Here is a 230686-nt window from a genome sequence, read left to right on the forward strand (position 1 = left end):
ACAAACATGCCATTTGCTTATTGTGGAAATATTACTCCAATGCAAACACCCCACGAAAATGAAATGATCGAGATCTGCGTAAAATTATGTAAACACTTTGAACTGAAAGGTTCCAATGGAATGGATTTTATAATTACGGAGAAGGGACCCATGGTACTGGAAATAAACGCCAGGTTCCAGGGTAGTCTGGATAGTGTGGAAATTGCAACAGGAATCAACTTATTCCAGACACATGTGGATGCATTTAAAGGAGTGTTGCCCAAAAAACCGAAATACCAGCGGTGGGGAGGGAGAACTATACTGTATGCATCTCAAAAACCGGTTACTATCAGCAAACAAATATCTGAAGTCTTTGGAAGGGGGCGTTTTGCAGACATCCCGAAATCCGGCTATGAGGCATACCCGGATGACCCGGTTGTTTCAATTCTGGCAGAGGGTAATTCCAGAAACGATGTACTTGGATATATGAAAGAACAGGCGAAAATGCTGCATAAAATACTGTAATTCAATCCCATAATTATAAATAATATGAAAGGGAGAAAACGTAAACTCTACTTATTACTAATTCCTTTCCATGAGGCGATCAATTGATAGATTTAAATGACCCTGTAGTACGAGGATACCTGATACAGCTGCTTGGAGAAGAAGGAATCACAATGATTGAAAACATGCCCGAAGGTGAAGTCACCGACGAGGAAATAGCAGAGGCTACGGGCGTGTTATTGAATATTGTTCGAAGAAACCTATTCATAATGAACGAGAATAAACTCGCTGTATGTCGCCGGGAAAGGGATTCAAGCAGCGGCTGGTTGACATACCTCTGGCAACTTGACATGGATGACATAGACACCCAGCTGACAAAAGAGAAGAAAAAACTCGTTAAGAACCTTCAGGCCCGCCTGGATTTTGAAGAGGATAACGTATTTTATGTCTGCCCGGAAGGTTGCATCCGGATTCTATTCAACAATGCAGCGGACTGCCATTTCCTTTGTCCGGTATGTGGTGAGGACCTGACATTCCAGGAAAATACGGAAATGGTTGATACACTAAAAGAAAGACTTACTGCCTTGCAGGAAAGTTGAGCAATGATCTCTTATATGGATGCAATACAACTACTGAAAAAAGAAGGGTGCTCCGAAAAAGTAATCCAGCACTGCATTGAAGTATCAAGGGCATCCGAAGAGATTGCAGAAAGGCTTCAAAAACGAGGCTATGATGTCGATATCGAACTCGTCAGAATCGGTGGGCTTTTACATGATATCGGAAGAGGTACCACACACGGCATTATGCACGCAGATACCGGTAGCCGGCGTGCAGCTGAATTGGGCCTCGATGAAAAACTAATAGCTATTATAAGAAACCATATTGGTGCAGGTATCCCTGCAGATGAAGCAAAAGAGATGGGGCTTCCACCACAGGATTATATCCCCCTTTCCATGGAAGAAAAAATAGTTGCTCATGCGGATAACCTTGTGAAGGGAACAAAACGCATATCCACAGAGGGGCGTATCAACCGAATGAAGAAAAAAGGTGTCGGTAAAAGGGCCATGGAAAGAGTTCATGACCTTGCCAAAGAACTTGGAATAAGGCAACTTTAAATTTTATGGAATACAGGAAAGCAGTGGCCTTACCTGCACACTCTGTAACACTTTCTCCTGATCATAACCAAATCCATAAGAATAATACCGACCAAGAGGACATCTACCTTTATGACCCGGTCCATGATAATCCGAACCACCTGTTTTTAAAAGACCATATCGATCAGCTATTGAATTCATAATAGACACATTAACCATGCTGCTTTGACCGTAAAATGTTTCAAAGCCATCAATACCCATATCGACCATATCTGAAGCAATTTTCAAAAGGCTATCAACCTGACCATGTTCTCCAAGTGTTCTCAAAAGATGAGCACAGACTGCTTTACCACCTGCTTTTTGTATTATGGAAATAGCATCTTTAACAGGCATCGAAGAAGTACCCACAACACAGGGGGAATCCGAACTTAACCATTCATTATGAAAATCAAACGCTGAAACCTCCCTGTTTGTTACCGCTTTTGCAATATCATGTGTGGTAACAATACCTTTTGAACAGGAAAGGGAAGATACATCGACTTCCCAACCATGCTTTCCCAGAAGAGAGGACATCGTTTTTGCCCTCCCAAGCCTTTCACCCGACATCTTTGCAAGCACAGTTTTTAATTTAGTATCTTTAACATCAATGCCCATACCTAGTATATGAAAATCCATTCCCGCATATCTGGTTGTCAATTCCACTCCCGGAATTAATTCAACACCATATCTTGACTTAGTGTCACCAATAGAAAGAACACCATCCAGCGTATCATGGTCTGTAAGACAGATATATTTCAGTCCCACTTCAGCAGCTTCCTTAACCAGATCCTCAGGTGAAAGTGTACCATCAGAATAGAAAGAGTGTGTATGCATATCAATAATCATATTTTACCCCTTATAGAATCAAATCTTCCCAGAACTCAGATAAACTCATAATCCATATATAATTTGTGGCACATTTAAATATAGAAGACAATTAATATATACTTAATGTTACCTGGCTTTGTAGAAATCCTCATGAGAATACAAATGTAACCACATAGAACACAGTGTTCAAAGAGTGTCTTCGTTTTTTCTGTTTTCTCTGTGTTTTCTACGTGAAGTATAAATTTTCTACAAATTCAAATTTATGGAAAGTCATAAATAGTGTTTAAACCGAAACATACTGCTGCATAAGAGAAATGCAACGAAGGTATTTGATAATGGCAATGTCGAAAAAGGATTTAGACAGAAAAAAAGGTGCAAAGAGAGAAAAACTGGCAAAACTGGAAGAATTAGCATCCAGCGGCGACAAAGATGCCAAAAAGAAACTTGCCAAGGAAAAAAGGAAAGGAAAATAACTTCCTTTCACTTTGTTGATGTAAAATGATTAATTTACAATAGATCCTTCAAAAAGTTTGTCGCCGTGTAAACATTCCCGACCCGGAAGTATATTGCGTTATACGCAGAGCTTCCATAATTTCTTCTTTTGTTGCTCCTTTATTCATTGACCCTATTGCAGGGCCCTGTACCCCATTAATAATATAGACAGGACAAATTCTATTTCAGTAATTATTCAAATGAGGAATTCTACAGAGCCTGTTGATTATACTTTTTTAATATCTTCGACCATCAAATCATAATCATCAAAGCCTTTCTCCACGACTACAACCACACAAACCAGAACACCCAACACAGTAGTTACAAAAATAGCTACCATGATAGTTATCTGGTATTTGATGGCCAATATGGGATTTACACCCCCCAATATCTGACCGGTCATCATACCCGGAAGGAATACTATACCCATAGTTGCCATATTAGCAAGAGTCGGTTTTAGGGAGGATAGAATGCTCCTTTGCATATAGGGAAACAGGGCTTCTTTCCTGGATGCACCAACACAAAGCCTGTACAGGTAACGTTGCTCATTGTTCTTTACATCATGATAAAAATCATTCAATGCAACAATATTTGCACGCAGGGAGTTGCCCATAAGCATGCCTGCAATGGGTATGAAGTAGCGTGCCTCAAAGATATCATCAAGTTTTATGATAAAACCGGTAAAATAAAACAGAACCAGTATGTTTGCAATGGAAAAAAGGATTAGCATTGTGGGAAGAAAAGGGCCCGTCTTGAAATCCGTTCCTTCGAGTATGGTATATGTCGCAAAGAACAGCATTACAAATACCCACAAAACGTTAATAAGTGGATTATTGATATCAAAAACTACGGTAAGTAGAAGACCTATCAGGAATAACTGGAAAGACATCCGGGATACGATAATGATACTTTTCTTTATGATACCCAATTTGAAATAATAACTTACCAGGAAGGGTAGAATGAGCAACAAGGCGCAGAATATGAATCCAGAGATACCGATGTTTTGAATTACGTTCATTTCTGCCATCTACCCACCTCATATGTTTGGAATATCTACAAAACGCAAACCTTCCCTTTCCCACTGGGGATCGTGTGAAATAACAATTACTGTTAATGAAGGATCATTGACAAAATAGTCAACTACCTTTGATTTTAATGAAGAATCGAGAGAAGAAGTGGGTTCATCAAGCAAAAACACATCTCTTTCCAGAAGTAGAGACAGAATGAGTACAATACGCTGTTTTTCCCCTCCGGAGAGGGATTTGAATTCTTTTTTGAGAATGGAAGCATCAAGTTCAAACCATTCAAGCAATCTTTGCATTTTTTCAAAAGACGGAGAAAAGCCAACCGCATTATAGGAAAATATTGTGTCAAAAAACTCTTCTACACTATCTCTTCCAACATCAACATTCTGGGGAACATAGGCTACTTTTGTACGCACAACAGAAACAGAATTACCCGTAACCGGCAAATTCTCAAAATAAACATCCCCGCCAGAAGGGCGCATCAATCCCAGAAGACACATGAAAAGGGTGGATTTACCGGTCCCCGACTTTCCTCTGATTAGAAGTTTTTCACCTTCTTTTATTGTAAGGTTGAAATTCTCCAGAACCTTCTGATGCGAATGAATAATGCTAAGATCCCTGAATTCAATAATGTTTTTATCCATAGACACCAGCAGATTCCAATTCCATATAGTGAAAAGTAGATGAGTAAACACCATATTTATGGTTTATCATACATAAAATATATACTCATAATTGGTATATACATAATCAGATTCAAATCGGTAATTAATCCTGTATGCACTTATTATTGGGTTTATTGAAAAGGATATACAATAAAGACATAACCAATTTTTATCCACCCTGGCATTATAGATGCTTCAAGTTTCATGTTAATGAAGGATTCTTTCAAAATAAAGATTCCCTGCCCGATAGGTAAACTGAAGTGGATAAAAATCTACTCCTGCCTCCTTGGCCTTTTGATATGACCCGTAGAATCCCGGGTCCATTAGCCGGTTGGGGGAGAAATATTTTGCATCAGGCCTGAAAACCAGAAATAAAACCGCTGCATGATCCCCATTCTTCTTTGCCAGTATAAGTTCATCAAGGTGACGTTTACCCCTTGTTGTAGGAGCATCCGGAAAAAGGGCTACTTCATCCCTAATAAATGTACAACCTTTAATCTCCACCCAAATACGTTTATTCCCTTTGAAAACAAGAAAATCCAGTCTGCTGTCACCAAGTTTTTGCTCAGGCAAGATTGAATCCACCTGCCCCAGAGGACTAATATCAGGTTCCGATAATACCCATTCAGCAATCTTGCGATGATATGCAGAATTCACAAGTACCCATTCATTATCCTTTCTTGCAGCAATGAGATCCCACTCTGTTTTGCGACCAGGATTTGTAGCCTTTTTCACCAGTAACCGGTTTCCCCTGTAAAGCAGATATACCAGCCTTCCGGGGTCGTGTACATGAACCGCCACATTTTGCATATCAGGTAACAGAATATCTACAATAGCAACAAATCGATTGGGACGACTGACAAAGACGGCTTCAGCATCCCAACCAATATACATTACTTGTTTTTCTGATTCAGGCATATAAATACCAATAAACCCGGTAGTCCTTAATCAGCCAGCAGTCCACCGAGCACTGCACCAATAATACCAATTATACCGGTATGCAACATAATCAGGAAGAACATGCCTGCACCCAGTCCTGTAACAATTGCCATCAAACCCGGAATATTATGAAAAAGTGAACCCACAAAGCCTGCCAGAATAAAACCGGGAATTACCATCAATATGAACATTAATATGCCTACTAAAAGGCCATCCCATGCAGAGCGCACCTCAGAATAAGCTCCTGCAAAGCCGCCTATAAATGGAGAAAGCATATTTACAAACGGAACTAAATAAAGCACAAATGTAACTATCAAGCCTATTACGGCACCTTTGATCAAACCCATTTTTTGTCTCCATAAATATGAGTCCATATCAACCAGAATTAATTTAAATATTCCTCTACAGAAATCTTGAATCGAGTGGATATGAACCGGAACAAACAATTTCAGGCCAATCTAACACATGCGAGAAACTTGTTCAGGGAAGAAGATGCAGTAATAAGAATAGACGAACTTCCCACAATGATAATCGGGGATTTGCATGGAGATCTTGAAGCCCTGACAATGGTAATTTCAATCAAAGAAAAGTTAGAGCCTGCAAATATAATATTTCTGGGAGATTATGTGGACCGCGGAAGAAATTCGGTAGAAGTCCTTTCAAGATTGTTGGAATTAAAGATTGCCTCACCGAAAAATGTCTTTCTCCTGAGGGGGAACCATGAAACAAAGCAGATGAACGAGAAAAGTGGATTCCTTGATGAGCTGAAAGATAGTGACCTGTTCAATTTCGCTAATATCGTGTTTGAAGAAATGCCCGTGGCAGCTGTAATAAATAAAAAAATATTCTGTGTCCACGGCGGTATTGAGGACATCAGGAAAACAACAGCAATCACAAAACAAAATTCCTTTAATTATCTCTGGAATGACCCCTCAGGGATACAGGGCCTGAACTTCTCCATACGAGGAAGAGACATACGGACCTTTGGCCCCGACATTGTGGAAGGATTTCTGCGCCTTAATGACCTGCAAATGATTATTCGTGCCCATAGTTCACTGGATACAGGATATAGATGGTGGTTTGGAAATAAATTACTTTCAATACATTCCACACTGAATAACCATGGCACGCCTGCAAAGGGTGCTGTATGCCTTATTGAAAAGGATCAACTGGACATATACACATATGGAAAAACTGGTGATGATACAGGGATCATTGACAAAATCAGGCATGATTTTTGATTGAAAAACACCCTGGCATCCGAAAAACCCTGATTATGCTAAATAGACATCCCAAATATGCAAAAAAGGAAATGGAATTATACAAAGTATTCGCCGTTAACATTTAAATAATAGAACAACCTCATTTTATAGAGGGACAGATCAGAAAGTCTGCCCGCCCCCGGCACACCCGGGAGCAAAATATCATACAACCACCTTTGTTGATTCTGGCCGGCACGAAACCGGCCGGATCACAAGCTTTTTTTGAACAAATAATATGTATCATTAATGAATTATATTGCCTGAATGAAAGATTTCAGGCTCCATATTTATCATGCGCGGCAATGTGACCCCAAAAAATGCACAGGCAAAAGACTCAAAAAATTTGATCTTGTCCGATTGCATGAAAAAATACATTCACTCCCGAAGGGATCCATCCTACTGGACCCAATGGCAGAAAAATCTCTTTCACCTGCAGACAGTAAGATTTCAGACATGATTGTCCTTGACTGTTCCTGGAATACCGTGGAAGAAATTTTTCCTAAACTGTTGCGCCGCAAGTTACAGCACCGTGCATTGCCCTATCTGCTAGCTTCAAATCCGGTGAATTTTGGCAAACCTTTTAAATTGAATTCTGCAGAAGCTTTTGCCGCAGCTTTGTATATTCTGGGAAATAAAGATCAGGCAGAAAAAATCCTGTCAAAGTTTCGATGGGGGCATACTTTCCTGGAACTTAACAGAGAACCTCTTGAAGATTACAGTAAAGCAAACAATAGTGAGGACATAATACAAATCCAGAATGAATACATCTGAGGCGGAGACAAAACATGGAGATACAGATTGGAGTTATAGGGACCGGATCCTGCGACAGTGAAATCGACAGCCTTGCAGAAGAGGTTGGAAGAGAGATTGCAAAAAGAGGAGCATGCCTTCTTTGTGGTGGCATGGAAGGTGTTATGGAAGCTGCCTGCAGGGGATGTAAAGAAGAAGGTGGCAAAACGGTTGGAATACTTCCCGGATCATCTGCAAATGAAGCAAATCCTTATGTTGACATCGCCATAGTAACGGACATGGGACACGCAAGAAATGCAATCATTGCATCTTCATGTGATGTGGTTATAGCAGTCGGCGGGGAATATGGTACATTATCAGAAATCGCATTGTCTCTTAAAAACTGCAAACCGGTCATCAGACTTTGTTCAAGGTGGAATATTGAAGGAACAATCCCTGCCCGTTCGGCAAAAGAAGCGGTAGATATGGCCTTTGAACAAATAAATTGAGAATATATGATTAATATTTGTTGAAAGATACATTTATATGTAATGACTCTTTTGACAGAAATATTTATAGATAATAGAAAAAACAACTTATAACCTGATTCTCAATGCACCTGATAATAGCCGAAAAACAAATTGCAGCAAGACGAATTGCATCTATTCTCAGTCCAAAAAAGCCGCAGAAAAAAAGGATTAGCGGTATTGACTCCTATGAATTTGGGAACGATGAAAAAACCATAGTTATCGGGCTTAGTGGACATATCGTCCAGCTCGATTTCCCTCCCGCATATAATAACTGGCAAAAGGTTGAAGCAAAAGAACTCGTAGATGCAGAACTTATTATTACACCTACCCACGCAAAAATAGTGAGCGCCCTGAAAAAACTTGGCAAAAAAGCAACAAAAGTTACCATTGCCACTGACTACGACAGAGAAGGTGAACTTATTGGTGTTGAAGCTCTCAATATCGTAAAAGGAGTAAATGAAAGCATTGAATATGAAAGGGCAGTATACAGTGCAATCACACCTGCAGCTATTAAGGAAGCATTCGAAAACACTACAAAAATCGATTTCAATCTCGCAGATGCAGGACATTCCAGACAGGTGATTGATCTGGTATGGGGAGCCAGTCTCACACGTTTTATTTCCCTGGCATCCAGAAGACTGGGCAAGCAATTCCTATCAGTTGGACGTGTACAGTCGCCAACCCTTGCCCTCATTGTGGACAGAGAAAAAGAGAGAGAAGCCTTTGTACCAACGCCTTACTGGGAAATATATGTGGACCTGTCAAAAAACGGAGAAATTTTCAAGATCAGGCATAAGAATACCCGTTTCTGGGAAAAGGAAGAAGCAAACAGAGTATTTAGACTTATCGGCAATGAAGCGCTGGTATCCTCCCTGGAAACTTCCACTAAAGAAGACAAGCCACCCACACCGTTCAATACAACTGAATTCATAAGGGCTGCCAACTCGATTGGGTTTACCCCGGCCAATGCCATGAGAATAGCAGAATCCCTCTATACCAACGGTTATATTTCATACCCCAGGACCGATAATACTGTTTATCCTTCAACAATTGACCTGAGGGAACAGATAGAAATGTTCTCTAAAGGCCATTTCAGTGAATATGCAAAAAAGCTGTTGGCAAAAAAAGAACTCAAACCCACAAAGGGAAAGAAGGAAACTACAGACCATCCGCCAATCTTCCCTGCATCAGTTGCAAAGAAAGCCCAGCTTAAGGAAGATGAATGGAAACTGTATGAACTTGTAGTCAGGCGTTTCTTTGCCACGTTTGCCGAAAATGCAGAATGGGAAACCATGAAAGTCAGGTTTGATATCAATGAAGAGGAATTCAGGGCAAATGGCTCCCGGCTTGTAAAGCCAGGATGGAGATGGTATTACCCCTACAATGCTCCTGAAGATCGATTGATCCCTGCTCTGGAAGAAGGGGAGATACTTCCTGTTAATGATAAAGAAATACTTGATAAGGAAACAAACCCGCCGGGCAGATATGGTCAGGGAAGACTCATTAAAATGATGGAAGACATGGCTTTGGGAACAAAAGCCACACGTCATGAGATTATAAGCAAACTTTACTCAAGAGCATACGTGCATGGCAATCCTCTCCAGCCGACCCAGACTGCATATGCAGTGGTAGAAGGTCTGGAAAATTATGCTCCCACTATTACCAGACCAGATATGACCAGTAGCCTTGAAGAAGACATGGACCGCATTGCAGAAGGTAATACATCTGAAGAGAATGTACTGCAGCAATCCAGGGACATGCTGACAGATGTCTTTAAGGAACTGGAGGATAACCGTGAGAAAATATCCGAATCCCTCAGGGAAGGCCTGAGGAAAGACAAGATCATAGGCAAATGTCCGGATTGTGGTTGTGACCTGATAGTACGCCGCTCACGCCGGGGTTCAAGATTTATTGGATGCGAAGGATACCCTGACTGCACATTCTCCCTGCCCCTCCCAAAAAGCGGACATATCCTTGTTACCGACAAGACATGTGATAAGCACAGCCTGTACCATATAAAAGTAAAGGGCCAGAAGAAGAGAGCATGGGATCTGGGGTGTCCCTACTGTAATTACCTCGAATGGAAAGAAGAACAAAAGAAAGAAAAAGCTGCAACTCCGCGACCGGAAAAGATCAGTGATATTCCGGGAATCGGAAAAGTTACCGAAGAAAAGCTAAATTCTGCAGGCATTTCAACTGTCGATGAACTTGAAAATTCAGATGCAAACGAAATTTCAAAAACTACAAATATACCTCTGGGTAAAATAATCCGATGGCAGGAAGCAGTTGCATATTAAGGGGGAGAAAACCATGCTTATTGATTTTAAAGGGGGTTGCAGGGAGGTAGGACGATCTGCAATTCTGGTTAATGAAGATATCCTGATAGATTACGGCATCAAACCGGGAGAAAGACCCGACTATCCTGTAGATGGCATATTTCCGAAAAGCATTTTTGTCTCCCACGGCCATCTTGACCATTGCGGAGCGGTTCCCAACCTCATGGACCTGAGTCCCGAGGTGTACATGACACATATGACCTCTAGGTTTACTGAAATCCTGGGCAGGGACACACTCAAAATATCAGAAAGAAGAGGATTACCCGAACCTTATGATGAAGGAGATTTGCAGAAACTTTCCCAGATCACAAGAAGAAAGCACTTTGGAGAAGAGGTCAGGACAAACGACTATCTTGCCAGGATCTATAGTGCAGGGCACATACCGGGTGCATCATCGATATACCTCGAGGATAAAAAAGGGGAAAGCCTGCTTTATACCGGTGATATAAGTACCGATGATTCAAGACTTGTATCAAAAGCTGACACAATGCCTGATGCAGATATATTGATTACAGAAAGTACCTACTTCGGAGAAGACCACCCACCCCGACAGGAAATAGAGAAAGCATTTATTGAGTCTATTTTTGATACAATTGATATCGGGGGTACGGTCATAATCCCTGCTTTTGCCATTGGGCGGACACAGGAAATTATGATGTTACTCCATTCGGAAAAGATACCGTGTTTTGTGGACGGCATGGGAGTGGCAATGACAGATGAGATGTTGAACCATCCGGAATATCTAAAAGATCCAAAAAAACTGGAACAGGCATTTGGTTTTGCTACTATTGTAAAGGGAAACAAGAGAAGTAAAATTCCTCTGGAAGGTTCGGTCATAGTAACAACTGCTGGAATGCTTAATGGCGGTCCTGTACTCTATTATCTGGACAAGAAAGCTGACGACCCGAAAACAAAAGTAATGCTTACAGGATACCAAGTCGAAGGGACAAATGGCAGACTTGCTCTTGACAGTGGTTTTCTTGAAATAAAAGACCGGATACAACATCTCAGGTGCAAACTGGAGCAATACGATTTTTCGGCCCATTGCGGGGATAAAGAGTTAAAAGGACTTGTAAGGGACTTTTGCGACAGGGGAACTGAAACAGTGTACACAATGCATGGGGATGATGCGGAAGGGTTCGCACAATGGATACGGGAGGAGATCGGTGTTGAGGCGTATGCCCCTGCAACCGGTGAAACCCTCATGACCCGGTGAAATCATTCCTTACTGCCCGGAGGTCATCCAGGGTATTAATATTTTGGAGGCAGGCAAGGGATGGATCTATTTTTTCAATTTCCGCTATATCCACTTCAACCATGTCATTCATTTCAAATACGGGTGACAGAATGAAATACCTGTTATCCCGCATCGATTTTTCAATGAGGGGAATCAGCAGGCAAGTCCGGTAAACTGCACAAAGGGGCTCATAACTGCCGTTTTTTCTTTTTATGAGAGCACAATCGTGGCCTTGGGACCTTGAGAAGAGCAATTCAACTATTTTCGGGTCAGGAAAGGGCATATCACAGGCTGTGACAAAAATATATTCATAGGAGGCAGTTTTTAGTCCTGCCAGTATGCCTGCAAGGGGGCCTACACCTTCATACTCGTCAAAAGCTGTCGGTAATTCTCCAGTAAGCCGAGCAAGCAAATTGTACTGGTGCTTATCCCGCAGGGATATTATTATTTCATCTACAAGCGGCTCAAGTGTATTGATTATCCGGCTGATTACAGGCGTCCCTTCAATCTCTATCAGGGCCTTTTCTTTATAACCAAAACGCTTTCCTTTCCCTCCTGCAAGTATCAGGGCCGAACGTGGCATAGTGCCAACAATCCCGGCATTGAATATTACACTTTCGCGCAATATCCGAAACAATTAAAGACCAGTATTATCAATCCATTATGCATGGAACAAAATCCGGAAAAAAAAGAAGTAGCAGAAATGGCCAGGATAGTATTAGCAGCAGCCAGAACTGCTCCAAAGGGCAAGGGAATTGATGATATAGTAACTGCCCTGGCCGATAGGAAAGATATGGAAGATATCGCGACCGAGATGGAAAAGATCGCTGATGAAAAGGGTGATGGATTCCAGTTCCTGAAAAGGGATGCAGCAAATGTCAGACAGGCGGATGCCTTTATAGCTATAGGAGTAAAACATTCCGAGCCACTTAAATTGAACTGTGCTGCCTGCGGCTTTGCAACATGTGCAGATATGAAATCTCAAAAACGGACAGAAGGAGATTATGCGGGTCCTAACTGTGCTTTCAAGAACATAGATCTCGGTATTGCTATTGGATCTGCTGTGGCCAAAGCAAAAGACCTGTGCATAGATAACCGCATTATGTACTCGGCAGGAAGTGCTGCACGTTCCCTGGGATTGATTGAAGCGGATGTCGTTCTGGGCATTCCATTAAGTGTTTCAGGCAAGAACCCTTTCTTTGACAGGAAATGGCCCTGAACATCAGGTTATACCACGACGACGTTCACTGCGATACTCGTCCACAAGGGATTTTAATTTCTCTTCCTCTTTTTCCTTTTTCCAGTGATCAGCTTTGCCAAACCAGTTTTCAATTGCATTTTTCAGAACTTCAGGAGATACAACTGCAAAATCACCCTCTTTTTGTATTTCCAGGTCTTCAAGTACTGGAATACTTTTTTCAAAAAATACCTCTTTTGCCGCATAAGATATTCCTGCAGGCACAATAAGCGCCGTAGGGGAATAATCGGCAAGCAGGCCAGCAGTTGAAGCACTCCCCCCACTGGGGTCTTGGAAATAAACGACATCTCCTTTTTTTAGGCCATATATATCTGCTACATTCAAGATGGCTTCACGACTAAAGGAGGAAATAACCTTCACAGGAATGCCTTCACCCCTGCTTTCCATCTTTTTAATACTTTTAAGACGTTTTACCTGAGCCTTAGAATCATGAAGCCTATTATTCAGACGTTTGATATCCTTTTTAAGGTTTGCAATTTTCTTATTACGGATTGAAATCTCTTTTTCCTTCTGTAGTTTAATGCGTTCAGTTTCACGCATTTGCCGAATTTTTGATTCAAGATTGGAGATTGTACTATCCCTTGACCTGCGTTGGTCAATGAGCTCTTTCACATATTCCTGTAATTCAGCAATCTCCAGGTCCCTGCGTTTGAGCTTTTCTGTCATTTTACGATAGGTTTCATCATCAATCCCGCCAGAAAGGGAGTCAGAGGTTTCTGCTACGCTTTTTTGGGCCTTAGTTGGTTGTTTCTTTTCTTTCAAAGAATTAATGGCCTCTTCTATGGATGAACCTTTGATGACTTCGACTTTTATTTTATCGATATCCATGTAAGGAGGAGACTTGCTTTCAATCTTCAGGAAAAGTTGTCTGTATTTTTTGTAAGCTGATATGGCAGCGGAAAGAGAATCCCTTTCATGGTCATTGGAGTAACCATGAGGTTTTGCCAGTTCAATCTTTTCTTCCGATGGAATGGGCCCACCGGGAGAATAACTGACAGCACTGAAACTGCGTCTTATTTTTTCCACTGCTGCAGGCATCGGGTATACATCAGTCGCCACTATTGCTGGTTTACCGTATTCAGAAATAAGTTTCACCACTTCATCATGGGAAATACCCCGATAGCTGGCACAATGCAGAACATCACCTTCAAGGGAAAGTATGGAGAGACCAACAGTCGTGCCCGGATCAACACCTACGATAGTAGACTTACGTTCCTTGCTTTTCAAAGGTATGTACTGTATCTTATCCCTCACAAGACTCCTGACATTTACCTGCACATCTGAACCGGATGAGGAATGGATAGGTACATCGCACTTGCGTGCATTAACAGTAAATTCACACCTAACATAACCTCCAAAGCCCTTGACTACTTTACTTGTGTAATTGAAGTTGCGCTCCTTTGATGCCTCTTTAAGTATCGACTCTATCTCACGGCTTTTAACTTTCACAGCTCCGTGAACTTTACGCCGGTAACGATTCTGACTCCACCCTCCCCTGCCAAGAGAACGCGCCCTGCTTACCTTTATCTTCGTTTTATCCTCAAAAAGGGATACTTCCACTCCTACTCCCATTTCAGCCAGTCTTGCACAGGCTTCTGCTTCATCACCGGGATCACGGGGATTTATTGAAATATCATACTTATGGGCAAGAAAGGGCAGGGAAACCTGTTTCAATCCACCTGTGACCTGTACGAGTTTCACACCAGAGGGGAGTCTTTCCAGGAAATGAATCAGTTCCTTCTTATCTTTTGCCAGTTCATAGATATTGTCTACAGCTATAATCATGGGATGATCATCTTTTATCATCCTGAAAATTCGATGCATTTTCAGCATCGAATGCCTGTAAACCGAACCGTCTTTAAGGATAGCAACTGCATAACGTGGAACCTGACCGGAACGTGGCGACCCCCGGGCAACGTCTATACCATAAATGGCATTTGATGTCATTATCTATATTTTTGTCTGTATTAATCTTTAATATTGTCGGTACTGGATATTATCTGCTCATATAATGCGTCAACATCCCTTTTTAGGTTATATTTTTTCTTGAAATGAGCAGCTATGTTCGAAATGTCACGCCTGAGGAACTCCTCTGCATGAGGATGAGAGAGGGTTACATACTGAGGCCAATCGATAATCTGCACACCTTCGGGATTGACAAAAACATTGTACGCACTAAGGTCGGCATGAATTACATTATGGCAATAGATTTTTTCGATCTGCTCTATTATCATATCAAAAAATATTTCGGGATCTTGAAGCCTGACCTTGAACAAAAGTTCTCCTTTTGCAGGTTCCATTACTATGGCATGCCTGTTACTGTCTATGGGTTTGGGAATGCTTATATCAGGATACAGACGGGAAATTACTTCGTACTCACGTCCTGCTGCAAGTCGGGCGGCATATATCCAGGAAAAGTGTTCCCTATTAACCAGGTGTCCACGCAACCTTTTAACATCCTTGAAACTGGTGCGCCCTTCCCTGTGGAATTTGACTATCACTGTTTCCGGATCACCGATGGGCAATTCAGGTTCTTTCATACCCTCATGAACAACCGATTCCTTACCCACACCGATTTCATCCCCAAGTGCACAGATACTACCCCGTTTTACCAGTGCATTGATAGCCAGAGCATCATAACCATTGAAATACAGCCTGTAACCTTCATAAGGCTGTGTTGTGGCCACAACAAGCTCTTTTTCGATCAATTCACCTAACAGATAGGCCAGGTTCTGCTGGTCGATACGTGTATATTTCACAAGTTCATCAAAAGGCACCCATTCATGATCTTGCATGCCTACTTCAATACCTGTAAGAATACGAAAGTCCCTGGAGGTTATATCAGGAAATAACCTGAGTACATCGGCAATCATTGTATCACAAAATAAAAAAAAAGATAATTAAGTGTGCCTTTTTCTGGCTTCTTCCACTTCATCTATTATACCAGGGTATTCCCTGAAAACAGAAAGGATATCCAGAGCTGCCACAAGGTCCACAACCCCTAGTGCACCGACAATTTCTCCATCAGGGGTCTTTATTGGAGTTACTGCAACCGCCTTTCCTTTATATACGCCTTCTTTTGGGACTGTGCGAATGGTGGTCTTTTCCTCCAGGACTTTTTCAAGTATAGGACCTGTGTAATCCCAATCTACAACTTCCCCTTTTTCCATTCGGATACCTTTACCATTGACACTGCGAATGGTAGTCGGAATGCCCAGAAGAGAGTGAACCGCAGATGCAATTGGCTCCAGGTCCTCTGCAGTAGAGTCTTTACATATTTTCAAGCATATCATAATTCCACCTTACCTACTAATAGACTTCAAAAAATATAATACTTATCGAAAAACAAAGAAAAACATCTCTTTAGATGCCTTCGATGTACTTAAAGGCAGAATAAGCCGCAATGGCTCCATCCGAAGCTGCGGTGATTACCTGATATAGAGGAGATTGTCTGCAATCCCCGGCGGCAAATATGCCCCTGGCAGATGTTGCCATCGATTCATCAGTGATTATGAACCCCTTATCGTTCTTTTTAACGTTAACAAAATCGGTATTGGGATTTAAGCCTATATAAATAAAAGCACCGTTTACAGGGATTTTCTTTGTCTCTTCAGTAATTACATTATGTATCTGCAGGGATTCAACAACATCTTTTCCTTCTATTGCATCCACAACACTATCCCATACAAATTCAATATTTGGACGGTCAAATGCCCTGTCCTGAAGTATCTGGGATGCTCTCAATTTATCGCGGCGATGAACTACGTACACCTTTGAAGCAATATCGGAAATGAATATAGCATCTGTAACAGCCGATTCCCCGCCACCGATAACTGCTACTTCTTTACCGGAAAAAAATGGACCGTCACAGGTAGCACAATAAGAAATACCCCTGCCCAGAAAATCCTTTTCACCCGGTACATCCAGTTCCCTGGGAGAAGAACCCGTTGCAACAATAAGTGATTTACTTTTCAGTTCTTCCTCGCTGGAAGAAACAATAAAGTCATCACCTTCTTCAGTCACGGATTTGATTTCCATGACCTTAGAGGTGACCCCGGCTTTTTCTGCATGGTCCAGGAATTTTTCCATCAGTTCCATTCCACCAATCGAGGGAAAACCTGTGTAGTTCTCGACCGTTTTTGCAGTACTTATCAGGCCACTCATGCTGTCCTTATCAACAAGCAGAGTATCCAGTCCGTATCTGACTGCATAGATTGCAGCAGTAACTCCTGCAGGTCCCGCACCCAGAATTATTAAATCATACATCAATATCCCGACATCTAAAGATTACTTAATGCTTTCAAGAGCTTCATCCTTTGAAGGTATGCCTATAAAAGCCACCTCTCCATCGATCACAGTCGTTGGCACAGCCATCACAGAATATTCCTGAGCTATCTTTTGCCCCTCTTCAGATTCCACATCGACCTCTTCATATTCAAACTCATGTTCCTCTTTGAGGTCTCTCCATATCTTTTCAGCCTTGGGACAATTGTGACACCAGCTTGCATATAAAAGAATTACTTTTGGCATATAATCCCCCTTAATTTATTCACTAATAAAGGTTGGTTTCAGAATATATCAATTTAATTGAGGAAAATTGAATCTTCAGATATCAAAAAAGAGTTATAACAGCTAATTACTCCAGAATAGCACGGAATTCTATTTCAAAGCAAAAAAGACACTTGCAATGATGGACCGTATGCCCTGACAATAAATTTAAATGCTATGACTCCAATGTACATACAAATACATTAAAGTACATAGGTGTCTAAATGCATCCGAAGATCGAACAAATAGTCCAAAAATCAAAAGAAAGGGCAGACGCACTTTCTGAAAATAAAACACACACTATATGTAATGATAGAAGGGATATTTTCGAATCTATCGGGCTTGCCTGTAAAAAAGGACACATACCCATAATTGCCGAAGTAAAGCCTGCTTCACCAACAGGCAAATTTGCTGATGTAAACCCGGAAATAGCCTCACAAATTGCCTGTGATATGGAAAATGCTGGAGCTGTAGCCTTATCAGTCCTTACGGAACCCTGTTACTTTGAGGGAAGTATAGAAAACCTTGAAAGTGCAAGGAAAAATACTTCCATTCCAGTTTTACGCAAAGATTTTATTGTGGACAAAAGTCAGATGCATGAAGCAAGCAGTGATCTCATATTGTTGATTGCAGGGGTACTGGGCAAAAAGCTACCGGAATTCATAGAAATAGCTCGAAGAAGGAACATAGAGCCTCTGGTAGAGGTACACGATGAAAAAGAGCTTGAATATGTACTTGAATGTGATACAAATCTTATAGGGATAAATAACCGCAGTTTTGAAACCCTTGAAATCGATCTGGAAACCGCTGAAAAGCTCATTCCCCTTGTGAAAGAACATGACCGTAAATACAACCAGAAACACCTGATAATAGGGGAAAGTGGAGTCAAGGGCACAGATGATGCGACAAGGATGATCAGGGCAGGTGCTGACGCGTTGCTTGTTGGGACCTACCTGATGGAAGGCAATCTTAAAGAAAAAATGAAACATCTTATTGAAGCGAATAAGAATCAGGAGATAGTATGAACCATTATTATGGAGACTACGGTGGACAATACGTACCGGAAATATTGATGCCGCCACTTCAAGAACTTGAAGAAGCGTATGAACAATATAAGGCAGATCCGGAGTTTACCTCCCAGCTTAATGACTACCTTGAAAATTATGCAGGAAGAAGTACTCCCCTATATTATGCAAAGAACATGAGTGCCAAATACGGCATAAAAATCTACCTCAAACGGGAAGACCTCGTACATGGAGGAGCACACAAACTCAACAATACCCTGGGACAGGCCCTTCTTGCAAAATTCATGGGCAAAAAAAGGTTAATCGCAGAAACAGGAGCCGGTCAACACGGTACTGCAACTGCCATGGTGGGAGCAAAACTGGGATTTGAAACCATGGTATACATGGGATCAAAAGATGTAAAGAGACAGCTCCCAAATGTCTACCGTATGAAACTGATGGGTACTGAGGTAGTATCAGTTGAAACCGGTTCAAAGACAATGAAAGATGCAATAAATGAAGCATTGAGGGACTGGGTCACAAATGTCGGAGATACACACTACCTCATTGGTTCGGTAGTCGGCCCATATCCATTCCCTAAGATTGTGAGGGATTTCCAGAGCGTTATCGGCAGGGAAGTAAAGGAGCAGGTCATGAAAGTGGAAGGAAGGTACCCGGATTCTATCGTGGCCTGTGCAGGCGGCGGAAGTAATGCAATGGGTATTTTCTACCCTTTCCTGGATGGTGAAGTAAATCTCTTTGCAGTAGAAGCAGGGGGCGAAAAACTCAGGGAAGACGATAAAATCGCCTACCATTCTGCATCCCTGGCAACAGGTGAGGAAGGCATCCTGCATGGAGCCAGAACAAAGGTCCTGCAGAACAGGGACGGACAGATACTGGAATCCACATCCGTAGCAGCTGGTCTGGATTATGCAGGAGTGGGGCCCGAACTAGCCCGACTCGCAGAAACAGGCCGGGTGAAACCCTGTTACATAACTGATATGGAAGCCCTCGAGGCATTCCATGAGCTTAGCCGGCTAGAAGGAATAATCCCTGCACTGGAATCTTCACATGCCATTGCATATGTCACCAAAATGGCAGATAGCGGCATACTGGGTGATACAGTAGTTATCAATCTCTCCGGCAGGGGCGATAAGGATCTCCAGACTATTATGAATATGGAGGAGTGAATATGCGCATCAGTCAAAAATTTGAAGAACTTAAGGACAAAAATGAAAAAGCACTGATTGCCTATGTCTGTGCGGGAGACCCCGATACGGCCACCACACCTTCTATTGTAAATGCCCTTGTTGAAGCCGGCGCGGATATAATAGAGCTGGGGCTGCCTTTCTCCGATCCTGTGGCAGACGGGCCAACCATACAGGCCGCAACCTGTCGTGCCATTGAGGCCGGTATGAACACAGAGCGCTATTTTGAGATGATAAAAGGCCTGGAAGTAAATGTTCCCCTCGTCTGTATGACCTATTACAATCTCATATATCGCCATGGTAGCGAAAATTTCGTAAAGAGGTGTGCAGAAGCAGGAATTTCGGGATTGATAATACCCGATCTGCCATTGCATGAAGCAGATGAACTGATAGAAATCTGTAAAGAGGAGGGAATTGATAATATATTCCTTGTCGCACCAAATACCAGTGATCAAAGACTGGATGCAATTAGCAGCAAAAGTTCGGGTTTTATCTATGTAGTATCCAAACTAGGGGTTACCGGAGAAGGAAAAAACATCTCGTCCAATGTAGCAGGCCTTCTGGATAAAATCAATTCAACCCTACCAAAAGCTGTAGGTTTTGGAATATCAAACAGAAAACATGTAGAAGAAATGGTCGCTGCAGGAGCTGATGCAGTGATCGTGGGTTCTGCCCTTGTAAATATAATAGCCAGCAAAGATGATGTAATTCCCCGGTTAAAAGAAATAACAAAGGACTTAAAAGAAGGATGCAGATAAGCTTTTAACTGAAAATCTGGTCAACAAACCAGCGAGGATCGAATTTTTTAAGGTCCTCGTATTCCTGACCCAATCCGAGGAAAACAATGGGTTTACCTGTTATATATGCAATGGAAATTGCAGCCCCGCCTTTTGAATCGGCATCTGTTTTAGTAAGAATGGAACCGTCAACTGGTACTGCTTCGTTGAACTGTTCAGCCCTTTCGACAGCATCATTGCCTGCAACCGCCTCGTCTACAAAAAGCACAAGATCCGGGGGGCTTACACGGCATATCTTCTGGAGCTGTGCCATCAAATTGACATTGGTATGCATCCTGCCGGCAGTATCAGACAAAACCACATCACTATCATGGGCTTTTGCATACTGTACGGCATCATAAACAACAGCTGCAGGGTCGCCTCCTTCCTGATGTTTAATCAGTTTTACACCGATGCGCTCAGCATGTACCGCGATCTGGTCAATTGCACCTGCACGGAAAGTATCCCCTGCCGCAATTACAACAGACTTATTCATGGCTTTAAGGCGATGAGCAATCTTGGCAATCGAAGTCGTTTTACCTGTTCCGTTAATACCAACAAAAACAATGTTTACAGGTTTCTCAAGACTATCAATGAATTCATCAAAATCGAATACATTAGCAGACATGACATCATGGATCGACTTTTTCAATGCATCTTCTACGATCTTGCCTGTGTTACTACCTATCTTCTTACGGCTGCCTACAAGTTCTTGTTTTACATCAGTAACAATCTTTTCAGAAACCGAAATTGCAATATCACTTTCCAGAAGAGACATCTCCAACTCCCATAGGATATCTTCGACGTCCGCTTCATCAAGAATAAACTCACGTTCAAAAACCAAAGCTTTGGCTTTATGTGCAAACCCTGTTTTGTTTTCACCCTTAGTTCCATTTACTGCCTCTTTTTCCTGAAAACTAATACCTTCTGCAACTTCAGGTTCAGTAGAGGATGATTCTTCCACAGGAGTGGCTTTATCTTCAATTTTGGAACTGAAATTTTGCTTAAATCCTGAAAGTTTGTTTTTAAGCTTATTAAACAAGGTTATGCCCCATAAAAATTATTGCTGTGGATGTTGTTGCTGTTGTTGTTGTTTTGCTATAGACTCAATGGACTGGATGCGCTGATTGATCTGTTCGAGGTTCTGGTTCATCTGTTCCAATACCTTCTGCAAATCTTCTTTGCGCTTATTAAGAGTGACTATGGCTCCATCAACATCCTTTTCGACACTAATCCCGGCACCGACCTCAACAACAACTTTGTTGTCATTGGCTATATTTGCATTTACAAAAGAACCTGCACCTATAGGAACAAGTGTATCGGGATTTTTGGAAAATGATTGGAGATCCTCAAGGGTTGTTATTGCCTTTCCACAGTCCTCAATGGACATCTGCAACATGTTTGTCTGCTGCTGTATGGTCTGGGCTCGTTTCTGGAGGTCCCTGTGCTGAAGGGCCAGGTTCTGGATATTCTGCTGACCTTCTTCTGCCATATAATCATGCCTCTTCAACACTGTCTATCTTAATCAAATAGCGTTTGATACCGTTCTTGCTTCCAAAAAGGGAATAAACTTTCTCAACTGCGTTCTTCTCATTCTGGCTTTCCACATTTTTTGTGAATTTTTCCCAGATATGACCCGCTTTGAATGTGCCTTTTACAACAAAGTCGCTCATAAAATCACCCGCATAATATGCTAAATCAATCAAACATCAATGCATCTTCAATTCTTCCAAGTTCATGACCTGTGGTTTCCGAACCTGCAACATATCCAGAAGAGTTGGCAAGTACACCGGAACCTACTACCTGGGATCCATAATTAACAGTACCTATTTCCACATTAAGTCCAAAAATATCCTCAAGAATGGAAACTTCTTCCTGTTTTATCATTGGATGTACAAGCAATCCGTGATTGGTAGCCACACCCGCCATTCCCACAGTTTTGATACCGGCTATCGTGCCACGTTTGACATCAACTGAAAGAGTCTTTTCGATTATTTCAATCGCTTTGTCAGAGATATCCGGATGGACAAGAGCTGCCGAATCATTGGCAAGCACTATGTTGCCTATTGCCGATAGGTTACCTGGAACCTCTGCTACTGGAAGGTCTATTTTTTTAGGAAGAGGGGCTGAGCCTTTGGGCACAAGGATTCCAGATGAATTCCCTTTTGTAAGGGAACCAACGACTACGCTCCCATTTACAAGAGTGGAAACTACTTCCACATCAAGTATATCTTCCAGCATACCAGATGTCTTATCGTTCGTACCCGGAGGCACGAGGGCAAAATCCTCTGTACAGGTTGCAAATACCCCTATTACGGGATTTTCATATATGTTTAGGGTTCGGATCATAAATTATTTCGAACTTGGAATTATATTGGCATTCAAATTATGCCAATTCTGCCTGAACCTCACCGTCTTCGAACATTGCTGCCCGTACCCGGATTGAGGAAGGTGGTTTCTCTGCTCCACGATTCCAGACCAATTCATTGATACTGCTATCAATTTTGACCTGACCTGGAGACGCTCTCATGTGCCTGACCAGATATTTCTTTACCAGGGTCATCGCACGAGTTGTACGTTTCCATTTAGGGGCCAGTTTTGCATCCCTGAGCGGGATGGTATAAACCTGTTCTTTTACTATATCATCTGCCATTGCCATCACCTCATTTCACTTTAAGGCTGTTCCTTCTCCAGTGCCTTCTCTTGGGATGACTGACAACCTTTCTGTTTGACTTGATAATCGCCCATGTAGGAACCCTCTGGTTCTGTACGTGGGCTTTTGCCAATCTCATTTTCTGTCCTTTCGTGTTATGGCTCACTTGTCTCACCTGATCCACGTTGCTCTCAAATTTACATTTATAAATCAATTAATGATATAAAATTTTAATTGGTAGTCTTCTCCTTAATTTTCCTCAACACTCTCGATTGAACGTGTGCGGGAAATATGGAAAGGACCTTTTCATCATTGTATTCCTGTCGAATCAGATACCTTAATTCGGTTTCATAATCCGCCTTGGAAATTCTGTCACTCAATCCTTCTTCAACTTCAAGATGCTCACAAACCATTAGATCAACCGCAGCACGGCCAAACCCTTGCAGAGGGGATACACAATGCACCCCATACCGATCCTCAATGCTGCGTAGTCTGGACATATCCATCCTGGGCACCCGGTCATCACGTCTTATCCCGTCAACGATCATATCAACACTACCAAATGCCGCTATTTTTTCAAGAGCATGTGAGTGAATGTGATTAATCGCATTTTTTGGGAAATTGTCTTCAACTGCCATCTCAAGGGCTTCATCCAAGACTGAACGCTCAAGTTCTACAACCGAATGATCAAAACCCAATTCATCAGCCACTTTACGTGCAATTTTTCCTACATCAACGAGGGAAAAAGTGCACGTTACAAGTTCAACATCAAAATATGGATCCAGTAAAATGGCGGATAGGGCACTATCCTTCCCGCCACTAAACATAACCCTTGCTTTCATGTCCGATTACAGTCTTGTGATCTTGGGATCATGTTTTTTGGGTTGCATCCGGGTAAGCAGGGCTTTCATTTTCTCATCGTCGATGGTGGATTGCAACCGACCATTCTGAGCTAGTCCCACAATCTGGGATTCGACCTGTTCTGCCAGTTCTTTGCGAGACATTTTCAACCTTGTAAGGCGTTCCCTTGCTTCGGGTGTCGTGACCTGGCGAAGGACAGCATGAATCTTTGCTTCCCTTTCTGCCTGTGCTTGTTCCTGCTGGTATGCAGCCTGTGGATTGTTTTCTTGCTGGGAGGCTTGCTGCCTCTGCATTTCTTCAAGCCTTTTCCTGCGGATTGCTTCGAGATCATCTGCCATGGTATAAAACCCCTTTTAAAGAAGAACTGGCTTTATTAGCCAACCCGGATTACATTACATTTAGTACTTTTGCATCCCGGGAATTTCAGAAACCAGTTCTTTCTTGATTTCATTAGCTGTATTGTCAAGCAAAGACTTTCCTGCTGGAGATGCTACTCTGCCTGCCTTCTGTTTCTTTACGAAACCGGCATCTTCAAGCTGCTGGGCTATTGTACGGGCAACTGCACCGCTACCCTTTGCTTTCTTAGCAGGGGTTACACGCTTTGCTTTCTTTCCTCCGTATATGGAACGAAGCCTCTGTACACCTACCGGGCCGTCAGTATATATCCTTCTGAGGACCGCAGCACAGCGAGTATACCACCAGTCGTCTTCCACTGGAGGAAGTTCTCTGTGTGCACCGGTCTTCACATAGGCTGCCCATTCCGGAGGTTGGATCTTCTCATTTTCTTTAAGTTTCTCTGCTGTCTTTTTGATAATATCATTAGCAGGGACATCATATGCTGTAGTCATTCTATCCTCCTTCAAATAAAGATAGCATCAGGCATAACGTTTACGACTGACATTCACTGTGAAATGCGCCTGTATATGCACTGGAATAAGACTCTTAAATCTATCGGTTCATATATATGGCTTTTGGATCGAAATCGTTGCAAACCTTTATTTCATGAACGTTTGTTCCCTTCCTGGCCCCACAGAGATATATTTGACCGGAATTCCCATCAATTTTTCAAGGCGTTCGACATATACCCGGGCCTTTTGAGGCAGATCCTCATAACCAACCACAGAAGTTAAATCTGCATCCCAGCCTTCCATCTCCTCATAAACAGGTACACATCTTGCAAGTTGCGAAGTATCTTCCGGTGGATAATCAATTACTTTACCATCCAATTCGTAACCCACACATATTTTTACAGGATCAAGACCTGTCAGTACATCCAATTTTGTAAGAGCAGCAGAAGTATAACCATTAAGATAGACTGACTTTTTGGCAAGAGGCATATCAAACCACCCACAACGCCTAGATCTGCCTGTAGTGGTTCCAAATTCATGGCCTACATCATGCAGGTGCTGGCCTGCGTCACCTTCCTGTTCAGTAGGGAGCGGACCTGCTCCCACACGTGTAATATAAGCTTTAACGATGGCAAGTACTTCATTCACACGAGTAGGGCCTACACCAAGATTGGCACATGCTGAACCCGCAATGGTACTTGAAGAAGTTACAAATTTTTGAGTACCATGGATTACATCCAGATGACTACCCTGTGCCCCTTCAGCAAGTACACTTTTGCCTTCATCAAGCGATTTATTGATCTCATAGGAAACATCGGCAATATAAGGAGCGAGTTCCCTGCCCAGGGAAATATACCTGTCCACAAGAGAACTTTCAGTTACAATGGAAGGATCACCACCAATTGCCTTAATTTCCTCTTCCTTCTGGGGAGCAATATCTGAAAGACGTTGCATAAGGCGTTTTTCATCGACCAGGTCGGAAAAATGAACTTCATCCCTTGCAATCTTATCAATATAGGCAAATCCAATACCCCTTTTGGTAGTACCAATCTTTTCCGAACGGGTAGCTTCCCTGAGACCATCGAGTTCTATATGATAAGGCATAATTATGCTTGTCTTGCCATCAATACCCAGTTTTTCAGCAGATACTTTTACCCCAGCCTCTTCAAGCATCCGTATCTCTTCTACCATAATTTCCGGATTCAGGACCGTACCCGGTCCAATGAGCACCCGGCTGTCAAGAAGAAAACCAGAGGGGATTAGATGTAATTTATATATCTCATCCTTTACCTTGACAGTGTGGCCTGCATTATCGCCGCCTTGAAACCTGGCAACAATATTATAGTCACCTGCCATCAGGTCTACTACCTTGCCTTTGCCCTCATCGCCGAATTGGGCACCGGTAATTATCGTGAACATATTTGGCAGGATTGTATTATATCCATAATAATGTTTTGTTCAGAATGCCATGCCATAGAGGCATATAAATGCAGAACAAAAGCAAATCACCACAGTTAAGAAGATTTATAATCAAAAAATTCAATCTAGGTAACACATGTATGTATATATTGCAATTGCAGCATATTTTGTGGTATTATTCCTTACATTAAGGGATATAAGAATATACCGCCGCACTCGCTTCCAATCATACCGAAAAGGAGCTATGAAAGGAATTGCCGCATCCACTATCGTATTGATAGGAGCTCTTATCACACCCCTAAATCCAAATGCAGGGCTTTTGTTAGTGCTTGTTGGCATGTTCCTGAATAAGAAAGGTACAAGGGAAAAAGTATTCAGTGATGCAAATGCGACCGAAAGAATGCTGGGTAAAACCGACCTGCAGCAGTGAACTTATAACACACTACAATATCCAAAAGTTATAAATACCTAAAGCTGGTTCAAAAAAGAAGAATTAACTACTAACTATCCAATTATATGGAGTTATAAATTATGGGAAATATTAGACAAAACAATATTAAGAACATAACCTCACGTCTGCTTACCAACCACGGAAATGTATTCACATCTAATTTCGATGATAACAAGCTTCTTGTTGCGAAATACACCACAATCGAGAGTAAAGTAATAAGAAATCGTGTTGCAGGCTACGTGACAAGAAAGATCAATCACAAGAGACATGAGTGAAACCGGAGCTGGTTTTTTTATGTTTGAAGGAGTTCTACCGGCTCTTATAACCCCTTTCACAAAAGACAATACCATTGACATCAGTGGTCTTAAACAAAATATAAGATACGCTGAAGAGGGAGGTGTCAGTGGAGTTGTAGCTTGTGGAACTACAGGTGAATCCGCCACCCTTTCTACAGTTGAACACAAAAAAGTGATCAATACTGCAGTGGAATGTGCCAATGTGCCGGTGATTGCGGGTACCGGATCAAACAATACAGTTGAAGCCGTAGAACTTACAAAACATGCTGCTGATGCCGGAGCAGGGGGAGCACTTATTATATCCCCATACTACAACAAGCCCAATAATGCAGGACTGATCCGCCACTTCACTGCAGTCGCAGAAGCAGCAGACATTCCCATCATATTATACAATGTACCTTCCAGAACCGGGCAGGACATCCCCCTGGAAGTAATTGTCGAACTTGCCAAGATTGACAACATAGTTGCGATCAAGGAAGCAAGCGGAAGTATCCCCAAAATCTCAGAAATAATTGAAAACACGACGGATGAAGATTTCAGCGTGATTTCTGGAGAGGATGACCTTACATTCCCTGTTGTTGCCCTGGGCGGAGTAGGAGTAATTTCAGTTGTTGCAAATGTAGTTCCAAAGACAGTGTCCGATATGGTAGAAGCTGCTCTTAAAGGCGATATGGCAGCTGCCAGGAAAAAGCATTATGAACTTGCACCCCTCACTCGTGCCCTGTTTACTGAAACCAACCCTATACCTGTCAAACGTGCAATGGAAATGATGGGTATGCCAGCAGGTCCACTGAGAGCACCACTGGCACCTATCTTGCCGGAAAATGAAAGGATACTGGAAGAAGCATTAAAAGGGATCGGGTGTCTCAAATGATACAGGCAGGAGTAATCGGAGCCTCCGGGAAAATGGGTGGCCTGATTATACAGAATATCGTCAGAAGTGAAGGCATTGAGCTGTCCACTGCATTTGACCTGAATAAAATCGGTGAAGATGCAGGAGATGTGGCCGGCACTGGAAAACTCGGTGTTCCAATTACCAGCGTAGAAGACCTTGGAGAAATCCTCAAAGAAAGCAAAACCGACGTCCTAATTGATTTTACCATTGCAGGAGCAACTGCTTCCAATGCACCAATCGTCGCCGCAAGTGGTGTTAATCTTATTATAGGGACTACTGGTTTTAGCGAAGAACAAAAGGAAGCAATAGAAGAGAGTATCCTTAAAAACGGTGTATCAGCCGTTATTGCTCCAAATTATGCGGTTGGCGTCAATGTATTTTTCAAAATTATCGAGGAAGCGGCCAAGTACCTTCCCGATTATGACATAGAGGTAATTGAAGCACACCATAACCGGAAACAGGACGCACCTAGTGGAACTGCAATGAGAGCTGCAGAGGTTATCGGTAAAACCGTTGGACGTGAAGATTACATATTTGGCCGCCAGGGCAACGCACCTCGTAAAAATGAGATTGGCATTCATGCAATACGAGGAGGAGATATTGCCGGTGACCACACCATCCTTTTTGCCGGAGAAGGTGAAAGGATTGAAATTAAACACCAGGCACATTCTCGCGATGCATTCGCCGCAGGTGCTGTAAAAGCCGCAATGTGGTTAAAAGGCAAAAAATCCGGCATTTATTCCATGGAAGATATCCTGGGACTGTAAATTAAAGGAGATGATCTGCAATATTTTCACAGATCACTCTTTCACAATAGCCACAGCGTAATTCGATTTTGCCTTCCCGGGTATCCACATCAAATTTAGATTCAATGGGTTCATTACTGTTGGAAATACAATTTGGATTGATACATTTTACAACACCTTCTACATGAGAAGGTATACCCACCTGATTCTTTTCCTGAACATCATAATCCCGGATTATATTGATAGTCGCACCAGGGGAAATAAGAGATATTTTATCCACCTCACTACTCACAAGTTCACGTCCTTCTATTTTGACCACATCTTTTCTTCCATATGAACCGGGGGCATTAATCAGGATGCTGACAATTCCCCATGAAGTTCCGGTTATGCCCAGAATCTTGAGAACATTGAGAGCCTGACCGGCTGTAATATGATCAATGACTGTGCCTGAACATATGGGTTGTACACGAATTTCTTTTTTTGCCACCTCACTCATTCAAAAACCCCCATTACAAGACAAAGTAAAGCCATCCTTATTGGAACACCATAAAATGATTGGTCGAAGTACGAAGCATGGGGTGTCTCGTCAACTTGAGGTGTGATTTCGTTTGTTCGGGGCAGTGGATGCATAATCCGCAGGTTTTCCTTTGCATTTTTCAATACTTCAGGTGTAATCTGAAGACGATTCGCAACTTTCTGATATTCTGCCGGATCAGGAAAACGTTCTTTCTGAATCCGCGTCATATAAAGTACCTCCACGTCCTGTATGGCATCTTCAATGGAATCAGCCTCTATTACCTTAATATTTTTCTTTTTGAGATCCTCGATAATCTCTGAAGGCATTGAAAGTTCCGGTGGGGATACCAGGGTTATCTCAGCACCATAAAAGGAAAGGGCATAGCAAAGCGAATGTACAGTTCTGCCATATTTGAGATCGCCTGCAAGAGCTATTTTTAAGCCTTCAAGATGGCTTTCGCGCTTGATAGTATAGAGATCGAGAAAAGTCTGTGTCGGATGATGGCCAGCACCATCGCCTGCATTGAGTATAGGCACTGCAGAAAATTCCGAAGCCAGCCGAGCGGCACCTTCCATAGGATGGCGAAGGACAATGGCATTACTGTAACCAGCTACAACCCTTATGGTATCGGCAAGGGTTTCACCCTTTGCAACAGAACTTGCATCGACCGAACCAAGACTAAGCACTTCCCCGCCAAGCCGCATCATGGCAGCCTCAAAAGACATCCTTGTACGGGTACTGGGTTCAAAAAAAAGGACACCAAGCACCTTGCCTTTTAAGAGATCTGAACTTGACTTTGACCTGGCAATTGGTTCCATTTCTTCGGCGACCTCCAGAACATGGTCAATCATATCACGTGTGAATTCTTTCATAGAAATGATATGCATATCCTCAAATGGCATCAAAATGCATCTCCTTGCAGATTAAAACTTTAGAAGTTAGTTTCATAATAATCAACCGCAGGCGTTTTTTATTCCTATGCGAATATTTGCGGATAGCGTATAAACTTATTGCCAATTATCATGTTATTTAACAATTGATTCTTTCCGATGACCTCGTGATATAGTGCTCACGGCAACATCAAAGACTAATCTGGAAAACTTTATAGTGATCCACTTCTATTCTCCAGCCTGGAGAAATCACAACCATAATTCCAAATAAAAATTAACAAGGTGATCCTATTAAAACCATAATCCAGCTTGCTCTTGATATTTTGGAGATCGATAGAGCTGTGCAGATTGCAAAGGAAGCAGTCAAGGGAGGTATCGACTGGATTGAGATCGGAACCCCTCTGATAAAGAGTGAGGGAATGGACGCCATTCGTACTCTAAGGAAAAACTTTCCCGAACACACCATCGTGGCAGATATGAAGATTGCAGATACCGGCAGCCTGGAAGTTGAAATGGCTGCAAAAGCCGGTGCAGATATCGTTATGGTTATGGCAACAGCCGACGACTCAACGATTAAGGATGCACTGCTGGCCGCACAAAAATATGGAGTTCGACTCATGGCAGATCTAATTAGCACCCCAAAACCTGTTCAAAGGGCTGTGGAATTAGACAGGATAGGCGTGGACATCATCAATATTCACATGGGGATAGACCAGCAGATGACCGGAAAAACACCGGTAGATCTTGTTTTTGAAGTTGCCTCCAAAACCAGGGCTGATATTGCTGTAGCAGGTGGACTGGATGAGCAGACTGCAGCCCGTTCTGTAGAAGCAGGTGCTGACATTGTCATTGTGGGTGGTAATATAATTCGTTCTGATAATGTAACGGAAGCCTCCAAAAAAATTCGCCGTAGTGTAGATAATCCACAATTAAAACAGGCAAAAACGCCCGATATGGACGAAGAAATACACAAATTATTCATGGAAACTTCCACACCTAATATTTCAGATGCCATGCATCGACAGGGTGCCATGAAAAACATCAAACCAATGCTAAATGATACCAAAATGGTCGGACCAGCTATAACGGTGCAGACATTTGAAGGGGACTGGGCAAAAACAGTGGAAGCGATAGATGAAGCAAAGGAGGGGGATGTTATTGTGATCTACAACGCAAGTCCACATATAGCACCCTGGGGAGGGCTGGCAACTCTGAGCAGCCTCAACCGGGGAATTGCAGGGATTGTAATCGATGGTGCGGTAAGAGATATAGAGGAGATACGCAAAATAGGGCTTCCGGTATTTGCCACTTCCAATGTACCAAACGCAGGCGATCCTAAGGGTTTTGGGGAAGTTAATGCGCTGATTAACTGTGGCGGGCAAAAGGTCAAACCCGGCGATTACATCATCGGTGATGATAACGGGGTTGTTGTAGTACCTGCAGAAAGAGCATACGAGATTGCAAGGCGAGCAAAGGAAGTCCAAAAAACCGAAGAAAGATTATTTGATGAAATCCGTAGAGGAAGGACGCTTTCCGAAATTATTAAACTCAAAAAATGGGAGAAGCAAAAATGATAGTTATTGCCAAGATACTGCTATGCCTGGGATTTCTGTCCTATGCCTCCTACAGGGATATAAAGGAGCGCAGGGTAGGCAACAGGGTATGGGTAATTATGCTGGCAGTCTTTTCCCCTTTTATAATTTATGAGCTTGCAACTTCATCCAGTCTGGTTACATATCTTATACAAATGGCTATCTCCTTTGGTCTAATTTTTGTTTTTTCCTACGTCCTGTTCTATCTGGGAGCATTCGGTGGTGCAGATGCCAAATTGTTGATGGTGATATCCATTGTCTTTCCTTTCTATCCGGCATTTACTATGGGAGGGACCTATTTCCCCACAGAAGGTGTTCCGATCATGAACTTTTTTACTTTTACAGTATTTGGTAATTCAATACTCCTGACAATAATAGTGCCCCTGGGCCTTTTTATCTATAACCTGAGCCGGCCTGACGTTAAAACCACCCTCAAAAAACCCTATTTTATGTTTATAGGCTACAGGGCACCTATCGGAGGACTTGAAGGCAGGCATGTAAAGCTAATGCAGCAACACGAAAAAGATGAAAATGGCAACGTTCAGACCTATTTCAGGAGAAGTGGAAAAGAAATAGACAGGGAAACCCTTGAAGAACTCAGGGATTATTCAAAGAAGGAAATTATCGACAATAAAGTATGGGTTACCCCGGGTTTGCCTTTTATAGTCCCGATAACCGCCGGCTTTTTAACAGCTGTATTTTACGGCGACCTTATCTTCAAACTCACTTTATACTTCATGGCCTGAAAAACAAACCTTCAACAAAAGCTTTTGATCTCTGACAAAAATGCGTCACCGTATTTTTCCATTTTACATTTCCCGACTCCTGTTATGGTGAGCATCTGGTTTGCAGTTTGGGGTTTGCTGGAGGCCATCTGCTTTAAACTGGTATCCGCAAAGACAATGTAGGGTGGCACATTATCCCTTTTTGCAAATTGCAACCTGAGTCTGCGCAGTTTTTCAAATAACTTCGCATATTCACAATCAACAGGAGATGACTTCGAAGAAGCCTTGCTCTGTCCAGATATTTTTTTTGTCGTATTTGTTGCAGCAGATGATTGAGGTATAATTACGTTAGCACCATCATTGAGAACCGCACGACTTTTCTTATTTAACTTTAAAACCGGATATCTTCCACCCTTCACTTCCAGAAATCCCAGGGAAGAGAGCCGATGGGAAAGGTCTTTCCAGTAATCTTGCGGATTGTGGGAACCATTACCATGACAATGGAGTCGATGATGGCCACTTGACACAATTTTTTTAGCCTTTGACCCTGCAATTACCGATGCAACATGTGTTGCCCCGAATTTCTGGTTCAACTCTTTTATGCACTTAAAAATTATTAATGCATCTTCTGTAACATCCACCTGCTGTGGCGGGTTAAGACAAACGTCACAATAGTCACAATCACTTTCGGCAGATTCTCCGAAGTATTCGAGTAAGATTTTCCTTCTGCAGGTGACTGATTCACAGTAATCCATCATGTGGCGTAACTTGGAAAGGGCAATTTCACGTTCTTTTTTAGAAGACATCTGTTCAATGAAATATTGCTGTTTATACCAGTCCCCTCTTTTGAAAAAGAGGATACAATCACATGGTTGCCCGTCCCTGCCACCCCTTCCGGTTTGCTGATAGTAACTTTCCAGATCCGCAGGCAGGTCATAATGCATGACAAAACGTACATTGGACTTATCGATACCCATACCAAAGGCAACTGTTGCCACTACTACCCTGATAGTACCATCCAGGAACTTTTCCTGGGCACGGTGTCTCAGTTCATCTGACATCCCTGCATGATAGAATGCGGCATTGACTCCTAATTTTTTCAGCCTGCCAGCAAGTCCCTCTACGGATTTTCGTGTCTGGCAGTAGATGATTCCACAGGATTCAGGATGAGAGCGCAGGTATGATGTGATTTGTTGATCTGCATTCTCCCCGGATTTAACCTCATAATAAAGGTTGGACCGATTAAAACTTGCTACATACTTCTCAGACCTGACCATATTGAGTTGTTTTGTTATATCACGGGCAACTGCAGGGGTAGCAGTAGCTGTGAGTGCTATTAAAGGAACATTTGGAAAACCAGAGCGCAAGGCACCTAATTTCCTGTATTCAGGTCTGAAATCATGCCCCCACTGGGATATACAATGTGCTTCATCAACGGCAAAAAGATTTACATTTACTTTTGCAAGCAATTTTAGAGTAGATGGCATGGCCAGTCTTTCGGGGGCCACATAGAGAAGATCGAGTTTCCCTCTTATTAGAGAATCCTTAACGTGGCTCATTTCAGAATTATCAAGTGTACTGTTCATATAGGCAGCGGCAATACCATGTGAAAGCAACCTGTCGACCTGATCTTTCATAAGGGATATCAAGGGGGACACAACAACGGTAACACCCTCCATAAGCAGGGAAGGTAACTGGTAACACAAAGATTTGCCACCCCCGGTTGGCATCAATACAAATACATCCTTTTTATTCAGGACATCCTGGATAATATTTTCCTGCAGGGGTCGAAATGTGTCATAACCGAAATAGTCGTAGAGGGTTTGCCGCATGCTACATAGATTGCGCTGAATGCATATAAAGCTGTAAATAGTGGATTGAAAGTATTATGTGTAAAATTTACCGACCGGAAAACATATCTATATAAATTAAAAATTGCATCGGTACGATTAAGTTATACAAATCCCTAGTAAGCACAAATAATCATAAACCATATGGAGTTTCCTTTCATGGTAAAAACCGAAAAATTCATTCCAAAAGCAATCGAAAAAATAAAAGCCAAAGCGCAGGGCAAGACTATCATCGCCCTTTCGGGAGGTGTTGACAGTTCCGTATGTGCAGTCCTTGCACACCGTGCAATTGGTGATAATCTGATACCGATCTATATAGACACGGGCCTCATGAGAAAAGGTGAAACCGAACGAATAAAGGAAATATTCGGTGACATGAATCTCCAAATCATCGATGCAAAGGATCGTTTCCTTGATAATCTGGTGGGAATCAAGGACCCGGAAGAAAAAAGAAAAGCTGTCGGTGAGACTTTCATTCGTGTCTTTGAAGAAGAAGCAATCTATGTTGAGGCAGAATGTTTGATCCAGGGAACCATATACCCGGATAAGATTGAATCCGATGGTGGTATCAAGTCCCACCACAATGTAGGCGGACTGCCCGAACACATCAAATTTAAACATATCATAGAACCCATTGATGACCTCTACAAGGACGAGGTAAGGGAGGTCGCCCATGCACTCGATCTGCCAGAAGAGATCTGTGAAAGAATGCCTTTCCCGGGCCCGGGCCTTTCAGTAAGGATAATCGGGGAAGTGACAAGAGAAAAGGTCGATGTTGTCAGGGAAGCAAATGCTATCGTGGAAGAAGAACTGCTTGAACAGTTCTGCCCATGGCAGACATTCGCAGCAGTTCTGGGCAAAGGGACCGGCGTAAAAGGCGATCTCAGGGTACACGGCTGGATCGTTGCAGTGCGCGCAGTAGGTTCAAGAGACGGTATGACCGCAGAGGCCATGGAATTACCCTGGGATACGCTCAGAAAAATCAGCTCACGCATAACCGGGGAAATCCCGACAGCAGCAAGAGTTGTCTACGACATAACACCAAAACCACCTGCTACAATCGAGTTCGAATGAATCTTAATGACAGGATACTGGAAATTAGACAGCGGCAACGCATTAAAAAGGCTCCAAATAATGAGCCTGCTGCTGTCTGGACAGGCAGAGATCTTCTTCAAGGAGAAGTAACAGATACCCTTACCCTTATTTTCAAGACCAGTGGATGCTGGTGGGGAATAAAAGGAGGGTGTACCATGTGTGGTTTTGTTTACGACAGGGCCTCCACACCCCCCTCACCCGAAGAACTTGTGCAGCAGTACGAAAAAGCACTTGAACGTTCTTCCGGATTACAGGAATTCATAGTCAAAATATTTACATCAGGCAGTTTTCTGGATGAAAAGGAAATTGATGCAACCGTCCGAAAACAGATACTGAACAAGCTGGAAGCAGACAAAAGAATCAAGAAAGTAATTGTAGAAACCCGGCCTGAATTTGTAACAAAGGATACACTTACTTCCTGCACAGAAGTGCTCAAAAACACAGGTTTCGAAATAGCTATTGGTCTTGAGACAAGCAATGATGTAATACGCAAACGTTCGATAAATAAGGGTTTTACCTATGCGAGTTTTTCCCGTGCGACACATCTTGCTCATAAAAAAGATGTTACTGTTAAGGCATATCTGCTCCTCAAACCACCCTTTTTGTCAGAAACCGATGGACTGGAAGATATTATCGCTACGATAGATGATATTGCCGACCTGACTGACACAGTCTCCATAAACCTGTGCAATGTCCAGAGAGGAACTTTTGTGGAACGCCTTTGGGAAAGAAACCAATACAGACCGCCCTGGCTATGGAGTATTGTCAGGATACTCACCGAATCCAAAAAGAATCACCCCGATCTTGTGATCACATCCGATCCCGTCGGAGCCGGTTCAAAGCGTGGACCTCATAACTGCAGGGAATGCAGCCACATGGTTGCCGATGCGATCAGGGATTATTCCCTTACGCAGGATATTACGATATTGGAAAATCTCAACTGTGATTGCAAGGAAGAATGGGAAACGGTACTGGAACTTGATGGGTTAACCTTTGGCTGCCCCATCAAATCCTGAAAACTTAGAATACCATAGTGCCTATTCCTCCATCTGTAAACAATTCCAGAAGGATGGAATGGGGCACACTTCCATTTATTATATGCACCCTTTCTACACCGTTTTTCACACTTGTGGATGCACTGCGCATTTTGGGGATCATACCGCCACCAATAATTCCCTCATCAATCAGATCCTCAACCTGAGGTGCAAGTACCCGTGAAATCCTTGTAGTAGTGTCTGAAGGATCCCTCATAAGTCCTGCTACATCTGTCATTAGGATGAGTTTCTTGGCCTGCAGTGATTTGGCAATATCTCCGGCAACCGTATCTGCATTGATATTCAGGGCATTGCCCTCATTATCCACAGCAATCGGAGATATCACAGGAATGTAGCCCTGATCTGTCACTATATGGATCAATTCCGGATTGATTATCTCGGTTTCTCCAACCCACCCCAGATCCACACTATGCTCGATATCCTCTATCATAACCCTCTGGGCAGGTTTTTTGCGCGCCATTATCATTTTCCCGTCTTTACCGGAAAGACCCACACCTTTTGCACCGTGCTGGCCAATCAGGGACACAATTTTCGTATTGATACTACCTACAAGGACCATACGGGCAATTTCCACAGTCTCATCATCGGTAATGCGCAAGCCGCCTACAAATTCAGGTTTTTTGCCCATCTGCTCCATTTTTTCAGTGATTTCAGGTCCACCGCCATGTACGATGACCGGATGTATACCCACAAATCTGAGAAGCACAATATCCTCAACAATTGCACTCATTATTTCGGGATCTACCATTGCGTGCCCTCCAACTTTTATCACCATAAAAGAATCATAAAATTCACGAATGTAGGGAAGGGCTTCAATCAATATGTTTTCCTTCTTATAGTGGCCTTCTGACATAAAGGCTACATAGGAAAACAATGCTTTAAACTTTTTGTAAAGAAAAATAGGTAAACAAGGGGATATCCCCTTATATGAGTATAATAAAAAAATAATCAGAAATAATCAGACTTGCTCAAGTTTGATTATGCCTGGTTTTTCTTTTTTAACAAAAGGCTTGTTGATTTTGTCAGGCATCCAGTCTGGTTTGTTCTTGGGAGCATCAACTTCCTGTTTCCATCCATGGAAAATATGGACTTTCTTGGTTCCCCTTTCACGGAGCATGATTTTTTCAGGTTTTTTCTTGGTGCCTTTACCACGGTTTGCAACTTTAAGAGCTGCTTGCCTTGGTTGCTTTCCTGTAAATACCCCATGTTCGTTTCCTTTCTCATCCCTTAATACAAAATTTCTCGGTTCTGACTTAGACATTTTATCACCTTGTCCACCGTTACCGGTTATTGATTAGTTGTAATGTTGTTATATATATAATTAACTTTTAATGTTGCCTTTTGCTAATGATTTAATCCAAAATCGACCAAAAGAGTTAATGCATAGTAATAATCACATACAATAAATTCGCCAACAAAACATTTACATGCGATGAATAAAGTCTCAATTATAGTTTTAAAATACCCCCACCAATTCATTTTACTTTACCCATTTTGAGGTCATTTATATGGAACTCCCAGTATTAGAGCTACCAGATGTTCAGGCAAATAAACCAAAAGTACCGATCAACCTTACCAGAGTCGGGGTAACCGATGTGAAAAAACTGGTAGAGATCAAGAGAAAAGATAAAAGACCAATCGTCCTTATATCTACTTTTGATATTTTTGTTGATCTGCCCTCTGACAGAAAAGGTGCAAACCTTTCACGTAATTTTGAAGCTATAGATGAGGTTCTAGAAAAGGCAGTCAATATGCCCGTCTATGAGATAGAAGAACTTTGCGGCGATGTTGCACAGAACCTTCTCACAAGACATGAATATGCAACTCAGGCAGAAGTGATAATGAAAAGTGAGTATGTGATCAAACGTGAATCACCTGTGAAAAAAATACAATGTCAGGAAGTTGTCGACATATTCGCAGAATCCATCGCAACCCGTGATGAAGAAAACAACATCGAAGTCAAGAAACTTATTGGTTCAGAAGTTGTAGGAATGACCGCATGCCCCTGTGCACAGGAAATTATGCAGGATAAGGCCATGAAAGAACTTACAGAACTTGGAGTGGATGAGAAGACCGTATCCCTTTTCCTCAAAAGAATGCCAATGCCCACCCACAACCAGCGCGGCAGAGGTATCATTTCTATCCAGACAAATTGTGACGTCGAAGTGTCCCTGGAAAAAATAATAAAGATTATCGAAACATCCATGAGTTCAAATGTATTCGAATTACTGAAGCGCCAAGACGAAGCTTTTGTGGTAGAAACCGCTCACAGAAATCCAAAATTCGTGGAAGACTGTGTGAGAACAATGGCAAAGAAAATTGTAGAAACGTTCTCTCACCTACCCGATGATGCTATCGTAACTATTAAACAGATAAATGAAGAAAGCATACACAGGCATAATGCATTTGCAGAAAGGGTTGCGGATTTCAGAGATCTTAAAGATGAGATTGCAAATAGTTAAAGAAGGCAATATAAATGGAACCTATAGAAACATCTGACATCGATGGACATCCTCTTGAAATAGGCATGGTGGTGAGATACCTCAATACCGGAACCCTGGGAGAGATCATCGATATAAAGGAAGATGATGAAGGCACATGGGGCCTGCTGGATACCACAGACCTTTACTACAGGGTCGATACGTTGAAAGTATCAGGTGAAAAGGTAGGAAAAAGGGGAGAAAAAGAATACAGTGCAAGCGATGTCAAGGATTACCTGCTCAGCCAGGACGAGGAAACTTCTTCAGGAAATCTGGAGAATGTATATCAGTCCACCGGTGGAGGCTGATTACAATAAACCTTCTTTCTCAAGCAACGTAAGGGAGCGCATCCATTCACCCCGGGGCTCCCTTGAGGTACCTACCACAAGCCTTTTTTTATGTCCCAGTTCCTCAACCACCCCCCTTGCCTCTATTCGTTCTCCTGCTAATGCCTGACCCGAATAGGTGTGCGTATATGAAAGGATATGATCGATCTCTTCATGATCAATTTTATACAATGCCGGATTATCAAAAGCAAATGTTGCATCTGTAACAGTGGCTTTTATTTGAATATGCTCGGTATCTTCCCCCCTTTCCAGGGGCTGATGTATCTGATCCCAATCTCTTGTGAAAAGGAGATCAAAATAAGTACCATCCACCATTCCACGATTTCCTTTTCTTAATTCATGCAGAAAGAATTCGTCATATGATATTTCAGGAGAGCGTTTTCTGTAAATACGTTGCCACATATTCTCATCGATTGCCTCAATACGGGAGTCCAATGATTTTGCTCTTTTTATGGTATCACGTGCCTTAAACCAGGCAGGCCCGTAAACCACAAAATCAATATCAGACATTTCATTTTGTAAACCAGGAAGGATTGAACCGGTAACTCCCTGTTTGCTCATAGGTATGCCGGCATCAAAAAGAACCTTAACAATTGTTTTGATTCGTTCATCCGAGTCAACTACTTCAGGCAGTCGGTCTATAGGGCTGAGAATTTCTGAAACTCTTTCCTGTGGGATTATATGTACATCCGCTATCCAATCCGGGTGGTGCTTGCGCATGTAATCAAAAGAATCTTCGAAATCGTATTTACTGTACTTGATCCCCTTTGCAAAACGGTTCCCCGCCTCATCCGGAGCATACCTTAGTATTCCCCTTACACCGGCGGGGTGGAAATAATCGACTACCGAAAATAAACAGTCTTCATCCGTGCGTACAAAATCCCTTAATCTGGTCCTGAGCATCCATAGCCTTCCTTTATTAAATGCAAGAGTGCAATCATGATAGATAAATTACAAGTATCTGAGCAAGGCAATTTCATTGCAATCCGGGAATTTGGGACATTTTATGCAACCTACCCATACCTTATGGGGTAGTGAGGATTTTTCAACTTTTGAAAACCCCTGTCTTTCAAAAAATTCCGGCACATAAGTAAGAGTAAATGCTCTTTTCACCCCGATATTTTTGCCTTCTTCTATACTGGCATCCAGTAGCATCGAGCCAATGCCCATTCCAGTGCGTTCGGGTTTAACAGCAAAAGACAAGATCTCTGCCAGATCTTCCCATACAACCTGAAGAGCACAGCAACCAACCACTTCACCATTTTCCTCATAAACATAAAAATTCCTTATGTTTTCATACAGTTCACCCACAGAGCGGGGTAACATAACCTCTTTTTTTGCATAGCTGTTTATGAGGTCTTTCATGGGAGTTACATCCTCAATTACAGCCTTACGAATTAAGCCCGGTAACTGTTTATGAATAATAAATTCCTCCGAAATAATAGCATGGATGATACGAATGAACAAAAAGATAAATAAAAATATCGAGTCAAAATTGTAATGACCCTGTCTGTAAGATGCAAGTGACAGGGATAAAAAATATAAAAATTACAAACAATTTTATAGAATTATAATCACTCTTCAGAATCAATTTCCTTATACATTGAGATACCAGTACTTTTCATGTCACCTTCAAGTAACTCAACATCTTCCATTTCAAGGAATTTAATTGCCACATCTGACAGAGTTTTCCTGTAGGATGAAGGCAATTGCAGAGCTTTTAAGCCCTTACACCTGGTGATAATCTGCATAATATCCGTATTGCTCGGCCTGAAAGAAAGATGTACAACTTCTTCATCTTCTTTAAGCGTTTCAATCTCATATTTGGAATTCAACATCCTTATTCTCATCAACTCACCTCTATGAATTAATCGATATTGCACAAATACATATAGTATTCTTTGTATAACAATATATAATTCGTACTTCATAGTATTTAATTACAATAGAGAATAGAAGAATTTACAAACTCAAGTATAAAAAGAAATACACAATAATTAATTACATAATTATAAAATGGCGGGCGTGAAGGGAGTTGAACCCCTGACTTACAGCTTAGGAGGCTGCCGCCATATCCTGGCTAGGCCACACGCCCGCTTCCGACACATCCTGAATGTAAAAACAATCATTTATACTTATTGGTAAAATCAAATCCCGAAAAATTCTTTCAGTCAAATTTGCTGGTATATGGTTTAATATCAATTACAGGAGTACCATCTATAGCGTCAAGACCTTCCACTTCCAGGGTTAATCCGTCTACCGAAAGCAAGTTTACGGTTGTTATCCCTATACCATTTGGCCGATGTGGACTGCGGGTGGCAAATAGCCCCACCAATTTACCATCGGTTCGACGTTTTTGCTTTAATTTATAGCCATGACTTTTGTCAAAATGAAACAATATCTGGATTTTGTTAAATTCTTTAATCCCTTCCAATGCTTCTGCAAAATCGGGATAGATTTCAATAAAGGAAATTGATGAATACATTTTTTCATCAAATACAGGTTCTTTAAAGGTACTTTTCACATAACCAACAGATTCCGGATAACATGTATTTTTCATGTAGTAATCATACCTATTATTAAATAAAAATATGATGGGAAACACTTATTGTGATTTGCCTACAAAATTTACGGCTGCTTAATCCATCAACAAAAGAGCCTTATTTGGACAATGAGAAACACATTGCCCGCAAGCATTACACTTTTGCATGTCTATTTGAACGCGTCCGGCACTACAGAAAATTGCATTCTCACCACAAATAGATATACATTTTCTACAGCCTTTGCATCCAAATACGGCTACATGTGACCCATAAACCATGAAATGTTGTCTGATTTCATATTAGTTAATCCTGATGGTTTAAGAAAAAGTTATATACTGAAATATTCATGCAAAAGCAATGGCAAATATCCAGCAAGCAGAAGCAGGCTCTTTTTACAGTTATCTTTCAACCGGTTGCAAAATGTGCCGCGAAGGTGCAAAAATGGTATTGTACGTAACCGGTCGTTGCGGTAAGAATTGTTTCTATTGTCCGCTATCAGAAGAGAGAAGAATCGATACCGTATATGCCAATGAAAAAAAAGTTCAATGCGACGATGAAGTAATAGAAGAAAGCATGCGTATGCAGGCCATGGGAGCAGGAATTACTGGTGGTGAACCACTCCTTGAAATAAAAAGGGTCTTGTATTACATCCATCTACTGAAAAGCACTTTCGGAAAAAAATACCATATTCATCTCTATACTGCCTTACCCGTAGATGAAAAAACAATTGATAATCTTGTTGAAGCAGGACTGGATGAGATACGTTTCCACCCCCCTCTGCAGGAATGGGGAAATATTGAAAAAAGTAAATTTAAAACAGCAATCATCAATTGTAAACAATCAGGACTTGAAACCGGAATAGAAGTGCCTGCAATAGAAGGTATTGGAAAGTTTGTTGATTTGTGTAATACCGTTGACTGTTTCATCAATTTCAATGAACTGGAATTTACAGAAACAAATTACGGGCAATTACATCGCAGAGGATACAAATTAAAAGATGATATTTCAAATGCTGTAGCAGGATCACGAGATAGCGCAGTAAAAATCCTAAAAAGTTTTAAAAGGGCCCATTTCTGTTCATCTGCTTACAAAGATGCCATCCAGCTAAGGAAACGTCTTATCAGGATTGCGGAAAATACATCTCGCCCATTTGATGAAATAACCGATGATGGTACGATCATATTTGGAATAATACATACCAAAAATACTGCTAAAATACTTGAGCAATTGCAGGAATTTGAAGTTCCTGAAGAAATGTATGAAATAAAGGAAAATATTATTGAGATCGCATCCTGGATACTTGAAGATATTGCAGATGATATCAGGGATGTCAGTGACAAACTTGAAATTATTGAAAGATATCCTACCTCAGACGGTCTGATTGTAGAAAGCATGCCGGTTTGAAATGCAAAGGTGTCATGAAACTATAAAATAAAACAATATGTTTTTATGTTAAAATGAAGTATAAAAGGCAGTTCAAGTCTTAAAAGAAGGCAGATAGTATCCTGCATCAGAAAATAAAAGGTCTTGCGATTGTTTCTTTTAAGGGATACATATTACAAGTTAGCATAAATATATATGCAAAAATAACATAGTTTAGATAGAGGTGTTCGTGCTGGAAACCATAGAAAACCGGGTAAGATCAAGGCTGATAAAATATCTTGGCCGGGATGACACAGGGATACGCAAAGTGGTCCTTAAATTGTTCCTTGACGGCGGGAAATATACCACCAATGATATCTATAAATTCCTTCACGAAAAGGATTTTGATATAAGTTACAGGGGAGTTTCAGCTATGGTTGGGCTCATGAATACACGCCTGGGAATCCTGAGCATTGATGTAACCGGCGATCACAATATCTATTTATTAAAAAATGATTACAGGGATATCGTGCGTTCAGTACTTGACAATTATTAACATCACCTGTAGCTCTGATAATAATGTGGCGGATATTACCTGAACTGTTGTATAAAGGATATGAGTTTTTTCTGGAAAAAGATATTCGTAATTCTAAATTGCCACAGCATATTGCTATTATAATGGATGGAAACCGCAGATACGCCAAAAAACTTGGTAAATTTACCTCATACGGCCATACCCGGGGAGCCGATATTACTGAAAAAGTCATTGAATGGTCCTATGAAAACGGCATTAAGGAACTAACAATATATGCTTTTTCGACTGAAAATTTCAGCAGGAAAAAAGATGAGAAGAAAAGCATACTAAAACTTATAGGAACCAGACTTGAAGAAATGTGTGTTGATGAAAGGACACATAAAAGACGTCTGAAGGTACGTATAATAGGAGACAGAGACCTTTTACCCGGGGACCTCTTGCAGAGTATTGATAAAGTTGAGATGGCAACAAAGGATTATGACAGTCTAAAACTTAACATTGCAATTGCTTATGGCGGGAGACAGGATATCATACAGGCTATACGTGAAGTTGCCAGAAAGGTCAAAGTCGGGGATATCAAAACGGGCGAAATAACTGAAAAAACCATATCCAGACACCTCTATCCGGAAGAAAATTCACCTGTATCAAATGTTGATCTCATAATCCGCACAGGAGGAAATGAAAGGGTTTCGAATTTCCTTCCCTGGCAGGCATGTGGAAATGAATGTGCAGCCTATTTCTGCGCTCCCTACTGGCCGGATTTCAGGAAAATCGATTTCCTTCGATCCATCCGTACATACCAGCAGAGACAGGAGGAAAGAAGCAGAACACTTTCAAACAGGACACTGCATTTTATCCATGATATAGAGAGAAAACTGGATGTAAGAGATGTTGATTCTCAAACAAAAAAAATACCTGAAAAAAATAGCTAAAATTCATAAAAGGCCGGTATCATCAGAAACCATGACGGGAGGGTAATGAAAACCGGCCAGCCTTTTTATTGTTAATTGTTTCTAAAGTGGTCCAGTTTTTCATAGCGTTTTGTTCTCTCTATAAGTCCTTTGAAGAATTCATCCATACTGATCACCTCAATAAGAAATAAGAATATAAACTATTTTAAGGACCTCCAAGCAAGGTGAAAGTAATATAGAAGATTAAAAAAACCACTCATCAGACAATATTTATTTATTCTTCCGGATAGGTTATGAAAATACCTGGTGTATGGAGTTGAAAATGAAGCCTGTTGACATTTATGGGAATGTATTTTACAATGAGGATTGCATTACAGGAGCTGCAACTCATATACCTGATGAGTCGGTAGATCTGATTATTACCGATCCTCCATATGGGATAAAAGGGGACAAATTACATCAGCATTACAATAGAGATGAAAATTTCGTAGTTGATGGATACGTAGAAATCCCGGAAGCCAAATATGCAGATTTCAGTCTGGCCTGGATAAAAGAAGCAGAAAGAATTCTAAAACCCGGTGGCTCCATATACATTGTTTCCGGATACACAAATCTCTATCATATCCTCCATGCCCTGTACCAGACAAATCTGGAAGAGATCAATCACATAATATGGAAATACAATTTTGGTGTTTATACAAAAACAAAATACGTATCCTCCCATTATCATATTTTATATTACCAAAAGGCCGGCAAAAGTCGCACCTTTAATCTGGAATCAAGATACGGAACCTGTGAAAAAACAGAAGATGGTAGATCTCTGAATTACAGGGACAGGGAAGATGTCTGGATAATTAACAGGGAGTACAAACCCGGCAAGGTTAAAAATAAAAATGAACTGCCCCACAAACTCCTGAAGAAAATTATTCAATACAGTAGTAATGAAGGCGACCTAGTTTGTGACATGTTCCTGGGTGGTTTCTCAACTCCAACTGTTGCAATCGGCCTTAATAGGCGTTGCACCGGTTTTGAAATATCAGAGACGATGTTTAGGGCAAAAACCCGGGAAATTGACCAGAGCAATGTCATTAAACCAGGATTTATGGTCCCGGAATTACGCGAACCTGTCATCAAGAATCTGGAAAACCAGGGAAGACCCTGGACTTCAAAGGAAGAAGATTACCTGCTTACGAGGTACAGGGAATTACGTCAAAGTGGACAAAACAAAAAAGATACCATAGAGATAATTGGAGAGGAATTGGGCAGAGGTAGATGGAGCATCGAGAAAGCAATTAAAAAAATTAGCAAAAAAGATGATAACAGGCAATCATAATCGAACCAATTAACAGGAACTAACCCAGATTACAATTTAATTCCTGTGGTATAATTAATTGTTTTTGATGTGGGAAACACAAACGAAAACACACTATTTTTTAGCAGAAACGAATCCAGATTTGTACCATCTTTAAAAATATCGCTTAGAAAAATGGTCCTGCGAACACCTTTTATTTCGATGAATTTACGCGGGAAGGCAGGGATGTCCCAACCTGTAATATGTTCTATCAGTTCAAACATCGCAAGGATACAGGCTCTTTCATATTCAGTAGATGTCCACTGGCATTGATAACCGGAAAGACCCAGATGATAAGAACTAACCTGTCCCTTTGAGGTATTCAAACCTGTTTTTTTAAGGAGAGGGAACAGCCATTCGGATAATAAATATTCAAACTTATACGTATCAATTAAGTCGAAAGAATCCATAAATGCCTGGGATCTGAAAAAATTCATCACCCATTCATGAACATTCGATCTGAATCTGTGACGCTGTCCATTTACATAAGAGGAATCTGCAAGCCATACAAGGCTTCTGGTCTTTGCATCCATGCCAGACTCAGATTCAAACAACCAGAGAAGAAAGTGGATAGTACTTAAGGGGTATTTCCTCCTGTAACTTTGAAGATAGATCCCCCTTAAAAGGTTCGGATTCAGTGAGCTTAAATGACCTTCAAGGCAGTCCTTACAGCTAGATCCTATTATGTGATGTCCAATGGAGAAAATGCATGGATGATATATATCCAGATCCACAGCAATATATTTTCCTTCAAGCAACTTATTGTGGAAATGCTCCACGGTAGCTGAAAAACTTAATGTTTTATAGTCATAAACACCAACTATGTCCCATCCAAATTTTGTTTTAAGTAAAGAGGCACTCAGAAGAGAATCAAGGTCATTGCCAATAATCATACCCTCAATGTTCTGTGGATTACAGAATGGATAAAAATTTCTAACAATAGTCGAAGGAACATTGCACTCCCTATCCCTCAAAACAGACATTTCAATCTCCTTTTACATCATATAAATCTAAAACTTACGCCCATAAATAAACCAATTTTCGATTATTGAATGTATAAAATGAGATCTAGCATTAATACTTTATTAATTTATTGCCGATTATAGAGGTTTATGCAAAAAAAGATGAAATCAGAGTTAAAAAATACAAACTTCAGCGAGTTCGCAATATTCCATATTTGCACAAAAATCCGGTTTTAAATCCAGACCTAACAGGAAAGTTCCCATAGAGTTGTTCGATCCAATACCCATCCTGAATTTGATATAGGAATCACTTAACCTTGAGGGTAATGCAACCATAGCTTCTGAAACAGAGAGGACATTCTCAACTTCAGGGAAAGGTTTTGCCTGAATTAACATTTCAAGTTCTAAATCCGGTGATTTCAGGCGCTTGAAAATGTCATTATAGAACACTATGTTACCCATCACACAGCAATCCTTGCATTTTTCGAGTCGTGCAAGCTCCAGCGGGTCACTGATATCTTCACCCACAATTTCATCCCCGTATATGAGTTTCAGATTATTTTCTGGCCAGTCGTATTCCTCATTTGTAAGGAAAGAAACAAGAATTTGTGAACCCAGTGTTTTTTTAATACCGGTATTATTTTTAATTCCAAGACTGCCGGAGGAATTCTTTTCATCAGAAGACTCAAGCCCAAAAATATGAGACCTGTCCGCCTGATTGAGTAAAAGAATTTCTTCGATACCTTTTTTTGACCTTAGTGTATTCTCTATTTTACACCAACTATTCTTTATTGAAATGAATTTATCCCCCTTTGAATATGGAGTTTTATTTAATCAACTAAATTTGTAATAACTCAATTCTATTTAACTATTGTGCAAAAAGCAAAACTATCAAATTCACATCAAAAGGCAAAAGAGTGTTTTAATTGACCTGCAGTAAATCTTAAACTTCTTAAAATTAGCAAATATCAAGAGCGTCGATGTAATATCATGAGGTCATAAAAATCAAGAAAGGCAAATAAGCAAATGATTTTTGAACTTTAAAAAGAATTTTGGTGCGAGGGAAGGGATTCGAACCCTCGAACTCCTACGAGACTAGGCCCTCAACCTAGCGCCTTTGGCCTGGCTGGGCAACCCTCGCACGCTGTTGTTTTTCGCCATAAATGGGCTAATACTATATATACGTTACTCATACCAATGTCGACCCATTTACAAATGGAATTTTTGCTTCTGTCATTAGACCCTATAAAAGGATAATAGGAAAGAGTATCTCCTATTACAATTCACCCAGTATATTATCAAGGGTTGAAGCTTTCGTCCTGATTGTATTCACTGCATTTATAATTAACTCTTCTGCACTATACGAACCATCGGATTCAAGAGTGAAAATAAAAGATGTATTATTCTCACTAACCGAGATTGCATCAATATCACAGGCAGCTACACACTGCTTGCAGAGAGAGCAATTCAAGAGTCTATCGTCCACAACTTCTGCAGATTCCTTACCAAGGGTCAGTATATCGCGAGGGCATGCCGAAACACATTTTTCGCAGAGATCACAACCCTCTATCTCGATCACGGGCACATTTTTATAGCCACAGGCAACTCCTGCCTGCCATTTAGCGTGGTCGTGACCATAACCCATTTTTGCAATACCTTCAAGGACAAGTTGTTGTCCGCCTTTAAGCTTAACAACCGCGATATTGGAGTCAGCAGCTTTTATTTTAGGATCTGCGGATACAAGGTCCCCTGAATAAACAGTCTTATCCTCATCCATTGGTGCTTCCACACTTAACGTGAGGGAAACTGTACAGGCCGGACAACCTTCTTCACATGAACACTCTTCATGAGGAGTGAACTCATTGAAAATTGTTACAAGAGGCACCAAAGCCAGCCTCAAAGCTATCTGTTCATCATAAAGGACTGAAGTATTGTTGTAAATATTGACTTCATCGATTGCGAGAGTTGGGACATCAGCAAGCATAGCCCGCCTCAATCCGTTCGCAAAAGCTGCATCCACATCTGACAAAATAAATCTGGCAGATCTATCAGACAGCTCAAGTATATCGATATCCATTTTCGGGAACCTCGTGAAATTACAAACCTGTCATATGTTTTACACTGTAATTAGACGCGTCTGCCGCCTATTGGACGGGTACCGTCATGTGGCACAGGCGTTACATCCTCAATACGTCCAATCCTGATACCTGCACGTGCAAAAGCCCTAATAGCTGCCTGTGCACCTGGACCGGGACTTCTCTGCTTATTACCACCGGGAGCACGGACACGGATGTGTACACCTTCGACACCCTTATCCCTAAGAGTATCAGCAAGCTGGCCGGCCATCTGCATCGCAGTATAAGGAGAACTCTCATCCCTTGCAGCTTTGACTACCATCCCACCGGATGATTTCGCTATTGTTTCAGCACCTGTTATATCGGTAACTGTGATTATAGTATTGTTAAATGAACATTTGATGTGAGCAACAGCCCATATTCCATTTGCCATAATTCAAACCTCCTTCATTCCTCCACAAGGGAAGATGCAATCTGAGCTGGTCTCTCCGGGTGTGACTCGGTTGTCATAGGTGATGTTCCATAGTAATCAATCATCATCTCATCCTGTTTTGATACCAGCATACCAGGAACGGTCAACTTCTTACCATCAATTGCAATATGACCATGGGTAATAAACTGTCTTGCCTGCTTGGGAGTTCTGGCCAAACCAAGTCTGTGGACAAGGGTCTGAAGCCTTCTTTCAAGGATAACTTCTGTATTTAATGCCAGAATATCATCGATTTCGGCATCGCCTTTGATCATGGAATAACGAATCAGTCTTGATAGAATCTGGTCTGCTTCAGTCTTTGCGTGACCGGTAAGTTCTGCTTCTGCAGAATCAGCAAGTAATCTACGGGCATCTGCCCTGTATCGTCTGAGAATACTATCTGCTTTCCAGAGTTCTTTTTTATTCCTGAGGCCGTATTTTTTAATCAGGTCAACCTCATTTGCCATACGGGAAGCTTGCCAGGGATGCTTCGGGGTGTCATAACTTTTTCTTTTCTTTCCGGGATAAACCATATCAAATCACCTTCATCTTGTTTTGCTGACACCTATTGTGGATCCACCGCGTCCTGCGGATTTGGTTCTCTGTCCACGTACCTTCAAACCTCTTTCATGGCGTATACCACGATAGGCACGAATCTTTTTGAGGTCGTTCAAATCTTCCCTTATAGTCAGGTCAATATCCTGTCCAAGAATGTGTTTATTTTCACCTGTCAACAAATCCTTTTGCCTATTAAGCATCCACACAGGAAGGTGGTTTTCAAATGTCTCGATAGCTTCATTAAGCCTGGCAATACCCTCATCAGAAAGATAACCAATGGTTTCTGATGGATCTACTTCTGCACTTTCTGCAATGAGTCTTGCAGTCCTTCTGCCAATCCCCTTGATACCGGTGAGTGCATAAAGGACCTTCTGCTTACCCTGCAAGTCAGTGTTCATTATACGTACAAGATGTCTTATTTCTTCGTCTGCCATTATAAACCTCCTTAAGGACACATTCTTGCGTCCCGTAGCCCTGGAACTAAGGTCCAGCACTGCCCTTTTACAGGCTGTGTAAAAACCTATGATACAGACTTACTCGGCCCACTATGACTTTCTCTTATATAATGTTAATGTCTGAAATAATATCAGGATAAAGACCAGGCCGATTAGACATTATTTATGCCAATACCTTCCACATAAAAATAAGTTGTGATAAAAACCGACATAGACACCAAAAACATAGGAACTTACCGACGAAAACCGAAAAATGCTTGATGAAAATGTTGCCTGCATTATACATAAAGGAATGTTCCGGCGCCAGGAACTCGTACAATTGATTAATGATCTCAAGAATGCAGAAAATTAATTTGCCAGATTTGCAGAATTCAGGATGAACTGAAAACTCCAGGATATCTGTAGGATTGGCATTATAATCGGTAATACCAAATAGGACATACCAGATACCATAATACGGTGATCGATATGGATAATAAAAAGAAAATACTAATGGTAATCGCCCAGGAAAATTTCCGTGACGAAGAATTCCTTCAACCCAGAGAGATCTTTGAAAATGCAGGATTTGATATAACCGTTGCAACAAACCAAAAGAAAGTTGCCAGAGGGATGCTTGGAGGTAAAGTTAAACCTGACACAACAATTTCCTCTGAAAAGGCAAATAGCTATGATGCCATCGTTATTTCAGGAGGCGGAGGTGCAAAACAATACCTCTGGGATAACAAAGAACTTCACGGAATTGTCCAGGATGCCTACAATCAGGACAAATTGATTGCTGCTATCTGTATATCACCGGTAGTTCTGGCAAAAGCAGGGATACTGAAGGGTAAAAAGAGTACCGTATTCAACGATCCCGAAAGTGTAAAACAGATCAAAAAGGGAGGAGCGGAATATCAGGACAAAGATGTTATCATAGATGGCAATATAATTACTGCCAGAGACCCAAAAGTTGCTAGCTCATTCGGCAAAAGTGTCCTGGAATTCCTGAAAAAATAATCTACCTTCTTTTTTTTTGATTATTAAAAAATAGAGAAACGCTGAGGGGGAGATTCGAACTCCCGGGGCGCAGAGCACCACCGGTTTTCAAGACCGGCGCCGTGGGCCGCTTGGCTACCTCAGCATAATGAAAAACAATCACAAGCATCTGGTGAACAGCGCTTATGATATAAAAAATTGGCGAAGATTACTCCTCACCTGATTCATTATCTTCGCTTTCTGATTCTGTCTCTTCTGCAGGTGCAGGGGATTCTACCGGATAGGTTTCTACAAATTTGACTTTTTCCATTCCGATGTTTTCGATAATTTCAGAAGCAATCCTGTTCTTTGACATAAGCCAGCGCTGATTGAAGCTCAGTGCAACAGGAATATTGATAATGGCGGTTTTATCCTCAACCTCAACTTCTATTTCAGGCACTCCTGTGTAAAGGGAAAGCAGACCATTGATTTTGTCAATGTCTCCTTCGAGTTTCTCATCGATGGTGTATTCATAGGTTACTTCCTTGCCTGCAAGAGGATGATTGAAGTCAACGCGTGCACGTCTTCCGATGACCTTGGTGACCACACCACGTTTTCCTTCAATTTCTACACCCATTCCAGGAGTTGCTTTACGGTCCTCGAACTTATTCAGGGAAATGGTCTCAACCTGCTTGGGGTCATGTTCCCCAAATCCTTTCTCAGGAGGAATGACAAGTTCTCCCTTGTATCCAACATCCTTGCCAACAAAATCCTCGTCAAGTCCTTTTATGGTATGACCGGCACCTACAACTACCACATCACCGCCATAAACTCCACGTGGATTAAATATCTGGTTTTCCTTGGCCAGTTCCTCATCGGTAGTGTCAAAAATCAGACCGCCTTCGAATTTACCAGTATATGATACTTTTATGAAATCTCCATTCTCGATTGCCAATATAATCAACTCTGAATTTAACTTTTAATATGATATGTTAAAGGTCTGTCCCGTATAGCATTCTGCCTTTATATAACTTTTTGGAAACTAGACGACAGGATAATCGGGAAACCGATCATATGAATCATTTTATGCACGAATAGTGCAACAAAACATACTATATATATTTTACTCATAATGATGGCAAAAAGGACATACATTGAAAATAAAAATAATAAAAATATTATAATATCTATGGACTTAATTTCTATACATTATTAAAAATATTACATATCGTCCCAAGCATATATAAGTTTATATATGTTTAAAAATTAGCACTCAATTACAATATAATTTTGCTAATTGAGGATGGAGAAGGGATGAATATTAATGGTTACAGAAAAGCCCATACCGGGAAGCAGCAATTTAAAGTACCTTAAACCCAGGGAAAAGTACAAAGACACTAATATTTCCACAGTTGCAACAAGTTTCGAAGAAATAATCGATAAAAGCCCCATGATTGTATTTTTTTGGGACGGGGACCAGCGTACCGAGACAAATTATGTATCTGAGAGAGTAACTGTTTTTGGATACAGCCCTGAAGATTTCCTGGATGGGAGAATGACATATAAAGAATTAATTCATCCCGAAGATCGCAGCTTTGTCCAGAATGAGTTTGAGAGGTTCCGGAATAATTCTTCAAACCAATTTACCTGTGAATATCGTATAGTAGATTCTTCAGGCAGTATAAAATGGATTTCAGAGATTACATTCCCCTGCAGATGTGATGATAATCTGGAATACCATGGGATTTTGCTTGATGTAACAGACCGTAAAATATCCGAGCGGGCCATTCTGGAAAAGGAACGTGATATATCCATCCTCTATTCAGCATCTGCTCTTGCATCAGAATCTCTTGATGTGGATGATCTCCTTGATGAAATGCTAATGGAAATGGGAGATCTTCTTGATATTACTGCTGGCGGGGTATACATAATAAATCCTGAAGAAAAAGAGGCAGTATTGCGTGCCTATATAGGCCCCGCTGGAGAATATCCTGAAAGCATTCACTATTGTGCAATAGAAAACATGTTTGATAATTCTGCAGGTCCTGCATCAGGTCCCTTTGTTGCAGAAGATACTTTCCACTACCAGGGACAAATGCAGCGTAAGAAGTATCTTTTATTCCGCCTCTATTCCAGGGAAAAAGTAATGGGTTTTATCCAGCTTTCTATTCCTCTAAATCATGAGGTCAGCGAAAAAAGCCTGCAAGTATTGGAGCATGTAGGCAAACACATAGGGATTGCAATTGAAAATGCCCAGCTTTTTGAGATGACACAGCGAGCCTATGAAGACCTTAAACATCTGGATAAACTAAAGAGTGAATTCCTCGCCAATCTGACCCATGAGCTGAAAACACCCCTGATATCTATAAAAGGATTCAGTGATCTGCTCGATAAGGGACGACTGGGGGAATTAAACGAAGACCAGAAAAAAGCAAATCTGGCAGTTGTCCGTAATGCAGACCGTCTCAAAAGGCTAATTGACTCCCTGCTTTACATGAGTATGGAAAAAGAGGGCAAATACCAGTATCAATTCGAAGAGCTTGATGTTGGCGAAATCATAACAGATGCCATGGATAAAATGAAAGTCCACACAGAAGGAAAAGATGTCGATATAGGCATTGATATTCAAAATAAATCCTACCTTACCTGTGGTGACAGGGACAGGCTAACAAACGTATTCCTGAATATACTGGACAATGCATCAAAATTCACAAAGGGTTCCGGTAGAATAAAAATTACCCTGAAAGAGGAAGAAGAATACATACGTATAAAGATAAAAGATAACGGTATAGGCATACCAAAAGAAAAAATTCCGCGTATTTTTGACATGTTTTACCAAATCGATGGCTCCACAACTCGCATCTACAATGGTGTTGGCATGGGACTCTACATATGCAAAAAGGTAATTGATATACATAATGGAAGTATATGGGCAAGGAGTATGGAAGGATTGGGTACCACAGTTCATGTGAAGTTACCCAAAATCTGAACTTGTATTTTATTCAGAGTATTTTTTTACATATACCCAGAAAACACTACCCTTGCCTCCAGGGTTATCTTCCACCCCAACACTTCCACCATGCAACTCGACAATTCTTTTTACAATTGCAAGGCCAAGACCTGTTCCCTTTATGCTTCCTTTTTGTGCCCTGCTAAACCTGTTGAATATGTAAGGTTTGTCATCATCAGCAATCCCAAACCCCTTATCCTTAATCATTACTTTAAATGAATCGTCCTTTTCCTGTACACCTACATGAATTGAACTTTCCGGCGGGCTATATTTGATTGCATTTGAAAGCAGATTGATAAAAACCTCCTTGATTACAGGATTTGCCTGTACGGGATATGGTTGTTGCAGATCGTATGTTATACCCATATTTTCATTTTCAGCCAGAGGAGTCATCTCTGAAATGCAGGAAGTTAGAACTCTACCAAGATCCATCTTTTGCAGTTCAAGGGTTTCAGTGGATTCAAGTTTGGACAGGTAAGCTGTGTTTTCGATCATATCGATCAATCGTTCTGTGTTATCCCTGATTCTTGATAGGAAATGAATCTTTTTTTCTTCCTTTTCATTCTTAATGAGTATGTCTGTGAAACCTTTTACGATATTTGCAGGATTTAAAAGATCATGGCGCATTATATCGGTAAAAAGATCCTTCATTTCATTGGATTTCTCCAATTGGCCTGCATAATCCTTAAGGGCGATTTCAGCCTGTTTTCTTCGTGTAATGTCCTGTGCAGTAAAGATTACCTTTTTGGGAGAATCTTTCAAGCCCAGTGGCTGGGAATTGAACTGTATGCAGATGTGCTTTTTATTGCACAACCAGTGCAATTCTGTGGAAAATTGTTTTTCAAGAATACTTACCCCTAAATCTTTATCAATATAATTCGAAGATCCTTCAGTAAATATGGAAAAGAGAGACTTACCAACGATTTTTTCTCTCGGAATACCAGTAAGTTCGGTCATACCCTTATTGAGATCGATCAATTCCAGATCTTTATTAAGCACACCGATACCTATAGGAGCATTGTCATAGAGGGCAGATACCCAGGAATTGGCAGTTTGGAGTTCGGAGGTACGTTGGTCCACAAGTTCCTCCAGATTTTTGCGATAACTTTCCAGTTCCAGTTCGTATTTTTTACGTTCGGTAATATCTCTGACTATGCTGAGCATGATATTATTTTCTTTATCAAGCATAGAAGAACTGATCTCAACATCAATGATTGAATTATTCATATGTTTCATTTTCGATTCAAAACGTGTGGAGCCTTCATTAAATGTGCTCTGGACTGCCGATTTTAACTGTGCTACATATCTAGATTCCTGAGGATAAAGATCAGCAATTTTCATCGATAACATATCAGAATGGGAACAGCCAATTATTTTGCAGGCACTTCTATTAGCATCTATTATAGCACCCTCAGAAGAGTGGATAAAGATAGCATCGTTTGACCTGTCAAAAAGAGAACGGTAAAGATGCATTGTATTATCAAGCATCATATAGGTTTTACCACGTTCCTTTGCATTGAATATGGAATCAAACAATATCCTGAGGAGATCATCACTATAAGGTGGCCAATGTTTGTTTTTTGTGGCCGAAACTACACCGATAAATCCTACTAACTGATTTTCGACATGTACAGGCATAATCTGAGCCGATTCAAAATCCAATGTTGTCAGGAGGCCTTTCAGATATTTTTCAGAATCTGGAATGTCCCCTATAGAATTTACGGAATATATCTCATTTTTCTGGAATTTCTCAATTAGAGTCGGGAATTGGGCAGTTGACAGTGAATTTAATTTATCCATTGCCAATTCACATCTTTCTTTTACATGTGATGCAGAAGTATAATGTGTCAGATGCATGTTACTTCCGCTATGGTTTAGTTCATATATGAAAATTGAATCTGCATCAAGAATTCCCATAATCTTTTCCAGAATTGGTTCAATGAGCAGATCAATATCTTCAAAAAAAGGATCGACGAACTGATTACATGCCCTTGCAAGAAAACGAAACGCTTCGGACTGTTCCTGAGAATGGAGTTCCGCCTCTTTTCTCCGGTTTATTTCACGGACTATACCATTAATTCCCATAAAATTTCCCATTTCATCATATATTGGATCAATATGATTCTGGAACCAATGTAGTTCTTGATTGTCATTCTGAATACGTATCTGTGCTTTAAGAGGCAAGTGATCCACTGATGTGATATTATTGAATATATTCAACCATTCCTCCATATCATCCGCATAGATATAATCTGTGAACGGCCTGAAAATCATTTGATCCGGATGCAAACCGTATTCCTGAACCTTGGGTGAAATATAGACAATATTTCCTTCGCTGTTGAGGGAATATGGAATTTCATTCGTACTGCCCAGAAGGAAATCATAATCATACCGGGCTCGTTTCAATTCGATTTCTTTATCAATAAATATAGATAAAATCTTTGCAATGAAATCAAGTTTTTGTTTTTCATCAGAATTGAAAGGTGAGTAATTATTTTTCAATGAAAGGTTATTATAAAATAACTCAATACATAACTCATGGCCTTCCTCTTCATTTTTGGATATACTTGAAGAGGATATTTGATGTTTACCCTGCTTAAAATCAGGAGACATATAAGAATAAGGACCAAGAATTATTCTTGCAGATGCCTTCTCCGGATACCGAAGAATTTGAGGAAGTACTTTTGTAAGTTCTTCCATTTTTTGGTCAAATGATATATCCTTTGCCAGGATTTCATAGAACATATTGTCAAATAATGAATTGTGTACGCCAGTACCCATTAACACCATACCAACTCCCATTTGCCATATATTTCACCAAATATAATAACTCTTTGATTCACAAAAACAAAAAAGACTTACATCCAATAACCAGAAGTAATATATAGATACTCTAATATTACCAATTGATATTGACTGAGGTAGATTTCATGGTAGAAAAATCCATAGAGGAGATTAACAGGAAAATAAATGAGGGTAATGTAAATGTTGTGACAGCTGAGGAAATGGTAGGTATAGTAGGAGAGGTGGGTGCAAAAGAGGCTGCTAAGGAAGTTGACGTAGTTACCACTGGTACATTTGGAGCAATGTGTTCCTCTGGCGTGTGGCTCAATTTCGGACATCCCGAACCACCAATGAAAATGAACAAGGTTTTTTTAAATGGCGTGGAAGCCTACTCGGGCGTAGCTGCAGTAGATGCCTTTATCGGAGCAGGACAACTATCCGAAACTGAAGGTTTTGATTATGGTGGGGCCCATGTAATTGAGGATCTGATACGCGGTAAATCCATTGATCTTCATGCCACATCTTATGGCACCGATTGTTATCCCAGAAAAACGCTTGACACTACACTTAACATATATGACCTGAACCAGGCAATTATGATCAACCCCCGTAACGGGTATCAGAAGTACAATGTTGCTACTAACGGGATTAACAGAACAATTTACACATATATGGGATCGTTACTTCCCAATTATGGAAACGTCACCTATTCAGGTGCCGGAGTGCTTTCACCATTATCCAATGATCCTGATTACCAGACAATAGGAGTTGGCACGCCAATATTCCTTGGTGGGACAAAGGGACATATAATTGGAGAAGGAACACAGCACAGCCCTGAAACTAATTTTGGTACATTGATGCTTAGAGGTGACCTGAAAGATATGAGTGCCGATTATATTCGTGCGGCGAATTTCCACGAATACGGCACTTCCCTTTACGTTGGAATGGGCGTACCTATCCCTATACTGAATGAACAACTTGCACAATCAACGGCAGTTACAGATAAAGATGTGGTGACAAACGTACTGGATTACGGAGTTCCAAGTAGGGACAGACCTGTTATCAGAAAGGTCAATTATGAAGAACTACGCTCCGGTAGTATCGAAATAAACGGCAAAGATACACCCACCTCCTCTATGTCAAGTTTCAAAAAATCACGTGAGATTGCAGAGGAACTAAAAAAGTGGGTCTCAGCCGGAGAATTTTTTGTAAACAGCCCATCGCAGAGACTTCCTGCAAAAGCCACATGTAAACCGATGAGACAAACAACAAGGAACCCACTTGTACAGGATATTATGGCCAGGGATGTAGTAATCATTGATGAAAACGCAACCTTCCATGAAGCAGCTAAAATGATTATGGAAAATACTTTTAGCCATTTGCCTGTTGTTTCAGATGATGGAAAACTGGCAGGTATCGTGACTGCATGGGATATATCCAAAGCTGTTGCTGAAACGGGATGTAATTATGTGAAAGATATCATGACAAAAAGGGTTCTCACCTCCAATGCCACTGACCCCATAGATATTGCAGCACGCAATCTTGACATGAAGGAAGTATCAGCAATGCCTGTAATCGATAATGACAGATATGTAATCGGTATAATCACGAGTAATGATATCAGCAAACTGTTTGCAAGGAGGCGTTGAGGATGATGATAAAAATCAACATTTCGTCCAATGTCATCGGAGAGCCCATACTTGCAGAATCAATAATTGAAACCAGAACCGCCCTGAACATCTCCCAGGCACATTTTGATTCCACCTACGGAGAGATAATTGCCGAGGTTGAAACTGATGATTTCAAGGCTATAAGGCAAGCACTGGAATCAAAGGGTGCTAAAGTAACAGTGCTAGACCATCCGATCGTCAGGGATGAGGAAGATTGTGTAGAATGTGGAGCCTGCATATCGGTTTGTCCTTCACATGTGTTTTCCTTTGATGATGAATGGGGTATTGCCCAGGACATTGAAAAATGTATACAATGTGGCACCTGTATCAAAATGTGCCCCCATCGTGCCCTGAGTCTTGAGAAATAATTATCTTGCAAAGCATGAAAGAATATTACCGCCTCAAGGAAACGATAGTGAGCATCCATGCAAATGATGCCAGTCATGTAAAAGCAGCCAAAAAAGCTATTGTATTCCACAGATCATTGCTTGAAAATTATATTCGAAGGGACCCCTATTTCCAGATTACACTTGAACCCCATTCATGCTACGAAGATGCTCCCGAAGTAGTCAGAAGAATGATCGATGCTTCAAATACAATGGATCTTGGTCCTATGAGTGCTGTGGCCGGAACTATTGCATCACTTGCTGTTGAAGCAATGGTAGAAGCAGGGGCAAGTTTTGCAATGGTTGACAATGGTGGAGACATAGCCTATATAACAGACCGACAGATTGTGGTGGGCATATATGCAGGAGAATCCGCCGCAAAGGATGTTGGTTTTGTGCTTGAACCGGTTGACAGTGTGGCCGGCATATGTACTTCATCGGGTACTGTTGGTCCATCGATCAGTTTTGGAATGGCAGATGCTGCAGTTGTTTTTTCCGAAAATGTATCCCTTGCTGACTCTGCTGCAACCGCTCTTTCAAATGCAACCGATACAGGCAAGAAGGCAGTGGAAAAAGCATTTAAAGTTTTAGACGGGATAAAGGGTATAGATGGTGCCCTTGTTGTTCAGGGTAAATATATTGGCATGCGGGGAAATATACCCGACCTTAGAAGAGCCAGTGTAGATTTCGATTGTATCACAAAAGGGTGATATAAATAGATACCCTTATATACAACTATTTATAAATAATAAATCAGACGAACGTAAGAATTCAGTCAGATCAAAAGTGGATGCTTGGCCACTGAAAATCGGACTTGATTCAAGCAAATGTCGAACGCCTGAGGGCTACCATAAATGAAAGATGCAGTTCAGGTTTCCAAACAACAATTGGTCCTGATCGATCCATATGTAGCTTCGGCAGGACTCCCATCCGTAATTGAAATCTACGGGTGGCCATGAGAGAATTAATCGGAGATGGAGGTAAAAGGTTCTTCGCATACCGGGGATTCTGGATACCCTGTCATTACTTAGAAGGCCGTAACATCGCGAATCATCAGAGGGGATGAATGTGCAATCAATAGTGCAAGATGCATTGAAACTATCAGAGCAGGAAAGAGAGTATCGCCAGAATTTTGAAGATGAAGAAGATTTTGAATTCGGACTTCCCAGGATAACCATCGTTGGTTGTGGGGGTGCCGGAAACAACACCATTAACCGTCTGTATAATATCGGTATAGAAGGTGCCGAAACTATTGCAATAAATACGGACAAACAACATCTTGATCATATCCGTGCTGACAAGAAGATCCTTGTGGGTAAAACCTTAACTCGTGGGCTTGGTGCAGGTGGCTTCCCGGAAGTCGGTGCCAAAGCAGCAGACCTTGCCCGCGGAACCCTTGAAGAGGTATTTAAGGAAAGTGACCTTGTTTTTGTAACTGCAGGTATGGGGGGAGGTACCGGTACCGGTGTAGCCCCTGTTGTGGCTGACATAGCAAAAGAACAGGGAGCAATTGTAGTAGGTATGGTTTCCAGTCCTTTCAGGGTAGAAAGGGCCCGTGCTGTGAAAGCTGAAGAGGGAATCGAGGATTTCCGTCGTGCAGCAGATACGGTTATTGTACTTGACAACAACAGGCTTCTCAACTATGTACCAAACCTTCCTATAGAGCAGGCTTTTTCAGTAATGGATCAGCTAATAGCTGAAACCGTAAAGGGTATCACTGAAACGATTACACAGCCATCTCTTATCAATCTGGACTACGCAGACATCCGTGCCATTATGGGATGTGGTGGCGTGGCTGTAATGCTTGTCGGGGAAAGTAAGAATCAGGACAAGAGTGAAGATGTAGTCCGGGCAGCTTTGAATCACCCACTTCTCGATGTCGATTATCGTGGTGCCACAGGTAGTCTTGTACACATTACCGGAGGACCGGATCTAAGCCTCAAGGAAGCTGAAGAAGTTGCAGCATCCCTCACATATGAATTATCCTCAAATGCAAATGTAATCTGGGGAGCCAGAATTCGCGATGACTATGAAGGAAAGATTCGTGTAATGGCCATCATGACCGGAGTGCAGTCAGCACAGGTACTCGGACCTCAATATCAGGCCGATATTGTAGAAAAGAATACCGAATCACGTTATACCAAAGTTCCAAACGGGGGCCGTCAGGTAGTTGAACCTATGAATCGCTCTTCTGATAATGGCGGTTCTATCATAGACATAATTAACTAAATCTGTAAAGATGCCTGAAAGGCATCTTTCACAGATACTTATTTTTAATATCCAACCGATTCTTCTCCCATGAAAATTCTTGTAGCTACAGGTCACCTGGCGGAAAATACAGTCCGTAATGCAGTTGGTTCTGATACAGGTGTACTGATTGTTGATACTGACGTAGCTGCTTTCATTACTCCACATAGGTTAATTCATTCCTATGAAGACCATAATTTCAAACCAGGACAATTTGATATGGTTCTTGTTCCCGGACTTGTCCCGGGCGATTTCACAGAAGTGGCAAACAAAATTGGCTGTCCTGTCTATTTAGGTCCAAAACACGCCTATGATCTGGGTTATGCAATACGGTTTGCAGAAGATGTGCAATTTTCAAATAAAGTCCCTGCATGTGAATTACTTAAAGATATACGTCAACAGGAAGCGTACGAGAAACTGAATCAGATGGAAAAGAGTGCTTTTGCTCCTTTAATACTCAATGATAAGAAAATTGGGGGCAATTCTCAAATGAAGGTCATGGGCGAAATCGTTGATGCGGGAAATATGGATTGTAACCATCTTCAGAGTAAAGTGGCAGAATTCACCCGTAAAGGGGTTGATATAATAGATCTGGGCATGGCCATAGATACACCCGCTGAAAACGTCCATGAAGCCATTCTCAATGCAAGAAAAGTGACCGTACTACCACTAAGTGTGGATACACTGGACCCTGCCCATATTCGTAGTGCAATTGAAGCCGGTATTGATATGGTCCTCAGTCTCAATGATACAAATATTGATGAGCTGGGAGAAGAGATCGCTGCAAAGGGTTGTGCTGTTGTGATTATCCCTGACAGTGGCAACAAATATGATACATTGATGCAGAATATCGAACGAGCAAAGGAGTTGGGAATTGAAAATATAATTGCAGATCCTGTACTTGATCCAATTGGTCATGGATTTACATCTTCTGTAGAAAGGTATAGAAGATTCCGTGATGCTTACCCTGATATACCTCTATTCTTTGGAGCCGGTAATGTTACTGAACTTATGGATGCTGATTCTATAGGTATAAATGCAACCCTGTGCGGAATAGCACATGAGGTCGGCGCAGCCATTCTTTTCACACCCGAATACAGTGATAAGACCCAGGGTTCCATTACCGAACTTAAAACCGCCTCTTCGATGATGAAACTGGCAGAGGAAAGGCACAGTTCCCCAAAAGACCTGGGAATTGACATGTTCATAATCAAGGAAAAACGAAAGCGACCGGACATCGATATGCCCGATGACGCAACCAATGCAAAAAGAAGCGCCAACTGGCAACTTGATCCAGCCGGAGCATTCCATATAGGAATTACTCACAGAAATGGTGGAAAAGGGTACATAGTCGCAGAACATTCACAGGAAACTATCATCGGTAAAAATGCTGCAGAAATCCTGGACATGATAATAAACAAAGGACTTGTCACAAGTTTTGAACATGCCGGTTATCTTGGAAGGGAACTGGAAAAAGCTGAAATTGCGATTGAATTTGACAGGAGTTATGTACAGGATGATGATTTTTAACAGGTGATCTCATGAAACTCGATGCAAAAGATAAAAAGGAAATTGCTGACATATTGGCCGGGAAATACTTTTCGCAGAATGAATGGAAGTGGGTGAACCTTGCAAAGGATATGCCCAAAATCCAGAAAGCCTATGAGGAGATTCAGGAACAATATGATTCTTACCCCTACATGAGTAAGGATTGGTATGTAGAAAATTCTTCTACGAAAAGCCTGCACATGTGCAGTCGCTGGGATGAGCTCAGGGACATGGTTGATTTTTTGAATGCTTATGCAGAACAATTTGATTTTTTGGTTGGAGCAAACCGCAAGATGCTGTGCATAAGTTCTACTGAGGAATTAAGCGACAGGCAAAAAACAGCTATCTCCGAAGCCAGAAAACTCAGGTATACTGTTTTTGTATTCACTGCAAGAGTTCCCGATGATATGGAATTCGAGCTATCCCAGATTGGTGGCGGCATGTGATTGATGAAATAGGTTTATAAGCAATACCAAAGTAGCAATTGTTCCATGCATCCTGATGAATTATATGATGTAGTAGTTGTCGGAGCCGGCCCGGCAGGCAGCACAGCTGCAATGTATGCCGCACAGGGAGGTGCATCCGTTTTACTTGTGGACAGGAAAAAAGACATCGGTGTACCCCTCCAATGCGGAGGGTTCATGCCCCATGCCGATACCCTGCAGGAACTTGTCCCCGATGCACACCTTCCTCATACATTGCTTGATTATCCGAAAAGTTGTGTACATGCTACCAGCAATTACCAGCGTTTTATCGCACCCGACGGCTACTCAAAGGGCTTTGAAGTAGAGGCTGATTCACTTGACAGGAGAAGGTTTGACAGACACCTGGCATCCCGCGCAGCTGAGGAAGGTGCCGAATTTATGGTTGGGACCAATGTAACAGATGTTAGTGGAAATACAATTAAAGTGGATGGGGTCTTTGGCCCATCGACAATCATGGGCAAAGTCCTGATAGGTGCGGACGGTCCAAATTCTATTGTTGCAAAAGCCCATGGTATGACAAGGGAACATGATCCTATGGGCATAGGAACGGCTTTTGAATATGAACTTGCAAACACCAAAGCGGACAGGGATGCCGTAGAGATGTATTTCGGGAAGGACTATGTGCCCGGTGGCTATGCCTGGATAATTTCACAGGGTGGAAATACAGCAAATATCGGCGTGGGAATCCGGGAAGTCCTTTTTGAAAAGAATATGTGTGCCCGCGATTATCTGGAAAATTTCATGTACAAGCACCCCATTGCCGCTGATAAATTGCAGGATGCAAGGATACTTTCCGTGGTTTCCGGAGTAGTACCGGTAGGGGGAGCTCCGGAAAAAACGGTCTCAAACAATGTAATGCTTGCCGGCGATGCTGCAGGTCAGTTGATCGCTACCAATGGGGGCGGAATCCCCACGGCGATGATTGGGGGAAAACTGGCAGGAGAAACCGCTGTAGAATATCTGGCAGGTAAATGTGAGCTATCCGTTTATGAAAGGATATGGAGAGAACAAATGGGACTGGAGATAAAAACTGCTGTTTATATACGGAAAATGATGGACAATCTGATGCGATCCGACAGATTGATGTCAAAGGCCATACGAACGATCTCACCACAACACATGAAAGCAATCCAGTGTGGCAAGCTTCCTGAACCTGTGAAGAAAACACTCACAAAGCTGAATTTCGGATTGGGTTAAGCATGGATATTTTTGTGTATGGCACTCTTAAAAATGGATTCTCCAATCATCATATAATCAAGGATTCTGTATTTATTGGAAAAGGTACTACTGCTGATCAATATTGCATGTTCGATCTGGGTAGTTTTCCAGCTGTTGTGGACGCTGATAATTGTTGCAATATTACTGGAGAAGTGTATTGTATTGACGGAGATATATTGAATAGCCTTGATATACTTGAAGGCAAGTTCTTTACAAGAAAAAAAGTAAAACTGGAAAGCAACAGAGAAGTCTGGATGTATTTTCTTGATTCTTCTGCATGTAATACTTCTAAATTTCCCCTAATTCACGATGGAGTTTGGAATGAATGAAAACTGATAAACCCTCAATATGTTATGAGGCCCATGGTAACCTGTACCTGAACATAACCAATCAATGCAGTGCAGACTGTTATTTTTGTATCCGCAATCAGGGAGAAGGATTGTATGGATATAATCTGTGGCTTAAAAAAGACCCTTCCGAAAATGAGATAATCACCGAACTGGAAAAGTATGATCTGAAAAAATATAAAGAGATAGTTTTCACAGGATTCGGAGAACCAACAGCCCGTTTTGATGTATTGCTTGCTGTCACACGCTGGTTAAAGGAAAGAGGAGCATATGTTAGACTGGATACCAATGGACACGGCCAACTTATAAATCCTGATATCAATGTGGTTGATTTGCTTGTGGATGCCGGGTTGGATGCAGTATCAGTCAGCCTCAATGCAGAATCCGCAGACGTTTATGACAGGATTTGCAAGCCATTCTACCAGAACGCTTATAGTGCCATGCTTGAATTTGCGGAAGAATCAAAGCAAGCAGGCCTTCATGTACGTTTCAGTGTGGTAGATGTTCCTGAAATTGATACTGAGAAATGCAGCCAGATCGCCAGGGACATGGGTGTGGATTTGCGCATAAGGGGCTAACAATTACATATTTTCAGATGTATTTTAACAAGGGATCTCTTTTAGCAGAATGAATGCGCTTCCTCAAAATAGAATTTAAGGCCTGCAAATCTCCTTTTTTAGCACTTATCGGGGCTACCCTGTCGATCCACTGCCTCCAGGGAGGAAAGAGACCCAATCTTTCAATAATATCATCAAGGACCCTGTCCTGATCCTTATCCTTTATTTTATCCATTTTATTTACGACTATCAGGGGTTCAAGATCCATTTCCGTGAAAAAATCGAATATTTCTATATCAATAGGAAGTTCCCCCCTTTGATCCCAGCGGTCCACAACTTCAACAAAGGAACCTGCATCAACTACTATGGCAGCGATGTTAATCCGCTGCTTCCCCTCTTCTATATAACGTACGATCTTATCCTTCACGATATCCTGTTTGCGCTCTTTTACACCATTCATAAATCCAAAGCCAGGAAGATCGGTCATTACTAATTCCCCTTTCTTCACATGAGTGGGTTTCAGGGTGACACCAGGTCTTTTGCCAACCTTCACTTTACTTCCGGAAAGGGCTTTTACAATAGAGGATTTACCTACATTGGAGCGACCGGCAAATACAATTTCAAAATCATTGTTTTTGGGAACTGCAGTATTATTCATAAATCCTCCTTCTCTGTTTCAGCCACCGTCACTCTCCGGTCAAATTCCTGAAGGAATGCATCAAGTTTTTCTTCTGGAATACGGGCCCCAGCAGCCACTGGATGCCCGCCACCACTACCTCCGTATTGGGGTGCAATATCTCGCAAAAGGAGGTTGATATCCACACTGCTGTTACGGGAGCGCAAACTCAGGTCATAAGAAGCTTTATTTTTCCTGTGTTCGGCTGCAATCCCTATTCCTTTTCTTCCATAAGAGGCTGCATAAATTGCGGATTTGGATAGGTAGCCCTCGGGATCGAGCACATAAGCTACCGAATGAAGGGGATGGACCAATTCCTTTACACGTATTCTCAAATCTTCCTCAATTCTTGACGCTTTCTTTGCATAGGGAATGAGATTGGGTATTTCAGAAGGAATCAGGTCATTGGAAAGGGGGTTAATGATTTCTCTTTTGAAATCATAGTTCCTGCCAACATATTGCAATGCCTGGATCAATGTTCCTGCCTGGAAATAGAGACTCCTTTTGTCCCAATCCCTTGTCCATTTCTTAATTGCAGGAGTATTATCCCTGTAATCACCTATTGCACCATACACCGCAATCCTGCGGATATCCCTTTCCAGAAGAGATTTGAAAGCCTTGTATGTAAGTTCTGCGGCACATGTGTTCAGGTCATGGTAAAACCACGGTTCATCCCAGCACATCCTAGGAAGAGGATGGTGATCAATGTAGGTGACATTTGCACGACTGGCAATATCATTGATTTTATTGTAGAGATTTACGCATGAGCGTTCATCCACGGCTATATCGCAGATAATGATATTATCATAATCTTCAGCCATATCGAGCCTATTATACAGACTCACCGGACTGGTAAAATAGATCCTAGCATCAGGATATGCACTTTTGGCAATGGCTCCCGAACATACCCCATCCGAATCACCATGTGTGAATATAATTGTATCAGTTTTTTCCATGTCTATTCATATCAATATCACTAAAATTATTAAAAATTGAGGGAATCATATATGATTTCCATTGTTACATTCACAAAATCTTTTACTGACCTCACCGAACCAAAGAGAGAGGTGTTATTTGCTCCATCAGAGGATTCGTTTTCCGTTTTAACCGATGTATTCATTTCAACAGGCTCTTTTGGGTTTTCTTTTTCGTCAGCTTCATTAAAGGCGGCAAGGGGATGAGAATATTTCCCGATGATACAGATCCACTGTAACCGGAAGAGTCTGAAAGTGATGCGAAACTTGAGGGAGTATCAGGTTTTCTTTTTTCTCAACCGTCAAAGAACTATCTATAGTAAATGACTGATTCGGGTATAGGACAAAATAATGTGAGGTTGGACTTCATATTATTCCTTTAATTACCGCTTTATTCCAAATACATATATTCCTGCCAATACGAAAATTGCCATCAATGCACCGAATCCAGGTTGGACTTTGTTGTTTTCATTATTTTCACCTGAACCGGAGCCGCCATTTGATTCGTCATCACTGAATATATTATTATCCTCCTCATCACCGGATGTTTGTGAATCTGCCTTGTTTGACGTATCATTTGCTGTATCCCGAGTTGAAGTGTCGGTGACATTAAATTGCAGGGTATTGGAGACCCTTTCTCCTTTGTAATTTTCCATATCAATAAAAGACGCTTTTACAGCAGGTACTGTGAAATTACCATCATTTTCTGCACGAACAATATAATTGTAACTTTTTGATTCACCTTTTGGAATAACCTGATCCAGACTGGTTTCTCCACTCACGAAGGTAACATCTTCAGGTATTTCAGATACGGCATTCACACTGGCATCCCTGTTACCTTTGTTGCTCACTTTTACAGAAATCTTTACTTCATCTGATGGCCGAACTGTTAGACTATCCGTGCTCTGCGTAACTGATATTACCGGGCCGTTTATTTCAATTTCTGGTTCGTTCGATTCATACTCATATGTTTTCCCGTTAGGTGCTTTGAAAGAAGCAATTGTAGCAGGTGCTTTGAATTCTCCTGACTTTGTAGGTTTCAGTGAATATTCAAAAAGCTTAATTGTTTCTCCGGCTTCAAGAGAAATTTCTTTTTTTAGATTAAGATCATCAAGTAATTCCATATGATCGAATAACTCATCCACTACTACAATGTCACTCACATCGTAAATTCCATTATTGCGTATTGAAACTGAAACACGGGCTGTTTTATCCATATATATTTTTTCAGGCATGGATTTGGTTATCATTAACTCAACCTTAGGAGCGATTGTTACAGTCTCAATCTCCTCACTTTCATGCATGTCGCCGTTGATATCATATCCATCTACTGTAGAAACAATGTCTAAATCCGTTTCCTCCCACAGATGAGGAACCTTTAGAGTTAATTTGTATTCCTCTGTAGTCTCATCGGCCTCAAGCGAAGATATGGTTTCTGTAAGATCGCCGCCAACAACATCCATTCCTGCCGGATCAACATTAAGCTGAATATCCTCAGCTTTGGCTGAACCACCATTTTTGATTTTCAATGTGACTTCCATTTCGGTTTCAGAAGTTATACGTGGGTCATATTCATCCCGACCTGTTTCGATACTAATGTCAAACTCAGGTTCGCCCCTTTGATCTACCTGAATTTTAGCGATGGGATCTTCCATGTTTCCAGTCCACTCATCAATATTGACCTCAACTTGTTTTACATGGACCCGGATGTCTTTTCCTTCTTCAGTATCCCTGTATTCAAGATTATCGCCAACAAGCAATGCTCCATGTTTCACGGTTTGGCCATTTTTCGATATGCTGATATAGACATGTTCATCCTTTTGGAAATCCTCGGCAGTAATAGTATAACCATTATCCTCCACAGAATCTCCCCAATGAAGGGTTGCGGAATCGATACTTGTGTCCCACTCGACATCATCAAGTGTGTAAGCAGATGCTGTGGCGGCCATAGCACATATTAACAGGAGGGATAAGAAAAGTCTTGAATACATGGATATACCTCTTTATTGGCGGGAATGTATATAAGACAGATTATATTTACTTTGCGTATTGATTTAATGTACCACTAGTCATATAGTTATCCCAATTATGTGGGAAAAAAGGTTTATAAGCATGCAACATCCTCTCTAAATGAGACTTTTATATGAGTCAGATTACTCATGAGGTTTATTATGAAAGATATGAAAATTCTATTCCTGTTAATTCTGGCATTATTTTTGGGGATTGGTCCCCTTGTAGGAATTTACACGGATTACCTATGGTTTGACATGATAGGATATACATCCGTATTTACAACTATTTTACAATGGAAATTACTTGCAATAATTCCCGGTTTTATAATTGCATTCTTATTCCTTTATATAAATGCGAAATTTGCAGGAGACTCGATTGATAAGATCCTTGCAGAGAAGAATATTACATCAGAAAAAGTGGATTCCCAGATAATTCTGGTAGCAATTGCGGCCGTATCATTTATCTTTGGTCTCATATTCAGTGGTAACTGGAAAACTATACTACTTTATTTTAATAGTACATCATTTGGATTAGAAGATCCCATTCTTATGAATGACATTGGTTTTTACGTATTCCAGCTACCTTTCCTTCATATGATAAGAGGTGTATTCCTCGGCCTGACAATCCTTTCTCTGATACTTGTACTGGCTCTTTATTTTTACAGGCTTGAGCCCTTATTCAGCTCCGATAGAGTTGAAATAGAAGATTCTGAAGAACCTTATTTTTTGAATCAGTCAATTGATTTAAAAGATATTATGGATAAATTGCCTACTAAAGTTCTTGTACACCTTTCTGCAATACTTGCATTTCTATTTGCATTAATTGCTTTTGGATTTTTCCTTGAAAGGTATGAAATATTATTCTCCCAGCAGGGAGTTGTCGCAGGCGCCGGGTATACCGATGTCAATGTTAGTTTGCCGATTTTCACCATCTTGACTGTATTGTCAGTACTGACTTCAATTGCTTTACTGGCCAATGTAAAGTTGAAAAATATAAAAATACCTGTTGTAGCTGTAGCCCTTATAGCACTCTTTATAGTGGCCAGTTCTTTTGTACCCGGAGTTTATCAGCAATTCAAGGTAGAACCTACTGAAATCCAGCTTGAAGAGCCCTACCTGAAATACAATATCGATTATACTAGAGCTGCGTACGGACTTTCTGACGTTGAAGAACGGCCGTTCGAAGCAAATATGAATTTGACTTCATCAGAGCTGGAAGACAATTCAGAAGTAATTGATAACATAAGGATATGGGACCGGCGGGCCCTGGAGCAGACCTACAAACAGCTTCAGCAGATCCGAACCTATTATACTTTTAATGATGTTGATACAGACCGCTATCATACTGAAGACGGATACAAGCAGTATATGGTATCTGCCAGGGAAATGGATACCTTTCAAATGGCTCCAGAATCCAAAACATGGGTCAATGAAAAATTGGTATATACTCATGGTTATGGAATGGTAATGAATCCTGTCAGTACAAAGACCGAAGATGGTAGACCTGAATTTGTCTTACAGGATATTCCACCAAAGGGAGAATTTGAAGTTGATAATCCACGGATGTATTATGGGGAAATCAACAGGAATTACAAAATTGTGAATACTGGAAGGGATGAATTTGATTATCCAATGCAGGGGCAGAATGCATTTACACAATATGAAGGTGAAAGTGGAATACTACTGGATTCATTTATAAAACAGCTGATATTCGCATTTACCTTTAGTGATCCGAATTTTATCCTGAGCCAGTATATCGATGATGAATCCCGGCTGATGTATCGCCAACAGATCGTTGAAAGGACACAAGAAATAGCACCGTTCCTTGAATATGACAATGACCCGTATCCGGTAATCCACGAAGGACAGATCTACTGGATAATAGATGCTTACACTACGGCTAACAAGTATCCTTATTCTGAAACCTATTATGGAGTTCAGTTTAACGGTATCAATTACATCAGTAATTCAGTTAAAGTTGTTGTAGATGCCTATGATGGAACGGTTGATTTCTATATGATAGAGGATGAACCGGTTGTGAATACCTACTCAAAGATTTTCCCGGATTTGTTTAAGTCATTTGATGAAATGCCAGAAGGCCTGCAAGAACATATTCGCTATCCCAAGAATTTGTTTAGGGTCCAGATGGACTTATATGAAAATTACCACATGGAATCTGCAGAGGAATTCTACAATAAAGAGGATGCCTGGGAAATACCCAGGGAAGTTTACAGGGGAAACAGCATTGAAATGGAACCCTATTACATGATCACCAAATTACCCGATAATGGTGGATTGGAATATGTGTTGCTGCAACCATTTACACCCCGTGGCAGGGAGAACATGATTGCCTGGATTGCAGCCAGATGTGATAAGCCAAACTATGGACAACTCAAGCATTACGAATTGCCAAAGGGAGAACTTGTCTATGGACCTACACAAATAGAGTCCAGAATCGATCAGGACCCTGATATTTCTCAGCAACTGACCCTCTGGGGTCAAAGCGGTTCCAATGTGATCAGAGGAAACCTGCTTGTAGTTCCAATCGGTAACTCGATATTGTATGTGGAACCCCTGTTCATCAGTGCCGAACAATCTGAAATTCCGGAGCTCAGAAGAGTTATTGCTTCTTCTGGACAAAGGGTTGTCATGGGAGAGGACCTGAAAGAATCCCTCCAAATGCTGGTTGAAGGCCGTGTTGACAGGGAAGAAGGAACCTACCAGCCAGAAATAACCCAAACCTCCCAGGAGCTTGCACAACAGGCATTGGACCATTACAATCAAGCTCAGGAATATCTGAAAGAAGGCAATTGGACTGGTTACGGGGAAGAAATAGATCAGATGGAAGATGTGCTAAACCAGCTTTATGATCTAAACCAGCTTTCCCAGAGTCTGGATGAAGACAATTCCACCGCAGCAGAATAAAAGGAGGGACATCTTATTTCCAGATAGATTATGCAGCCTATAACAAGGCTGCTTAGCTTTTTTTTAAGTATGTGAGGTTGATGCACATCGATAATTATATATAATTTTCATCGCTATGTTCTTTAGGCATCCGGAAGCTTATAAGCATCTCACTGGCCTTCTTTATTAGAGGTTTTTATATGGAAACTATGGATGAGATCCTAGAAAAGATAAAAGTGGAAAATCCAGAACTATTTTCACAGGTTGAAAAGGTCGTTCCATTCCACGGTTTTTTGAGCAGTGGTGCTTTAATAGGGATCCACATGCTAAATATTGCAAAAAGAATACTTGATGTGAAGGAAGGGGAAAGGATATACACCCTAAGTGAAACGTATAATTGTATACCGGACCCTTTTCAGATACTAGAAGGTTCCACTACAGGCAATAAACGTTTGAGGGTTCACGATACAGGTAAAATGGCTGTGACTGTGAACAAACAAGCTCCATCGGGAATTGCTTCTATTAAGGGAGTAAGGATATATCTCGACCCGGAGAAGACTAAAAATTACCCTAAATTACATGCCTGGTATATGAACACAAAGAAACTTCGCCACGAAGAAGTTGTTCCTGTGCTTCTTGAAGCCGGTGAGAATGTCTATTCCTACGAAATGGTGGATATAGATGTACCGGTAAAAAAGAAAAAGACAATAAAATTATGCCAGAAATGTAATGAAAGTTTTATTCAAAGAAACAATGAAGTTCTTTGTGATGCATGTAACGATAGCCAAACGGAGACTACAATATGAATGAAACAGTGATATCGACAAAGGACAACAAACAGGTGGTATACATTCCTGAGAAGTGTATCGGCTGTGGAACTTGTGTCATGGTGTGTCCAAAAGAGACACTGGTCATCGGTTCAGTCGGACCGGTTGCCAGAGGACTCATCGACAAAGAGTTCCTGGAGATCAGACCGAATACATGTATAACATGTGGAATGTGTTCCAAAGTTTGTCCTACAGGCGCTCTTGAAATGAGAGAAGACGGAAAGCCAGTAGAGGAAAAAACCTACCTAATAAATGCTATAAAACCAACCACTGTCAATGATGATTGTGTACACTGCGGACTTTGCGAACAGGTATGTCCACAGGGTTGCATTGAAGTGGACCAGTGGCTCTCCAACGATAATGCAGCAAAAGTTGATGGTCAAACAACAATCGACCAGGAATGCTGTGTACACTGCGGATGGTGTGAATCAGTTTGTCCGGTTGATGCCATCGAAGTAGAGAAACCATTTGAAGGAACCTGGTTCAGGGATGAGGATGTCTGTCAGGCATGCCGCACCTGTGTTGATGTATGCCCCTGCAATGCATTATTCAATCCAGATTGGGAAGCCGGGGAACGTGTTGACAAAGTAGCCCAGAGGCCTGATGCATGTATCTATTGTGGAGCATGTGCAGTTTCCTGTCCTGTACAGGCAATTGATGTCAGGAAAACTGCAATTGCAGCTGAAATGGAAAAGAAGAAAGTATTCGAGAAAAAACTCCTCGACAAACCTTCCGTCAAGCCAACACTCACTTCCAAACTTGTCACCGATGAATATGACTGTCTTGGCTGCGGAAACTGTGTAATTGTCTGTCCTGTAAACGCTTATGCAAACAAGGAACTTGCTGCAGGGCACCTCAATAACATGGATGAAAAAGCATTGCTGGAAGTCGAGAACGGAGCAGTTAATGTAGTTGATCAGGACGTTTGTGGCTCCTGTGGCGCATGTGCCATGATCTGCCCGACAAACGCTATATGGCTGGAGAAAAGAGAGGTGGAATAATATGGCAGCTACTATTGCAATAAAAAATGGACATGTTTTTGATCCCCTCAATGAGATAAATGGGGATATCATGGACATCTATATCAAGGACGGAAAAGTCGTCCCTGAATTATCTGATGCGGAAATGAAAAACGCAAAGGTCGTTGATGCCACTGGTAAAACTGTAATGCCAGGTGGTGTGGATTCACACACCCATATTGCGGGTGCCAAAGTAAACTCCGGTCGTCTGATGCGGCCAGAGGACAGTTACAAGTGGAATCGTCCAAAGACCTCAATAACCCATGGCGGTACCGGGGAAACAGTACCTTCAGTATATCTTGAAGGGTATGAGTATGCCCAGATGGGATATACCACAGCTTTTGAAGCTGCGGTCCCGCCTCTGGAAGCACGTCACACCCATGAAGAGATGCATTCCATCCCAATGCTTGACATGGGAGGATACCTTGTTCTTGGTAACAACTGGTTCATGATGCGCTATCTCAAGGAAGGTGACATTAACAAAGCTGCTGCTTATGTAGCCTGGATGATGAGGACACACAAGACCTATGGTATAAAATGTGTCAACCCTGCCGGTGTGGAGAACTGGGGATGGGGTAAAAATGTAGAATCCCTGGATGAGACCAACATCCACTTTGAAATTACACCCAGGGAAATTATCGAAGGACTTACCGAAGTCAATGAAATGCTCGGCCTTCCTATGCCAGTACACCTGCACGCCAACAACCTGGGTCACCCGGGATGTTATGAAACTACAAAAGAATCCCTTACCATTCCAGCAAAAGTCAAACCCAATCAGGATATGGGAGTCGAATGGGCGGAAACCAAGATCGATCCTACAAAGGATAAATCCATCTACCTGACTCACTTGCAATTCAATGCCTTTGGCGGAACATCCTGGAGAGACTTTGAATCAGGTGTAAAGGATATTACAGATTATGTTAACAGTCAGGACCATGTGGTAATTGACAGTGGTAGCGTACCTTTCGGGGAAGCCACATGTATGACCGGTGACGGTCCGTCTATCCATGACATTGCAGTCCTTACAGGCAGTAAATGGTCCAACTGTGATGTAGAGCTTGAATGTGGTTCCGGTGTATGTCCGTTCACATATCTCAAGAGCAATCCTGTACACAGTGTCCAGTGGGCAATGGGACTTGAATCCCTGCTTCTGATCGATGATCCATGGAAGACCATCATGACAACCGATAATCCAAACGGTGGACCATTCACCAAATATCCGAATGTCATGACCTGGTTGATGTCAGAGGCTTACAGGAATGAAACGTTCAGCGAAGTCCACAAATGGGCAAATGACAGAAGTACACTCGGCGGTGTCAGCCGTGAACTGTCTCTCTATGACATTGCAACCATTACCCGTGCCACTCCTGCAAAGACCAATGGAATGGCACACAGGAAAGGAAGTCTTGCTGTTGGGGCAGATGGTGATGTAACCATTTATGATATCGATCCAACCAGATTGGACGTTACAGCCAACTACAATGATCTGCTCACCAAATTCAGGTATGCAGATTATACCATCAAGGGCGGGGAAATCGCGGCCCATAACGGCGAGATAATGTCGATTCCTGAAAGAAGGACCTACTACAGTGACATAAAGGTCGATGCAAACGAGGAAAAGAAGATGCTTGAGGACGTGAAGGATTGGTTCAGGTACTACACCCTTGGTTTCGAGAACTATCCAACACCTGAGAAATACCTCGTCAACCCAACCCCCATCAATGTAAACATGGAGAAGTGATGTCATGACAGAGGTAGTACTTACACCAAACACTGAAATTGATATTAAGATCGAAGCCGATGTAATCAAACCAGACGAGTTTGCAGGCAAGAGCAAAGAAGAAATTGAGCAGTTGATAGTCTGGCAGGGTCCGGACCAGTTGCCCTTGAAGAATTTCTTTGATGTGGAAGGTCAGGGCGGAAGTTCTGCTGAAGAAACTTCCATTCTGATAAAAGGCGATGTGTCCCGTGTGAAAATGATCGGTGCTGAAATGACCGCCGGCAAAATCACTATTCAGGGAACCACCGGCATGAAAGTCGCAGCTGAGATGAAAGGCGGCGAAATTGTCGTGGAAGGAGATGCAGATTCATGGGCAGGAACCGAAATGAAAGGTGGTTTGCTCCATATTAAGGGCAACACAGTCGATCATCTGGGATGTGCCTACCGCGGCAGCTGGAAAGGAATGAGCGGCGGACGTATCGTTGTTGACGGAAATGTCCAGAGCCAGGTGGGAGGAGGCATTACAGGTGGTGAAATCATCATAAACGGTAATGCTGAAAACTTCTGCGGTATACGCCAGTCCGGTGGCCTCATTGTCATCAAAGGAAATGCTATACGTGCAATTGGTGCCGAAATGAGCGGCGGGACAATTGTGGTCGAAGGCCATATTGCCAATTTCACTCCCGGTATGCAGTATGAAGATGAGCAATATGATCTCTGTTTTGAGGATATCGAATGTGGTGGAGCATTTAAAAAATTCACAGGTGACTTTGCCATATCCAAAAAACCAAAAGGGGTCCTGTATGCTGGCAAGGAAGCAAACCTGGAGCTCTGAGGTGATATCATGAAAGCATTACTAAATACCGGAAGTACAATTTATGAAGGACAATTTGCCAAGGGTGGCGAAAAATATTCCGAAGGTTACATGAAGGAATGTGCCCTGTGCTGGATTTCTCCTTTGGACTTTGAGGAACTTGGATGTCCGGAAAAGGTGAAGGTAACCAGCATGGATGGCAAACATACAGTAGCTGTATACACAAGATGCACTGACAGAGTTATGTGTGGCAATGTATTCATGCCCCGTGCCATCTGGTCCAACGTGGTAATTGACCCGCACACCTTCTCCACAGGATCACCTCTTTACAAAGGCAGTCCTGTTGATATAGAACCCACTGACGAGGAGGTTCTCACAGCTGAGGATATTGTATTGAAAGTATATGCAGGAGGTAAGTGAAATGTTCAAGAACATATTCTGTCCCGTCTGTGGTGCTTCTTGTGATGATGTGCAGGTGGAACTGAAAGATAACAGCATCACTGTCAAGAACGCATGTAAGATGGGGAATGCAAAGTTCCAGGAGATCGTGAGTGATCACCGTATAAGGAAACCCATGATCAAAAAGGATGGGAAATTCGTGGAAGTTAGCTGGGAGGAAGCCCTGACAAAGGCCGCAGAAATCCTCGCTGCTTCAAAGAAACCCATGCTCTTTATGGGAAGTGAAACCTCCTGTGAGGCCCAGGAAGTAGGTCTGCATATAGGCGAATATCTTGGTGGAACAGTAGACTCCAATGCAACAATATGCCACGGGCCGACGGTTATGGGTATCCAGGAAGCAGGATGTGCTGCTGCCACAGCAGGTACCAAAAAGAACCGCAGTGACGTGAACATCTACTGGGGTACCAACCCGCTGGAATCCATGCCCAGGCATATGTCCAAATACGGTATTTTCCCCAGAGGATACTGGACCAAGAGGGGACGTTTCGACAGGAAAGTTATTACTGTGGATCCAAGAAGGACACCGACAGCCGATGCTTCAGACCTTCATGTCCAGCTCAATCCCAACAGTGATTATGAACTGTTCAATGCTCTTTTGACAATCCTTAACGGTAAAGAGCCTCACCACTCCGTTGAAAAGGTCACCGGTGTGCCTATATCCGTTATGGAAGAAATGGTGGACATGATCCTCGATGCCAACTTTGCCAGTTTCTCTGTTGGTCTGGGTGTCAGTTCATCATACGGAAAACACCGCAACATCGAAATGGCACTTAACGTCATAAAAGAGTTGAACAACAACCACGGTACTAAAGCCAGTATCGGTGCACTTCGTGGTCACTGCAATGTTGCAGGATTTAACATGGTTGCATCCTATCTCTACGGTTATCCGTTTGCCCTTGATTTTACACGGGGCTATCCCAGGTACAACCCTGGTGAAACAAGCTGTGTGGATATTCTCAGGGAAAAGGATACTGATGCAGCAATGGTTGTAGGTGCCGATCTTATAGCACATACTCCGGCAGACTGTGCATCCTACCTTACAGAAATTCCAATGGTATGCATAGACATTGCTCCAGGCCCAACACCAACCGCAGCTGACGTAATACTGCCCGGCGTAATTGATGCCATGGAATGTGACGGTACATTCTACAGACTGGACAATGTGTCCGTTTACTTCAAGCCCTTCACATCCTCTCCCTTTGACTTCACAGAAAGCAATGAGGACACCCTCAAGCAGCTCTTTGCGAAGGTAAAGGAAATGAAGAGCTAAGTATGAATGAAAAAGATTGGCACTTCGATAATAAACCGGATACTGAGATTACGTGGAAAGAGGAGGAGCGGGATGATACCGCTCCTTACATTCCCATAAAATGTATCGAAGTAAAAGGCGAAGCTTCCCCTGAAGAAATCTATGTGGATGTTGTGATTGAGGAAAATTATGAAGTTTTCCTGAATGGCAACTTCATATCCTCTTTTTTGGCAAGTCCCAGGGAACTCAAGGAAATGGCCGCTGGCCATCTCATATGTGAAGGGCACATTGAAAATATTGACCAGATTATTTCAATTGATGTTCACGAAAAAAAATTATTATGTAAAACAAAATCACCATCAGAGGATAAAGATGTTATCATCTCTTCCTATTTATGTGACTGTGCACTATGGAAGATGCATCAGCTTACAAAAAACAAAGCCATCCCGAACCCGAATATGAGGGTCAGAAAAAAAATCCTGTTCGATCTAATAGACTACATTTTTGAAGAGGGCAAAATATGGAGGCGTACCGGTGGTGCCCATTCGACTGTAATCGCAACCTCGCAAGGAGAAATACTCACATTTTGTGAGGATGTTAGCCGGGCATCAGCAGTTGATAAAGCAATCGGTAAAGCTGCACTGGATGGTGTGAAACTTAATAATTGTATTATGGCGACTTCAGGACGGTTGTCTGTTACAATGGTAGGAAAAGGCGTCAATGCCAGAATTCCCCTTATGGTGAGTAAAGCCGCACCAATGGATCAGGGAATCAGGCTTGCAAGGCAAAATAATATGACACTCGTGGGATTTGCACGCAGGCCCAATCTTTACATCTATTCCAACCCTGAGCGCTTAATCTGATATTTACTGAACAAAGGATATTTTTGTGCCACAGTTTCTGTGAAGGTGTTTTGTCCCGCCAGCCTGACTAACTACTCTTAGCATTGTTGGTGCATCATCAATTTTTGTACCCATTACAGCAGTAAATCCCTCTTCAAAGAAAGGTTCCGGGTACAGGGGCGTAGTAGGTCCAAGCAGTATCGTGTTAGATGCCTGACTCACTGATTCCAGCAGAGGGTCAAGGGAGTTGTTCAAAAGAGTGGTACCTGTGATTATAGCAACATCGGATGATGCTATCGTTTCTTTTAGTTCTTCCTCAGGTACAATAGTTATCCTTTCATCTTTTATTGGCCTTTTTTCCGCCACATAAAGGGTTGAGGCTTTTTTTAATATAGCGGGAATCATAGGGGCAAAATGACCTACCATTGCTACCCTGTCATTATTTTTTATAATATCCAAGACACTGGTATCTGATGATTCGTAGGAAGAAATCTCTTCCCCGGTCTTTTTAATGAAAGCATTGAGTGCACTGGCCGCAACTGTACGTTTTAGGGAATTGGATGATTTACCCATCTCCAGAACCTGTGGCAGAGGGTTATTATGCATTGTACCTGCGGATGAAAGGGTTTCACAGTGGGCTGATTGAGGAATCTGGGTTGCAGCAACACCCCCGTGGGTACCAATTCTGGCACCACTGTAAACCACTCCCAGAGTAATTTCATCCACAATATTTCCAGGGAAAGTATCAGCATATTCTTTACCCAGCCTGTCAATCAATCTGATTAGTAGATCACTCATTGGACCACCTCAAGTTCTTTCAATTCTGGTAGTCAGATCAAGAGGTTGGGCATAATAAGGTGCAGTGGAGACAATTATATCCACATAAGGGGCATATTGTGGAATTTCATCCGATTTTATGCCACCCACAGCAATCTCAAGACCAGGATTTATTTTTTTAAGTTTGATAACAATCGTGGCCATCTCTTCGGGGGAATAATGGTCAAGCAACAGGACATCTGCAATTCCAGCATATTTGAGCGCTTCGTCATTATCACGTGGTTCTATTTCTATCTTTTTAACTGCCCTGAGAGTCTCAAAAGAATCCGCTACATCCAGATGGTTCTGGGTCACAAGAATGGAATCACTCAAAGAATTGCGGTGGTGTGTTCCTCCTGCTACCTTTACTGCCTTTAATTCATATTTTCTGAATCCGGGATGGGTTTTGCGACTTGTTGCAATCATTATATCGGGATTTTCTTTTCTTGCAGCCTCTACGAAATTATGGGTCCGTGCTGCAATCGCACATACTATTGAAAGGAAAGTCTGGGAGATACGCCAGAGTTTGAACAACGTTCTTAAGTCTCCTTGTGCGGAGAATATTACAGCTCCTCCTTCGAAATATTCACCGTTCTCAACCCTGTAGGTCACATCCAGTCCTTTATTCCTGTAAAATTGTTCCAGATCATCGGCACATGCACCAATTCCCTCATCCCGCGACAGGATATTCAGGGTACCTTCACCATTTATCTGAAGCAGTTCTGTGGTTTCATCTCCGTAAGGACAGTCTTCCAGCAAGTAATGTTCAAAATTCTCTATCATACTAAACCAACCTTTAATTTACACCAGTATTTCAAGTCCTAAGTGTATAAAAAAATTCCTGGAAAAAACCAATTTGCCAGTTGCATAGAATAACACTTTCCGAATAGACTTAAAGGATTGGAGACTACCGATAAATGCTGCATGCAACGATTTTTGAGAGAGGTAACATCTATTCGGCCAGTGTTTTTCCGACGAGACAATCGGCTATTTCCTATGCGTTATGTACATGCATACATATCAATAAAAAGCTATCGATCTAAAACCCGACAGTTTGATATTGTGATAAATTAATTTCAGGAATATGAATCTTTCAGAAATTGTAAGAAAATTGGAAATAATTGCACCTCCCGAACTTGCAGAAGAATTTGATCAAGGCAGGATAGGACTGACACTTGATCTGAAAAATGAAGTTAATCAGATAGCTGTGGCCCTGGACCCTACCGAGTACACACTCAACCGGGCAGCAGATATAGGGGCAGATCTGCTCATTACACACCATACCTTATTATTCCATTCAATTAATTCAATCTCCTGCAAGCTGGCCACAAAACTGAAGATTGCGCTGGATAACAATATTTCTCTCTATGCAATGCATACCAACTATGACCGCGCAGAAGGAGGAGTGAATGATATCCTTGCTGAAAAGCTGGGTCTTAAAAATGTTGAGAAACTGGACATGGGATGCATAGGAGAAATGGTTCCTGTCTCAAGGGATGTTTTCATCAACCACGTCTGCAAGTCCCTGAATACCCATGTACAGTATGTCGGTGAAAAAAAAATGATTTCCAAAGTTATGGTTTTCGGTGGAAGTGGCTTTAAAGGACCTTTCCTTGATATTGCTAATTCTATGGGGGTAGATGCCTATGTGTCCTCTGAACTTAAACATGATATAATCCACAATTTTACGGATATGCTTCTGGTGGATGCCACCCATTATGCCACCGAAAATCCTGCAATGCAAGCCCTTGCAACCCGTCTGGAAAATGATCTGGGTGTCGACACCGAATTTATTGACCACAATCCCCTGATACGCACTTGCTGAGGTGGGAATATAGATTCAGACGAAATATCGGATGATGAACTGGAAAAAATGCTTGCAGAATCATCCAGAAAAAGGGATCGCAAACACAGGGGATTTGGTGGATACGAGCGCAATAAGATATACAGAGGTGCAGAGGTCAAAGATGAAAAGGAAGACTGAATCAGGGATTTTCGATTACCTTTTTCCCGCGATCCATTGGTACAACATGAAGTTGTGCATCCTTAAATTCACTCTCAAGGGGCTCATCTTCTGCGATCCTGTCCAGAGTAACGGCTACAGCAGCCACTTCAGAATGAGGCTGGTTACCTACCGCAACATTCCAGTCAGCCAGTTCATACACCTCAAAAGGGACTTTTTCCGCACCGACAACGATCATGAGTTTCTCGCATTCCCGTATGGATGGTACGGCATCTGGCAGATTGATACCATACATTGAAAGGTGGCAAACCTTTCCACCTTCTGATTTCCATTTTTTAATCTCGGTCTTCCATTTTACATCATTGCGGATATAAAATTCTCCTCCCCAGCGTTGGCACAGCTGGGTTACACTCCGGGTAATAGAGGGATCGTTACTTGCAAGGAGTATCCCTTCAGCACCGAAAGCCCTTGCTGTAAGGGCCACATGGGTTGTGATACGTTTATCTCTTTCCGGCCTGTGTCCCAGACGCAATATTACAATTCTTTTCATGGGCAAAAATAGGAAAAAGGGTATTAAAGCGTAATGGCCGCTTTACACTTCCTTAAATGACTGTACTCTTTCAAGTAGCATACCTTCAACCACTATAGGAGAATCTCTCTGGGCATTCTGCAGAGCTGTTTCCAGTTTATTTTTCTTTTCTGCATGAATGATAAGAACCGGTTCGCCTTTTTGACCGGTTCGCCCTGTTTCTTATGAATCAGCACACCGGCTCCCTTATCATTGGGTGCACCGGCAAGCCGTGCAATCTGTACCACTCTCTTATTTTTGAATTCAAGTACATATCCATTTGCAGGTGCGGTTATCTCAGCTGTATGTTCACCGACAGTAATGTCCTTATAACTAACACTGGGGTCACCGCCCTGTACTTCTATGATTTCCCGGAATTTGGCAAGAGCTTTGCCATTTTTAAGGGTTTCCATGGCAAGTTCATTGCCCTGACCACGGGCAGCCACCCCACCCATCTCAAGCAACATACCCGCAAGGACCATACTTTTCTCGATAAGGCTGTTTGGTCCTTCTCCGGTTTCAAGTACCTTAAGAGCCTCACGTACTTCAAGTGCGGGTCCAACAGTCCGACCAACCGGGGAAGCACCGTAGGTAAGGGCACAGTCAACATTCATGCCGAGTCGCTCACCCAGATTGATAAGATCACGAGCAAGTTTTCTACCTTGCTGCACGTTTGCGATTTTGGTGCCGGGGCCGGTGGGTATGTCAATAACCACATTATCAGCACCAACTGCTCCTTTTTTGGCCATAATGGATGCCAGCAGCTGGCAATGCGGATCAATTGACAACGGATATTCAACCTTGATAAGTTTGTCATCCGCAGGGGCAATATTGGTGGCGCCACCCCAGACCAGAACACCTCCAACCTTTTCGGTCATCTCTTTTACTTCTGTGGCAGAGAATTCCACTGGTGCCAGAACTTCCATAAGATCGGACGTGCCTCCTGCACCTGTAATTGCACGGGAACTTGTTTTTGGAATCAGTAGCCCGTTAGCTGCTACAATTGGTACTACCAGGAGGGAAATTTTGTTTCCGGGCACTCCTCCGATAGAATGCTTATCCATGATAGGACCCTTCGCAAATTCAAGTTTTTCTCCTGTATCTATCATCGCCCGGGTCAGCCATTCAGTTTCATCATCTGTCATATCATTGATATATGTGGATGTCAGGAAAGCGGCTAATTCGATTTCACTCAGGTTCTCTTCGACAATGTCCTTCACAAGGCCGTGTATTTCTTCCTGAGCGAGTCTTTCCCCATCCATATTCTTACGTATGATCCTTGCTGATTTGGGCCTCTCTGCGGGTTCAATCTCGACGATCTCGGTCCATTCCCTCTGTAATTTCTCTTTTATCTCATGGTACAGACCGATCATTCCCGGAGAAATCATATCCTCGGTAAAATCAACAATCGCAGTAACTGTAACATGTCCTGTAACCCGCACCCTGTCACCTTCATAGACACCAAGTTCCTTTGCATCTATGGAATTCAGAATAACTTTGTATTTTCCGACTTTGACATCGATTGGCTGGACCTTAAGTTCCATTTTTACACCTTATATGAGTTTTACACTATAACATCGGATAAACTTATTTAAGTTTTCGAGAAACCCGTTATTTCTATCAATCGATTTATTTCTATCAGGGCCTGGAGATCTCATTCAGGTTCTCTTTTGCATTTTTCCTGATATTGCTGAATAGATCATTGCCTTTTATATCAATTCCTACTATCAGGGGGCCGAATTCATCCATTTCCAGCTCCCATACCGCCTCTGGCATACCCAGGTCAAGCCAGTGGACAGCATGCACATTTTTTATGGAAGCTGCCGCCAGGGCTGCGCAGCCGCCCGTATAGGCAAGATAGACGCATTTACCCCTGAAAGAATCGGCAATGTTGTCCATCCCTCCTTTGCCTATCAGTATCCTGACATTGTGTAGTTCAAGGAATTTTGGGGTCATTGCAGACATACGTGCACTTGTGGTAGGACCTGCAGCGACAACTTCCCATTGTCCCGAATCATCTTTTTTCATGAGTGGCCCGCAGTGGTAGATTGCACCTCCTTCCAGAGAAAACGGCATCTCTTTGAGTGGAGTCTCAAGAATACGCTTGTGGGCTTCGTCCCTGGCTGTCAGGACTTTACCGGATAGATATACTATATCCCCTGTACGAAGGGTTTCTATATCTTCTGTTTTGAGCGGAGTCTTCAGATGATATTCCACTGTCCGTCACCTCCGATAACGGCTGTTGCATGCCTGTTGGCCCAGCACTGGATATTGATTGCAACAGGGAGGGATGCAGTATGGCAATAGGCCTTATTGATGTGTACGGCCAGGGCTGTTGTGTCCCCTCCGGTACCCATGGGGCCCACACCTAAACGGTTGACCTTTTCCAGCATGTTTAGTTCCTGCTGGTCCATATTATCAACCCTTCCCAACAGGGCGGTCTTGGCGAGCAGGGCGGCCTTGTCGAAGGAACCACCGAGACCTATTCCCAGGATGATAGGAGGACAGGGTTTACCGCCGGCATTCATGACAGTTTCCAGAACAAGTTGGTCAATGGAGTCTACTTCGGAAGGATTAAGCATTTTCAGTATGCTCATGTTTTCCGACCCGGCGCCTTTTGGGACTGCGGTGATCCTTATTTTATCGGAATCATTAAAAGAATACTTTATGTCAGGCAATCCATTCCCGGTATTGTCCCCGCTGTTTTCACGTGTCAGGGGATGAACGACATTGGGGCGTAGGGGTACTTCCACTGTGGCCTTTCTGACCCCCTCAATAAGAGCTTGTTCAATGTCTGGAAGTAGAGATATTTTGCGGCCTATTTCCACGAAAAGAATGATAATTCCGGTATCCTGGCATATGGGCACAGAATGCCTGTGAGCAATCCCTATGTTTTTCAGTATTGCCTTTAAATGGGATTGTGCGACTTCACTGCTTTCCTCCTGTTCGGCTTTTTCAAGAGAGGCAACTACATCTTCCGTCAGGACAGTTTCGGCTTTTTGTATGGCCGATACTGTTGCCTGCACAATGTCTTCATGTTTTATTCCTGATTCCAAGCAAGATCACCTGCACTATAAAAATATAAGATGAATATACATCTTATATTTTTAAATCAACTATCACATTCCTTCTTCAAACTGGAATTTGTGCCTGTTCATTTTCATTATCTTTACAAGTGATAACATTACAGGTACTTCGACCAGCACACCTACTACAGTTGCCAGTGTTGCTCCTGAAGTTGCACCAAAGAGTATTAATGTAGTGGCTACTGCCAGTTCAAAGAAGTTACTTGGTGCAATGAATGTAGAAGGTGCAGCTTCATAGAAGGGGATTTTCAGCTTTTTTGCACCATAATAGCTGATTGCAAATATAAAATATGTTTGTACTATGATAGGTATAGCAATCAAGACAATATGGAAAGGATATTTGATTATCATTTCACCCTGAAGAGTAAAAATCAAAATCAAAGTTACAAGAAGTCCCGCGGGTGTAATCCATTCTATTTTATTGATTAGATTATTCTCAAACCAGCTTAGGCCTTTGCTTTTAATGACATAATGTCTGGTTAACATTGCAAGGACAAGAGGAAGTGCTACATAGAATAATACAGAATAGAATATGGTCAGTACAGGTATTGGGAAGTCAGTGGTCTGGCCAACAAGAAACGCTCCTAAGGGAGCAAACAATATCAATATAATCAAGTCATTTACAGAAACCTGAACAAGGGCGTAATTGATATTACCGTTTGCTAAATATGTCCATACCAGTACCATTGCGGTACAGGGTGCAAGTCCCAGTATAATCAAGCCCGCAATATATTCTGCTTGCAGATTGAGTGGTATAAGACCAGAGAAAAATATACTGATAAATATCCAGGCAATTATGGTCATTGTAAATGGTTTGATTGCCCAGTTTACAAAAACTGTCAAATAGAGAGGTTTTTTATTTTCTTTTACTTTCAGTATTTCCTCAAAACTGATTTTTAACATGATAGGGTACATCATGACCAGCAGGACGATTGCAATTGGAATAGATACATTTGCAATTTCATATTGACCGATTGTATCTGCAAATTTGGGGAACAGGTAACCAACTGCAGTACCCAGTATAATACAGATGGCTACCCATATGGACAAATACTTGCTGAAAAAATCAAGTTCTCTTTCTTCTTCCATTGTTTTCACCTGTTGTCTGCAGGAATAAGCAGTATCGGTTTAGCAGTGCTCCTGAGAAGGTTTTCGGCAGTACTTCCCAGAAGGATGTCCTTAAATGATTCGACCCCATGGGTTGTTATCATTATCAAAGTAATATCCATTTCTTCTGCAATTTCATCCAATATTTTTGCAGGTTTGCCTTCCTTAACAACGTAATTGACTATCAAATTTTTCTTCAAATCATTACCAATCTCATAGAGCTTCTCAAGACTTTCCCTTTTCTTATTTTCAAGTTGAGTCTTATTTTTTGCATTTTCAATTATATGTACAAGGACAACTTCTTGAATGATATCCTTCATTTGTCGGAGCATATCAAGTGTCTTATTTGAGTTATCCGAGAAATCTAACGGAACCATTACTTTTGAAAACTTTGCAGAGCATGTCTTGGCATATAGCTCTTCTTCACCCTTTTCGAGTTTATTGTATTTCTCAATAAGCAGAATCTTATCGGACCTTCGGGAAATATAGTTTGTAGTCCTGCCTGTAAGCCTTCCTTTTATGATTCCCGATGTGGTTGCACCTATAACAATACAATCTACGTTTTCTTCATCTGCAACTTTGATAATCGTTTTATTGACATCGCCTTCAGCAACATGTGTGATTGTCTCGATCCCCATTTCTTCCAGTAGTTGCTTGTATTCGGCAATTTTTCCCTCTGCATTTTCCTTGAACATAGGGGCAAGTCCCTGGGATTTAAAGATGTCCACAACATGCAACAATATGGCTTTCTTCAATCCTGCGTTTTTCAATTCTGCAATACAGGAGAGCAGTTTCTCGCTCTCGATCGTAAAATCCGTGGGTATAAGTATAGTTTGAATCATGTTTTCCCCAAATATTATCTGCTTAATAAATAATTTTAATATGATTCCAGATAACTGTGCTTAAAATAATCATTTATTTGAAGTCGATACTGACATTTCCTGATTTTTTTGCTAAAGACTCAGATAAAATCCCCATTTCCATCCTACACACATGCAATATTCCACAGGGCACAAGACAATTGGATGAACATTTCAATTCCTGTGCTTTTGAAATGACATAATTGTCCTTAATGTCAAGTGTCCGATCAATGGGTACTTCCATATGTGACATCTTTTTTATTTTATCGCAATCCGTTTCGATGTCAATAATTATGTTTTTGCCTTCTTTTTTTCCAAAAACATTATGTTCAAATCCACATATACTTGAATTGATATGCACTTCACTCATCCTGTATCTCCCTTGCGTGACAAACAACATTTCGAAAATTGCTAATTAAATGGTTGTTGTTTCTTGTATATAAGTGTTTCAACGATTTTTGAAATGCCAATTTATAAATAGGATTTTTACGTATATCTAAAGTGTTTCGTACAATCCATCAAGCAAATTTTTGTTTAAAATTCGTTGAGGGGAAAAAGACCCTGAATGTTTGTTGGATTGACCAATTCACTGTAGTTAAAGTGGCTAGATAAATATCAAAATCATGGAGAATGTATTATGACAGAAGAACTGAAAATGGCAGAAGGGCCAACGTGTGCATGTGAAGCGGCGATTATTGGATTGTATGCATGTTCCGGTGGATCCAATGTAGGACAGATGGCAAACAGGGCAGCTGTTGAACTTACCAAACAGGGAAGAGGTAAGATTATGTGCACCGTCGGAATTGGAGGCAATGTTTCTGGTATCATAAAAAGTGCCGAAGGTACAGATGAGATTATTGCTATTGATGGATGCCCCCTTCTTTGTGCAAGGAAGTCTCTGGAGCGTGCAGGGTTCACAGTAGGTAAGAACATAGTTATAACCGAACTCGGTATGAAAAAAGGAGGAAGTTTGGATCTGGAAGAAAATGATGTCAAAGAGATGATGACTAAAGTGGAAGCTGCACTGAGCAATTGAAACCTAAATAACCATAGAGGTGAATCTCATGGCTACAAACAAATCAACTGATCCTAACAACTGGCCCATGGAAGAGGGCGATTATGTCATAGGAGACCCGGATTCTCCGGTTGCAGTTGTGACACTCACTTCTGACTATAGGAATATGGATTGCATCCATGACCCTTGTGAAGATGGAACACCGCAAGCAGAGGGGGTATTCACCCCTGGCTATAAAAAGCCCTGCTTGCAGAATTATGCAATATGTGGTACATGTTTTACTGAGAATTTTGGGATTCAAAAAGTAATTGCCAATATACTTTCTAATCCAAAAATAAACTGTCTGATTGTCTGCGGCAAGGAAAGCAAGCACTTTGCAGGCCAGTCTATCATAGCGCTTGTGGAAAATGGGGTTTCAACTATGGCCGATTATAAAAAGATAATCGGTTCAAAGGGTGTTATTCCTTATCTGGATGAGATCCCCATGACCGCAATTAATCACTTCTTAAAGGAAATTGAAGTTATAGATCTTATAGACACCACAGACCCGGAAACTATTCAGAAGGTAATTGATTCCTGCAAACTTAAGGAAAGAAGTGAGGCCAAAAAATATCCAATACCACAAATCGACGAAAATAGCTGGAGGAAGTATGAAAATATGATTCAGAAAAACGTCATGTCTAAAATTAAGAAATAAACGAAAATTGCAGGGATTATACCTGGCAAACAGGTAAATGAAGAGAAATAGAAGGTAAATTTTACAGTAAATTTGAAAGTTCGGGAATAATCTAAAGTCCTCATACAGGTGTTCAGATTTACCGGTTTGACCAAATATTTATAGATATTCCATTAAGGTCTGCAAATGCTCCAGATTAATGGCATATTTTTGTTCAAATAAAGGCCTACATTTATCCAGTGTTGTTTCATTACCTGTCAATCGAATCGCAAAAGAATAGCAGCTTTGCTCACCACAAATACGACAATTCGTTCCTGGAAGATATTTATAGACTTCATTGTGATCTACTTGAATTTTTTCTCCAAAGGTAGATTTTATTCCCGTTTCAATGGCATCGTTAATGTCTTTTTTCAAGTCTTCAAGTATTTTTTTAGCTTCTTCAATACTCGATACCATTGTCATAGTTACATTTCCTGTGGAATATACAGTTATAATCTGGTTTTTCTTTTGAATAATCAATACACCAAGTTTTTCTGAATATCGGGCTCTTGGAAAAAGTGGCTCCAGTAACTCTAGTGCTCCCTCAAGTGGGGGTTTAAGTCGTGCAATTATTCGATATTTGCTTTTATCGGCTATGCAGGGGAGAAATTGCCTGACCTCCACAATATCTATGGGTTTACTTTTCGAAAGATCTTTCCTGGGACCAGTTGAAGTGTGTGTTTTTGACTCCAAAAAATGATTTCCAAAATCAGTCAGTTCAAACAATTTATCTTTTGCATCTACCAATCCTGCCTGCTGCAGGAGCTGCAAATGATAATCCAGCATCGCTGGACCTGTGATTTTTTGAATCTCTTCTTTGGATTTGCTGCCATCTTTCAGCAAACTCATTATTTTTCTTCTGGTAGCGTTTGACATGGCATTGCTCACCAGTTTCATCTCATCAGGGGATCCGGGCATAGTTATCATCTAAATATTTATGTGATCATCATAGGGAAAGTTATGAAATTGGTAATTTATGGATGCCAATGTTTCGATAAGATTGAATTTTTTTATGTTATCATTCATTCCGGGGATTCAAATATCCACATTAATTGGAACTGATTTGGTTTTTTCATTTGAGTTGGGTACTTTACTTCCACCGATATATTCGCAAATGCATATATATGAATGTTGTGATTTAACAGGCCTTATTCGAAAATCAGTGTATTTTTTGCTCTATAGAAATCCTCATTTGGATAATTATTGAAATTAAGCCTAAATACCACAAACAGTATAATAAGTCATATTAGATGGGATATTATTTTTTGTCAATTCTATAAATGAATATGCTCCTAAAACACTCATCGGCACAGCATCTAATATGAACAATCGAAAAGGTTTCCATTTAATTTGTCTGAACCTAAAAAAACTCTTGGTAGATTCCCCATCAACTGTATAATTGTCAGAACCAGGAATGCCATCGTTGTTCATATTGTCTTTGTCAATAGCGCAATAATAGCAATGTTCCGCCAAATCCTGCCACACATGGTATTGCAGCGGCGGCAAAGTAACCAACGAATGGTACTAAAAGAACAACCGGCCAAGCAATAAAATAACATCTTTCATCAATTGAATAGATGGCCATTTTATCGATCTTCCATTAAGACTCTGTACTACTTTATTAGCCAGATACTTTCTCAGTGGCCCTATCCATAACCCATTCGATGATAATTCCCATGAGACCAACGAATATAATTGTCAGTATCAATCTTGCCACCATGAATTCCAGTCCAAGGAATTGCAGCTCCACAAGTTCCTGGGGCATCTTGATGCATGCCCACGCTGAGAGAAAAACGACAATATTTGATATTCGGGCACCTTTGCTAAGCATTGCGGAAGCCATGGGAAAGGCGACGTAGAGGGGACCAGTCGGGAGGGAACCAAAAAACAGGGCTGTAAAGAAACCCCGCATTCCGGAACTGTGTCCAAGATGCTTGACCACCGCTTTGTCGGAAACGAAGACTGAGAACAGCCCCATGATCACCATCACAGCCGGCAATATGAGCATCATCTCGAGCAAGTAACTGGCAAAAACCGCGGTAACAGGGTCTCGTTTTTCGGGGTATGCAGAAAGTAAGGCAAATGTCAGCACCAATAAGGCCAGCAGAGATATCACATCAAGAGGAATTCTTATTTTTTGCTTTTTATTTTCCTGTTTCACAGTATAACCCCCATGATCAAAGCTATCATTATGGCAATGCAAAAACTGATCCCGTTCCTTAAAAGCGCCATCTTTCTGCCCATTTCCCTTATTTCAAGAGGTAGTGTGACCATGCCTACCATGGTGAGTGTTGTGATGAATACAGCGGCAACGGTCACAGTGGCTCCTGCATCAAGCAGTGATGCTGTTAAGGGAAAGGATATCAGGGCAGGAATGTGCAGGAAGGAACCTATGACTGCTACTATCAGGACACCATTGATACCGGACTGCTCGCCTATGAGCATTGATATCCGTGCAGGAGGTATGAATCCAAGCAACAATCCTATGAATACTATTATAGCAAGGATTGTCGGCATTATATGTATGAATGAGTTAGCGGCTTTGATGAGTGCCTCCTTTGTCCTCTCTCTGTCATGATGGTATGCATAGATCAGGCATATGAGTGCGAAAGCATTGATGAATAAGGAGGTATCGATCATTAGATCACATTTTTGATATCTGTATGCCAAGTATCGTCGCACCTTCTTCACTTTTCATAGAAAGGGTCGCAGGTCCTGTAACAAGGCACTTGCCTTCGCAAAGGTAATTTCTGACACCATCTACGGACACTTCTGCACTGCCCGCAACCACATAAAAAACAACATTTGATGCCATCCTACATGGCAGGATCTCATCTCGGGGAGAGAGTCCGATCCTTCTTATCTTAAATTCATCTGCCTGGTATAGCAGGTTCGATTTTGTTCCCTCTGCAGGCTGCATTCCTTTCATTTCATCTATTACATCAAATATCTTCACGGTTATCTCCTCTGAATTCCTGTTCATAGAATAAGAGAATCTTTTCCATCATCCTTTTCCGTTCCATGAGCATCTCAAGCCACTCCTTGAGATGTTTCCTTCCATCCCTGGTAACCTTATACATGCGCTTGTCAGGCCCTGTATCGCTTCTTTCCCAGAAGGATTCCAGCAGTCCCTCTTTTTCCATCCTGCGCAGGGTTGTATACATGGTACCTGATTTGATGATGTGCCTGCCTTCACTTAATTCCTCTATGGCTTTTACTATACCATAGCCATGAAGTGGCTCCTGGCATACTACCCGAAGGATAAGGAACTGGATCCATCTTCTTTCAGGATAATTGAGTTTGTTTTTGCAGTTGTGTCCGCCAGTTTCACACATGCTTTTACTATATAACAATGTTATCTATATATCGTTTATGGTGCTAAACTCTGCATTCCATAACCTTTCCTGTATTGACCAACTGTTGGATGGCAAAACTACAATGGAAGTGCTTGGTCATCTCTTTGAAGAGGAGAATGCACAGATAAACTGCTGCAATTGAAGAAAGGATCATGCTTGCTGTTTTTCCGGTGAGAAAACACCTGATAGTTTTGACTTTAAATTCCAGCCACATACCAACAGGAAAATGATGGAAGACCTGACAACTCTGAGATTTGATCACATATTTTTACGGCGTTAACAGTATATATTATGCCGATGACATATAATATAAGGTTAATTTATAATTGGCAAAATAAGGGAAAATGGTGAATGAAGCCAGATTGACTTATGCCTGAAAAGAAGAGGGGGGTAAAGAAATTGAAAGTGAACAAAATTGGAATATTAGTATTATTAATCGTAATTGCTATAATAGCTATAGCGGGTTGTGTCTCGGAAGAGCCAGAAACTGCTGATTCAAATGTTGAAACAGTTCAGGGGAAGATTGTGGATGTTAAAATGAATCCTGTGCCGGGTGCCCTCGTACAGGTGGAGGGACAAAATGTCGCCAATACCACGGCATCTGATGGGTCCTTCAAACTTACCAACGTCGAGGCCGGCTCAGTATATCTTTATGTAACTGCACCATCTGAGAAGTATCTGGACGGTGAAACTCTTGAGTCAATCCCTGTAGATTCGGGATCGACGGTTTCTGATGTCACAATCACTCTTACGGGCAGGCCGAGCAACAATTCTACCCATGTTGGCATGGAGACATGCCAGATGTGCCATGGCAGGGTATGGTCCGACATGTTCGAAACTTTTGATGGCACAGGGGATGCAGCGGCACATTCACGTTTTGTGGTTCAGGGCACCGACCAGATGATCTATCCCGACATGTGGCCCGAACCCGGTGACAAAGTGCTGCCCCGGGATCCCAATGGCGACCTTTTGATGGTGCAGGATCCGCAGGATGGTGAGGGCCTGGTGAACGTGGTTCTTTGCACACGTGATATTGAAGGAGAGCGGGAGTATCTGTTCAAATTCTATCCGGAAAGCGATACGAAGTTGACCGAGGATGATCTCGACTGCTCGGGGGCTGACGGGGACATATTCGCATGGAAGGATGAACAGGACAACGGAACTTACGACCCAGAGGAGAATCCCATTTTCATCCCTGTGGCAGCCACCATCGGCGGCCAGGGGAACTGGGGCGAGGGTTGGCTGGATCCCAATCATGAACAACCCGACCGTTATCCCAACTTCGGCGAAGGCAAACAACGTTACATGTGCCGGATGCAGGATGTGCCCTGGGTTCGCCAGTGGGCAAAAGATAACAACGTGACCAACTGGCTTGAGGAGGACTACACAGACTACATATCCTATATGCCCGTGTACCTCATGCAGGACGGTACCCCTGCAGATAGCGATGCTCTGGCCCCCAACGATGTAGCTGCACCCAAGTTCTGGCAGAAGAGCCCCAACCACTGGGCCTATCCTGCAAACACCATGTCACGCAACTGTGCCGGATGTCATGCCACAGGCGCAAAGATCGAGAAACAAGATTTCGACGATGCCCACGAACCGGGTGATACTAAACAGGTTGTCACGAACTTCGAGTTCAAAGACCTCGACATCACATGTGAGACATGCCACGGCCCCGGCTCCGAACATGCGGAAAGCGGAGATAAAAACAAAATTATCTCACCACAGTATCTGACGGCCAAGGCGGGCAATGAGCTGTGTGGCCAGTGCCACGGATCCCATGCGGGCAAGAGTGCTACCCCCGAAGGCATTCACAAATACCCATATAACGGCAGCTATGAAAATTCATTAGGTAATGGTTTCTTCGTGCCCGGCGTAAACGACATCGAAGACTTCTATTACAATTATGATCAACCCACTTCAGGTCTGCAGGATTATTCCGGCACCTGGACAGAGGGTACTTTCCACAGCTGGCCCGATCAGGCACATGCCCGTGCACACTCCCAGATGCTTTCTGAGATGCGCCGCTCGGTTCACTACGACAACCCGTACGAAAAGCTTACCTGCTTTACCTGCCACGACGCTCACACCTTGGGTGCTCCAGACCTTGAGGTGGACGGGGTCAAGTTCGAGGAAGCCGCTTACAACGACAACACACTGTGTCTGACCTGCCATGCAAGCCACGGGCCATTTGAGGAGATTGCAAAAGAAGACGTAATCAACATGTCCAGGGACGATGGGTTCCTGGCCCGTAACACTGTGGCTAGTGCGGTCTCCAGTCACATGGAAGAGAAGGCGAGTATGGGTGTTGCCCCCTATACCCCGACCAATGAGACTTCGCCGGCTGGCAGATGTACTTCATGCCACATGGCAAAGATCAGCAAACTTCAGGACGTGAATGATGACGCCCAGTGGCATCTGGCTCTTGATGCGGACGGTAAAAGTGCCGTAGCTGAGGGGAACGTGGGATCCCATGTGTTCGATGTGGTGTGGCCAGGCCAGAGCTCTGCACTGGTGCCGTTTGCCACACAGGATGCGGATGTAATGCCCAACTCGTGCGGTAACTGCCACGAATCTGCCCGTTTCAGCGGCGACGACGATTGATACAACAAAATACCATATTAGTGAGGTATATCCGGGAAATACCTCACTACCCTACTTTTTTGAATTTATTTTTTGAGTAACTAAAAAATGTAATCGTTTATCGGGCAGACAAGTCCGGAGTTCTTTTCTAATTTCTGCTCAGCTAATTGAGGAGCCTGTCTTTAGAGTTTGGATTTAAAGGTCACTCATTTTACAAATATTTGCACAGATGAAATCCCCATCACTACTCATCTTGATAAGATTTAGAATCAAAAACCTCTATGGCAATCGGATCGATACCATAAGACTGATTGCAGCAGGCTGGACCTTATGATGTAATTGAAATGAGGATTTGACTGCAGCATGAATATGGTAATTTTTCAAACAATTCTATTTGATATCACTTTCCGCATCCGTTCTGATCACACAAAAAGTATTAATACATGCATACATATATTCGAATATACGCATGTATCCAATTGAATTAGCAAATCCAAAAATAACAGGCAAATGGGAAGACTTCTTTAAAGTCCTCTCTGATGAGACCCGCTTGAGAATCCTCATGCTTTTGAATCAAAGAGAACTTTGCGTGTGCGAGATATGCCAGATACTGGACCTGCCCCAGCCCAAAGTCTCCCGTCATCTTGCAAAAATGAGAGATCTTGATATTGTAAGAGGCAAGAAGGAAGACCAATGGGTTTTTTACTATCTGAACATCGCAGATCCACTGTTCAAGGGGATCATCCAGCAGATGGCTGAAAATAGCCAACATCATCCTCTTGTTTGCAAAGATATGGAGCAGCTTGCTGAAAAAGAGAGTTCAGGAACAATGTGTGCACGAATTAAAGATAAAATAGGAGAGAATTCCTAATGGCAAATTTTGCAAAAGAACTTAAAGATATATTGAATCTTCAAAGAGCGCCGGTGGGAGTCAAATTCCTGAAAGCTGGAGAAGAGGTGGATTTTACAGGTACCTATGATGCCGCAACAAAATCCAGATATTGCCAGGCCCTTATGAGGGCCGGACAGGAGGAAAAAGTGTTGATAACTGCTGAAAACATATCCTGTCCTGCCTCTGCGGCTGGCTTTGGCCTGAAACCCCTGCCTGAAATGCTCTCTTCCGGAAAGATGCTGTTCAATATGGGTTTGTTCGATAGCCCTGATGCTGGCAGAAACGCCATGGAAGGAATGACCAGGCTTGAGCAAGGGAAATATGCAGCAGTTCTGCTAAGTCCTCTTGAGAACATCGAAGTAGAACCGGATATTGTTGTGATCGAAGCCTTGCCGGAACAGCTGATGTGGCTATCACTTGCATCCATATATGAAACTGGAAACCGATTGGAGTTCAATACAGCCGTATTTGAGGCAACATGTGTGGATTCTACCGTGATCCCCTTTGTGACAGGAAAACTAAATTCGAGTTTAGGTTGCTATGGATGCAGAGAAGCTACAGATGCACTCGATGAAGAAAATCTCATAGGCATACCCTACAAAGAGATGGAAAGAATCATCCCGAACCTTCAAAAACTTGCTGCGAAACCTATGAAAAAGGCAAGATCAAAAGAAGCATTGAAGTCGTTCAGCGGATGTGGATCTGACAGTGAATAATACTACTATAGAAGGAGGAATTGTATGAACGACCAACAGAACCCAATGGATTAGATGCCGATGATGTCAGGTGGAAAAATGCATGGCCACTATGGAAAGAAACAATGAGTAAATCCATTAAAAGGACGCAAACCTCAGTCTTTGGTTCTTGACTCTTATCAATGCCTGTTCGATATGAATCACTTCAATCTCCACTCCACTTCTTTTTGTTATCAGTGTACCCTCTGATTATCTGCAACAGTCGCATCCACCTTTTAGAGAGAGCAAGTTGCCTTTATTATATTCTTCAGACCAGCAATCTTCACAGATTTTTATAACTCCTAATTTCACATGATTTACCTTCAGAAGAGAGTTTTCTTCCTTTGAACATATTGCACATTTAAATCCCATTTTTAGACCTTCTGCTAATTGTTGTGAATTTGGTATCTCTAGCATATATCTAATTGTTTTCGGACAAAGTGATAATCCCAAAAACTTAAATATGCATAAATGCACATATGTACAAATGATGCTTCATGAAAAAGCTAAATTCTTCAAAGCATTGGGAGACCAAACGCGTCTTGCAATAATAGGATGCTTGCTAAAGCATGATCATTGTGCATGTGATTTTGCAACAATTACAGGCAAGGATCAAACCACTGTATCCCGGCATCTCAAGATACTTTGTGAAGCGGGCATACTGAAGTATGAAAAAGATGGCAGATATGTAATTTACAGCATAATGGATGATAATATGAAAGACAAACTTGAAAATTGCGGAATTGAAAAATTAGATTCATGCTGTTCTGATAATGCAGCAGATGCAGACGCTAAGAAAAACGTTGTAAAGGAAAAATACGGAAAAATTGCATTGGATGTTGTACAGGGGTGTGGATGTTGCGGAGATCTCACAAAGGAAGAGGTATCAACATCCATTGGCTACTCATTTGAAGATACACAATCATTCTCTGCAGCAAATCTGGGACTTGGATGTGGAAATCCAACGGCAATCGGTGAGATAAAAGAAGGCGATGTCGTTCTTGATCTTGGTTCAGGAGGAGGATTTGATAGTTTTATCGCTGCAAGGAAAGTGGGTAAAACCGGTAAAGTCATTGGCGTGGATATGACAGAAGATATGGTTGCAAAAGCAAGGAAGAATGCTGAGAAGTATGAATTGGATAATGTCGAATTCAGGCAGGGAGATATCGAATCTTTACCTGTTGAAGCGGATTCTGTTGATGTCATAATAAGCAACTGTGTAATCAATCTTGCACCTGACAAATCCAGGGTATTCAGGGAAGCATACCGTGTTCTCAAAAATGATGGGAGGATGTATGTTTCAGATATGGTTCTTCTGAATGACTTAACCCCCGAGCAAAGGAATGATGAAGATCTTATATGTGCCTGTATAGGGGGTGCATTGCTGAAAGATGATTATCTGGGGACTATAAAAGATGCCGGATTCACTGTCCAGATAATAGATGAAGACAAAGATATTAGTGAAAATCAGTACTCAGGGTATCCGGTTATGAGCCTCAAACTAAAGGCTTTTAAAGCAGAAGTCGGTAGAGCTTGATTGTGATATCCTGTATGTAATTTGTTTTAAAATGGAATGCCTCAATTGAGTATACTCTTCTGGCATTGCATTTTGGGGCAAATATTACTTCATTTATAGTTTCATTGAAAAAGATGCAATGGATAAACAGGATTTTATCAGAACTGAGAACTATGGTTTAAGGTTTAAACCAACAGGATAAAAGGTATTAACATTTGATTTTTACATCATGTTAAACAGAGTATTGCTATACAGAGGCAAGAACTTCTCATGGTTTTATATCTTGTTGTTGAAACTAAGAGAACTGGCATTCTATATTACTGGCAGGATGTGGTCAAATCATATTTCAAATGGCATATGATACGTTGATAATATTCGATGAAGAGATGATTGTGCCTCCTCTTATCTAAATATGATATTGCAAAAACATAAATATACAGCAGACAAACTGAATACAAGAAAGATTATGCAAACGGGGGGGTTATTGTGGAACAAAATGAATATATGAATACCAGAATTCCAATGATGGGCGAATTTGCTCCTTCTTTCAGGGCCCGTACCACACATGGGGAAGTGAATTTTCCAAAAGATTATGAAGGTAAATGGGTAATTTTTTTCAGCCACCCTGCAGATTTTACGCCTGTATGTACCACTGAATTTATTATGTTTGCAAAGATGGAGGCAGAATTGAGGCAGCTAAATACCGAACTTCTTGGTCTGTCAGTTGACAGTGTACAATCACACATTTCCTGGTTACGCTCTATAAAGGAAAAGGTGGAATTCAATGATATCTCGGGCATAGATGTGGAATTTCCTATAGTAGAAGACCAGGGGTTGTCAATAGTAAAAAAATATGGGATGCTCCAGCCTTCTGAGAACAAAAGGTATATGAGATATATTCAGGACATTCGGGCGAACAATGCAACTGATGAAAACGAAATCATAAATACCCAACCGGTTAGGGGAATATTCATAATCGACCCGGAGTCACGCATCCGCTATATGGCCTTTTATCCAATTTCCAATGGCAGAAACCTTGATGAAATAAAACGTAGCCTTCAGGCAATCCAGAAAACAGATTCGGAAAAAGTAGATACTCCTGTTAACTGGAATCCCGGCGATGACGTCATAGTACCTACTCCTCTTTCCTATGAAGATGCAAAGAAGCGCATGGAAGATAAGGAATTGAATTGTTCCGATTGGTACATTTGCCTTCAGAATGATAAAACCTGATTTTTGAGCAGTATTATCACGTTCTAATAGTGCGGGATCATAGGTAAGTCGATTTTATAGGATGCTTTCTAAAGTGGTTGCACAATTTTATTTAACTGATAAACCAAAGTTATTTGAACGATTCAAAAGTGTGAATAAAAGTAGTGAATAGGATTAGTACTTACAGTTGTTTAAATGCCCATTTATCTGAATGACTGAAATATTGTCATCGAAAATTGTCCTGAAGGGCAAGAGAGTGTTTTCTGGGCAAGTGTGGAAATCACAATAAGGTAGTCCCTAGATTCCATCACCGATAATTGTGGAAAATGAAAGCTTGGTATTGCAGAGCAAAAAATTAAATCATCTACTTTATAATGTTTTCAGGTACTCAATCAAATCATCCAGATCTTCATCCGTCATTCTCCATCTTGGCATAGTTGAGTCAAGTGGTTGTCCTTCAGGGTCTATGCCCTCTCTTATGACTATCTTGATTGTCTCATCTGTGTATGGTATATGTCCTACATGCTCTTCAGATGTCAAACTATCGTAGGTAATATCGGCTGGTACCACGTATCCCATCATTATGGGGGCTCCTCCTTTTCCATCCACTCCATGGCAGTTAACACAGCTGCTACCATGTACATAGACCCAGCGAGGACCAGCGGTCATACTTAATCTGTAGCCTGAATCGTTAAAGCCGGTATAATAAATCATTTCCCCATTTGACTCAAAGTCTGTTACTTGATACTGACCAGACATATAATCTCCCTGATATGTATCCATGGGATATTGGCCTGAACCTACAGGTGCATATCTGGCATTTGATTCTAAATAAACCAAATAGCCAATACCAACGGTTCCTACTATAACAAGCAATGCAGCAACCAGAAGAAAAGAAGTTTTCATGTTGTGTCCCTTCTTTCAAATAATGTCTTTTTTGATCTCCTCAAATTCCTCTTTAGTAATTTCTCCTTTAGCATATCTGATTTTAGCAACTTCAAGGGCGGAAGCTTCTTCTTTTGCTTCTTCACGATTTTTGTTCTGATCAGTGAACCATTTTATAACTATAATCGTGCCTACAATTATAAATATCCAGAATAAAAGTCCAAGTAGCATATGGCCGTAGCCAAAACCATAGTAACCCATATATCCATCCATTGTACCACTCCCTAAAACTATAATCATCAGTCACTTTAAGTTAATGCTAATGATTATGTTGATTTTGATACTGCATATAGGTTTTGGGTGTTGTAAAGGACTTGTTAATATGTTATATTAAATATTACAAGTCTATAGTTTCAAGTTGAAATCATTTAAGTGAACTAAATTTTAAATATTACTATAAGTTCATTCAGAACAAAATAGTATTATTCGAATTTATCTTTGATATCTAGGAAGGAAAGCACACCCATAATCAAATTTGCTACCACTGCAAGGAAATGATAGATATTTTTGAATGAGTTTAAAACAAAACCTTTTCAAGTACATTGATTGGACAAATTAACAAAGGTGTATCGAAAGGATGAAAAGATTTCTTTCCTCAAAAGATTTTTATAATCATGTTTCTACGTGTACTACTATTATTTGACTCATTGAAAGTTGGTTTAATTCTTAATATATATCTCGTCCATATTAAAAAGACGTGGAAAATATAAAAAAACTATTGAGGATGTTAAGGATAAGCTGGATGATATCTGATGATCTAACCTTAATTCTACAACTTAAAGCTGACTACCGCATCTGATTTATCTGAGCCAGTATTATCTTAGTCTTTTATTCCCACAGATTAGTAAACAAATCCTCCATACATTTTTCTCAGTGAAGATTTTTGGAAATACCTTTCAACAGATTTCCACAAATGCCTATGCTGAAGTTCTTCCCTGACACCAAAAGGCTTAGTAACTACTATCAACAAGGGTGCAAGATGTCTCATGTAATCATCCGGCATTTTGAAATCAAGAATTGCAATTCTACCACTTTGCTCAGAGATTCGCTGCAATTCCTTATCACCTTGTCATAGTCTGGAGATAGTGTCAATGCAAATGTTGAGAAGACTGCACCAACACCTTTTGGGATATTGTATTGAGAAACATCACAATGAACTAACTCAACATTTTCCCAGTTATTTTTCTTGACCCACTTCTCTGCCTTTTCGAGCATTTTATCAGTAATGTCCACTCCTATTATCTTGCCCTCTTTTCCAATCTTTTGTTGCAGCAATGGAAAATTGAGACCTGTGCCACAGCCCAATTCTACGACTGTATCACCTTTCTTGATATCAAGGGAGTCAATTGTGAGAACTCTATAATGATGTAATCTAAAACCAATCAAATAATACAGGCAAGCGCTAATATCATAATTCTTTGCTCTTTTCCTGTATAGGTCTGCAACCTCTTTTGGACTTAAAACTGGCAAATTATCCCCATCGGCATTGATATACTTTATATTGCTTTAATTGGAATTCAAAAACAGATTTACACGTCAAATTACTCTTTTCTAAATATATAACCTATGAACAGCATCGTAGCTGCAATAATCACTCCGAGTCCAGGCGTTTCTTCAGGAGGTGGTGAAACAGGTGTTTCCTCCTTCACGTTATGGTCCACTACAAAAGGTGTTGTTTGAGCGGCCCATTCTTTATCTTTGTCTATATGGCAAGAAATGCAAGAATACTCCAGTGTGATGTATGGATTTGCATACTCATTTCCATCTTCTACATCAACATAAATAAACCTGGCATTCACACTTGTATTGATCCTAAAGAGGTGTGAACTTATATCTGCTTTATAGGGGGATGTATTGACCGCAGATTTGACGTTCTTTGGCATGTGGCAGTCCACACACTCCACTCCTGCACTTCCCATAATCGACTCTTCGTATATTTGTGCAGCTGTTGGATGGCAGTCCCCACAATGGGTGATAATCCCAAATTCATCTATCTGATTAGTAGCACCCTCATGAACAGGCTTGTGCGGGTCATGACAAACAACACAGTTTAGATCTGACATGTTTCCCGATGCCAGCAATTCCTGGTATTGTTCATTGTGTCTGACGAATCCATCACTTGCAGGAATCTTGTTATCTTCAGCTCCACGTCTGTGACATTGACCACAGAACGAAGCATTTTCATTTACAGTAATTGCAACACCTCTAATCCCCTTTTCTGCTACATGCTCACTACCAGCTCCATGGCACGCTTCACATTGAATTCCACTGAATTCCCATGAACCATTTATTCCAGGAAGGTTTTCCATTCTTTCATCATAGGATGCTCCGGTGGTATGACAATTCTGACAATCATATTCCAGAACCTCTCCTGCATGATAATCCACCCATTCTTCAGTCTCAATGTTATATTGGTTCGAACCATTGATTTCTAGATTATCTCCGGTTTTTGTTATGATGTATCCGTGGTTGCTGATGTATCTGGATTTCCACCCCCATCCACCGATAACATAGAGTACATCATCTTTTTCATAGCCTTCAGGCATTGGTAGGTCAGACCTAATTTCAAGAGCTTCATCCGGTGTCATGAGAATGTTTTTGTGACCTGATAAGTTCCAATATTCATAAATTTCTGAATGGCAGATCTCGCACTCGTCTGCTCCAATATATGTGGCACCTTCTACAGGCATAACTACTGGTTTTTTTTGGTCGCCTATTACATAGGTTTCTGCTGTTACTGATACGGAAAGAATAATGATGACCATAAATGTTGTCAGAATCACTGTTAATAATCTGTACTTATTAACTTTCATTTAATTTCCCACTCACATTTTGTTTCTGAGTTTCTCTTTGTCCTTATCTTTGGAACTTCAATTCAGAGAGCTTTCAATTGGGATAAATGAGATGATGAATTATAATTCCAATCAACAATACTAGACAAGCAAATATGTAAATTACACCATAAATTTTTCTTTTTCTCGGATCATTTACAGTTCTTTGATACATTTTCATGACTGAATTCCAATGCAGATATATGTGAACTAAAATTAAACCAAACAATACCAAACCCAAATAGAGATGGATGTCTCCAAATAAATGCATTTTAAGTAGTAGAGAAAGCCCGATTCCAACTAATAACATGAGATCTAAGAACATCAAAGTCTCGATCAGAAAATTAAATGTTAGCTTTTTCATAGATTCTTCCCACGGACTTGAAAATTCTTTTATCTTAAATTTAAAATGGCTGTAATGAATTTATGCTCATACTATAGGGTAATTTTATTTATTTGCCTAGAACTTCTGGATTTACAATGTTCTGAGGTTCACCTTCCACAAATTTCTCCACATTTTCTATACAGATATATGTACACTCCTCAAGTGATTCTTCTGAAAGGAATGCTATATGGGGTGTGAGGACAACATTATCCAGTTCCATAAGAGCACTATCTTCTGGAAGTGGTTCGTTTTCAAAAACATCAAGTCCTGACCCTCTGATTTTTCTTTCTTGAAGCGTTTTTATCAATGCAGCCTCATCGACTACTTTTCCCCTTGATGTATTTATAAGGATTGAAGATGATTTCATTTTTGCAAGTTCTGCCTCTCCAATCATTTTTTCTGTATCAGGCGTGAGTGGGACATGTAAGGTAACAATATCAGATTCTGAAAGTAAGGTATCAAGGTCCACTAATTTGACTCCTAATCTCAGTTCTTTTTGTGGATTAGGATGAGCAGTTGTGGAAATTACATTCATATTAAACCCATGGGCAATCTGTATCACCCTTATACCTATGTTTCCGGTCCCGATTACTCCGATCGTCTTACCCATTAACTGGTTGCCTACATAATCGCGCCAATCGAACATTCCTTTGCGTATTTTACTATCAGCTATATGCACTCTTCTGAACAAATTAAGAGCAAAAGCAAAAACCATCTCTGCCACCGAATCGAAGGCGTAGCCAGACACATTTGATACTATCACTTTATTTTCAGTTGCTGAATCAAGATCTATGTGGTCATATCCAGTCTGCCAGACGGAAATCATCTTGAGATTTTTGGCATGAAGAAAAGCTTCATTTGAAAATCCATACCTTCCAATCAGGATGATGTCTGCATCTTTTATCCTTTCAATAAATTCATCCAATGAAGAAGGCATTGTATCGAAAATACGTAACTGACCAATTACCTCCAGTTTTTTTCGATATTCTTCAGGAAGGTATATTGGGTCAGCAACGACAATTTTCATTATTTTCCTCCTGAATAAAATTCAATATATTTTTCTGGATCTTCATCGAATTTTTTTTGCATGAAAGGGAACAAAAGTGGTATTTTTCTCCTTTATATTCACTCTTGAACTTTGCAGCCATTTCATCAATTTCCATTTTGCATACAGGATCTATAACTGCCATCAATCTCGGGTCTATAATTCCCATGATATCACCACTTCCCTTTTTAAATATGCACATTGTATTGCTATTAAACTTTTGCTTCTGAAGATATGTTCTCAAAAAATGATTATAAACATTGATTTTTTAGAATACTCAATTTGGTCAACAAATCCGCTCCTGTGCCAATCTATTATTACTCATCTATATTGGGTCTTGACCCTATGAACCATTTTACACCAATAAAGATGAGTACTATAAGGATCAGGGATATGGCAACTAAAAACATATCTGTGGATGCTTTTGTCACCAGAAGAGCACCAAGGACAACTGCATCAAGAATGATTGCTGTGGCCACAATATATGGGTTTACATTAATTTCTTCACGCATATGGCGCAGAAGTCCCCAATGTATGATAATGTCCATTAATAGATAAAAGATAGCACCAAGAGAGGCTATCCTGCTTAGATCAAAAAATATCGTCAACAATATGGCGACAACAACTGTGTATACAAGAGTGTGATTTTGGATATTTCCTGGCATACCAAAGTGTCTGTGTGGTATTATCTTCATGTCCGTTAACATTGCAAGCATACGGGAGACCGCAAAAATGCTTGCAATTATACCGGAAAGGGTTGCAATGATCGCTAATGCGACTGTGAACCATAATCCATAATTACCAAAAAAGGGCTTTGCTGCCTCTGCCAGTGCAAAATCCCTTGCCTCGATAATCTCAGGCAGGGTAAGACTTCCTACAACTGCAAATGATACTAAAAGATAAACAATAGCACAGATCGTTATAGAAATGATTATTGCTCTGCTCACATTGCGATGAGGGTCCACGATCTCTGAGCCGCTGTTGGTAATAGTTGTAAAACCCTTGTATGCAAGCACTGACAATGCTATGGCTGCGAGATAGCCACCTGTGGCATTATCAATTGTACCTGTGGATGCACTTGTAAAAGAAAAATCAGCAACCCATAGTCCAACGATCCCAAATATGGAGATCGCAGCTATTTTGATCAAAGCCATAAAAAATGAAAATTTTTCTATTACCACGTTACCAGATATATTGATTGCAAAAGCGAATATGAGTAATCCTACACCTAAGATCGGTACAAGAAAGCTTCCCTGGTTGATATCGAATAATTGCAGTGTATATGTTCCAAAAGTTCGGGCAACAAGACTTTCATTAATCACCATTGAAAAAGCCATTAGCAACGCGCTAAATCCGGTAATTACTCCTTTTCCATATGCCTTTTCCAGATACATGGCAATTCCTCCTGCGGAAGGGTAGGCATTGGAAAATTTTATGTAAGAATATGCGCTGAAAGCCGTCACAATTGCGCCTATAAAAAATATAAGGGGAAATAATGTTCCAGCCAACTCTGCTATTTGTCCCAGCAATGCGAATATACCCGCACCGATCATTACTCCGGTGCCTAAAGATACAGCACCAGTAAGTGTCAAACTTTCTGGTTTATATCGATTCATTTTTGTATCTCACAGAAATCCAAATTGATTATTGTTTTTCCATCTATAAATGAAAAGGTTTTAATCAATCTTTAATGTTTTCGCATTAAGAGAAAATACCGCTGTGCTTAAACTCATAAGAATTGCTTCAGAAGCGGGGTGTAGTAATATTCCATACCTTCAAATAAGATACCTTCTACCAAAGGAATTGTAAAAGTATTATAACTAGTTGCCTAAAGAATTTTCTAATACATTTCCAAAGATGATTTTTTTTCTTTTTATATCTTACATCAATAAGGTCTAATGCTTTTAATTTTCATTTAATAAAACAGTATTATCCTTTTAATTATATCTTTGATACATCAAATTTCAGTCAAAGGAGAAATTGATGCAGATACCCATGTTGATGTTTATTAATAAAATTCTTATAGTTTTATATAATTAGTTATAATAGACCTTAAACATATATTCCATTAATAATTTCAGGGGTTGCATTTTTCTACCCTACCTATAACCCGATTGGTTGGTGCGGGGTTATAGGTAGGATAGAAAAATACAACCCTATGAAATTATTAATATTTATAGTTATTACTTAGAAATTATTATAAACATTATATGTAACACATATATTTTATATTCAGGTATAAATCTTGAATATCTTTTTAACTTAAACCTTTTTATACTTACTTTCTATTCATTAATAGGAAATTATTTAGTGAATAATAAAAATAGAATCATTACGATTGAAATTATTGTAAGTATATTATTTTGTCTTATTTATTTTATTTAATATTAGTAATTCTGCTAGGGGATTTGTATACAAAAGTAATAGAAATGGGGTATGAGCCTAAATAAAGGTATTTTATTGGAGTATTTAACAAAAAACAAGTAGAGTTGATATATATGTTTACTGAAACGAATCAAAGCATCAATTGGGATAATGAACAAGTTGTCTTTTTCTTTGGGGCTGGTGCGTCCAAACCTGAGGGAGGCATACTTACTACACAATTATTGGAAGAATCATTTAAATCGTCCAGCAATGACGAGAAAGTGAGTATGGTTAAAAAATATCTAAAAGATATCTACCATTATGAATGGAATAATCCAAATATTCCTACTTTTGAAGAAATTCTTGGACCAATTGACATTGCATTACAGAAGCAGGAAAATATATCATCTGAGTGGGATATAAAAAAACTTAGTTGTCTCCGAGATAATTTGATTTATTGTATATGTGATATACTAAACAAGAAGTTGAAATTTCCAAAAGGAATACACAGAGATTTTGTAAATAATTTGTTATCTATACAATCTGATATGTGGAAAAAATGTAGCTTTGTAAGTCTGAACTATGACATTTTACTAGACAATGCATTGATGAAATATAGCAACAGAACCCCTTTTAATATTGATATTGAATATGGAATAAGATTTCGAAATGTAACATATAGAGAAGGTGAAATGCAAGATAATAACAATCGGCATATTCCAAGTAAAAAAACCGTTCCTTTATTGAAATTACATGGAAGTCTGAATTGGATATATTGTCCAACATGTAATTCAATAAAATTAACACCTAGAAAAAAGGGTGTCATGAACATATATACTAAATCTGAACCTTGCGACTCTGATTTTTGTAAAGAAACTTCAATGCAAAGACCAATAGTTGTACCACCTACTTTTACAAAATCGTATGAAAATCCTTTTCTAGTATCCATTTGGTTTCAAGCTGAAAACGTACTTCAAAAAGCTACACGAGTATATTTTATTGGATATTCGATGCCTGAATCTGATATACATATTCAATACCTATTGAAGAAATCCTTGTTTAGGCAAGACGGAAATTCTCCAAGAATTATAATTATCAATCCAGAGACTAAAAACGGAGATCTCCATAATAGATATAGAAGACTATTCGGTGAAGTGGAATATTATCCAATAGGGTTTGAACATTTTGCACATAACTTAACTAATTATTTATAAAGGTGAGATGCATGGTTCAAGATGAGGACTCAGGGAGAGCCGGTAATAATTTTGGTCATCTTATGGCCAAATATGCAGCAAAAAACTTTGGTGTGAAATTACTCGATAACGGAAATAATAGCAATGAAACTATACTTGATGGCCAAAAAGTTGTCATAAAGAGTGCCCATAAAAGTAATAATAGGATAGGTATCCCACATAATGTCTTAGACAGAGTTGACAATGTGATTGCGATACTTGAGGACAAAACAAGCCCGGTTAATGGTATTCACAAATATTCAATTTATAAAATTGATTCCAAATGGTTTAAATCAGAAATGAAACCGGATTATAAAAGAGATAATGTAGGACATCTTGGAGGTGGGAAAATTAGAAAATATGGCCCGAAAATTGGTGTTTTGTCTTGTGATTTTTGAATCGGTTGTGATGGATAATTTTCCCGATTAGTGGAATAAAGTAAATTAATGTTAATAATAAAGATTGAACAAATTTATAGTTTTTACCTTTAACAGCTATCAAATATTTTGGAATATAAAAGAACTTCAAATTAATATTCGATTCATATAGTAAAATTTAAGTGTTGTCGAGTCACATCTGAAACTATGTCAAAAGATAAATACAGTATTATCAGAAAAAAAGTAACCGATATATCAATTGTAAAATATCCCATTATTTCATTCTTATTTTGTATAATATTAATTACTGTTCCAGCTGTTGCATTTGCAGGTGGAGATGGTTCTGCTGAGAATCCATATCAAATATCGAATGTAAATGAGCTTCAAAATATACAGAATGACTTGGGTGCAAATTATGTATTGATTAATAATATTGATGCATCTGCAACATCTGAGTGGAATGATGGTGCAGGTTTTGAACCAATCGGTGATTATGATTACAGATTTACCGGTTTTCTTGATGGTAATAATTACACAATATCAAATCTATATATCAATAATTCTTCTTCAGAATATGTAGGTTTATTCGGTTTTACCCGCAAAAATGATGGCTTACTGATAGTTGATCTAAGGCTTGAGAACATCAATGTAAGTGGATTCACATATGTAGGAGGAGTTGTTGGTAGGCATTTCCAGGGTGAAGTTAACAATATCTATGTTACAGGAAATATGAATGGTGACTCAAATGTGGGCACCTTAATCGGTTATAATAGTGGTAATGTTACTAATACCAATTCAAATGGAAACGTGACCAGCAACGGCGACTATGCAGGTGGTTTAATCGGCAGAAATGAAGGTAATGTTTCTGATAGCTATGCTACAGGGAATATAACAAGCAACGGAAAGCATACTGGAGGCTTAGTTGGTGGCAATAGTGGCAGTATTACTAATAGTCATGTTGCAGGACACGTAATTGGTGACTCAAATGTAGGAATCTTAGTCGGTTATAATAATGGATATGATGGTAACTACGTAACAATCACAAATAGCTATGCTACAGGAAATGTGATTGGTAATTCAAACGTGGGTAGTTTAGTTGGTTATAATTATGGTCATAATAGTGGTAATTTGATTATTACAAACAGCTATGCTACAGGAAATGTAACAAGTTATGGCGACCGTGCAGGTGGTTTAGTTGGTTATAATCACGGTTATTATGGTGGTCATTTGACAATCACAAACAGCTATGCTACAGGAAATGTAACAAGTTATGGCGACCGTGCAGGTGGTTTAGTTGGTTATAATCACGGTTATTATGATGGTTACGTGACAATCACTAACAGTTATGCTAAAGGAAACGTAACAACCAACGGAAATTATGGTGGTGGTTTAGTTGGTTATAATTATAATTATGATAGTATTTCTCATGATAGCTACGTAAAAATCAAAAACAGTTATGCAACCGGAAATGTTAATGGCCACTGGTATATGGGTGGTTTAGTTGGTTATAATGATGCTGGTGGTGTTACTAATTGTTATGCTATTGGAAATATAAACGGCAATGATTATTTGGGTGGTCTTGTTGCTGAAAATAGTGGTGATGTTTCTGATAGTTACTACAACAAAGAAACATCAGGACAAAGTGATACAGGAAAAGGTATACCAAAAACTACTATCGAAATGAAAGAGCAATCAACATACACAAATTGGGATTTTGATAATGCATGGTTTATTCACGGATCCATAAATGATGGGTACCCTCAATTGCATAATTTCATATCTGTATATCCTCCGGTTTCTGACTTTACATCCAATGTTACTTCAGGGGTTGTTCCGCCACTGTCTGTGAAATTTACAGATTTGTCATCAAAAGAACCCACACAATGGCTTTGGGATTTTGGTGACGGCAATACTTCAACAGACCAAAATCCAACACATACGTACACAAATTACGGAAACTATAATGTCAGTCTTACTGCAATTAACGATGTAGCTGATGATACTGAAACAAAAATTGACTATATTACTATCGATGAGAACATTATATGCATGGCTAAATCAATCGGTTTTAATGATTCAAGTGCAGTAGAAGACAGTACTTTAACTATTCCATTAGAACTTCTCAATGTTTCAAATGGTCCAATCCAGACCATTAAATGTGATATACAATATAATGAATCAATTCTATCTCTTGAATCTATAGACTCAGGTAATCTCACATCAGGATGGACAGTATCTAAAGGTATCAATGAACATTCAATCACTCTGACTACTTCTGATAGTGAACTTACTATCCAAAACGAATCATCTGGACAGATCTGTAATATAACATTTTCCGTAGTTGGAAAGTCTGGTGAAAGTACTGAGCTAATTCCATGGAATGTTGATTTAGCAAATACTGCAAATTTACATGGTTATGCTTCTTCCAAAACTGGCATTTTTACAATAGAAGCCCCAGGAAGATTGTCTGGTAATGTTAGCTACAACTTTAATGGCACAAATATTGAAAATGCTGATGTATCTCTTATGCAATCTGGAAATCTGATTGCTAAAAACACTACTAACACTTCAGGATATTATATATTTACAAATATTGAGCCTGGGGCATATAATATCATATTCGACAAGCCAGGTTTCTACTCTGAAGAAATATCTGTACAAATATCCGCCGGTTCCGATATCTATAGAGATTCCAATATGATAATTACTGGTGATCTTGATGGAAATGGTATTTCTGCAGATGCAGTAGACGTTAACATGATGATGCAGGCTAGTGTAGGAAACTTAGCATCAGATCGTTATTTTGATCTTGATAAGAATGAAGAATTTGCAGATGCAGTAGACGTTAATATGATGATACAAGCCAGTGTCGGAGATATAGTATTGGAGTGAAACTCAAGAATCTAAATAATTCTTATAAATACAGGAGAATATATGACTCTAAAAAAAGTGAAAGTCTTGTTTGGGATTCTATCTATACTTATAATCACTTTACTATTGCCGATAGGAGCCAATTCAACTGAAAGTCTTGTTATGGCGGATTTAATCGGATTAAAGGAAGATTATGAAGCAAATGAGAACGATACACTATCAATTCCAATCATTATTCAAAATGTTTCCAATGGTCCAATCCAGACCATTAAATGTGATATACAATACAATGAATCAGTTTTGTTCCTTGAATCTGTAGAAGTCGGTGACCTCACAAACGGATGGACTATTCTTACAGGGGATAATGTTCATTCTATAACTTTGACTACACCGGATAGTAGCATTTCCATAAGAAACGGATCTTCAGGAAATATATTTAATTTACACTTTAATGTGACTGGAAATGCAGGTGATACTACTGCAATTTATCCAGAAGACATTGATATGGCAAATACTGCAAATTTGCATGGAAGTGTACTATCTACAAACAAAACCGTTGATATCAATAACAAAAAAACTACTGTTCCTTCAGAAGATGATTCTTCAGGGAATGGTGGAAGTGGTGGAGGAGGTGGTGGAGCCACAGGTGAAGAGTTTGAAAATATCGCCTCCAAGCATGCACAGGTAAGTAAGGTGGCTGCAGGTGAAGATGTAAGATATGAGTTCAGTGAAGATGATATTGATTTAATGACCATCCAGTTTACAAGCCTTTCCAATGAAGGTCAAACCAAAACATCAGTTGAAGTCCTCAAGGATACATCAGCGTTGGTGGATTCTTCTGCACCAGGAAAAGTCTATCAGAACCTGAATATCTGGGTTGGCAATGTCGCCTTTGATGAAGATGATATGGAGGATCCTGTAGTTGGATTCAGGGTAAGTAAAGAATGGATTTCTGATAATGATGTAGAACCATCTTCAATTGTCCTTTGCCGATATAATGATGGTGAATGGACCCAGCTTCCTACTGAAGTTATAGGTGAAGATAAGGATTATTTCACATATGAATCAGAAACCCCCGGATTTTCACCCTTTGCTATAACTGCAATCTCACAAAAAGAGGAATCTTCTGCAAATGCCACCTCGGGATTGAATGAATCATTAGAAGAAATAATGAAGGAAAAAACTGATAATAAGACAGAGTCTAAATCAAATGAGACCCCTGGATTTGGTGTTTTGTTAACATGTGGGGTACTGACGATAATAGCTCTATTGACAAGAAAGAAGAATTAAGGAGAGAGATTCTTCATATTTTTTGACTTTTTGTTGATCGAATCACTATGATTAGGAACCTGTGAGTATGATAAGTGCCTCATCTATATAATCAACTGCTGTTGCAATATTATTGAATAGGTATTTGATAGTATGTCATGTTTGTCAATAAACCAAATGATAATTAATAAATAAACTGTAAGGAGATAATAAATGAAGTAAGGTATAACTTATTTCATTTTAGACTGTTATTACGTTACCTAATGGCAGAAACTCTCTGTTTCCATTCTTCCAATCTCTCCCTAACATGAGCATTCAAAGTAAACGGTTTCCCAGATTTAGCATTCTGTTTCATGTAGTGCAAAGTACCCTTAGAAAAACCCATTTTCTTCCACTCAACATAAGAAATATCAAGAATCAACTGTCTGATTTCCATATTGTCCTGTCTTTCAATTTCATAGGCAGGAGACATGAAATCAACCATTTTGCGTTTGCCAACAAGGTATTGAGCCAGTTCTCTTGTCTTCAGGAGCAATATAGCACTCCATGTATGTTGTTTATTCCTGTATTTGGCACGTTTATTCAGCCATTGATTAACTTCCTCAGTAACCTTCCTGGCCCCTGTAGGCTTAAGCCTTAGCGCATAAGTTTCTGTCCGGATGAAATCCTGTTTATCCATTGCTCCTTTCTCAACCAGTGAGAATACGGCCAGATCAACAATAAACCTGAATGGTTCCTGCAAATCATAAGCAAGACTGTTTTTGCTCGAATTCATTTCATGCAAAAACCCAACATGTGGATCTAAGCCAACTGAGTTTATGGCCCTCAGACATTCAGCCTCAAGCAGAGCATATCCATAGTTGAGCATCACGTTGACCTTATCCCCTGCAGCAATCGGTCTTCTGTATTGGTCCAATCTGGCACAGAAATCATACTCTGCTGGTATGGCTTTTGCAAATTCATTCCAGTATTTCCAGGCAACTCCACCCTCAACTCCCATAAGACCCCTTATCGTCCCTGTTTTGTTTAGTTTTTCAACATCATCAGAGAAATCAAACTCAATATCAGGATAGCGTTGTTTCAAAAAATCAAGCACTACAATTGATTTATCAAACTTGGCCTCAATGAATTTTTTGGCAAGTTTTACTCTGGTTTGCTCATCTTCAAAAGCATGATACTGAGCAAACTTGGTCTTGACATTGGTACTTTCAGGAGGAAGCATGGTGGTCAACAATTTTCCATCCCAGTTGAGTATTGATATCTGGACATTATGCTTAATCAACCATCGGATTGCTTCAAGTGTAAGATTGCCACTTTTACCATACACAACAATATTGTCAATATCCATCCTTTTTGGAGAAAATACATATTCCTGAGGTTCTTCTGTGGTTGAGAATCTACCCTCTTTAATGTGTAGTTTAGCCCCACTTATCCGCATATCAATGCCATGACCATTGAGAAGTAGCAGTTTCATTTAGTGTACTCCATCATTAATTGTCGATTCTGTACCTGATTTCCTTTATGATTTTTGCAGATTTTGGATTATTGTATTCATTTCGGATTTTTCTTTCTAGTTTATAGAGCTAATCTGTATTCTCTTCTATCAATATATTTTGACATGAATGCATATAATCGTCTTTTACATTTGACAAATCATCTAGGTTTTCGGCATCCCACTAAAGCTGATCTATTACCACACTTTCTTTATAATTTCCTAGGAGATGAAGAATATTTCTTCTTAAAGATTCACTTTTATATTTCTGATGATAATCTTCTAATAATCTTTTCAACCATTCAACTAGTCTAGTTTCTCTATCGGGTTCAATTCCATCTGCTAAAATACAATTAGAAACTATATTTACCAAAACACCTATCGAATTCTTATCCAATTCTTCAGTTTTATTCGATTCGTCAGTGAACGCATCTATTATCGCTTTTAATTCAACCTTATTTATGTTGTATTTGGATTTATACAAAGAAAGTTCACTAATAGCATCCTTTCTATCCTGAGAATCATTCGATTTTAAGAGTGAAGTAACTTCCTCAATATGCTTTTTTAAAACCGTGGTTTTTTTGAGTAAAAAATATGAAGCATTTTCAGCTGTTTCGTCTATACCGTATTTCTTGAAGTCTTCAAGCCCCTTGCCTTTTGAAATTTTTTTAGATTCTTTCAATGTAACTAGTGCTCTTTCAATCTTAGACTTACTGTAACCTTTAGCCTTGAAATGGTTTATCAATCGTGATCTTCTAAAGTACTCTTCCTTTGAGAGAAGATCGATTATTTCTGCTTCAATGTTTGCTTTCTTTTTAGTAGAGTTTGCTTTTTGGTTTAGAGTATTTTGCTTCATTTTCTGCATTAAATGTTAGAATACATCCTCTGATAAACCTAACGGTGCATAGTGGTTATTGGTGATTTTATTTGTAGAAAATACAGATGTCGAATAAATTTGGCTGCTCTCAGGCAGAAGTCCTCAGAACAGCCTTAATCAAACTAAAGGAGCGATAAGTACGCGGTTTTCCAGAAATACGAGAGTTATGAAGACTGGCTTGGTGCTGCAAAACCTCGCAAGTCCGAATATGCGAAAGGGATCATGTGGCTACACGAGAAGTTCCCTGAATTAACATTGAAGGAATTGCGTGAGCTAAATGTGCAGGATTATAGCGTGGCTGAGACGCCCTGGAATGACCTGGAATCACAGGACAAGCGTGATCGTATCCTGGCCTTTCAGGTACTCAGAGCTATGCGCCAGGGAGAATCATTGACCTCGACAGCCAAAGAGCTGGGCATCAGTAAACAACTTCCTGAAATGCATCTGGGGGAGGCGCTCTTCAAGGAAAACAAAAGATGGAGAGTTGCACCCACTGATTCCATTGAAGCAAAAATGACAGTTTACGAGAAGGACAGAGGCATTGCCACGATAGTCACTGCGAGTTCAGAAGACCGGTCTATGATTGGGAAATATTTTGCTGCGGTACAGAAAGCTCTGAAATCCGGAGATCCTTCCGGTCTTGCACCGTTCGAGGATTTCACCATCATTGATGCTTCGGGTAATTCTCACAGACTGGAAACGGATCTCGAAACGCTATATGAACTCGAGTTTTCTATTGAAGAGCCTGAATTTTTTGAGATATATGCAAAATAAACAAATTCTCAGGGGAAAATCATGGATAAAGAAACATATGAACGAATAACTAAGAAGATGGCGCGTGACGGGAATTTTTCTCTTTGCTGCTATGGCTGTGGAGAAGATGATCCGGCGGTAATCAAGACTTTTGAGTGGCATCATTTGGATGGCAGAGCAAACTCGGACTATATAATACCACTTTGCCATAACTGTCATGCCAAAATTACTGCCGAGCAGAATAAAATCAAACCCAAAGACAGGTCCAGTAAGGCAACATTGCTAAAAAGAAAAGGCATGCAACTAATTTCACAGGGGTCTTTCTTAAAAGTGATGGGTGGAAAACAGGTAGATCTTGGTCATTGGTTAATTGAATACGATACACTGCATGGAGGAGGAAATGACTAAAGTCGCATTGAGAGGGTTTACCTGGAAGTCAAATGAGTCTTCCAAAACCTTTCCTTATAGACTAGGACCTCCTTTGATACATTCCCGAGTACTTGTTTTTGATACTGAAACGACTATCGATCAGTACCAGAACCTGAAGATAGGGTATTTCCGGATATACCAGCGTGGATGTATTCAGCATGATGGTCTATTTTACAACCCTGCAATGCTTTCTGAAAGGGAATGTAAGCAAGTTTAGGAGTACGTATCGAAGCACTCCATTGAAGTATATAGTCTCAAGGAATTCGTGGATAAAGTCTTCTACAGAGAAATATATGTGCTCAAGACACTCTGTGTCGGATTCAATCTGGGGTTTGACCTGAGCAGGTTGGCAACCTATTCAGGAAATTCCAGGAATCAGAACAATGGTGGATTCACACTTACATTATCAAAGAAACGTGACGACCCCACAATTATAGTGCGCAGGCTTAATGATTCCAATAATTTTAAGTTGGGTAGTACAAAAAATAATCAGGGGAAGGAACGTTTTGATGGACATTTTTTAGATGTACAGTGTTTGGGACAGGTACTCCTCGAATCAAAACATTTGTCTCTGGCGAGGGCTGGAGAGATGCTCAATACAGAGGTACGGAAAAAAGAAGGTATAGAGCATGGGACTGTTACCCAGGACTACATTGATTATCTGATCACCGATGTACGTGTCACCTATCAGGTGTATGAGAAATTAATGAAAGAATTGAGGGAGTACCAGATTACCATTCCCCCCACCCGGATCTATAGTGCAGCATCAATTGGTAAACATGCTCTGCAACAGTTAGGAATTGAGCCATTCAGGAAACATAAATCCAATTTCCCGGCCGAGATCATAGGCAATATAATGACCTCATATTTTGGTGGCAGGTGTGAATGCAAGATCAGGAAAACACCAACCAAGGTTACAGTCCTCGATTTTACAAGTATGTACCCAACTGTGACCATGGAGATGGGTTTGTGGGATTTCATAATAGCCGACCGTCTTGAGCATGAAGATGTAACTGAAGAAATTAAAACACTATTCGGGAAACTGAGTCTGACTTACCTGCAAAACACGGATAACTGGAAGGATTTTGTGGTCATGGTAAAGATTCGGCCTGAGGAAGACGTGTTACCAGTCAGGATGAATTATAAAGGAGATTACGGGATTTTCAATGTGGGTATCAACCATCTATCGATTGAGTCCGGGATGTGGTTTGCCCTGCCTGATGTGATCAGTTCATATCTACTGACCGGCAAAATACCTGAGATTATTCAGGCAGTGCGGTTCATTCCAAAAGGTACGCAGGATGAATTGAGGAAATCAAAGATACTTGGTATGACTATCGATCCTGCAAAAGATAACCTAGTACAATTACTGGTTGAAGAGAGGCAGAAAATAAAGGTAGAGTTAGCAGGAAGTGAGATGGATGATCCTGACTATATCCGTCTGAAAAGCAGGGCACAGGCCATCAAGATCCTTGTGAATTCATTGAGTTATGGGATATTCATTGAATTAAACCCGGAGGAATGGAATAGTTATTTTAGGGTCTACGGTCTTGACAATTTCAGTACCGAGAAAAACAGGTATGAGAAACCGGGCAAGTATTTCCATCCTTTACTTGGGTCCATGATTACAGCAGGGTCCAGACTTTTCCTGGCAATGGCCGAAACCAAACTCAAAGAACTTGGTGGTACACACGCCTATATGGATACGGATTCTATCTTTGTTCCGCCTGAATATGCTCAGGAGATTATAGACTATTTCCAGCCATTGAATCCTTATGCTCTGGATATTCCATTATTGAAACCTGAAAAAGAGGATATGTGGTTCTATGGGATTTCTTCCAAGAGATATGCCCTCTACAATTATGACAATGGAAATATCAAGTTCATGGAGGGTGAAAGGTCCTACAAATTGCACGGTCTCGGGCATCTGAGTAATCCATTCCCGAATTCGGTTGTGGATTGGCACAGCGAGATCTGGCTGGATATCCTCAAGTTGCATTACAACCAGATTTCAGTGGAGGATATTGAAGCTAAATACGGAAACCTGTATGCTATCTCCAAACTAACGGTGAGTACTTCGAATATACTGAAGCGTTTCAAAAATCTTAATGAGGAGAAACCGTGGGAAAAACAGATCAAACCATTCAATTTTTTCACTGTTGGATTCCACATGCAGCAGGATAAAGGCAAACCTGTTAAACCATTATCTCCGTTCTCAATGGATTCACAGAAGGTAGTTCATGAACCCTTCATAGATTATGAAACCGGCGAGGAAAAGCAGGGGTTGGAGTATTTCAAGCCACTGAGCAAAATCATTCTGCAGTACATCGAGCATCCGGAAAGTAAACTGGATGGTAATGAGGGGGTTCTGGAAAGGAAACACGTTCATTCAGACGGAGTTTTATGTATCGGTAAGGAAGCGAACAATATCGTTGATCAGCCATTGAACGTGGAACCAGCACAGATATTTCTTGAAACGGCTGCTGTAGAGGAGGAAATTTTATCGATTCCTCAGACACAGGCTGAAAGCTGTGGAGTGGATCGAGGGAATTTCAAACGCATAAAGGATCGAATAAAGAAGGGGAAACTGAACCTGAATACGCCTGCAGTAAAACGACTCCTGGCCAGACGTGTTCTACGTTAACTGGAAGGTGGGAATATGTGGAATGTAACCAATAAGATTACAAATCCATATTATTCGATAATATTCTCTAAATTCCAGAAATATTCCTTTAATATTCCCGGAAATTCCCATACATTCCTACTTAATTCTATAATATTCTGAGATATACTTAGCAAATAAACAAAAAATAAGAGAGGTTGTACTATGGAACAATTCAAAAACTTGGTTTGTTCAACTTGTAAACATCAATTCAAATCGAATATTCAGACGAAAAAACCCAGGTGTTCTGCCTGTGGCTCGTATAGTGTTGTTGAAATGGATGGTGACATTCCTGCAATTGACATTTTAGAGGAGTTGAAGAATGATATTATAACGGAAATGGAAGAGATTAATGACAGTATTGGAGAGGAATTACTATCAAGTCTATCAGAGAATCTTGATCAGTTGAAGGAAGCCATCATTAAGGATGGGCATCGCACAAGTGATACTGACAGGAAGGTACAAAATTACGAAATCGAAAATATTGTCAAGCAGGTTTATGGTGAACTTGTAGCTGAGATTAAGGGTTTGCATGATGAATCTGTGAAAAGGTCAGACATGAAACTTGATTCAATTACAAACAGGATAAGTGAACTTGAAGAGAAGAATGCTCTGCTGATTGCCAAGCAGGAAGAGGTTGTTGACGAAGTATCACGGAAACTGGATACATTGAATAGTAATATTGAGAAGATTGTAAGGGATGGGGGATTTACGCAATGAAGTACTGAATGGTAAATACAACATGTGTGTACAAACTAAGATAACATTTGGTAAAAACAGATATGATGCAAAGATTCAAAGACATCATAACTGTTTTTTTTTGTTCCATTTAGACCTCGAAAATATTCATCTGGCTATCTGGTTTAGCAAAAGTATTGAAATTTGTATATTGAGCATCATTTGAAAAAGAGCCGTCTTTGGACAAAGCAAGTTCTATTCTTTAAATAAGTGTCTGCTGGAGTAAGGTTTTGTTATCAAGCCAGCAGGTTTTAATTTGTAAGCTCGTCTGAAAGTCTCTTTATCTGAAATACCTGTAATGAAAATAATAGGAATTGAACTATTTTGCTTTATTCAAATGAGTTCGCAGGATAGTGGGATTTAGATGGTACCCGTCCTTGTTACTACCACACGTATGATGCGGACGGCGCACCGATGCTCGCAGGCTCAAATCCTTTCTAGGCTTGAGATTTTCAAATCCAATACTCATTTTTGAGTACGCTCAAGTAATACTCATACTGTTGTCGAAATACTTTCCAGGAATGGGTTGAGTGGGAGAAAATCGGGCATGTATTAAAAATTTTGATTATCTTTTTTATCGTAGTTAGCTAGATAGAAATCAATAGTCTGTTTGTTAGCCGTGTACAACTTATCATTTTCATTTTTTATTTTTATCAATCTAGATATTATAGATTCTAGTTCCACGAAATCATTCAGATTTTGGTAATTTAATTTTTTAATTCTTTTGGATGTGTAATCTCCAAACGTATAACTCATTGATTCAGTAATAAATTTGCTTAAGAACAAAACTAACTTTCCGTCATCCGCTAAGATATCATCAATAAATTGTTCCCATCTTTTCTCTTTGTCCCAGTCACGCCACCTATAAATTATATAGATAAATTCGTCAGAATCCAACAATTTATTTTTGCAACCAATAATTTTTTCCAAACACAGTTTCTGCAATTCCTCAACTTTGTCAGGCGCAATAAAGGTGTCTTTTGGGTCATCATCCCTATCTTCGTTAGGAGTTTGGAGTGATACTTCTTGAACGGGTCCATACAGCCCTTTAGACAGTGGAATAGTATTTTTTAGAATTTTATAAATTTCCATAGATTCTCCATTGCGTTCGAATATCTGATGGAGGATTCTCATCATGTCCATATCAGCTCCATAATCAAACATGCCAGCCTTTTCTTTTGGTAAGTCATCAGAGATGTTGAATAGTGCTAGAACAATATTTTGAACTTTCTCTTGTGGAATGTACTTTTCCTCAGATGTATAATCCTGCATTTTTTGTAATACTTTTCGTATTTTATTTTTCTCTATATATTCTCGAAGAATTGATTCAAATGCTTCAACTGAATTTGTTTTGGTCAAAATGTTTTCCATTTCATATTGGCTTATTTCTTCCTCGCCTCCACCAGGAATTAGTGAAAAATAGCTATCAAAATTAGATGTAGCACACACTCTAAGGTCTCTACTCCAAGAGGCTTGAAAATCAGAACTATGATTTGTATTAATCTGTGGGAATAATGTTTTTACAAGTTGTATAGTATGTTCTCTCACATCTTTTGCTAAATCATAGTCCTGATTTTCGATTTTAGCAATCCTATCATTTATGTTAGAAGAGTTAAACATATCTGTTGAAGTGAAAAGAGAGTTTTGACTTTTCATGAAGTTATAAAAATCAGGATCAAATACTCTTATAGCTTCTATTGCAGTGAAATCTATGGGATTTACTTCCATTATTTCATCATTGTACATTTGTGATATGTTAAATTTTAAACTACTCATAAACCTTTTAACATCTCTTATATTTTTAAAATAATATTTAAATCCAGAGTTGTAAACATTGGCCCAATATGAATCACCTTGATTATAGAATCTCTGTGCAGATTCAGGTAATGAACCAAGTACTTGATTTAATTCTTCAAAGAAATACTTTGAAGTAGTATTAGGCTTTGCAAAAGGAATATCGAAATCAACCTGTACTATTTTGTTTAAGTAGTCTTTACCCGATACTCCTGCTTGCACCTCTAAATTTTTTTCAATAATTTTTCGATCAAATGCTAAAAGATAAATAATATTTGGAAAATCTGCATTAATTCGAATTAATCTAAATATTTGCTTTATTTCAGATTGATTTAATCGATCAATATCATCAATTACAATAATTAATTTTTTTTGTCTTTTTAGCAACTCGTTTTTGATTTCCGTTTTTACTTCTAATATTGACTTTTTATTATATGCATTTTTTTTATTTAAAATATCAGCTAATTTTGCTAAATAATTTTTAAATATTCCAGCAACTACAAGTACAGCACTTAAACCAAGTACTGAATATTTCACATACATATCAGCAATATTAATCCAACCAGTTATTTCATTTGTAGAAATACCTACTAAACTTATACCTATTATTAGACTAAAAGCATATCCCGAAACTGTTTTTTCATCTGGTACCAGACTAAGCAAACTTGAATAATACGTGAGTTTCTCAGCAATCTTTTTGTCATTGCTTTCCCCTCTTATTTTAATTTCTTTTGCAACTTCATTGAAAAAATGCTCACTCAAGTTCTTTTGCTCTGAAAAATTCCAAGGATTAAATTCAATTACAGTAGGTATATCCTTTAAATTTTTATTCTTAATGTGCCTTAAAGCAAGTTTAATTGCAGAGGACTTACCAGACCCCCATTCTCCATGGACCGCAACAATAAGACTTTCTTTTTCCTTCCAACTTAAAAGAGATTCAGCTAAATGTTGTGAAAATCCTTTTCGGTTCAAAAAGTCCTCTTTTTCTGTTTCTATTGGTTTGTCAGGAATAAACATGGGTCCGACTCTCACTATTATATCGGAAAATCACATTTCAAATATATTCTACAATACGCATGTTTATCTTTTATATTAAACGTATGCATTTTTATGTTTCTTTAGAAACCCTTTAATTTAGTAATGAAGGAAAAAAAACGATAATAATAAAGATTCTAAATCAAATGAAACGTCTGGATTTGGATCTTTGTTAACATCTGAGGTACTGATGATAGCAACTCTATTAACAAGAAGGAATGAATGAGAAGATGAATCCTTCATTATTTGGTTTTTTGAAACATTTAAAAAAACACCAAGTTCCAACATTGTAAGTTGCCCATGCATTGGTATTAATTGGTGGACAAAATCAGATGTATTCGGTTACATCCAAAGTTCGATGCCCCTACATCAAATTCTTTCTTTGTTATCGTGATGATGGGATTTCCAATTGTACTTGTTTTGAGAAGAGAAAGGGATTAATTGAAGAAGTGAGATATCTCTTCCATTTTCAATTTTTTTATACATTGTAATTTGTTCATTCATTTAATTATGATTAGAAAAAAATTGATACTTGCTTTATAAAAAATACTTAATAATTTTTTATCTAAGGTTGCATTTTTCAATTCTACCTATAACCCGATTGGTTGGTGCGAGAGGGGGGATTCGAACCCACGAACTCCTACGAGAATGGATCTTGAGTCCATCGCCGTTGGCCGCTTGGCTACTCTCGCACATTTTTTATTGCAGATTCTGTTTGGGTACTGCAACCAGAATATGCAACATCTAAATAACACGATTTTTTATAAATCTATCGCAGGAAAAACATAATTGGGACAGCACTGACAACTATACTGGCCATTTTCTCATTTTTTTATTGCAAGCAGGAACACCTCAATACATCATACAAAACCTATTTTTGTAATCAGTTCCAAGTTCCATATACAGAGGTTATTTCATGAGATATCCAATATATCTTTTCCTTATCATTCTAGTGTTTTCATCAGGATGCATTTCCAACACACCGCAGGAAACAGAAGGTAGCGGTGTGCAGGATAATGAGACAGAGACACTGGAATATGACGGTGTTGAACTTACACCGATTGAAGAGCAGCGCAACAATGGTATCAAGGGAACCCAGTATATTGATAGAGAGACCTACACACTCAAAATCAGCGGGATGGTAAATGAAACTACACTTATAAGTTATGAACAGCTCACCTCCTCCCGGGCCGTTTCCAGGGTAATACCGCTTGATTGTGTAGAAGGATGGCGCTTTACAGCACTGTGGACAGGTGTACCGGTGGATATCCTTCTGGAAGAAGCCGGAGTCAGAAAAGGGGCTAACACGGTTATTTTCTATTCAAAGGACGGTTATTCTACATCCCTTCCGCTGGATTACCTGATTGATAACAATATTATTGTTGCCTACAAACTTAATAACGTCACCCTCCCCCAAGAAAGGGGCTTCCCCCTGCAACTTGTAGCAGAGGGAAAATATGGTTACAAATGGGCTAAATGGATCACCGCGATAGAGGTGACAGACGATGAGAATTATGAAGGATTCTGGGAAAGGCGTGGCTACAATAATAATGCAGATGTAGATGGTCCAAGGTTTCAATAAATACAAATGAATTTCAGAAATATAGAAGAAGGCAGAGATATTGTAGAACAGGTGCAAACCATACAATTCGGGACTTTTTTGTTTCTAAGCCCAGATACCTCCGCCTTAATCTGCCAGAAGTTATAATCAATCCTCTGTTGTGCTTATACTTCTACAATATAATATACAGAGTATATAGAATATATATATCCCAGAACTACAGGTCAGAACCAATTGTACCTGATATATACTGATACTGCCGGATAATTATGCAATTTTCGTGAAATAAACTTTTTAAATATAAACTCTGTCTACTATTAGCAATGGGAAACAATGAGACTAACGATGAGCAAATTTGTGGCTCTATTGATAAAAACAAAGAAATCGTGCTGAAAGTCGCCAGAGAAGGATGGAGTCCTGTTATGGTGGATAAACATTGCACTGAAGATTATCTGATGCATTATGGCGGAGAAATACTGGACCGGGAAAATCTCAAGGAATTCATGGGTGCCATACACCATGCCCTTCCAGACCTTCATTTTGAAATAGAAGACATGATCGCCGAAGAGGATAAAGTTGTTACACGCTGGAAAGCAGAAGGCACCCATAAAAGAACATTTCAGGGTGTGTTTCCTACAAACCGCAAAATTAGTTTTACTGGCATAACCATAAGCAGGGTAAAAGGTGAAAAGATTGCCGAGGACTGGGAAGAGGTAGACCAGCTCAATTTCACCCAGCAATTTGGCGTCTATCCCGACGATATATAATTTATTCTATAGCAGGCAACACTATCCCCTGCCCAGTTGATTTTAATATAAAAAGATATTAATTCAACCATCTAATCATCACTGGCATCAATCCTTCGGAGAATTCAATTGGTAACCACTAACATCATATTGGCGATATTTTTAGTATATTGGGCCGCAGTAGCCTATCTTAACAAAAAGGGAGTACTGGAAAAGTACAATATATCGGCATACGGCCCCATACTCATGATCAGAACTGTCAGGGGGCTGGCTCTTCTGGACAAACTTGCAAAACCCCGCCGTTACTGGAGAGTATTTGCAAATACCGGCATTGTGCTGATGTTCATAGGCATGTTTGCCATGCTTTTTATTGTCATTCTTTCAGATATCGCGCTTATTGCTTCCCTTACAGAGAATGCAATGCCTCAACCCGGGAAATTCAATGAGGCCCGCAATGTATTCCTGATTCCCGGTGTCAACGAATTTATCCCCCTTACATGGGGTATCATTGCCCTGATAGTAACACTGGTAGTTCATGAATTTGCCCATGCCATTCTTGCCAGGGTAGAAGATATCAGGGTAAAATCCATGGGAATACTTGTTGCCCTGGTGCCCATAGGAGGATTTGCTGAACCCGATGAGGAACAACTTTTCGGGGAAGGGAAAGACGAATTTGGAAGTCCTGTAATAAATGAGAAAAAAGCCACCAGAAACCAGCGTGCACGCATCCTGGCCGCTGGAGTGATGTCCAATTTTGCAGTGGCCCTGATTGCTTTTGTTCTCTTTTTCGGACCTGTATTGGGAGCTGTAGCTCCTATGAGCGACACAATGGTCGTGGATGTTAAAGAAGACTCTGTAGCTGACATGGCAGGTATTGAAAAGGGAATGGTAATTACCGGCATCGATGATCAGGAAATACGTTATGCCAGTGACGTTGTAGCCTATTTGAACAAAACAGAAATCGGATCTACGGTCACCCTGAAAGCAGCCAAAGACCGAAAGGTAAGAGAGTATGAACTGAAAGTAACCGACAAGCAGGATACCGGAGATTTTGGAATATATATCAATGATATTGTAGATGGTTCACCTGCAGAAAGAAGTAACCTTGAAAAAGGGATGTTTTTACTATCCATCAATAATGTTACTACCCAAACCCCTAAAGAATTTGTCAATTTCATGAATACCACAACTGCCGGCCAGGAAGTGGAAATAGAGGTTAAGACAACTGAGGGGGAAAATAAAATATACACTTTGACACTGGGGCAACATCCTGATGGCACTTCCGAAAAAGGGTTTTTGGGAGTTTATTATGGCACAGATGGAGTAAAAAATATACCGGTAGGACTTTCGATCGGCGAGTACCCCGCCCATGAATATCTGGATATGCTCAAAGGCCTGCCTTCCATGCTCACAGGCGTAGCTGGCTGGGTAATTATGTTAGGTCTGCCCATAATCGGATTTGCAGGAGAAGGATTCCCCGGGTTTAGTGGCACCCTTGCCCAGTTCTATGAACCCGTTGGGTGGGGTGAACCTCTCGGTGTAGGAGTTTTCTGGATTGCCAACAGCCTTCTTTGGATTGGATGGCTGAACTTCTATGTAGGCTTATTCAACTGCCTCCCTGCTGTACCGCTGGATGGAGGACATGTATTCAGGGATTACCTCCAGTCATTCCTCAAAAGGTTTACAGGAGATGAAATCAAGTCAACCACCCTTGCAGGAACCATAGCAGGCACATTTACGATATTTATCATATTGTCCTTTGTCCTGATGATATTCGGACCCTACATAGTACATGGTTTCTAAACACAGGATGGATGAAAATGAAATTACCGGCCATGTGGAGACGATCACTGTACCATTACATGGGCATTTCCCTGGGAGTGGTGATCATCGATACGATCGTCTTCCTTCTGCTGGTAAATTATGAAGGACAAACGCAATATTATAATCCTGTTGATGCTATATATTGGGTAATCTCAACTGCCACTACTGTAGGTTACGGAGACATTGTATTAACAAGTCCAATCGGCAAAATTTTTGCCATCTTCGTACAATTAAGTGGTGTAATCATGGTATTTGGTATTTTGATTACTTTTGTCATCACACCGTGGTTTGAAAGATCCCTGAACATGCCCCTCCCTGCAAAAGCCCCGGAATCTATCACTTCCCATATCATAATATGTGGTTATAATAAATTGATGCAAACTCTTATAGAAGAACTGCAGGAACAAAATGTAAGTTTTGTAATAATTGAGGAAGATGAAGAAGTGGTTCGCAGGCTTCTCGATCAAAATCTTTCCTGCATATATGGCAGGGCTACAGAAGATAAAACCCTGGAAAATGCCAGAATAAAAAATGCCCGTTTTTTAATAGCCAACCGCTCGGACGAAGAAAACGCCAGTATTGTACTTACTGCTTCAAACCTTGCAGATACTTATATAATATCAGTTGCAGAGGATTCTGCCAATATCAAGTATCTCAAATATGCAGGTGCAAAAAGAGTCGTCTCCCCAAAACTTGTACTCGGACGATTCCTTGGGAAAAAAGGATTGGACCCCTATGTCAGAGGGCTTGGCGGAGCGACTGCATTTCTGGGAGATAATAATATTGTAGAATTACCAGTCTATCCTGCAAGTTCCCTTATTGGCAAATCATTAAAAGAAAATGATATTCATACAAAGACGGGCGCTAACATAATCGGCTTAAGATAAGAAGGCAAATTACTCCTTAAAGTTGAGGACAGGGAAATAATCAAGGAAAATACAGTGCTGCTTGCAACCGGCACCATGGAACAGTTAAGTGATTTGAAAGATCTCACAAAATAAGAGGATTGGAATGCAACGGGGCCATATAGTAGTTCTTGGATATGGGGATGTAGGTAAAAGGGTTGCAGAAATACTTGATGAGACCAAAATCCCCTTTGTAATTGTAGATTCGAAGGAAGAACTTTTTTTCAAAAAGGATTTTGAATATATTATAGGAAACGGTACAGATGAAGAAATCCTGAAGAGTGCAGGCATAGAGGATGCCTCCACAATTATAATTTGTTTAAATGATGATACTGATGTAATTTTTGCAACTCTGGTGAGCAGAGGCCTAAACCCCGATTCAACTATATTTGCAAGGGCAAATTCGGTAGAATCCATTGATAAAATATACAAGGCGGGAGGCGATTATGTAGCGTCTCTGTCCATTGTTGCCGGGCAGATGCTGGCAAAAATAACCTCTTTATGTTACTATTCAGAAGAATACTGCCCGATAGACGAGATCATGTTGTATGAAGGGATCGAGATCGAACGGTATGTTGTGGATAAAAGGATGGAAGGCAGAACAGTGGGCAGTCTTGGTCTGTATGAAACTACAGGCTGTCGTATTATTGGTTACATGAAAAATGAACAGGTACACATCGACGAACTGGATGACATCGTACTTGAAAGGAACGATGTCATATCGGTTGTAGGGACACGGGAAAATATTGCCCGCTTCAAAGCAAAATACAAAGATGTAAAGGATAAATGAGAAATGTTTACGGACCCTCTTCTCCTTGCATTAATTATTCTGTTCCTTTCCTCTGTTTTTGCATATCTGGGAATCGGGGGAGCGGTGATCTACGTGCCTCTTTTTTACTGGATAGGGATCGACCTGCGAATAGCTATTCCGCTTTCCCTTTTGCTCAATGTGGTTACTACCGGTTCATCCTCATTTATATACCTGAGAAAGAAAACAATTGACTTCCATGCTGCAATCCCCTTTCTGGTATTCTCGGTTATCGGGGCACCCATCGGGAAATACATAGGGACACAGATCTCAGAAAATGCAATTATTTCAATTTTCAGTTTTGTCATAGTCCTTGTAGGTTTGATTATGATGGCCCCCGGTTCAAGAAATGCGATCCTGCCCAAACCTGCAGATAAAAAACGTTTGCTCATGGGATTGCTGGTCGGTCTTGGAGCGGGGGTATGTGCCGGTTTACTGGGTATCGGGGGAGGTTCTTTTGTAGTTCCCCTTCTGCTGGCCTTCGGATACGGAGTCCGGGAGGCCGCTGCAACATCTTCGCTGATTGTTCTCGTCTCTTCGGCTTCCGGTCTGGTGGCTCATCTCAACAACATATCCCTTACAGACAGCACAGTAATTTCACTTGGATTAGCTGCCTTCATTGGAAGCCAGCTGGGATCCCATATCATGTATACACCTAGGGGCAACCTTGAAGCATTCTCCAGAAAATATTTCAAAAATATTTTTGGACTTTTTCTTATTGTGGTTGCGCTTCTCTTACAATATCGAGTCCATTTTTAAATGTCGCTTATAGAAAAGTTTAATAAACGTTATCACTATGATAAGGCTGCTTCCTGCGGGCCCGTGGGGTAGCCAGGATATCCTGATGGGCTTCGATGTAACCTGGAAAGGTGCGAAGATACCCATTGACTCGTGTTCGAATCACGGCGGGCCCGTTCTGTTTTAAATGGTAGTTGAATACCAGTTACTTATTCATCCAGATTTATTTCAAAACCTACAACCGGTTGTCCAAGCCCGAAATTGAGTATGACTTGCGGATGAATTTCTCCCATCACACCCACCTTTGTGCCATTTACCAGAATATCTGCTTTTCGGCCTTCGATAAATGCCGGATCTTCTGATGGACTAACTGAATAAGGAATATTTCGCTCCAGCATCATAGAATCAACGATTTCCCTTATTTCCTCGAAATTTGCCAGTGCATGAATAGACGTAGCTGCCAGATGCAGCTTATTTGCACAATTTACGATAGCCTCACCTACCTCAAATATGCGCTGAGGCAGTTCATGATGCTGGTTCAGGGAAAGAATTTCCAGCTGGTTGGGCAGAAGGGTCGTGCGTATCATTGTCTGATCTTCACTGATGGGATGCATAACAGGCGTCACATCTTCTGTATGTGGCCTTCTCATATTATCAAAATGCACTTTCTCACTGGTAAGAGTGAATGGCATCACTTCAGAATATCCCAATCCAACCATAATCTCCCTGATATTATCCTGTATCAGGGAAAGGGGATGTGCCTCACCGGTTGTTGAAGTGGACGGGAATATTGCCTCAATATTGTCAAAGCCTACTGAAATTGCAATGTCTTCAATTATATCATAATTATGCAGGATATCTGCCCTGTAGGGAGGAATTTCTATCTCCACTACATTTGTGCCTGCAGGTGATGCCGCATAACGCATTCTTCTCAAATGGCTTGCTACTTCATCTGATGTGAAGTCCATACCAATAAGGGATTTTACTTCATCCATTGAAATAATGCGTTTTTCCGGTGAAAGATCAGGAGTGAATTTTGATTCCCCGTCGGGATAATTGATCTTAACAGATTCAATCCTGCCTCCACGATCAGCAAGTGCAGCCACAACAATGTTAAGGGCTGTATAGACTTCCGCACTCAGACCTGTTACATCTATGAAAAGGTCGGTGGTATTTTTGTCCACCATCGTTAGTGTTCCGTTTATAATAGGTGGGAAGGAAAGCACCTGATCCTTAGCATCAAGTATAAGGGGATATTTTGAATAGCCTTCAAGAAGAGGGGCAAAACGTGTGCCCTTTGGATGTCTTTCAAGAATATCTGCCAGGCTCATGGGTTCGGTGAAATCGAGGGGAACAAATTCCACTGATGGGTCCGCACCGATATACCTGAAAGGTGGTTTGATCCTCGAAAGGTCATGAACCCCTATTGATACTTTCTTACGATCCCTACCCAACCCCCAGTGCAGGGATTCCTGCAGGTCCATCAGAGCTTTTATTGAGGATTCGGTGAATTTGACTCCGCGGACAATCGCACAAGCAAGCACAGGACGGATATTCTTTATATCATCGTCTAGAGATATTTCAACATCTGAATGTTTAATATCATATTTTACGGGACCTGTTTCAATATCCATAAATCCCCGCATTGCTCTGGAAACACCTTCGACACTATATAGGTCGGGACGATCAGGGAAGAATTCGATATCAATGGATTTCTCTTCAAGACGTTCGATATCTGCTCCGATCATGGGAACCCTGTCTATTATGCTATCCCTGTCAGTACCTGTAAGTTTCTCAAGGTCTTCATAATCCAGTGTTATAATGGGCATGGGGATCTTCCGTAAAGTTGGTCTGTATGCTTGGAAAGTAATGGGCATCTAAGATTTAATGTTTTTCATGGATTTGGCAGAGAAGGAATTATCCATAACTATAATAATGATAATAATATTATTAGTGGTATATATCTACACTGCGTTCAGGCCCATAATACCCACAAATAACAATTAATTTCCGGTGACAAAATGAGTGATGAAGATTCCGTAAAAAAGGGTATGGATAATTCAACCAAGGAAGATTATTCAAAGAACAATAAAAATTCATCCACTGGAAAGCAAGAAGAATCGGGATTAATAGAACCAAAACTTTTCAAACCCGGATCATTCCATAAAAAAGAAAATTTCCCTCAAAAGGGTACCCTATTTGTTGAAGAAAAGAAGGATGAAATTATTTTCACACCTCTCAAAGGTGAAAAAATCATACATAGAGAAAATTCATCTGCAAACAAAAATAATGAAGAGCAAAGAATAATATCAAGTGAAGAATCAGATGTTTCCGATTCTAAAGAGGATTTACCAAATATATTCACTCCACCTCCAGAAAATGAAACTACTGACAAAAATATTGGCAATATACAGGAAAAAACAACTGAAGCCATTGACACAGAAGACCTGAATGAAAACGATATGGCAAAGGCATCCTCATCTCAAGTTCCTGTTGCCACCGATGACACGGAAAATTTACTGGCGGATGAACTGGAAGAGGAAGATAAAGAACCAGACGAAAAGACTGATTCGCAAACTAAAATAAAAACAAGTTTCAAAAATATTAATTTTGTCCAGAAAATACGTAATCTCCTTGAAAGAGAAATAGAACCAATTGAACAGTATGATCCTGCTATCCATGGCCCAATTACATATTTTGAAGGAATAGCAAATTATGAAGAAATTGAGAGATATTGGCTTGATGAGCCGTTTTGTTTTGTTGTCATACTTTATAATGAACTCCTCAATGATTATCTATACCAGATAGTTGAGCCAAAATTAGACGAATTTGAAGAAATCTTCCTGACAGAGATTAAAGATCGTCTGCGTGATGTTTTACTTGTGGAAAATATTGACAGGCTGGCGGATAAAGAAAAGATACTGGAAGATAAAATACTGATTATCCTTAAGGATTATGCTATTAAATTTACCCCCTTAATGTTGGGAAAAATAATTTATTATGTGAAACGGGACTTTGTCAGACTGGGAAAAATTGATCCACTGATGTATGACGATGGGATAGAAGATATATCGGGTAACGGACACGATAAACCTGTTTTTCTCTACCACAAAAAATACACCAATATTTCCACCAATATTTATTTTGATGAGGATGAACTCAATTCTTTTATAATCCAACTTGCTCAGAAAAGTGGTAAACATATATCTGTAGCCGAGCCAATGATAGATGCTACAATGCCCGATGGATCCCGTATCCAGATGACTCTGGGTACAACTGTAACCACTCACGGCAGTACCTTCACAATTCGTAAATTCAGTGAAACTCCTATTACACCAATTGACCTGCTTGAATGGGGTACTTTCTCTTCGGCAGGAATGGCATATCTGTGGTTGTGTATTGAAAATAATAAGAGTCTAATATATGCAGGAGGCACAGCTTCAGGTAAGACTTCGTCATTGAATGCAGTCTCCCTATTCATTCCTGAAAAAGCAAAAATCATTTCCCTTGAGGATACAAGGGAACTTAAGTTGCCACATATTAATTGGATACCGGGAGTCACTAGGGATTCATTTACAGCAGATGATAGGGGAGCCGTTGATATGTACGACCTGCTGAGGGCGGCTTTGAGACAGAGACCCGAGTACCTGCTGGTAGGTGAGGTCAGGGGCAAAGAAGCACTGACTTTGTTTCAGGCAATGTCTACAGGCCACACCACATTTTCCACGATGCATGCTGATTCTGTGTCATCGGCAATTCACAGGCTGGAGAATCCTCCTATAAGTGTGCCCAGGAATATGATCCAGGCCCTTGACATAATGAGTATTCAGGCACAGACATTTTCAGCAGGTAAACGTGTCAGAAGAAACCTGAAACTTGTGGAGATCACCGATATAGATCCAAATACCCGCAATATTCGAACCAACGATATATTTACGTGGGATTCATCTACTGATTCCTTCAGACATACAGGTAAATCCAAAGCATTGAACGATATAAAGCTACAAAGGGGCTGGAAAGAAGCAGATATAAAACGAGAACTTCAAACCCGGCAAGATATACTTGAATATATGTTGGATAATGGTATCCGGGATTTCAAAGAGATTGCTACCATCATTAAAGAGTACCAGGCAACACCTGAAAAGACCCTTGCCAGATTTGGAATGGATAAATGAAAAATGGTGGGATAAACTTGGATGGATCACAAACTGAAGAAAATGACGCCACAGTTGAACCTGATGCAACCGGGGAATCTACGGATTCTGTCAATAAAGCATCCCACCTACCTCAAACCAATAAGATATCGTTCAAACAAAAAATAACAAACTCTTCCAGACATCTGAAAACACGTTTAAAGTTAAATGGAACAAACAATTCAGAAAAAGATTATGGTCATATTCTTTTTGAACTTGCTAAAAATATTCCTTTTGCCCTGCTTGGAGAGAAGATAAAGGAAAAAGGAGACAGGTATTCAAACCTCCAGCTCCAGCTCAAACAGGCACGAATTCCTGTATCCTATGAGATGTATGTATCAGCAGGTATATTTTATTCTGTTGTTGCAGGGATTTTCGGGGCTTTGCTGGGATTTTTATTTGCTTATCTTATTTTCACTATCATAGGATTGCCCGATCAGCTCACCGGCATTCAGGTCAATTCATCTTTTGCATGGTTGCTGGCCTACAGGGATATTATAATAGGCTTTTTTATTGTTATTTTCCTGACACTTATGCTGGGGGGGATAACTTATGTCCTTTTCATGTTTTATCCTGCATTCCAGGCTGGTGAGAGGAAAAACAATATCGATCAACAGCTCCCCTATGCAGTAACTTTCATGTATGCATTAACAAGGGGCGGGATGAATATCCTGGATGTATTCAAATCCCTTGCAAAAGCAGAAGATACCTATGGTGAAGTGGCTGTCGAAGTCGATACCATTGTGAAGGATATGGAATATTTCGGACATGACATCAGAACCGCATTGGCAAATATATCCAGCACTACCCCTTCAGACAGGTTTCAGGATTTGATATACAATCTTGTTACAATTATAGATAGTGGAGGGGATATTGCAAAATATTTCCAGGATAAATCTGACCAGTATTTGCAAAAAAGTATGGTAGACCAGAAAGGTTTCCTGGAAACACTGGCATTGCTTTCTGAATCATATGTAACCGCGTTTGTGGCCGGCCCACTGTTTATAATAATAATGGGAGTGATGATGATAATAATGGGCTCCGGGTCAAAATCAATGGTATATGCAATCATATATGCTGTACTCCCTATCGGTTCCCTCATGTTTGTTGTTATGATCAGTATAATAACACCTGGCGAGCTCGGGGAACCAAAACTACTCAAAACCACTGATACATACGATCATGGAATTCCCGAAGTGCCTCTACACCTTCAGCCGGTTTATGATGAAAACGGGGAAGTTGTAGATGAAACTGAGGACAAAGTAAAAAAACGCGGATATTTTGAAAGTTTCATAAAATCAAAAAAGGGCCTTCAATATAAGAAATATATAAGGAATCCCTTAAAGCCAATGCTTGAAAAACCCGAATATACACTGATTATAACAGGCCCGATTGGCGCATGTATAATAATAATTCCTCTCCTGCTCAATATGAATGATGGCGGATTACCTTCCGGGATAATTGATTTTATTGATGATTATCTTGTATTTGGATTCTTTGCAACCGTTGTCCCTCTGACAATATTCTATGAAAAGAAAAATAGGCGCAAGAAGAAGCTGGAACAAAATATTCCTGACCTGTTGAAAAAACTGGCCAGTACTAATGAGACCGGAATGACCTTGCAGGATTCAATAAAGCTTATGTCAAGAAAGGAGACTGATACGCTCAGCAAGGAAATAAAAAAGGTATGGAGGGATATTTCCTGGGGAGTAAACATAAATGACAGTCTTGTCAGATTTGCAAACCGTCTGAGGACGCAGGTTGTGGCAAGGTCATTTACCCTTATTACCAAAGCCAATGAGTCCAGTGGGGATATAGGGCAGGTCTTACTCGTGGCATCCCGTGATGCATCATCAGAACAGGATATGAAACGGGAGCGTTCAATGAGCATGATGATTTATATAGTAATTATCTACATCGCTTTTCTTGTTTTTGTAGGTGTGATCTATGTAATATCCACCACATTCCTGACAGAAATGGCAGATGCAGGTGCAAAAATGGCTGCTTCGGGAACACAGGGAAGTTTCCTTTCAAGTTTTAACTTGGACGAGTATACGAGATTGTTCAAACATGCCTGTCTGATACAGGGTCTGAGTTCCGGCCTGATGGCAGGAGCAATGGGTGAAGGAAAAGTCCTTGCTGGATTGAAACATTCAATAGTGATGATGACAATTGCATATGTTATCTTTACTGTATTTATCTGAAGATGAGGACAACTATGAAAATTGCAGGAATCGATGAAGCTGGCAAAGGACCGGTAATTGGACCAATGTGTGTCGCCGGTGTTATTATGGATGAATCAAAGATAAATGCCCTGAAGAACCTGGGTGTGGCTGACTCAAAAAAACTGTCTCCTAAAAGAAGGGAAAACCTTGCCCGCCAGATACGTAAATATGCCGACGGGATCTTTATTCAGGAAATAGAAGCCTGCCAGATAGATGAATTACGCAACATAATGAGCATGAATGATATCATGATAAGAGGGTTTTCAAGTGTCCTCGAAAACCTGAAACCCGATCTTGCATATGTAGATGCTGCGGATGTAAATGCAGAAAGGTTCGGCAAGAAACTTCTTGCAGCTTTTGAAAAGAAACATGAACGAGAAAAAAAACCCGAGATCATTTCAGAGCATGGTGCCGATGACATATACCCGATAGTATCTGCGGCATCCATTATTGCAAAAGTCAGAAGAGATGAGCTTATCGGAAATATCAAAACAGCTATCAATGAAGATTTTGGAAGCGGTTATCCATCTGACCCGAAAACTAAAAAATTCCTTCAGGAGTGGATGGATAAAAATGGTAATTTACCCGATTTTGTCAGGCATTCCTGGAAAACCGCTGCAAAACTAAAAGGAAGCAGATGATTATTTCCGGCCGGATTCAACCATCGACTTAAACATCAAAAGACCATCATCCGAACCTATAATTGTCTCCGATGCTCTTTCGGGATGTGGCATCATACCCAAAACATTACCCTCTCTATTTGTGATTCCTGCAATGTTATTAAGTGAACCATTTGGGTTGACATCTTTGGAGGGGTTGCCTTTTTCATCTACATACCTGAATACGACCTGATTATTATCCTCCAGCTGTTGCAGGGATGCGTCATCATGGTAGTATCTGCCATCCTTATGGGCAATAGGGATGCGGATTACCTGGCCCTTTTCATACATTGAAGTAAAGGGTGTATTCGTATTTTCCACCCTCAGGTACGACCATTCACATTTGAACTTGGGATAGCTGTTTGTTGTGAGGGCTCCATCCAGCAAACCTGATTCAGTAAGTATCTGGAAACCGTTGCATATCCCCATCACAGGCTTGCCATCGTTGGCCAGTTTTTTCACAGCTTCCATAATAGGTGTTCTTGAAGCAATAGCACCTGATCTCAGATAGTCACCATATGAGAAACCACCCGGGATTATAGCAGCTTCATAGCCATCAAGTTTTCCCTCTTTATACCAGACAAGTTCGGCTTTGATTCCAAGTACATCCTGCAAGATATGCAGGACATCATTATCACAATTACTTCCACCGAACTGTATGATGGCAACAGTCATTCTATTTCCCTCAGGTCAATCGAGTAATCGTGAATTATAGGATTTGCAATTAGTTTCTGGCACATTTGGTCAACAAGGTCACGGGCATTTTCTTCTGATTCTGCATTAATTTCAATGACATACCTTTTGGTGCTTTTAACGCTCTCTGTATTATAACCTAGGTGTCCCAGAGCACGTTTGATAGTGGTTCCTTCAGGATCCAGCATACCGGCCTTTAGATTGATAGTGACTTCTGCCTCATATAGCATATTAATCCTCAGCTGTGATTGTAAAATAATCCAACCCTAGACATAAATGATTTGTTATATAATCTCTTCTATAGGCGCTGTTTTGCCCCCATAACCCGCTGTATAAAAGTAATATGAGTCAGGATTGCAATAAGTACAAGTGCCTGCAGGAGGAAACCTGAAAGTGCGCCGATGATAAGAATTATAATTCTTTCTGATCTTTCTGCCACCCCTATGTCAAGTTTGGATACACCTGCTGCTTCGGCACGTGCACGTGTGTAACTGACAAGATATGAGCCGATCATTGCGAAGACACACCAGAGCCACCCTTCTATAAAAAATCCAGTCCCTTGAATTGTATTGTTTACAAAACCATAAATCAAGCCTGTAAAAACAATAGCATCTGCATAACGATCACATACCGAATCAAGTACCCCTCCAAAAGCCGATGTTGTACCACTGGCACGTGCAACAGCCCCGTCTAAAACGTCAAGTACACCCCCCAGAATTAAAAAAAGGGCACCCAATAAAAGATCGCCTTTTGCAAATTCAAAAGCTGCCAGAAAACTTACAATAAGCCCAAGATATGTGATGGTGTCGGGAGAAAAGGGGATTCTGGATGCAAATGGCAATACAGAATGACGTATGGAGTTTTTTAAATTACCAAGTATTTCCATCCCTCTTCATAAATTGGTAGCATAAGCGTAGATATATTGGGATTTCACATATATAAAATTAAACACAAATAATGGGTACTTAGTAATTGGATGTTTGTTTGTTTTGCTGATTAAGCAGTGATATAGCTTTTTTCAGATAATTTTTTGCTTCTTCACATTCCGGATCAAGATTTAATACATGAGAAAAACACCGTGTTGCTTCATCATATGCCCCTTTTAAGAAATTTGATACACCCCGACAGTTCCACAGAATGGTTTTCTTTTCAGCAGAATCCGTTTCCCTGATATTTATCTGTTCATAACACATAAGGGCTTCTTCATATTTTTCCATAGTACAGAACATCATGCCTTTATTCAGCCATGCATTATCATAATTGGGATCGATTTGCGTGGACCTTTCAAAACATTCAATCGCTTTTTCTGGCTATTTCAACTAGGAATAAACTATACCTCTATTATACCAGATGTCAGGATTATTCCCATCAAGTTCAAGAGCATGATCAAAACAACGAATCGCTTCCTGGTATTCTGTCAGATCACTGTGGGCAATACCTTTATTCGTCCATACAAGGGCAATCGCTTCGTTATCCCATATAAGAGAATCTTTTTCCACTTCGAGAACGCGTGAGTAGCAGCGAATCTTGTCTTCAGGATATTCGGCGTGAAAACCAAGCTGAAACCATTTTTCTGCCGCCATTCCTTCCATTTATAGTATGCTCCTGACCACGCCAGATATAAAGTATAAGTACAAATATAAGGTAATTAGAAGTATAAAATACTTATTATCTATTACATATAATCATCCAAAAGGGACAGCAAAGAAGTTCAATTTTGTAGAATATACAAGCATAACCGTTGTTGAATCATATATCCAATGAGTCTTTAATCATACTTTTCTGAAATACTGACGTGATGTAACTGGCAGATTTATATTGTGCAGCTTTCTTATTTGAATTACAAACAGATAGAAAAGTATAAATTTTTTGGCTCCATTATATAGAGCAAAAATAGAATTATGAATAGACTTCCAATCACTGATTCAACTTTATGGGGGAGAAGAATCAGGATAACAAAAAAATATTCATAAACGGGGGTATTAAATGGATTTTCATCAGGAGGATATTACTACAATACATGATTTTTGCATTGATGTCAATAAACTTGAAAAAAAAATCAAGCAACTTGAACAAAAACGACCTGCTTGCCTGATTATACCGATATTATACGAAGAAGTCGAAAACCATCCCCTCCAGCAAATCGTGGAGGTATTAAACAGGTGCGACTGTGTTAAACAAATAATTATTCCAATGGCAGCTGATAATAAAGAACAATACAGAAAAGCTGCACAATTTTTCAGCCATTTAAAAACTGACCATATGCTTATATGGTGTAATGGCAAAAGGGTCCAAAATATCATTGATGAAATGAAAGAGATTGATCTTGACCTTACAGGTTTCCGGGGCAAGGGCATGGATGCCTGGTTGGCCCTGGGCGTTGCCAGTCTGAATTCCTATGCAATCGCCCTGCATGATGCGGATATTGTCAATTACACATCTGCCATTCCGTTAAAACTTCTATACCCTATAGTCAATCGTGATCTGAATTTCTTTTTCAACAAAGGTTATTATGCAAGGGTAAATCTGGACAAAAAAACTATGCATGGACGTGTTTATCGTCTTTTTGTCCAGCCCCTGATGGATACCCTCCACAGGGAACTGCGATGTGATTCAGAGATCCTGGATTATTTCAGGTCTTTCCGCTACACCCTCTCCGGAGAATTTGCAATGACAAGCGATCTTGCCCTCAATATAAGAATTCCGGCCGATTGGGGACTTGAAGTCGGATTGCTTGCAGAAGTCTACCGCAATGCCACTTTCAAGAGGGTATGCCAGACAGACCTTGGGTTTTACGATCATAAACATAAAAAACTTGGCAAGGACCGCACTGAAGGTCTCTGCAAGATGACCGGCGATATATTCTCAACATTTTTACGCATAATCACCGAATCATCAACCACTCCTATATCCCCTTCACTTTTGCATAGTATACAGGTAAAATATAAGAGAAGGGGCCAGGACCTTATAAGGAAATATTATACAGATGCCCTTTTCAATGGCCTTAACTTTAACCGCCACGAAGAGGAAACCTATGTGGATATGTTCTCAAAAGTAATCACGAAATCCGGGGAAGAATATCTTGATAAGACCCATGACATGCTGTTGCCAGAATGGACAAGAGTCCTCTCCGCAATACCTGACCTAAGGGAACAAATATGTTATGCAGCACGCGAGGATGCCAGGGAATTCAATGGTAACGTATTTTGAGAATTGGATAATAGATTGAAAAGTCAGGTTTAAATAACAAATACAGCGCATACCTTTACTATGATATCCCAGAAAGTCGCAGGCATACCACCCTTTTACGTTATGGAAGTACTGGAGAGGGCCCAGCAGCTCGAAGCGCAGGGGAAAAGTATTATTCACCTGGAAATCGGGGAACCGGATTTCCCCACCGCTCCTCATATATGCGAAGCTGCCCACAATGCCCTGGATGCCTGCAATACAACCTACACACACAGTCAGGGTATTCCGGAACTCAGGAAGTCAATAGCTGCGGATTATAACACACGTTTTAATCTTGATATCGACCCTTCGCAGGTAGTTGTTACTTCAGGTACAAGCCCGGCCCTTATGTTGAGTTTCATGGCGCTTGTTGATGAAGGGATGAAGGTAACGATGTCAAATCCTCATTATGCATGTTATCCCAATTTCGTCAAAGCCATTGGAGGCAAAGCGGTCCTTGTTCCTGCAAAAGAGGAAGAGGGCTATTGCCTGAATTCGGATAATCTTTCGGCAAATATTGATGCTGATACAGCTGCCATTCTCATGAATAGTCCCTCCAACCCCGCAGGTTACCTTATGCCTCCAGAAGAGATGCAGGCAATTGCTGACCTGGCAGGAGCTATCCCGATAATTTCCGATGAGATTTACCAGGGACTTGTTTACAGGAATGCAGAGGACCATAGCATACTGGAATACACGGATAATGCAATCGTACTCAATGGTTTTTCCAAAAAATACTGTATGACCGGCTGGAGACTGGGGTACATGATCGTACCCCCTAACATGACCCGATTGATCCAGAAGATGCAGCAGAATTTTTTTATATGTGCCAACAATTTTGTCCAGCACGCCGCAGTTGCAGCGCTCACAGGTCCACAGGACCATGTGAAATCAATGGTTGAGACCTATGATAAACGTCGTATTTACATGCTGGAAAAACTCAAAAGTATGGGTTTTGGCATTAATTATACGCCGGATGGTGCTTTCTACATCCTGGCTGATGCAGGTGAGTTTACCGGGAATGCACTTGAATTCAGCAGGCAGATTCTGGAAGAAACCGGAGTGGCCATTACGCCGGGAATCGACTTTGGATCAGGTGGGGAAGGCCATGTGAGATTCTCATATGCCAACAGTATAGAAAATATAGAAACGGGAATGGAAAGACTTGATGCTTTCCTTAACGGGTAATCTTGCTGCTTTGACGCTTACGCAGCATCTTTTCGGTTTCGATCACAAAGAACACAGAACTGGCGGTTAATACTATAATTACCCAGTCAATTAACCTTAAAGGTGCTGTGTCAAGGATGTCATTAATCAATGGGTTATAGGTTATCAACAATTGTAGCAGGATTACCACAATCACCCCCGCCAACATTGACATGTTGGAAAATAGCCGGCCAAATATATTTTCATAAATGGATTTTGAACTGAAAAGATAGAAGATCTCAAAGAATACAATGGTATTCAAGGCAATGGTCTGTGCTGTAGCTACTGTGGTTTTCTGGTCGTTGATTTCAAAGAAGAATAACAGGAATGTTGCTGTTACCATCAGCAGGGCAACTAAAAGGATTCTTTGCTTGATAACCGGCAGTAAAAGCGGCTCTTCGGGTGGACGTGGATGTCTTCTCAATAACAGGGATTCCTTGGGTTCAAAGACAATTGGTACACCCAGACCAATTGCTGTTACAGTATTAATCCACAGTATATGTAGAGGCAAGAGAGGAGGATTGGTAATTCCCAGCAGCACTGCAGCCATTACAGCAAGCCCCTCAGCGGCATTGGTGGGCAGCATCCATAAAATTACCTTCTGGATTTTGTCGTAAACATCCCTGCCTTCCTCCACAGCATTTACAATGGAAGCAAAGTTATCATCTGCAAGCACCATGTCCGAAGCCTCCTTGGCAACCTCTGTACCGGATTTGCCCATTGCAATCCCTATATCTGCTCTTTTGAGGGCTGGTGCATCATTTATTCCGTCACCTGTGACGGCCACAATCTCTCCCTGCTCCTGCAGCAACCTGACAATACGGGATTTATCTTCCGGGGAAGTCCGGGCAAAGACAGAAACATTTTTTAATTTTTCATGCAGGTGCTCATCCGACATGCTATCAAGCTCTGAACCTGTAAGTACACCGTCTGTGGATATACCGAGTTGATTTGCGATACTGTGAGCTGTGAGTCCATGATCCCCCGTGATCATGATTACACGGATACCGGCTGTATTGCATTTTTTTATAGCATCCCTTACCTCTTCCCGGGGAGGGTCACGCATCCCCTGCAGTCCCAGGAAAACAAGATCGTCAATATCCTCTTCCTTCACTTCTTTCCTGCCAGTTCCCATTTCCCGGTATGCCATGGCAATAACCCGCAAACCTTTGGACGCCATGTTTGAAGCAGCTTCGAGTATTTCGGTCGGATCAAAAACCTCATCATCTCCGTACTTTGAGGAGCACATCCTGATTATTGTTTCAGGTGAGCCCTTTACAAAAATTACATTGGATTTTTCATCCATTTCATGCAGAGTGGCCATAAATCGCTTTTCAGATTCAAAGGGCAGTGAATCAATACGAGGTAAATGGAAAGATGATGCTTTCAAAGCGGATACCAGCAGTGCCCCTTCTGTGGGATCACCAGCCACACCTCCTTCTTCACGGAGATACGCATCGTTACACAGGGAACCTGCCTTGAGGGTTTCCATCAAGGAACCATAATCATAAGGAGAAATTTGCACACCTTCGCTGGCAAAGCCCCCTTTGGGCGAATAGCCTTCACCTGTAACCTCAAACCAGCCTTCAGAGGTGTATATGGTTGTTACGGTCATTTGATTCATTGTCAGGGTGCCTGTCTTATCGGAACATATGACAGTAGCTGACCCCAGTGTTTCCACAGAAGGCAGGTTCCGTATGATGGCATTCTTTGAGGCCATGGATTTTACCCCTATGGCCAGTGATATGGTGATAAGAGCTGGCAAACCTTCAGGAATGGCCGCAACTGCAAGACTCACTGAAGCCAGAAAAATATCCAGATTCTCAAAGCCCTGCAGGCGTCCGATAATAAATGTTATTAGCGAAGCAAAGAGGATGACAACAAAGAGTAGTTTCCCCAGATGGTTTATGGTGCGTATCAGGGGGGTGGAAATACTTTCCGATTCCTTGATGAGTTCTGAGATCCTACCTATCTCGGTACGGGGGCCGGTTGCCACCACCACCCCATATCCAACACCCTGCGTTACAAGAGTGGCAGCGAATGCCATGTTTTTCTGGTCTGCAAGTGGTACGTCCTCACCGGAAATGGCTGTGGTTTTCTTTTCAACCGGCGTGGATTCACCGGTCAGAGCTGATTCATCAATACGCAGGTTCTTGGTCTGGAAAAGTCTTACATCGGCAGGTACCCGTGCACCGGCTTCAAAGAGCACCACATCCCCTGCTACCAGTTCTCGACTGGGAATGACTTTGCGCTGTCCATTGCGCAGTACAGTAGCTTCGGGACGCATCATCCGGGCAAGGGATTCCAGAGCGTTTTCAGCCTTTTTTTCCTGCACAAAACCAATTATTGCATTGGCCAGGACCACTCCGCCAATCACAGCAGTATCTGCATATTCCTTTAAGAAGAACGTGACTATTGCAGCAGCGATTAACACATAGATTAATGGGCTTGCAAATTGCTTGGCAAAAAGATACAGTGGACCATGTTTCTTTTTTGCCTCAACTTCATTGTACCCATAGGTAGATAATCGAAAAGATGCTTCATCTTCGCTTAAGCCTTCCTTATTGCTTTCAAGGAGAGAAAAGGTCTCCTCTGAACTAGCATGGTACCACTTAACCTCCCCATTCATAAAAAAAGAATGGAATTATGGAGTTAAAGTTTTTGTGATTGAATAAACGTCTCCCATAAATACCCACCTGGATACTGGGTGTAACATTGATATTTTCATCAATATTTTTACAAGTAACTGAAATATGCATCATTATGAAATATAATAGAGACAAATATAATCAAACACGGTGTGAAAATGGTTAGAAGACAAATTGAAAGTGTACTTATAGAAATTCCAAAGGGAAGTCGAAATAAATATGAGTATGACAAAGAAAAGGAAATGATAAAGTTTGACAGGATGCTCTTCTCTTCAATGGTCTATCCCTGTGATTACGGTTTCTTTCCCGACACTCTTGCTCTTGATGGGGACCCCTTAGATGCATTGGTACTAACATGGGAACCTACATTCCCGGGTTGTTTGATAGATGTGCACCCTGTTGCATTGTTTGATATGATGGACGATAAAGGCAGAGATGAAAAGATACTATGTGTTCCGGAAACAGACCCCCTGTGGATACACATAGAAACAATAGATCAAGTCCCACCTCATCTTTTAAAGGAGATTACCCATTTTTTTGAAACGTATAAAAACTTAGAAAATAAAGATGTGGAGATAATTGGATGGAAAACTCTGGAAAATGCAATCAATGTAATTAAAGAAGCAAAAAATAGACATCGAAACCAAAAGTAACTTTCTGCAGATAATCCCTGTTAATTCTGTAACTCATATTAAAGGACAGAAAAGGAGAGACGCTGAGGGGGAGATTCGAACTCCCGAGGGGTCAAGCCCCACAAGCTTTCCAGGCTTGCGCCGTACCGCTAGACTACCTCAGCAAATATGATTTCATGTACGCTGCATACGTTTTGTATTCCAGCGACTCGGATAAACATCGTCATTCATTATTACTCTTTCGGTGATAGCAGCAATTCCACTGGATAAATTCAGGATTTCAGAGGAGTCCATTGATGCTTTTGCAAGAGCAACAATTTCACCTTTCAAGCTAAAAACGGCAACATCACCCTTTTTTTGGATATCAGAATCGAAGCCGACAATACCCGGTACTGTAAGTGCTGCTCCATGACAGATCGCACTTACGGCGGAATCACGGATTGTGATGTGCGGCAGATTTACAAGGGCTTCCTCCATTGGTCTGATAATGCGGCGCAAATGCTCTTCATCACCATTTTCCTGCCAGAATACAAAAGCGTCTTTCAGGTCATGCAGGGTAACAAGTGATGATTCATCAAATGGTCCTGTGCCAACCCTTCTGAGCTGTTGCATATGGGCCCCACAACCAACCACAAGCCCGATATCATGACAGAGTTTGCGTATATAGGTTCCTGCCTCACATCTAACCCTGAAAAGTACAAGATTGTCTTCGACTTCCAGAACATCCAGGGAATAGATATTGCGTATCCTGACAGCACGCTTGACTGCCGAGACTACAGGAGGAGTCTGGTATATAGGGCCGGTAAATTCATCGCATACCTTCCGCACACGTTCTTCAGGAACATTTTCGTGGAGGCGCATGAGACAGATATATTCTTTGGCTGAAAGACGAAGTGCAGAGACAGCTTTTGTTGCCTTACCCAGCATGATCGGTAAAACACCCGTCACCCGTGGATCCAGTGAACCTGAATGGCCTGCCCTGGGGAGTTCAAGCATATCCCTGACCCAAGCAGTGACCTCATGACTTGTAGGGCCGGCGGGCTTGTCAAGGTTTACCACTCCCATCCTCATGTAAAAAGAGAGAGGACGCTTGTGAGGAGGACAACCATAAGACGGATCTGTATGAGCATCTCCTTTGAGAATATATTCCCTTTGTCGGGTTAAATCGCTATCAACATTAATATTATTCGTTAAAAAACCCACCCAGATTATCAATTGCAGTCTTCAATATATCACATATCTGGTATTGGTTCCAGCGGTTTGACTCGATCACCAGATCATAGATTGAAAGGTCATTTATATCTATATCATAAATTTCCCGATATCTCAAAGATTCGGAAGATTCTCTTTCTATTGTTTCGTTGAGTTTTGCTTCAAAGGAAGAGCCCTCACGCCCAACGATACGTTCAACACGGACCTTGCGGGATGCTTTGAGCCATATACACAGTGCTTCATCACCTGCCATATGGCCGGCCAGCCTGCCCTCCAGAATTATGTTATCCCGGCTTAAAGCAATATCCTGCTGCCTCTGATCAATCATCCTGTCTATTGCAGGGTCGGATTCGGCAAATTTTCCGAATTCACCCAGACTCATGGAATGTTCTTTTGCAAGATTGCGGAATACGTCACCTGCTGAAATCATTTCAATGTCATAATGTGAGGCGAGTATCCGGGATACGGTGGTGGTTCCACTGCCCGGAAGACCGCTTATCGTAAGAAGCATTCACACGCCACCGATATCCAGAGCCTTTCGTACAACCTGACTGATAGCCAGAGAAGTGATAAAATACCAGAATATCCAGTACTGGATAGGCCCGATTATAGGAGTCGTTAAAAGGATCTCACCTATGAATGGGAAGGTAAGTACAGCACTACCATGTTCGCTTATGTAGTAATATGCCCACATGAAAAGGGGAAGGGATATGATACTAATATAGGCCATTGGCTTGAACTGCTGCTTGGACATTTCCATCTGGTCAGACATCATTTCCTTACGCTGCTCATCCAGCTTATTGATCATGTAATTGTTCTGGGCCAACTGCGCTTCACGATACTCCTTCTGGAAAGATTTCATACGCTCCTGAGTACTGCGCATAAGTTCCCAGTCAATAGTATATTTCTGAATAAGAGAGGCATAAAGAGCAGTAATGGCAGCCATGATAAAAAGTACAACATGGAAATTACTTTCACCAACCAGCATGATAATTGGGTCCATTATAATTCCCACAATCGATCCGATTATTTCCCTGCCTTCCTCGCCAATCAGAACGATTGCAAGCATAAGAGATATACCTACAGCTATGACAAATCTTTCAAGCAGCTGTTTTAATTTTGCATTTTCCAAGGCAACCATCACCGGCATTTTTCATTTAATTCAATTCAAATATTTATCAAGGACAACGCGTATATCATCAAAGACGCTATTTATATCCTTTTCGCCATTGATATGCACCACTAAATTCTTGTTAGCATAATAATCTATCAAGGGCTGTGTCTTATTTTTATAGGATTCCAAACGCTGGCGAATGACTTCTTCCCTGTCATCTTCACGCTGGTACAATTGTCCTCCACAGGAATCACATACACCTTCATTTTGTGGAGGATTAAACCTGACGTGATAACTTTCGCCACATTCACACATGTAACGACCGGAAAGACGTCCTACGAGTTCTTCGTCCGGAACATCAATATTCAGCACAACGTCCAGTGGCATTCCGATTTCCTCAAGAATACCATCCAGGGCCTCAGCCTGTGGTATGGTCCGGGGATAACCATCCAGCAAATAACCTTTCTTACAATCAGGTTCTGCCAGACGATTTTTAATAATACCTATCAGAACTTCATCAGGCACAAGTTCTCCACGGTTCATGTAATGTTCCGCCTTTTTGCCCAGTTCGGTTCCTTGCTTTACATTGGCCCTGAGGATATCCCCTGTAGAGATATGAGGGATATCATAATAACTGGAAAGTTCTTTGGCCTGGGTACCTTTTCCGGCACCCGGTGGCCCAAATAACACCACATTCATATTTTTCCTTCCTATATTATTACTCCTTTCCGAAGAAAGAGCGCATCATTGGATGCATTTCCATCATCTGTTCAGAAGCTATATCCTCATACAACCTGTAGACAATACTTACTGCCAACAGAAGACCGGTACCCCCGGCACCACCAATGGTACCAAGCAAACTTGCAACCAATGTAAGAGCACCGATAAGTGCACCACCTATGATGGTAACTCTTGGTATGTAGCGCTCCATTACTTTTTCTATACTACCAATGTTCCTTCTAAAACCTGGTATCTGCATACCGGAATTAAACACTTTCTGGGCCGTTGGTTTGGCACCCATTCCTGTAGTCTCTATCCAGAACAGCGCAAATATGATACCACCGGCAATCAACATGAAAGCATCTACAAATACATGGAGTCCAATCTGCCATAGTTCTGGGGCAGCCACACCATAACCTGTATATGTTTCCTGTACTAAAGAAGGAATCCAGTCATAAGGGCTGTTAATAGGTGCCAGATAATACATCACCCCGTTGATAGGGGTTGAACCGGAATATTCTCCAAAAATTGTAATTCCCCGGCCTGCAAGCATAAGACCGATTAACTGTATATTTGCCTGTAGTGCTCTGACAAGAATCATCGGCAGAACTGAAGCATAGATCAGTTTCACAGGGAACCGACCTCTTGCCCCTTTCACGGAACTATGTGCAAGAGGAATTTCAATACGGGTACTTTCTGCATATACAACCAAAAAGAAAATTGCAACTGTAGTGATAAGCGCCAATATTCCTCCCTGTATCAGGATAAACATGAAACCATCACCGGAGAAAAGATAATCTGCTCCTACATTCTGAATGATATAAAGCCATTTGGGAATAATACCGGCAGGCAATCCGGATTGATCGGGTACCCAGTTAATTAAACCGGTCACAATCTGCTGTGAAACACCCGCAACAATGAAAAGTCCTACACCGGATCCAATACCCCACTTGGAAACAATTTCGTCCATAAATAAGATCAATACTCCACCCAAACATATCTGGAGGAATATCAGGAATGTAAGTACTCCCAGACCCACTCCCAGAGATGCGGCAATACTTGCATCAGGTTGAATGTAACCTCCAACAATCTGAGGTAGTGCAGTAAGTACAATCATAATGAATACGAGAAACTTTTGAGCACCCTGGAAAAAAGCTTGATCCCGGGGGTCTGACATATCGAGTTTGATAATATCTGCACCGGTGAGAAGCTGAAGAACAATGGATGCAGTAACAATAGGGCCAATACCAAGAAGCATCAGAGTACCGGAAGCTCCAGCAAAGAAAGCTCTGTATTGGTCGAATAGGTCAATGGATTCTGAGGAAAGCCCAAACAGAGGTACATTTGCAAGAGCAAAGTACAGCATGAGGATCCCCAGAGTCCACAGCAGTTTATTCTTGAAGTGAACATGCCCTTCCGGACTTGACACAGCAGGTAATCTGTTAAAAAACGGTTCTAAACTTTCCTTAAAGCTCATCAATTACACCTTTTGCCAGGTTCCAATATTGTAATATATAAATGTAAATATATCGGATAGGTTAATAAGAGTAATGTCATTTAGACATTACTCTTTTATAGCAACACATGATCCGCCGGCTTCCTCGATCTTTGATCGGGCAGATCCGGAAAAACTGGATGCTGTAATTTCCATTTTTTTGTTAACCTTTCCTGAGCCCAGAACTTTTTCAATTTCCAGGTCTGCAAGATTGATTTTATATATGCCATCCTCAACATTTGCAAAACCATCCACTACAAGTTGGTCTGCAAGTTCATCAAGTTCACCTACATTTACAATGGAAACTTCATGAATTGATTTTAAAGGACGTTTGAATCCATATTTACCGTGGGTGTAACCACCCTGAAGTGCACGGACAAAATGATGATTGACTTCACCACATCTGCCACGTCCACCGCGGTTTCCAGCACCACGTCTGTTTTTGGTAGTGCCGCCACCACAGGTCCTGGAACCCCTATACTTCTTTGTTTGAGTTTTACCCATAATCTCACCTCATCTTGTTAAGAAGAACATTGATGTTTTCATCATGGTTACCAAGTACCCCACCATTCTGAATAGGCCTTTTGATACCTGAATGACCTTTTCTTGGAGGATGTAACCTGAATACAGGTTTCAGACCTGGAATTGCGGAAAAACTGGCTTTGCCTTCGGAAACGGCTTCTGCAAAAGAAGCAATCGAATCAAAATCTGTATTTTCAGCAATGTATTCATCGGTAAGAGAGATTCCACCTTCGATTTTACCACGGTTGGCAAGAATCTGGGTAAGGGTTTGTGCATCGATCTTACCATAAGCCACGTAGTCCTTCACTTTCTGGATCATACCATTGTTATTGGGTGTCTCATCGAGTATCACGCAGTGATTGATACGATTCAGGCGAAGCATAGTTAAGGTATCAGCAATGGGTTTCCTGACATTAACATTTCCACGCATTCTTATAACCGCATACATTTTCAGGCCTCCTTACATTCCATTTTGAGAGGTTCCCTAATTGTACCGGTATGCTTGAGAGCATTGTATGTTGCTTTGGCAAAGTTGAGGGTAGTTCTGGTCTGACCTTCGGTCCTTGTCCAGACATCCTTGATACCGGCCTTTTCAAGCACTTTCCTTGCAGTATCCCCTGCAGCAAGACCAAGACCCCTGGGAGCTGGTTTCAGTTCTACATTGACACTGCCTGCTTTGCCACGCACCTCGGAAGGAACAGTATGTGGAAGCCCACAACCACATTCCCAGGAACCGCAGCCACGTTTTACACGAGTAATGTTCATCTTGGCATTGCGAATTGCCTTACGGATAGCAGGTCCAACCTGTCCGTCTTTGGCCTGACCAAGACCCACATACCCGTCACCATTTCCTACAATAACTGTTGCCCTGAACTTGACACGTCTTCCAGAGTCAGTCATCCTCTGAACCATATTAATATCAAGTACTTCATCTTCAAGACCGGGTAACAGTATATCCACAATATTAGATTCCCTGATTGGCAAACCTGACTCAATAGCTTCGTCCATAGAAGTTATCTGTCCTTCAGCTACCAGACTGCCAAGTCTTGTGAGGGGAACCCAATCTTCTTCATATTGATATGCCATATAACCACCTTAATTGAAATCCGAAAGGATCTTTTCTTTTGTCGCCTCGAAAACCTCTGGCAGATTTGATCCTTCAAGATATTCTGCCACATGTTCTCCACTTATGCGCTCATCTGATGGGAATACAGCAGGATTGTGCGGGATATCCATTCCGGAATCCACTGCACCTTTAAGAGCTGCATAGACTTTACAACCAGCAGAGGGAGATTGTAATCCAATATCCAGCACACCTGTTTCATAGCCTTCAGCAAGCGCTTTATTTCCAAAAAGCAAGCCTGTAAGATAAGCCGCAGTGGTGTTGCTGGTAGATCCCTCATAACCGTATTTGCCCAATTCGCCTGAAATTGCGGAGACAAGAGTTTCGTCTCCTTCATTATTTGGAATTACCAGCTGTATCCTGACATTCCTAATACTTTTCCTAACAACAAGACGATTTTCTTTTGAAAGGAGCAATCTCAGACGTTGGTGATAATCAGTACGCCCTTCCCTTCTTCTTCTGAAAGGAACTTTATAACGGGGGCCTGTTGCCATGATTTATCCTCCAACATATAATATGTAAATTCATTTTAATCAATACTCATTCATCTTTTCCGATATCGAGGTGAGCTTCAAGATGAGCAACACTTCTGTATTCTCCACCTTTGGCTTTCCTGTAAACCTTACAATAGGTGGGTCTGTCGAGTGCACCATCATCACGAAGTTCTTTGAGCCTGCGGCGAAGTGCACGGATCTTTTTCATCCATTGCTCTTTACGAGGGTTTCTTGCACCTTTCTTACCTTTCCTGGACCCATGACCCTTTCTGTGGCCATATTTCCTCTTGGCATCTCTGGCACGAGCCCTGCCGCGACTTACACCTTTAACAGGTGCGGACTTTATATTACCACTTTCAACAAGTTCACGAATATCTTCCCTTGTGATCGCAGCAGCGATATCCTCAGATGCTTCGGGGTCAAGCCAGACACGGTTCATTCCGCATCCTAAGACTTTAGATGCAATCCTGCGCTGGTTGGTGAGATTTGTCATCTCATTGACCTCCTTTACGATTGAATATCTTTATACCCATTTCATCCGCTTTGGACTCAATAAGAGCTCTTTTCCTGCCGCCGACTTTGCCAGATATACGGATTGCCTGTATGGAGGCATCGATATCTTCCACATCAGCCGGGTTATGCACAAGCACTTCTACAAATCCGGATGGATGTAATCCCTTTACTGTTTTGGGACTTCCATAACCTACCTGTGCGATAGAACCCTTGGCAACATAATGTCTACGCAATTTGCCCTGCAAACCTCTGGGACGTCTCCAGTTGGAATCAAGACGCTTGAATTTGTGGGAACCCGCTCTTTTGAAAGTGGGTTTTTTACTTTTCTGGAGTTTGCGTGCCTTGAAAAGCCTTTTACATTCGGCATCTTCGAAAAGCCCACATTTTAAATCAGTATTCTCTTCCATTAAGACCACCTATCTCAACTCTTCTCAATAAGATATAATCCGTCCTGGAATACACGGGGATCAAAAGCTTTGATGCGTGTAATCTGTTCCATATTGGAAGCAGTTTGTCCTACATCTTCCCTGTTGATGCCAGTAATTGTCACTTCATCAGAGCTGGTTTTGACTTTGGTTTCACCAATTATCCTGGAAACCCTTGCCCTTTTCTCACCAAGGAAATTATTGATAAGCAATTTATCTCCTTCTACTTTAAGCTGCATTGGAAAGTGAGAGTAAACTACTTTCATCTTATACTCAAAACCATTGACAACACCATCCATAAGATTGCTTATGTGAGAAGCAAAGGTTCCAACCATTGCTTTTTGCCTTTTCCTTACGGACTGGCAATCCACAGTTACTTCAGATTCATCAACGGTAATAGTGATCCCGGGATACCAGAGACGCTTTGTATTGGTACCTTTTTCTCCTGAGGCGGTGAAGACCTTATTATCATAGGAAACTGTCACACCTTCAGGGATTGGGACTGCTTTTTTCGTTTCTTTAACCATATCAACTTCCCCTTATATTCAGTAAACAAACGAAAGGAGCTGACCTCCGACATTTTGCTCACGTGCCTGATACTGGGAGATTACACCAGCAGGAGTCGTGAGAATTAATGTACCGAAGTTTCTTGCAGGAAGGAATTGCTTTTCCCATTTTTCGAGGTTATCAGCACCTACTGAATGTCTGGGTTTGATAGCACCACATTTGTTTATCCTTCCGGCAAGTTCAACTTTATAAAGGCCAGCTTTGCCGTCATCTTCAAATTCAAATTCACCGATATATCCGGACTCTTTCATTACTTTCAGGACGTTGCCAATCAGTTTTGATGCAGGTTTGACGGTACATTCCTGTTTACCTACGGATTCTGCATTCTTAATTACCGACAGTGCATCTGCAAGAGGATCTAATAATACCATAATCAATCACCTCATGTATATTTTTCAAAACCCATTTCATGGGCTACTTCCCTGAAACAATGCCTGCAAAGGTAGATGCCGTATTTACGGATCAATCCCTGCTTACGACCGCATCTTCTGCACTCGCTGGCACCACGTCCAAAACTTTTCTTGGTTTGTACCATTATACGACCTCCACCGCATATTTCTCCTTGAAGAATGAAATTGAATCATCCTTTGTTATTTTATGTGAACTGGAGATTTTATGTTTTGAAGCACGCCTTTTCTTGACCCTGTAACCCGGACGGTTTACTATGACATTTATGTCCATCCCAAAGATACCGATATTCGGATCATATCTCATTCCAGGGAAATCAGTGTGCTCTTCGATTCCGAAAGCCACGTTTCCATCATTATCAAACTGGGAAGCAGAAAGTTTCTTCTCAATAATGTCAATCGACGTTGAAAGAAAATCTTCTGCATTCTTTCCCCTGAGGGTTACTTTACATCCTATTGGTTCATGCTTTTTGATACCAAAGGAAGGCATGGTTCTTCTGGAATAGCATCTGACAACTTCCTGTCCGGTAATAGTTGACAATATTCCTTCTGCATCCACAAGATGCTGACCACTCTCTCCTACACCCATATGAACAACTACCTTGTCAATGCTGGGATCTCTCATTGGGTTAGTCAATCAGCTCACCACCCATTGTAATTTCAGGCTCGTCTTCGCCAATTACAAAAACATAATCCTCAATTGTTTCGAAATCGGTTTTTCCAGAAATGGAGACCGTATTCTTCTTGGAACTGAGAACTGTGTTGATCTCGGCTATCTTTCCGACCTCTCCGGTGTGGCTACCGCCTACAATAAGGGCAAGATTACCTTCTTTGTATTCGATGTGTTTAAGGATCTCCTTACCAGGAATAGATATCACAATAGAATCCTTTCTTTTGTAATCGTTTGATCCAAGCACATTGGACCCGTCATCCAGATTAAGCTGTAACTTGCCACCTTTTATGCAGGTCTTTCCGTCAATTCTGCAAAGTTTCTTTTCCTCGATACCTCCAATTTTCTGGAGGGAAAGCCTTCCCATTCTGTCAAGCAAAACCCTGTAAGAAGTGTTATCGGAAGGTATAGTAATAATATCCATTATCCCTACGGGTAAACGAACGTCTTTGCGTACTACACCGTCAACCAGAACTTTCCCTTCGGAAAGGACTCTTTTTGCCTCTGCCCTGTTATCCACTATGCCAAGCATATCACGCAGCACTACGGCAAGAGGTACGCTCTGTTCTTTGCTGTGAGGGCCTGGCCTGGTAGAGGTTATCCATTTTCTAGATTTCTTGGATATCTGCCAGCTTTTCGGGACAGATATTCTCTTTTGATGTTTGCCCACACTATCACCTGCTCTTTAGTAATCTTGATTCTCTCTGTTTATCGTTCAAATCCAGTGATGTAATCATTAAATTCGACGGATAAAGCGGCCTGGGTACTTCTGTCCCATCTGCCTTGGTAACGTAGACGCCCTCAATCACGACCATTCCAGTTTTTAGAGAAGCACCTTCTACCAATCCTTTTGTTCCTGCATGGTCACCACGCATTACCTGTACGGTATCGCCTACCGATACAGTTGCATTGCGTCCGTACTTGGAACGCAGGTCCTTGGAAAGAGGAGCTTTCATGTATTTTTGTTTGACGTGGAGAGGGGCAGTGCCACGTGCCTTTCTCTGTTTTCTTGGCTGTTTTGACACCATATTGATTACCTCACACAATCATTGATGCTGTAGTCCCTATCTTGGGGAAACGTTCTGCGACTTCCCTGGCAATGGGACCCTTAATATCTGTTCCTTTGGGGAAACCGGTGGGATCTGTAATTACCACTGCGTTATCCTCAAAGCTAACCCGGGTTCCATCAGGTCTGCGGAATTCTTTTTTCTGCCTGACAACTACTGCGTGGAGTATCTGCCTTCTCATTTCAGGAGTTCCTTTCTTGACTGAGACGACACACATATCACCCAAACCTGCTTTTGGCTGGCGGTTTTTCACACCACGGTATTTCTTGACAGAAATAATTTCCACAGTCCTTGCACCGGTATTGTCAACACAGTCGATACGTGCACCGGCATTAAGGCATTTGGGGACACTGGAACGCATTCCTTTCATACATGTGCCTCCGTCTTAACAACTACGTAAGCTTTGGTCTTGCTCAGGGGACGACATTCTGCTATTGTTACAATGTCCCCTTCCTTTGCATCAATGCAAGGAGGGTTGTGAGCATGTATCTTTGACTGACGTTTCTCGTACCGCTGGTACTTATTGATGAATTTATCATATTTTCGCTGGATTACAACTGTCCTATCCATACTGTCACTGACTACCTTTCCAGACAACACCTGCCCCCTTACGGGAAGTGTGCCATGGAAAGGACAATTTATGTCGTCACATTCTTCGGAAGGTTCAGGAACATCCAATCCAATGTTTCGTGCCATGATTATTACCTCATGCGTAATTTCCTGATATTCTTGGTCCTGTTTTCGGGTTGTGAGAGCAAGAGGATGCCCCCGACCTCTACTGATGTGGCCGGGGAACACCCAGAACCAACTGGTAGATGAAACACAAATTTGGAACCAGATTTTGGTACTTGTTTTTCGTACATATCTTCGACCTCGATTACCAACATGTTCCGCGTCTCATCTACTACTTTTCCATTAATGCCTGCAAGATATTGATTGGTAGAATCAACCACATCAACCATCAATCCTATCAATTCGTGATAGATCAGGTTTTGTGGTGATATATCCAATTTATATCTCCTTCATTTCCCTCTGGATGGTTTTTATTCTCGCAATCGTCCTTCTGAGTTCCTTAATACGACCGGGATTTTCAGGTGCGCCACCCGCAGAGGAAAGGGCACGTTCCTTGATAAGCTCGTTCATGAGTTTTTCAAGTTCATCTATTTTTTCATTGGGAGACATATCCCTGATTTCCTTTACACGAAGGATTGCCATCAGTTATCCCCCCTATGAACACGTGCCATGGGATGCCAGTAATCATGTTCTTCATGCTTGTGCTGCCATACCCCTTCAACAAGCCTACGCTGCTCACCTGGAAGTTGTTCATCTTCAGGTTCCGGAACATTTTCGTCGGAGCCTGTAGCGGATTCAACTTCTTCTGATTCTGCTTTTACTTCCGGTTCTGCTTCAGGTACTTCTTCAGCAGCTTTTGCTTCTGTTGCTTCTTCTGTGGATTCGACATCTTCAGCTTCTGCAACTTCTCCGGTTGCTTCTGCTTTAACAAGTTCTTCAACGCCGGAACTTTCAGATTCTTCAGGAGCAACTTCTGCAACTGCCTCTTCCACAATCTCTTTTAGATGGTAGGAATCTGGCAATACGGCACCCGGATGGATAATTCTCACTTTACAGCCAATTGTACCGAGTTTTTTAACGGCTACTGCGAACCCTTCGTCCACAATATCATCAACAGGTTTTCCTGCGTGTTTGATATAACCATTTACCATTTTCTCGACTCTTGACCTTGCACCGGTAACCTTTCCGGAGAGGATTATTTCACAACCAAGAGCACCGGAATTCATAATGGCACGCATTGCATTGTGACCTGCTTTCCTGAAATACCAGCCACGTTCAATGGAAGAAGCAAGCCGTGTTGCCATCATCTGGGCATTCAGTTCTGGCCTCTTTACTTCCTGTGCGTCAATCTGGGGGTTATCAAGATTATAAAGGCGTCCGACATCCCTTGTAAGTTTGCGGATGACCTTTCCGGCCTTGCCTATAACCATACCGGGTTTTTCGGAATAAACAACAATCTGTGTCCCCATAGGGGTTCGATTGATCTCCATGCCACCATAACCGGCCCGGCTCAGCTGGTTTGCGAAATATTCATCAAGCGAGGCTTTTACAAAACCATCCTCAACAAATTTCTTCTCTACTGCCATTTAGCGCACCTCGCTCAGAATAATTTCAATATTTACGGTTTCCGTATTCTTGGGAGTGGCCCTTCCACGAGCCCGGGGGCGCATTCCATGGATAACCCTGCCTTTCTTTGTAGAAACATGGTTTATGTACATGTGAGAAGGATCAAGACCCTTGTATTCCGCATTGCTCTCAGCGTTCTCTAAAAGTTTGAGAACTTCTGCAGCCACTTTTACAGGATAACGACCTGCTGCCATTGGACCTTTCTTGTGTCCAAGACTGTCATTGTGCCTCCTGAATGGTACAGCCCTTTTGAAAGAGATTACCTCTTCAAGATAATTCTTTGCAGATGTAGTACGCATTCCTTTAAGTTCACGACAGAGTTCACGTGACTTCTTGGGGGAGATATGTAACTCTGAACCCATAGCTCTGGCACTTGTTGCTGGCTCAAGTTCTGTTGAATAATCAATTCTTGCCATTAACAATCACCTTACTTAAGTGGTACGAATTTACTGGAACGGGTTGCACCAACACCAGCGCTTCCGTGGGAAACCCTGCCTCTTGTCTGTGCGAATTCTCCAAACCTGTGACCTACCATCTCAGGCTGTACATCTACATTTACGAATTCTTTACCGTTGTAAACCGCAATTTGCTTACCTACCATTTCAGGGAATATTATCATTGACCTGTGGTGAGTTCGCACACTATCCTTTCCAGCCCTGAATTTATCCAGGACTTTTTTATGCCCATCGGGAAGCCCACGGCGAATGGTCCTCCTTTCCCTTGCGGGAAGAAGTTCGGCAAATTGCTCAATACTCAATTCCTTGAGCTCATCCACAGATTTGCCCCGATAGGTATATTCTCCTTTCCTCTTTGGTAATCTTGATGAAGATTTTTTAGCCATATATACACCTCATTTAACGCTTTCCGGTCCTCCGGGCTGCAATCTGTCCTACTTTCCTGCCAGGCGGGGCGTTCCTGCCTACGGTAGTTGGTTTACCGGGATGCTGCCTGTTACCTCCACCGAACGGATGGTCAATAACATTCATTGCAACACCGGAAACTCTCGGATACTTGGCTGCCCTTGATCTCAACTTGTGATATTTCTTACCGGCCTTCAAAAACGGCTTCTCGGCACGTCCGCCACCAGCAACAACACCAATAGAGGCCCTGCATTTTGGATTCAGCCATTTCATTTCACCTGAAGGAAGCTGGACAACTGTCCTATTCCTTTCATGACCCACAAGGGTAGCATAGGCACCGGATGAACGAGCAAAAGCTCCACCATCGTTTGGTTTGGATTCTATGTTGCAGAGTGGTACACCTTCCGGAATCTCAGCCAGCGGGAGGATGTTACCCTGTTTAATCTCTGCGGAGATACCGCATTCAATGCGATCTCCTATACCGATACTTTCCGGAACGAGAATTAAACGTTCTTCGCCACTTTCAAAGGAAACCCTTGCAATTGGAGCGGATCTTGCTGGATCATGGACAATTTCCACCACATCGGCAAAAATTGTGCTACCTTCTTCTACTGAAGGATGCTTAAGAGCAGCTTTATAGCGATGTGAAGGTGCCCTGTATGTAGGTGTTCCACGACCCCTGTTCTGTGATATAATTCGTCTTGCCATAAATCAACACCTCACATCAAACCAATACGTGTAGCAATCTCATGTGCTGCATCTACTTCATCAAATGTGACAAGAGCCTTCTTTTCTCCCTTCATTGTTGTCGTTGTGCAAACGGACTTTACGGGAAAGCCGTAGATCTTTATCACATCTTCCTTGATCTGGCTCTTGTTGGCGCGAGTGTCGACAACAAACTGAAGTTTGTTATCTTCCATATGCGTCATAGCTTTTTCGGTGATGAACGGGAACTTAATAGCGCTCATATGAACATGTCCTCCAGACTGGATATTGCGGATTCTGTCCATACCGTCAGTCGTCCTGCCTTTGCACCGGGTGCAAGTAATTCAGTATAAAGTGAATCTACTGTTGTAACATCCACACCTGACAAATTACGTGCCGAGCGGAATATCGGACTTTCTGAACCGGCAACGATCAGAACACTTTTCTTGTGTTTGTATTTCCTTCCTCTCATCTTACCCTTACCGGCCCTGATGGAACGGCTGTCTTTGGCACGCAGGACATCATCATAAGCACCTGCTGTTTTGAGGAATTTAATAACTTCTGCTGTTTTCTCAACATCCTGCAAAGCATCTTCTGCTACAATCGGCAGGGAAGAGTCACATACATGACCGCGTCCTTTCACGAGTTCTGCATTAATTGTAGCTGCTATTGCAGAGCGAACTGCAAGACGTTTTTCTTTTTTGTTAACCTTCTCTGTCCTGTCAGCCTCAGGTTTTGGTGGATGGGTTCGCCTTCCGCCTACTGCCTGGGGTACTCTTGCAACCCGGCTTCCGTTGACAAGCCTTGGAATCTGAGCAACACCTCTCCCGGACCCCCAGGAGACTGCAGATGTTTCCATTCCGGCATACATCTTGGGACCATAGGGCTGGTACCTTTTAGACTGGGAAGAAAGCACGGTCCTTTTGATAAGATCCGGCCTGTAAATCTCTTCGAAAACATCGGGTAAGGTTATTTCACCTTTGGAATTACCTGAAATATCAAGAATATTTGCTGTGACCATTTATCTCACCCCTGCCTGGACTGTGTATTTATATGCATAAGCTGAGGCTCTCCCACAGCGGATGTCTTTGGCCTGGTTGGTTCCCTGAGCCTGATAAGTCTCTTGGAAGGACCGGGTACAGTACCCTTCACAAGGATATAATCTCCGCCGACAAGGCCGTAGTTCACAAATCCTCCTGCAGGATTTACTTCATCCACATCAGAAGATACTTTCAGGATACGCTTATTATACTCGGTACGCTGATGGTAACCGGCCTGGCCCATTTGTGGAACTCTCCAGCTTACATGTGGTGGATTCCACGGCCCAAGAGTACCAACCTGACGCAGACTACTCTGACGAGAGTGTTTGTTCTTTGCCAGCTGGATACCCCATCTTTTCACAGGCCCTTCAGTACCGTAGCCTCTTGTGATAGCGGCTACATCGATGATGTTGCCTTCCGAGAAAATATCAGAAATTGCAACCTTGCTGCCAAGTATGTACTTTGCATACTCAAACTTGGCTTTTACATCAGAACCACTAACTGCAGTTTCCATAATATCTGCTTTCTTCTTGGGAATTCCACTTACTGAAGATGGGATTGTATATGTGATCACACGAATCTCAGAAACTTTCCCTTCTTCCACCAGGGAAGCCATATTTTCAAGTGATTTTTCCGTATTGTAATTTTTGGGAGTCTTTATCCTGCGTCCAATGTCGCCGTCCAGATTTGCTGACCATGCCTCTGAAATCGTTTTTTCTCCGTAAGGAGTGTCCTTATAGGCACGTATTGCGGCAATACCGATCTGCGGTGTTTCGATAACAGTAACCGGTACGGCAATCTCAGCGCCTTCAGTCAAGCTGTTTTTGGCATCGTCAATCATAATTACATGGGTCATTCCGACCTTGTAACCTGCAAATCCCTGCAATTTTGGCTCACCCTCAGCCTCAGGCCATGACCTGAACCTAGGGATGTGGCTCTTTGCTCTTTTGCGTGGACTGAACGCTAGAGAACCTCGCCTTGGTCTGTGTATTGTTGGCACTTGTATTCTCCTTGAATTTTTTTATGTTCAATCGCTTACGCAGGTTGAAATAACAAAAAAGTGTGTTGGGCCACCTATCAAGGTTTGAGCTCAACATGGATATTCTACGTTATGCGGATAGGAGCAGCAATACTGCAACATCATCACAAAAAGATTTACACATCTACCATCCACACATACACAACGCGCATGCATGGGGGCTTTCATTGAATTGGCCCACTGATGATCTATGTTAAATCCTACATTTCCACACTTTTTGCCTACCTGCGAAGTATGTACCATATACATACTATATTCTCAGCTTGGGCTGTATGATGTTATATTAGGTATATAAATGCTTTGGGCCAAAAACAGTCATACAGGAAACAACACCTTTAAAAGTACCAATAAACCATTGGACTGCAATGAAAAACAAAGACAAATTCACCAAACCGATAAGTTCTGACCATGATGGATTGCGCTTTGCTACTCCAGAGATTGTGGCAGAGTACCGGGCAAGGAGACTTAAGTGTGATGTTCTGGCGGATATAAGTTGTGGTATAGGCGGACAAACCATTTTCTTTGCAAAAGAGTGTAAAAAAGTATATGCCATCGAAATAGACCCTGTAAAAATAGAACATGCCAAAAGGAATTGCCAGCTATATGGAGTGAACAATGTAGAATTTATATGTGGTGACGCCCTCGACCCCGAAGTAATACAGAAACTCCCTGAACTGGATGTCGTATTTTCTGATCCTGAAAGGCCCCAAAAGGAAAAGAGGCGCCTACTTTCAAGCATTACACCAGACCTGGAAGACATGATTGGTGCTTATTCATCCCGGACAAAAGGATTCGCCTTTGAAGTACCCCCTCAGCTGACCCCAGAAAGGATTCCTTTTAATTGTGAAATGGAATACCTGTCCCTTAATGGTAAAATCAATCGCCTTACATTATACTTCAACCATCTCAAGAAATGCAATAGATCCGCCATCACACTGCCCTCCGGGGAATCATTATGTAGCAGTGGGACAGGAGACATCTCCGAATCAGAAATAATGAAAAAATTTGCATATGAACCGGAACCATCTGTTGTAAAAGCAGAACTGCTACCTGAACTTGCAGAAAAAATGAGCAAGGGAGATAATAAGACATACTTATTCCAAATTGATTCGAAAAGGGCATTAATGACATCTGACGAAAAATTGAAGTCCCCATTACTTAAAAATCAGTACGCTGTGCTGGCAGAGACAAATGTATCTGTTGAAGACATCAATAGGAAGCTTAAAGAATTAAATGCCAAAAATGCATTGATAAGAGGAAAAATAGATCCTGACAATTACTGGAATTTGCGTAATAGTATAGAAGCCGGATTAAATGGCGATAAAGCAATTCACCTCTATATTACTGACAGCTCTGCGATTATCTGTCAACCACTTGTTGAAAAGATTAATCCAGAAGACTACAAACACTTTTTATGAGTTCATCATTGTCAAAAGGTTTGGTAATATAACCCTCAACTTTGAGAATATCCAATCCCATCATCTTGTCAAAATCATGGTTCCTGACAGTCAGAAGGACAACCGGCAAATGTTCGTACTTTTCCTTAATACGGTGGAAAACTTCCCACCCATCCATACCCGGCATCATAACATCAAGAAGGACAAGGTCCGGCAGGGAAGATTCAAGCATCAAAAGACATTCTTCTCCACTGGAAGCACACGATGTGGACAGACCATTCAATTCCAACAAACTTTGAAGAATTTCACGCAAATGCGCTTCGTCATCCACTACAAGTACATTTTTCCCAAAACAACTCATCCGATGCACCAGCAAAATAAATTAATGCGAAAAGTCAATTAATTTTAATATCTACTTTCGCGGTTTCTTCCATAACAGAAAATATTACCTCGAGAACACCATTTTTGAAAGTTGCTTTTGCACTATTCGGATCTACTTTTAGTGGCATTTCGAGAGTTTCGGAATATGTATAATATTTATTGGAAGCATCGATCTCCAGATACTGGTCTGTTGCACAGACTGAAATATCATCTCTGGACATACCCGAAATTTCGGCGGTAACATACACTTTTCCATCCATTTCAAGAACATCTACCAGAGGTTTTTTCTCATCTATGGATAGGGGGCCATCTAAAGGATCAATTTCTTCTTCGAAATCATTATAATCAGAAGGAATGTTACCGAATTCCCTGATTTCAGGATCTTCATTGGCACGTTGTGTAATAGAAAAACCATAAATGAAAGGTTCATCAGAGAATTCTTCTATACCTACTCCGAATCTCTGTAACATCTGTTCGATCATATCAGTAATATCACTGAAAGAATCATCACTTCCAGACGGATTGTTTCCTTTCTTTTTATCTGCCATATTGACCCGTTCCGTAAATAAATAAGTAAATACTTGTCACTTAGAGATATTTGGCCATAAAGCCGCACATAAGCAAGGATTACTTACCCTTGCGTTTATCGGCAGAAAGTAAATCAGATTTATAATATAATTCAGAAGAGCGCCGGGACAACCCATAATCCCTATTGCATTTAACCTCATCATCCATGTCATCCATCTTATGGGATAGGGACGAAAGGTCTTCGTGCAACTTTTTAGTTTTTTCTACCATATTCCTGAATTCTGCAATGTCGAGGGTTTTTGGCATCGAATCACCACTCTTCAAGCTTTAAATCCACCATTATCATATAAATACTATTTCGTTTCATGTATTAATAATGAACGCAGGACAATAGTAATCATGTCTTTTTCCGTGAATCAAGGCAACAGTATTCGAACAGGTCATACCCCCAAATTACAGCTTCTTCACTGGTACTGATAAGTTTATTGTGATCATATATTCCCTTCTTGTTAAGGAAGGAAACCAGGAAAAAACCGTCCGCACAGACCATACTAACTACCGGCAAATCGCCCTTGTGGATATATATTTTGGTGTTATCCATTCCGAAGAAAATTTTTGCTTCTTCCCCATAATCTTCAACAATGCGTTCATAGACATCATTGGTAAAAATCAAGTCCATCTTCACTCCTTTTTTAGCCAATTCCACAAAATGTTTAACATAATAAGGATGGAAATAAGAAGTAATGGCTGTAACATACCGACTTACAAGCAGATGGTCTATTAATTCCTGAGGCGGATCAAAAAGAGAGTTGATATCCGGTTCAATGACCTCTGAATCGCCCAGGTCACCCAGCCTTTCCATAAATTGCATTGGGAGAGCCGAAATATCCCTGGAAAACCAGTATTCAGGATTCTTTTCAAGTGTATTAGTCAGTTTAAAAATCGGCAATATTTTCTGCACTACAATATTACCAAAAATAGACAGTTCATATTCATCATCTTTCTGCACAAGAATGCCATTATCCTTAAGAAGCTTTATCTGAGGAAGCACACCGGTTGATGTGACATCAAGAGCCTTTTTGATAGCGGCCAGATTCTGAGGGCCATCTTTTAGATAGACAAGCAAGTTTTTCCGTTTTTCCGAGCGACATACGAGCTCGATTATAGATACACCCATATTCGTACCACAAAGTAAAAAATCAGGTATCACTGAAGAACTGTTCGACACATCCTTTCAATTGTTTATACATTGGACTATCGATAATACTATGGGGTTGGGATTCAAAGGACCGTAGCAATCGGCCATAATACCATTTATGAGATTCTTTTCCTACTATAAAATGGTCCCATATTATATTCCCGTGAATATTTTCCCCGTCCATCATATCCCTTATGCTGGCAAGTTTATCTGCACAGAATAAGAGTTTGACATCCCTTCCAACAGCTTCAAGTGCTTTCAGGCAGGCTTCATTGCGCTCCTTCCACATATTTTCATCAACAGATAACAGGGAGGGATCATCAGTTTGGTCCAGTTCAGATACTGCCCTTACAAAAGTTAAAACAGTCTCACCGAACTTATTCTCCACTTCACCCATATCGATTTTAGGCTCTTTTTTGATCGAATGCAACAGACCGGCAATTACAACTACATCGGGGGCACTGTTCTTTAAGAGTATGGAGGCAACATCCATTGGATGAGATATATAGGGCGTCCTGGAAAATCGTCTTGCCGTATCCCTGTGTGCATTATAGGCAAATTCGAAAGCTTCGGGTACTGAAAGAACGAAATGGCCTGCTCGTGAGGAGGTCTCGTATTTCTCTTCCAGATCCAGCAGATGAATCCGGAAGTTGGCTTTTCTGAGATGTTCGTGTATGATGAGTTGACCATTTTCATGAATCAATACTGACTGGTACGGTTCACTTTTCCATATACGTCTGGAAGGCACATCAGACCACTCAGCCATGTAGAAAAAGCGATCCGGTATTTCAGGAAGTTCATCTCCTATATATGCACTATGAACTATGACGCCTGTTGGCTTTTTCTTAGAATCAGTACAATAAGTGGCTATATAATTTCTCAGATTCATGATAAACCTCGTTTTTATATTAATATAATTGTAAAGGAATTAAACATTTCTTTTTACAATCCAGCAAGTAACTCTTACCCAGTTATCAATTATTGATTCTTTTGGATCCAGCAAGTAATCATAAGGGACATCTACACTCAAATTCAAAATATTGTTAAGTTGAGCCATCTGGGAAAAAGCTACTTTCTTTGCACTGTTTTCAGGGATCAAACCCCACCTTACTTCATCGACAAGATGGAGAATAGAAGAAATCAATGCAACCATAGCAGGATTACGTGAAATATTCCTGAGCTTGTCATAAAATGGACCCTTTTTATTATCTCCCTCAAGGGATGTCGAAACTTTCCAGAAATATTTTTCATCAATTCCAAACCTATCAAGCCTTACAAGCATATCCCTCTGGGAAACAGCTGATATACCTGATTGTTGATCCAGGGCTTTGAAAAGGACTTGTTTTATACATTTACAGATCAGCTCACCAAGTTTGGAATGGGGACCTGCGTCAGTCAATTTCAGAGAGGCAGAATCGTTGGATACAATCGCCATCATATCAGTCCCGGTTCCGGTAGCCAGTTCCTCAGAAAAACGGCTTGGAATCATTAATTGATGCAGAACTGCTGATTTTGCTTCAGTAGCTGTCATCCAGGCCCTGGTAAGAGCATATGACGGCAAATTTGCATCTATTAGAAGAATTAGGTTTATTGTTCCGCCAAAAGTTTCCCATCTACCATTTTCCTGATAATAGGAAGCAGGGTCTGCAGGACTGCATGCATTTACTTCAACGCCTGCAGTCGCAATTGTTGTTATTTCAAGTCCACGGAAAGAGTGAGTAACAAAAGCAACATTTTCCATACTTGCAGCAGTTAGCAATGCAGATGCATTTGATGCAGAATAGCCAAGTTGCTCCACCACATGAGCGAGATAGCCTTCGACACTCCCTTCCTCCAGGTCATCCTCACTTCCAACATGCCTTCCTATTCGCTGATTGATGAGGACATTGATATCATCACGGATACCACCATTGAGCCAGGAATTGGAAATTATTCTCCTGCCCTTTGGTAGTGAAACTATAACGGAATCTTTGCCCGATCTGAAAATTTTTTCACCGGCAGATGTTTCAAGAAGAGGTTCACAATCCCCGTCACAACTATTTACGGCCAACTCATTTCTGGTCATGCACCTTCCTCTGAATATAAATCAACACCGGATCTTGAAGTAAAAAACAAAAGCCTCAGAACTCATAGGGCTCATCACTATCTCAGAAGAGAATCTCATCACTGGCTTTTATCCTTAAATACCGATCCCGTTAACAAGTTCCATGGCTGTTTCTTTGGGGTGTTCTGAATTATAAATACTTCGACCCACAATAATCCAGTTCGCACCTGCTGCGATCACATCAGAGGCTTTACCTCCCTGTGCACCTACACCCGGAGAAATAATAGAAAGCTCATCACCTATTATAGAACGCAGGTGCTTTACCCTTTCTGGCCGGGTAGCCGGTGCGACAATACCTGTAGCACCGAATTCATACGCCATTGAAGCAATTTCATCGGCTATCGGCTGGAAATACTTCGCACCTCCGGGATGGCTCATTTCAGAGACTACATAGATATCCCCACCATAAAGTCGGGACACATCTATACAGGCTTTCAGGCTATCCTCGCCTGTAAAACCATGTACTATTACACCACTGGCACCGGCCTTGAACACCTGCTCACAGATAAGTTCATCCGTGTTTGGAATGTCAGCAACCTTAAAGTCAGCAATGACAGGAGCATAGTCGGCAAGTCTTGATATTACACTCAAACCTTCTGAAAGCACCAGGGGATAGCCCACCTTAATGGCATCCACACATTCAGCAACTTCGCTGGCAATCTCGACGGCACGATCCATACGCGTAACATCCATTGCAACTATAAGGCCGGTATTCCTTTCCATGAAATTAAACCTCTAGGGGTTTGAATGTTAATCTGATAGATTAACTTTTCTTTTGAGTTCTTCAACCACATCAGGATTCTGCAGAGTGGACACATCCCCGGGGTCGGTATTATTTGTGATCGCGCGCAGTACCCGGCGCATGATCTTTCCACTACGTGTTTTTGGAAGGTCATCAGCAAAGATAATGTCTGCCGGACGGGCAATAGGACCGATCTCATCGGCTACATGCTTGCGGAGTTCCTCTTTCAGTTTATCGCTTGCAGAAGCACCGGTTTCCAAAACAACATATCCAACGATCACTTCACCTTTTATTTCATCCTTCTTTCCTTCAACAGCTGCTTCCGCAACATCCGAATGGGCTACAAGCGAACTTTCGATCTCCATAGTACCGAGCCTGTGCCCGGATACTTTTATCACATCATCAAGTCTTCCGAGAATCCAGACATAACCGTCACTGTCAGTATGAGCACCATCACCCGACATATAGGTATCTTTGCCCCACATACTCCAGTAAGTTTCAATGAAGCGTTCCTCATCCCCATAAATGGCACGAATCATGCTCGGCCAAGGTTTCTTGATTGCCAGATATCCACCATGTCCTTCTGGAACCGCATTTCCTTCTTCATCGAGAATGGATACCTTGATTCCCGGGAACGGTCTCACAGCACTACCGGGTTTCATCGGAGTAATCCCCGGAAGGGGCGTGATCATTATCATACCTGTTTCTGTCTGCCACCATGTATCAACTATCGGGCATTTCTTGTCCCCGATATGCTCATAGTACCAGAGCCATGCCTTCGGGTTGATGGGTTCACCGACACTTCCCAGCAGCCGCAACGAGGAAAGGTCATGCTTTGCAGGCAATTGTTTGCCCCATTTCATGAATGTCCGGATGGCTGTAGGTGCCGTATAAAAAATCGTCACTCCATAATTTTCAATTATACTCCAGAACCTGTCCTTTTCTGGATAATCCGGTGCTCCCTCATACATCAGCACAGTTGCACCATTCAGCAGGGGACCATATGCAATATAGGAATGGCCCGTAATCCAGCCCACATCCGCAGTACACCAGTAAACATCATCATCTTTCAGGTCAAAGACCCATTTGGCAGTGATCGCTGTTCCGACAAGGTAACCTCCGGTGCTGTGGACCACACCCTTGGGTTTGCCTGTGGTTCCGCTGGTATACATTAAGAAAAGTGTATCTTCGGAATCCATGTGTTCAGGCGGACAGTCATAATCAACCTGTTTTTCGATGTCGTGCCACCACACATCCCGACCCTCAGTGAAAAATACAGAATTTGCCGCATGATTGACAACCAGTACATGCTCGATGTTATCTAATTTCTCAAGTGCATTATCGGTTTTTTCCTTCTGGTCAACCAGTTTACCTTTGTGATAGTAACCATCACAGGTAATTACGAATTGACTGCCTGCGTCCTCAACACGTTGGGCGAGTGCCTCATGGGAAAATCCGGCAAATACCACACTGTGAGGGGCACCGATTCTTGCACAGGCAAGCATGGCAATAACAGCCTCGGGTATCATCGGAAGATAAATTGTAACAATATCCCCTTTTTTAACCCCGAGTTCTTTCAATGCATTGGCAAAGCGACATGTGGAGTAATACAATTCATCATAGGTAAAGGTGCGATTGTTTTCCATCTCCCCTTCCCAGATAATGGCTGTCTTATCACCCTTTGAAGAAAGATGCCTGTCAAGACAGTTATATGATGCGTTAAGACTGCCATTAAGGAACCATTTACTATGCGGAGGTTTCCATTCGAAGACTTTATCCCACTTTTCAAACCAGTCAATATCTTCTGCAACTGAAGCCCAGAAACCTTCAAAATCCTCTTCAGCCTTCCTGTAAATACCGGGATCGTTCATATTGGCACGGGCCTTGAAATCTTCAGATGGTTCAAAAACACGTTCCTCTGCAAGTGACGATTCTATTGTTTCCTTCATAGGTTATGCCATCCTCTAAAATTGCATGGATCTATAATGATTATTCATGTATATGTTTAGTGGTCGCAGGAAAGAATAATCACAAAACTCTGTAGTAAGAGGTATTGCATTCCCGGATCACCTCAATCGTTCCCCTGTATTTCATATTCTCAATAACAGGAATAAGGTTTTCCCTACTAATATCAAGTGAGTCAATCAACTGCTCGTTAGTGCAGGGACGACGGAGAATCAGGTCATACACTTCCTCTTCAATATTCTCGTGTTTGAGTACGGAGCGGCCCCTTTTTATACCTTGCAATACAAGACGCACTTTATTCCTTCCAAGTTTATCGTCAAAATATCTGGCAATTTCCTTCAACCTTTTCTCATCAACAGCATGTACGGAAGATTCAGCAGGAGGCCGGGTTACGGTCAAGACTTCAACTTCATCCGGATCGATGTATTCCAGAACTTCTACAAGACGTGAAATTTCCCTATCGGATGAGTTGCCTGGAAACTCGTTACTTTCTACAAACATGGCCTCTATGGAAAGCCTGCAGCCATCCAGCAAAGAAAGAGCCGCAAGTCCCTCTATAACTTCCTCCAGGTGAATACCCGGAGCAGGTCTGTTAATATTCCGGAATGAATCTTCATAACCCGATACTAGAGTAGCAACCACCAGATCTGCCTTTGCAAGATTCTGGCGCACATCCTTTCTGCCAACAAGGGAAGAATTGGTAATGACACATATAGGCACATCAGAAATATCACGGATACTGTCGATCATCTCTCCAAGCCATAGGTTGAGGGTTGGTTCACAGGTTCCTGAGAATGTAATGTAGTCAATATCTTCTATACTGCGATGATAATGCCGAATACCTTCAACAACTTCGGAACATGTAACGCATCCCACAGCATCCTCTGGAGATTGGATTTTATCTGTAACTGAGCCAAGCTGACAGTAGACACAGTCAAAATTGCAGTTTTTCCGGCTGGAAGGATTGCGGATAACATCCACACCCAGAGACCTGCCCAATCTTCGTGAGAGGATTGGACCATAAATTATTCTGGACTTTCGCTTTCCCACAGAAATTCCCCTAAAATAAAAAGAGGATCAGACATCCTCTGATCCCTTCCCCGAAAGTTGGGTTTTCAATTGTTCTATACGCTGGGAAAGCAAGTCCTTTTCTCTTTCAAGCGCTTCAAGCTCGCTTTGCAGGGATACAGGCTGAGAAGGAGTCGCAAATGGACCCCGTCTATAGTAACCCATGCCTTGTTTGAAAGGGCCACCAAATCTGTAAAAACCTCCCCTGAAGGAGTTTGCTCTTAGCAATCGATTCTGCCATCCTGGAATATCATATCCGGTGCAATAACCTGCACCTCTTCCTGTCATTGGCCCCATTCCCCTGGGACCGGTTCTGTTTCCACCGGGCATATTAATACAACCTCCTTTGTCGTTCTAGCATTGTTTCCATTCTATAAATTCAACCTCGCACCATCTGAGAACCGCATTCAGGACATTTGGCCTGACTGCACGGTACACCCGGCTGGTGTAGTTCAAGATGTCCACATGAAGGACACCTGCAATTCTGCGGAGCTGCAGCTCCGCGGCCCGGGCGATTTCCACCACCTCTGCGACCCTGTCCTCTGGCCCCTATCGGACCACTTCCATCTGGACCTGTGCCATCTCCTCCAGGCATATTGAGTTCACCTCCTTCTAAAGAAATACCTTTTCCATTGACCAGTGCATCCGTTACTTTTTCAAGACCCCTGCGAAGGGTTCTTTGAAATGTAGACTGATGGACTCCCATTTTCTGTGCTGCCTGCCCCTGAGACAATTTTTCTAAAATATTCAGTCTCATGGATTCCAGTTCATCTACACCGACATCAACAACGGGCATATTTTCATTCGTGTCATCGGGACTGAAACGCCGACACCTGTGACGGAAGCCTACCATTCTCTTTTTCCTGGGACGCACCATAATAATGCATCATAATGCATAACTATATAAATTTAACTACAAGAACAGATTGGATGCGAAACACAAGTAAAGCAGGACATAAAATTAAACATAATTGATTACTGAGAGTCATTGTTTTTCATAAAACAGATTTGGGATCGAATCCATACTACCCATATCCTTTGAAGGGCCTGCGGGATAAATAGCTACAAGAGAACCAACTTGTCTTCCAAGTTTCTTCTCATCATGAAGATAGAAATTTTCACTTTCCCGGGATACATTTTTAAGTAAAAATCTGGAATGGCCCCTTCCGAGTTCTATAACCTTAAATTCTTCAAAATCGTAGAAAAAGGCTTCGAATTCAGGTTTAAGATGGCGACTGCCTAACGCAAAAATATACACATCCCCGAAAAAATCCAGATCATAGAATAGATCAACTGTGGCATCAGTACCTGAAAAGCGAACCTGCATACTTGAAATATGTATATAATCCCTGCTATCCTCAGCCGCAAGTGCCCCTGATACAGGACACAGGAGCAGCAAAGTTACGAGTATAAGCCCTGCCATCCTCATTGGTACAGGATAATACGTTATAATTAATATGTCTATTCATATCTGTAGTGCATATAAAAGGTAAAACATTAATACTAACAAAAATATGTTAGGACAAATCGAACATGGCACACATCAATCTAAAAATTTTGAAACGTTAATTTCTTATTAGGTGTGTTCTATTTCAATCTGCCTTTGTGGCACCACTAAAGATTAATAATTATAGGTAAAGGGCAACTGGAACTTCCATCTGTCTGATAACCATCATAGCATTATCATAAAAATCAAACAAATATAGGAGAACAATAATGCAGGATATAATATACCTCGCCCCTCTGGCAGGTATCGTAAGTCTGGTATTTGCTGTATTTTTCGCAACCCGTATCTTCAAGGAAGGAACCGGTAACGAAAAAATGCAGGAAATTGCCACCGCGATACAGGAAGGGGCCATGGCATATCTGAACCGTCAATATAAAACAGTAGCTATAGTTGCTGTAATATTGGCTTTTCTGATATATGTATTGCTGGAAGAAAACAGTGGAAAAATTGCTATTGGATTCATAGTAGGAGCTATAAGTTCCGCTGCTGCAGGATATATCGGAATGAATGTATCTGTAAGAGCAAATGTTAGAACAGCAAACGCTGCATCAGAAGGACTGAAAAAAGCTATGCAAGTCGCAGTTCATGGTGGTGCAGTATCAGGTTTTGCGGTAGTAGGTTTGGCTCTGCTTGGTACCAGTGTATTTTACATCATGTTCGGTGATGTGGATCAAATAATCGGATTTGCCTTTGGTGCAAGCCTTATCAGCCTTTTTGCAAGAGTTGGTGGCGGTATATACACCAAAGCCGCTGATGTCGGAGCAGATCTTGTAGGTAAAGTTGAAGCAGGCATCCCTGAAGATGATCCGCGAAACGCTGGTGTAATTGCTGATAATGTAGGAGATAATGTAGGGGATTGTGCTGGTATGGGAGCAGATCTTTTTGAGACATATGTGGTTACTGTAATTGCAGCTATGCTGCTTGGTACCCAGATTCTGCAAGCCTATCCCAACGCAGTGATCTACCCATTAATTCTCGGTGCAGTCGCTGTTTTTGCATCCATCATATCAATTTTCTTCATACGTATAGGAAATGATAATAAGATCATGAAAGCACTCTACAAGGGAGTGGCAGTATCTGCAATTCTTTGTCTTGTTGCATTCTATTTCGTAACAGACATGCTTATAGGTAACATCAATATCTATTATGCAGCTCTTGTAGGTGTGGTCATCATGGTATTGATGGTCCTGGTCACCGAATATTATACTTCAACGAGTTACAGACCGGTTAAAAAGGTAGCAGAGGCTTCTGAAACGGGTGCAGGTACAAATGTAATTTCGGGTCTGGCAATGGGATTTGAAAGTACTGCCCTACCCGTTCTAATTATAGTAAGTGGTATCCTGGGCTCCTTTTTTGTTGCAGGCGGGGCAGCGGACCCGGCAATGGGACTTTACGGAATAGCAATCGCAGCAGCAGCAATGCTTTCCACGACTGGAATGATTGTTACTCTGGATTCCTATGGCCCAATAACCGACAATGCCGGTGGTATTGCCGAAATGGCCGGCCTTCCTTCGGAAATACGTGAAGTTACAGATGCCCTTGATGCAGTTGGTAACACAACAAAAGCTGTAACAAAAGGATATGCAATTGGTTCAGCGGCTCTTGGTGCATTGGCTCTTTTTGCAGATTACAGATACAAGGTAAATCTGGAAATGGGAGAACTTGCTCTTGACAACCCGGTAGTTCTGGCAGGCCTGTTGATAGGTGCTCTGTTGCCGTTCATATTCAGTGCAGTAACAATGCAGGCTGTCGGAAAAGCTGCTTTTGCAGTTATCAATGAAGTCAGGCGTCAGTTCAAAGAGATCCCTGGCATAATGGAAAGTACTTCCAAACCCGAGTATGGGAAATGTGTAGACATTGTAACCGCCACGGCCATTCGAGAAATGGCAATTCCAGGGGTCATTGCTGTAGCCACCCCATTGATTGTAGGTTACGTTCTTGGACCGCTGGCATTGGGAGGTCTTCTTATAGGAATTATCGCATCTGGTTTACTCCTTGCATTAACAATGAATAATGGAGGAGGTGCATGGGATAATGCGAAAAAACTTATCGAAGACGGATTCCATGGTGGAAAAGGTTCCGAAGCTCACAAAGCAGCTGTTGTGGGAGATACCGTAGGAGATCCATTTAAAGACACGGCAGGACCTGCAATAAATCCACTGATAAAAGTGGTAAACGTAGTTGCAATCCTGTTCTCTTCCCTGTTTATCGGGGCAGGAATATTCTGAAGGTCTATTGACCTTCATTTTTCTTTTTTATATATAATAACATAAAACAAAATCGTATAAACTATCCTACAATTATTTACTTAAAAATTATAGAGATTATCCTATTGATAATTACTAATGGGGAAAAGCTGACGGGTTTGAAGGGGGTTTAATATTTGGGGAGTGGGGGTTTAGGAAAAGAAAGACAACCCGTCAGCAACCCCCGTGATGACTACATATTATATATATATTACGGTTTGTAGTAATCCTGCATACTATAACATATCCCCCGCCTGACCAGTTCCATTTCGATTTCTTCAAAAAAAACTCCCCTACCAGCAACATGTTCATGTGTGAAGTTTGACACCCTGCCCACAGGACCGGCTACAGTTGTGAGGTCTGCAGCACAGGAGGGACTTTTTCCCACACCCACAAATTCAATGGAAAAACCCCTGCGATAAAATTCCTCAATCATATCTGCAATGGGGTCGAATAATTGTCTGCAGAATTTCCTGTATGCCGAATGGATTAACTGGTCCCTGGTAATTTCCCGGCGACTTGAACCAAAATATATCAGTTCCGGACAGGGAAGTTGAATTACATTGTTTTTCCCGGGAGAAAACGTTCCAGGTTTTTTAATCCCTGTAAGACGCGACTCAGGGTTGAGAAGACAGTGGGAAACTACCATAATTTTATCATTTTCAGCATCCATTGAATCACCTGTATGAGAATCTTTATACAATAAGAAGCCTTATGGAGACACAGTTGTATCCATAGGGAAACTTCCATATAACTACCACGATATGGTAATCGGGAGATAATATTTAATGGAAAATATAAATACGGTTCTGAGAAAAGGTTTTCAGACCTGGACACACAATCTCAATATTTGCATCCCATTCTTTTTGAACATATTTGCAGGCATATTTGCAATGTTTGCCATTTTCATGGTTACAGTCGTTATATTTATTATGCCTGCAATGCAGGACATTACATCAGACCCCGCAAATATCAACCCCGAAATGGCATTTGAAGTTCTCACAGCCGCCTTTTATGGTAATATGGGATTGTTCATACTCCTGTTTATAGCAGCATTCTTAATATCCATTCTTATAAGTTCCTATTTTTACGGCGGAGCCATAGGAATGGCAAAAAAAGCGCTCAAAGACGGCTCCACCAGTATCAATGAGATGTTTAAATCAGGAAAAAAGAACCTGGTCAACCTCTTCCTTACCAGGTTCATAGTAATGCTGATTATCCTCGCAGGAATAATCTTCGTGGTACCTGGAATACTGGCAATTGGGGATCTGAGCATATTGATGCAAAACCCCGAAGAAGCACTCTCGGGCACATTAATCCTTGTTTTTGGAATATTTATCTGGATATTCTATGCTATCGTGGTAAAGCTGGTCTTTACTTTTGCAGAATATGCACTGGTTGTCGGTGGGCTGGAGCCCCTGGAAGCCCTGGAAGAAGGATTCTCATTTTTCATGGACAATAAACTTGACACAGTCATCCTATGGCTGGTCCTGATTGGCCTGTCAATACTCACAGGAGTGGTCGGGGAAGTCCTGAATTCCATTGAAATACTCAGCACATTCTGGTCCTTTGCCGATTTTGTCCTGTCCTTTGCAGTAATCCAGCCTCTGACAGTACTGTGGTGGACAAGGATGTATTTAAGCGGCAAAAGTACACAATTTTATGATATTGATGACTATCTGAAATTTCAGCGTTAATCAGGTCTTGCCAAGAAGCCGACAGGCCTGACAGACATCAGTAGTGCAGGCCTGTCCGCAAATTGTGCACTTTTTAATTTCCGCCTGAGGAAATTCCTTTGCAAGTATTCCCACCATTTTATCAAAACCCTTCTGGAGTGAATATTTCGTACCAGGATGTCTTTGTTCAAAGTCGTCAAGCATCAGTCTTACTTCATTACGCAAGGCCTCATGCTTGTAAGGACACAGGCTTATATCCACCGGGATATCATTGACCTTTGCATACAATTCCACTTCATTTTCAGGAATCTTGCGTAAAGGTTTTGCACGTAGGACCAAACCCTCGAGTTCTCTTGGCGGAGAGAGACGTATCATCCGCTCCACATCACCCCCCAGGTGGTTCATCATTATCGTCTGGGCTTCATCATCAAGATTATGGCCTGTCACAAGTCGTTTTGCCCCGATATCAAGAGCTATCCTGTTAACCAGGGATTTGCGCAGCACACCACAATAACTGCAGGCACCATGTACCCTTTCCTTTGCTGCCAGTTCATCAAGTGATGTATCGTATTCATCAGCAAAACTATGGATAAGATGCTTTACACCAATATCGGAGGTCAGTTTTCTGGCATACTCTATTGAGCGTTCCCTGTAAACAGAAATACCTTCATCAACTGTAATTGCAACAAGTTCCAGGTCCCTGCGTTTGCCAAAAATCTTGTTCAAAATATACAGGGCCACACAGCTATCCTTACCACCGCTCAAGGCAACTGCAATTTTTTCGTTTTTACCAATATTGTAATTCTTACGAATCGTAAGCTTGACCTTGCGTTCTACATCTTCTGAAAAATGTTTTTTGCACAGGTGCATACCGGAATATGGCTGGTAAATGATAGCTTCATGATTGCATTTCATACACCTGGTTTTGTCTTCGGCCATAGGAGCACATTCAATTTAATCTAGTATAAATACTTACGTCACACATTGGATACAAATAAAAATAATAAACTAATAAAATATTAATATAAACAAAAATATAAATATTGTTATGAATGAATAACGGAACATAATGACAGTTGAAATATCCCTGATACTTTTGTCAATCCTTACAGGATTTCTGCTGGGAATTGTTTCCGGTCTTATCCCGGGCATACATACAAACAATTTCGCCCTGATACTGGTAGGATTGAGCCCCCTTCTTTTGAACCAGGGAATCGAACCTCTTTATGTAGCAATAATTGTATTATCCAACTCCATATCTCATACTTTCCATGATATTATACCTGCCATTTTTCTGGGTGCACCTAACGATGACATGGCCCTTGCAGTCCTGCCCGGGCACAGGTTGCTACTGGATGGATATGGAGCTGAAGCTGTCAGACTTTCTGCCCTTGGAAGTGCAGGTTCTGTTGCCTTTGCCCTCATAATGGCATACCCCCTGGTATTTTTCTTCACAAATTCCTATGATACCATACAGGAGAATATGGCCTGGATACTCATAATCATATCAGCCATACTTATCCTGACCGAGAAAGGAGAATATATCACAGGACAGGGATCACTTGCCTCATTTAGATACAAAGGTTATGCTCTTTGCCTCTTTATCCTGAGCGGATTGCTGGGATATTTTGCATTTGAGATGGAATACTTGGCAACACCAGTCTTAAAATTTGGTGAAACGTCCATTCTGTTACCTATTTTGAGTGGTTTGTTCGGTGCCTCACAACTAGCAATTAGCCTGATGTCAGATTCTCATATCCCTTCTGAAAATATATCCCGCATGCAACTTTCAGTAAAGAGAATATTACGTGGCATAATATCAGGCAGTTTTGCTGGATCAATTGTTGCGTGGCTGCCCGGCATATCAGCTTCAATTGCCACAGTGATTGCAAGACTTACTATTCCAAACGAAATTGACAGGGATGATATTGAAGATGAGATGGATGATTCAAAAGAGTTTATAATATCAATCTCCGGGGTTAATACAGCAAATTCTATTTTCGGCCTTTTTGCCCTGGCTATGATAGATAAAACAAGAAGCGGTGCTATGGTAGCAGTCAACCGTTTACTTGATACTGCAACAATTGAAAGCCGCTCAATAATTCTTTTCCTGATAGCAATAGTTGCAGCAGCCCTGCTATCCTACCTATCTACCATAGCCATTGGAAACAATATTCATCATGTCCTCAAGAAAATAGAATACAGGAAACTCTGTTTTGCTGTCATAGCCGGACTTACTATAATGGTGGCACTCTTTACCGGAGTTTTCGGAATACTTCTTTTTTTGACAGCTACCACAATCGGCATGCTTCCCCCTTTCATGAAAGTCAGGAGGAGTCATCTTATGGGAGTTATTTTGCTGCCTGTTATCCTTTACTTCATTTAAGCATCATGGAAAGACGTAATCATATCCACCATATTGTCCCTGACATTTTTGATAGAATCCAATGCCTCCCCATCCAGGTCAATGGGTGACATACCCTGCAGGTCGGCTTCTATAAAGTCCGGGGAAAAAGGAATCTCGCCAAGTACGGGAATACCGATATCCTCCAGCACAGTGGACATGTCGGCTTCATTGCTCTTGTTAATGACCGCAGCAATATGCTTGATACCGATCTCGTCAGAGAGTTTCTTTATGCGTGATGCGGTTTCAATGGAACGTTTGCCCGGCTCCACAACAATCAGCATCAAATCAATGCCTTTTGTAGTACCCCTGCCCAGATGTTCTATACCGGCTTCCATATCCATTATGACAGCACTGCTGTCCTTGAGCACCACATGTCGCAGCAGGGCGCGCAAAAATGCTGACGCAGGGCACATACAGCCACTCCCACCCCGTTCTACCGTACCCATTACAAGCATTTTTACATTATCCGGACCCACTGCTCCGAATCTTTCAACTACATCATCCACTTTCGGGTTGTATTTGAACATGCCTCCTGTCTGACCCGCACGTTCCTCGATCATTTCCCTGTATTCGGTCAATGGTTTGGGAGGAGAGGTTATACCCAGTGAGGAAGCCAGGTTCATATCCGGGTCCGCATCTATTGCCAGCACATCATACCCGTCCCTGGCCAGTAAACGTGCAATCGTACCTGAGATGGTGGTTTTTCCCACACCGCCTTTGCCTGTAATCGCAACTTTGAACATCTTATATTCACCCTGTTAACGAAATAACGGAAAATCAATATACATCTTAATTAAAGTAGTATCTAAATGTAGCAAACAGGACTTAAATAATTATGATGGATTCCTCTACAGATAAATACCGGTTAATAAGATCGATACTTATTAAGATACTTGTACTTAACCTGGTAGTATCCTTTGCCAAAATAGGCTACGGTTCTTTTACCAACACCTTAAGTATGGAATCCGACGGTTATCATTCCCTTTTTGATGGTATCTCCAACATAATAGGTATTCTCGGAATCCAGATCGCAGCAAGGCCACCTGACCGAAGGCATCCCTACGGACACCAAAAGTATGAATCCCTGGCTTCGGTTTTTATTGCAGTATTGCTGTTCATAGTAGCCGTGGAAATAATCTCCAAATCAGTTGATCGTTTTATTTCACCATCCACACCGGAAATCACCAGCTTAAGTTTTGTTGTAATGCTACTTACCATTGCAGTCAACCTCTTTGTAACAATATACGAGAAAAGAGAAGGAGAGAAACTGAAAAGCGACATCCTGATTGCAGATTCCATGCATACGAGAAGCGACATCTACGTATCCATATCAGTCATCGCAGGCCTGCTTGCTGTAAAAGGTGGATACCCCCTTATCGATCCGGTAATAGCTGTCATTATCTCCCTGTTCATAATCCGTGCGGCGATCAATATTATCAAAAGCAGCAGCAAAACCCTCTGTGATGAATCAAGACTTGATGAAGATATAATATGCAACATAGCTTTTGAAGTTGATGGCGTCATGGAATGCCACAGGATACGCACAAGAGGGACAAAAGGAGAATATTATATCGACCTGCATATAGAGGTGGACCCAAAAATGCCGGTTGATCAGGCACACAGCATATCCCATCAGGTGAGTGATAAAATCAAGCAGTACATAGAGGGTGCAAAAGATGTGGTTGTACATATGGAGCCACATGAAAAGCAGGATTGAAGCAAATTGATAAATAACGGAGTGTGTAACATAATAGCATGGCAGGAAACACGTTTGGCCATTCATTCAGGATAACCACCTGGGGAGAATCCCATGGAAAAGCCCTTGGAGTAGTTGTGGACGGAACTCCTGCGGGGTTGACACTTGATGAAGCGGATATACAGAAGGAACTGGACCGCCGCCGACCGGGACAGAGTAGCGCCGCAACAGCCCGTAAAGAAAAGGACAGTGTAGAAATTCTGTCGGGAGTTTTTGAAGGTATTACAACAGGCACCCCAATATCACTTATTGTTTACAATAAGGATGCAAATTCCAGTTCCTATGACAAATTGCGCGATAAACCCAGACCCGGTCATGCAGATTTCCCATATATGGAAAAATACGGCCACAGGGACCACAGAGGAGGAGGACGCTCTTCGGGCCGTGAGACCATTGGCAGGGTAGCAGCCGGCGCAATTGCAAAAAAATTACTTGAAGCATACGGTATTGAAGTAGTCGCACATGTAATAGAACTCGGAGGAATCCGGGCAGAAAATATCGATCCGGATATCAAAACTGCAATCGAAAAGAATCCTGTACGCTGCGCCGACCGGACAGCTGCAGTAAAAATGCTTGAAATGATAGAAAAAATGCGCAAATGCGGGGAAAGCACCGGAGGAATTGTGGAAATCCTTACCACAGGTGCACCGGCAGGAATGGGAGAACCGGTATTCAATAAGATCGATGCCGATATTGCGGCTGCAATGATGAGTATTGGTGCAGTCAAAGGAATTGAATTTGGTGCCGGCTTCAAAGCTGCCCGAATGAGGGGCAGTGAAATGAACGATGCCTTTGAAGTTGAGAACGAAACAATAAAGCCCCTTACCAACAACGCAGGCGGAGTACTCGGAGGACTTACCACAGGCATGCCAATAATTTGTCGCTGTGCTGTAAAACCCACCCCATCAATCTCATTGCCCCAGCGTACGGCAGATATGGTGACAAAAAAAGAAGAAATTATAGAAATAAAGGGGCGACATGATCCGACTATCCCCCCGAGAATGGTGCCTGTTGCCGAAGCCATGATGGCAATTGTACTGGCCGATCATATGATACAGAGCGGCCGTATAAATCCGGATAGGATACTGCCTGAAAAATAAAAAGGAAAAGGAAAAAAGGATTACAAATCCAGTTTTTCCATTCTTCCTACGGCTTCTTCTATACGTTCAACTGTCTGGGTGAGAGCAAACCTGATATAGCCTTCACCATAGTCTCCAAATCCTACCCCCGGCGTCGCGACAATTCCAGCTTCTTCAAGCAAGAGGGAAGAAAAGTCAATTGAACTGTATTTCTCGGGAACCCGGGCCCATACGTAGAAGGTGGCCTTTGGTGGGTTTACAGCAAGACCCATCGCATCAAGACCTTTCAGAAGGGTATCTCGTCTTTGCTTGTATACATTATTCATATCGGTGACACACTGCTGGGAACTGTCCAGTGCAGTAATTCCTGCCTTCTGAACTGCCTCGAATGCACCTGAATCTATGTTTGACTTGACCTTGCCAAAACCGGTTATTATATCCTTGTTACCCACGGCAAAGGCAATTCTCCAGCCTGTCATATTGTAAGTCTTGGAAAGGGAATAGAATTCAACACCAACATCCATCGCACCGTCTACATTCAGGAAACTTGGAGCCTCATAACCATCATACACCATGTCTGAATAAGCATTATCATGAACAATCACAACCTCATTTTCCCGGGCAAAGTCCACAACCTCTTCAAAGAACTTGAGACTTGCCGTGGCTGAAGTCGGGTTGTTGGGATAATTCATGAACATGAGTTTGGTTTTCTCAAGTACATCCTTTGGAATTGAATCCAGATCGGGAAGAAAATCATTTTCCTCGAGCAGAGGCATAATGTGAGGTACACCACCTGCAAATTGGGTACCTATCTTGTACACCGGGTAGGCAGGATCGGGCACAAGGGCTACGTCGCCGGGGTTGAGGAAAGCAAGAGGGATATGTGCTACACCTTCCTTGGAGCCGATCATTGTAAGGGCTTCAGTGGCCGGATCGATATCAATTCCCTTTGTCTCCTTACACCAACGAGCCGCTGCCTCCCTGAAAGCCGGCATACCAGAATAGGATGGATACCTGTGGGTTGAGGGATCGCGGACAGCCTCACACATAGAATCGACGATATGCTGATGAGTAGGTTGATCAGGGTCACCGACACCAAGGTCTATTACATCCACGCCCTGTTCTTTGACTTTGGCTTTGGCTTCGTCTATCGTTGCAAACAAATACGGTGGTAGTGCATTTATTCTGTCTGAGTACATTGCTTCACCTGAATTACAATCAAAATATTCGATATATCAGTATCAGTGGTCATATTGTAACGAAGCTATTTAAGAATCATGGGTGGCAAAAAGGAAAAAGGTTACTTATTGCTCAATGGCTTCAAGGGTATCCTTATTCCCGGGTAATGTTTCAGAGAAAGATGAAGATTCAGGAAGTGACAGGGTGAAATCGTATGTATAATCCAGTTCAACTAAGCCAGAAGTCAGATTACAGGCAAGAACATGGCCTCCGACTGTTTTGTTTGCATCTATGAAGTGGAAATGATAACCCGGCACATTGATATTTTCAATATAATAGGGGAGAAGGAAACCAACCATTGTACCATTTATATTTTCATGATAATACACAGTTTCCTCTTCTGCCACCACTTCCAGTAGAGGGCGATAGGGCTTACTTTGGGCAGGTACACTTCGTATACTTATGTTTTCAAATGTCCCTTCTATTTTCAATGCATACATGAGATTTGGGCCGGGAATCGTTTCTTTAATGATGGATTGGAGAGACGCATAATCTGTATTTGACCCAATTGTAATCGTGTCATCTGCTTCAAAGAAGGTGACTGCTGCAAAAGGAGTGGTAATCGTATCGTTTACCTGATAAATGTGCCCATCTGCTTTTGCCTGGTAAATTTCACCGTCCATAACTATCATTTCACCATCCAGTCGATCAAAAGTACCCAATCCGAAGCCACCCTGTTCTTTAAGATCGCAAACCTGCATATCCCCGTCATAGGAACCGGCAATTAAAGAGTCAATTGTAGATGTCTGGAAAAGAACATCATTATTAGAAACGTAAGTTTCATCCGTTGTTGCGGTGCAACCTGAAAAAGCAAGAAATAACAGAATACTCAACAGGACAATACGCCAGACGTTATTACTCATAGTGAAGTGTATAAAGATAAATATATAAATATTTTTTTTGTTTTGGGATGATATTGTAGCCATTTCACAAACATTGGAATCATGAATGTGGCTGTGCATTTATAGCAATTTACAAACTCATTTTTTGACCAATACCAAAAATACCAAAAGATTTAAACTTGAAACACAATATATAATGGATTAATCAGAATTGTTTATATATAAAGAACATAAAAGAGAGGTATTATATGATGAAGATTTTTAGTGATCTTATTTTTTGGTCAGATGCCAAAAAAGCATTTTTGCTTCTGTTAACAATAGTCTTAATTGCCACTTCAGGCTGTATGGAGGAAAATGATGCAGACGCAGGAGGCCAGGAGAAGATAACAGTCGCTGTAAGCGTTCTCCCCCAGGCAGAATTTGTGGAAAAGGTAGGAGGAGACCGCGTGGAAGTTGTCGTGATGATACCCCCTGGTGCAAGTCCCCACTCCTATGAACCGCGACCAAGTCAGCTTACAGAACTTAGCAATGCAGAAATGTATGCAATGGTTGGTTCCGGGATTCCAATGGAAGATTCCATGATGAGTAAACTTGCAGATTTAAATCCTGACATGCTTGTTGTCGATTGTTCTGATGGCATTGATTTCCTTAAGGAAGAACACGACCACACTCATGAAAACGACCATATGGATCTGGACCCTCATATATGGACATCACCTGATAATGCTAAAATAATGGTAGAGAATATATATAGTGGGCTTGTAGAAATTGATCCTGAAAATCAGGAGACTTATTCAAAAAATAAGAACACCTATATTTCAGAACTGGATGCATTGGATGAACAGATAAAGAAAAATATTGAAGGCAAAGAAGGAAGCAGTTTCATGGTCTACCATCCTGCATGGGGATATTTTGCAGAAAGGTACGACCTTAATATGGTACCCATCGAAACCGAAGGAAAGGAAGCAAGTGCCAGACAGCTCAGTGAGATCATAACTTTTGCAAAACAGGAAAACATAACTGTTATCTTCGTGCAGGCCCAATTCAGTACACAGAGTGCAGAGGCCGTTGCAGAGGAAATAGATGGCAAAGTTGTGAAAGTGGATCCTCTTGCCCGCAACTATACAGAAAATATGTATAAAGTATCCGAGGCATTCCGTGAAGGACTCAAATAACCACCAAAATGCAGTGGAAATTAAAGATGTGTGGTCGTACTACCACGATGTACCTGCCCTCAAAGAAATAAACCTTGACGTGCAGGAAGGAACTTTCCTGGGAATCATTGGACCTAACGGCGGAGGAAAAAGTACTTTATTAAAAGTAATTCTCGGCCTTATAGAACCAGATAGGGGTGATGTCCGTGTATTCGGTAAAAAACCGAAGGAAGGGAGGAAAACCATAGGTTATGTCCCCCAGCACAGTGCATCCAAACTGGATTTCCCGATCAATGTCTGGGATGTGGTTATGATGGGACGCATTGGAAAAACGTCCCTTTTCAGTAAATATAATCCTAATGACCGGAAAGTAGTGAAAGAATCCCTTGAAAAGGTTAAAATGTATGAATACAGGGACCGCCATATTGCCGAGCTTTCCGGGGGGCAGAGGCAGAGAGTTTTCATAGCCCGGGCACTTGCCTCAGAGCCAAAACTGTTGCTTCTCGATGAACCGGTGGCCGGAATAGACACAACTATGCAAAAGGAGTTCTACGAAATGCTTGAAGAACTCAAATCCCGTGTAACAATCATAATGGTCACCCACGATATTAGTGCGGTCTCGATATATGTTGATAAAGTGGCCTGTCTGAACCAGAAACTCTACTACCATGGTACAAAGGAACTGAAACCCGAAGACCTTGAAGAAGCCTACAAGTGTCCCGTAGAAATGATAGCACATGGTGTACCCCACCGGGTATTGAAAGCACATTAAGGGGATGGAACATGCTGGAGATCTTACAATACACATTCATGCAAAATGCTGTCGTTGCGGGCCTGCTGGCCAGCATAGCTTGCGGGATAATCGGGGTATATGTGGTTGTCAGGAAAATCGTATTCATAAGTGGAGGGATTGCCCATGCCTCTTTTGGCGGTATTGGTCTGGGTTATTACTTGGGAATGAATCCCCTTTTCAGTGTATTGCCTTTCAGCCTGCTTTCTGCACTGGTAATAGGACTTGTCAACAGACGTACCAATATCGCCGAAGATACTGCAATCGGAATACTATGGTCTGTAGGTATGGCACTGGGAGTCCTATTCATAGGCCTTACACCGGGATATGCACCGGATCTTATGACCTACCTTTTTGGCAATATATTGACAGTTCCTGTAAATGATATCTATCTGATGCTACTAATTGATACCCTGATTATTGCAAGTGTCTATCTGCTCTATAAGGAATTCATGGCCATAAGTTTTGATGAAGAATTTGCACAGGTCTCAGGTCTGCCGGTTGAAAAACTGGGTCTGTACATGCTTTGCCTGATAGCCCTTACCATAATAGTCATGATCAGAGTTGTAGGATTGATTCTTGTTATAGCCCTGTTAACAATACCGGCATCATTGAGCCGTGAATTTACAGACCGACTCGACAGGATGATGATGCTTGCCGTTATATTTGGCACGATATTTACTTTTACAGGCCTGTTTTTATCCTACTACTTGAACGTACCTTCCGGAGCCACGATTATATTAACAATGGCAGCGGGATATATGCTGCATTTCCCATTCAAGGGAAAAAATAAAAAGACAGCATGAGACTAATGATAAAATATTAATTGAATCAGCCAGATATCATTTATTGTAATTTTTTATGGGCGAGATGACAAAGGGTACTACAATGGAAAATCTTCTGGAAAGGATACTTGACACGATTTGCAAAGGCATGTGGGCCGTTGACAAAGACGAAGTTTTCATCTATTTTGACAAGGGAATGGAAGAAATCACCGGTATCAAAAGCGAAGAAGTGGTAGGCAAAAAACTAGAACAATATATGTCTGCTTCACGCCACAGCGTCGGTGATGAAGCCCATTTCAGGGAAATGTTCCTGAGAGCGAGAGATTCCCTAAAACCCATACCCTACAAAACCATGCCAATAGTTACAAAGGGTGGCAACTTAAGTTTCCAGACAGGCAGATTAATTCCTTTACTCGACAGGAAAGGAAATTATGACGGGATGATCTGTACTGTAGAAAGCGTCAGCGAGCAGAAGATCAGCCAGAAAACCCTGCGTAAAAGACTCCGTTCGGACAGGAAACTCGAAGAGATCTATAAAAACAGTCCTGTGGTGGCTTTTCTGTGGACTGCAGAAAAAGACTGGCCTGTGGAATTCGTATCCGGAAACATTTCCCAGTTTGGTTATACACCCGAAGATTTCACTTCCGGCAAACTTGTCTATGGAGATATAATATGTCCCGAGGACCTCGACATGGTACGCAGCGAGGTCAACGAACATGAAATTGAAGGCAAAATATTTTTTTCCAAGGAATACCGCATACTCACCAAATCCGGAGAAATACGTTGGGTGATCGAGCGGTCCTTCATAGGAAGAGATGAAGTTGGAGAACCTTCTTACTATCAGGGTATTATTATTGATATTACAGACCGTAAAATGGCCGAAGAGGCTATGCGGGAATCTGAAAAGAAATATAGATTGATCTTTGAGAATTCACCCCTGGGAATATTCCATTTTGATGAAAATGGGATAATCACCCATTGTAATGAAAAATTCCCTGAAATCATTGCTGCATCAAGAGAAGATATCATTGGCTTTAATATGGTGACATCCATCTAGGATGAACAAATGAGAGCCGCTGTTAAAGCGGCCCTCTCAAGAAAACCAGGTTATTATGAAGGCAAATATCTCACTGCCATCAGTGGTAAGCTCATTTCAATTAAAGCCGATTATAACCCGAATATATCGGAAGACGGTATTCTGCTGGGAGGTATAGGTATCTTTGAAGATATCAGCGACCGCATGAAAGCCGAAGAGGCTATGCGAGAGTCTGAAAAGAAATACAGATTGATCTTTGAGAATTCTCCCCTGGGAATATTCCATTTCGATGAAAATGGTGTGATAACCCACTGCAATGAGAACATAATGCATATTCTCGACGTGACCAGGGACCAAATAATCGGTTTCAACATGCTTAAAGATTTAAAAGACAAAAAGATGTATGAAGCCGTAAAAGCAGTATTCCAGAGACGCTCCGGTCATTATGAAGGAAAGTATCATTCCACCACAGGCAAAAAGGCAACACCCATAAAAGCAGACTACAGCCCCTACATATCAGAAGATGGCGAGTTGTTGGGAGGGGTCGGGATTGTTGAAGATATCAGTGACCGCATGAAGGCAGAAGAAGCCCTGCACCTGGATGAATCACGCCTGGAAACCCTTGTAAAGCTTAACCAGATGACAGAGGCCTCCCTGGAAGAAATCATCGATTTTGCAAGAGCTGAAGGAGTGCGACTTACAGAAAGCAAGATTGGCTATCTTGCATTTGTGGATGAAGACATAGGTACCATACAATTGAAATCCTGGTCCGATACCCCAATGAACCGTTGTAAAATTAAAAACAAAAAGGTAGAATACAAGATCGAAGACGTAGGACTCTGGGGAGAGAGTATACGGCAGAGGCGGCCATTTATAAACAATGATTACAAAAAACCACATCCCAGGAAAAGCGGATACCCAAAGGATCATGTGGAACTTATTCGCCATATGGATGTACCCATTTTTGAGCAGGGCAAGATTGTAGCCCTTGCCGGTGTGGGGAATAAGAATGAAAATTATGACAGTTCTGATGTAAGACAGCTTACCCTCCTCATGCAGGGAATGTGGAGAATTGTACAGCGCCGCAAAACTGAAAAGGAACTTGAAAAATCAGAAGATAAGTTTCGCACAATTTTTGCCAGTACCAATGATGCAATCTTTGTGCATGACCTTAAAGGCAACATCATGGAAGTTAATAAGGCGGCCTGTGAAACCACGGGTTACAGCAGGGATGAATTGCTCCGCATGAAGACAAAGGACATAAACACCGGCCTTTCTATGGAAGAGATACCCCAGAGGATCAAAGAGGTCAAAGAAAAAGGGCATGCCATCTTTGAGGCAACATTCAGACGCGAGGATGACACTACAATTCCTGTAGAAATCAGTGCCCGTATGATAGAATACAATGATAAACCTACAATACTGGTTGTGGCCCGTGATATTACCGAACGTAAAAGGGCCGAAGAAGAACTCAGGAAATATGCACAAGACCTGTCAAAGGCAAACGAGGAATTGAAGTCACTGGATAAAATGAAAGATGAGTTCCTTTCCAATGTGAGTCATGAATTGAAAACACCCCTCACATCGATCATAGGTTATACAGAACTTCTAAATGACGGCAGCCTCGGAGAACTGGGAGAAGAACAGAAACATGCAGAAGAAACCGTGATGCGTAATACAAAAAGGCTGCAGAGACTCGTGGATTCGCTGCTATATCTCAGTCGCACACAGGCAGGCACTGTTCAGTATGATTTTGAAACCTTGAATATATCCGAACTGACAGATCAGATTATAGAGGACCTGCAAATCCAGACAGAAGAGAAAAATCTGGAAATGATTAAGAAAATAGAACCGGACCTTCCTCAAATAAAAGGAGACCGGGACAAACTTACCGATATGTTTACCAACATAATAGATAATTCTATCAAATTCACTCCAAAGGGCGGTTCAATTACTATCTTTGCAAACAAAGAAGATGAATACATACATATCAATATCAAAGATACGGGAATTGGCATACCTAAAGATATGATAGACAATTTATTCCAGAGATTTTACCAGATAGATTCTTCCCAGAAACGTAAATACGGTGGTACCGGACTTGGCCTCTATATAACCAAGACCATAGTAGAGGCACACGAGGGGGAAATCTGGGTGGAAAGTGAAGGTAAAGGAAAAGGAACAGAAGTGCATATTAAACTTCCTGTAGCCGAAAATTAAAGAATTACATTATCAGAACAGCTACTTTTATTTGCTAAGACCTTAAATAGAAGGGCAGTTAGAAAGTCCCGCTAAATCATTTTTCTTGTGGGCATATCTTTAAACTTGTTCATTTGAGGAATAATCATGAGTGATATTTTACGAAGAGGACGCCTTGATTCTCTCCCGGACGAGGAAATAATGCGTTATACTTCGTCCATGGAAGACGATAAATGGATATTTGATTCTGATGTCCTGGTGGATTTTGCCCACACAGTCATGTTGAAGGAGCAGGGAATAATCCCCGCAGACGATTGTGCCAAAATTCTGGAGGGATTGAAACGCATCCGTGAAGAGGGAATCGATTCCCTTGACCATAGTTACGAAGATATACACATATCCCTGGAATCCCGGCTTATTGATATGGCAGGAGAAGACGTAGGTGGAAGGATGCATTCCGGCCGCTCCCGCAATGATGAAGTAGCCACCTGTATTCGTCTTAGACTGCGCAAAGAGATACTGGAACTGGCAGAAGAAATGTTGCAGCTTGTTACGACAATGACAAGAATTGCTTCTGAAAACTATGACACCATCATGCCTGGATATACACACCTGCAGCATGCCCAACCCACCACACTGGCCCACCATATCATGGGGCACGCGGAAAGCCTGGGAAGGGATGTGGAACGGATACTTGGATGTCTTGACAGGATCAATCGCTGCCCTCTTGGAGCTGCGGCTTTTGCTTCCACAGGCTTTCCGATTAACAGGAGCAGGACTGCAGAGTTACTCGGGTTTGAAGAAGTAATGCAAAATTCCATGGATGCGGTCAGTGGCCGGGATTTCCTGCTGGAAACGGCTTCTGTGCTTGCAAATATTATGATCGAGATGAGCAGGATTTCAGAGGAACTTGTCATGTGGTCTTCTACAGAATTCGGTTTTATTGAACTATCCGACCAATATGCATCCACCTCATCAATAATGCCACAGAAAAAGAATCCTGATACTGCAGAACTTGTGAGAGGGAAAAGTGGGATCGCTGTAGGAAGCCTGATGTCATTACTTACGGTCTGCAAATCCCTTCCAATGAGTTATAACAGGGATATGCAGGATGCCAGCCCCCATATCTGGAAATCTGTGGAAACCACACGTGCATCGGTGAGGATCATGGCAGGTATGCTGGATAGCATGAAAGTTAACAATAATACTATGAAATTGCAGGCTTCAACCGGATTTACTACCGCCACCGAACTTGCCGACACCCTGGTCAGGGAATGCGGGATTCCTTTCAGGACCGCACACCAGATTGTGGGTATCCTGGCAAAAGGAGATAATGAGCCGACCCTGGAAGATGTGGACGCTGTAGGTCGCACGGTTCTCGGGGAAAGCCTGGTAGAAAAGGGGTTGGATGAAGATATGGTAAAGCAGGCCCTGGACCCGATGCTCAATATACAGAAGAGAAAAATCATTGGAGGACCTGCACCCGAAGCCATGAAAATATCGATAGACAACTTTGGTACAAAAACGGGAATGTGGGGCGAAGAAGTTGAAAGAATCAGGGACCATACCGAAAATTCCATTGAAAAACTGATGCAGGTTGTCGAAGATTACATACAGCAAAAATAAGATGATAAATTCATTGCAGGGATAATTATGGATTACAAAGAAGGAGACAGGATAAGGGTCGAGAAGGGTGGAGCTGCATATGAAGGAGTTGTAATGCCCAGTGTCACCGGCCACATTGTGCTGAAGATGGTCAGTGGATACAATGTAGGAATAGAGCCCGATGGTGCAGAGATTACTTTCCTGGAGCCTAAAAAGGAAATGAAAAAGGTCGAAAAGCAAGGCAAGGTTACCAAAGATAAAGGACTTAAAAATGTGGTTTTCATTTCCACGGGAGGTACCATTGCCAGCAAGATCGATTACCGTAGCGGTGCTGTGAGCTCACAGTGCTCTGCAGATGATATTGTCCGGACAATCCCCGAACTTGATGATATTGCCAATATCAGAGGCCGGGTTGTTACAAATATCCTGTCCGAGAACATGAAGCCGCAGGTATGGACTGAACTTGCCCGGGCCGTATATGAAGAAATTAATAACGGAGCAGACGGAATAGTGATTGCCCATGGCACCGATACGATGATGTATTCCGCAGCAGCCCTGGCATTCATGCTTGACACACCGGTTCCCGTTGTTTTTGTAGGCTCACAGCGCAGTGCAGACAGGCCAAGCAGTGACAATGTGATGAATGCGATCTGTGCAACGAAGGTTGCTGTCAGTGACATTGCTGAAGTTTGCACGGTCATGCATGAGAGCAGTTCCGATGATCGCTGTGCCATCCATTATGCCACCAGAGTCAGGAAGATGCACACCTCACGCAGGGATGCTTTCCAGTCCATTAATTCCCTCCCGATCGGTTTTGTGGATTATGCCACAGGAAAGATCACCACAGAATCAGAATACAACGCACGCGGAGAAACAGAACTGATCCTGAAAGATAAGATCGAACCTGAATGTGCTATTGTAAAATTCACACCTGGTGCAAAACCCGAAATCCTGGGTCATTATATCGATGCAGGTTATAAGGGAATTGTAATAGAAGGAACCGGCCTGGGCCATGTGTCCACCGACTGGGTACCTGAAATCAAGCGTGCAACACAAACAAACATACCGATAGTGATCGCATCCCAGTGCCTGCACGGACGTGTCTGTGACCGTGTTTATGACACCGGCACGGATATGCTCAAAGCCGGAGCTATCGAAGCCGAAGACATGTTACCGGAAGTTGCCCTTGTAAAACTTATGTGTGTACTGGGCCAGACATCCGACCTTTCAGAAGTGCAAAAATTGATACAGGAGAAAAAGGCTAACGAGATATCATACTGCAGTCTTGAGTGAGAACATGGTTGCCGCCCACAAGGCGGCTCTTTTTAAAAAATTTCATTGCAGGCCATCAATTCCCGATGGACTGAATCTCGGCCTGTGAAAAGGCACGGTTGTATATCTGCAACTCATCGATGCAGCCGGTGAACTTGCGGCTACCATATGAACTGCCGATTCAGAAAGATATATCATATTTCTTCATATCACCCGAATTTTTCTAGGCAACTTCTTTTTTTCCTCTCACATAGAGAGCCATTTCGGAATCGTTGTGTGCCCCTACAAATTTTTAGCAAGTATCCATTTTGGGACTTTCATGAGAGTATAAATTCTGCCAATTAATTATATAAACAAAATTGGTTATTTCAAAAAAGAGAAAATGGTTGACGCATGTGCTGCGATGGGTGTTAGGTAAAGGTTTACGATGAAATGAAAAACAAGAAGGAAAAGGGATGATGTAGCTTCTATCAATCACCCCTTTAAAGTTCAAATTTCAGTTCTCACTCTTTATCCTTTTTATCTTCCCGTATTTTTATGTCATTAATTGTTGCCCTTAATTTAGCCCTCTCTAACGGTAGCGACTCTTCTTGCAATTCCATAAACAATGCTTTCAATAAGCAATAGAGCATCAAAAGCATGACTATCATGAAGGGGAAACCACCGATTACCGAAGCTGTCTGGAGGGCACCCAGTCCCCCGGCGAGTAGAAGAACCGCTGCAAACGCCCCTTCAAGACTACCCCAGATAATCCTCAGGGGGAGAGGAGGATTTGGATTGCCTTTAGAAGTCAGCATTCCTATGACATAAGTACCTGAGTCTGAGGAAGTTATGAAAAAGATCGCTACTGAGAACATTGCAACTGCAATAAGGATGTCAGAGAAAGGAAAAAAACTGAGCATACTGAAAAAACCAAGTGCAGAATCAACCTCAACAGCTTCAGCAATTCCACCGGCTCCGAAATGCTCGATGAACAGAGCAGATCCTCCAAAGATACTGAACCATACCATACTGACAACTGTAGGAGCAAGCATTACCCCCACAACAAAACTTCTGATTGTCCTGCCTCTTGAAACCCTGGCAATGAATGATCCGACAAATGGAGCCCAGGCAATCCACCATGCCCAATAGAAGACAGTCCATGAGTCACCCCAGCCTTCAGCTCCTACTCCTGCAGGATCTGTTCCAAAGGACATCTGGAGCAAGTTTTGCAAATAACCCCCAACTGAATTAGTAAACAGCTCAAGGGTAAATAGCGTTGGTCCAAGAATGAATACCAGAATCATTAAAAGAGCGGCCACGCCCAGATTGATCTGACTCAACCATTTTATACCCCGGTCAATACCGGATGCTGTGGACATTATCGCAAGAATCGTAACAACAGTAATTATTAGTACCCATAAAGTAGGTCCGCTGGAATAACCGAATAAATTCTCAAGTCCGGCGCCTATTTGCATAACACCTAAACCAAGAGTTGTCGCAATACCAAACAGGGTTGCAAGCACACCGATGGTATTAACAGCAATACCCCATTTTCCATCAATGCCCTCTCTTCCCAGGATAGGTTCCAGGGTAGAACTCAATAACATTGGCAATCCCTTCCTGTAGGAAAAATATGCTAATGAGCCCGCAACTACAGAATATATTGCCCAGGGGTGGAAGCCCCAGTGGAAGAAAGAATATCTCATGGCTGCATGCAGGGATTCAGCTGTATTGGGTTGTTCATAAAGAGGCCACATATAATGCCATATCGGTTCTGAAACACCCCAGAAAAGGAGGCCAATACCCATTCCGCAACTGAAAAGCATGGCAAACCATGAAAGATTGGAATACGCAGGTTTTTCATAGTCCCCACCCAGTTTTATATCTCCAAGCGGACTTAGCATCAAATATACAATTAACAATAAAAATATACTGCCACCAAACAGGAAAGACCAGCCAAGATTTCCAACCATCCAATTAAAAGTAAAATCCATATATTCCTCGAAGCGCTCTGAAAAGATCGTTCCGGCTAAAACAAATGCAACAGATAAAAATAACGACACCAATAGTGTCGGTGTCTTTAAAGTGTCTGAAAACTCTGTAAGTCCTTTTTGCATTTTTCTCATTACATGCCTCCTTTAATAATTATAAGAAATACGCATATTATACATGCATAATGAAATTAATTGTCCGTGTAAATATGACCAAAAACACTTTGGTTTTACGCCTTAATTGAACAATAAAGTATCCTTCTATTATATATCTAACTTTTAGAAGTGGCGTATTTATATTAAATGAAACACAAAATTATTTTACTTATTTTTCAAAATGTATAATTATAAAATATATAGTTATCAAATAGTAGTATTAAATATTATGTACATATTATATTTGTTTATAATCTAACAAGCAATAAATATAATTTAATGAAATTTTAGATGTTGCATGTAGATTATCAGTTATTGATATAAGGCAAAAAGTAGTAGGAAAGATAAGAGGTATGCTAAATGTCAGACATATATAAATATTTAAGAAACTCTTTTTCAGGTGAAGAAAAAAGTGAAGATGCACATAAGGAAGATGTTTTAAAAATATCCAACGAACTGGCTGCTGATTATGATATAATAAAAGATGGTGAAGAATTCATACCATACGAACTTGATATGGCAGATGCTGTCTTTTCAGCAGCTATCGAACTTCTGACAAATGTGGGAATATACTGCACTGATACGGGCAGAACTATCCAGATCAATAACGATGAAATATTGAAGTCTCTTGGTACACCCAATGCCATGGACATCGGGAGATTCAAGGAAAAAATAAATGTTGTTAACAGGACAGAAATGGATTGCCAGCCCCCTGTGATTATAGGAGGACCAATGGGTGGAAAAGTTTCTGAGAAAAACTTCCTGAATATTCATATCAGTTCTGCAATTGAGCCTATAGTCCAGGGACTCTATCCAGGATCCATGCAAACAATCAATGACGGCCCTATAAGAACCAAGACCCCAGAGGAAATGTTTGTAGCTTTAGAAGAAGCAAGACTTGAAAGAATGGCTACAAAAATAGCTGGCAGGGAAGGGTTGACCCTTGTAGGTCCGGCAACACCAAAAACATCACAGGCACATATGGTCGTGTCTTCAAATGAACTGTATTCAAGAAATGATATTCATGAGGTATATCAAGCTGATGACCTGAAAACAGACTTTGAAACATTTCATAAATCAATATTCCATCAGGAGCATGGGAATAATTTCATAAGTTGCCAGTGCCCCGTTCTGGGTAAAGATGCTATAGATACACCTGAAGCACTGGCAATTATTGATGTTGCTGAAACCATACAATCCCGGCTGGTCACAAGTGCAAGCATACATGCCTGCGGAGCAATTGATTCGGCTACAAATTCCTCCTCTACTAAAGAAATATTGTGGGCTTCAAATATTTCCTCGCTCGCTGTTTCGCGTAATATGCAGCATTCTACAGCAAAATACTACCGCAACGTTGCCGGGTGCTGTACTGACATGATGTTCTATGAAACCGCAGCTCAGGCCATAGGTGATACGGTTTGTGGCAGAGAAATGTTGATCGGACCTCTTGGTGGTAGAGGAGAAAAAGTAGACCATTCGACTGGCCTGGAATCAAGATTTATGGGCGAGGTGAGCAAGATGGGCCTGAATCTGGATCTGGCAGAGGCAAATGAAATTATCGAAATGCTCTATTCCAAATATGTAGACCGACTTTCAGATGCCCTGCAAGGAAAAGATTTCGAATCATGCTATGATGTGAATTCGAAATATGAAATGAAACCAACTGATGAATACATGAATATGTATTCTGAAATTATTGGAGATATTGACGAATTTTATAGAGGTCTGTTTTGAAATGGACAGATGAAGATATTCATCAATTCTTTTTTAACCCCCTTCTGTCAATTTGAAAAAATACCATTCAACCTGTCAGCATCATCAGAAAACCTGAAAAAACAGGCAACAACAAGTTGTCATTTTTCATCAGGTTGAATGCCTTTTTTATTGAGGAATCCGTATTCAGGTCTCTGCCGATTATACTTTCCAGCAGCATACTTCCTGCACTTGCTACAAGTGCCTGCAGGAAAGAGACAAAAAGTGCTGCCCCTAAAAAGGCGGCTATTGAACCTGTAATTGTTCCTTCAACAGATTTGCTTTTGGAATAGGGTAATTTATGTTTACCGATCTTTTTGCCGGAAATTGTTGCGATCCCGTCGCCCATGGCAGTTATGGCTATCGAGGCATAGACGATAGAGATGGGAAAAAGCAATAACGATATGGCAATACCTATGTGTAATAAAAATGTTGGTTTTAGAGGAATATAATTTTCATTTTCCCGACCCCAACATCTAATCAATTCATAAACCGGCCGGTAATGCATTCTATTAAGGATTAAAAGTGACACGATTACAAGAACATAAATTAATGCAAGTAAAACCAGCACTTCAAACGCAAAGGGTCCTGAGATATAAATAAGCGGGATATAAAGCAGACCGGATAGTATATGTATGGATTTGCGTACCAGATCACCTTTTAGATCTCTATCAATATTTTGTATCTCTGCCATGTTCCAATGGCTTAAACTCAATAATTTGTAATGTACTTTTTGTTTTATCTTCCGATAGGAATTGCCGGACCGATTAATGACCGGATAAATCGAAGTTACATGACAACATGAGTCCCTAAGGATTCATGGCATACGCAAAACAGAGTTGGTTTGGAAAAAGAGAAAAAGTGGTGCCGCATGTGCTGCGGCGGGTGTAGGTGTTAGGTTTAGATGTCTGCAGTGAAAGATGCTATTGGTTGATTAGAATCATCATCAATAAACCTAATAGAATCTCCATCTGTTAGAGATGTATTAACCCATAGTTCTCCTCCAACAGAGAAAGTATCATTACCATCAATTGCAGTGGTTCTATCGGCACCAGCAATCATCAATTTAGTGTCATTGTTTTCAAAAGAGATTTGGTCTCCACCCTGATGTTCGATATCAAAACCACTAGAAGTCATGTTACTGGCTTTGATACTTGCCTGTGGTGCTGTCTCAGGACTGCCAAGTCCGAATACGAACGCTGCTATAACCGCTGCGAGGATGACAGTAATGGCGACCATCAGGATTACACCGATGACCGGGGATACCGCATCGTCTTTTTTAAACATTTCAGGAACTTGCATTAGATCTCTCCTTTTCAGTATTTCTGGTTCTTTTTCTGTACGACCTTCTCCAGCTTGCGAGTCCACATTTCATCATTCAGATCAGTGTACTCACACTCAAGGTAATGTTGAACTGCAATACTGAGCGCATCCTTGGTAGAAGTTTCATTACTTTTCTTCTTCAGTGCCTCGAGTTGCTCGTCAGTCAGTACAGTTTGAGCATGTACGATTTTCATTTATAGGCTCTGTAGAAACCCTTTCCTCTAACTTCCACTAATACATTATTATTTTTATAAGAAGAGGTCCCCAATGTGATTTTGACCATAAAAAACACAAAGGGGATGAATGTGTTTTGTCAAGCGATTACTTAAACTTTATCGATACAGCTATGTCTGTAGCTGGAAGATCTCATCTTCCAATCTACAGTTGTAAGTATTCCAAACGAAAATATACTCAGCATCAGTTATTGACTTTGGTATTGGTCAAAGAGTACACAGGTAAGAACTATAGAGATGTTGTTAGACTTGTTGAGTTAATGGATAGAGTTCAGTCCAAGATTGGTATAAAACACGTACCTCACTTCACAACATTACATAAATTTACCAATAGAATATCTTCTTTCTATTTCAATAGCTTACTTCACCAAACTCTGAAACTATTCTATTCACATGGTGAAAAAATACCTCTGATTGCTATTGATTCAAGTGGATTTACAGGTGGACATTGTAGTTACTATTATTCTGTGAGAACAGGAAAGAAAAGACGGTCGTATCTGAAAACAAGTATAGCTGTTGACGTTGAGAAGTTCATTGTAACTGGTTTTAAGATTTCAGGTAAGCCTGTGCATGATGCAAAGCATGCATTGACATTGCTTAGACAATGTCACAAAAGGAGAAAAGCTGATTGTTATCTGATGGATAAAGGATATGATTCTGAGAAGATACATGCTCTAATCAATGAAGAATTGAAAGCAGAAGCCATCATACCTGTAAGATGTAGAAAAAGGAAGAAGATCAAAGGAAAATATCGTCGAAAAATGAGAGATGAGTTTGATGAAGACATCTATCATTATAGAAACCTGGTAGAGACGATGTTTTCTGTTTTGAAAAGGAAGTATAGGGAAGAACTGAGGGCAACAAAATACAGAAATCAGGTCAAAGAGGTCAAGTTCAAATTATTAATTCATAATATAGATAGGGCTATCTCTGTTTCAATAATTATTCAAATGAGGATTTCTACAGAGCCCATTTATAACACTCCCAATATATAAATTGTGAGTACAGGTTCAGGTTCCTTCTCATTATTATAATAATGGAATCAAGGTATAAGAGTCTTGCTAACCAAGAGTAGTCGGAAGAACACAAAGGTATAAATAAAATGATGTTACGGCAAATTAGCCGCATCATCCTGCTAAAAAAACTTCTAATCAGGTTACTATTTTATCCAGCTGTTCCGTCTCAATGGCCCTTCTGACCTCGTAAGCCACCCTGCGTCCTGTGCTCATGGGTTTTCTCCACAGGGTGTTGCCGTAAGGGTGGCCCACAGACATGTGTACATTGGTACCACCGCCAACCCGGGGTGCCACATCGTAGATGTAGAAGTTCAGGTCCTTATCCACACAGGTCTGCAGGCAGAATGGGCCGATTACACCGGGATCATAGTATTCCCTGGAAGCATCCACATACATTTCCGCCAGTTCGAACACCTTTTCCAGCAGGGATTCCCTCAGGGTTGCAGTATTGTGCCCACAGACTGTATACTCGGGTGTCAATTGGTGCTCTGCCAGGGCCATCTGCTGCGGTGCGGGCAGCCTCACATGCCCATCCAGGCTCGTCTCGAACCTCCAGTCGATTCCCAGCAACTCGATCGGGTTCATTTCTTCTTCCAGAGGGGAATAGAACAGGTCAAAATTGAACACCGGACCTATGATATAGCGCTCAATACGTGCCTCTGCAAGTGCGTCCCGGGTGATGACCCCCTGTTTGATCAGGGATTCGGATTTTTCAAGATATTCCTCATAACTTGAAGCCGTAAAGAATCCTCGCTCCAGTTTTTTCACAGCATGGGGCAGTTTGACAATACAGAGTTCATCGATATCCTGTGGATCACCGATCTTTTCCGGGAAAGGCATTCCCGCCTTTTCCAGAAGCCAGTAATAGTCCTTCTCCAGTCCCCTTTCCTCACTGCGCAACATATTCCTGCTGCCCACAAGCGGAACTGCAAAATCATTCTCGATCTCATCGATTCCGCAGTAGGAGGTAAAAGAGCGGTTGGGGACGAAAAGCACGTCATTGTCCACAAGGCTTTTCTGGTTTTTTTCAAGCAGGATCTCATCGAAATTATCATAATTCACATAATCATCGACCACGCCACGTACAACATTGTCGTTCTGATCCCTTTGGGCGCGGAAATAATCCGTATAGGTCTTTTCACGGCCCTTCCTGCATATGGCATGAGTGTGGAAGCCTTCCTCGACAGCCCCGTCAAAAACATCAAGAGCCGAGTGGGAAGCTACTGTACCTATCCGAATATTGTCCGTGTTATAATCATTAACTATATCGATGATCTCTTTCCTGTCAATCATGGGAAAATCCTCGTGAATCTTTCTGGAACATAATAGGAATCTGCAATAAAAGATTTGTTGTAAGCCCTCAGATAAGGGCAATGAACATGGGTGTAACGAATGTCTCGATCACTGACGCTACCAGCAAGAGAGGAGCGACAAAACGTATAAAAACAGCCACACCTGCTGTTATTTCCCGTTTTACCGATACTGTCTGGCCCTGCAGCTTGGCAAGAGTGGTCAATCCTATGCGTACTCCGATGGCAACCGAGATAAATATCATAGGCAGCTCGATCAAGCCATGAGGGATTATCGCCAGTAATACAAATGAAAGGCCCTCCTCGGCACCCGTCACATAAGCCACTGCACCCAGCACATAACCGTTATAGGCCAGAAACAGAAGGGGAATGACACCCAGACTTACGCCCAGCAGGATGACCGCCAGGCTTTTCAGGGCATTGTTCAGGAAAATAAAGAGCATGATCTGCAGGGGAGAAAGTTCCTTGATGATATCCACCAGGTTTTGCAGCTCCTGCAGGGACATGTCAGCCGAGGCAGGATTCATGGAAGTATAAATATAGCCCGCCAATGCCGAGATGAAAAATACCGCAATGGACAAGAGAAAAAGACTTTTCAGTGAAATAAAGTATCTCTGCAGGTCTTCAGCAACCAGAGAGCCGGGAAAGATATTATTGCGTTTCATTTCAGATACCCAGTGCCATCCTCAGTGTGTTTCTCGTAGCAGGGGACAATCCCAGTACAATAATAACCATCTTTACGAAAGTTCTTAAAGATATTGATTCCTCGCTATCGTTAAACTGGGTGTCCAGCACATATATGACCGGGATGAAGATAGCAAGTTTGAGAGGATACATCACAAGTGCTGTACCTGTCAGATCGATCAGGTAGGCAGGCACAACATGTTTTTCGTAATATCCCAGCATATCAATACCGATAAATGTGGAAGATGCATCCATTAAATGAGCCAATAGGATGGTGAAATTGAGCCTGTCTGTGATCAGGCCGATTCCCTGCCAGCGTGCCAGGCCGTAAATGGAAAAAGCAACCAGTGTTCCTATCACCAGAATCAGTACAAGCGCATCGGGCCTTACAATGTCCTCTAAATAGAGAAGAGCAGTGAGGTTGGCTAAAAACCACAATCCTCCTGCAGCGGCAAATGTCTTTTTCCAGTCGCCTGCAACACCTAAGTCATAGAGTTTTTTGGATACTACCAGACAGGCAAGTGTCACAACAAAAACCACAAAGTAGATGTTGGGGGTAATAATGAGATATTTCAGGGGAGCACTGAATGCATTGGCATCCTCAAGCACCCTCAGGGACGACCCTGCCAGAACAAAGGGAATTATGGAATAAATGAACCGTTCATCCACTTCAACTTTCATCCGGTCAAGCAACTTTATAACACCAAAGACACAGACACCAAGTATCAGGGCCCATGTTAGTGTATTAACCGGGTTGTAACCACTATCATAGATAATGGGCTCAATATAATACTTATTTACAAATTGCAAAATCTTATCAGTAAACGTATTCATCTATAAATCACAATCCGAAAAATCCCGTTGGGGCTAATATACAGAAGAGTCCGGCGGAAAACACAATTATAGAAGAGATAGATATAATATAAGTGTTTTCATAAATAAGAGCAGGGTAATTCAATTGAACGAACTCAAAAGCAACAAATGGATGCAACTGCCCCGGGACGTTCTGGTCGGCAGCGACATGTTAGGCAAAGTGGCCGATGTATGCAGTGATCTTAAACTCGGCCACAATGCGCTGATCGTAACGGGCCAGAAAACCCGGGATATCGCAGGCATGAAGGTCGCAGAGGAACTTGAAGAGACCGGCAGGAATGTACAGATCCATGTATCGGGCAGTGCTTCCATGGAAGAAGTGGAAAATGTCATGGAAATTGCCAGAGAGATGAATACAGATTTCCTGCTGGGAGTTGGCAGCGGCAAATCCATTGATGTGGCCAAACTGGCTGCTACCAGACACAATGTACCTTTTCTGAGCATACCCACAGCCGCTTCCCATGATGGCATCGTGTCGTCCAGGGCTTCCATAACACATAACGGAGAAACAACTTCCATTCAGGCAAGTGCACCAATGGCAGTAATCGCTGACACCGAAGTCATCGCAAAAGCCCCTTTCAGGTTACTTGCAGCGGGCTGCGGGGATATTATTTCCAATTGTACGGCAGTACTTGACTGGGAACTGGCACACAGATTACAGAATGTTACATTCAGTGAATACTCCGCAGCTTTGGCCAGTATGACCGCAAACATTCTCATAGAATCTGCAGACTCCATAAAGCCTGAGCTTGAAAGTTCAGTCCGCATCGTTGTCAAAGCCCTTGTATCAAGTGGAGTTGCCATGAGTATCGCAGGTTCATCCCGACCCGCTTCGGGCTCGGAGCACATGTTCAGCCATGCATTAAACCGCATAGCTCCAAATCCTGCCCTTCACGGAGAACAATGTGGTGTGGGGACAATCCTGATGATGTACCTGCATGGCGGGGATTGGCGGGAAATAAGGGATGGCCTCAGGATGATTGGTGCTCCCACAACTGCTCATGAAATGGGAATCGAAGATAAATATATATTACAAGCGCTTGTTGAGTCTCATAAAATTAGGCCGGAAAGGTACACAATACTCGGGACCGGGATAACACCTGACGCAGCCGAGGTGGTGGCAAGGACCACCGGAGTAATTTCATGATAATTGGTCATTACAGGTGATGCTTATGGATGAAGAAGATACCATGATTACACTCATCGGAACTCAACTTGCCCGGGAAGGGGAAGAGTTCATATTTGAAGGGGAAGCTCCTGAATGCAATAAATGCAAACTCAGGAATACATGCATGAATCTGGAAAAAGGACGCAAGTATGTAGTCCGGAAAATAAGGACAAATACCCTGCACGAATGTTTTGTTCATGAACAAGGAGCATACGTGGTTGATGTTGCAAAAGCTCCGATAGTTGCTGCCATTGATTCACGTAATGCTGTAGAAGGTTCCACTATCCAATATAAGGAACCCAAATGTGACACAAATGACCAGGAATTATACGACCTGTTCCACCCTGCAGGAATTAAAAATGGTGATAAATGTACAGTTGCAGAAGTCATGGGAAACATTGAAAGTGACCAATGCAGCGGACATAAGAAAGTCAAACTTAAGTTTTGAAAAATCCCGGTATAATTTATAATGAGAGGGGCTAGAATGCCAGAAACTAGTGATAAACAGATATTTCATGAATTTTATACGGAAAAGCGATGGAACAACTGGCTTCAAAAAGTTGGAGAAAGCAATTTCAAACTTGAAGAATCCGGGGACACTCCTGAGAAGGATAGTGCTATTTTTGTGAACATGCAGGATGATGTGATCCTTGCATGCCTGAAAGTCATAGCTACCTGCCAGCGTGGAGAAAACTCTGTAGAAGAAACCCTTGATATCCTCTCCAGCATCGAAGAAATCGTTCTTAAAAAGGTAGATTCTATATCCGAAGATACCGATATGATGATCGAATCCCTGCAGAATTCTTTACTGGCAACATTCGTCTCCTTCGAATGTTACCTGAACGGGGACTTTGACCAGGAATCAGAAATATCCGACCTCATAAAAGGTGCAGTCGAAGCTGAACAGGATGAAGATTTCGAGGCCGCCCTGGGATATGTTGCAAGGATAGGTGCCCTTGTACTGGATGGTAAGGAACTTCCGGGCAAAGAAATGGAAGATATGCCCTATGGCATTGTTGCCGAATGGATGGACGGAATTGATTCCATAGAAGCCGCAATGGTAGGTACTGACAGTTACAAGGAAGATGACGGAGACTACGAGGTTGTCTGAATTTCAATCTTTTTGATCCCCTCCCACCCTATTTTTAATAAAAGTTCACCCTGCAAAATCGATCCGAATTATTTTTATGCGATTACTCAGTTCTAGGGAGTAACACAAACACCCTGCGAAAGTAAGACTGGTGTTTTTATACGTACCTTACACTGACAGAAAAGAGGTATTCCAATGAGTGAAAAAATAGGAATTCTAGCAATCGGACATGGAAGCAGACTACCCTACAACAAAGAAGTAGTTACAAACATCGCCAACACCATCGCAGAAAAACATCCTGAATATGTGATCCGTACAGGTTTCATGGAAAACTGCGGCCCCTCCGTGCAAGAAGCCATGAAGGAATTCGAGGGAACCGGCGTTACCAGGATCGCAGCAGTACCGGTATTTCTGGCATCAGGCATACACATCACCGAAGATATTCCAGAGATTCTCAAACTCGACCCGCAAACAAATGAAGGAAAAATTGAGGTCGATGGCAATGAAGTTCCCGTTGTTTACGGGAAACCCCTCGGTAACCATGAAATGCTGGCAGACCTTGTCTTTGAAAGGGCAAAGGAAGTTATCTAAATCATTTCTGAGACCACATGACAGCAGGGCAGAGACATTTTATAGTGCTTGACCTGAATCACGGTGGCCTGTTGATAAGCAGTAAACTTGCAGGCCACGGATACAGAGTAACCGCAGTGGACGTTTACGGTACACTGCCAAAAGAAGCATTCTCTGATCTGCCTGCTGGAATAGAGGTGGTTAGTAAGCCACCTCTGCCGGCTAAAAACGCTATTATAGTCACACCTGTTCATCTGGATCCCGCATATCCTGTTCTTGAAAAGGCCAGAACACAGGGAAATACTATCTATTCTCATCATGCAATCACCGGCCAGATCCTGCGTGAGGAAGGTATATTCGATCAAGCAAAAGTAATCGAGATCACCGGGGTTAAAGCCAAGACCAGTACTGTAACCCTTCTGGCCAGGATACTTGCCTTAAAAGAAAAAGTCATACTGCATACGACCCGGGGTATAGAATACCTCTCAGAAAACCAACACATCATGCTCCATAAAGGTCTCAGTATAACTCCCGCTAGTATACTTGAAGTTATTAATATTGTCAAAGGCCAAGAAATTGATCCATCGGTTTATGTCCTGGAAGAATCCCTGGGCACAACTGGCATAGGGGAAATTGGCATATTCACAACCCTCACCCCTGACTACAGGATCGCTTCAAACAGCAAATGGGCAAGTGAAGCCAAAATGCAGATTATGAGCCACCTTGTTGTGATAATGAATCATCAGGACACCAGGCTCATAGAAAATAACAGAAATACTGAGATCATAACATTTGCTAGCGATAATCAAAAAGCCGATCTTATCAGCCGGATATCCGGAGAAAATATCAGTATTATTTCTGATGGGAAAACAATCGAATGCAAACTTCAACACGGTTACAATCCTGAAGAATATGCAATTGCTTTTGCAGCCAGTGCGTGTGCCGGGCTGCAGGCAGGTGCAGACCCCGACGATATCCGGAAAACCTTCGAGGAATTTAGAGGCATAGAAGGCAGAATGCGGCTAACAAAGTTTCGACAAAGAAGACTCATTGATAATTCCAGTTCGGGATTGAATATTGATTCAGCAAGATCGGCCATTGAAATGGGATTAGATAAATCTGCAAAGAACGTGCTGATTATCGGAGAACATGCCGCACAGGTATGCGAAGGCTTTCCTCCGCAAAATGTTCAGATACTGCTTTCAGAATACAAACAGTTCCTTGACCATGTGATCCTGATAGGCAAACGCATGGAAAATTTAAGTTCACAGAATATCATTCACCGGAAAAATCTGCAGGAAGGCCTGGAATGTGCCCTTTCGTTAACCGACAGCGGCGACACCATTATATCCTGCGTTAAATGTTTCAGGTAAAAAAGAGGAGAAAAAATGCAGCAGAAGAACCTTTCTATCATGCACCCCCGCCCGAGTTCCATTGTAGCGGCGCTGTACACTTTGAGAGACCTTAATGTAGAAGTCGCAATTCTCCACGGGCCACCGGGTTGTTCTTTCAAGCACGCGAGACTGCTGGAAGAGGACGGCATCCGGGTTGTAACAACTGCCCTGGATGAGAACGGTTTCGTGTTCGGAGGACATGACCGACTTGTGGATATGTTACAGAAAGTCGAAGAAAGGTTCAGCCCGAAACGCATCGGGGTCGTCGGGACCTGTGTGAGCATGATAATAGGCGAGGAACTCCATGAAGCGGTCATGGAAGCAAACCTCGATGCCCCTGTAATCGAAGTAGAGGTGCATGCTGGCTACAATGACAATACCAAAGGAGTCTTGTTTGCCCTGGAATCCGCCCTTGATGTCGGAATTATCGACAGGCAGGAATTTGAAAGACAGCAGCATCTTCTCAATGAAGCCACAAATGTCGAAAAAAAATATGGGGCTGCCAGCAAGGAGTATCTTGAACCTTCCCGTGGCGATGTAAAATATACTGTGGCAAAAAGAGTCATAGAAATGCTCAAAGCAGGCAAGAAGGGGATTTGCATCCTCAATGCCAAAAAAGAGACCGCCTACATGTTTGCCGATATAACGGTGGCCCTGCAGGAAGTAGCCGAAAAACTAGGTGTTGAGGACAACATTGTCAATTTCGCAAATCTTGATACCGGACTTGGTTTACCCCGGGTACGCCAGCATGCAGAACATATCCTTGCAGATATGCATGATAACGTAAAAATAGATGAAATTATAGGCGGACTTGATGAATATCCCATTGCAGGCCAGCAGGTCAGGCAACTTATAGAAGCAAAATACAAAGATTTCGATTTTGCCGTTATTGCCGGAGTACCCCATGCAATACCAATGGAATCGCTTGAAGGCATGGAACTTATTTCAATCACAAACGGCCCCAGGCAGGTTCATCCCCTGAAAGATATGGGCCATGAGCATGTGCTTGTGGAAATCGACCTCCATCCAAAAACACTGGGTGTGACAAATATCGTGGAATCCGAATTCGGAGCCACAGTAAGACAGCTTGCCCGGGAGGAGTAAAATGAATCCGCAGAAAAGAATTGCAATCTATGGCAAAGGCGGTATCGGTAAATCAAGCACTGCATCCAATGTAGCCGCTGCCTGTGCCGATGAGGGCTATAATGTCATGATAATCGGATGTGACCCAAAAAGCGATTCATCCATAACACTCTTGGGAGGAAAACGTATCCCCACTATCCTGGACCTACTCAGAGAGGGCATGGAGATAGAAGAGGAAGGAGACGTTGTTTTTGAGGGATACAAGGCAGTGAAATGTGTAGAGGTCGGTGGACCTGAACCGGGCATCGGTTGTGCCGGCAGGGGGATTATTGTTGCCATCCAGAAACTCAAAAAGATATCCCAATCCATGAAAGAAATGGACCTTATCATTTATGATGTGCCCGGGGATATTGTCTGTGGCGGATTTGTCGCCCCGATCAGAAAAGGACTGGTCAATGAGGCCTATGTCCTCACCTCCGGGGAATACATGCCACTGTATGCAGCCAACAACATTTGCAAGGGACTGTCCCGTATCAATACGAAACTTAGCGGTGTAATCTGTAACTCACGCAGCGTCAGCCGGGAAAAGGAGATAGTGAGCAAATTTGCAAATGAGATCGGAAGTGAACTGGTGGCCTTTATACCAAAGGAACAGATCGTGCAGGACTGCGAAAGGGATGGTTATTCAGTGCTTGAAAAGGCAGGAGGCACAGATATTGCTGAAGTGTATCGCGCCCTTGCAAGAAATATAATGAGCAGTGATTGTGCAGTTGACCCCCGGGCACTGACAGATGAGCGGCTCAGGGAACTTACCCGGTAAGGAATTGGTATGCCTGATCAAAACCTTATGGAGATGCCTCGTCTGCTGATATCCGCAGATCGCTCCTCTTCCGGTAAGACAACAATTGTTGCCGGAATGTTAGCAGCTCTTACTGCCAGAGGATACAGGGTACAGCCTTTCAAGGTCGGCCTGGACTACATTGATCCCAGTTATCATTCTGAGATCACAGGCCGGAATGCCCGCAATATAGACGGCTACCTCATGGACGAGGAAGGAATTCGTGATGTATTCACCCATGGATGTGAAACTGACGAAATGGCAGATGTTGCCATCATCGAAGGTGTAAGGGGACTCTATGAAGGCTTTGATAGTTTCACCGATACCGGCAGTACTGCCCAGATAGCAAAAATACTCAACTGCCCTGTAGTGCTGGTAATCAATGCCCGCAGTATTACACGTTCAGCCGCAGCCCTTGTGAAAGGTTACACTTCTTTTGATGAAAGTATAAACATCGCAGGAGTAATCCTGAATAATATCGGAAACCCCCGCCATGCAAAAAAGGCCAGTGAAGCAATTGAACACTACACCGGGATTCCCGTACTTGGAACCATCCGCAGGGACAATGCAATGCAGATATCCATGCGCCATCTGGGACTGATCCCGGCTCTTGAAGGACGCAGGTGTATCAGTGACCTGGACCAGCGAATCGGGACTATCCGGGACAGGGTGGATGAAGGGGTGGATATTGCAGAGATACTTAATATCGCAAGATCTGCAGAACCTGTCGAAAAACCTCCAAAAACCATGTTCACATCCCGTGATATAAAAGGAAAGAGCCCTAAAATCGGTGTGGCACTGGACGAGGCTTTCAATTTTTATTATTATGATAACATCGAACTGCTCCAGTTAGCAGGTGCAGACCTGGAATATTTCAGCCCGGTCCATGATAGTAAGTTACCCGATGTTGATGGATTGTATATTGGGGGAGGATATCCCGAACTTTTTGCCCCCCAGCTTCAGGACAACGAACCCCTGCGCCGGGAGATTCGCGAAGCGTCCAGAGCAGGAATGCCCATTTATGCAGAATGCGGCGGACTTATGTACCTGACAGAAAAGCTCACTACCGGCGTAAAAGGCAAAGGCACATACCATATGGCAGAGATGCCCGAAGCCACCACCGAAATGGTAGGAGCATTACCCGGCCACACCCTCATGGGACATACCCGTGTGGTTAGTTACAATAACGGCCAGATCGTAAAGGATGCGATCATAGGCAAAAAGGGAAATACATTCAGGGGTCATGAATTCCATCATTCCGAAATAAGGGATATTCCGGATAATACGGATTTTGCCATTAAACTTTCCCGGGGAATCGGAATCAAAGGTGAGTGGGACGGGATGACAGTAGGAAATACACTGGGCTCCTATGCACATCTGGAAGGTATTTCCTATCGTGAATTTGCCAGTTCCTTTGTGGATTCTATACTGGAATGAAACCAACTTATAAATAAAATCAAATCTCATTGTGCCATCGCTATTTACTGTTTACCGGGTGCTCGGCTTGATAGGAAAATTGAAAGAAGACAGAGTTGTTGCCGGCAAAGAGGCAATTGAAGAGATATATGAAACCAGTTATTACGGCAGACCCAAAAACGACAAATTAATACTCACCCTGGTTGAAGCAGCACACCTGCTTTACCGTGAGAAACTCGAAATTGAAAAAGAAGGCGTATCACTTGGATTTGAAGAATATTTCAAGAGTGCCTCCCTGTTAAACCCTAATTTTGAACTCAAGTACATTGTATATAAAGACCTTCGAGAGCGTGGATTTTACGTTCAGCCGGGAGTTGCGGATTTCAGGGTATATCCACGGGGTGGCAAACCCGGAAAATCCTCATCCCGCAGTTATGTGTATGTTCATTCAGAAAGAGTGGCCCTTCCCCTATCTGTCCTTCTGAAAAACCTGGAATCAGCATGCAACGTGCGCAAACAGCTCATAATTGCAGTTGTGGACGAAGAAAGCGATATCACCTATTATGAAGTGCAGGAATCAGACCCTTCAGGAAATATGGAACAACTGTATCCTTCACTGCAAACTCCTGCAACAATGCTTGAGGACCGTGTCATTATCTGGGACGGTGAAGCTTCCGGTAAACTTCATGAAAATGGCTTTTATGGCAAGCCCCTGGATCAAAAAAGGCTACAACTGTCCCTTGTAGAGGGTGCCTTCCTGCTAAAGAATAACATAATTGAAGTAACCACAAGATACAATCGCGACAAACTGGGTTTCAGTGAATTCTGCGAAAAGGCTGCGCATATAGAGCCTCTTTTCCAGAGGAAATACCGGGTATACGAAGACCTCAGGAACCGCAAACTCGTACCTAAAACCGGATTCAAATTCGGTACACATTTCAGGGTCTACAGCGAAGTTAAGTCCGCATCAAAGATTCCTCATTCCGAATACCTGACCCACTCTATAGGTACACAACATGAATTTTCCCTGCCGGTTATGTCAAGGGCAATCAGGCTGGCCAACAGTGTGCGTAAAAAAATGCTTTTTGCGATTATAGCTAACACAATACGCTACATAGATATAACACGTGTAAAGATGTAATGTGCGCGTAAAATATATTAAAAATTAAAAATAACCACAATTAAAAGTTAAATAGCTAAATTTAGAAGATAAAACAGACAAAAAACAGTTGATTTATTTAGAGTACAGGATATTAATGATAGCATGGAAAGTATTAGTTCTGAAAGAAATGGAAGAAGAGCAGTTGCCCTACTCATTATAATTTTACTTGCAATTGCAATCGGTTATGCGTTATATCCATATATAGGAGCTTTTTTTGCAGCTGTGATAATTTATGTTATAACAAATCCAGTCCACTCATATATTACAAAAAAATTAAAGCTTGATATGAGAATAACGTCTATTATGATTATCTTTCTGTCTTTAGTAACTATAATAATTCCTTTATACTATATAATAATCCTTTTATTAGAACAAGCAAAACAGCTGATGAATATTGCACGTTTGAATTGGGATATTTTAGAAGAAAATATCCAGATAATAGACGAAATCGCCCCTGCCCTGAATATCGAACTAAAAATGGCTGAACTTGTACATATAATAGAAGAATTTATCACCGGATTTATATTTGGAACTATTCAGAATCTGGGGAATCAGCTTATAGGCCTGGCAATAATGGTATTTCTGTTGTATTATCTACTTAGTACAGATAATAAGAAACTTGAAGAGATGGCCTTGAATATATTACCTTTCAGCACTGAAAATAAACTACATCTGCTCAATGAAATGCGGAACATAACTTATTCAACAATACTTGGAATTTTGTTTATAGCTCTTTTCCAGGGAGGAGTACTGACAATTACCTTTCTGTTACTTGGTATTGAAGGTGCACTGTTGTGGGGATTTATCACATTGATACTTTCAATAATACCCTTCATAGGCCCACCCCTTGTATGGGGACCTGCAACCGTTTATAAAATAATTGAAGGAGATTTTATTGCTGGCACGATAATTTTTGTGGCTGGGATGTTCATAAGCAATTTTGACTATGTACTAAGACCTTATATACAAGAGAAATTTGCCGCAATCCACCCATTAATCTCTTTACTGGGACTTTTTATAGGAATATATCTATTCGGGGCTATAGGACTTGTAGTTGGACCTGTACTTCTGTCCTGCTTTATACTGATGTTGAAAATGTTTAATCAGGAATATATCAAAGAATAAAACCATATTTTTTTTTCCTGATACCCCTGAGCATCTGTCCTACAACATATTTTGGAGGCGTCAGTTTACCGCCGGGCTTTACACGACCTGTTTTTATCGCAGAGAGGACTGAATCCACAGATCCATCCGTAACATCGATGTCAGTATAGGACCTGCCAACCATACGAGGTTCATGGGCATCACTGCCTCCTACTTGCGGCAATCCTAGTTTATCGGCAACTATCTTTGCCCTCGTATTGGCATAAGGAGTCAAGCAACGGGAATTGAAAACTTCAACCGCATCCACATCCAGACCTTCCAGATACCCGATCCCATGAGAGGTTTTTTTGTAAGGATGAGGAATAATTACAAGACCGCCCAGGTCATGCGCATATTTGATGGTGGAAAGGACACTCATTGCCGCAGGCACACTTTCCGATGCACCCAGCACAAGCACATGGCCTTCAGCAGAACTTACTTCCTGGCCAGGGATTACCAGAATGTCCGAAGCAATTTCTGATGCCCGCCTGGCACAGGCAAAACCACCTTCAACACTGTCATGATCACATATAGCAACCCCATCAATACCGTTTTTTTTAGCCCATTCCAGGATGGAATCAAATTGAGAATTACTATCATCTGAAAAACAGGAGTGCACATGTAGATCGATCAACATATAATAAAGGCTATGCAATCTGAATTTATAAATCTTTGGAGGTGGATTCAGCTGTATTACCTGAACTCAATCTTTTTTCGAGGGATCTAGCTTTGCGATAGACCTCATTCCTGGCCTCCACATCCATAACAATATTATTACCATAATTAACACTGTGCACGATTCCCTCTTCAAAAAGCCAGGATACAGCAGACATGCTCTCACCTGACATAGGTAACTCCAGGGTAAACCGTTTCCATTCAGGCAGATGGGAATAAATAACATCCTTGAGTTCATCCAGCCCTTCAACGGTCTTTGCAGAGACCACCACCGGATTGGGAGCCAGGTAGGCAATCGATTTGAGCCGGGAGCTGAGTTCTTCGGGGGAAAGCCTGTCGGCCTTGTTGATAGCGGTGATTATTGTGGCTTTTTCGAGCTGTTCCCAGAATATTTCATGGGATACGGCGAGTTTTTTCCTAATGACATCTACCGGCTCACTAATATCCACTACAAGCAGTATAATATCCGCCCTGAATACATCTTCCAGGGTTGAGCGGAATGCATCCACCAGAAAGTGAGGGAGATCTTCTATAAATCCCACAGTGTCTGTGAGCAGGGTCCAACGACCGTTAATGCCCAGATATCTTGTTGTAGGAGATAGGGTGGTAAAAAGCATATTTTCCACCTCCACATTCTCGTCAACCAGGGCGCGGAATAATGTGCTTTTTCCCGCATTCGTATAACCCGCAAGGCACAACAGGGAAAAACCTTCACCATGCCGGTAACCACGCAGGTTTTCACTATCCCTTTGAACTGTGCTGAGTTCTTTTTTAATACGGCTTATACGTTTCTTGATATCCTGCTCATAGGAGTCCTCATAGCCACCCAACCCCATGAAACCGGGCCGCTCTTCCATTTTTAGCAGGGATACGATTTTCCTGGCTCTGGGAAGCTCATATTCCAGCCGGGCAAGTTCAACCTGCATACGGGAACGCCTGGTGGTGGCCCGGGTTGCAAAAATTTCCAGGATCAATTGAAACTTATCTATTACCTCGCATTTACACATCTCGGACAGATTATATACCTGGGTTACCGAAAGTGGATTGTAGCATATTATTTTTGCAGGTTTTTGTGACAGGGCCAGCTCTGCAAGCTCTTCTGCCTTACCTTTACCTATCTGGTATTGCCTGTCAGGATAACGGGTCTGGATCACTTCCTGAACTACATTATAATTTCCAGCCCAGGCAAGTTCCCTTAATTCAGCGAGTTTGCGTTGGTTTTCCGACTCACTGCAACGGGGGATTCTCCTCTGTACAATAATTACATCTTTCATATGGTTTAACTCTGGATTATGAAAATATAGTTTATAGATTATCCTTGATTAGTTCCCATGACTGGGGATCAAGAAGTAAATTGCGACTGCTGAGGGATATATGGTGAGCGATTTCGATACCCATCCTTTCACTCAGGGATTCGGGATATTTGAAAGATGCGGTAAACATACTGTTTGAAAGCCACTCAGGCTGGTTGAAAAAATCCCCTTCCTCTGCCACTATGGTAACCCCCTCCATTCCTTCAACTGTTCTTTCAATCATCTGCACAACATCCACAACCTCAGGAGGGTTGTCACTCACAAACGGTTTGATATTTACACCATGTATCTGTTTCACATGCCCGCCTGACACCGAAAGGGATACAGCGGCACATACCATCAGGTATCTGGAATTATGCCGATGGCGACCTGATATATCTACAGCAATTATCCTTTCCATTTTAAAATTCCCGATTATCTGAAGTATTCTGCCCTTAGTAAGGGTTTTAGCAATAAAATATTTGTCTTTTTTAACGTGCAGACCTTTAAGAATATATTTTAGATGGGTCTTAAATGATTTCATGTGTTTGAAAGAAAATGTACCATTTTTTATATGCAAAAATATATGAAAATCCGTAATCTAATTCCGTTTTACCTACATCAAAAATTAGAAAGAAAAGCTGATATTTACGAAAAACTCAATCAGCTTTGTACCAACATGAACGATGTTGACAAATATGGGGACATTTAGTTTTTATCGCGTATCACTTCATATTCCTCATATCCAATCCTTATCCCATGTACATAGTAATCAAACTGCACATCGCTCTTGCCATTCATCAGCTCTTCAACCACAATTTTTTGGTTACTTTTGTGTGCCACATACAAACCATTGCAATTTCCCAGAGGTGTTACCTGAACGGTCAATCCCTCATCGCTGGCCACAAGTCCAAAGTGTTCAGGGAGCTGGATAGATGCTGAACCGTCTTCAAGTTGTGCCGTTCCTCTTGTGTAGACCCCAGCTTCATCCCCTTCCAGAGATGTATAGACGATCTCCTTTGATTCGTTTTGGGGATGATCCATCACGAAGGACTTCGAGCCCCTCGCAGAGATACCGCCCCTCGAAGAGATTGAACTCGCAGCGATACGTCCATTAGTGAAAACATCTCCGTTCCCACGTACTTTGAAATTTATGTCGTCATAATCGCGGCCTGCTCCAAGAGCGTCTCCCATGTAGCCTGGGTTTAAGAATAAGCCACCACAAGCTTCACGAGAAGCTACAGGTAGTCCAGGAGTTTTGCCCACAACCCCATGGTAGTCCTGGCTGTAAGCAAAAACCCCTTCACTTTTATCGCCATAGGTTCTTGTAAAAAAACCCTCACTGTGACGCCCATGGGTCACTGCTTGAAAGCCTTCACTGTTATAGCCATGGGTTGTTGCATAGAAACCTTCACTACTGCTTCCATAGGTTTCTGCCTCAAACCCTTCACTCTGATTTCCAGCGGTATTTGCAAAGAAACCCTCACTGTGACGCCCACCGGTTACTGCTTGAAAGCCTTCACTGTTATAGCCATGGGTTATCGCAAAAAAACCTTCACCACTGCGTCCATAGGTTGTTGCTCTAAAACCTTCACTATTATAGCCTTCGGTTGTTGACTGAAAACCTTCACTGTTATTTCCAGTGGTTATTGCGTTAAACGCATCAGTGTTATCTTCCTCAGTACTTTCTTCAATTTGTGCATTAACAGCCTGAATTGCACACAGAAACAAAAAACAAAATAAAATCAGCTTCCATTTCATACCTATACCCCCGATTCTTTTAAATTTGACATCCCATAAGTACTTTCCTTTTTTCACCCAACCTAAAAGTTCCTGACTGTACCATACATAAAAAATGGAAAAGAGACCATATTTTTCATGTAAGCGATACCCTGGAAATAGGAAGGGAAAAGATCGTGCTTGTTTTCAGTAATATGCAGTCTTGTCAGCATGTTTTTGAATAATCGTGCTTGCAAAAAGTGCTATTATTTTATCCCGTCCAGAAAAAGGGATATTTATAGGTGTTTCAGTCACCTGAAAGACATTGTATTGACCTCATTTCACTAAAAATCTGGACTTCTATACTAACTCTCTATAAGAACTCTTGTTGAATTGAAACTGGGATAAAATAAAAAATGTGCATGAAAACCTGAGGAAAAGCCATTTTGCCTTGCTGTCCACCATCCATTGATGAGTCTGATGGCGGAATTACTCATATTGGTAATTATTAAACAAAAAGACAGTTGACCCGGAAGGGTCATGTCTCCATTTTTAAGACTTTACTTTAAGAGTCTCCCCATGTCCTCTTCTACAGTGGTATTTTGTGTTATGTTGAACTTCTCCACCAGCACATTCAACACATTCGGGGAAACAAATGCCGGTAGTCTCGGTCCAAGGGTGATATCCTTTATCCCAAGTCTCAGGAGGGCAAGCAATACAAGGACTGCCTTCTGTTCATACCATGCGATATTATACGAGATCGGTGCGTCGTTGACATCTTCAAATCCAAGCCTGGCCATGAGTCCCTGTGCAATGATTACCAGTGAAAATGAATCGTTGCATTGGCCCGCATCCAGTACTCTGGGAATTCCGTCAATGTCGCCCAGGTTAAGTTTATTATAGCGATATTTTGCACATCCGGCGGTAAGTATAACAGTGTCTTCGGGCAGTGCCTCTGCAAAATCTGTGTAGTACTGCCTGTCCTTGTGACGTCCGTCACACCCTGCCATGACAATGAACTTCTTTATTTTGCCTGCCTTGACAGCATCAACAATCTTGTCTGCATTGGACAATACGGAATTATAGGCAAAACCGCCTGATATGGTACCTTTTTCCAGTTGTACCGGAGGTTCACATGTCTTTGCCTGCTCGACTATGGCCGAGAAGTCTTTCTTACCATCTTTAGCCACGATGTGTGTGGCACCGTCATAACCTACAGAGCCTGTAGTGTATAATCTGTCAATATAGGTCTTCTTTGGAGGAACTATACAGTTGCTTGTCAGTAATATTGGTCCGTTGAAACTCTCGAATTCTTTCTTCTGTTGCCACCATGATCCACCATAGTTGCCCACCAGATGTTCGTACTTCTTGAATTCGGGATAAGAATTGGCAGGCAGCATTTCTCCGTGGGTATATATGTCAACACCAGTGCCTTCAGTCTGATCCAATAATTGTTTCAGGTCATTCAGATCATGTCCACTGATGAGAATTGCAGGATTGCTTCTGGTTCCAATATTGACCTGGGTTGATTCCGGATGCCCGAATGTAGTGGTATTTGCCATATCAAGTGCTGCCATCACATCAAAACCTTTTTCCCCACACCTCAGGACCAGGGCGATGAGTTCCTTTTCAGTTAGGCTGTCATCCGTGGTCGCCACAAGGCCTTCTTCTATAAATGAATTAACTTTTTTATTGGTATTTCCAAGCATCATAGCATGATGTGCATATGCTGCAATTCCTTTGATACCAAAGATTAACAGTTCTCTTAATGACCGGATATCTTCGTCCTCTGTCGCAAGTATGCCGGTATTCCTGTCCCTGAGATTTTGCGGGTTCACAGTTGCTATATCGGGCAGATCATTCTCGTCAAGTGCATTGTTATCCAGAAGTTTCTGCTTGATCTCATTCTGAAGTTCAAATCCCCTATCAATACGTTCCTGAATACCGGTTGCTCTGAAATCGGTATTCGTTATGGTTGAGAACAATGCATCGAACATAAAATCATCAGTGCTCGCCTCAGAAATGCCTGCCTTTCTTGCTTTCTGGTTGTAGTATGAAATGCTTTTAAGCACATAGATGAGATCGTCCTGAAGATCTGCAACTTCCCCCTTCTTCCCGCACATACCATTCTTAGTGCAACCTTCCCCGTTCATTGTTTCTTCACATTGATAGCAGAACATTTTGTCACCTTTATTTTTAGTTACGATTGTATATATGCAACCATTTAGCCGTCTGAGATTGTAGTCGCCACCTTATAAGTCAACACTGACATATCTGAGATAGGACTATTTATAGAGATAGTTTCCACTTCGATACTCAAAAACAAATAATGCTAAACCTCACTCCTCGATAGGTGAATAAATTTCAAAGCAGTTTTTGTATCGTACCACCATATCCCCAACTGCTTTTAATATCAACTTTATTCATCATTACCATAGAAGATTCAGATGAGGATTCCTCAGTCCTAATATATTACAGGTTATTTGCATTGAGTTTTGTGGCCGATGTGTAGGCGTCATACATTGAATATAACCAGAACAGAGGATAAAGGACAATTCCAATAAGTATGTACATCATCAGGACCAGGCATATTCCGATAACTATGAATAAAACACCTTTTTGTTGCTGGCCAATATAGATTTGCCCCAGTCCAGGGAATATGAATGATAAAATAATAGCAATAAGCGGGCTTTTCTGTTGATTCTGCTCCATGAAAACTCCCCTGTGCATAAATTTTTACAATTATTGTGATTTACGATCGATTTTCAACAATATTCATCTCCTGAAAGGAAATAATCCACAAGTTGTGATATTTCACTTATTGCCAATTGACCCCCCAGATAATCATCTATTGAAGCTGATATTTCTTCAATATCTATCAAGTAATTTTTGTTTTCATCATAAATATCATATGTCACAACAGGATACCTGCAGCCTTCCAGGCATTGATACCTCCTTCCATGTTGTACACATCGATGTAACCAGCACCTATCAACGTGCTGCTTGCACTGGCGCTGCGCGTTCCACTTTTACAGTATACCAGTACTGTTTCTTTATTCGGCACTTCATCAAGTCGGGAAGGCAGCAGGGTGACACCTATCAGATTTGCATACTTGATATGGCCTTCATCAAATTCACTTTGTGTCCTTACATCCAGCAGAAAAAGATCTTCAGTATCAAGCATCTGTTTTGCCTGATTTACACCTACATCCGTATATCCGTTTACACTAATATCAAATGCAGCTACATTGCTCTGTGTTTGGCGATCTACAGAAGCAGAACCTGCTGTAATTGCTCCCAGTAGAACTAAAATGACCAGGAAAATTACTGTTTTATTATACCCTACATATTTTATTCAAATACCCCCATTTAAATCGTATGCATTGGCTTTATTCTTTCAAAAATTGTTATGGAATACTCTATCCAAATAGTTTATATCATTTTTGAACCCTGGGTTAGGAACACTAATCCTGACCATTGGCAGGTTCTTGATATTTTATCAAATACCAGATGAAAATAAGGACAACTATTTAATCATAAAAAATCCAGTTTTATGAGGAGAAAAGCGATATTATGGTAATAAATACTCGATACGATGTAATCATTATCGGAGCCGGGCCTGCCGGGATGTTTGCGGCCAATGAACTTTCCGGGCATGGTTTGAAAATCCTGGTAATCGACAAGGGTAGAGATGTCGAAAAAAGACATTGTCCAATGGAATCCGTTCAGCACTGTATGCACTGTGCTCCCTGCAATATTATGTGTGGAGTTGGCGGAGCGGGGACATTTTCTGACGGGACCCTGAATTTAAGACCGGATATCGGAGGGGACCTTTTAGAATTCACTCATGATCAGGAAAAGGCATGGGAACTTGTGGATTATGTGGATAATATATTCCTGCAGCATGGAGCCACAGAAAAAGTGATTTCACCGAAGGGAGAAGATGTAGAGCAACTTCAACGCCGGGCTGCGTCTGTAGGAGCAAAATTCATCAATATCAAACAACGGCATATAGGAAGCGACAATGCACCTGCTGTTATTGGTAAATTTAAAAAGAAACTGGATGAAAATGGAGTGGATTTTCTTCTAAACACTGATGTAAAAGACCTCTGGATTGAGAACAATGTATGCAGAGGTGTTTTCCTGAATAACGGCAGGACAATAGAAGGTAGTTATACACTTCTGGCACCAGGCCGGATAGGGGGAAAATGGGTCAATGAAATTGTTGATAAACATTCAATTGATGCCCGTTATGCAGGAGTGGACATCGGGGTTCGTGTTGAAGTTCCCGGAATTATAATGGACCCTGTGACCAGAATAAACCGTGATCCGAAATTCCATATCCAGACCCGTAAATATGACGATTTTGTACGCACTTTCTGTACCAATGAACACGGTTTTGTAGTCAGGGAAGAGTATGAAGGATTCATTGCCACCAACGGACATTCAATGCATGACACGGTTTCTGAGAATACCAATTTCGCATTTCTGGTACACATCGAACTGACAGAACCCATTGAGAATACAATCAAGTATGCAAGGTCGGTGGCAAAACTGGCAACTACCATAGGGGGTGGCAAACCTGTCCTCCAGCGAATGGGAGACCTGAGAAGAGGACGGCGTTCCACCGAAGCGCGTCTTGTAAGGAATCCAGTGGTGAATACTCTAAAAGATGTAACTCCCGGGGATATTTCGATGGCCATGCCGCACAGGATAGTTATGGATATCATCGAGGGACTGGAAACCCTTGACAGGATCATTCCCGGCGTGGCTTGCGACTCCACCCTTCTCTATGCCCCGGAGGTCAAGTTCTATTCCATGAAAATACAGGTTGACGGGAATATGCAATCAAATATCAGGAACCTGTTTGCAGCCGGGGATGGAGCAGGATTGTCCAGGGACATTGTTAATGCTTCTGCAACCGGTATCCTGGCAGCAAGGGGAATATTGGAAATTTCTGCCCGATAAAGATTACACTTTCAGTTATCGATTGCTTTTGCAACACCGCAATACTTACAATCGGAAACACTACAAAGAGGATTGTCAAATTTCCATTTGAGTCCCCACCCCTTGATTTCCTTGATTATTTCGATAAATTCCTGACCGCTTTCACTTAAGGAATAAAAAGATTTTACAGGAATAGCCGAGGAATCAAGTTCCTTTTCAACAAGCCCATGTGCCTCAAGTTCCTTCAAACGTGTAGACAGCATTTTTGGTGTGATATCCCCCAACATTGATTTGAGTTCATTGAACTGTTTCTGGTATTTATCTCCTTTATGCAATTCCAGTAGGATACACAGGGTCCAGCGCTTGCCAATTATATCCATCATCTTGTAGAGGGTGCAATCTTTCATAGTATCTAGTTAGAAACCTTCTATTATATAAACCAGTATCCTAATAATACTTGGTATCTATAAGATACTTTGATAGATATAAGTGTTGCAAAATATCTATAAAGTGTGGAGGAAGAATATGTTCTGTTACCAATGTGAAGAAACAGCAAAAGGAGAAGCCTGTACAAAGGGTGGAGTATGCGGGAAATCAAATGAAGTTGCAGATCTGCAGGACCAGCTTATTTATATTCTTAAAGGTCTTGCCGCTGTCAACCAGAAAGCAAGGGACACAGTACCCGAAAATCCGGGCCTGAAAACCCGACTAATAAATGCACTGAAAAGAAACCAGCAAGCAAAGGAAGGGGAACCGGAAGATTATATTGATTCCGGTTTCATGGAAGAAGCCCTTTTCTCGACAGTAACCAATGTAAACTTCAGTGCTACTGATTTCAAGAACTGGATCCAGGATGCGTATGATAAAAGGGAACAACTCAAATCCGAACTTCAGGCACATGGAGTAGGTCTTAATGATCTTCCACAGGCTGCAAGTGTCAAGCCAGCTGAACTTGGAGACATTGATTCAGTCAGCATCCTGGCAACTGAAAATGAAGATATCAGATCCCTGAGAGAATTACTGGTATATGGCCTAAAAGGTATGGCTGCTTATGCATATCATGCCCGTGTGCTTGGGCACAAAGATAAAGATATTGCAGCTTTTGTTGACAGGGCACTGGTAGCCACTCTGGATGACTCCCTCTCCGTAGATGATCTCACCGGCCTGGTGCTGGAATGTGGAAGTTTCGGTGTTAAGACAATGGCAATGCTGGATGAAGCCAACACTGCAACCTATGGCCATCCGGAACCCACAGAGATTAATATTGGAACCGGGAACAACCCGGGTATCCTTATCAGTGGGCATGATCTGAAGGACATGGACCAGCTCCTGAAGCAGACCGAAGGCACCGGGGTTGACGTATATACCCACGGTGAGATGCTGCCTGCCAATGCCTATCCAGAATTCAAGAAGTACGAACATCTGGTGGGCAACTATGGTGGGTCATGGTGGCAACAGAAAACCGAGTTTGAAAAATTCAATGGTCCAGTGCTTATGACCACAAACTGTCTTGTACCTCCCGGGGATTCCTATTCTAACCGGGTATTCACAACAGCAATGGTCGGATTTAAAGGACTCAAACACATCGAAGAGAAAGAAGACGGTACAAAAGACTTCTCTGAAATCATTGAAATGGCAAAACAATCCAGACCACCCGAACAACTGGAAAATGGCGCAATACCTGCCGGATTTGCACACAATGCCGCCCTTTCAGTTGCCGACAAGATCGTGGATGCAGTCAAAGCCGGCCAGATATCCCGGTTTATTGTAATGGCGGGTTGTGACGGGAGACAGCATGACAGGGAATATTACACTGAATTTGCAAAACAACTGCCACAGGATGCGGTAATTCTTACAGCAGGTTGTGCCAAGTATCGATACAATAAACTGGATCTGGGAGACATCGGCGGTATCCCCAGAATACTGGATGCAGGACAATGCAATGATTCCTACTCACTGGTTGTCATTGCCCAGAAGCTGGCTGAAGCCTTTGAACTGGATGACATAAACGATCTGCCGGTTTCCTACAATATTGCCTGGTATGAGCAAAAGGCAGTCCTTGTATTGCTTGCACTGCTAAGCCTTGGTGTCAAGAACATTGTACTGGGACCGAGATTGCCGGCGTTTGTTTCCCCGAATGTGTTGAACGTGCTGGTTGAAAATTTCAACATAAGCAAGAACACAACTGTAGAAAATGACTTGGAGAGGCTGCTTTAAAGCCTCCCATCCCCTCTTTAGGAGAATTTAATATGCAAATCAGATACGTAAAAGATGCCGAGCAAAAAAAGAATCCGCATGGTGCAGATGTGCGAAAGATGTATGCATCAGACCATGGTCAGGCAATGCACATAACTCTTGAACCCAAACAGTCCCTAAAAAAACATATTACTCCGGTGGATGTGTTTTTCTATATACTTGAAGGCAAGGCCAGGGTGGAGATCGGAGATGAGACCGAGATTGTGGAGAAGGATTCAATTGTTGAGAGTCCTGCAAAGATCCCCCATCTGGTAGGTAACGCAGGTGACGGGATTCTGCGTTTTTTGGTTGTGAAAATGCAAAAGCAGGAAGAATCTACCCAGCTCCTGTAATTTCTTTTTTAGATATAATACTCCACTGAAAACCTGTATATTACGTGTAACTTTTCCATGGAGCGCACTTCTATTGATGGCATGTCACTATCAGGCGTAAAACCTGTTTCTTCAAAATCCACGAAAATTACTTTACATTTGATGTTTTCATGAAGTTTTTCCATGAAATAGCTTGCTTTTTCCATAATTCTGTGTATCAGTTCCTCAACCTGGTCTTTTGTAAAACTATCACAGCAGGCTGGCACATATTTAACTTCAGTGCTCAAATGTTCACGGTCATGCAGCATCATGGAGAATCCATCAATCTGTGCTCCTTTTATTGCATAATCCTCAAGTCCAAAACTCCTGGTAATAATATTTTTCATTCTTACCCTCCTGGCTTTACTATGTATGTTTTACATTAAATTGCTTTTCAAAAGAATTACATCCTGAGCGATCCATTTCTGCTCCATGTGATACTAAGGACTATAAATCGACAGATTATCTATTTATATAATAAAGTTCTCATATATTTCAAGTAGTTATTATACACAATTCCAGGAGATCATTTATGGATTATGAGAAAATATTTTCAGACACATGGGAGGTTTTCAAAGAAAACTTCGTGACATACCTTATTGCTACATTGGTTGCTATGATAGGTTCGATTCTTATTGTGACAATTGCCCCGCTACTCTACGGTCTGGTAGAAATGGCTGTCAGGGGTGTAAAAGGTGAGCCTATAGATTACAAAGATGTATTCAGTGGTTTTGATAACTTCGTGAGAAGCTGGGTTTTTGTTCTTGTAGCTGTGATTTTATTGGCCATAGGTTATATGCTTCTTATAATTCCGGGACTTATCCTTTCCATCCTGCTACTGTATGCTTTTCCATTACTTGTCATCAGGGGCTACAGTGGAATTGATGCCATCAAGGAAAGTATAGAGATCGGAAAGAACAATTTCCTGGATACGGCAATCATCTCCGTTATCCTCTGGATTATCAGTGGCATTGGCAGCTATGTAATTTTTGGTTCCCTAATTACCACACCGATTGTTGTGATAGCATCTGTGGTAGTTACATATCGTATGATCGAGAATCATGAAACAGCATACACCTATGTGGCAGATTTCGAAGAAGTTAATGACACATCATCTGATGCAAATGAAGGGGTACATAGGCCCCTTTAATTTTTTTGAATTTTTCGTTTACATAAATCTTACATATTAGTACATACAGGATCTGCTTATGATATCATTAATCCATCACCATATTTTTATAATTAAAATTATTAAATAAATGTGCTTAGGGAAATCAATAATATATAGCCATATTCTGGCACCTTTTGAATGGACTGAAATATGATGACACGCAGGTCAAGGAAAGATAATACACTTAAAACAGGCTCGGATGGTCAGATTACAATCGATTACCTGGCCGCAATTACAATATTTATATTTGTAATTTTTTTTGTGTTCAATTATACTTCTGGGTTATTTACACCATTCCATTCTGAATCAGATGAAGTGACACTGATTGCAGATCGTGTGTCAGTAACTATCACTGAAAAAGAAATGAGTTCAGGAGATATGACCACAACCAACCTCATCAGCAGCGAAAATACAGAAACTTTTTTTTTATTGCTAAATAACAGTTATGATACGACTTTGTCCTCTCTCGGATTAAAAGGGGAATTTAGCAGTTATGATCTGAATGTAACTATCGAAAATAGTTCATCGACAATGTACATGGGTGGAAAGACCCTGCCTTCGGTTGGAAATATAGGACAAACAAAAAGAACTGTTCTTTTTGAAAATTCCGATACCAATAATTTACAAACAGCCACAATGTCTGTCAGGGTGTGGTAAACTGGCACTGAAATTTATTTTTCATAATAATGATTCGGCACAACTTCACACCCTTGAAGCCATAATGGCAGCTATGGTAATGATCGGTGTACTCATATTTGCTGTTCAGGCAACCACAATTACTCCTTTGACATCGTCTACAGCAAATGCACATATTGAATCCCAGCTATATACCCTGGGCCAGGATATGGTAATGACACTTGATCATTCACAATATGATCAGGACTCTCAACTAAAACAAGAGATCATAGGCTGGAGTGGTGATGAATATGTCTGGAATGCTACTCATTATATCTCCATGAGTCCAAACAGCAGTGATACTATCAGTGGTCCGGTCAAGGAATTACTGCAACAAACTCTGGTAGCAAAAGGAATCGCCCACAATATGGAATTCAAATTCAGGCTGGATTCAGGGAATACTCTAACATCACCTTACATATACAACGGTGACCCCTCTGATAATGCTGTGATTGTTTCAAGGAAAGTTGTACTTTCAAATAGCGATCTTGAAAATCCCTCTTCCTTTGAGAACAAAACTTCAATTCCAGATATGGACAATACAACGGATTTCTACAATATAGTTGATGTAAAACTCACAATGTGGCGTATGTAAAAGAGGAAGTGAGATGGATAAGTATAAAGATTCAGGACAGATGTTGCTGCTTGCTGCATTTACCATAGGATTTATGGTTGTAGTTTCAACTGTAATGCTAAATAATATTATTTATGCAAGTAACATGGCCTCTGAATCCAATAATGATATCAGTTATTTTGAGGTATCAAATATTGCCCGTATGACCGATGAAGCTACAAAAGCAGCCTACTACAATGCCACCATAGGTTCTTCTTTCAATCATACCGTCTTCGGTCACTATCTTGAAAATTATTCCCATGAAGTTACGATATTATATGCATATCAGGGGGTATCATTTTCATTCACCAACAGTACTCTCCAAGATGCATATTTTACAAAAAACGGTTTATCGTCAGGACAGGAGAACTGGACAGTAATCGATAATGTGAACAATGTGTCTAATTTTACAATGGAAGAAATTGATACCAGTAATCTGGGGAATGTATCCGAACCTTTCGAGGTGCATGCCTTAAATCAATCCGGTTCATCCATCTGGTTTATGAAAATATACGATGACAGTGGTGATATAATGGCCAATGTTTCAAATCAAACCTATAACATCAACCCGTCCTTCATAGATATCAAAGGCAATATAACTTACCAGTTTGACAGCAATACAGCAGGGGAAACATACAGCCTGAAATATTTTAATTCAAGTAATCTTATTGGACTGTATTCACTATCCGGAGAACTCACTAACGGTGATTCTTTCAGGTGCGATAGATACAAGGTAATCAATGCAACGGCAGACATCTCTACGAGTAAAAACAAAATCAATGTGACCTTCCCGGTAACAGTCCCCTGAGTGATTATATTGTATATGAAAAAAATATACCATAACAGAGATGCAGTTTCTACAGCTGTTGGTTTTATATTGACATTTGCAATAACGATCATGGTATTTATGTTTGTGATGAATTCTTCCTATGTAATGATGGACCGGAATGAACAGTCAGTTATGCGGGAGCAATTCGAAATACATGGCAATAGCATTGCCCTTCAGCTTACTAAAATCGATACAACAATAAATCTTACCAGAAGATCCGGAGGTAATGTCGAAGAAATACAATCCAATATTGTGTTACCTCCGAAAATAGCGGATGAATATTATTATATGCAAATTTCAAACCAGACACAGGAAATAATATTTGAATCCGACGGCATAGCTGAAACCAGGGTCCAGATACCATATGAATTGACAACAACAGATATAGAATCCGCTACTATAAACAGTGTAGGCGGTGGGCATTACTTCTTTTACAATAGTACTACGGATATAATAGAAGTCCACTGAAAAATGGCGATATTATGCATATTGTTCCAAAAAAACTCTTCAGATCGGAAAATGCAGTATCGGAAGTAGTCGATACAATATTGATACTTGGAATAATGCTAATAGCCATATCTATTATAGGAGTTGCAGGTTATCCTGCTCTTCAAAATATTCAGGAGCATGCCCATACCGAAAATATAAAGCAAAGTCATATTGTACTGTGTGAAAATATCAATAAAGTAGTTTTCGATATAGCTCCTTCACAATCAGTTGAACTAAAAATGTATGGAGGGAGTGTCCTGACTAGCGGCACCAGTACCATCAATGTAACAATGCAAACCTGGAATTCTTCATCAGATCCTGCAGGTTTGGAGAATCAAACATTTAAGAGGCAAATGCGAGAAATCAAGCATTTTTATGAGGAAACTGCAGTAGCTTATGAAAATACAGGTGTCTGGGCAAGATATGGAAATGGAGGCACAATTATAGTCAAAAAACCCAGTTTTGTCCTTTCTGACAACAATATGATAATACCTGTTGCTGCAGTAATGGGTTCAAATGGAATTTCGGGAGAGGGATTGATCAGGGTTATTGCAGATGGAGGGGATTCATCAGTATTTTCTTATGAAAATGTTTCATCTGTAGACATTACTGTGAAAAGTGATTATTATGCTGGCTGGGAAAATTACCTGAATGAAACAATGGGTATGCAGGTAATAAACAAAGACGAAACAAATACAACTGTACATTTAAGGAAAGATGATTTTTCCGAAAATATAGATGTATATATAACTCATTCACCTATGAAGGTGAGAGTGGAATAATGGTGGATGTATGATACGAATGAAAAATTTATCCGTCTCCTGCAAGGCAGTCTCTTCTGTTATTGGAATACTCCTCATGTTTGCTCTTACTGTGGGATCCATCAGTGCAATGATGGTCTACAGCGTCCCTGTAATCGATGAACTGAAGGATAATTCAAAATCGCAAAAAGTAGAACAGGCTTTTACAATTCTTGACTCCCGTATAAGTAAAGTGGCCCTTGGGGAATCTCCTCTCCAGACTATATCCTTTTCCCTCATGGGAGGCGAAGTTAGTGTTGACGATGAATCTAATTCCGATAGCAGTAATATAAAAATCGTCGTCCAGAATATTACAAATTCTACTCCTGCAGAGGAGTTTAATTGCTCATTGGGTACCTTCGAATATACCCTCGATGAGAGACAGGTTGCCTATGAAGGTGGCGGTATCTGGTCAAAATATAGGAGTAATGGCGGTTCTGTGATGGTTTCACCTCCGGAATTTCATTACAACGGGGAAACACTCACTTTACCTATAATGACGATCAACGGCTCCTCCTCAACGGCAGGGAAAGGAGAAGTAAACATTGCCGTAACATCGGACAACAGGCCTTTTGTCTTGTATCCCAACACATCCATATCGACATCAAGAACAAATCCTGTGACCTCGGATAAGATCTATATCTATATTGAAAGTGAATATTATGATGCGTGGGCCAATTATGCAGAGTCAATGGTCTATACCAATGCGGAAAAGGATGATGTCAATAAAACCGCAATTATTGAATTGGACGTGGTTCCTCCCATGGGAACAACAACCCTTACAAACCAGATTAAAATTGGGGCTGTAAATGCATCAAATCCTCTGCCTATCGATGATTTTCATCTGGACCTTGAAGCCGAAGATTCCAACAGTGATGGCTTAAATCCATCTAAATATGAGATAGAGGCAACTTCAGGAACTAAAAGCCTGATATACAATATTGCAAAAAAAAATAATAACCAGCTGCAAATTGAAGTTACATATAAAGATACATCCGTGGGACCGGAGCATATAGAACACTGGGATGGAGTAGATTATTTCCAGATAAATGGCACTAAATCCGAAGCTGAAAGTACCATTGATTTTTTGAACAGCTCTTTTGTAATGGAATATACACCCCCTAATACCAACCAAAACGGTGCAGATCCGGATTTCTCATGGAACGACTCCCAGGAGGATACAACCGAACTTCCCGATGTTGTCATCGAGGAAGGGAACACATCATTTTATCTGAATGATCTCACACAGCATTATTTGAAATTACTGACAAAAGATGGTTCTGTGGTTTTTAATATCGATGGTGGCTCACAGGACCCGGTGGATTATGAAAATTCTGCTGTAACTATAAATTATGATGAGAGAGCCGGAGCAATCACATATTTGCATGTAACGCAGAATGAACTTGAAATAGATATAACAAACTGAATAATATGGACTTTAATTATCTTCATTATGACCCGTAGATTTCCGTGCCGTTCTTGAGTTTCTTTATATTTTTTCCACAACAGAAAGTTTGTTCCGGTCCACTTCAAGTCCGGCAAGTTTTTCCATGAACCAGATGTATCTCACATGTTCATCGGGAGACATTTTTCAGTCGGTTTTTTCGATATATATTACTCAGATGTGCTTGTACCATACATTCATATTTTCAAGATTGCCAGAGATATTGGTATTTTGAACAAGTTTTCCGGTAAATTCATACCCCAGTCTTGCAAAAACCGTATTCATACCATAGGACGCGGCCCGGGCGATGGTATACAGTGTAAGGATACCTTTCTTGTTCATTTCTTTTTCCATTTTTGAGAGGAGATGAGTGGACAAACCCATTCCCCTGAATTGAGGGAGTGTAGCAAAGTCGGTCATTTCTGCATTCCGGTTTTCAAAATCGATCTCGGAAGAGGAAAGGGCAACTATGCCACCTTCATTTTCAACTGCGAAATATGCAACATTATCTTCCATGGTTTCTTTCAGGTATGTCGGATCCTGGATAGGAAAAGGATATGTAGGGAACACCTCGGCGTATATCCTGGCCATTGCGGGCAAATCCGCTTCCGTACACATCCGGATCAGAAAGCCTTCGGGTAATTCATGTTTCCTGATATCTCCTGCCTTATCCCTGGCTGTGGAGATGATCCGGTCGTCTTCAGCCTGTGTGTCCTCTTTTCTGCGCTCTGAGAAATACTTACACATGAACAGGGCTTCCATCTTGCCAGAATAATAGCCCGGTACACCGGCCTCCTTTACATATCCCTTTGCTTCAAAAGTTGCTCTGGAATCTGCAGGGATTTTTGCAAATATCTTGCTGTAGCCGCGTTTTTCTGCCAACCTATCCATTTCAGGTATAAGATCAGGGAGGTCCCCGGTATCCAGTTTCATAAGGTAAATACGATCGTTGTATGTACCGTGCTGGATGAGGGAGTTGCCAAATTTTTCGATTATATCACTCAACGTCCCTTCTCTCCATTCTATCGGTATCCTCCGGTACAAGACTTACAGCTTCATCATAATCTGCAAGCAGTTTTGCAATACCTGTAGATTTATATTCAGCTGCATCATCAAGTTTGAGCTGTAGTTTGCATTCCTCACATTTACGATCACAGTATATCGGCTCGTAGGAATCCGGTTCCTTGTATGAGGTGATGACTCCCTCATAGTTACGCAGGATTACCCTGTTGGTTGACCAGGATATAAGATAGGAAGGCATAACTGGTATTTTGCCACCTCCGTGGGGGGCATCTATAACATAAGTGGGTACTGCAAAACCGCTTGTATGGCCTATCAGGTGTTCCATAATTTCAATACCCTTACCTACCGGTGTCCGGAAATGGGAGAGGCCTTCGGACAGGTCGCACTGGTAGAGATAATAAGGACGTACACGATTTTGCACAAGTTTATGTACAAGACTTTTCATAATCCTGTGACAGTCATTCACTCCTGAAAGCAACACCGTCTGGTTCCCGAGAGGAATTCCTGCATCCGCAAGTTTGCGCAGGGCCTCTCTGGAAGATGCTGTTACCTCACGTGGATGGTTGAAATGGGTGTTGATCCAGAGAGGATGATGCTTTTTGAGTATTTCTACAAGATCATCAGTTACCCTGTAAGGAAGCACCACAGGCATCCTTGTACCGATACGAATTATCTCAACATGAGGAATTTCCCTCAATTTTGTCAGGATCCAGTCCAGATAAGCATCAGGAAGCATAAAAGGATCTCCACCTGAAAGCAGTACATCGCGTACATGGGGCGTATTTCTGATGTATTCCAGTCCTTCAGAGACTGCATCCCTGGTAGGAATGGAATCCACATCTCCCACCTTTCTCTTACGTGTGCAATGCCTGCAGTACATCGAACAGGTGTTACTTATATGGAACAGTACCCTGTCCGGATACCTGTGTGTGATTCCCTCTACAGGACTGTCCTCATCCTCTGAAAGAGGATCTTCAAGATCATCTTCATCGATGTCCAGCTCCTTTGGTGAAGGGAAGGCTTGCAGGAATATGGGATCATTCCTGAAATCATCGGTATCTATGAGGGACAGATAATAAGGAGTTACAGATAATGGGAATTTTTCCAGGGTTTGTTTGAGTTTATCCTTTTCCTCGGCTTTGAATTTGATGCCAAGTAAGGTTTCAAATGTATCAACATCACCGATGGAATGCTTGAGTTGCCATCTCCAGTCCTTCCAGTTGGCAATAACAGTATCAGAATCGATTTTTTTAGCTATTTCTTTTTGTGCTTGTGTATGCTGTGTCATAAAAGTACCACATTTTTAGTTTATATTGCTTATTGAATGAATTTGCCTGCAAAAGTTGCATAAGAACATACGCACAGCTAAAAAATAAAGCAGGCA

General features: G+C 41.5%; 248 protein-coding genes, 6 tRNA genes and 2 pseudogenes (1 of these 256 only partly in view). 111 read left to right on the plus strand and 145 right to left on the minus strand.

The window, feature by feature from the left end; translation table 11 throughout:
- The 3 genes from MMAH_RS05905 to MMAH_RS05915 form a co-directional block, all read left to right on the plus strand.
- A protein-coding gene (locus MMAH_RS05905; protein ID WP_013037628.1) for an ATP-grasp domain-containing protein crosses the window boundary here: on the plus strand, positions 1-504 show its 3' portion. The gene continues 636 nt to the left of window position 1, outside the view; 504 of the gene's 1140 nt are visible here — the last part of the coding sequence; its start codon lies off the left edge, out of view; it ends in the stop codon at positions 502-504.
- An 83-nt stretch (positions 505-587) separates the two neighbouring features.
- Entirely contained in the window at positions 588-1082 is a 495-nt protein-coding gene (locus MMAH_RS05910; protein WP_013037629.1) for a transcription factor, read from the plus strand.
- A gap of 3 nt (positions 1083-1085) precedes the next feature.
- Positions 1086-1598 (plus strand): TIGR00295 family protein, encoded by a 513-nt coding sequence (locus tag MMAH_RS05915; protein ID WP_013037630.1) that lies wholly within the window; start codon positions 1086-1088, stop codon positions 1596-1598.
- 3 nt (positions 1599-1601) lie between these two features.
- Here MMAH_RS05915 and MMAH_RS05920 read toward each other — a convergent pair whose 3' ends face one another.
- Positions 1602-2462 carry a PHP domain-containing protein gene (locus MMAH_RS05920; RefSeq protein WP_013037631.1) on the minus strand — a complete coding sequence of 287 codons (861 nt, stop codon included), beginning with the start codon at positions 2460-2462 and terminating at the stop codon, positions 1602-1604.
- Between the two features lie 317 nt (positions 2463-2779).
- Here MMAH_RS05920 and MMAH_RS10600 point away from each other — a divergent pair, with 317 nt between their 5' ends.
- Positions 2780-2917: a hypothetical protein gene (locus MMAH_RS10600; RefSeq protein WP_013037632.1), complete on the plus strand. Its 138-nt coding sequence runs from the start codon at positions 2780-2782 to the stop codon at positions 2915-2917.
- A gap of 245 nt (positions 2918-3162) precedes the next feature.
- Here the strand turns inward: MMAH_RS10600 and MMAH_RS05925 are convergent, their stop codons facing one another.
- The 4 genes from MMAH_RS05925 to MMAH_RS05940 form a co-directional block, all read right to left on the minus strand.
- The gene (locus MMAH_RS05925; RefSeq protein WP_013037633.1) at positions 3163-3963 is read right to left on the minus strand and encodes an ABC transporter permease; all 801 of its coding nucleotides are present in this window, start codon (positions 3961-3963) and stop codon (positions 3163-3165) included.
- Positions 3964-3972: 9 nt separating this feature from the next.
- Complete coding sequence (locus MMAH_RS05930; RefSeq protein ID WP_013037634.1) at positions 3973-4605, minus strand: ABC transporter ATP-binding protein; 633 nt, start codon at positions 4603-4605, stop codon at positions 3973-3975.
- A gap of 228 nt (positions 4606-4833) precedes the next feature.
- Positions 4834-5544 (minus strand): DNA/RNA nuclease SfsA, encoded by a 711-nt coding sequence (gene sfsA, locus MMAH_RS05935; RefSeq protein ID WP_013037635.1) that lies wholly within the window; start codon positions 5542-5544, stop codon positions 4834-4836.
- Positions 5545-5570: 26 nt separating this feature from the next.
- Positions 5571-5912: a DUF5518 domain-containing protein gene (locus MMAH_RS05940; protein ID WP_013037636.1), complete on the minus strand. Its 342-nt coding sequence runs from the start codon at positions 5910-5912 to the stop codon at positions 5571-5573.
- Between the two features lie 129 nt (positions 5913-6041).
- Between MMAH_RS05940 and MMAH_RS05945 the strand changes: the two genes are divergently transcribed.
- The 5 genes from MMAH_RS05945 to MMAH_RS05965 all read left to right on the plus strand — a co-directional run bounded on the left by MMAH_RS05945 (position 6042) and on the right by MMAH_RS05965 (position 11638).
- Entirely contained in the window at positions 6042-6806 is a 765-nt protein-coding gene (locus tag MMAH_RS05945; RefSeq protein ID WP_048902156.1) for a metallophosphoesterase, read from the plus strand.
- Between the two features lie 285 nt (positions 6807-7091).
- On the plus strand, positions 7092-7598 hold the full coding sequence (locus tag MMAH_RS05950; RefSeq protein WP_013037638.1) for a DUF367 family protein: 507 nt from the start codon (positions 7092-7094) through the stop codon (positions 7596-7598).
- A gap of 14 nt (positions 7599-7612) precedes the next feature.
- Positions 7613-8065, plus strand: coding sequence for a TIGR00725 family protein (locus tag MMAH_RS05955; RefSeq protein WP_013037639.1), 453 nt, complete (start codon positions 7613-7615; stop codon positions 8063-8065).
- Positions 8066-8169: 104 nt separating this feature from the next.
- On the plus strand, positions 8170-10383 hold the full coding sequence (locus tag MMAH_RS05960; protein WP_013037640.1) for a DNA topoisomerase I: 2214 nt from the start codon (positions 8170-8172) through the stop codon (positions 10381-10383).
- Positions 10384-10396: 13 nt separating this feature from the next.
- Positions 10397-11638: an MBL fold metallo-hydrolase gene (locus MMAH_RS05965; protein ID WP_013037641.1), complete on the plus strand. Its 1242-nt coding sequence runs from the start codon at positions 10397-10399 to the stop codon at positions 11636-11638.
- On the opposite strand, the gene mobA is transcribed toward MMAH_RS05965, so the two are convergent.
- Positions 11625-12284, minus strand: a complete 660-nt coding sequence (mobA, locus tag MMAH_RS05970) for a molybdenum cofactor guanylyltransferase (RefSeq protein ID WP_013037642.1) — start codon at positions 12282-12284, stop codon at positions 11625-11627. The genes MMAH_RS05965 and mobA overlap by 14 nt on opposite strands.
- Before the next feature lie 42 nt (positions 12285-12326).
- On the opposite strand from mobA, the gene MMAH_RS05975 reads away from it, so the two are divergent.
- Positions 12327-12878, plus strand: coding sequence for a ferredoxin domain-containing protein (locus MMAH_RS05975; RefSeq protein WP_013037643.1), 552 nt, complete (start codon positions 12327-12329; stop codon positions 12876-12878).
- Positions 12879-12881: 3 nt separating this feature from the next.
- On the opposite strand, the gene MMAH_RS05980 is transcribed toward MMAH_RS05975, so the two are convergent.
- The 5 genes from MMAH_RS05980 to MMAH_RS06000 form a co-directional block, all read right to left on the minus strand.
- On the minus strand, positions 12882-14864 hold the full coding sequence (locus MMAH_RS05980) for a DUF460 domain-containing protein (RefSeq protein WP_013037644.1): 1983 nt from the start codon (positions 14862-14864) through the stop codon (positions 12882-12884).
- Positions 14865-14884: 20 nt separating this feature from the next.
- On the minus strand, positions 14885-15790 hold the full coding sequence (locus MMAH_RS05985) for a serine/threonine-protein kinase RIO2 (RefSeq protein ID WP_013037645.1): 906 nt from the start codon (positions 15788-15790) through the stop codon (positions 14885-14887).
- A gap of 27 nt (positions 15791-15817) precedes the next feature.
- Positions 15818-16210 carry a DUF2111 domain-containing protein gene (locus tag MMAH_RS05990; protein WP_013037646.1) on the minus strand — a complete coding sequence of 131 codons (393 nt, stop codon included), beginning with the start codon at positions 16208-16210 and terminating at the stop codon, positions 15818-15820.
- A 70-nt stretch (positions 16211-16280) separates the two neighbouring features.
- A complete protein-coding gene (gene trxB, locus MMAH_RS05995) occupies positions 16281-17183 on the minus strand; it encodes a thioredoxin-disulfide reductase (protein ID WP_013037647.1) in 903 nt (300 codons plus the stop codon).
- A 21-nt stretch (positions 17184-17204) separates the two neighbouring features.
- Positions 17205-17447 (minus strand): thioredoxin family protein, encoded by a 243-nt coding sequence (locus tag MMAH_RS06000; protein WP_013037648.1) that lies wholly within the window; start codon positions 17445-17447, stop codon positions 17205-17207.
- Between the two features lie 242 nt (positions 17448-17689).
- Here MMAH_RS06000 and MMAH_RS06005 point away from each other — a divergent pair, with 242 nt between their 5' ends.
- Genes MMAH_RS06005 through trpA form a run of 3 tightly spaced genes read left to right on the plus strand, consistent with a single transcriptional unit; the run spans position 17690 to position 20435 of the window.
- Positions 17690-18490 (plus strand): indole-3-glycerol-phosphate synthase, encoded by an 801-nt coding sequence (locus MMAH_RS06005; RefSeq protein ID WP_013037649.1) that lies wholly within the window; start codon positions 17690-17692, stop codon positions 18488-18490.
- Positions 18487-19659, plus strand: coding sequence for a tryptophan synthase subunit beta (trpB, locus tag MMAH_RS06010; RefSeq protein ID WP_013037650.1), 1173 nt, complete (start codon positions 18487-18489; stop codon positions 19657-19659). The genes MMAH_RS06005 and trpB overlap by 4 nt, the downstream gene beginning before the upstream one ends.
- A gap of 2 nt (positions 19660-19661) precedes the next feature.
- Entirely contained in the window at positions 19662-20435 is a 774-nt protein-coding gene (gene trpA, locus MMAH_RS06015; protein ID WP_013037651.1) for a tryptophan synthase subunit alpha, read from the plus strand.
- Positions 20436-20439: 4 nt separating this feature from the next.
- Here the strand turns inward: trpA and ftsY are convergent, their stop codons facing one another.
- The 10 genes from ftsY to MMAH_RS06065 all read right to left on the minus strand — a co-directional run bounded on the left by ftsY (position 20440) and on the right by MMAH_RS06065 (position 26234).
- Positions 20440-21495, minus strand: a complete 1056-nt coding sequence (gene ftsY / locus MMAH_RS06020) for a signal recognition particle-docking protein FtsY (RefSeq protein ID WP_013037652.1) — start codon at positions 21493-21495, stop codon at positions 20440-20442.
- 18 nt (positions 21496-21513) lie between these two features.
- Positions 21514-21945 carry a prefoldin subunit alpha gene (pfdA, locus tag MMAH_RS06025; protein ID WP_013037653.1) on the minus strand — a complete coding sequence of 144 codons (432 nt, stop codon included), beginning with the start codon at positions 21943-21945 and terminating at the stop codon, positions 21514-21516.
- A gap of 4 nt (positions 21946-21949) precedes the next feature.
- The gene (rpl18a, locus tag MMAH_RS06030; RefSeq protein ID WP_013037654.1) at positions 21950-22126 is read right to left on the minus strand and encodes a 50S ribosomal protein L18Ae; all 177 of its coding nucleotides are present in this window, start codon (positions 22124-22126) and stop codon (positions 21950-21952) included.
- Between the two features lie 25 nt (positions 22127-22151).
- Entirely contained in the window at positions 22152-22802 is a 651-nt protein-coding gene (locus tag MMAH_RS06035; RefSeq protein WP_013037655.1) for a translation initiation factor IF-6, read from the minus strand.
- Positions 22803-22839: 37 nt separating this feature from the next.
- Positions 22840-23106, minus strand: coding sequence for a 50S ribosomal protein L31e (locus tag MMAH_RS06040; protein WP_013037656.1), 267 nt, complete (start codon positions 23104-23106; stop codon positions 22840-22842).
- 10 nt (positions 23107-23116) lie between these two features.
- On the minus strand, positions 23117-23272 hold the full coding sequence (locus MMAH_RS06045; RefSeq protein ID WP_048902271.1) for a 50S ribosomal protein L39e: 156 nt from the start codon (positions 23270-23272) through the stop codon (positions 23117-23119).
- 64 nt (positions 23273-23336) lie between these two features.
- The gene (locus MMAH_RS06050) at positions 23337-23948 is read right to left on the minus strand and encodes an alpha hydrolase (protein WP_013037658.1); all 612 of its coding nucleotides are present in this window, start codon (positions 23946-23948) and stop codon (positions 23337-23339) included.
- 6 nt (positions 23949-23954) lie between these two features.
- Positions 23955-24305, minus strand: coding sequence for a DNA-binding protein (locus MMAH_RS06055; RefSeq protein ID WP_013037659.1), 351 nt, complete (start codon positions 24303-24305; stop codon positions 23955-23957).
- Between the two features lie 60 nt (positions 24306-24365).
- On the minus strand, positions 24366-24815 hold the full coding sequence (locus MMAH_RS06060; RefSeq protein WP_013037660.1) for a 30S ribosomal protein S19e: 450 nt from the start codon (positions 24813-24815) through the stop codon (positions 24366-24368).
- 147 nt (positions 24816-24962) lie between these two features.
- Entirely contained in the window at positions 24963-26234 is a 1272-nt protein-coding gene (locus MMAH_RS06065; protein WP_013037661.1) for an adenylosuccinate synthase, read from the minus strand.
- Positions 26235-26370: 136 nt separating this feature from the next.
- Between MMAH_RS06065 and MMAH_RS06070 the strand changes: the two genes are divergently transcribed.
- From MMAH_RS06070 to dapB, 4 genes are all read left to right on the plus strand, one after another.
- Complete coding sequence (locus tag MMAH_RS06070; RefSeq protein WP_013037662.1) at positions 26371-26664, plus strand: hypothetical protein; 294 nt, start codon at positions 26371-26373, stop codon at positions 26662-26664.
- A 101-nt stretch (positions 26665-26765) separates the two neighbouring features.
- A complete protein-coding gene (locus MMAH_RS06075; RefSeq protein ID WP_013037663.1) occupies positions 26766-26960 on the plus strand; it encodes a 30S ribosomal protein S17e in 195 nt (64 codons plus the stop codon).
- Between the two features lie 19 nt (positions 26961-26979).
- Positions 26980-27855: a 4-hydroxy-tetrahydrodipicolinate synthase gene (gene dapA / locus MMAH_RS06080; RefSeq protein WP_013037664.1), complete on the plus strand. Its 876-nt coding sequence runs from the start codon at positions 26980-26982 to the stop codon at positions 27853-27855.
- Entirely contained in the window at positions 27852-28643 is a 792-nt protein-coding gene (dapB, locus tag MMAH_RS06085; protein ID WP_013037665.1) for a 4-hydroxy-tetrahydrodipicolinate reductase, read from the plus strand. The genes dapA and dapB overlap by 4 nt, the downstream gene beginning before the upstream one ends.
- Position 28644: 1 nt before the next feature.
- Here dapB and pyrI read toward each other — a convergent pair whose 3' ends face one another.
- Complete coding sequence (gene pyrI, locus MMAH_RS06090; RefSeq protein ID WP_013037666.1) at positions 28645-29118, minus strand: aspartate carbamoyltransferase regulatory subunit; 474 nt, start codon at positions 29116-29118, stop codon at positions 28645-28647.
- Positions 29115-30041: an aspartate carbamoyltransferase gene (gene pyrB, locus MMAH_RS06095; protein ID WP_013037667.1), complete on the minus strand. Its 927-nt coding sequence runs from the start codon at positions 30039-30041 to the stop codon at positions 29115-29117. Before pyrB ends, pyrI begins: the two co-directional genes overlap by 4 nt.
- 290 nt (positions 30042-30331) lie before the next feature.
- Here pyrB and hxlA point away from each other — a divergent pair, with 290 nt between their 5' ends.
- A complete protein-coding gene (gene hxlA / locus MMAH_RS06100; RefSeq protein ID WP_281033911.1) occupies positions 30332-31603 on the plus strand; it encodes a 3-hexulose-6-phosphate synthase in 1272 nt (423 codons plus the stop codon).
- Positions 31600-32367 carry an A24 family peptidase C-terminal domain-containing protein gene (locus MMAH_RS06105; RefSeq protein ID WP_013037669.1) on the plus strand — a complete coding sequence of 256 codons (768 nt, stop codon included), beginning with the start codon at positions 31600-31602 and terminating at the stop codon, positions 32365-32367. The genes hxlA and MMAH_RS06105 overlap by 4 nt, the downstream gene beginning before the upstream one ends.
- A gap of 11 nt (positions 32368-32378) precedes the next feature.
- Here the strand turns inward: MMAH_RS06105 and recQ are convergent, their stop codons facing one another.
- A complete protein-coding gene (recQ, locus tag MMAH_RS06110) occupies positions 32379-34178 on the minus strand; it encodes a DNA helicase RecQ (RefSeq protein WP_013037670.1) in 1800 nt (599 codons plus the stop codon).
- Between the two features lie 177 nt (positions 34179-34355).
- On the opposite strand from recQ, the gene guaA reads away from it, so the two are divergent.
- Positions 34356-35270 (plus strand): glutamine-hydrolyzing GMP synthase, encoded by a 915-nt coding sequence (gene guaA, locus MMAH_RS06115; protein ID WP_013037671.1) that lies wholly within the window; start codon positions 34356-34358, stop codon positions 35268-35270.
- Complete coding sequence (locus tag MMAH_RS06120; protein ID WP_013037672.1) at positions 35267-36307, plus strand: archaeosine biosynthesis radical SAM protein RaSEA; 1041 nt, start codon at positions 35267-35269, stop codon at positions 36305-36307. The genes guaA and MMAH_RS06120 overlap by 4 nt, the downstream gene beginning before the upstream one ends.
- Before the next feature lie 4 nt (positions 36308-36311).
- Here the strand turns inward: MMAH_RS06120 and argB are convergent, their stop codons facing one another.
- Both argB and MMAH_RS06130 read right to left on the minus strand, forming a co-directional pair.
- Positions 36312-37199 (minus strand): acetylglutamate kinase, encoded by an 888-nt coding sequence (gene argB / locus MMAH_RS06125; protein ID WP_013037673.1) that lies wholly within the window; start codon positions 37197-37199, stop codon positions 36312-36314.
- 105 nt (positions 37200-37304) lie between these two features.
- Positions 37305-37607, minus strand: a complete 303-nt coding sequence (locus MMAH_RS06130) for a non-histone chromosomal MC1 family protein (RefSeq protein ID WP_013037674.1) — start codon at positions 37605-37607, stop codon at positions 37305-37307.
- 247 nt (positions 37608-37854) lie between these two features.
- Between MMAH_RS06130 and mptA the strand changes: the two genes are divergently transcribed.
- On the plus strand, positions 37855-38808 hold the full coding sequence (mptA, locus tag MMAH_RS06135; protein WP_013037675.1) for a GTP cyclohydrolase MptA: 954 nt from the start codon (positions 37855-37857) through the stop codon (positions 38806-38808).
- Between the two features lie 14 nt (positions 38809-38822).
- A complete protein-coding gene (locus tag MMAH_RS06140; protein ID WP_013037676.1) occupies positions 38823-39134 on the plus strand; it encodes a DUF2098 domain-containing protein in 312 nt (103 codons plus the stop codon).
- On the opposite strand, the gene MMAH_RS06145 is transcribed toward MMAH_RS06140, so the two are convergent.
- The 6 genes from MMAH_RS06145 to MMAH_RS10850 all read right to left on the minus strand — a co-directional run bounded on the left by MMAH_RS06145 (position 39135) and on the right by MMAH_RS10850 (position 41994).
- Positions 39135-40076 (minus strand): nucleotidyltransferase domain-containing protein, encoded by a 942-nt coding sequence (locus tag MMAH_RS06145; protein WP_013037677.1) that lies wholly within the window; start codon positions 40074-40076, stop codon positions 39135-39137.
- Positions 40077-40124: 48 nt separating this feature from the next.
- On the minus strand, positions 40125-40598 hold the full coding sequence (locus MMAH_RS06150; protein ID WP_157198772.1) for an N-acetyltransferase: 474 nt from the start codon (positions 40596-40598) through the stop codon (positions 40125-40127).
- A gap of 149 nt (positions 40599-40747) precedes the next feature.
- Positions 40748-41023 carry a DUF1699 family protein gene (locus MMAH_RS06155; protein WP_013037679.1) on the minus strand — a complete coding sequence of 92 codons (276 nt, stop codon included), beginning with the start codon at positions 41021-41023 and terminating at the stop codon, positions 40748-40750.
- 167 nt (positions 41024-41190) lie between these two features.
- Positions 41191-41268, minus strand: a tRNA-Arg gene (locus tag MMAH_RS06160).
- A gap of 72 nt (positions 41269-41340) precedes the next feature.
- Positions 41341-41733 carry a tRNA (N6-threonylcarbamoyladenosine(37)-N6)-methyltransferase TrmO gene (gene tsaA / locus MMAH_RS06165; RefSeq protein WP_013037680.1) on the minus strand — a complete coding sequence of 131 codons (393 nt, stop codon included), beginning with the start codon at positions 41731-41733 and terminating at the stop codon, positions 41341-41343.
- Between the two features lie 78 nt (positions 41734-41811).
- On the minus strand, positions 41812-41994 hold the full coding sequence (locus tag MMAH_RS10850; protein WP_013037681.1) for a 4Fe-4S binding protein: 183 nt from the start codon (positions 41992-41994) through the stop codon (positions 41812-41814).
- A gap of 79 nt (positions 41995-42073) precedes the next feature.
- Here MMAH_RS10850 and MMAH_RS06170 point away from each other — a divergent pair, with 79 nt between their 5' ends.
- The 4 genes from MMAH_RS06170 to MMAH_RS06185 all read left to right on the plus strand — a co-directional run bounded on the left by MMAH_RS06170 (position 42074) and on the right by MMAH_RS06185 (position 45857).
- On the plus strand, positions 42074-43120 hold the full coding sequence (locus MMAH_RS06170) for a radical SAM protein (protein WP_013037682.1): 1047 nt from the start codon (positions 42074-42076) through the stop codon (positions 43118-43120).
- 202 nt (positions 43121-43322) lie between these two features.
- Positions 43323-43634, plus strand: a complete 312-nt coding sequence (locus MMAH_RS06175; RefSeq protein ID WP_225420068.1) for a DUF2551 domain-containing protein — start codon at positions 43323-43325, stop codon at positions 43632-43634.
- A 23-nt stretch (positions 43635-43657) separates the two neighbouring features.
- Complete coding sequence (gene uppS, locus MMAH_RS06180; RefSeq protein ID WP_013037684.1) at positions 43658-44545, plus strand: polyprenyl diphosphate synthase; 888 nt, start codon at positions 43658-43660, stop codon at positions 44543-44545.
- A 301-nt stretch (positions 44546-44846) separates the two neighbouring features.
- The gene (locus MMAH_RS06185; RefSeq protein ID WP_013037685.1) at positions 44847-45857 is read left to right on the plus strand and encodes a DNA-methyltransferase; all 1011 of its coding nucleotides are present in this window, start codon (positions 44847-44849) and stop codon (positions 45855-45857) included.
- Positions 45858-45886: 29 nt separating this feature from the next.
- Here the strand turns inward: MMAH_RS06185 and MMAH_RS06190 are convergent, their stop codons facing one another.
- The 7 genes from MMAH_RS06190 to MMAH_RS06220 form a co-directional block, all read right to left on the minus strand.
- Positions 45887-46858 carry a hypothetical protein gene (locus tag MMAH_RS06190; RefSeq protein WP_013037686.1) on the minus strand — a complete coding sequence of 324 codons (972 nt, stop codon included), beginning with the start codon at positions 46856-46858 and terminating at the stop codon, positions 45887-45889.
- Between the two features lie 153 nt (positions 46859-47011).
- Positions 47012-47365: a hypothetical protein gene (locus MMAH_RS06195; protein WP_013037687.1), complete on the minus strand. Its 354-nt coding sequence runs from the start codon at positions 47363-47365 to the stop codon at positions 47012-47014.
- Positions 47366-47890: 525 nt separating this feature from the next.
- Positions 47891-47978, minus strand: a tRNA-Leu gene (locus MMAH_RS06200).
- A 135-nt stretch (positions 47979-48113) separates the two neighbouring features.
- Positions 48114-48914: a DNA-directed RNA polymerase subunit D gene (locus tag MMAH_RS06205; RefSeq protein WP_013037688.1), complete on the minus strand. Its 801-nt coding sequence runs from the start codon at positions 48912-48914 to the stop codon at positions 48114-48116.
- A 50-nt stretch (positions 48915-48964) separates the two neighbouring features.
- Positions 48965-49345, minus strand: a complete 381-nt coding sequence (locus tag MMAH_RS06210) for a 30S ribosomal protein S11 (RefSeq protein ID WP_013037689.1) — start codon at positions 49343-49345, stop codon at positions 48965-48967.
- 14 nt (positions 49346-49359) lie between these two features.
- The gene (locus tag MMAH_RS06215; RefSeq protein ID WP_013037690.1) at positions 49360-49914 is read right to left on the minus strand and encodes a 30S ribosomal protein S4; all 555 of its coding nucleotides are present in this window, start codon (positions 49912-49914) and stop codon (positions 49360-49362) included.
- A gap of 12 nt (positions 49915-49926) precedes the next feature.
- Entirely contained in the window at positions 49927-50373 is a 447-nt protein-coding gene (locus tag MMAH_RS06220) for a 30S ribosomal protein S13 (RefSeq protein WP_013037691.1), read from the minus strand.
- A gap of 489 nt (positions 50374-50862) precedes the next feature.
- Between MMAH_RS06220 and MMAH_RS06225 the strand changes: the two genes are divergently transcribed.
- Positions 50863-51390 (plus strand): DJ-1/PfpI/YhbO family deglycase/protease, encoded by a 528-nt coding sequence (locus MMAH_RS06225; RefSeq protein WP_013037693.1) that lies wholly within the window; start codon positions 50863-50865, stop codon positions 51388-51390.
- 39 nt (positions 51391-51429) lie between these two features.
- Here MMAH_RS06225 and MMAH_RS06230 read toward each other — a convergent pair.
- Together MMAH_RS06230 and MMAH_RS06235 are read right to left on the minus strand one after the other, a co-directional pair.
- Positions 51430-51514, minus strand: a tRNA-Ser gene (locus tag MMAH_RS06230).
- 63 nt (positions 51515-51577) lie between these two features.
- A complete protein-coding gene (locus tag MMAH_RS06235; protein WP_013037694.1) occupies positions 51578-52303 on the minus strand; it encodes a peptidylprolyl isomerase in 726 nt (241 codons plus the stop codon).
- Between the two features lie 369 nt (positions 52304-52672).
- Here MMAH_RS06235 and MMAH_RS06240 point away from each other — a divergent pair, with 369 nt between their 5' ends.
- A complete protein-coding gene (locus tag MMAH_RS06240) occupies positions 52673-54337 on the plus strand; it encodes a sensor histidine kinase (protein WP_013037695.1) in 1665 nt (554 codons plus the stop codon).
- Positions 54338-54346: 9 nt separating this feature from the next.
- Here the strand turns inward: MMAH_RS06240 and MMAH_RS06245 are convergent, their stop codons facing one another.
- Positions 54347-57160 (minus strand): PAS domain S-box protein, encoded by a 2814-nt coding sequence (locus MMAH_RS06245; protein ID WP_083774846.1) that lies wholly within the window; start codon positions 57158-57160, stop codon positions 54347-54349.
- Positions 57161-57288: 128 nt separating this feature from the next.
- Here MMAH_RS06245 and MMAH_RS06250 point away from each other — a divergent pair, with 128 nt between their 5' ends.
- The 9 genes from MMAH_RS06250 to MMAH_RS06290 all read left to right on the plus strand — a co-directional run bounded on the left by MMAH_RS06250 (position 57289) and on the right by MMAH_RS06290 (position 65621).
- Complete coding sequence (locus MMAH_RS06250; RefSeq protein WP_013037697.1) at positions 57289-58791, plus strand: homocysteine biosynthesis protein; 1503 nt, start codon at positions 57289-57291, stop codon at positions 58789-58791.
- Between the two features lie 2 nt (positions 58792-58793).
- The gene (locus MMAH_RS06255) at positions 58794-59180 is read left to right on the plus strand and encodes a 4Fe-4S dicluster domain-containing protein (protein ID WP_013037698.1); all 387 of its coding nucleotides are present in this window, start codon (positions 58794-58796) and stop codon (positions 59178-59180) included.
- A 14-nt stretch (positions 59181-59194) separates the two neighbouring features.
- Positions 59195-59908 (plus strand): UPF0280 family protein, encoded by a 714-nt coding sequence (locus MMAH_RS06260; protein ID WP_013037699.1) that lies wholly within the window; start codon positions 59195-59197, stop codon positions 59906-59908.
- A gap of 358 nt (positions 59909-60266) precedes the next feature.
- A complete protein-coding gene (ftsZ, locus tag MMAH_RS06265) occupies positions 60267-61427 on the plus strand; it encodes a cell division protein FtsZ (RefSeq protein WP_013037701.1) in 1161 nt (386 codons plus the stop codon).
- Between the two features lie 69 nt (positions 61428-61496).
- On the plus strand, positions 61497-62975 hold the full coding sequence (locus MMAH_RS06270) for a dihydropteroate synthase-like protein (protein WP_013037702.1): 1479 nt from the start codon (positions 61497-61499) through the stop codon (positions 62973-62975).
- Positions 62976-62986: 11 nt separating this feature from the next.
- Positions 62987-63439 (plus strand): hypothetical protein, encoded by a 453-nt coding sequence (locus MMAH_RS06275; RefSeq protein WP_013037703.1) that lies wholly within the window; start codon positions 62987-62989, stop codon positions 63437-63439.
- A gap of 45 nt (positions 63440-63484) precedes the next feature.
- The gene (locus tag MMAH_RS06280) at positions 63485-64675 is read left to right on the plus strand and encodes a geranylgeranyl reductase family protein (RefSeq protein ID WP_013037704.1); all 1191 of its coding nucleotides are present in this window, start codon (positions 63485-63487) and stop codon (positions 64673-64675) included.
- A 2-nt stretch (positions 64676-64677) separates the two neighbouring features.
- The gene (locus MMAH_RS06285) at positions 64678-65025 is read left to right on the plus strand and encodes a gamma-glutamylcyclotransferase family protein (protein ID WP_013037705.1); all 348 of its coding nucleotides are present in this window, start codon (positions 64678-64680) and stop codon (positions 65023-65025) included.
- Positions 65022-65621, plus strand: coding sequence for a TatD family nuclease-associated radical SAM protein (locus MMAH_RS06290; protein ID WP_013037706.1), 600 nt, complete (start codon positions 65022-65024; stop codon positions 65619-65621). Before MMAH_RS06285 ends, MMAH_RS06290 begins: the two co-directional genes overlap by 4 nt.
- A 13-nt stretch (positions 65622-65634) precedes the next feature.
- Here the strand turns inward: MMAH_RS06290 and engB are convergent, their stop codons facing one another.
- The 4 genes from engB to MMAH_RS06305 form a co-directional block, all read right to left on the minus strand.
- Positions 65635-66258 carry a GTP-binding protein EngB gene (gene engB, locus MMAH_RS06295; RefSeq protein WP_013037707.1) on the minus strand — a complete coding sequence of 208 codons (624 nt, stop codon included), beginning with the start codon at positions 66256-66258 and terminating at the stop codon, positions 65635-65637.
- Positions 66255-67232 (minus strand): DHHA1 domain-containing protein, encoded by a 978-nt coding sequence (locus MMAH_RS06300; protein ID WP_013037708.1) that lies wholly within the window; start codon positions 67230-67232, stop codon positions 66255-66257. The genes engB and MMAH_RS06300 overlap by 4 nt, the downstream gene beginning before the upstream one ends.
- Positions 67233-67261: 29 nt before the next feature.
- On the minus strand, positions 67262-67396 hold the full coding sequence (locus MMAH_RS10775; RefSeq protein ID WP_013037709.1) for a hypothetical protein: 135 nt from the start codon (positions 67394-67396) through the stop codon (positions 67262-67264).
- Between the two features lie 237 nt (positions 67397-67633).
- The gene (locus MMAH_RS06305; RefSeq protein WP_013037710.1) at positions 67634-69241 is read right to left on the minus strand and encodes a BatD family protein; all 1608 of its coding nucleotides are present in this window, start codon (positions 69239-69241) and stop codon (positions 67634-67636) included.
- A 180-nt stretch (positions 69242-69421) separates the two neighbouring features.
- On the opposite strand from MMAH_RS06305, the gene MMAH_RS06310 reads away from it, so the two are divergent.
- The 8 genes from MMAH_RS06310 to fdhD all read left to right on the plus strand — a co-directional run bounded on the left by MMAH_RS06310 (position 69422) and on the right by fdhD (position 79117).
- Positions 69422-72187, plus strand: a complete 2766-nt coding sequence (locus MMAH_RS06310) for a UPF0182 family membrane protein (RefSeq protein ID WP_013037711.1) — start codon at positions 69422-69424, stop codon at positions 72185-72187.
- A 179-nt stretch (positions 72188-72366) separates the two neighbouring features.
- Entirely contained in the window at positions 72367-72972 is a 606-nt protein-coding gene (locus MMAH_RS06315) for an FmdE family protein (protein ID WP_013037712.1), read from the plus strand.
- On the plus strand, positions 72969-73994 hold the full coding sequence (locus MMAH_RS06320; RefSeq protein WP_013037713.1) for a 4Fe-4S binding protein: 1026 nt from the start codon (positions 72969-72971) through the stop codon (positions 73992-73994). The genes MMAH_RS06315 and MMAH_RS06320 overlap by 4 nt, the downstream gene beginning before the upstream one ends.
- 1 nt (position 73995) lies before the next feature.
- Complete coding sequence (locus MMAH_RS06325; RefSeq protein WP_013037714.1) at positions 73996-75753, plus strand: formylmethanofuran dehydrogenase subunit A; 1758 nt, start codon at positions 73996-73998, stop codon at positions 75751-75753.
- Between the two features lie 4 nt (positions 75754-75757).
- Complete coding sequence (locus MMAH_RS06330) at positions 75758-76567, plus strand: formylmethanofuran dehydrogenase subunit C (protein WP_013037715.1); 810 nt, start codon at positions 75758-75760, stop codon at positions 76565-76567.
- 9 nt (positions 76568-76576) lie between these two features.
- A complete protein-coding gene (locus tag MMAH_RS06335; protein ID WP_013037716.1) occupies positions 76577-76966 on the plus strand; it encodes a molybdopterin dinucleotide binding domain-containing protein in 390 nt (129 codons plus the stop codon).
- Position 76967: 1 nt separating this feature from the next.
- Entirely contained in the window at positions 76968-78275 is a 1308-nt protein-coding gene (locus MMAH_RS06340; protein ID WP_013037717.1) for a formylmethanofuran dehydrogenase subunit B, read from the plus strand.
- A gap of 2 nt (positions 78276-78277) precedes the next feature.
- Positions 78278-79117, plus strand: coding sequence for a formate dehydrogenase accessory sulfurtransferase FdhD (fdhD, locus tag MMAH_RS06345; RefSeq protein WP_013037718.1), 840 nt, complete (start codon positions 78278-78280; stop codon positions 79115-79117).
- Positions 79118-79120: 3 nt separating this feature from the next.
- Here fdhD and MMAH_RS06350 read toward each other — a convergent pair whose 3' ends face one another.
- Both MMAH_RS06350 and MMAH_RS06355 read right to left on the minus strand, forming a co-directional pair.
- Positions 79121-79894, minus strand: a complete 774-nt coding sequence (locus tag MMAH_RS06350; RefSeq protein ID WP_013037719.1) for a DUF364 domain-containing protein — start codon at positions 79892-79894, stop codon at positions 79121-79123.
- 9 nt (positions 79895-79903) lie between these two features.
- Complete coding sequence (locus tag MMAH_RS06355; protein WP_013037720.1) at positions 79904-80695, minus strand: beta/alpha barrel domain-containing protein; 792 nt, start codon at positions 80693-80695, stop codon at positions 79904-79906.
- A gap of 301 nt (positions 80696-80996) precedes the next feature.
- On the opposite strand from MMAH_RS06355, the gene MMAH_RS06360 reads away from it, so the two are divergent.
- Positions 80997-81737, plus strand: coding sequence for a Nif3-like dinuclear metal center hexameric protein (locus MMAH_RS06360; protein WP_013037721.1), 741 nt, complete (start codon positions 80997-80999; stop codon positions 81735-81737).
- Positions 81738-81897: 160 nt separating this feature from the next.
- Here MMAH_RS06360 and MMAH_RS06365 read toward each other — a convergent pair whose 3' ends face one another.
- The 7 genes and pseudogenes from MMAH_RS06365 to MMAH_RS06395 all read right to left on the minus strand — a co-directional run bounded on the left by MMAH_RS06365 (position 81898) and on the right by MMAH_RS06395 (position 87866).
- Entirely contained in the window at positions 81898-82425 is a 528-nt protein-coding gene (locus tag MMAH_RS06365) for a tRNA (cytidine(56)-2'-O)-methyltransferase (RefSeq protein ID WP_013037723.1), read from the minus strand.
- A 42-nt stretch (positions 82426-82467) separates the two neighbouring features.
- Positions 82468-83987: pseudogene (locus tag MMAH_RS06370) on the minus strand (AMP phosphorylase).
- A gap of 94 nt (positions 83988-84081) precedes the next feature.
- On the minus strand, positions 84082-84660 hold the full coding sequence (locus MMAH_RS06375) for a FumA C-terminus/TtdB family hydratase beta subunit (protein ID WP_013037725.1): 579 nt from the start codon (positions 84658-84660) through the stop codon (positions 84082-84084).
- Positions 84645-85499, minus strand: a complete 855-nt coding sequence (locus MMAH_RS06380; protein ID WP_013037726.1) for a fumarate hydratase — start codon at positions 85497-85499, stop codon at positions 84645-84647. Before MMAH_RS06380 ends, MMAH_RS06375 begins: the two co-directional genes overlap by 16 nt.
- A gap of 63 nt (positions 85500-85562) precedes the next feature.
- Complete coding sequence (gene arsB / locus MMAH_RS06385; protein WP_013037727.1) at positions 85563-86618, minus strand: ACR3 family arsenite efflux transporter; 1056 nt, start codon at positions 86616-86618, stop codon at positions 85563-85565.
- 5 nt (positions 86619-86623) lie between these two features.
- On the minus strand, positions 86624-87478 hold the full coding sequence (locus tag MMAH_RS06390; RefSeq protein ID WP_013037728.1) for a universal stress protein: 855 nt from the start codon (positions 87476-87478) through the stop codon (positions 86624-86626).
- Between the two features lie 73 nt (positions 87479-87551).
- A complete protein-coding gene (locus MMAH_RS06395) occupies positions 87552-87866 on the minus strand; it encodes a DUF6951 family protein (RefSeq protein ID WP_013037729.1) in 315 nt (104 codons plus the stop codon).
- Positions 87867-88133: 267 nt separating this feature from the next.
- Between MMAH_RS06395 and MMAH_RS06400 the strand changes: the two genes are divergently transcribed.
- Both MMAH_RS06400 and MMAH_RS06405 read left to right on the plus strand, forming a co-directional pair.
- Positions 88134-88532 carry a putative zinc-binding protein gene (locus MMAH_RS06400; RefSeq protein WP_013037730.1) on the plus strand — a complete coding sequence of 133 codons (399 nt, stop codon included), beginning with the start codon at positions 88134-88136 and terminating at the stop codon, positions 88530-88532.
- Positions 88533-88560: 28 nt separating this feature from the next.
- A complete protein-coding gene (locus tag MMAH_RS06405; RefSeq protein ID WP_013037731.1) occupies positions 88561-89208 on the plus strand; it encodes a tetrahydromethanopterin S-methyltransferase subunit A in 648 nt (215 codons plus the stop codon).
- Positions 89209-89346: 138 nt separating this feature from the next.
- On the opposite strand, the gene MMAH_RS06410 is transcribed toward MMAH_RS06405, so the two are convergent.
- From MMAH_RS06410 to MMAH_RS06430, 5 genes are all read right to left on the minus strand, one after another.
- Positions 89347-90075: a (Fe-S)-binding protein gene (locus tag MMAH_RS06410; protein ID WP_245526266.1), complete on the minus strand. Its 729-nt coding sequence runs from the start codon at positions 90073-90075 to the stop codon at positions 89347-89349.
- A gap of 772 nt (positions 90076-90847) precedes the next feature.
- Complete coding sequence (locus MMAH_RS06415) at positions 90848-91387, minus strand: permease (protein ID WP_013037733.1); 540 nt, start codon at positions 91385-91387, stop codon at positions 90848-90850.
- Positions 91384-91866: a permease gene (locus MMAH_RS06420; RefSeq protein ID WP_013037734.1), complete on the minus strand. Its 483-nt coding sequence runs from the start codon at positions 91864-91866 to the stop codon at positions 91384-91386. Before MMAH_RS06420 ends, MMAH_RS06415 begins: the two co-directional genes overlap by 4 nt.
- Before the next feature lie 4 nt (positions 91867-91870).
- A complete protein-coding gene (locus tag MMAH_RS06425) occupies positions 91871-92182 on the minus strand; it encodes a cupin domain-containing protein (RefSeq protein ID WP_013037735.1) in 312 nt (103 codons plus the stop codon).
- Positions 92169-92561, minus strand: a complete 393-nt coding sequence (locus MMAH_RS06430) for a PadR family transcriptional regulator (RefSeq protein WP_013037736.1) — start codon at positions 92559-92561, stop codon at positions 92169-92171. Before MMAH_RS06430 ends, MMAH_RS06425 begins: the two co-directional genes overlap by 14 nt.
- A 426-nt stretch (positions 92562-92987) precedes the next feature.
- Between MMAH_RS06430 and MMAH_RS06440 the strand changes: the two genes are divergently transcribed.
- From MMAH_RS06440 to MMAH_RS06450, 3 genes are all read left to right on the plus strand, one after another.
- Positions 92988-95189, plus strand: coding sequence for a carboxypeptidase regulatory-like domain-containing protein (locus tag MMAH_RS06440; protein ID WP_245526267.1), 2202 nt, complete (start codon positions 92988-92990; stop codon positions 95187-95189).
- Positions 95190-95637: 448 nt separating this feature from the next.
- Positions 95638-96039, plus strand: coding sequence for an ArsR/SmtB family transcription factor (locus MMAH_RS06445; protein WP_013037738.1), 402 nt, complete (start codon positions 95638-95640; stop codon positions 96037-96039).
- A complete protein-coding gene (locus MMAH_RS06450) occupies positions 96039-96776 on the plus strand; it encodes a DUF169 domain-containing protein (protein WP_013037739.1) in 738 nt (245 codons plus the stop codon). Before MMAH_RS06445 ends, MMAH_RS06450 begins: the two co-directional genes overlap by 1 nt.
- 228 nt (positions 96777-97004) lie before the next feature.
- Here MMAH_RS06450 and MMAH_RS10495 read toward each other — a convergent pair whose 3' ends face one another.
- Positions 97005-97211 carry a hypothetical protein gene (locus tag MMAH_RS10495; RefSeq protein ID WP_157198705.1) on the minus strand — a complete coding sequence of 69 codons (207 nt, stop codon included), beginning with the start codon at positions 97209-97211 and terminating at the stop codon, positions 97005-97007.
- A gap of 73 nt (positions 97212-97284) precedes the next feature.
- Between MMAH_RS10495 and MMAH_RS10855 the strand changes: the two are divergent.
- From MMAH_RS10855 to MMAH_RS06460, 3 genes and pseudogenes are all read left to right on the plus strand, one after another.
- Positions 97285-97506, plus strand: a pseudogene (locus MMAH_RS10855) (ArsR/SmtB family transcription factor); the annotation flags it as partial.
- 30 nt (positions 97507-97536) lie between these two features.
- Positions 97537-98331 carry an arsenite methyltransferase gene (gene arsM, locus MMAH_RS06455; RefSeq protein WP_048902276.1) on the plus strand — a complete coding sequence of 265 codons (795 nt, stop codon included), beginning with the start codon at positions 97537-97539 and terminating at the stop codon, positions 98329-98331.
- A gap of 465 nt (positions 98332-98796) precedes the next feature.
- Entirely contained in the window at positions 98797-99543 is a 747-nt protein-coding gene (locus MMAH_RS06460; protein ID WP_013037742.1) for a redoxin domain-containing protein, read from the plus strand.
- 348 nt (positions 99544-99891) lie between these two features.
- On the opposite strand, the gene MMAH_RS06465 is transcribed toward MMAH_RS06460, so the two are convergent.
- From MMAH_RS06465 to MMAH_RS06495, 7 genes are all read right to left on the minus strand, one after another.
- Positions 99892-100428 (minus strand): c-type cytochrome, encoded by a 537-nt coding sequence (locus MMAH_RS06465; protein ID WP_013037743.1) that lies wholly within the window; start codon positions 100426-100428, stop codon positions 99892-99894.
- Between the two features lie 15 nt (positions 100429-100443).
- Positions 100444-100680, minus strand: a complete 237-nt coding sequence (locus tag MMAH_RS06470; RefSeq protein WP_013037744.1) for an SHOCT domain-containing protein — start codon at positions 100678-100680, stop codon at positions 100444-100446.
- A 771-nt stretch (positions 100681-101451) separates the two neighbouring features.
- Positions 101452-101937 (minus strand): class I SAM-dependent methyltransferase, encoded by a 486-nt coding sequence (locus tag MMAH_RS06475; protein ID WP_013037745.1) that lies wholly within the window; start codon positions 101935-101937, stop codon positions 101452-101454.
- A gap of 71 nt (positions 101938-102008) precedes the next feature.
- Positions 102009-103280: a multiheme c-type cytochrome gene (locus MMAH_RS06480; protein WP_013037746.1), complete on the minus strand. Its 1272-nt coding sequence runs from the start codon at positions 103278-103280 to the stop codon at positions 102009-102011.
- Between the two features lie 470 nt (positions 103281-103750).
- Complete coding sequence (locus MMAH_RS06490) at positions 103751-104710, minus strand: 2-hydroxyacid dehydrogenase (RefSeq protein ID WP_013037748.1); 960 nt, start codon at positions 104708-104710, stop codon at positions 103751-103753.
- Complete coding sequence (locus MMAH_RS10360) at positions 104691-104897, minus strand: YHS domain-containing protein (protein WP_013037749.1); 207 nt, start codon at positions 104895-104897, stop codon at positions 104691-104693. The genes MMAH_RS06490 and MMAH_RS10360 overlap by 20 nt, the downstream gene beginning before the upstream one ends.
- A gap of 148 nt (positions 104898-105045) precedes the next feature.
- A complete protein-coding gene (locus MMAH_RS06495) occupies positions 105046-106344 on the minus strand; it encodes an APC family permease (RefSeq protein ID WP_013037750.1) in 1299 nt (432 codons plus the stop codon).
- A gap of 882 nt (positions 106345-107226) precedes the next feature.
- Here MMAH_RS06495 and MMAH_RS06500 point away from each other — a divergent pair.
- The 4 genes from MMAH_RS06500 to MMAH_RS06515 all read left to right on the plus strand — a co-directional run bounded on the left by MMAH_RS06500 (position 107227) and on the right by MMAH_RS06515 (position 112862).
- The gene (locus tag MMAH_RS06500) at positions 107227-108306 is read left to right on the plus strand and encodes an SIR2 family protein (protein WP_013037751.1); all 1080 of its coding nucleotides are present in this window, start codon (positions 107227-107229) and stop codon (positions 108304-108306) included.
- A gap of 11 nt (positions 108307-108317) precedes the next feature.
- Positions 108318-108722 carry a hypothetical protein gene (locus MMAH_RS06505; protein WP_013037752.1) on the plus strand — a complete coding sequence of 135 codons (405 nt, stop codon included), beginning with the start codon at positions 108318-108320 and terminating at the stop codon, positions 108720-108722.
- A gap of 186 nt (positions 108723-108908) precedes the next feature.
- The gene (locus tag MMAH_RS06510) at positions 108909-111593 is read left to right on the plus strand and encodes a GLUG motif-containing protein (protein WP_013037753.1); all 2685 of its coding nucleotides are present in this window, start codon (positions 108909-108911) and stop codon (positions 111591-111593) included.
- A gap of 42 nt (positions 111594-111635) precedes the next feature.
- Positions 111636-112862, plus strand: coding sequence for a PGF-pre-PGF domain-containing protein (locus tag MMAH_RS06515; protein ID WP_013037754.1), 1227 nt, complete (start codon positions 111636-111638; stop codon positions 112860-112862).
- Positions 112863-113097: 235 nt separating this feature from the next.
- Here MMAH_RS06515 and cas1 read toward each other — a convergent pair whose 3' ends face one another.
- The gene (cas1, locus tag MMAH_RS06520; protein ID WP_013037755.1) at positions 113098-114315 is read right to left on the minus strand and encodes a CRISPR-associated endonuclease Cas1; all 1218 of its coding nucleotides are present in this window, start codon (positions 114313-114315) and stop codon (positions 113098-113100) included.
- 202 nt (positions 114316-114517) lie between these two features.
- Positions 114518-115189, minus strand: coding sequence for a hypothetical protein (locus tag MMAH_RS06525; RefSeq protein ID WP_157198707.1), 672 nt, complete (start codon positions 115187-115189; stop codon positions 114518-114520).
- Positions 115190-115432: 243 nt separating this feature from the next.
- On the opposite strand from MMAH_RS06525, the gene MMAH_RS06530 reads away from it, so the two are divergent.
- The 4 genes from MMAH_RS06530 to MMAH_RS06545 all read left to right on the plus strand — a co-directional run bounded on the left by MMAH_RS06530 (position 115433) and on the right by MMAH_RS06545 (position 119774).
- Positions 115433-115984, plus strand: coding sequence for a hypothetical protein (locus tag MMAH_RS06530; protein WP_013037757.1), 552 nt, complete (start codon positions 115433-115435; stop codon positions 115982-115984).
- A 21-nt stretch (positions 115985-116005) separates the two neighbouring features.
- On the plus strand, positions 116006-116371 hold the full coding sequence (locus MMAH_RS06535; RefSeq protein ID WP_013037758.1) for a hypothetical protein: 366 nt from the start codon (positions 116006-116008) through the stop codon (positions 116369-116371).
- Between the two features lie 316 nt (positions 116372-116687).
- On the plus strand, positions 116688-119036 hold the full coding sequence (locus tag MMAH_RS06540; RefSeq protein ID WP_245526204.1) for a DNA polymerase: 2349 nt from the start codon (positions 116688-116690) through the stop codon (positions 119034-119036).
- A 183-nt stretch (positions 119037-119219) separates the two neighbouring features.
- The gene (locus MMAH_RS06545) at positions 119220-119774 is read left to right on the plus strand and encodes a hypothetical protein (RefSeq protein ID WP_013037759.1); all 555 of its coding nucleotides are present in this window, start codon (positions 119220-119222) and stop codon (positions 119772-119774) included.
- Between the two features lie 570 nt (positions 119775-120344).
- On the opposite strand, the gene MMAH_RS06550 is transcribed toward MMAH_RS06545, so the two are convergent.
- Together MMAH_RS06550 and MMAH_RS06555 are read right to left on the minus strand one after the other, a co-directional pair.
- Positions 120345-122603 (minus strand): KAP family P-loop NTPase fold protein, encoded by a 2259-nt coding sequence (locus tag MMAH_RS06550; RefSeq protein WP_013037760.1) that lies wholly within the window; start codon positions 122601-122603, stop codon positions 120345-120347.
- Between the two features lie 624 nt (positions 122604-123227).
- A tRNA-Leu gene (locus MMAH_RS06555) sits at positions 123228-123313 on the minus strand.
- 224 nt (positions 123314-123537) lie between these two features.
- Here MMAH_RS06555 and MMAH_RS06560 point away from each other — a divergent pair.
- The 7 genes from MMAH_RS06560 (at position 123538) to MMAH_RS06590 (ending at position 129379) form a co-directional block, all read left to right on the plus strand.
- On the plus strand, positions 123538-124203 hold the full coding sequence (locus tag MMAH_RS06560; RefSeq protein ID WP_013037761.1) for a molybdopterin-dependent oxidoreductase: 666 nt from the start codon (positions 123538-123540) through the stop codon (positions 124201-124203).
- Positions 124204-124505: 302 nt separating this feature from the next.
- A complete protein-coding gene (locus MMAH_RS06565) occupies positions 124506-124949 on the plus strand; it encodes an ester cyclase (protein WP_013037762.1) in 444 nt (147 codons plus the stop codon).
- A 108-nt stretch (positions 124950-125057) separates the two neighbouring features.
- Positions 125058-126731 carry a site-2 protease family protein gene (locus tag MMAH_RS06570; protein WP_013037763.1) on the plus strand — a complete coding sequence of 558 codons (1674 nt, stop codon included), beginning with the start codon at positions 125058-125060 and terminating at the stop codon, positions 126729-126731.
- Positions 126732-126748: 17 nt separating this feature from the next.
- Positions 126749-127639, plus strand: a complete 891-nt coding sequence (locus MMAH_RS06575; protein WP_013037764.1) for a potassium channel family protein — start codon at positions 126749-126751, stop codon at positions 127637-127639.
- A gap of 124 nt (positions 127640-127763) precedes the next feature.
- On the plus strand, positions 127764-128447 hold the full coding sequence (locus tag MMAH_RS06580) for a potassium channel family protein (protein WP_013037765.1): 684 nt from the start codon (positions 127764-127766) through the stop codon (positions 128445-128447).
- A 3-nt stretch (positions 128448-128450) separates the two neighbouring features.
- Entirely contained in the window at positions 128451-129224 is a 774-nt protein-coding gene (locus MMAH_RS06585) for a sulfite exporter TauE/SafE family protein (RefSeq protein WP_013037766.1), read from the plus strand.
- Positions 129225-129281: 57 nt separating this feature from the next.
- A tRNA-Arg gene (locus MMAH_RS06590) sits at positions 129282-129379 on the plus strand.
- Between the two features lie 33 nt (positions 129380-129412).
- Here the strand turns inward: MMAH_RS06590 and pheT are convergent.
- Complete coding sequence (pheT, locus tag MMAH_RS06595) at positions 129413-131032, minus strand: phenylalanine--tRNA ligase subunit beta (protein WP_013037767.1); 1620 nt, start codon at positions 131030-131032, stop codon at positions 129413-129415.
- 192 nt (positions 131033-131224) lie between these two features.
- Here pheT and MMAH_RS06600 point away from each other — a divergent pair, with 192 nt between their 5' ends.
- The 3 genes from MMAH_RS06600 to rnhB are packed head-to-tail and all read left to right on the plus strand — an operon-like array spanning position 131225 to position 136262.
- On the plus strand, positions 131225-133378 hold the full coding sequence (locus MMAH_RS06600) for a type II/IV secretion system ATPase subunit (protein ID WP_013037768.1): 2154 nt from the start codon (positions 131225-131227) through the stop codon (positions 133376-133378).
- 17 nt (positions 133379-133395) lie between these two features.
- On the plus strand, positions 133396-135600 hold the full coding sequence (locus MMAH_RS06605) for a type II secretion system F family protein (RefSeq protein WP_245526205.1): 2205 nt from the start codon (positions 133396-133398) through the stop codon (positions 135598-135600).
- Positions 135601-135614: 14 nt separating this feature from the next.
- Positions 135615-136262 carry a ribonuclease HII gene (gene rnhB, locus MMAH_RS06610; protein WP_013037770.1) on the plus strand — a complete coding sequence of 216 codons (648 nt, stop codon included), beginning with the start codon at positions 135615-135617 and terminating at the stop codon, positions 136260-136262.
- Here the strand turns inward: rnhB and purQ are convergent, their stop codons facing one another.
- From purQ to MMAH_RS06635, 5 genes are all read right to left on the minus strand, one after another.
- Positions 136263-136955: a phosphoribosylformylglycinamidine synthase I gene (purQ, locus tag MMAH_RS06615; protein WP_013037771.1), complete on the minus strand. Its 693-nt coding sequence runs from the start codon at positions 136953-136955 to the stop codon at positions 136263-136265. It lies immediately after the preceding gene.
- Positions 136952-137203 (minus strand): phosphoribosylformylglycinamidine synthase subunit PurS, encoded by a 252-nt coding sequence (gene purS, locus MMAH_RS06620; protein ID WP_013037772.1) that lies wholly within the window; start codon positions 137201-137203, stop codon positions 136952-136954. Before purS ends, purQ begins: the two co-directional genes overlap by 4 nt.
- 68 nt (positions 137204-137271) lie before the next feature.
- Positions 137272-137859, minus strand: a complete 588-nt coding sequence (locus MMAH_RS06625; RefSeq protein WP_013037773.1) for a CDP-alcohol phosphatidyltransferase family protein — start codon at positions 137857-137859, stop codon at positions 137272-137274.
- Positions 137860-137938: 79 nt separating this feature from the next.
- Positions 137939-138205, minus strand: coding sequence for a tetratricopeptide repeat protein (locus MMAH_RS06630; protein WP_157198709.1), 267 nt, complete (start codon positions 138203-138205; stop codon positions 137939-137941).
- A gap of 87 nt (positions 138206-138292) precedes the next feature.
- Complete coding sequence (locus MMAH_RS06635; RefSeq protein WP_013037775.1) at positions 138293-138565, minus strand: tetratricopeptide repeat protein; 273 nt, start codon at positions 138563-138565, stop codon at positions 138293-138295.
- A 394-nt stretch (positions 138566-138959) separates the two neighbouring features.
- Between MMAH_RS06635 and gpgS the strand changes: the two genes are divergently transcribed.
- Both gpgS and MMAH_RS06645 read left to right on the plus strand, forming a co-directional pair.
- Positions 138960-140183, plus strand: a complete 1224-nt coding sequence (gene gpgS / locus MMAH_RS06640) for a glucosyl-3-phosphoglycerate synthase (RefSeq protein WP_013037776.1) — start codon at positions 138960-138962, stop codon at positions 140181-140183.
- A 60-nt stretch (positions 140184-140243) separates the two neighbouring features.
- The gene (locus tag MMAH_RS06645) at positions 140244-141389 is read left to right on the plus strand and encodes a pyridoxal phosphate-dependent aminotransferase (RefSeq protein ID WP_013037777.1); all 1146 of its coding nucleotides are present in this window, start codon (positions 140244-140246) and stop codon (positions 141387-141389) included.
- Here the strand turns inward: MMAH_RS06645 and MMAH_RS06650 are convergent.
- The gene (locus MMAH_RS06650) at positions 141379-144036 is read right to left on the minus strand and encodes a cation-translocating P-type ATPase (protein WP_013037778.1); all 2658 of its coding nucleotides are present in this window, start codon (positions 144034-144036) and stop codon (positions 141379-141381) included. The genes MMAH_RS06645 and MMAH_RS06650 overlap by 11 nt on opposite strands.
- 177 nt (positions 144037-144213) lie before the next feature.
- On the opposite strand from MMAH_RS06650, the gene MMAH_RS06655 reads away from it, so the two are divergent.
- Positions 144214-144708: an inorganic diphosphatase gene (locus MMAH_RS06655; RefSeq protein WP_013037779.1), complete on the plus strand. Its 495-nt coding sequence runs from the start codon at positions 144214-144216 to the stop codon at positions 144706-144708.
- A gap of 60 nt (positions 144709-144768) precedes the next feature.
- Here MMAH_RS06655 and MMAH_RS06660 read toward each other — a convergent pair.
- The 29 genes from MMAH_RS06660 to MMAH_RS06800 all read right to left on the minus strand — a co-directional run bounded on the left by MMAH_RS06660 (position 144769) and on the right by MMAH_RS06800 (position 160820).
- Positions 144769-144851 (minus strand) — tRNA-Ser (locus tag MMAH_RS06660).
- 10 nt (positions 144852-144861) lie between these two features.
- The gene (locus MMAH_RS06665; RefSeq protein ID WP_394295765.1) at positions 144862-145896 is read right to left on the minus strand and encodes an RNA-guided pseudouridylation complex pseudouridine synthase subunit Cbf5; all 1035 of its coding nucleotides are present in this window, start codon (positions 145894-145896) and stop codon (positions 144862-144864) included.
- Positions 145871-146410, minus strand: coding sequence for a (d)CMP kinase (cmk, locus tag MMAH_RS06670; RefSeq protein WP_013037781.1), 540 nt, complete (start codon positions 146408-146410; stop codon positions 145871-145873). Before cmk ends, MMAH_RS06665 begins: the two co-directional genes overlap by 26 nt.
- Positions 146411-147049, minus strand: coding sequence for a DUF106 domain-containing protein (locus MMAH_RS06675; RefSeq protein WP_013037782.1), 639 nt, complete (start codon positions 147047-147049; stop codon positions 146411-146413).
- Positions 147050-147061: 12 nt separating this feature from the next.
- Positions 147062-147712, minus strand: coding sequence for an adenylate kinase (locus MMAH_RS06680; protein WP_013037783.1), 651 nt, complete (start codon positions 147710-147712; stop codon positions 147062-147064).
- Between the two features lie 19 nt (positions 147713-147731).
- On the minus strand, positions 147732-149210 hold the full coding sequence (gene secY / locus MMAH_RS06685) for a preprotein translocase subunit SecY (protein WP_013037784.1): 1479 nt from the start codon (positions 149208-149210) through the stop codon (positions 147732-147734).
- Between the two features lie 87 nt (positions 149211-149297).
- Complete coding sequence (locus MMAH_RS06690; protein ID WP_013037785.1) at positions 149298-149732, minus strand: uL15m family ribosomal protein; 435 nt, start codon at positions 149730-149732, stop codon at positions 149298-149300.
- 4 nt (positions 149733-149736) lie between these two features.
- A complete protein-coding gene (locus MMAH_RS06695) occupies positions 149737-150198 on the minus strand; it encodes a 50S ribosomal protein L30 (RefSeq protein ID WP_013037786.1) in 462 nt (153 codons plus the stop codon).
- 2 nt (positions 150199-150200) lie between these two features.
- Positions 150201-150836: a 30S ribosomal protein S5 gene (locus MMAH_RS06700; protein ID WP_013037787.1), complete on the minus strand. Its 636-nt coding sequence runs from the start codon at positions 150834-150836 to the stop codon at positions 150201-150203.
- A gap of 9 nt (positions 150837-150845) precedes the next feature.
- Positions 150846-151367, minus strand: a complete 522-nt coding sequence (locus tag MMAH_RS06705) for a 50S ribosomal protein L18 (RefSeq protein ID WP_013037788.1) — start codon at positions 151365-151367, stop codon at positions 150846-150848.
- A gap of 46 nt (positions 151368-151413) precedes the next feature.
- Positions 151414-151860, minus strand: a complete 447-nt coding sequence (locus tag MMAH_RS06710; RefSeq protein WP_013037789.1) for a 50S ribosomal protein L19e — start codon at positions 151858-151860, stop codon at positions 151414-151416.
- A gap of 1 nt (position 151861) precedes the next feature.
- Positions 151862-152287 carry a 50S ribosomal protein L32e gene (locus tag MMAH_RS06715; protein WP_013037790.1) on the minus strand — a complete coding sequence of 142 codons (426 nt, stop codon included), beginning with the start codon at positions 152285-152287 and terminating at the stop codon, positions 151862-151864.
- A gap of 14 nt (positions 152288-152301) precedes the next feature.
- Positions 152302-152832: a 50S ribosomal protein L6 gene (locus MMAH_RS06720; protein ID WP_013037791.1), complete on the minus strand. Its 531-nt coding sequence runs from the start codon at positions 152830-152832 to the stop codon at positions 152302-152304.
- Positions 152833-152850: 18 nt separating this feature from the next.
- Positions 152851-153243 (minus strand): 30S ribosomal protein S8, encoded by a 393-nt coding sequence (locus MMAH_RS06725; protein WP_013037792.1) that lies wholly within the window; start codon positions 153241-153243, stop codon positions 152851-152853.
- Positions 153244-153254: 11 nt separating this feature from the next.
- A complete protein-coding gene (locus tag MMAH_RS06730; RefSeq protein ID WP_013037793.1) occupies positions 153255-153407 on the minus strand; it encodes a 30S ribosomal protein S14 in 153 nt (50 codons plus the stop codon).
- Positions 153407-153904, minus strand: coding sequence for a 50S ribosomal protein L5 (locus tag MMAH_RS06735; RefSeq protein WP_013037794.1), 498 nt, complete (start codon positions 153902-153904; stop codon positions 153407-153409). The genes MMAH_RS06730 and MMAH_RS06735 overlap by 1 nt, the downstream gene beginning before the upstream one ends.
- Positions 153905-153908: 4 nt before the next feature.
- Complete coding sequence (locus MMAH_RS06740; protein ID WP_013037795.1) at positions 153909-154619, minus strand: 30S ribosomal protein S4e; 711 nt, start codon at positions 154617-154619, stop codon at positions 153909-153911.
- 4 nt (positions 154620-154623) lie between these two features.
- Entirely contained in the window at positions 154624-154977 is a 354-nt protein-coding gene (gene rplX, locus MMAH_RS06745; RefSeq protein WP_013037796.1) for a 50S ribosomal protein L24, read from the minus strand.
- A gap of 10 nt (positions 154978-154987) precedes the next feature.
- The gene (locus MMAH_RS06750; protein ID WP_013037797.1) at positions 154988-155386 is read right to left on the minus strand and encodes a 50S ribosomal protein L14; all 399 of its coding nucleotides are present in this window, start codon (positions 155384-155386) and stop codon (positions 154988-154990) included.
- Positions 155383-155712: a 30S ribosomal protein S17 gene (locus MMAH_RS06755; protein WP_013037798.1), complete on the minus strand. Its 330-nt coding sequence runs from the start codon at positions 155710-155712 to the stop codon at positions 155383-155385. Before MMAH_RS06755 ends, MMAH_RS06750 begins: the two co-directional genes overlap by 4 nt.
- Before the next feature lie 5 nt (positions 155713-155717).
- Positions 155718-156026: a ribonuclease P protein component 1 gene (gene rnp1, locus MMAH_RS06760; protein ID WP_013037799.1), complete on the minus strand. Its 309-nt coding sequence runs from the start codon at positions 156024-156026 to the stop codon at positions 155718-155720.
- Between the two features lies 1 nt (position 156027).
- A complete protein-coding gene (rpmC, locus tag MMAH_RS06765) occupies positions 156028-156231 on the minus strand; it encodes a 50S ribosomal protein L29 (protein WP_013037800.1) in 204 nt (67 codons plus the stop codon).
- Positions 156231-157175, minus strand: coding sequence for a 30S ribosomal protein S3 (locus tag MMAH_RS06770; RefSeq protein WP_013037801.1), 945 nt, complete (start codon positions 157173-157175; stop codon positions 156231-156233). Before MMAH_RS06770 ends, rpmC begins: the two co-directional genes overlap by 1 nt.
- Positions 157176-157631, minus strand: coding sequence for a 50S ribosomal protein L22 (locus MMAH_RS06775; protein ID WP_013037802.1), 456 nt, complete (start codon positions 157629-157631; stop codon positions 157176-157178).
- Between the two features lie 11 nt (positions 157632-157642).
- Positions 157643-158056 (minus strand): 30S ribosomal protein S19, encoded by a 414-nt coding sequence (locus tag MMAH_RS06780; protein WP_013037803.1) that lies wholly within the window; start codon positions 158054-158056, stop codon positions 157643-157645.
- 13 nt (positions 158057-158069) lie between these two features.
- Positions 158070-158783 (minus strand): 50S ribosomal protein L2, encoded by a 714-nt coding sequence (locus MMAH_RS06785; RefSeq protein ID WP_013037804.1) that lies wholly within the window; start codon positions 158781-158783, stop codon positions 158070-158072.
- An 11-nt stretch (positions 158784-158794) separates the two neighbouring features.
- Positions 158795-159043, minus strand: a complete 249-nt coding sequence (locus MMAH_RS06790) for a 50S ribosomal protein L23 (protein ID WP_013037805.1) — start codon at positions 159041-159043, stop codon at positions 158795-158797.
- Complete coding sequence (gene rpl4p / locus MMAH_RS06795) at positions 159040-159801, minus strand: 50S ribosomal protein L4 (protein WP_013037806.1); 762 nt, start codon at positions 159799-159801, stop codon at positions 159040-159042. The genes MMAH_RS06790 and rpl4p overlap by 4 nt, the downstream gene beginning before the upstream one ends.
- A 5-nt stretch (positions 159802-159806) precedes the next feature.
- Positions 159807-160820: a 50S ribosomal protein L3 gene (locus MMAH_RS06800; protein WP_013037807.1), complete on the minus strand. Its 1014-nt coding sequence runs from the start codon at positions 160818-160820 to the stop codon at positions 159807-159809.
- 404 nt (positions 160821-161224) lie between these two features.
- Between MMAH_RS06800 and MMAH_RS06805 the strand changes: the two genes are divergently transcribed.
- On the plus strand, positions 161225-162277 hold the full coding sequence (locus tag MMAH_RS06805) for a methyltransferase domain-containing protein (RefSeq protein WP_013037808.1): 1053 nt from the start codon (positions 161225-161227) through the stop codon (positions 162275-162277).
- On the opposite strand, the gene MMAH_RS06810 is transcribed toward MMAH_RS06805, so the two are convergent.
- The 12 genes from MMAH_RS06810 to MMAH_RS06865 form a co-directional block, all read right to left on the minus strand.
- Complete coding sequence (locus MMAH_RS06810; RefSeq protein ID WP_013037809.1) at positions 162246-162617, minus strand: response regulator transcription factor; 372 nt, start codon at positions 162615-162617, stop codon at positions 162246-162248. The two genes, MMAH_RS06805 and MMAH_RS06810, sit on opposite strands and share 32 nt — an antisense overlap.
- Before the next feature lie 34 nt (positions 162618-162651).
- Positions 162652-163185: an Hsp20/alpha crystallin family protein gene (locus MMAH_RS06815; RefSeq protein ID WP_013037810.1), complete on the minus strand. Its 534-nt coding sequence runs from the start codon at positions 163183-163185 to the stop codon at positions 162652-162654.
- Between the two features lie 79 nt (positions 163186-163264).
- Entirely contained in the window at positions 163265-163471 is a 207-nt protein-coding gene (locus MMAH_RS06820; RefSeq protein WP_013037811.1) for a hypothetical protein, read from the minus strand.
- 91 nt (positions 163472-163562) lie between these two features.
- Complete coding sequence (locus MMAH_RS06825; protein WP_013037812.1) at positions 163563-164342, minus strand: helix-turn-helix transcriptional regulator; 780 nt, start codon at positions 164340-164342, stop codon at positions 163563-163565.
- Positions 164343-164364: 22 nt separating this feature from the next.
- A complete protein-coding gene (locus tag MMAH_RS06830) occupies positions 164365-165252 on the minus strand; it encodes an HD domain-containing protein (protein WP_013037813.1) in 888 nt (295 codons plus the stop codon).
- A gap of 39 nt (positions 165253-165291) precedes the next feature.
- Positions 165292-166428, minus strand: coding sequence for an adenosylcobinamide amidohydrolase (locus tag MMAH_RS06835; protein ID WP_013037814.1), 1137 nt, complete (start codon positions 166426-166428; stop codon positions 165292-165294).
- Between the two features lie 114 nt (positions 166429-166542).
- A complete protein-coding gene (pyrF, locus tag MMAH_RS06840) occupies positions 166543-167190 on the minus strand; it encodes an orotidine-5'-phosphate decarboxylase (protein WP_013037815.1) in 648 nt (215 codons plus the stop codon).
- A 27-nt stretch (positions 167191-167217) separates the two neighbouring features.
- Positions 167218-169158: an acetate--CoA ligase gene (gene acs, locus MMAH_RS06845; protein ID WP_013037816.1), complete on the minus strand. Its 1941-nt coding sequence runs from the start codon at positions 169156-169158 to the stop codon at positions 167218-167220.
- A 79-nt stretch (positions 169159-169237) separates the two neighbouring features.
- Positions 169238-170224: a radical SAM protein gene (locus MMAH_RS06850; protein WP_013037817.1), complete on the minus strand. Its 987-nt coding sequence runs from the start codon at positions 170222-170224 to the stop codon at positions 169238-169240.
- A 27-nt stretch (positions 170225-170251) separates the two neighbouring features.
- Positions 170252-170572 (minus strand): DUF5320 domain-containing protein, encoded by a 321-nt coding sequence (locus MMAH_RS06855; protein WP_013037818.1) that lies wholly within the window; start codon positions 170570-170572, stop codon positions 170252-170254.
- Between the two features lie 49 nt (positions 170573-170621).
- Positions 170622-171119, minus strand: a complete 498-nt coding sequence (locus tag MMAH_RS06860; protein WP_083774847.1) for a DUF134 domain-containing protein — start codon at positions 171117-171119, stop codon at positions 170622-170624.
- Positions 171120-171227: 108 nt separating this feature from the next.
- Complete coding sequence (locus MMAH_RS06865; RefSeq protein WP_157198710.1) at positions 171228-171671, minus strand: hypothetical protein; 444 nt, start codon at positions 171669-171671, stop codon at positions 171228-171230.
- Positions 171672-171958: 287 nt separating this feature from the next.
- Here MMAH_RS06865 and MMAH_RS06870 point away from each other — a divergent pair, with 287 nt between their 5' ends.
- On the plus strand, positions 171959-173977 hold the full coding sequence (locus MMAH_RS06870) for a sodium-translocating pyrophosphatase (RefSeq protein ID WP_013037821.1): 2019 nt from the start codon (positions 171959-171961) through the stop codon (positions 173975-173977).
- Between the two features lie 229 nt (positions 173978-174206).
- Here MMAH_RS06870 and MMAH_RS06875 read toward each other — a convergent pair whose 3' ends face one another.
- Positions 174207-174668, minus strand: a complete 462-nt coding sequence (locus MMAH_RS06875) for a DUF523 domain-containing protein (protein ID WP_013037822.1) — start codon at positions 174666-174668, stop codon at positions 174207-174209.
- Positions 174669-174783: 115 nt separating this feature from the next.
- Here MMAH_RS06875 and MMAH_RS06880 point away from each other — a divergent pair, with 115 nt between their 5' ends.
- Entirely contained in the window at positions 174784-175692 is a 909-nt protein-coding gene (locus tag MMAH_RS06880) for a DUF7847 domain-containing protein (protein ID WP_013037823.1), read from the plus strand.
- Here the strand turns inward: MMAH_RS06880 and MMAH_RS06885 are convergent, their stop codons facing one another.
- The gene (locus MMAH_RS06885) at positions 175693-176610 is read right to left on the minus strand and encodes a TIGR00269 family protein (protein ID WP_013037824.1); all 918 of its coding nucleotides are present in this window, start codon (positions 176608-176610) and stop codon (positions 175693-175695) included. It lies immediately after the preceding gene.
- Between the two features lie 130 nt (positions 176611-176740).
- Here MMAH_RS06885 and MMAH_RS06890 point away from each other — a divergent pair, with 130 nt between their 5' ends.
- A complete protein-coding gene (locus MMAH_RS06890; protein ID WP_013037825.1) occupies positions 176741-178057 on the plus strand; it encodes a tripartite tricarboxylate transporter permease in 1317 nt (438 codons plus the stop codon).
- Here the strand turns inward: MMAH_RS06890 and MMAH_RS06895 are convergent.
- Positions 178054-178821, minus strand: coding sequence for an ATP-binding protein (locus tag MMAH_RS06895; protein ID WP_013037826.1), 768 nt, complete (start codon positions 178819-178821; stop codon positions 178054-178056). The two genes, MMAH_RS06890 and MMAH_RS06895, sit on opposite strands and share 4 nt — an antisense overlap.
- 92 nt (positions 178822-178913) lie before the next feature.
- Here MMAH_RS06895 and MMAH_RS06900 point away from each other — a divergent pair, with 92 nt between their 5' ends.
- Together MMAH_RS06900 and aroC are read left to right on the plus strand one after the other, a co-directional pair.
- On the plus strand, positions 178914-179795 hold the full coding sequence (locus MMAH_RS06900) for a cation diffusion facilitator family transporter (protein ID WP_013037827.1): 882 nt from the start codon (positions 178914-178916) through the stop codon (positions 179793-179795).
- A 38-nt stretch (positions 179796-179833) separates the two neighbouring features.
- Positions 179834-180934 carry a chorismate synthase gene (gene aroC / locus MMAH_RS06905; RefSeq protein WP_013037828.1) on the plus strand — a complete coding sequence of 367 codons (1101 nt, stop codon included), beginning with the start codon at positions 179834-179836 and terminating at the stop codon, positions 180932-180934.
- A 20-nt stretch (positions 180935-180954) separates the two neighbouring features.
- On the opposite strand, the gene MMAH_RS06910 is transcribed toward aroC, so the two are convergent.
- Together MMAH_RS06910 and budA are read right to left on the minus strand one after the other, a co-directional pair.
- On the minus strand, positions 180955-182112 hold the full coding sequence (locus MMAH_RS06910) for an LL-diaminopimelate aminotransferase (RefSeq protein WP_013037829.1): 1158 nt from the start codon (positions 182110-182112) through the stop codon (positions 180955-180957).
- A gap of 105 nt (positions 182113-182217) precedes the next feature.
- Positions 182218-183015 carry an acetolactate decarboxylase gene (gene budA, locus MMAH_RS06915; protein WP_172632581.1) on the minus strand — a complete coding sequence of 266 codons (798 nt, stop codon included), beginning with the start codon at positions 183013-183015 and terminating at the stop codon, positions 182218-182220.
- A 227-nt stretch (positions 183016-183242) separates the two neighbouring features.
- Here budA and MMAH_RS06920 point away from each other — a divergent pair, with 227 nt between their 5' ends.
- The 7 genes from MMAH_RS06920 to gatD all read left to right on the plus strand — a co-directional run bounded on the left by MMAH_RS06920 (position 183243) and on the right by gatD (position 191856).
- Positions 183243-184169 carry a metal ABC transporter solute-binding protein, Zn/Mn family gene (locus MMAH_RS06920; RefSeq protein WP_013037831.1) on the plus strand — a complete coding sequence of 309 codons (927 nt, stop codon included), beginning with the start codon at positions 183243-183245 and terminating at the stop codon, positions 184167-184169.
- A complete protein-coding gene (locus MMAH_RS06925) occupies positions 184153-184920 on the plus strand; it encodes a metal ABC transporter ATP-binding protein (protein WP_013037832.1) in 768 nt (255 codons plus the stop codon). The genes MMAH_RS06920 and MMAH_RS06925 overlap by 17 nt, the downstream gene beginning before the upstream one ends.
- A gap of 11 nt (positions 184921-184931) precedes the next feature.
- Positions 184932-185744, plus strand: coding sequence for a metal ABC transporter permease (locus MMAH_RS06930; RefSeq protein WP_013037833.1), 813 nt, complete (start codon positions 184932-184934; stop codon positions 185742-185744).
- Positions 185745-185799: 55 nt separating this feature from the next.
- A complete protein-coding gene (locus MMAH_RS06935) occupies positions 185800-186780 on the plus strand; it encodes a PAS domain S-box protein (RefSeq protein WP_013037834.1) in 981 nt (326 codons plus the stop codon).
- Between the two features lie 9 nt (positions 186781-186789).
- On the plus strand, positions 186790-188979 hold the full coding sequence (locus MMAH_RS06940; RefSeq protein WP_013037835.1) for a PAS domain S-box protein: 2190 nt from the start codon (positions 186790-186792) through the stop codon (positions 188977-188979).
- A gap of 126 nt (positions 188980-189105) precedes the next feature.
- The gene (gene argH, locus MMAH_RS06945; RefSeq protein ID WP_013037836.1) at positions 189106-190584 is read left to right on the plus strand and encodes an argininosuccinate lyase; all 1479 of its coding nucleotides are present in this window, start codon (positions 189106-189108) and stop codon (positions 190582-190584) included.
- Positions 190585-190611: 27 nt separating this feature from the next.
- Positions 190612-191856, plus strand: coding sequence for a Glu-tRNA(Gln) amidotransferase subunit GatD (gene gatD / locus MMAH_RS06950; RefSeq protein ID WP_013037837.1), 1245 nt, complete (start codon positions 190612-190614; stop codon positions 191854-191856).
- 55 nt (positions 191857-191911) lie between these two features.
- On the opposite strand, the gene MMAH_RS10860 is transcribed toward gatD, so the two are convergent.
- Positions 191912-192016, minus strand: a complete 105-nt coding sequence (locus MMAH_RS10860) for a LamG-like jellyroll fold domain-containing protein (RefSeq protein ID WP_157198777.1) — start codon at positions 192014-192016, stop codon at positions 191912-191914.
- Positions 192017-192338: 322 nt separating this feature from the next.
- Entirely contained in the window at positions 192339-193943 is a 1605-nt protein-coding gene (locus MMAH_RS06955) for a BCCT family transporter (protein WP_013037838.1), read from the minus strand.
- Positions 193944-194324: 381 nt separating this feature from the next.
- Here MMAH_RS06955 and MMAH_RS06960 point away from each other — a divergent pair, with 381 nt between their 5' ends.
- A complete protein-coding gene (locus tag MMAH_RS06960; RefSeq protein ID WP_013037839.1) occupies positions 194325-195698 on the plus strand; it encodes a monomethylamine:corrinoid methyltransferase in 1374 nt (457 codons plus the stop codon).
- Between the two features lie 67 nt (positions 195699-195765).
- Here MMAH_RS06960 and MMAH_RS06965 read toward each other — a convergent pair whose 3' ends face one another.
- The 3 genes from MMAH_RS06965 to MMAH_RS06975 all read right to left on the minus strand — a co-directional run bounded on the left by MMAH_RS06965 (position 195766) and on the right by MMAH_RS06975 (position 197233).
- Positions 195766-196410, minus strand: a complete 645-nt coding sequence (locus MMAH_RS06965; RefSeq protein WP_013037840.1) for a diacylglycerol/polyprenol kinase family protein — start codon at positions 196408-196410, stop codon at positions 195766-195768.
- Positions 196411-196616: 206 nt separating this feature from the next.
- Positions 196617-197018: a type IV pilin gene (locus MMAH_RS10365; RefSeq protein ID WP_013037841.1), complete on the minus strand. Its 402-nt coding sequence runs from the start codon at positions 197016-197018 to the stop codon at positions 196617-196619.
- Between the two features lie 14 nt (positions 197019-197032).
- On the minus strand, positions 197033-197233 hold the full coding sequence (locus tag MMAH_RS06975) for a DUF5371 family protein (protein WP_013037842.1): 201 nt from the start codon (positions 197231-197233) through the stop codon (positions 197033-197035).
- A gap of 116 nt (positions 197234-197349) precedes the next feature.
- Between MMAH_RS06975 and MMAH_RS06980 the strand changes: the two genes are divergently transcribed.
- Entirely contained in the window at positions 197350-198267 is a 918-nt protein-coding gene (locus tag MMAH_RS06980; RefSeq protein ID WP_157198712.1) for an IS5-like element ISMem1 family transposase, read from the plus strand.
- Positions 198268-198423: 156 nt separating this feature from the next.
- Here the strand turns inward: MMAH_RS06980 and MMAH_RS06985 are convergent, their stop codons facing one another.
- From MMAH_RS06985 to MMAH_RS06995, 3 genes are all read right to left on the minus strand, one after another.
- Complete coding sequence (locus tag MMAH_RS06985) at positions 198424-199581, minus strand: formate--phosphoribosylaminoimidazolecarboxamide ligase family protein (protein WP_013037844.1); 1158 nt, start codon at positions 199579-199581, stop codon at positions 198424-198426.
- A gap of 67 nt (positions 199582-199648) precedes the next feature.
- Positions 199649-200263, minus strand: a complete 615-nt coding sequence (locus MMAH_RS06990) for a stage II sporulation protein M (RefSeq protein WP_013037845.1) — start codon at positions 200261-200263, stop codon at positions 199649-199651.
- Position 200264: 1 nt separating this feature from the next.
- Positions 200265-201116, minus strand: a complete 852-nt coding sequence (locus MMAH_RS06995; RefSeq protein WP_013037846.1) for a DUF63 family protein — start codon at positions 201114-201116, stop codon at positions 200265-200267.
- A gap of 124 nt (positions 201117-201240) precedes the next feature.
- Here MMAH_RS06995 and MMAH_RS07000 point away from each other — a divergent pair, with 124 nt between their 5' ends.
- The 10 genes from MMAH_RS07000 to MMAH_RS07045 all read left to right on the plus strand — a co-directional run bounded on the left by MMAH_RS07000 (position 201241) and on the right by MMAH_RS07045 (position 211001).
- On the plus strand, positions 201241-202302 hold the full coding sequence (locus MMAH_RS07000) for an NAD(P)-dependent glycerol-1-phosphate dehydrogenase (protein WP_013037847.1): 1062 nt from the start codon (positions 201241-201243) through the stop codon (positions 202300-202302).
- A gap of 25 nt (positions 202303-202327) precedes the next feature.
- A complete protein-coding gene (locus tag MMAH_RS07005) occupies positions 202328-202771 on the plus strand; it encodes a UPF0179 family protein (RefSeq protein ID WP_013037848.1) in 444 nt (147 codons plus the stop codon).
- 36 nt (positions 202772-202807) lie between these two features.
- The gene (locus MMAH_RS07010) at positions 202808-203434 is read left to right on the plus strand and encodes a DUF2150 family protein (RefSeq protein ID WP_013037849.1); all 627 of its coding nucleotides are present in this window, start codon (positions 202808-202810) and stop codon (positions 203432-203434) included.
- Between the two features lie 174 nt (positions 203435-203608).
- Entirely contained in the window at positions 203609-204004 is a 396-nt protein-coding gene (cfbA, locus tag MMAH_RS07015) for a sirohydrochlorin nickelochelatase (RefSeq protein ID WP_013037850.1), read from the plus strand.
- Between the two features lie 17 nt (positions 204005-204021).
- The gene (gene cfbE, locus MMAH_RS07020; protein ID WP_013037851.1) at positions 204022-205356 is read left to right on the plus strand and encodes a coenzyme F430 synthase; all 1335 of its coding nucleotides are present in this window, start codon (positions 204022-204024) and stop codon (positions 205354-205356) included.
- A 15-nt stretch (positions 205357-205371) separates the two neighbouring features.
- On the plus strand, positions 205372-206481 hold the full coding sequence (gene cfbD, locus MMAH_RS07025; protein ID WP_013037852.1) for a Ni-sirohydrochlorin a,c-diamide reductive cyclase catalytic subunit: 1110 nt from the start codon (positions 205372-205374) through the stop codon (positions 206479-206481).
- Position 206482: 1 nt separating this feature from the next.
- On the plus strand, positions 206483-207280 hold the full coding sequence (gene cfbC, locus MMAH_RS07030) for a Ni-sirohydrochlorin a,c-diamide reductive cyclase ATP-dependent reductase subunit (protein WP_013037853.1): 798 nt from the start codon (positions 206483-206485) through the stop codon (positions 207278-207280).
- A gap of 9 nt (positions 207281-207289) precedes the next feature.
- The gene (cfbB, locus tag MMAH_RS07035; protein WP_013037854.1) at positions 207290-208735 is read left to right on the plus strand and encodes a Ni-sirohydrochlorin a,c-diamide synthase; all 1446 of its coding nucleotides are present in this window, start codon (positions 207290-207292) and stop codon (positions 208733-208735) included.
- A 67-nt stretch (positions 208736-208802) separates the two neighbouring features.
- The gene (endA, locus tag MMAH_RS07040) at positions 208803-209855 is read left to right on the plus strand and encodes a tRNA-intron lyase (RefSeq protein WP_048902164.1); all 1053 of its coding nucleotides are present in this window, start codon (positions 208803-208805) and stop codon (positions 209853-209855) included.
- A 123-nt stretch (positions 209856-209978) separates the two neighbouring features.
- Complete coding sequence (locus tag MMAH_RS07045) at positions 209979-211001, plus strand: AI-2E family transporter (protein ID WP_013037856.1); 1023 nt, start codon at positions 209979-209981, stop codon at positions 210999-211001.
- Here MMAH_RS07045 and MMAH_RS07050 read toward each other — a convergent pair.
- From MMAH_RS07050 to MMAH_RS07080, 8 genes are all read right to left on the minus strand, one after another.
- On the minus strand, positions 210991-211656 hold the full coding sequence (locus MMAH_RS07050; protein WP_013037857.1) for a PHP domain-containing protein: 666 nt from the start codon (positions 211654-211656) through the stop codon (positions 210991-210993). The two genes, MMAH_RS07045 and MMAH_RS07050, sit on opposite strands and share 11 nt — an antisense overlap.
- Before the next feature lie 25 nt (positions 211657-211681).
- Complete coding sequence (gene hflX, locus MMAH_RS07055; protein ID WP_013037858.1) at positions 211682-212968, minus strand: GTPase HflX; 1287 nt, start codon at positions 212966-212968, stop codon at positions 211682-211684.
- A 31-nt stretch (positions 212969-212999) separates the two neighbouring features.
- On the minus strand, positions 213000-213407 hold the full coding sequence (locus MMAH_RS07060) for a DUF2209 domain-containing protein (RefSeq protein ID WP_013037859.1): 408 nt from the start codon (positions 213405-213407) through the stop codon (positions 213000-213002).
- 287 nt (positions 213408-213694) lie between these two features.
- Positions 213695-214747: a hypothetical protein gene (locus tag MMAH_RS07065; protein ID WP_013037860.1), complete on the minus strand. Its 1053-nt coding sequence runs from the start codon at positions 214745-214747 to the stop codon at positions 213695-213697.
- Positions 214748-215265: 518 nt separating this feature from the next.
- Complete coding sequence (hcp, locus tag MMAH_RS07070; RefSeq protein ID WP_013037861.1) at positions 215266-216885, minus strand: hydroxylamine reductase; 1620 nt, start codon at positions 216883-216885, stop codon at positions 215266-215268.
- A gap of 292 nt (positions 216886-217177) precedes the next feature.
- Complete coding sequence (locus tag MMAH_RS07075) at positions 217178-217417, minus strand: DUF5683 domain-containing protein (RefSeq protein ID WP_013037862.1); 240 nt, start codon at positions 217415-217417, stop codon at positions 217178-217180.
- A 53-nt stretch (positions 217418-217470) separates the two neighbouring features.
- Complete coding sequence (locus MMAH_RS10510; RefSeq protein WP_013037863.1) at positions 217471-217623, minus strand: hypothetical protein; 153 nt, start codon at positions 217621-217623, stop codon at positions 217471-217473.
- Positions 217620-218060 (minus strand): rhodanese-like domain-containing protein, encoded by a 441-nt coding sequence (locus MMAH_RS07080; protein WP_342626794.1) that lies wholly within the window; start codon positions 218058-218060, stop codon positions 217620-217622. The genes MMAH_RS10510 and MMAH_RS07080 overlap by 4 nt, the downstream gene beginning before the upstream one ends.
- A gap of 218 nt (positions 218061-218278) precedes the next feature.
- On the opposite strand from MMAH_RS07080, the gene MMAH_RS07085 reads away from it, so the two are divergent.
- Entirely contained in the window at positions 218279-219673 is a 1395-nt protein-coding gene (locus MMAH_RS07085) for an NAD(P)/FAD-dependent oxidoreductase (protein ID WP_013037865.1), read from the plus strand.
- A gap of 11 nt (positions 219674-219684) precedes the next feature.
- Here MMAH_RS07085 and MMAH_RS07090 read toward each other — a convergent pair whose 3' ends face one another.
- A complete protein-coding gene (locus MMAH_RS07090; RefSeq protein ID WP_013037866.1) occupies positions 219685-220059 on the minus strand; it encodes a winged helix-turn-helix transcriptional regulator in 375 nt (124 codons plus the stop codon).
- Positions 220060-220177: 118 nt separating this feature from the next.
- On the opposite strand from MMAH_RS07090, the gene hcp (MMAH_RS07095) reads away from it, so the two are divergent.
- Together hcp (MMAH_RS07095) and MMAH_RS07100 are read left to right on the plus strand one after the other, a co-directional pair.
- On the plus strand, positions 220178-221869 hold the full coding sequence (gene hcp, locus MMAH_RS07095; RefSeq protein ID WP_013037867.1) for a hydroxylamine reductase: 1692 nt from the start codon (positions 220178-220180) through the stop codon (positions 221867-221869).
- Positions 221870-221901: 32 nt separating this feature from the next.
- Entirely contained in the window at positions 221902-222240 is a 339-nt protein-coding gene (locus MMAH_RS07100) for a cupin domain-containing protein (protein ID WP_013037868.1), read from the plus strand.
- Positions 222241-222248: 8 nt separating this feature from the next.
- Here MMAH_RS07100 and MMAH_RS07105 read toward each other — a convergent pair whose 3' ends face one another.
- Positions 222249-222605 (minus strand): hypothetical protein, encoded by a 357-nt coding sequence (locus MMAH_RS07105; RefSeq protein WP_013037869.1) that lies wholly within the window; start codon positions 222603-222605, stop codon positions 222249-222251.
- A 185-nt stretch (positions 222606-222790) separates the two neighbouring features.
- Here MMAH_RS07105 and MMAH_RS07110 point away from each other — a divergent pair, with 185 nt between their 5' ends.
- From MMAH_RS07110 to MMAH_RS07140, 7 genes are all read left to right on the plus strand, one after another.
- Positions 222791-223408 carry a hypothetical protein gene (locus MMAH_RS07110; RefSeq protein ID WP_013037870.1) on the plus strand — a complete coding sequence of 206 codons (618 nt, stop codon included), beginning with the start codon at positions 222791-222793 and terminating at the stop codon, positions 223406-223408.
- Positions 223409-223579: 171 nt separating this feature from the next.
- Entirely contained in the window at positions 223580-224086 is a 507-nt protein-coding gene (locus tag MMAH_RS07115) for a DUF7287 family protein (RefSeq protein WP_013037871.1), read from the plus strand.
- The gene (locus MMAH_RS07120; protein ID WP_245526206.1) at positions 224028-224699 is read left to right on the plus strand and encodes a DUF7288 family protein; all 672 of its coding nucleotides are present in this window, start codon (positions 224028-224030) and stop codon (positions 224697-224699) included. The genes MMAH_RS07115 and MMAH_RS07120 overlap by 59 nt, the downstream gene beginning before the upstream one ends.
- A gap of 13 nt (positions 224700-224712) precedes the next feature.
- Entirely contained in the window at positions 224713-225525 is an 813-nt protein-coding gene (locus tag MMAH_RS07125) for a hypothetical protein (RefSeq protein ID WP_013037873.1), read from the plus strand.
- Between the two features lie 90 nt (positions 225526-225615).
- Positions 225616-226014: a hypothetical protein gene (locus MMAH_RS07130; protein ID WP_157198713.1), complete on the plus strand. Its 399-nt coding sequence runs from the start codon at positions 225616-225618 to the stop codon at positions 226012-226014.
- 14 nt (positions 226015-226028) lie between these two features.
- Positions 226029-226817 carry a DUF7289 family protein gene (locus tag MMAH_RS07135; RefSeq protein WP_013037875.1) on the plus strand — a complete coding sequence of 263 codons (789 nt, stop codon included), beginning with the start codon at positions 226029-226031 and terminating at the stop codon, positions 226815-226817.
- Between the two features lie 10 nt (positions 226818-226827).
- Positions 226828-228261, plus strand: coding sequence for a DUF7289 family protein (locus tag MMAH_RS07140; RefSeq protein WP_013037876.1), 1434 nt, complete (start codon positions 226828-226830; stop codon positions 228259-228261).
- A gap of 192 nt (positions 228262-228453) precedes the next feature.
- On the opposite strand, the gene ablB is transcribed toward MMAH_RS07140, so the two are convergent.
- On the minus strand, positions 228454-229284 hold the full coding sequence (gene ablB / locus MMAH_RS07145) for a putative beta-lysine N-acetyltransferase (RefSeq protein WP_013037878.1): 831 nt from the start codon (positions 229282-229284) through the stop codon (positions 228454-228456).
- Positions 229277-230590: a lysine 2,3-aminomutase gene (kamA, locus tag MMAH_RS07150; protein WP_013037879.1), complete on the minus strand. Its 1314-nt coding sequence runs from the start codon at positions 230588-230590 to the stop codon at positions 229277-229279. Before kamA ends, ablB begins: the two co-directional genes overlap by 8 nt.
- Positions 230591-230686: the final 96 nt, after the last annotated feature.

This window comes from Methanohalophilus mahii DSM 5219 (assembly GCF_000025865.1).
GTDB classification, from domain to species: domain Archaea; phylum Halobacteriota; class Methanosarcinia; order Methanosarcinales; family Methanosarcinaceae; genus Methanohalophilus; species Methanohalophilus mahii.

Excerpts from the sequence above, each read along its gene's own strand:
- MMAH_RS06260 (WP_013037699.1), top strand. The coding sequence starts at position 59,195 with ATGAAAGAATATTACCGCCTCAAGGAAACGATAGTGAGCATCCATGCA.
- kamA (WP_013037879.1), bottom strand. The coding sequence starts at position 230,590 with ATGACACAGCATACACAAGCACAAAAAGAAATAGCTAAAAAAATCGAT.
- cas1 (WP_013037755.1), bottom strand. The coding sequence starts at position 114,315 with ATGAAACTGCTACTTCTCAATGGTCATGGCATTGATATGCGGATAAGT.
- MMAH_RS06040 (WP_013037656.1), bottom strand. The coding sequence starts at position 23,106 with ATGGCAGATGATATAGTAAAAGAACAGGTTTATACCATCCCGCTCAGG.
- MMAH_RS05950 (WP_013037638.1), top strand. The coding sequence starts at position 7,092 with ATGAAAGATTTCAGGCTCCATATTTATCATGCGCGGCAATGTGACCCC.
- MMAH_RS06510 (WP_013037753.1), top strand. The coding sequence starts at position 108,909 with ATGTCAAAAGATAAATACAGTATTATCAGAAAAAAAGTAACCGATATA.
- MMAH_RS06725 (WP_013037792.1), bottom strand. The coding sequence starts at position 153,243 with ATGGTATTATTAGATCCTCTTGCAGATGCACTGTCGGTAATTAAGAAT.
- MMAH_RS05965 (WP_013037641.1), top strand. The coding sequence starts at position 10,397 with ATGCTTATTGATTTTAAAGGGGGTTGCAGGGAGGTAGGACGATCTGCA.
- MMAH_RS06880 (WP_013037823.1), top strand. The coding sequence starts at position 174,784 with ATGGAAAATATAAATACGGTTCTGAGAAAAGGTTTTCAGACCTGGACA.
- MMAH_RS06225 (WP_013037693.1), top strand. The coding sequence starts at position 50,863 with ATGGATAATAAAAAGAAAATACTAATGGTAATCGCCCAGGAAAATTTC.
- MMAH_RS06780 (WP_013037803.1), bottom strand. The coding sequence starts at position 158,056 with ATGGCTAAAAAATCTTCATCAAGATTACCAAAGAGGAAAGGAGAATAT.
- MMAH_RS06550 (WP_013037760.1), bottom strand. The coding sequence starts at position 122,603 with ATGTTTATTCCTGACAAACCAATAGAAACAGAAAAAGAGGACTTTTTG.
- MMAH_RS06680 (WP_013037783.1), bottom strand. The coding sequence starts at position 147,712 with ATGAATGTGGTGTTATTTGGGCCACCGGGTGCCGGAAAAGGTACCCAG.
- MMAH_RS06065 (WP_013037661.1), bottom strand. The coding sequence starts at position 26,234 with ATGTTCACGATAATTACCGGTGCCCAATTCGGCGATGAGGGCAAAGGC.
- MMAH_RS05990 (WP_013037646.1), bottom strand. The coding sequence starts at position 16,210 with ATGATATGCTTGAAAATATGTAAAGACTCTACTGCAGAGGACCTGGAG.
- dapB (WP_013037665.1), top strand. The coding sequence starts at position 27,852 with ATGATACAGGCAGGAGTAATCGGAGCCTCCGGGAAAATGGGTGGCCTG.
- MMAH_RS06885 (WP_013037824.1), bottom strand. The coding sequence starts at position 176,610 with ATGGCCGAAGACAAAACCAGGTGTATGAAATGCAATCATGAAGCTATC.
- MMAH_RS06960 (WP_013037839.1), top strand. The coding sequence starts at position 194,325 with ATGTCAGACATATATAAATATTTAAGAAACTCTTTTTCAGGTGAAGAA.
- pfdA (WP_013037653.1), bottom strand. The coding sequence starts at position 21,945 with ATGGCAGAAGAAGGTCAGCAGAATATCCAGAACCTGGCCCTTCAGCAC.
- MMAH_RS06445 (WP_013037738.1), top strand. The coding sequence starts at position 95,638 with ATGTATCCAATTGAATTAGCAAATCCAAAAATAACAGGCAAATGGGAA.
- MMAH_RS06255 (WP_013037698.1), top strand. The coding sequence starts at position 58,794 with ATGATGATAAAAATCAACATTTCGTCCAATGTCATCGGAGAGCCCATA.
- MMAH_RS06630 (WP_157198709.1), bottom strand. The coding sequence starts at position 138,205 with ATGATGTTCTGTACTATGGAAAAATATGAAGAAGCCCTTATGTGTTAT.
- MMAH_RS06940 (WP_013037835.1), top strand. The coding sequence starts at position 186,790 with ATGAGAGCCGCTGTTAAAGCGGCCCTCTCAAGAAAACCAGGTTATTAT.
- MMAH_RS06470 (WP_013037744.1), bottom strand. The coding sequence starts at position 100,680 with ATGGATGGATATATGGGTTACTATGGTTTTGGCTACGGCCATATGCTA.
- MMAH_RS06530 (WP_013037757.1), top strand. The coding sequence starts at position 115,433 with ATGTGGCTACACGAGAAGTTCCCTGAATTAACATTGAAGGAATTGCGT.
- hflX (WP_013037858.1), bottom strand. The coding sequence starts at position 212,968 with ATGAAAGATGTAATTATTGTACAGAGGAGAATCCCCCGTTGCAGTGAG.
- MMAH_RS06220 (WP_013037691.1), bottom strand. The coding sequence starts at position 50,373 with ATGGCAGACGAAGAAATAAGACATCTTGTACGTATAATGAACACTGAC.
- MMAH_RS06770 (WP_013037801.1), bottom strand. The coding sequence starts at position 157,175 with ATGGCAGTAGAGAAGAAATTTGTTGAGGATGGTTTTGTAAAAGCCTCG.
- MMAH_RS06655 (WP_013037779.1), top strand. The coding sequence starts at position 144,214 with ATGGTTAGAAGACAAATTGAAAGTGTACTTATAGAAATTCCAAAGGGA.
- MMAH_RS06515 (WP_013037754.1), top strand. The coding sequence starts at position 111,636 with ATGACTCTAAAAAAAGTGAAAGTCTTGTTTGGGATTCTATCTATACTT.
- MMAH_RS06645 (WP_013037777.1), top strand. The coding sequence starts at position 140,244 with ATGATATCCCAGAAAGTCGCAGGCATACCACCCTTTTACGTTATGGAA.
- rpmC (WP_013037800.1), bottom strand. The coding sequence starts at position 156,231 with ATGGCAATCCTTCGTGTAAAGGAAATCAGGGATATGTCTCCCAATGAA.
- MMAH_RS06320 (WP_013037713.1), top strand. The coding sequence starts at position 72,969 with ATGAATGAAACAGTGATATCGACAAAGGACAACAAACAGGTGGTATAC.
- MMAH_RS06330 (WP_013037715.1), top strand. The coding sequence starts at position 75,758 with ATGACAGAGGTAGTACTTACACCAAACACTGAAATTGATATTAAGATC.
- MMAH_RS07140 (WP_013037876.1), top strand. The coding sequence starts at position 226,828 with ATGATACGAATGAAAAATTTATCCGTCTCCTGCAAGGCAGTCTCTTCT.
- cfbC (WP_013037853.1), top strand. The coding sequence starts at position 206,483 with ATGAATCCGCAGAAAAGAATTGCAATCTATGGCAAAGGCGGTATCGGT.
- MMAH_RS06340 (WP_013037717.1), top strand. The coding sequence starts at position 76,968 with ATGTTCAAGAACATATTCTGTCCCGTCTGTGGTGCTTCTTGTGATGAT.
- MMAH_RS06060 (WP_013037660.1), bottom strand. The coding sequence starts at position 24,815 with ATGACTACAGCATATGATGTCCCTGCTAATGATATTATCAAAAAGACA.
- rpl18a (WP_013037654.1), bottom strand. The coding sequence starts at position 22,126 with ATGAGCGACTTTGTTGTAAAAGGCACATTCAAAGCGGGTCATATCTGG.
- MMAH_RS06875 (WP_013037822.1), bottom strand. The coding sequence starts at position 174,668 with ATGGATGCTGAAAATGATAAAATTATGGTAGTTTCCCACTGTCTTCTC.
- MMAH_RS06450 (WP_013037739.1), top strand. The coding sequence starts at position 96,039 with ATGGCAAATTTTGCAAAAGAACTTAAAGATATATTGAATCTTCAAAGA.
- MMAH_RS06525 (WP_157198707.1), bottom strand. The coding sequence starts at position 115,189 with ATGAAGCAAAATACTCTAAACCAAAAAGCAAACTCTACTAAAAAGAAA.
- fdhD (WP_013037718.1), top strand. The coding sequence starts at position 78,278 with ATGAATGAAAAAGATTGGCACTTCGATAATAAACCGGATACTGAGATT.
- MMAH_RS06955 (WP_013037838.1), bottom strand. The coding sequence starts at position 193,943 with ATGAGAAAAATGCAAAAAGGACTTACAGAGTTTTCAGACACTTTAAAG.
- MMAH_RS05930 (WP_013037634.1), bottom strand. The coding sequence starts at position 4,605 with ATGGATAAAAACATTATTGAATTCAGGGATCTTAGCATTATTCATTCG.
- MMAH_RS06365 (WP_013037723.1), bottom strand. The coding sequence starts at position 82,425 with ATGAAAAGAATTGTAATATTGCGTCTGGGACACAGGCCGGAAAGAGAT.
- rnhB (WP_013037770.1), top strand. The coding sequence starts at position 135,615 with ATGAAAATTGCAGGAATCGATGAAGCTGGCAAAGGACCGGTAATTGGA.
- MMAH_RS06055 (WP_013037659.1), bottom strand. The coding sequence starts at position 24,305 with ATGGCAGATGATCTCGAAGCAATCCGCAGGAAAAGGCTTGAAGAAATG.
- MMAH_RS06855 (WP_013037818.1), bottom strand. The coding sequence starts at position 170,572 with ATGCCCGGTGGAAACAGAACCGGTCCCAGGGGAATGGGGCCAATGACA.
- MMAH_RS05985 (WP_013037645.1), bottom strand. The coding sequence starts at position 15,790 with ATGATTGCCGATGTACTCAGGTTATTTCCTGATATAACCTCCAGGGAC.
- MMAH_RS06280 (WP_013037704.1), top strand. The coding sequence starts at position 63,485 with ATGCATCCTGATGAATTATATGATGTAGTAGTTGTCGGAGCCGGCCCG.
- MMAH_RS06430 (WP_013037736.1), bottom strand. The coding sequence starts at position 92,561 with ATGTGTGAAACTGGCGGACACAACTGCAAAAACAAACTCAATTATCCT.
- MMAH_RS06215 (WP_013037690.1), bottom strand. The coding sequence starts at position 49,914 with ATGGTTTATCCCGGAAAGAAAAGAAAAAGTTATGACACCCCGAAGCAT.
- MMAH_RS06155 (WP_013037679.1), bottom strand. The coding sequence starts at position 41,023 with ATGAGAATAAGGATGTTGAATTCCAAATATGAGATTGAAACGCTTAAA.
- MMAH_RS06635 (WP_013037775.1), bottom strand. The coding sequence starts at position 138,565 with ATGGAAGGAATGGCGGCAGAAAAATGGTTTCAGCTTGGTTTTCACGCC.
- engB (WP_013037707.1), bottom strand. The coding sequence starts at position 66,258 with ATGAATAATACTGCAGTTCCCAAAAACAATGATTTTGAAATTGTATTT.
- gpgS (WP_013037776.1), top strand. The coding sequence starts at position 138,960 with ATGGATTTTCATCAGGAGGATATTACTACAATACATGATTTTTGCATT.
- MMAH_RS06730 (WP_013037793.1), bottom strand. The coding sequence starts at position 153,407 with ATGGTACAAACCAAGAAAAGTTTTGGACGTGGTGCCAGCGAGTGCAGA.
- rplX (WP_013037796.1), bottom strand. The coding sequence starts at position 154,977 with ATGGTGTCAAAACAGCCAAGAAAACAGAGAAAGGCACGTGGCACTGCC.
- MMAH_RS06250 (WP_013037697.1), top strand. The coding sequence starts at position 57,289 with ATGGTAGAAAAATCCATAGAGGAGATTAACAGGAAAATAAATGAGGGT.
- MMAH_RS06410 (WP_245526266.1), bottom strand. The coding sequence starts at position 90,075 with ATGAGTTTGCTGAAAGATGGCAGCAAATCCAAAGAAGAGATTCAAAAA.
- MMAH_RS07085 (WP_013037865.1), top strand. The coding sequence starts at position 218,279 with ATGGTAATAAATACTCGATACGATGTAATCATTATCGGAGCCGGGCCT.
- MMAH_RS06500 (WP_013037751.1), top strand. The coding sequence starts at position 107,227 with ATGTTTACTGAAACGAATCAAAGCATCAATTGGGATAATGAACAAGTT.
- MMAH_RS06975 (WP_013037842.1), bottom strand. The coding sequence starts at position 197,233 with ATGAAAATCGTACATGCTCAAACTGTACTGACTGACGAGCAACTCGAG.
- trxB (WP_013037647.1), bottom strand. The coding sequence starts at position 17,183 with ATGTATGATTTAATAATTCTGGGTGCGGGACCTGCAGGAGTTACTGCT.
- MMAH_RS06865 (WP_157198710.1), bottom strand. The coding sequence starts at position 171,671 with ATGAGGATGGCAGGGCTTATACTCGTAACTTTGCTGCTCCTGTGTCCT.
- MMAH_RS06050 (WP_013037658.1), bottom strand. The coding sequence starts at position 23,948 with ATGAAAGCAAGGGTTATGTTTAGTGGCGGGAAGGATAGTGCCCTATCC.
- gatD (WP_013037837.1), top strand. The coding sequence starts at position 190,612 with ATGGATTACAAAGAAGGAGACAGGATAAGGGTCGAGAAGGGTGGAGCT.
- MMAH_RS06545 (WP_013037759.1), top strand. The coding sequence starts at position 119,220 with ATGGAACAATTCAAAAACTTGGTTTGTTCAACTTGTAAACATCAATTC.
- argB (WP_013037673.1), bottom strand. The coding sequence starts at position 37,199 with ATGTCAGAAGGCCACTATAAGAAGGAAAACATATTGATTGAAGCCCTT.
- MMAH_RS06105 (WP_013037669.1), top strand. The coding sequence starts at position 31,600 with ATGATAGTTATTGCCAAGATACTGCTATGCCTGGGATTTCTGTCCTAT.
- budA (WP_172632581.1), bottom strand. The coding sequence starts at position 183,015 with ATGAGTAATAACGTCTGGCGTATTGTCCTGTTGAGTATTCTGTTATTT.
- hcp (WP_013037861.1), bottom strand. The coding sequence starts at position 216,885 with ATGTTCTGCTATCAATGTGAAGAAACAATGAACGGGGAAGGTTGCACT.
- MMAH_RS07105 (WP_013037869.1), bottom strand. The coding sequence starts at position 222,605 with ATGAAAAATATTATTACCAGGAGTTTTGGACTTGAGGATTATGCAATA.
- MMAH_RS06240 (WP_013037695.1), top strand. The coding sequence starts at position 52,673 with ATGGTTACAGAAAAGCCCATACCGGGAAGCAGCAATTTAAAGTACCTT.
- MMAH_RS06585 (WP_013037766.1), top strand. The coding sequence starts at position 128,451 with ATGTTTACGGACCCTCTTCTCCTTGCATTAATTATTCTGTTCCTTTCC.
- MMAH_RS10600 (WP_013037632.1), top strand. The coding sequence starts at position 2,780 with ATGGCAATGTCGAAAAAGGATTTAGACAGAAAAAAAGGTGCAAAGAGA.
- purQ (WP_013037771.1), bottom strand. The coding sequence starts at position 136,955 with ATGACTGTTGCCATCATACAGTTCGGTGGAAGTAATTGTGATAATGAT.
- dapA (WP_013037664.1), top strand. The coding sequence starts at position 26,980 with ATGTTTGAAGGAGTTCTACCGGCTCTTATAACCCCTTTCACAAAAGAC.
- MMAH_RS06190 (WP_013037686.1), bottom strand. The coding sequence starts at position 46,858 with ATGTCTGTTTTGAGGGATAGGGAGTGCAATGTTCCTTCGACTATTGTT.
- MMAH_RS06755 (WP_013037798.1), bottom strand. The coding sequence starts at position 155,712 with ATGGCACGAAACATTGGATTGGATGTTCCTGAACCTTCCGAAGAATGT.
- MMAH_RS06360 (WP_013037721.1), top strand. The coding sequence starts at position 80,997 with ATGAATCTTTCAGAAATTGTAAGAAAATTGGAAATAATTGCACCTCCC.
- MMAH_RS07045 (WP_013037856.1), top strand. The coding sequence starts at position 209,979 with ATGGAAAGTATTAGTTCTGAAAGAAATGGAAGAAGAGCAGTTGCCCTA.
- MMAH_RS05955 (WP_013037639.1), top strand. The coding sequence starts at position 7,613 with ATGGAGATACAGATTGGAGTTATAGGGACCGGATCCTGCGACAGTGAA.
- MMAH_RS06575 (WP_013037764.1), top strand. The coding sequence starts at position 126,749 with ATGAAATTACCGGCCATGTGGAGACGATCACTGTACCATTACATGGGC.
- MMAH_RS06835 (WP_013037814.1), bottom strand. The coding sequence starts at position 166,428 with ATGACCAGAAATGAGTTGGCCGTAAATAGTTGTGACGGGGATTGTGAA.
- pyrB (WP_013037667.1), bottom strand. The coding sequence starts at position 30,041 with ATGCCATTTGAGGATATGCATATCATTTCTATGAAAGAATTCACACGT.
- MMAH_RS06785 (WP_013037804.1), bottom strand. The coding sequence starts at position 158,783 with ATGGCAAGACGAATTATATCACAGAACAGGGGTCGTGGAACACCTACA.
- MMAH_RS06355 (WP_013037720.1), bottom strand. The coding sequence starts at position 80,695 with ATGATAGAGAATTTTGAACATTACTTGCTGGAAGACTGTCCTTACGGA.
- MMAH_RS06210 (WP_013037689.1), bottom strand. The coding sequence starts at position 49,345 with ATGGCAAATGGAATATGGGCTGTTGCTCACATCAAATGTTCATTTAAC.
- MMAH_RS06205 (WP_013037688.1), bottom strand. The coding sequence starts at position 48,914 with ATGGATATCGATATACTTGAGCTGTCTGATAGATCTGCCAGATTTATT.
- rpl4p (WP_013037806.1), bottom strand. The coding sequence starts at position 159,801 with ATGGTCACAGCAAATATTCTTGATATTTCAGGTAATTCCAAAGGTGAA.
- MMAH_RS06420 (WP_013037734.1), bottom strand. The coding sequence starts at position 91,866 with ATGATCGATACCTCCTTATTCATCAATGCTTTCGCACTCATATGCCTG.
- mptA (WP_013037675.1), top strand. The coding sequence starts at position 37,855 with ATGGAACTCCCAGTATTAGAGCTACCAGATGTTCAGGCAAATAAACCA.
- MMAH_RS06325 (WP_013037714.1), top strand. The coding sequence starts at position 73,996 with ATGGCAGCTACTATTGCAATAAAAAATGGACATGTTTTTGATCCCCTC.
- MMAH_RS06580 (WP_013037765.1), top strand. The coding sequence starts at position 127,764 with ATGCAACGGGGCCATATAGTAGTTCTTGGATATGGGGATGTAGGTAAA.
- MMAH_RS06505 (WP_013037752.1), top strand. The coding sequence starts at position 108,318 with ATGGTTCAAGATGAGGACTCAGGGAGAGCCGGTAATAATTTTGGTCAT.
- MMAH_RS06140 (WP_013037676.1), top strand. The coding sequence starts at position 38,823 with ATGGAACCTATAGAAACATCTGACATCGATGGACATCCTCTTGAAATA.
- purS (WP_013037772.1), bottom strand. The coding sequence starts at position 137,203 with ATGCTATATGAGGCAGAAGTCACTATCAATCTAAAGGCCGGTATGCTG.
- MMAH_RS05960 (WP_013037640.1), top strand. The coding sequence starts at position 8,170 with ATGCACCTGATAATAGCCGAAAAACAAATTGCAGCAAGACGAATTGCA.
- MMAH_RS07115 (WP_013037871.1), top strand. The coding sequence starts at position 223,580 with ATGATGACACGCAGGTCAAGGAAAGATAATACACTTAAAACAGGCTCG.
- MMAH_RS06805 (WP_013037808.1), top strand. The coding sequence starts at position 161,225 with ATGAAAAACAAAGACAAATTCACCAAACCGATAAGTTCTGACCATGAT.
- uppS (WP_013037684.1), top strand. The coding sequence starts at position 43,658 with ATGTGGCGGATATTACCTGAACTGTTGTATAAAGGATATGAGTTTTTT.
- MMAH_RS10775 (WP_013037709.1), bottom strand. The coding sequence starts at position 67,396 with ATGAATACATCGGTTAAAACGGAAAACGAATCCTCTGATGGAGCAAAT.
- MMAH_RS07050 (WP_013037857.1), bottom strand. The coding sequence starts at position 211,656 with ATGTTGATCGATCTACATGTGCACTCCTGTTTTTCAGATGATAGTAAT.
- MMAH_RS06735 (WP_013037794.1), bottom strand. The coding sequence starts at position 153,904 with ATGAGAGATCCCAGCATTGACAAGGTAGTTGTTCATATGGGTGTAGGA.
- MMAH_RS06315 (WP_013037712.1), top strand. The coding sequence starts at position 72,367 with ATGGAAACTATGGATGAGATCCTAGAAAAGATAAAAGTGGAAAATCCA.
- MMAH_RS06535 (WP_013037758.1), top strand. The coding sequence starts at position 116,006 with ATGGATAAAGAAACATATGAACGAATAACTAAGAAGATGGCGCGTGAC.
- MMAH_RS06465 (WP_013037743.1), bottom strand. The coding sequence starts at position 100,428 with ATGAAAACTTCTTTTCTTCTGGTTGCTGCATTGCTTGTTATAGTAGGA.
- MMAH_RS05915 (WP_013037630.1), top strand. The coding sequence starts at position 1,086 with ATGATCTCTTATATGGATGCAATACAACTACTGAAAAAAGAAGGGTGC.
- MMAH_RS06935 (WP_013037834.1), top strand. The coding sequence starts at position 185,800 with ATGGGCGAGATGACAAAGGGTACTACAATGGAAAATCTTCTGGAAAGG.
- arsB (WP_013037727.1), bottom strand. The coding sequence starts at position 86,618 with ATGGAAGAAGAAAGAGAACTTGATTTTTTCAGCAAGTATTTGTCCATA.
- MMAH_RS06985 (WP_013037844.1), bottom strand. The coding sequence starts at position 199,581 with ATGATTGACAGGAAAGAGATCATCGATATAGTTAATGATTATAACACG.
- MMAH_RS10360 (WP_013037749.1), bottom strand. The coding sequence starts at position 104,897 with ATGGGAATTATAGACCCGAGATTGATGGCAGTTATAGATCCTGTATGC.
- MMAH_RS05920 (WP_013037631.1), bottom strand. The coding sequence starts at position 2,462 with ATGATTATTGATATGCATACACACTCTTTCTATTCTGATGGTACACTT.
- MMAH_RS10495 (WP_157198705.1), bottom strand. The coding sequence starts at position 97,211 with ATGCTAGAGATACCAAATTCACAACAATTAGCAGAAGGTCTAAAAATG.
- cfbA (WP_013037850.1), top strand. The coding sequence starts at position 203,609 with ATGAGTGAAAAAATAGGAATTCTAGCAATCGGACATGGAAGCAGACTA.
- MMAH_RS07060 (WP_013037859.1), bottom strand. The coding sequence starts at position 213,407 with ATGGAAAGGATAATTGCTGTAGATATATCAGGTCGCCATCGGCATAAT.
- MMAH_RS06995 (WP_013037846.1), bottom strand. The coding sequence starts at position 201,116 with ATGAATACGTTTACTGATAAGATTTTGCAATTTGTAAATAAGTATTAT.
- MMAH_RS06775 (WP_013037802.1), bottom strand. The coding sequence starts at position 157,631 with ATGGCAAGAATTGATTATTCAACAGAACTTGAGCCAGCAACAAGTGCC.
- MMAH_RS06810 (WP_013037809.1), bottom strand. The coding sequence starts at position 162,617 with ATGAGTTGTTTTGGGAAAAATGTACTTGTAGTGGATGACGAAGCGCAT.
- MMAH_RS07065 (WP_013037860.1), bottom strand. The coding sequence starts at position 214,747 with ATGAAATGGAAGCTGATTTTATTTTGTTTTTTGTTTCTGTGTGCAATT.
- secY (WP_013037784.1), bottom strand. The coding sequence starts at position 149,210 with ATGAGCTTTAAGGAAAGTTTAGAACCGTTTTTTAACAGATTACCTGCT.
- MMAH_RS06335 (WP_013037716.1), top strand. The coding sequence starts at position 76,577 with ATGAAAGCATTACTAAATACCGGAAGTACAATTTATGAAGGACAATTT.
- guaA (WP_013037671.1), top strand. The coding sequence starts at position 34,356 with ATGGTAAAAACCGAAAAATTCATTCCAAAAGCAATCGAAAAAATAAAA.
- MMAH_RS10850 (WP_013037681.1), bottom strand. The coding sequence starts at position 41,994 with ATGGTTTATGGGTCACATGTAGCCGTATTTGGATGCAAAGGCTGTAGA.
- acs (WP_013037816.1), bottom strand. The coding sequence starts at position 169,158 with ATGAAGGAAACAATAGAATCGTCACTTGCAGAGGAACGTGTTTTTGAA.
- MMAH_RS06625 (WP_013037773.1), bottom strand. The coding sequence starts at position 137,859 with ATGGAAATACTTGGTAATTTAAAAAACTCCATACGTCATTCTGTATTG.
- MMAH_RS06495 (WP_013037750.1), bottom strand. The coding sequence starts at position 106,344 with ATGAATCGATATAAACCAGAAAGTTTGACACTTACTGGTGCTGTATCT.
- MMAH_RS10365 (WP_013037841.1), bottom strand. The coding sequence starts at position 197,018 with ATGCAAGTTCCTGAAATGTTTAAAAAAGACGATGCGGTATCCCCGGTC.
- MMAH_RS05980 (WP_013037644.1), bottom strand. The coding sequence starts at position 14,864 with ATGACATCAAATGCCATTTATGGTATAGACGTTGCCCGGGGGTCGCCA.
- MMAH_RS07010 (WP_013037849.1), top strand. The coding sequence starts at position 202,808 with ATGCCAGAAACTAGTGATAAACAGATATTTCATGAATTTTATACGGAA.
- MMAH_RS06490 (WP_013037748.1), bottom strand. The coding sequence starts at position 104,710 with ATGAAAATTGTCGTTGCTGACCCAATATACCTTCCTGAAGAATATCGA.
- MMAH_RS06675 (WP_013037782.1), bottom strand. The coding sequence starts at position 147,049 with ATGCCGGTGATGGTTGCCTTGGAAAATGCAAAATTAAAACAGCTGCTT.
- trpA (WP_013037651.1), top strand. The coding sequence starts at position 19,662 with ATGCGCATCAGTCAAAAATTTGAAGAACTTAAGGACAAAAATGAAAAA.
- MMAH_RS06285 (WP_013037705.1), top strand. The coding sequence starts at position 64,678 with ATGGATATTTTTGTGTATGGCACTCTTAAAAATGGATTCTCCAATCAT.
- MMAH_RS06815 (WP_013037810.1), bottom strand. The coding sequence starts at position 163,185 with ATGGCAGATAAAAAGAAAGGAAACAATCCGTCTGGAAGTGATGATTCT.
- MMAH_RS06820 (WP_013037811.1), bottom strand. The coding sequence starts at position 163,471 with ATGCCAAAAACCCTCGACATTGCAGAATTCAGGAATATGGTAGAAAAA.
- cmk (WP_013037781.1), bottom strand. The coding sequence starts at position 146,410 with ATGCTTCTTACGATAAGCGGTCTTCCGGGCAGTGGAACCACCACCGTA.
- MMAH_RS06790 (WP_013037805.1), bottom strand. The coding sequence starts at position 159,043 with ATGAGCGCTATTAAGTTCCCGTTCATCACCGAAAAAGCTATGACGCAT.
- sfsA (WP_013037635.1), bottom strand. The coding sequence starts at position 5,544 with ATGCCTGAATCAGAAAAACAAGTAATGTATATTGGTTGGGATGCTGAA.
- MMAH_RS06395 (WP_013037729.1), bottom strand. The coding sequence starts at position 87,866 with ATGAGTGAAGTGCATATCAATTCAAGTATATGTGGATTTGAACATAAT.
- cfbD (WP_013037852.1), top strand. The coding sequence starts at position 205,372 with ATGCAGCAGAAGAACCTTTCTATCATGCACCCCCGCCCGAGTTCCATT.
- MMAH_RS07130 (WP_157198713.1), top strand. The coding sequence starts at position 225,616 with ATGGTATTTATGTTTGTGATGAATTCTTCCTATGTAATGATGGACCGG.
- MMAH_RS06600 (WP_013037768.1), top strand. The coding sequence starts at position 131,225 with ATGAGTGATGAAGATTCCGTAAAAAAGGGTATGGATAATTCAACCAAG.
- MMAH_RS06565 (WP_013037762.1), top strand. The coding sequence starts at position 124,506 with ATGGGAAACAATGAGACTAACGATGAGCAAATTTGTGGCTCTATTGAT.
- cfbB (WP_013037854.1), top strand. The coding sequence starts at position 207,290 with ATGCCTGATCAAAACCTTATGGAGATGCCTCGTCTGCTGATATCCGCA.
- MMAH_RS06700 (WP_013037787.1), bottom strand. The coding sequence starts at position 150,836 with ATGGCATATCAATATGAAGAAGATTGGGTTCCCCTCACAAGACTTGGC.
- recQ (WP_013037670.1), bottom strand. The coding sequence starts at position 34,178 with ATGCGGCAAACCCTCTACGACTATTTCGGTTATGACACATTTCGACCC.
- MMAH_RS06305 (WP_013037710.1), bottom strand. The coding sequence starts at position 69,241 with ATGTATTCAAGACTTTTCTTATCCCTCCTGTTAATATGTGCTATGGCC.
- MMAH_RS06480 (WP_013037746.1), bottom strand. The coding sequence starts at position 103,280 with ATGAAAGTTAATAAGTACAGATTATTAACAGTGATTCTGACAACATTT.
- pheT (WP_013037767.1), bottom strand. The coding sequence starts at position 131,032 with ATGCCCATTATAACACTGGATTATGAAGACCTTGAGAAACTTACAGGT.
- MMAH_RS06650 (WP_013037778.1), bottom strand. The coding sequence starts at position 144,036 with ATGAATGGGGAGGTTAAGTGGTACCATGCTAGTTCAGAGGAGACCTTT.
- MMAH_RS06145 (WP_013037677.1), bottom strand. The coding sequence starts at position 40,076 with ATGCTCAGGACCAGATTAAGGGATTTTGTACGCACGGATGAAGACTGT.
- MMAH_RS06695 (WP_013037786.1), bottom strand. The coding sequence starts at position 150,198 with ATGTATGCGGTTATAAGAATGCGTGGAAATGTTAATGTCAGGAAACCC.
- trpB (WP_013037650.1), top strand. The coding sequence starts at position 18,487 with ATGAACCATTATTATGGAGACTACGGTGGACAATACGTACCGGAAATA.
- MMAH_RS06830 (WP_013037813.1), bottom strand. The coding sequence starts at position 165,252 with ATGAATCTGAGAAATTATATAGCCACTTATTGTACTGATTCTAAGAAA.
- MMAH_RS06715 (WP_013037790.1), bottom strand. The coding sequence starts at position 152,287 with ATGGAAGAGAATACTGATTTAAAATGTGGGCTTTTCGAAGATGCCGAA.
- MMAH_RS06405 (WP_013037731.1), top strand. The coding sequence starts at position 88,561 with ATGGCTACAAACAAATCAACTGATCCTAACAACTGGCCCATGGAAGAG.
- MMAH_RS06245 (WP_083774846.1), bottom strand. The coding sequence starts at position 57,160 with ATGGGAGTTGGTATGGTGTTAATGGGTACTGGCGTACACAATTCATTA.
- MMAH_RS07090 (WP_013037866.1), bottom strand. The coding sequence starts at position 220,059 with ATGAAAGATTGCACCCTCTACAAGATGATGGATATAATTGGCAAGCGC.
- pyrF (WP_013037815.1), bottom strand. The coding sequence starts at position 167,190 with ATGGAAAGGAATACCGGCCTTATAGTTGCAATGGATGTTACGCGTATG.
- MMAH_RS05940 (WP_013037636.1), bottom strand. The coding sequence starts at position 5,912 with ATGGGTTTGATCAAAGGTGCCGTAATAGGCTTGATAGTTACATTTGTG.
- MMAH_RS06920 (WP_013037831.1), top strand. The coding sequence starts at position 183,243 with ATGATGAAGATTTTTAGTGATCTTATTTTTTGGTCAGATGCCAAAAAA.
- MMAH_RS06400 (WP_013037730.1), top strand. The coding sequence starts at position 88,134 with ATGACAGAAGAACTGAAAATGGCAGAAGGGCCAACGTGTGCATGTGAA.
- MMAH_RS06895 (WP_013037826.1), bottom strand. The coding sequence starts at position 178,821 with ATGTTCAAAGTTGCGATTACAGGCAAAGGCGGTGTGGGAAAAACCACC.
- MMAH_RS06075 (WP_013037663.1), top strand. The coding sequence starts at position 26,766 with ATGGGAAATATTAGACAAAACAATATTAAGAACATAACCTCACGTCTG.
- aroC (WP_013037828.1), top strand. The coding sequence starts at position 179,834 with ATGGCAGGAAACACGTTTGGCCATTCATTCAGGATAACCACCTGGGGA.
- MMAH_RS05975 (WP_013037643.1), top strand. The coding sequence starts at position 12,327 with ATGGAACAAAATCCGGAAAAAAAAGAAGTAGCAGAAATGGCCAGGATA.
- pyrI (WP_013037666.1), bottom strand. The coding sequence starts at position 29,118 with ATGAGTGAGGTGGCAAAAAAAGAAATTCGTGTACAACCCATATGTTCA.
- MMAH_RS06005 (WP_013037649.1), top strand. The coding sequence starts at position 17,690 with ATGCATCCGAAGATCGAACAAATAGTCCAAAAATCAAAAGAAAGGGCA.
- MMAH_RS06560 (WP_013037761.1), top strand. The coding sequence starts at position 123,538 with ATGAGATATCCAATATATCTTTTCCTTATCATTCTAGTGTTTTCATCA.
- MMAH_RS06185 (WP_013037685.1), top strand. The coding sequence starts at position 44,847 with ATGAAGCCTGTTGACATTTATGGGAATGTATTTTACAATGAGGATTGC.
- MMAH_RS06860 (WP_083774847.1), bottom strand. The coding sequence starts at position 171,119 with ATGGTGCGTCCCAGGAAAAAGAGAATGGTAGGCTTCCGTCACAGGTGT.
- MMAH_RS07005 (WP_013037848.1), top strand. The coding sequence starts at position 202,328 with ATGGATGAAGAAGATACCATGATTACACTCATCGGAACTCAACTTGCC.
- MMAH_RS06965 (WP_013037840.1), bottom strand. The coding sequence starts at position 196,410 with ATGGCAGAGATACAAAATATTGATAGAGATCTAAAAGGTGATCTGGTA.
- MMAH_RS06310 (WP_013037711.1), top strand. The coding sequence starts at position 69,422 with ATGAAAGATATGAAAATTCTATTCCTGTTAATTCTGGCATTATTTTTG.
- MMAH_RS06890 (WP_013037825.1), top strand. The coding sequence starts at position 176,741 with ATGACAGTTGAAATATCCCTGATACTTTTGTCAATCCTTACAGGATTT.
- cfbE (WP_013037851.1), top strand. The coding sequence starts at position 204,022 with ATGACAGCAGGGCAGAGACATTTTATAGTGCTTGACCTGAATCACGGT.
- hcp (WP_013037867.1), top strand. The coding sequence starts at position 220,178 with ATGTTCTGTTACCAATGTGAAGAAACAGCAAAAGGAGAAGCCTGTACA.
- MMAH_RS07135 (WP_013037875.1), top strand. The coding sequence starts at position 226,029 with ATGCATATTGTTCCAAAAAAACTCTTCAGATCGGAAAATGCAGTATCG.
- MMAH_RS06390 (WP_013037728.1), bottom strand. The coding sequence starts at position 87,478 with ATGATTCAAACTATACTTATACCCACGGATTTTACGATCGAGAGCGAG.
- tsaA (WP_013037680.1), bottom strand. The coding sequence starts at position 41,733 with ATGAAAAATACATGTTATCCGGAATCTGTTGGTTATGTGAAAAGTACC.
- MMAH_RS07125 (WP_013037873.1), top strand. The coding sequence starts at position 224,713 with ATGGATAAGTATAAAGATTCAGGACAGATGTTGCTGCTTGCTGCATTT.
- MMAH_RS06930 (WP_013037833.1), top strand. The coding sequence starts at position 184,932 with ATGCTGGAGATCTTACAATACACATTCATGCAAAATGCTGTCGTTGCG.
- MMAH_RS05925 (WP_013037633.1), bottom strand. The coding sequence starts at position 3,963 with ATGGCAGAAATGAACGTAATTCAAAACATCGGTATCTCTGGATTCATA.
- MMAH_RS06070 (WP_013037662.1), top strand. The coding sequence starts at position 26,371 with ATGTATGTATATATTGCAATTGCAGCATATTTTGTGGTATTATTCCTT.
- MMAH_RS06910 (WP_013037829.1), bottom strand. The coding sequence starts at position 182,112 with ATGTACTCAGACAGAATAAATGCACTACCACCGTATTTGTTTGCAACG.
- MMAH_RS06900 (WP_013037827.1), top strand. The coding sequence starts at position 178,914 with ATGATGGATTCCTCTACAGATAAATACCGGTTAATAAGATCGATACTT.
- MMAH_RS06270 (WP_013037702.1), top strand. The coding sequence starts at position 61,497 with ATGAAAATTCTTGTAGCTACAGGTCACCTGGCGGAAAATACAGTCCGT.
- MMAH_RS06990 (WP_013037845.1), bottom strand. The coding sequence starts at position 200,263 with ATGAAACGCAATAATATCTTTCCCGGCTCTCTGGTTGCTGAAGACCTG.
- MMAH_RS06130 (WP_013037674.1), bottom strand. The coding sequence starts at position 37,607 with ATGTCTAAGTCAGAACCGAGAAATTTTGTATTAAGGGATGAGAAAGGA.
- MMAH_RS06705 (WP_013037788.1), bottom strand. The coding sequence starts at position 151,367 with ATGGCAACAGGCCCCCGTTATAAAGTTCCTTTCAGAAGAAGAAGGGAA.
- MMAH_RS07110 (WP_013037870.1), top strand. The coding sequence starts at position 222,791 with ATGGATTATGAGAAAATATTTTCAGACACATGGGAGGTTTTCAAAGAA.
- MMAH_RS06290 (WP_013037706.1), top strand. The coding sequence starts at position 65,022 with ATGAAAACTGATAAACCCTCAATATGTTATGAGGCCCATGGTAACCTG.
- MMAH_RS06000 (WP_013037648.1), bottom strand. The coding sequence starts at position 17,447 with ATGCCAAAAGTAATTCTTTTATATGCAAGCTGGTGTCACAATTGTCCC.
- MMAH_RS06300 (WP_013037708.1), bottom strand. The coding sequence starts at position 67,232 with ATGGAAAAAACTGATACAATTATATTCACACATGGTGATTCGGATGGG.
- MMAH_RS07075 (WP_013037862.1), bottom strand. The coding sequence starts at position 217,417 with ATGGAGCAGAATCAACAGAAAAGCCCGCTTATTGCTATTATTTTATCA.
- MMAH_RS06750 (WP_013037797.1), bottom strand. The coding sequence starts at position 155,386 with ATGAAAGGAATGCGTTCCAGTGTCCCCAAATGCCTTAATGCCGGTGCA.
- argH (WP_013037836.1), top strand. The coding sequence starts at position 189,106 with ATGAGTGATATTTTACGAAGAGGACGCCTTGATTCTCTCCCGGACGAG.
- MMAH_RS06035 (WP_013037655.1), bottom strand. The coding sequence starts at position 22,802 with ATGATCCGAACCCTAAACATATATGAAAATCCCGTAATAGGGGTATTT.
- MMAH_RS06870 (WP_013037821.1), top strand. The coding sequence starts at position 171,959 with ATGCAGGATATAATATACCTCGCCCCTCTGGCAGGTATCGTAAGTCTG.
- MMAH_RS06170 (WP_013037682.1), top strand. The coding sequence starts at position 42,074 with ATGGCAAATATCCAGCAAGCAGAAGCAGGCTCTTTTTACAGTTATCTT.
- MMAH_RS06710 (WP_013037789.1), bottom strand. The coding sequence starts at position 151,860 with ATGACAAATCTCACCAACCAGCGCAGGATTGCATCTAAAGTCTTAGGA.
- MMAH_RS06350 (WP_013037719.1), bottom strand. The coding sequence starts at position 79,894 with ATGAGTGATCTACTAATCAGATTGATTGACAGGCTGGGTAAAGAATAT.
- MMAH_RS07100 (WP_013037868.1), top strand. The coding sequence starts at position 221,902 with ATGCAAATCAGATACGTAAAAGATGCCGAGCAAAAAAAGAATCCGCAT.
- MMAH_RS06825 (WP_013037812.1), bottom strand. The coding sequence starts at position 164,342 with ATGGGTGTATCTATAATCGAGCTCGTATGTCGCTCGGAAAAACGGAAA.
- MMAH_RS06720 (WP_013037791.1), bottom strand. The coding sequence starts at position 152,832 with ATGGTTAAAGAAACGAAAAAAGCAGTCCCAATCCCTGAAGGTGTGACA.
- MMAH_RS06275 (WP_013037703.1), top strand. The coding sequence starts at position 62,987 with ATGAAACTCGATGCAAAAGATAAAAAGGAAATTGCTGACATATTGGCC.
- MMAH_RS06690 (WP_013037785.1), bottom strand. The coding sequence starts at position 149,732 with ATGGGTAAAACTCAAACAAAGAAGTATAGGGGTTCCAGGACCTGTGGT.
- MMAH_RS06120 (WP_013037672.1), top strand. The coding sequence starts at position 35,267 with ATGAATCTTAATGACAGGATACTGGAAATTAGACAGCGGCAACGCATT.